This window comes from Mucilaginibacter sp. NFX135, from assembly GCF_048565145.1.
GTDB lineage: Bacteria > Bacteroidota > Bacteroidia > Sphingobacteriales > Sphingobacteriaceae > Mucilaginibacter.
In genome coordinates, this window is record NZ_CP183412.1 from 4,496,025 (window position 1) to 4,726,710 (window position 230,686).

208 protein-coding genes and 2 tRNA genes (2 of these 210 only partly in view) are annotated in these 230,686 nt (G+C 42.4%); 85 read left to right on the forward strand and 125 right to left on the reverse strand.

All coding sequences use genetic code 11. The annotated features are described in order from the left end of the window. From ACNURT_RS18635 to ACNURT_RS18675, 9 genes are all read left to right on the forward strand, one after another. Positions 1-826: the 3' portion of a hypothetical protein gene (locus ACNURT_RS18635; RefSeq protein WP_419699002.1), read on the forward strand. It extends 398 nt beyond the left edge of the window; 826 of the gene's 1,224 nt are visible here — the last part of the coding sequence; its start codon lies off the left edge, out of view; it ends in the stop codon at positions 824-826. Position 827: 1 nt separating this feature from the next. Beyond that, entirely contained in the window at positions 828-1,346 is a 519-nt protein-coding gene (locus ACNURT_RS18640) for a hypothetical protein (RefSeq protein ID WP_419699003.1), read from the forward strand. 81 nt (positions 1,347-1,427) lie between these two features. Beyond that, complete coding sequence (locus tag ACNURT_RS18645; protein WP_419699004.1) at positions 1,428-2,387, forward strand: hypothetical protein; 960 nt, start codon at positions 1,428-1,430, stop codon at positions 2,385-2,387. Positions 2,388-2,392: 5 nt separating this feature from the next. After that, positions 2,393-2,899: a hypothetical protein gene (locus tag ACNURT_RS18650; protein WP_419699005.1), complete on the forward strand. Its 507-nt coding sequence runs from the start codon at positions 2,393-2,395 to the stop codon at positions 2,897-2,899. Then, positions 2,896-3,495, forward strand: a complete 600-nt coding sequence (locus tag ACNURT_RS18655) for a toxin-antitoxin system YwqK family antitoxin (protein WP_419699006.1) — start codon at positions 2,896-2,898, stop codon at positions 3,493-3,495. The genes ACNURT_RS18650 and ACNURT_RS18655 overlap by 4 nt, the downstream gene beginning before the upstream one ends. Before the next feature lie 9 nt (positions 3,496-3,504). Beyond that, positions 3,505-4,761 carry a hypothetical protein gene (locus ACNURT_RS18660; RefSeq protein ID WP_419699007.1) on the forward strand — a complete coding sequence of 419 codons (1,257 nt, stop codon included), beginning with the start codon at positions 3,505-3,507 and terminating at the stop codon, positions 4,759-4,761. Beyond that, positions 4,749-5,123 carry a hypothetical protein gene (locus tag ACNURT_RS18665; protein WP_419699008.1) on the forward strand — a complete coding sequence of 125 codons (375 nt, stop codon included), beginning with the start codon at positions 4,749-4,751 and terminating at the stop codon, positions 5,121-5,123. Before ACNURT_RS18660 ends, ACNURT_RS18665 begins: the two co-directional genes overlap by 13 nt. After that, entirely contained in the window at positions 5,110-5,613 is a 504-nt protein-coding gene (locus ACNURT_RS18670; protein ID WP_419699009.1) for a hypothetical protein, read from the forward strand. Before ACNURT_RS18665 ends, ACNURT_RS18670 begins: the two co-directional genes overlap by 14 nt. Then, complete coding sequence (locus ACNURT_RS18675; RefSeq protein ID WP_419699010.1) at positions 5,600-6,748, forward strand: type II secretion system F family protein; 1,149 nt, start codon at positions 5,600-5,602, stop codon at positions 6,746-6,748. The genes ACNURT_RS18670 and ACNURT_RS18675 overlap by 14 nt, the downstream gene beginning before the upstream one ends. A 42-nt stretch (positions 6,749-6,790) precedes the next feature. Here ACNURT_RS18675 and ACNURT_RS18680 read toward each other — a convergent pair whose 3' ends face one another. From ACNURT_RS18680 to ACNURT_RS18780, 21 genes are all read right to left on the reverse strand, one after another. Then, positions 6,791-7,237: a hypothetical protein gene (locus ACNURT_RS18680; protein ID WP_419699011.1), complete on the reverse strand. Its 447-nt coding sequence runs from the start codon at positions 7,235-7,237 to the stop codon at positions 6,791-6,793. Positions 7,238-7,392: 155 nt separating this feature from the next. Continuing rightward, entirely contained in the window at positions 7,393-7,689 is a 297-nt protein-coding gene (locus tag ACNURT_RS18685; protein ID WP_419699012.1) for a hypothetical protein, read from the reverse strand. Beyond that, on the reverse strand, positions 7,686-7,949 hold the full coding sequence (locus ACNURT_RS18690) for a helix-turn-helix domain-containing protein (RefSeq protein ID WP_419699013.1): 264 nt from the start codon (positions 7,947-7,949) through the stop codon (positions 7,686-7,688). The genes ACNURT_RS18685 and ACNURT_RS18690 overlap by 4 nt, the downstream gene beginning before the upstream one ends. Before the next feature lie 91 nt (positions 7,950-8,040). After that, a complete protein-coding gene (locus ACNURT_RS18695) occupies positions 8,041-8,961 on the reverse strand; it encodes a tyrosine-type recombinase/integrase (RefSeq protein WP_419699014.1) in 921 nt (306 codons plus the stop codon). An 89-nt stretch (positions 8,962-9,050) separates the two neighbouring features. After that, positions 9,051-9,320, reverse strand: a complete 270-nt coding sequence (locus ACNURT_RS18700; RefSeq protein ID WP_419699015.1) for an Arm DNA-binding domain-containing protein — start codon at positions 9,318-9,320, stop codon at positions 9,051-9,053. A gap of 513 nt (positions 9,321-9,833) precedes the next feature. Further along, a complete protein-coding gene (locus tag ACNURT_RS18705; protein WP_419699016.1) occupies positions 9,834-10,601 on the reverse strand; it encodes a PoNe immunity protein domain-containing protein in 768 nt (255 codons plus the stop codon). Between the two features lie 17 nt (positions 10,602-10,618). Beyond that, entirely contained in the window at positions 10,619-11,980 is a 1,362-nt protein-coding gene (locus tag ACNURT_RS18710) for a PAAR-like protein (protein WP_419699017.1), read from the reverse strand. 38 nt (positions 11,981-12,018) lie between these two features. Then, the gene (locus tag ACNURT_RS18715) at positions 12,019-12,897 is read right to left on the reverse strand and encodes a hypothetical protein (protein WP_419699018.1); all 879 of its coding nucleotides are present in this window, start codon (positions 12,895-12,897) and stop codon (positions 12,019-12,021) included. A gap of 2 nt (positions 12,898-12,899) precedes the next feature. After that, the gene (locus tag ACNURT_RS18720) at positions 12,900-14,771 is read right to left on the reverse strand and encodes a type VI secretion system Vgr family protein (protein ID WP_419699019.1); all 1,872 of its coding nucleotides are present in this window, start codon (positions 14,769-14,771) and stop codon (positions 12,900-12,902) included. 135 nt (positions 14,772-14,906) lie between these two features. Then, positions 14,907-15,698, reverse strand: coding sequence for a hypothetical protein (locus tag ACNURT_RS18725; RefSeq protein ID WP_419699020.1), 792 nt, complete (start codon positions 15,696-15,698; stop codon positions 14,907-14,909). Continuing rightward, complete coding sequence (locus tag ACNURT_RS18730) at positions 15,695-16,282, reverse strand: hypothetical protein (RefSeq protein WP_419699021.1); 588 nt, start codon at positions 16,280-16,282, stop codon at positions 15,695-15,697. The genes ACNURT_RS18725 and ACNURT_RS18730 overlap by 4 nt, the downstream gene beginning before the upstream one ends. Before the next feature lie 131 nt (positions 16,283-16,413). Then, on the reverse strand, positions 16,414-16,806 hold the full coding sequence (tssD, locus tag ACNURT_RS18735) for a type VI secretion system tube protein TssD (protein ID WP_370996595.1): 393 nt from the start codon (positions 16,804-16,806) through the stop codon (positions 16,414-16,416). A 78-nt stretch (positions 16,807-16,884) separates the two neighbouring features. Then, complete coding sequence (gene tssD, locus ACNURT_RS18740) at positions 16,885-17,283, reverse strand: type VI secretion system tube protein TssD (protein WP_076376521.1); 399 nt, start codon at positions 17,281-17,283, stop codon at positions 16,885-16,887. A 105-nt stretch (positions 17,284-17,388) separates the two neighbouring features. After that, positions 17,389-17,958 carry an NAD(P)H-dependent oxidoreductase gene (locus tag ACNURT_RS18745; RefSeq protein ID WP_419699022.1) on the reverse strand — a complete coding sequence of 190 codons (570 nt, stop codon included), beginning with the start codon at positions 17,956-17,958 and terminating at the stop codon, positions 17,389-17,391. Between the two features lie 110 nt (positions 17,959-18,068). After that, positions 18,069-19,448, reverse strand: coding sequence for a DUF5458 family protein (locus ACNURT_RS18750; RefSeq protein WP_419699023.1), 1,380 nt, complete (start codon positions 19,446-19,448; stop codon positions 18,069-18,071). 26 nt (positions 19,449-19,474) lie between these two features. Further along, on the reverse strand, positions 19,475-19,915 hold the full coding sequence (locus ACNURT_RS18755; RefSeq protein ID WP_370996592.1) for a type VI secretion system contractile sheath small subunit: 441 nt from the start codon (positions 19,913-19,915) through the stop codon (positions 19,475-19,477). A gap of 95 nt (positions 19,916-20,010) precedes the next feature. Then, positions 20,011-22,494, reverse strand: a complete 2,484-nt coding sequence (locus tag ACNURT_RS18760) for an ATP-dependent Clp protease ATP-binding subunit (RefSeq protein ID WP_419699024.1) — start codon at positions 22,492-22,494, stop codon at positions 20,011-20,013. A 1-nt stretch (position 22,495) separates the two neighbouring features. Beyond that, entirely contained in the window at positions 22,496-24,862 is a 2,367-nt protein-coding gene (tssR, locus tag ACNURT_RS18765) for a type VI secretion system protein TssR domain-containing protein (RefSeq protein ID WP_419699025.1), read from the reverse strand. 41 nt (positions 24,863-24,903) lie between these two features. Then, positions 24,904-25,863, reverse strand: a complete 960-nt coding sequence (locus ACNURT_RS18770) for a PKD domain-containing protein (RefSeq protein ID WP_370996589.1) — start codon at positions 25,861-25,863, stop codon at positions 24,904-24,906. A gap of 44 nt (positions 25,864-25,907) precedes the next feature. Beyond that, on the reverse strand, positions 25,908-26,396 hold the full coding sequence (locus tag ACNURT_RS18775; RefSeq protein WP_370996588.1) for a type VI secretion system transmembrane protein TssO: 489 nt from the start codon (positions 26,394-26,396) through the stop codon (positions 25,908-25,910). A gap of 6 nt (positions 26,397-26,402) precedes the next feature. Continuing rightward, entirely contained in the window at positions 26,403-26,924 is a 522-nt protein-coding gene (locus ACNURT_RS18780) for a hypothetical protein (protein WP_419699026.1), read from the reverse strand. Positions 26,925-27,184: 260 nt separating this feature from the next. Here ACNURT_RS18780 and ACNURT_RS18785 point away from each other — a divergent pair, with 260 nt between their 5' ends. Then, positions 27,185-27,559 (forward strand): GPW/gp25 family protein, encoded by a 375-nt coding sequence (locus ACNURT_RS18785; RefSeq protein ID WP_419699027.1) that lies wholly within the window; start codon positions 27,185-27,187, stop codon positions 27,557-27,559. 8 nt (positions 27,560-27,567) lie between these two features. Further along, the gene (locus tag ACNURT_RS18790; protein ID WP_419699028.1) at positions 27,568-29,421 is read left to right on the forward strand and encodes a hypothetical protein; all 1,854 of its coding nucleotides are present in this window, start codon (positions 27,568-27,570) and stop codon (positions 29,419-29,421) included. Positions 29,422-29,429: 8 nt separating this feature from the next. Here the strand turns inward: ACNURT_RS18790 and ACNURT_RS18795 are convergent, their stop codons facing one another. Further along, positions 29,430-30,365 (reverse strand): type VI secretion system baseplate subunit TssG, encoded by a 936-nt coding sequence (locus tag ACNURT_RS18795; RefSeq protein WP_419699029.1) that lies wholly within the window; start codon positions 30,363-30,365, stop codon positions 29,430-29,432. A 118-nt stretch (positions 30,366-30,483) separates the two neighbouring features. On the opposite strand from ACNURT_RS18795, the gene ACNURT_RS18800 reads away from it, so the two are divergent. Next, complete coding sequence (locus tag ACNURT_RS18800) at positions 30,484-31,377, forward strand: TssN family type VI secretion system protein (RefSeq protein ID WP_419699030.1); 894 nt, start codon at positions 30,484-30,486, stop codon at positions 31,375-31,377. A gap of 37 nt (positions 31,378-31,414) precedes the next feature. Continuing rightward, on the forward strand, positions 31,415-32,554 hold the full coding sequence (locus ACNURT_RS18805; protein WP_419699031.1) for a hypothetical protein: 1,140 nt from the start codon (positions 31,415-31,417) through the stop codon (positions 32,552-32,554). Between the two features lie 469 nt (positions 32,555-33,023). Here ACNURT_RS18805 and ACNURT_RS18810 read toward each other — a convergent pair whose 3' ends face one another. The 6 genes from ACNURT_RS18810 to ACNURT_RS18835 form a co-directional block, all read right to left on the reverse strand. Beyond that, positions 33,024-33,713: a hypothetical protein gene (locus tag ACNURT_RS18810; protein WP_419699032.1), complete on the reverse strand. Its 690-nt coding sequence runs from the start codon at positions 33,711-33,713 to the stop codon at positions 33,024-33,026. 278 nt (positions 33,714-33,991) lie between these two features. Beyond that, positions 33,992-34,082: transfer RNA gene (locus ACNURT_RS18815), tRNA-OTHER, on the reverse strand. Next, the gene (locus ACNURT_RS18820; protein WP_419699033.1) at positions 34,073-34,972 is read right to left on the reverse strand and encodes a hypothetical protein; all 900 of its coding nucleotides are present in this window, start codon (positions 34,970-34,972) and stop codon (positions 34,073-34,075) included. Before ACNURT_RS18820 ends, ACNURT_RS18815 begins: the two co-directional genes overlap by 10 nt. Before the next feature lie 13 nt (positions 34,973-34,985). Then, positions 34,986-36,983 carry a DUF262 domain-containing protein gene (locus ACNURT_RS18825; RefSeq protein ID WP_419699034.1) on the reverse strand — a complete coding sequence of 666 codons (1,998 nt, stop codon included), beginning with the start codon at positions 36,981-36,983 and terminating at the stop codon, positions 34,986-34,988. Between the two features lies 1 nt (position 36,984). Further along, entirely contained in the window at positions 36,985-38,805 is a 1,821-nt protein-coding gene (locus tag ACNURT_RS18830) for a DUF262 domain-containing protein (protein WP_419699035.1), read from the reverse strand. A 59-nt stretch (positions 38,806-38,864) separates the two neighbouring features. After that, on the reverse strand, positions 38,865-39,860 hold the full coding sequence (locus tag ACNURT_RS18835; RefSeq protein ID WP_419699036.1) for a hypothetical protein: 996 nt from the start codon (positions 39,858-39,860) through the stop codon (positions 38,865-38,867). A 137-nt stretch (positions 39,861-39,997) separates the two neighbouring features. Between ACNURT_RS18835 and ACNURT_RS18840 the strand changes: the two genes are divergently transcribed. Further along, complete coding sequence (locus tag ACNURT_RS18840; protein ID WP_419699037.1) at positions 39,998-41,140, forward strand: DNA cytosine methyltransferase; 1,143 nt, start codon at positions 39,998-40,000, stop codon at positions 41,138-41,140. Positions 41,141-41,158: 18 nt separating this feature from the next. Here ACNURT_RS18840 and ACNURT_RS18845 read toward each other — a convergent pair whose 3' ends face one another. The 13 genes from ACNURT_RS18845 to ACNURT_RS18905 form a co-directional block, all read right to left on the reverse strand. Then, positions 41,159-41,776, reverse strand: coding sequence for a hypothetical protein (locus ACNURT_RS18845; RefSeq protein WP_419699038.1), 618 nt, complete (start codon positions 41,774-41,776; stop codon positions 41,159-41,161). Between the two features lie 95 nt (positions 41,777-41,871). Beyond that, positions 41,872-43,542 (reverse strand): hypothetical protein, encoded by a 1,671-nt coding sequence (locus ACNURT_RS18850; RefSeq protein ID WP_419699039.1) that lies wholly within the window; start codon positions 43,540-43,542, stop codon positions 41,872-41,874. A 4-nt stretch (positions 43,543-43,546) separates the two neighbouring features. After that, positions 43,547-43,966, reverse strand: coding sequence for a very short patch repair endonuclease (locus ACNURT_RS18855; protein WP_419699040.1), 420 nt, complete (start codon positions 43,964-43,966; stop codon positions 43,547-43,549). Next, positions 43,963-45,117, reverse strand: a complete 1,155-nt coding sequence (locus ACNURT_RS18860; RefSeq protein ID WP_419699041.1) for a DNA cytosine methyltransferase — start codon at positions 45,115-45,117, stop codon at positions 43,963-43,965. Before ACNURT_RS18860 ends, ACNURT_RS18855 begins: the two co-directional genes overlap by 4 nt. Then, positions 45,101-46,837 carry a hypothetical protein gene (locus tag ACNURT_RS18865; protein ID WP_419699042.1) on the reverse strand — a complete coding sequence of 579 codons (1,737 nt, stop codon included), beginning with the start codon at positions 46,835-46,837 and terminating at the stop codon, positions 45,101-45,103. Before ACNURT_RS18865 ends, ACNURT_RS18860 begins: the two co-directional genes overlap by 17 nt. Before the next feature lie 553 nt (positions 46,838-47,390). Next, a complete protein-coding gene (locus ACNURT_RS18870) occupies positions 47,391-50,036 on the reverse strand; it encodes a sensor histidine kinase (protein ID WP_419699043.1) in 2,646 nt (881 codons plus the stop codon). 262 nt (positions 50,037-50,298) lie between these two features. Beyond that, positions 50,299-50,844 carry a hypothetical protein gene (locus ACNURT_RS18875; protein WP_419699044.1) on the reverse strand — a complete coding sequence of 182 codons (546 nt, stop codon included), beginning with the start codon at positions 50,842-50,844 and terminating at the stop codon, positions 50,299-50,301. A 53-nt stretch (positions 50,845-50,897) separates the two neighbouring features. After that, the gene (locus tag ACNURT_RS18880) at positions 50,898-51,899 is read right to left on the reverse strand and encodes a DUF932 domain-containing protein (protein ID WP_419699045.1); all 1,002 of its coding nucleotides are present in this window, start codon (positions 51,897-51,899) and stop codon (positions 50,898-50,900) included. A 1-nt stretch (position 51,900) separates the two neighbouring features. Next, positions 51,901-52,068, reverse strand: coding sequence for a hypothetical protein (locus ACNURT_RS18885; protein ID WP_419699046.1), 168 nt, complete (start codon positions 52,066-52,068; stop codon positions 51,901-51,903). Positions 52,069-52,071: 3 nt separating this feature from the next. Next, positions 52,072-52,200 (reverse strand): hypothetical protein, encoded by a 129-nt coding sequence (locus ACNURT_RS18890; protein WP_419699047.1) that lies wholly within the window; start codon positions 52,198-52,200, stop codon positions 52,072-52,074. A 74-nt stretch (positions 52,201-52,274) separates the two neighbouring features. Further along, positions 52,275-52,850, reverse strand: coding sequence for a hypothetical protein (locus ACNURT_RS18895; RefSeq protein ID WP_419699048.1), 576 nt, complete (start codon positions 52,848-52,850; stop codon positions 52,275-52,277). Positions 52,851-53,324: 474 nt separating this feature from the next. Further along, positions 53,325-53,747, reverse strand: coding sequence for a hypothetical protein (locus tag ACNURT_RS18900; RefSeq protein WP_419699049.1), 423 nt, complete (start codon positions 53,745-53,747; stop codon positions 53,325-53,327). Further along, the gene (locus tag ACNURT_RS18905; protein WP_419699050.1) at positions 53,747-54,343 is read right to left on the reverse strand and encodes a UPF0758 domain-containing protein; all 597 of its coding nucleotides are present in this window, start codon (positions 54,341-54,343) and stop codon (positions 53,747-53,749) included. The genes ACNURT_RS18900 and ACNURT_RS18905 overlap by 1 nt, the downstream gene beginning before the upstream one ends. A gap of 102 nt (positions 54,344-54,445) precedes the next feature. On the opposite strand from ACNURT_RS18905, the gene ACNURT_RS18910 reads away from it, so the two are divergent. Next, positions 54,446-54,871 (forward strand): hypothetical protein, encoded by a 426-nt coding sequence (locus ACNURT_RS18910; RefSeq protein ID WP_419699051.1) that lies wholly within the window; start codon positions 54,446-54,448, stop codon positions 54,869-54,871. 289 nt (positions 54,872-55,160) lie between these two features. After that, complete coding sequence (locus ACNURT_RS18915; RefSeq protein WP_419699052.1) at positions 55,161-56,243, forward strand: acyltransferase family protein; 1,083 nt, start codon at positions 55,161-55,163, stop codon at positions 56,241-56,243. A gap of 193 nt (positions 56,244-56,436) precedes the next feature. Here ACNURT_RS18915 and ACNURT_RS18920 read toward each other — a convergent pair whose 3' ends face one another. The 15 genes from ACNURT_RS18920 to ACNURT_RS18990 all read right to left on the reverse strand — a co-directional run bounded on the left by ACNURT_RS18920 (position 56,437) and on the right by ACNURT_RS18990 (position 69,116). Beyond that, positions 56,437-56,736, reverse strand: coding sequence for a M12 family metallopeptidase (locus ACNURT_RS18920; RefSeq protein ID WP_419699053.1), 300 nt, complete (start codon positions 56,734-56,736; stop codon positions 56,437-56,439). A 362-nt stretch (positions 56,737-57,098) separates the two neighbouring features. Continuing rightward, the gene (locus ACNURT_RS18925; RefSeq protein ID WP_419699054.1) at positions 57,099-57,278 is read right to left on the reverse strand and encodes a histone H1; all 180 of its coding nucleotides are present in this window, start codon (positions 57,276-57,278) and stop codon (positions 57,099-57,101) included. Positions 57,279-57,354: 76 nt separating this feature from the next. Continuing rightward, on the reverse strand, positions 57,355-58,590 hold the full coding sequence (locus tag ACNURT_RS18930; RefSeq protein WP_419699055.1) for a hypothetical protein: 1,236 nt from the start codon (positions 58,588-58,590) through the stop codon (positions 57,355-57,357). Positions 58,591-58,630: 40 nt separating this feature from the next. Beyond that, positions 58,631-59,692, reverse strand: a complete 1,062-nt coding sequence (traM, locus tag ACNURT_RS18935; protein ID WP_419699056.1) for a conjugative transposon protein TraM — start codon at positions 59,690-59,692, stop codon at positions 58,631-58,633. A 283-nt stretch (positions 59,693-59,975) separates the two neighbouring features. Further along, positions 59,976-60,602, reverse strand: coding sequence for a conjugative transposon protein TraK (gene traK, locus ACNURT_RS18940; RefSeq protein WP_370996556.1), 627 nt, complete (start codon positions 60,600-60,602; stop codon positions 59,976-59,978). 65 nt (positions 60,603-60,667) lie between these two features. Continuing rightward, positions 60,668-61,930: a conjugative transposon protein TraJ gene (gene traJ / locus ACNURT_RS18945; protein WP_419699057.1), complete on the reverse strand. Its 1,263-nt coding sequence runs from the start codon at positions 61,928-61,930 to the stop codon at positions 60,668-60,670. After that, complete coding sequence (locus tag ACNURT_RS18950; RefSeq protein ID WP_419699058.1) at positions 61,927-62,601, reverse strand: TerB family tellurite resistance protein; 675 nt, start codon at positions 62,599-62,601, stop codon at positions 61,927-61,929. The genes traJ and ACNURT_RS18950 overlap by 4 nt, the downstream gene beginning before the upstream one ends. Further along, positions 62,588-63,235, reverse strand: a complete 648-nt coding sequence (locus ACNURT_RS18955; protein ID WP_419699059.1) for a hypothetical protein — start codon at positions 63,233-63,235, stop codon at positions 62,588-62,590. Before ACNURT_RS18955 ends, ACNURT_RS18950 begins: the two co-directional genes overlap by 14 nt. Further along, on the reverse strand, positions 63,222-63,902 hold the full coding sequence (locus ACNURT_RS18960) for a conjugal transfer protein TraI (protein ID WP_419699060.1): 681 nt from the start codon (positions 63,900-63,902) through the stop codon (positions 63,222-63,224). The genes ACNURT_RS18955 and ACNURT_RS18960 overlap by 14 nt, the downstream gene beginning before the upstream one ends. A gap of 139 nt (positions 63,903-64,041) precedes the next feature. Further along, complete coding sequence (locus tag ACNURT_RS18965) at positions 64,042-64,428, reverse strand: hypothetical protein (RefSeq protein WP_419699061.1); 387 nt, start codon at positions 64,426-64,428, stop codon at positions 64,042-64,044. 2 nt (positions 64,429-64,430) lie between these two features. Next, positions 64,431-66,947, reverse strand: a complete 2,517-nt coding sequence (locus ACNURT_RS18970) for a TraG family conjugative transposon ATPase (RefSeq protein WP_419699062.1) — start codon at positions 66,945-66,947, stop codon at positions 64,431-64,433. A 3-nt stretch (positions 66,948-66,950) separates the two neighbouring features. Next, positions 66,951-67,265, reverse strand: a complete 315-nt coding sequence (locus ACNURT_RS18975; protein ID WP_419699063.1) for a DUF4133 domain-containing protein — start codon at positions 67,263-67,265, stop codon at positions 66,951-66,953. An 11-nt stretch (positions 67,266-67,276) separates the two neighbouring features. Beyond that, complete coding sequence (locus ACNURT_RS18980) at positions 67,277-67,570, reverse strand: DUF4134 domain-containing protein (protein ID WP_419702135.1); 294 nt, start codon at positions 67,568-67,570, stop codon at positions 67,277-67,279. 110 nt (positions 67,571-67,680) lie between these two features. Then, positions 67,681-68,259 carry a hypothetical protein gene (locus ACNURT_RS18985; RefSeq protein ID WP_419699064.1) on the reverse strand — a complete coding sequence of 193 codons (579 nt, stop codon included), beginning with the start codon at positions 68,257-68,259 and terminating at the stop codon, positions 67,681-67,683. A 104-nt stretch (positions 68,260-68,363) separates the two neighbouring features. Further along, complete coding sequence (locus tag ACNURT_RS18990; protein WP_419699065.1) at positions 68,364-69,116, reverse strand: RteC domain-containing protein; 753 nt, start codon at positions 69,114-69,116, stop codon at positions 68,364-68,366. A 383-nt stretch (positions 69,117-69,499) separates the two neighbouring features. Between ACNURT_RS18990 and ACNURT_RS18995 the strand changes: the two genes are divergently transcribed. The 7 genes from ACNURT_RS18995 to ACNURT_RS19025 all read left to right on the forward strand — a co-directional run bounded on the left by ACNURT_RS18995 (position 69,500) and on the right by ACNURT_RS19025 (position 81,270). After that, positions 69,500-70,099, forward strand: a complete 600-nt coding sequence (locus ACNURT_RS18995; RefSeq protein WP_419699066.1) for a Crp/Fnr family transcriptional regulator — start codon at positions 69,500-69,502, stop codon at positions 70,097-70,099. Between the two features lie 56 nt (positions 70,100-70,155). Beyond that, positions 70,156-71,463 carry a hypothetical protein gene (locus tag ACNURT_RS19000; RefSeq protein ID WP_419699067.1) on the forward strand — a complete coding sequence of 436 codons (1,308 nt, stop codon included), beginning with the start codon at positions 70,156-70,158 and terminating at the stop codon, positions 71,461-71,463. Between the two features lie 18 nt (positions 71,464-71,481). Further along, a complete protein-coding gene (locus ACNURT_RS19005) occupies positions 71,482-71,808 on the forward strand; it encodes a hypothetical protein (RefSeq protein WP_419699068.1) in 327 nt (108 codons plus the stop codon). Positions 71,809-72,790: 982 nt separating this feature from the next. After that, positions 72,791-73,966 carry a hypothetical protein gene (locus ACNURT_RS19010; protein WP_419699069.1) on the forward strand — a complete coding sequence of 392 codons (1,176 nt, stop codon included), beginning with the start codon at positions 72,791-72,793 and terminating at the stop codon, positions 73,964-73,966. Positions 73,967-74,042: 76 nt separating this feature from the next. Beyond that, positions 74,043-77,459, forward strand: coding sequence for a hypothetical protein (locus ACNURT_RS19015; protein WP_419699070.1), 3,417 nt, complete (start codon positions 74,043-74,045; stop codon positions 77,457-77,459). A 27-nt stretch (positions 77,460-77,486) separates the two neighbouring features. Beyond that, positions 77,487-80,912 carry a DUF6443 domain-containing protein gene (locus ACNURT_RS19020; RefSeq protein ID WP_419699071.1) on the forward strand — a complete coding sequence of 1,142 codons (3,426 nt, stop codon included), beginning with the start codon at positions 77,487-77,489 and terminating at the stop codon, positions 80,910-80,912. Positions 80,913-80,949: 37 nt separating this feature from the next. Beyond that, positions 80,950-81,270, forward strand: coding sequence for a DUF1493 family protein (locus ACNURT_RS19025; protein ID WP_419699072.1), 321 nt, complete (start codon positions 80,950-80,952; stop codon positions 81,268-81,270). 527 nt (positions 81,271-81,797) lie between these two features. On the opposite strand, the gene ACNURT_RS19030 is transcribed toward ACNURT_RS19025, so the two are convergent. The 3 genes from ACNURT_RS19030 to ACNURT_RS19040 all read right to left on the reverse strand — a co-directional run bounded on the left by ACNURT_RS19030 (position 81,798) and on the right by ACNURT_RS19040 (position 87,280). Then, on the reverse strand, positions 81,798-85,025 hold the full coding sequence (locus ACNURT_RS19030) for an error-prone DNA polymerase (RefSeq protein WP_419699073.1): 3,228 nt from the start codon (positions 85,023-85,025) through the stop codon (positions 81,798-81,800). A gap of 12 nt (positions 85,026-85,037) precedes the next feature. Beyond that, complete coding sequence (locus ACNURT_RS19035) at positions 85,038-86,480, reverse strand: Y-family DNA polymerase (protein ID WP_419699074.1); 1,443 nt, start codon at positions 86,478-86,480, stop codon at positions 85,038-85,040. 62 nt (positions 86,481-86,542) lie between these two features. Beyond that, positions 86,543-87,280 (reverse strand): ImuA family protein, encoded by a 738-nt coding sequence (locus ACNURT_RS19040; RefSeq protein WP_419699075.1) that lies wholly within the window; start codon positions 87,278-87,280, stop codon positions 86,543-86,545. A 214-nt stretch (positions 87,281-87,494) separates the two neighbouring features. On the opposite strand from ACNURT_RS19040, the gene ACNURT_RS19045 reads away from it, so the two are divergent. Next, positions 87,495-88,103: an alpha-ketoglutarate-dependent dioxygenase AlkB family protein gene (locus ACNURT_RS19045; protein ID WP_419699076.1), complete on the forward strand. Its 609-nt coding sequence runs from the start codon at positions 87,495-87,497 to the stop codon at positions 88,101-88,103. A gap of 619 nt (positions 88,104-88,722) precedes the next feature. Here ACNURT_RS19045 and ACNURT_RS19050 read toward each other — a convergent pair. Further along, positions 88,723-89,832: a S1/P1 nuclease gene (locus ACNURT_RS19050; RefSeq protein ID WP_419699077.1), complete on the reverse strand. Its 1,110-nt coding sequence runs from the start codon at positions 89,830-89,832 to the stop codon at positions 88,723-88,725. Positions 89,833-89,910: 78 nt separating this feature from the next. After that, positions 89,911-90,510, reverse strand: a complete 600-nt coding sequence (locus ACNURT_RS19055) for a hypothetical protein (RefSeq protein WP_419699078.1) — start codon at positions 90,508-90,510, stop codon at positions 89,911-89,913. 114 nt (positions 90,511-90,624) lie between these two features. On the opposite strand from ACNURT_RS19055, the gene ACNURT_RS19060 reads away from it, so the two are divergent. The 7 genes from ACNURT_RS19060 to ACNURT_RS19090 all read left to right on the forward strand — a co-directional run bounded on the left by ACNURT_RS19060 (position 90,625) and on the right by ACNURT_RS19090 (position 100,539). Next, a complete protein-coding gene (locus tag ACNURT_RS19060; RefSeq protein WP_419699079.1) occupies positions 90,625-90,864 on the forward strand; it encodes a hypothetical protein in 240 nt (79 codons plus the stop codon). 62 nt (positions 90,865-90,926) lie between these two features. Further along, on the forward strand, positions 90,927-91,148 hold the full coding sequence (locus ACNURT_RS19065) for a DUF6965 family protein (protein ID WP_419699080.1): 222 nt from the start codon (positions 90,927-90,929) through the stop codon (positions 91,146-91,148). A gap of 477 nt (positions 91,149-91,625) precedes the next feature. Continuing rightward, a complete protein-coding gene (locus tag ACNURT_RS19070) occupies positions 91,626-92,585 on the forward strand; it encodes a hypothetical protein (protein WP_419699081.1) in 960 nt (319 codons plus the stop codon). A gap of 4 nt (positions 92,586-92,589) precedes the next feature. Beyond that, positions 92,590-96,240: a hypothetical protein gene (locus ACNURT_RS19075; protein WP_419699082.1), complete on the forward strand. Its 3,651-nt coding sequence runs from the start codon at positions 92,590-92,592 to the stop codon at positions 96,238-96,240. 31 nt (positions 96,241-96,271) lie between these two features. Then, positions 96,272-99,841, forward strand: coding sequence for a DUF6443 domain-containing protein (locus ACNURT_RS19080; RefSeq protein WP_419699083.1), 3,570 nt, complete (start codon positions 96,272-96,274; stop codon positions 99,839-99,841). Positions 99,842-99,855: 14 nt separating this feature from the next. Continuing rightward, positions 99,856-100,194, forward strand: coding sequence for a hypothetical protein (locus tag ACNURT_RS19085; protein ID WP_419699084.1), 339 nt, complete (start codon positions 99,856-99,858; stop codon positions 100,192-100,194). Between the two features lie 144 nt (positions 100,195-100,338). Continuing rightward, positions 100,339-100,539 (forward strand): hypothetical protein, encoded by a 201-nt coding sequence (locus tag ACNURT_RS19090; protein ID WP_419699085.1) that lies wholly within the window; start codon positions 100,339-100,341, stop codon positions 100,537-100,539. A gap of 232 nt (positions 100,540-100,771) precedes the next feature. Here the strand turns inward: ACNURT_RS19090 and ACNURT_RS19095 are convergent, their stop codons facing one another. After that, positions 100,772-101,473 carry an NUMOD1 domain-containing DNA-binding protein gene (locus ACNURT_RS19095; RefSeq protein ID WP_419699086.1) on the reverse strand — a complete coding sequence of 234 codons (702 nt, stop codon included), beginning with the start codon at positions 101,471-101,473 and terminating at the stop codon, positions 100,772-100,774. Positions 101,474-101,541: 68 nt separating this feature from the next. On the opposite strand from ACNURT_RS19095, the gene istA reads away from it, so the two are divergent. From istA to ACNURT_RS19110, 3 genes are all read left to right on the forward strand, one after another. Then, positions 101,542-103,071 (forward strand): IS21 family transposase, encoded by a 1,530-nt coding sequence (istA, locus tag ACNURT_RS19100; protein WP_419699087.1) that lies wholly within the window; start codon positions 101,542-101,544, stop codon positions 103,069-103,071. Between the two features lie 19 nt (positions 103,072-103,090). Next, entirely contained in the window at positions 103,091-103,837 is a 747-nt protein-coding gene (gene istB / locus ACNURT_RS19105) for an IS21-like element helper ATPase IstB (protein WP_128533444.1), read from the forward strand. 216 nt (positions 103,838-104,053) lie between these two features. Beyond that, a complete protein-coding gene (locus ACNURT_RS19110; RefSeq protein WP_419699088.1) occupies positions 104,054-105,457 on the forward strand; it encodes an IS630 family transposase in 1,404 nt (467 codons plus the stop codon). 309 nt (positions 105,458-105,766) lie between these two features. Here the strand turns inward: ACNURT_RS19110 and mobC are convergent, their stop codons facing one another. The 9 genes from mobC to ACNURT_RS19155 all read right to left on the reverse strand — a co-directional run bounded on the left by mobC (position 105,767) and on the right by ACNURT_RS19155 (position 114,128). Beyond that, positions 105,767-107,875, reverse strand: coding sequence for a conjugal transfer protein MobC (mobC, locus tag ACNURT_RS19115; protein WP_419699089.1), 2,109 nt, complete (start codon positions 107,873-107,875; stop codon positions 105,767-105,769). Positions 107,876-107,893: 18 nt separating this feature from the next. Next, positions 107,894-109,177 (reverse strand): relaxase/mobilization nuclease domain-containing protein, encoded by a 1,284-nt coding sequence (locus ACNURT_RS19120; protein WP_419699090.1) that lies wholly within the window; start codon positions 109,175-109,177, stop codon positions 107,894-107,896. Beyond that, positions 109,159-109,569 carry a mobilization protein gene (locus ACNURT_RS19125; RefSeq protein ID WP_419699091.1) on the reverse strand — a complete coding sequence of 137 codons (411 nt, stop codon included), beginning with the start codon at positions 109,567-109,569 and terminating at the stop codon, positions 109,159-109,161. Before ACNURT_RS19125 ends, ACNURT_RS19120 begins: the two co-directional genes overlap by 19 nt. Positions 109,570-109,709: 140 nt before the next feature. Beyond that, entirely contained in the window at positions 109,710-110,006 is a 297-nt protein-coding gene (locus tag ACNURT_RS19130; RefSeq protein WP_419699092.1) for a hypothetical protein, read from the reverse strand. After that, a complete protein-coding gene (locus ACNURT_RS19135) occupies positions 110,003-110,266 on the reverse strand; it encodes a helix-turn-helix domain-containing protein (protein ID WP_419699093.1) in 264 nt (87 codons plus the stop codon). Before ACNURT_RS19135 ends, ACNURT_RS19130 begins: the two co-directional genes overlap by 4 nt. Continuing rightward, positions 110,223-110,354, reverse strand: coding sequence for a hypothetical protein (locus ACNURT_RS19140; RefSeq protein WP_419702148.1), 132 nt, complete (start codon positions 110,352-110,354; stop codon positions 110,223-110,225). Before ACNURT_RS19140 ends, ACNURT_RS19135 begins: the two co-directional genes overlap by 44 nt. A gap of 3 nt (positions 110,355-110,357) precedes the next feature. Further along, complete coding sequence (locus ACNURT_RS19145; RefSeq protein ID WP_419699094.1) at positions 110,358-111,638, reverse strand: site-specific integrase; 1,281 nt, start codon at positions 111,636-111,638, stop codon at positions 110,358-110,360. Between the two features lie 251 nt (positions 111,639-111,889). After that, positions 111,890-111,976: transfer RNA gene (locus ACNURT_RS19150), tRNA-Ser, on the reverse strand. Positions 111,977-112,058: 82 nt separating this feature from the next. Then, positions 112,059-114,128 (reverse strand): HD family phosphohydrolase, encoded by a 2,070-nt coding sequence (locus tag ACNURT_RS19155; protein ID WP_419699095.1) that lies wholly within the window; start codon positions 114,126-114,128, stop codon positions 112,059-112,061. Between the two features lie 223 nt (positions 114,129-114,351). Between ACNURT_RS19155 and ACNURT_RS19160 the strand changes: the two genes are divergently transcribed. The 11 genes from ACNURT_RS19160 (at position 114,352) to ACNURT_RS19210 (ending at position 125,087) form a co-directional block, all read left to right on the forward strand. After that, positions 114,352-115,212: an SPFH domain-containing protein gene (locus tag ACNURT_RS19160; protein ID WP_370995462.1), complete on the forward strand. Its 861-nt coding sequence runs from the start codon at positions 114,352-114,354 to the stop codon at positions 115,210-115,212. A gap of 2 nt (positions 115,213-115,214) precedes the next feature. Next, the gene (locus tag ACNURT_RS19165) at positions 115,215-115,394 is read left to right on the forward strand and encodes a hypothetical protein (protein ID WP_419699096.1); all 180 of its coding nucleotides are present in this window, start codon (positions 115,215-115,217) and stop codon (positions 115,392-115,394) included. Between the two features lies 1 nt (position 115,395). Beyond that, the gene (locus ACNURT_RS19170) at positions 115,396-115,560 is read left to right on the forward strand and encodes a ribbon-helix-helix domain-containing protein (protein WP_419699097.1); all 165 of its coding nucleotides are present in this window, start codon (positions 115,396-115,398) and stop codon (positions 115,558-115,560) included. A gap of 635 nt (positions 115,561-116,195) precedes the next feature. Further along, positions 116,196-117,374, forward strand: coding sequence for an acetyl-CoA C-acyltransferase (locus tag ACNURT_RS19175; protein WP_419699098.1), 1,179 nt, complete (start codon positions 116,196-116,198; stop codon positions 117,372-117,374). Between the two features lie 97 nt (positions 117,375-117,471). Next, positions 117,472-118,389 (forward strand): hypothetical protein, encoded by a 918-nt coding sequence (locus tag ACNURT_RS19180; protein ID WP_419699099.1) that lies wholly within the window; start codon positions 117,472-117,474, stop codon positions 118,387-118,389. Positions 118,390-118,494: 105 nt separating this feature from the next. Continuing rightward, entirely contained in the window at positions 118,495-119,982 is a 1,488-nt protein-coding gene (locus ACNURT_RS19185) for an MFS transporter (RefSeq protein ID WP_370995467.1), read from the forward strand. Positions 119,983-120,096: 114 nt separating this feature from the next. After that, positions 120,097-120,828, forward strand: a complete 732-nt coding sequence (locus tag ACNURT_RS19190) for a polyprenol monophosphomannose synthase (RefSeq protein WP_370995468.1) — start codon at positions 120,097-120,099, stop codon at positions 120,826-120,828. Positions 120,829-120,997: 169 nt separating this feature from the next. Next, entirely contained in the window at positions 120,998-122,020 is a 1,023-nt protein-coding gene (ruvB, locus tag ACNURT_RS19195; protein ID WP_166094004.1) for a Holliday junction branch migration DNA helicase RuvB, read from the forward strand. Positions 122,021-122,048: 28 nt separating this feature from the next. Next, positions 122,049-123,224 carry a Gfo/Idh/MocA family protein gene (locus ACNURT_RS19200; protein ID WP_419699100.1) on the forward strand — a complete coding sequence of 392 codons (1,176 nt, stop codon included), beginning with the start codon at positions 122,049-122,051 and terminating at the stop codon, positions 123,222-123,224. 95 nt (positions 123,225-123,319) lie between these two features. Beyond that, the gene (locus ACNURT_RS19205; protein WP_370995471.1) at positions 123,320-124,210 is read left to right on the forward strand and encodes a polysaccharide deacetylase family protein; all 891 of its coding nucleotides are present in this window, start codon (positions 123,320-123,322) and stop codon (positions 124,208-124,210) included. Positions 124,211-124,256: 46 nt separating this feature from the next. Beyond that, positions 124,257-125,087 (forward strand): polysaccharide deacetylase family protein, encoded by an 831-nt coding sequence (locus tag ACNURT_RS19210; RefSeq protein ID WP_419699101.1) that lies wholly within the window; start codon positions 124,257-124,259, stop codon positions 125,085-125,087. Between the two features lie 81 nt (positions 125,088-125,168). Here ACNURT_RS19210 and ACNURT_RS19215 read toward each other — a convergent pair whose 3' ends face one another. Next, complete coding sequence (locus ACNURT_RS19215) at positions 125,169-125,522, reverse strand: STAS/SEC14 domain-containing protein (protein ID WP_419699102.1); 354 nt, start codon at positions 125,520-125,522, stop codon at positions 125,169-125,171. A gap of 168 nt (positions 125,523-125,690) precedes the next feature. Between ACNURT_RS19215 and queG the strand changes: the two genes are divergently transcribed. Further along, entirely contained in the window at positions 125,691-126,620 is a 930-nt protein-coding gene (gene queG, locus ACNURT_RS19220; RefSeq protein WP_419699103.1) for a tRNA epoxyqueuosine(34) reductase QueG, read from the forward strand. A 114-nt stretch (positions 126,621-126,734) separates the two neighbouring features. Here the strand turns inward: queG and ACNURT_RS19225 are convergent, their stop codons facing one another. Further along, positions 126,735-127,766, reverse strand: coding sequence for an exonuclease domain-containing protein (locus tag ACNURT_RS19225; RefSeq protein ID WP_370995475.1), 1,032 nt, complete (start codon positions 127,764-127,766; stop codon positions 126,735-126,737). A gap of 135 nt (positions 127,767-127,901) precedes the next feature. Here ACNURT_RS19225 and ACNURT_RS19230 point away from each other — a divergent pair, with 135 nt between their 5' ends. Both ACNURT_RS19230 and ACNURT_RS19235 read left to right on the forward strand, forming a co-directional pair. Continuing rightward, positions 127,902-129,875 carry a DUF3857 domain-containing protein gene (locus tag ACNURT_RS19230; RefSeq protein ID WP_419699104.1) on the forward strand — a complete coding sequence of 658 codons (1,974 nt, stop codon included), beginning with the start codon at positions 127,902-127,904 and terminating at the stop codon, positions 129,873-129,875. Beyond that, positions 129,875-131,785 carry a DUF3857 domain-containing protein gene (locus ACNURT_RS19235; RefSeq protein ID WP_419699105.1) on the forward strand — a complete coding sequence of 637 codons (1,911 nt, stop codon included), beginning with the start codon at positions 129,875-129,877 and terminating at the stop codon, positions 131,783-131,785. The genes ACNURT_RS19230 and ACNURT_RS19235 overlap by 1 nt, the downstream gene beginning before the upstream one ends. Here the strand turns inward: ACNURT_RS19235 and ACNURT_RS19240 are convergent. From ACNURT_RS19240 to pyrF, 5 genes are all read right to left on the reverse strand, one after another. After that, positions 131,772-131,900 (reverse strand): hypothetical protein, encoded by a 129-nt coding sequence (locus ACNURT_RS19240; RefSeq protein ID WP_256367780.1) that lies wholly within the window; start codon positions 131,898-131,900, stop codon positions 131,772-131,774. The genes ACNURT_RS19235 and ACNURT_RS19240 overlap by 14 nt on opposite strands. Before the next feature lie 109 nt (positions 131,901-132,009). Next, the gene (locus tag ACNURT_RS19245) at positions 132,010-132,588 is read right to left on the reverse strand and encodes a C40 family peptidase (protein WP_419699106.1); all 579 of its coding nucleotides are present in this window, start codon (positions 132,586-132,588) and stop codon (positions 132,010-132,012) included. Positions 132,589-132,838: 250 nt separating this feature from the next. Further along, the gene (locus tag ACNURT_RS19250; protein WP_419699107.1) at positions 132,839-134,833 is read right to left on the reverse strand and encodes a S9 family peptidase; all 1,995 of its coding nucleotides are present in this window, start codon (positions 134,831-134,833) and stop codon (positions 132,839-132,841) included. Between the two features lie 71 nt (positions 134,834-134,904). After that, a complete protein-coding gene (locus tag ACNURT_RS19255) occupies positions 134,905-136,878 on the reverse strand; it encodes a prolyl oligopeptidase family serine peptidase (protein ID WP_419699108.1) in 1,974 nt (657 codons plus the stop codon). Positions 136,879-137,098: 220 nt separating this feature from the next. Beyond that, positions 137,099-137,929, reverse strand: coding sequence for an orotidine-5'-phosphate decarboxylase (gene pyrF, locus ACNURT_RS19260; protein ID WP_419702136.1), 831 nt, complete (start codon positions 137,927-137,929; stop codon positions 137,099-137,101). Positions 137,930-138,271: 342 nt separating this feature from the next. On the opposite strand from pyrF, the gene rho reads away from it, so the two are divergent. From rho to purS, 3 genes are all read left to right on the forward strand, one after another. Continuing rightward, the gene (rho, locus tag ACNURT_RS19265; protein WP_419699109.1) at positions 138,272-139,897 is read left to right on the forward strand and encodes a transcription termination factor Rho; all 1,626 of its coding nucleotides are present in this window, start codon (positions 138,272-138,274) and stop codon (positions 139,895-139,897) included. Between the two features lie 183 nt (positions 139,898-140,080). Further along, positions 140,081-140,803: a CDP-diacylglycerol--serine O-phosphatidyltransferase gene (pssA, locus tag ACNURT_RS19270; protein ID WP_419699110.1), complete on the forward strand. Its 723-nt coding sequence runs from the start codon at positions 140,081-140,083 to the stop codon at positions 140,801-140,803. Then, positions 140,784-141,041, forward strand: coding sequence for a phosphoribosylformylglycinamidine synthase subunit PurS (gene purS, locus ACNURT_RS19275; RefSeq protein WP_183588183.1), 258 nt, complete (start codon positions 140,784-140,786; stop codon positions 141,039-141,041). Before pssA ends, purS begins: the two co-directional genes overlap by 20 nt. Positions 141,042-141,178: 137 nt before the next feature. Here purS and ACNURT_RS19280 read toward each other — a convergent pair whose 3' ends face one another. Beyond that, a complete protein-coding gene (locus tag ACNURT_RS19280) occupies positions 141,179-141,556 on the reverse strand; it encodes an Hpt domain-containing protein (RefSeq protein WP_419699111.1) in 378 nt (125 codons plus the stop codon). A 96-nt stretch (positions 141,557-141,652) separates the two neighbouring features. Next, positions 141,653-142,132 (reverse strand): 2-amino-4-hydroxy-6-hydroxymethyldihydropteridine diphosphokinase, encoded by a 480-nt coding sequence (gene folK / locus ACNURT_RS19285; protein WP_419699112.1) that lies wholly within the window; start codon positions 142,130-142,132, stop codon positions 141,653-141,655. Between the two features lie 86 nt (positions 142,133-142,218). Between folK and sppA the strand changes: the two genes are divergently transcribed. The 5 genes from sppA to ACNURT_RS19310 all read left to right on the forward strand — a co-directional run bounded on the left by sppA (position 142,219) and on the right by ACNURT_RS19310 (position 148,264). After that, complete coding sequence (gene sppA / locus ACNURT_RS19290) at positions 142,219-143,988, forward strand: signal peptide peptidase SppA (protein WP_419699113.1); 1,770 nt, start codon at positions 142,219-142,221, stop codon at positions 143,986-143,988. Between the two features lie 200 nt (positions 143,989-144,188). Then, positions 144,189-145,871 carry a helix-hairpin-helix domain-containing protein gene (locus tag ACNURT_RS19295; protein ID WP_419699114.1) on the forward strand — a complete coding sequence of 561 codons (1,683 nt, stop codon included), beginning with the start codon at positions 144,189-144,191 and terminating at the stop codon, positions 145,869-145,871. Positions 145,872-145,921: 50 nt separating this feature from the next. Then, positions 145,922-146,887 carry a glycosyltransferase family 9 protein gene (locus tag ACNURT_RS19300; protein ID WP_419699115.1) on the forward strand — a complete coding sequence of 322 codons (966 nt, stop codon included), beginning with the start codon at positions 145,922-145,924 and terminating at the stop codon, positions 146,885-146,887. A gap of 114 nt (positions 146,888-147,001) precedes the next feature. After that, the gene (locus ACNURT_RS19305) at positions 147,002-147,667 is read left to right on the forward strand and encodes a porin family protein (protein ID WP_370995488.1); all 666 of its coding nucleotides are present in this window, start codon (positions 147,002-147,004) and stop codon (positions 147,665-147,667) included. Between the two features lie 120 nt (positions 147,668-147,787). Next, a complete protein-coding gene (locus ACNURT_RS19310) occupies positions 147,788-148,264 on the forward strand; it encodes a SixA phosphatase family protein (RefSeq protein ID WP_370995489.1) in 477 nt (158 codons plus the stop codon). Between the two features lie 14 nt (positions 148,265-148,278). On the opposite strand, the gene dprA is transcribed toward ACNURT_RS19310, so the two are convergent. Then, the gene (gene dprA, locus ACNURT_RS19315; RefSeq protein WP_419699116.1) at positions 148,279-149,376 is read right to left on the reverse strand and encodes a DNA-processing protein DprA; all 1,098 of its coding nucleotides are present in this window, start codon (positions 149,374-149,376) and stop codon (positions 148,279-148,281) included. 185 nt (positions 149,377-149,561) lie between these two features. Here dprA and ACNURT_RS19320 point away from each other — a divergent pair, with 185 nt between their 5' ends. Continuing rightward, positions 149,562-149,939, forward strand: a complete 378-nt coding sequence (locus tag ACNURT_RS19320; protein ID WP_419699117.1) for a BlaI/MecI/CopY family transcriptional regulator — start codon at positions 149,562-149,564, stop codon at positions 149,937-149,939. Then, the gene (locus ACNURT_RS19325; RefSeq protein ID WP_419699118.1) at positions 149,936-151,177 is read left to right on the forward strand and encodes a M56 family metallopeptidase; all 1,242 of its coding nucleotides are present in this window, start codon (positions 149,936-149,938) and stop codon (positions 151,175-151,177) included. Before ACNURT_RS19320 ends, ACNURT_RS19325 begins: the two co-directional genes overlap by 4 nt. A gap of 97 nt (positions 151,178-151,274) precedes the next feature. Here ACNURT_RS19325 and rsmG read toward each other — a convergent pair whose 3' ends face one another. The 3 genes from rsmG to ACNURT_RS19340 are packed head-to-tail and all read right to left on the reverse strand — an operon-like array spanning position 151,275 to position 153,605. Continuing rightward, positions 151,275-151,901: a 16S rRNA (guanine(527)-N(7))-methyltransferase RsmG gene (gene rsmG, locus ACNURT_RS19330; protein WP_419699119.1), complete on the reverse strand. Its 627-nt coding sequence runs from the start codon at positions 151,899-151,901 to the stop codon at positions 151,275-151,277. Continuing rightward, positions 151,891-152,496 (reverse strand): RNA polymerase sigma factor, encoded by a 606-nt coding sequence (locus ACNURT_RS19335; RefSeq protein WP_370995494.1) that lies wholly within the window; start codon positions 152,494-152,496, stop codon positions 151,891-151,893. Before ACNURT_RS19335 ends, rsmG begins: the two co-directional genes overlap by 11 nt. Further along, positions 152,487-153,605: a glycosyltransferase gene (locus ACNURT_RS19340; protein ID WP_419699120.1), complete on the reverse strand. Its 1,119-nt coding sequence runs from the start codon at positions 153,603-153,605 to the stop codon at positions 152,487-152,489. Before ACNURT_RS19340 ends, ACNURT_RS19335 begins: the two co-directional genes overlap by 10 nt. 272 nt (positions 153,606-153,877) lie before the next feature. Here ACNURT_RS19340 and tgt point away from each other — a divergent pair, with 272 nt between their 5' ends. The 5 genes from tgt (at position 153,878) to ACNURT_RS19365 (ending at position 159,323) form a co-directional block, all read left to right on the forward strand. After that, complete coding sequence (tgt, locus tag ACNURT_RS19345; RefSeq protein ID WP_419699121.1) at positions 153,878-155,008, forward strand: tRNA guanosine(34) transglycosylase Tgt; 1,131 nt, start codon at positions 153,878-153,880, stop codon at positions 155,006-155,008. A 105-nt stretch (positions 155,009-155,113) separates the two neighbouring features. Next, positions 155,114-156,217, forward strand: coding sequence for an LptF/LptG family permease (locus ACNURT_RS19350; RefSeq protein ID WP_419699122.1), 1,104 nt, complete (start codon positions 155,114-155,116; stop codon positions 156,215-156,217). Next, entirely contained in the window at positions 156,214-157,122 is a 909-nt protein-coding gene (locus ACNURT_RS19355) for a DMT family transporter (RefSeq protein WP_419702137.1), read from the forward strand. Before ACNURT_RS19350 ends, ACNURT_RS19355 begins: the two co-directional genes overlap by 4 nt. Before the next feature lie 1,019 nt (positions 157,123-158,141). Next, positions 158,142-158,420 carry a LapA family protein gene (locus ACNURT_RS19360; protein WP_419699123.1) on the forward strand — a complete coding sequence of 93 codons (279 nt, stop codon included), beginning with the start codon at positions 158,142-158,144 and terminating at the stop codon, positions 158,418-158,420. A 15-nt stretch (positions 158,421-158,435) separates the two neighbouring features. Further along, a complete protein-coding gene (locus ACNURT_RS19365; protein ID WP_419699124.1) occupies positions 158,436-159,323 on the forward strand; it encodes an NAD(P)-dependent oxidoreductase in 888 nt (295 codons plus the stop codon). A gap of 119 nt (positions 159,324-159,442) precedes the next feature. Here ACNURT_RS19365 and ispE read toward each other — a convergent pair whose 3' ends face one another. Further along, a complete protein-coding gene (ispE, locus tag ACNURT_RS19370; protein ID WP_419699125.1) occupies positions 159,443-160,279 on the reverse strand; it encodes a 4-(cytidine 5'-diphospho)-2-C-methyl-D-erythritol kinase in 837 nt (278 codons plus the stop codon). A 150-nt stretch (positions 160,280-160,429) separates the two neighbouring features. Here ispE and ACNURT_RS19375 point away from each other — a divergent pair, with 150 nt between their 5' ends. The 5 genes from ACNURT_RS19375 (at position 160,430) to ACNURT_RS19395 (ending at position 167,475) form a co-directional block, all read left to right on the forward strand. Next, entirely contained in the window at positions 160,430-161,251 is an 822-nt protein-coding gene (locus ACNURT_RS19375; RefSeq protein WP_370995501.1) for a thymidylate synthase, read from the forward strand. 240 nt (positions 161,252-161,491) lie between these two features. Continuing rightward, positions 161,492-161,974, forward strand: a complete 483-nt coding sequence (locus ACNURT_RS19380; RefSeq protein WP_419699126.1) for a dihydrofolate reductase — start codon at positions 161,492-161,494, stop codon at positions 161,972-161,974. 114 nt (positions 161,975-162,088) lie between these two features. Next, positions 162,089-165,079: a protein translocase subunit SecDF gene (gene secDF, locus ACNURT_RS19385; RefSeq protein ID WP_419699127.1), complete on the forward strand. Its 2,991-nt coding sequence runs from the start codon at positions 162,089-162,091 to the stop codon at positions 165,077-165,079. A gap of 127 nt (positions 165,080-165,206) precedes the next feature. Beyond that, positions 165,207-166,520 carry an NAD(P)/FAD-dependent oxidoreductase gene (locus ACNURT_RS19390; RefSeq protein ID WP_419699128.1) on the forward strand — a complete coding sequence of 438 codons (1,314 nt, stop codon included), beginning with the start codon at positions 165,207-165,209 and terminating at the stop codon, positions 166,518-166,520. 103 nt (positions 166,521-166,623) lie between these two features. Beyond that, the gene (locus ACNURT_RS19395; RefSeq protein WP_419699129.1) at positions 166,624-167,475 is read left to right on the forward strand and encodes a hydroxymethylglutaryl-CoA lyase; all 852 of its coding nucleotides are present in this window, start codon (positions 166,624-166,626) and stop codon (positions 167,473-167,475) included. Positions 167,476-167,605: 130 nt separating this feature from the next. On the opposite strand, the gene ACNURT_RS19400 is transcribed toward ACNURT_RS19395, so the two are convergent. From ACNURT_RS19400 to ACNURT_RS19415, 4 genes are all read right to left on the reverse strand, one after another. Beyond that, positions 167,606-168,841 carry an ROK family transcriptional regulator gene (locus tag ACNURT_RS19400; RefSeq protein WP_370995506.1) on the reverse strand — a complete coding sequence of 412 codons (1,236 nt, stop codon included), beginning with the start codon at positions 168,839-168,841 and terminating at the stop codon, positions 167,606-167,608. 211 nt (positions 168,842-169,052) lie between these two features. Then, complete coding sequence (locus ACNURT_RS19405; RefSeq protein WP_419699130.1) at positions 169,053-169,775, reverse strand: DUF2071 domain-containing protein; 723 nt, start codon at positions 169,773-169,775, stop codon at positions 169,053-169,055. 307 nt (positions 169,776-170,082) lie between these two features. Beyond that, positions 170,083-170,781, reverse strand: a complete 699-nt coding sequence (locus ACNURT_RS19410; RefSeq protein ID WP_419699131.1) for a DUF4288 domain-containing protein — start codon at positions 170,779-170,781, stop codon at positions 170,083-170,085. A 129-nt stretch (positions 170,782-170,910) separates the two neighbouring features. Next, positions 170,911-172,329 carry a dienelactone hydrolase family protein gene (locus ACNURT_RS19415; protein WP_419699132.1) on the reverse strand — a complete coding sequence of 473 codons (1,419 nt, stop codon included), beginning with the start codon at positions 172,327-172,329 and terminating at the stop codon, positions 170,911-170,913. 216 nt (positions 172,330-172,545) lie between these two features. On the opposite strand from ACNURT_RS19415, the gene ACNURT_RS19420 reads away from it, so the two are divergent. Both ACNURT_RS19420 and ACNURT_RS19425 read left to right on the forward strand, forming a co-directional pair. Next, on the forward strand, positions 172,546-172,926 hold the full coding sequence (locus tag ACNURT_RS19420) for a hypothetical protein (protein ID WP_370995510.1): 381 nt from the start codon (positions 172,546-172,548) through the stop codon (positions 172,924-172,926). Positions 172,927-172,929: 3 nt separating this feature from the next. Beyond that, the gene (locus tag ACNURT_RS19425) at positions 172,930-173,439 is read left to right on the forward strand and encodes an Imm26 family immunity protein (protein WP_370995511.1); all 510 of its coding nucleotides are present in this window, start codon (positions 172,930-172,932) and stop codon (positions 173,437-173,439) included. Between the two features lie 489 nt (positions 173,440-173,928). Here the strand turns inward: ACNURT_RS19425 and ACNURT_RS19430 are convergent, their stop codons facing one another. After that, on the reverse strand, positions 173,929-176,346 hold the full coding sequence (locus ACNURT_RS19430; protein WP_419699133.1) for a glycoside hydrolase family 3 N-terminal domain-containing protein: 2,418 nt from the start codon (positions 176,344-176,346) through the stop codon (positions 173,929-173,931). A gap of 86 nt (positions 176,347-176,432) precedes the next feature. Here ACNURT_RS19430 and ACNURT_RS19435 point away from each other — a divergent pair, with 86 nt between their 5' ends. Further along, a complete protein-coding gene (locus ACNURT_RS19435; protein ID WP_419699134.1) occupies positions 176,433-176,717 on the forward strand; it encodes a hypothetical protein in 285 nt (94 codons plus the stop codon). A 41-nt stretch (positions 176,718-176,758) separates the two neighbouring features. Here the strand turns inward: ACNURT_RS19435 and ACNURT_RS19440 are convergent, their stop codons facing one another. Beyond that, complete coding sequence (locus tag ACNURT_RS19440; protein WP_419699135.1) at positions 176,759-177,280, reverse strand: O-acetyl-ADP-ribose deacetylase; 522 nt, start codon at positions 177,278-177,280, stop codon at positions 176,759-176,761. 12 nt (positions 177,281-177,292) lie between these two features. Next, positions 177,293-177,607, reverse strand: coding sequence for a hypothetical protein (locus ACNURT_RS19445; RefSeq protein ID WP_419699136.1), 315 nt, complete (start codon positions 177,605-177,607; stop codon positions 177,293-177,295). 100 nt (positions 177,608-177,707) lie between these two features. On the opposite strand from ACNURT_RS19445, the gene ACNURT_RS19450 reads away from it, so the two are divergent. Both ACNURT_RS19450 and ACNURT_RS19455 read left to right on the forward strand, forming a co-directional pair. After that, complete coding sequence (locus ACNURT_RS19450) at positions 177,708-178,592, forward strand: hypothetical protein (protein WP_419699137.1); 885 nt, start codon at positions 177,708-177,710, stop codon at positions 178,590-178,592. Between the two features lie 96 nt (positions 178,593-178,688). Continuing rightward, a complete protein-coding gene (locus tag ACNURT_RS19455; RefSeq protein WP_419699138.1) occupies positions 178,689-179,402 on the forward strand; it encodes a hypothetical protein in 714 nt (237 codons plus the stop codon). A 16-nt stretch (positions 179,403-179,418) separates the two neighbouring features. Here ACNURT_RS19455 and ACNURT_RS19460 read toward each other — a convergent pair whose 3' ends face one another. From ACNURT_RS19460 to fdhD, 4 genes are all read right to left on the reverse strand, one after another. Beyond that, positions 179,419-179,670, reverse strand: a complete 252-nt coding sequence (locus ACNURT_RS19460; protein ID WP_419699139.1) for a hypothetical protein — start codon at positions 179,668-179,670, stop codon at positions 179,419-179,421. A gap of 372 nt (positions 179,671-180,042) precedes the next feature. Then, the gene (locus ACNURT_RS19465) at positions 180,043-182,370 is read right to left on the reverse strand and encodes an FdhF/YdeP family oxidoreductase (protein ID WP_419699140.1); all 2,328 of its coding nucleotides are present in this window, start codon (positions 182,368-182,370) and stop codon (positions 180,043-180,045) included. Beyond that, entirely contained in the window at positions 182,367-182,723 is a 357-nt protein-coding gene (locus ACNURT_RS19470) for a DUF7009 family protein (protein ID WP_419699141.1), read from the reverse strand. Before ACNURT_RS19470 ends, ACNURT_RS19465 begins: the two co-directional genes overlap by 4 nt. Before the next feature lie 95 nt (positions 182,724-182,818). Continuing rightward, on the reverse strand, positions 182,819-183,709 hold the full coding sequence (gene fdhD / locus ACNURT_RS19475) for a formate dehydrogenase accessory sulfurtransferase FdhD (protein WP_419699142.1): 891 nt from the start codon (positions 183,707-183,709) through the stop codon (positions 182,819-182,821). A gap of 243 nt (positions 183,710-183,952) precedes the next feature. Here fdhD and ACNURT_RS19480 point away from each other — a divergent pair, with 243 nt between their 5' ends. The 3 genes from ACNURT_RS19480 to ACNURT_RS19490 all read left to right on the forward strand — a co-directional run bounded on the left by ACNURT_RS19480 (position 183,953) and on the right by ACNURT_RS19490 (position 185,196). Next, complete coding sequence (locus ACNURT_RS19480; protein WP_419699143.1) at positions 183,953-184,195, forward strand: MoaD/ThiS family protein; 243 nt, start codon at positions 183,953-183,955, stop codon at positions 184,193-184,195. A gap of 154 nt (positions 184,196-184,349) precedes the next feature. Next, the gene (locus ACNURT_RS19485) at positions 184,350-184,781 is read left to right on the forward strand and encodes a GNAT family N-acetyltransferase (RefSeq protein ID WP_419699144.1); all 432 of its coding nucleotides are present in this window, start codon (positions 184,350-184,352) and stop codon (positions 184,779-184,781) included. Then, the gene (locus tag ACNURT_RS19490) at positions 184,774-185,196 is read left to right on the forward strand and encodes a molybdenum cofactor biosynthesis protein MoaE (RefSeq protein ID WP_419699145.1); all 423 of its coding nucleotides are present in this window, start codon (positions 184,774-184,776) and stop codon (positions 185,194-185,196) included. Before ACNURT_RS19485 ends, ACNURT_RS19490 begins: the two co-directional genes overlap by 8 nt. Before the next feature lie 215 nt (positions 185,197-185,411). Here the strand turns inward: ACNURT_RS19490 and ACNURT_RS19495 are convergent, their stop codons facing one another. From ACNURT_RS19495 to moaA, 5 genes are all read right to left on the reverse strand, one after another. After that, a complete protein-coding gene (locus tag ACNURT_RS19495) occupies positions 185,412-186,467 on the reverse strand; it encodes a ThiF family adenylyltransferase (protein ID WP_419699146.1) in 1,056 nt (351 codons plus the stop codon). Continuing rightward, entirely contained in the window at positions 186,467-187,636 is a 1,170-nt protein-coding gene (locus tag ACNURT_RS19500; protein WP_419699147.1) for an NTP transferase domain-containing protein, read from the reverse strand. The genes ACNURT_RS19495 and ACNURT_RS19500 overlap by 1 nt, the downstream gene beginning before the upstream one ends. Further along, entirely contained in the window at positions 187,617-188,087 is a 471-nt protein-coding gene (gene moaC, locus ACNURT_RS19505) for a cyclic pyranopterin monophosphate synthase MoaC (protein WP_419699148.1), read from the reverse strand. Before moaC ends, ACNURT_RS19500 begins: the two co-directional genes overlap by 20 nt. Before the next feature lie 87 nt (positions 188,088-188,174). Then, on the reverse strand, positions 188,175-189,395 hold the full coding sequence (locus ACNURT_RS19510) for a molybdopterin molybdotransferase MoeA (RefSeq protein WP_419699149.1): 1,221 nt from the start codon (positions 189,393-189,395) through the stop codon (positions 188,175-188,177). 104 nt (positions 189,396-189,499) lie between these two features. Beyond that, the gene (gene moaA / locus ACNURT_RS19515) at positions 189,500-190,501 is read right to left on the reverse strand and encodes a GTP 3',8-cyclase MoaA (protein WP_419699150.1); all 1,002 of its coding nucleotides are present in this window, start codon (positions 190,499-190,501) and stop codon (positions 189,500-189,502) included. Between the two features lie 165 nt (positions 190,502-190,666). Here moaA and ACNURT_RS19520 point away from each other — a divergent pair, with 165 nt between their 5' ends. Continuing rightward, on the forward strand, positions 190,667-191,284 hold the full coding sequence (locus ACNURT_RS19520; protein ID WP_419699151.1) for a nucleotidyltransferase family protein: 618 nt from the start codon (positions 190,667-190,669) through the stop codon (positions 191,282-191,284). 124 nt (positions 191,285-191,408) lie between these two features. Here the strand turns inward: ACNURT_RS19520 and ACNURT_RS19525 are convergent, their stop codons facing one another. The 6 genes from ACNURT_RS19525 to ACNURT_RS19550 all read right to left on the reverse strand — a co-directional run bounded on the left by ACNURT_RS19525 (position 191,409) and on the right by ACNURT_RS19550 (position 198,959). Continuing rightward, on the reverse strand, positions 191,409-192,593 hold the full coding sequence (locus ACNURT_RS19525) for a redoxin family protein (protein WP_419699152.1): 1,185 nt from the start codon (positions 192,591-192,593) through the stop codon (positions 191,409-191,411). Between the two features lie 135 nt (positions 192,594-192,728). Then, entirely contained in the window at positions 192,729-193,793 is a 1,065-nt protein-coding gene (locus tag ACNURT_RS19530; protein ID WP_370995533.1) for an aldose epimerase family protein, read from the reverse strand. 157 nt (positions 193,794-193,950) lie between these two features. Then, positions 193,951-195,006, reverse strand: a complete 1,056-nt coding sequence (locus tag ACNURT_RS19535; RefSeq protein ID WP_419699153.1) for a UDP-glucose--hexose-1-phosphate uridylyltransferase — start codon at positions 195,004-195,006, stop codon at positions 193,951-193,953. Between the two features lie 455 nt (positions 195,007-195,461). Next, entirely contained in the window at positions 195,462-196,331 is an 870-nt protein-coding gene (locus tag ACNURT_RS19540) for an HAD-IIA family hydrolase (protein WP_419699154.1), read from the reverse strand. Between the two features lie 155 nt (positions 196,332-196,486). Then, positions 196,487-197,524: a hypothetical protein gene (locus ACNURT_RS19545; protein ID WP_370995536.1), complete on the reverse strand. Its 1,038-nt coding sequence runs from the start codon at positions 197,522-197,524 to the stop codon at positions 196,487-196,489. A 76-nt stretch (positions 197,525-197,600) separates the two neighbouring features. After that, entirely contained in the window at positions 197,601-198,959 is a 1,359-nt protein-coding gene (locus ACNURT_RS19550; RefSeq protein ID WP_419699155.1) for a glutamine synthetase family protein, read from the reverse strand. A 118-nt stretch (positions 198,960-199,077) separates the two neighbouring features. On the opposite strand from ACNURT_RS19550, the gene ACNURT_RS19555 reads away from it, so the two are divergent. Further along, complete coding sequence (locus tag ACNURT_RS19555) at positions 199,078-199,473, forward strand: gamma-glutamylcyclotransferase family protein (protein ID WP_419699156.1); 396 nt, start codon at positions 199,078-199,080, stop codon at positions 199,471-199,473. 19 nt (positions 199,474-199,492) lie between these two features. On the opposite strand, the gene ACNURT_RS19560 is transcribed toward ACNURT_RS19555, so the two are convergent. From ACNURT_RS19560 to ACNURT_RS19570, 3 genes are all read right to left on the reverse strand, one after another. Then, positions 199,493-200,131: a class I SAM-dependent methyltransferase gene (locus tag ACNURT_RS19560; RefSeq protein ID WP_419699157.1), complete on the reverse strand. Its 639-nt coding sequence runs from the start codon at positions 200,129-200,131 to the stop codon at positions 199,493-199,495. 182 nt (positions 200,132-200,313) lie between these two features. Further along, a complete protein-coding gene (locus ACNURT_RS19565) occupies positions 200,314-201,324 on the reverse strand; it encodes a glutamine synthetase beta-grasp domain-containing protein (protein ID WP_370995540.1) in 1,011 nt (336 codons plus the stop codon). Positions 201,325-201,875: 551 nt separating this feature from the next. Then, on the reverse strand, positions 201,876-202,595 hold the full coding sequence (locus tag ACNURT_RS19570) for an RluA family pseudouridine synthase (RefSeq protein ID WP_370995541.1): 720 nt from the start codon (positions 202,593-202,595) through the stop codon (positions 201,876-201,878). Between the two features lie 251 nt (positions 202,596-202,846). Here ACNURT_RS19570 and ACNURT_RS19575 point away from each other — a divergent pair, with 251 nt between their 5' ends. Continuing rightward, positions 202,847-203,077, forward strand: a complete 231-nt coding sequence (locus ACNURT_RS19575; RefSeq protein ID WP_419699158.1) for a hypothetical protein — start codon at positions 202,847-202,849, stop codon at positions 203,075-203,077. 552 nt (positions 203,078-203,629) lie between these two features. Here the strand turns inward: ACNURT_RS19575 and ACNURT_RS19580 are convergent. The 6 genes from ACNURT_RS19580 to gatB all read right to left on the reverse strand — a co-directional run bounded on the left by ACNURT_RS19580 (position 203,630) and on the right by gatB (position 209,844). Next, the gene (locus ACNURT_RS19580; protein WP_419699159.1) at positions 203,630-203,932 is read right to left on the reverse strand and encodes a hypothetical protein; all 303 of its coding nucleotides are present in this window, start codon (positions 203,930-203,932) and stop codon (positions 203,630-203,632) included. Between the two features lie 400 nt (positions 203,933-204,332). After that, positions 204,333-205,283: a hypothetical protein gene (locus ACNURT_RS19585; RefSeq protein WP_419699160.1), complete on the reverse strand. Its 951-nt coding sequence runs from the start codon at positions 205,281-205,283 to the stop codon at positions 204,333-204,335. A 16-nt stretch (positions 205,284-205,299) separates the two neighbouring features. Beyond that, complete coding sequence (locus tag ACNURT_RS19590) at positions 205,300-206,187, reverse strand: FimB/Mfa2 family fimbrial subunit (protein WP_419699161.1); 888 nt, start codon at positions 206,185-206,187, stop codon at positions 205,300-205,302. 172 nt (positions 206,188-206,359) lie between these two features. Continuing rightward, a complete protein-coding gene (locus ACNURT_RS19595) occupies positions 206,360-207,049 on the reverse strand; it encodes a response regulator transcription factor (RefSeq protein ID WP_076373414.1) in 690 nt (229 codons plus the stop codon). Between the two features lie 97 nt (positions 207,050-207,146). Continuing rightward, positions 207,147-208,271 (reverse strand): redoxin domain-containing protein, encoded by a 1,125-nt coding sequence (locus tag ACNURT_RS19600; protein ID WP_419699162.1) that lies wholly within the window; start codon positions 208,269-208,271, stop codon positions 207,147-207,149. A 103-nt stretch (positions 208,272-208,374) separates the two neighbouring features. After that, positions 208,375-209,844: an Asp-tRNA(Asn)/Glu-tRNA(Gln) amidotransferase subunit GatB gene (gatB, locus tag ACNURT_RS19605; RefSeq protein WP_419699163.1), complete on the reverse strand. Its 1,470-nt coding sequence runs from the start codon at positions 209,842-209,844 to the stop codon at positions 208,375-208,377. 340 nt (positions 209,845-210,184) lie between these two features. On the opposite strand from gatB, the gene ACNURT_RS19610 reads away from it, so the two are divergent. Beyond that, positions 210,185-211,291, forward strand: coding sequence for a fatty acid desaturase family protein (locus ACNURT_RS19610; protein ID WP_419699164.1), 1,107 nt, complete (start codon positions 210,185-210,187; stop codon positions 211,289-211,291). A 195-nt stretch (positions 211,292-211,486) separates the two neighbouring features. On the opposite strand, the gene alaS is transcribed toward ACNURT_RS19610, so the two are convergent. Then, positions 211,487-214,402 carry an alanine--tRNA ligase gene (gene alaS, locus ACNURT_RS19615; RefSeq protein WP_419699165.1) on the reverse strand — a complete coding sequence of 972 codons (2,916 nt, stop codon included), beginning with the start codon at positions 214,400-214,402 and terminating at the stop codon, positions 211,487-211,489. Between the two features lie 760 nt (positions 214,403-215,162). Then, positions 215,163-215,783, reverse strand: a complete 621-nt coding sequence (locus ACNURT_RS19620; RefSeq protein WP_370998844.1) for a hypothetical protein — start codon at positions 215,781-215,783, stop codon at positions 215,163-215,165. 188 nt (positions 215,784-215,971) lie between these two features. Here ACNURT_RS19620 and ACNURT_RS19625 point away from each other — a divergent pair, with 188 nt between their 5' ends. The 4 genes from ACNURT_RS19625 to ACNURT_RS19640 all read left to right on the forward strand — a co-directional run bounded on the left by ACNURT_RS19625 (position 215,972) and on the right by ACNURT_RS19640 (position 221,279). Continuing rightward, positions 215,972-216,307, forward strand: a complete 336-nt coding sequence (locus tag ACNURT_RS19625) for a MerR family transcriptional regulator (protein WP_172335200.1) — start codon at positions 215,972-215,974, stop codon at positions 216,305-216,307. A 104-nt stretch (positions 216,308-216,411) separates the two neighbouring features. Beyond that, positions 216,412-218,505, forward strand: a complete 2,094-nt coding sequence (locus tag ACNURT_RS19630; protein WP_419699166.1) for a ComEC/Rec2 family competence protein — start codon at positions 216,412-216,414, stop codon at positions 218,503-218,505. A gap of 75 nt (positions 218,506-218,580) precedes the next feature. Further along, on the forward strand, positions 218,581-219,225 hold the full coding sequence (locus tag ACNURT_RS19635) for a hypothetical protein (RefSeq protein ID WP_370998849.1): 645 nt from the start codon (positions 218,581-218,583) through the stop codon (positions 219,223-219,225). A gap of 176 nt (positions 219,226-219,401) precedes the next feature. After that, positions 219,402-221,279 (forward strand): LTA synthase family protein, encoded by a 1,878-nt coding sequence (locus tag ACNURT_RS19640; RefSeq protein WP_419699167.1) that lies wholly within the window; start codon positions 219,402-219,404, stop codon positions 221,277-221,279. A gap of 164 nt (positions 221,280-221,443) precedes the next feature. On the opposite strand, the gene ACNURT_RS19645 is transcribed toward ACNURT_RS19640, so the two are convergent. From ACNURT_RS19645 to ACNURT_RS19660, 4 genes are read right to left on the reverse strand one after another with little or no spacing between them, the layout of a single operon-like run. After that, the gene (locus tag ACNURT_RS19645) at positions 221,444-222,046 is read right to left on the reverse strand and encodes a hypothetical protein (protein WP_419699168.1); all 603 of its coding nucleotides are present in this window, start codon (positions 222,044-222,046) and stop codon (positions 221,444-221,446) included. Positions 222,047-222,048: 2 nt separating this feature from the next. Continuing rightward, positions 222,049-223,314, reverse strand: a complete 1,266-nt coding sequence (bioA, locus tag ACNURT_RS19650) for an adenosylmethionine--8-amino-7-oxononanoate transaminase (protein WP_419699169.1) — start codon at positions 223,312-223,314, stop codon at positions 222,049-222,051. Then, positions 223,311-223,751: an NUDIX domain-containing protein gene (locus ACNURT_RS19655; protein WP_419699170.1), complete on the reverse strand. Its 441-nt coding sequence runs from the start codon at positions 223,749-223,751 to the stop codon at positions 223,311-223,313. The genes bioA and ACNURT_RS19655 overlap by 4 nt, the downstream gene beginning before the upstream one ends. Further along, positions 223,751-224,725, reverse strand: coding sequence for a cation diffusion facilitator family transporter (locus tag ACNURT_RS19660; protein WP_419699171.1), 975 nt, complete (start codon positions 224,723-224,725; stop codon positions 223,751-223,753). Before ACNURT_RS19660 ends, ACNURT_RS19655 begins: the two co-directional genes overlap by 1 nt. 90 nt (positions 224,726-224,815) lie before the next feature. On the opposite strand from ACNURT_RS19660, the gene ACNURT_RS19665 reads away from it, so the two are divergent. Further along, positions 224,816-226,009, forward strand: a complete 1,194-nt coding sequence (locus ACNURT_RS19665; protein ID WP_419699172.1) for a pyridoxal phosphate-dependent aminotransferase — start codon at positions 224,816-224,818, stop codon at positions 226,007-226,009. A 137-nt stretch (positions 226,010-226,146) separates the two neighbouring features. On the opposite strand, the gene ACNURT_RS19670 is transcribed toward ACNURT_RS19665, so the two are convergent. The 3 genes from ACNURT_RS19670 to ACNURT_RS19680 all read right to left on the reverse strand — a co-directional run. Further along, on the reverse strand, positions 226,147-226,698 hold the full coding sequence (locus ACNURT_RS19670) for a hypothetical protein (protein WP_419699173.1): 552 nt from the start codon (positions 226,696-226,698) through the stop codon (positions 226,147-226,149). A 448-nt stretch (positions 226,699-227,146) separates the two neighbouring features. Continuing rightward, on the reverse strand, positions 227,147-230,317 hold the full coding sequence (locus tag ACNURT_RS19675; protein WP_419699174.1) for an efflux RND transporter permease subunit: 3,171 nt from the start codon (positions 230,315-230,317) through the stop codon (positions 227,147-227,149). A gap of 28 nt (positions 230,318-230,345) precedes the next feature. Then, a protein-coding gene (locus ACNURT_RS19680) for an efflux RND transporter periplasmic adaptor subunit (RefSeq protein ID WP_419699175.1) crosses the window boundary here: on the reverse strand, positions 230,346-230,686 show its end. It continues 844 nt past the right edge of the window; 341 of the gene's 1,185 nt are visible here — the last part of the coding sequence; its start codon lies off the right edge, out of view — the gene reads right to left on this strand; the stop codon is at positions 230,346-230,348.

Below are 230,686 nucleotides of genomic sequence, written 5' to 3' on the forward strand. Positions count from 1 at the left end.
AGGCTTCCGTGTACTGATGCTCAGCCTGGGCCCTTTTCCGGTTCAGCATATCCTCCCGCAGTTGAACATTTATAATGAAGAGGTAGTTTTCAATGGGCATACCATCTCACGGGATGTATCCCTGAACTGGACCGGTGTCCGGTACCAGGAGCCGGATCTTGCCCCGGCAGCTTTCCCCCTCAAGGTAGAGAACGAACCCATCGACCAAAGGCTGATCATACCGTACGCTTCGGCTTTCCAATTGGTAATGGCTACGCGGCTTCATCCTACCAGAGCGGTAGTCCCTGTTCTGGATATCGCTTTTAACCAGGCTGTGGAAATGAAAAAGATCCGGGTTAAAGCCTTTATTGTCCTGCTGATCTTCTTTATCGTACTGCTTTGTAATTTTCTGGCTTTTTCCTGGCTGCAACGGGCTAACGATACCCTTTCGGGTCAAGTGAGCAGCAGCGCGCAAAACAACAACCAGCGGCAGCGCATGATCACCAAGATCAACAAAAAAGAACATCTGCTCCGCGAGCTGGGCTGGGATGAAGGCGGCCGAAAAAGTGTGCGGATAGATGAGATCGCCTCGCTGTTGCCACCGGAAATCACCTGGCAGGAAGTAGCTGTCAACCCCATTGATGAGCGAAAAAGCAAGGACAAACACACGCTCGACTTTGCCGACCGCCATATCGTGGTCAAAGGCATATGTCCCCAGATCATTCCGGTTAATGAATGGCTTGCCCGCATCAAAAGCCGCAAATGGGTCAAAGATGTGCAATTGGAGAGTTATGACTATAATAATGAATTAAACACCGGGGTGTTTACCCTGATTATTACGTATTAATATGTGGAAATACTGGCCATTTCGAAAAGATTACCTGGTATATACAGGTGCCGTGCTCTTATTTTTTATTTCTTACCAGTTGGCATTCTCCAAAACCCTGGATGAGTGGCACTTTTACCGCCAGTTGAATCAGGAATTGGCCGCGACCAATGACCTGAGTTATCAGCCTGGCTATATGGAGCGTAAATCGAGGAACCTGGAACGGGCATTAGCGCTTTACCGGTCGGATACCGCTTTATTTCGGAGTAACACCCTGAGTGAGATCGCCATACTGGCGGAAAAACAGCATGTCCGGTTAACCGGTGTACCCGCTGAGCAGGATATCTTTCATACGGACCGCGCCATCCTGCAAAAGCTTCGTTTTGCCGGAGATTTTTTTTCACTGAACCGCTTCCTGTATGCATTGGAATCCGCCAAAGGTATTGGCCTTCCCCGGTCTGTCGTCTACCGAACAGACCGAAAGAACGTTGCTTCTGTATCAGGACCGGTTCTGGAGATCTTGTTGGAGATCAGCAAATGACCTTTGCGGGTAACATTTTTAACGTTAGCTTATTACCTATGTATATATTATTTTTGAATGCGATTAATAATTCGTCGGCGAATGAAACTTAAATACTTATCCACTTGCTTATTCCTTCTGCTTTTACTTACGGAAACCCTGCCTTCCTGCAAAGAGTTTATTGAACCATCTATCAGTAAAAGGACGGTCAAGCTCAACGCGCCTGTCGATAATTATCAAAGTACGAGCTACGGCGTAACGTTCTGGTGGGATGGTGTAGAAGACGCTTCGTCCTACCGTCTCCAAATCGTCTCCCCTAAATTTGACTCCATTGGCAGCCTGGTGCTGGACACCCTGATCCATAGCACTAAATTTTTACAGACCCTGGATCCCGGATCCTACCAGTGGCGGGTCAGGGCGGAAAACGGCAGCACACAGACCGGATATACCGACCCCAGGAACCTTACCATCCTGGCATCCTCTCTAACCAACCAGACACCCGTCCTGTCCTCCCCTGCGAATAACGCGGCGACTACCCAGAGCACCGTTATTTTCAAATGGGGCAGCCTGTATAAGGCAACCCGGTATCACCTGCAGATCGATACCAACAATTTTGCGGATGAAAGCGTCCTGGTCAAGGATCAGTTAACTCCGGCGCAGCAATTCTCCTTCCAGCTGCCCAGGGACCAGGTTTATCAGTGGCGTATCAGAGCGGAAAACGATTCCAGTCAGTCTAAATGGTCGGTTATTAACCAACTGAGCTATGACTCCACCCCGCCGGCTACGGTTACCCTTGTCCAACCCCAGGACAATACCACCCTGAGCAAACCGGTCACGTTATCCTGGAATAAAACGAACTCAGCGGCGAGTTACAAACTATATGTATATAAAAGCGACCAAAGTACCCTGTATAGCAGCACTTTTCCTTTGTCCTTAACCGCGACCAGCTATTCCTTTAATCTCGGTAACAGCGGCGAGCGGATCTACTGGCAGGTCAGCGCCCTTGATGCGATCGGGAATGAAGGAAAAACCAGCGAGCTCAGGAGTTTCACACTACAATAGCAGGGATGAAAAATAAAAAGATAAATTATCTGCTGGGACTGTTGGTCGTGATCATTTGGGGATCGATCATTTACCGCGTCGTTGCCGCCCTGAATGGCGACAGCGACCTTCCTCCTCCACAAGCAAAACCCCGTGAGACCTATAATGATCGCGCGCTCACGAGCGACACGGCGCATCTGCATACCGGATACCGGGATCCCTTCGGGCAGATCAAGCTCCGGGATACGGCGGGCAGTATACCTGTAAAAAAACTGGTACTTTCGAGTGTCAACGTCTCCCGGCCCGCTGCCAAACCCCTGATCAACTGGGATATGATCAGCTACCGGGGCTTTATCCGCAATCCCGGATCAAAAAAGCTGATCGCCATTATGATGGTTAACGGCAAACCGGTCATGCTCGCCGAAGGTGAGCGTTCGGGAGCGGTCAAACTGCTGCGGAACCTCCGTGATTCCGTTAGCGTCGAATATCAGGGGCACCATAAATTTATACAGATCAATCCGGCCGCATTATGAAACACCTCCTCCTCATTTTACTACTCTTATGTTCTGCCTTAGGACGGGCGCAGCAGATACCCGGATATGGCACCAGCCAGATCCGGATTAACGATACGGACAGGATGGTACGCACCGGGATCTTAGCCATTTCCGCCACACCAAAAGCCAATCCCGATCGACTGTATTATTGGTACGGAAGCGGCGGAATCCATCAAACGCAGGGTGGTTACAGCGGGCATCTGCTCCACGGCGTTTATGAAGAATACTTTCTCAATAAAAATCTCCGGACTCAGGGAACCTTCGCGGAGGGACTGAAGGACGGTATCTGGAAAGAATGGAACGAGACCGGAAAAATGAGCCGTCTGGTCACCTGGGTCCGCGGTGAACAAAACGGACCCTTTCAATGGTACACCGCAGATGGCAAAGCCAGCACCTCAGGGTATTACAAACATGATCTGCTGGATGGCCCCGTTACCTTTCATATGGGAACGGACTCCATTAAAACACTGCGGTATAAAAAGGGGAAGGTCATGCCACCGGGAAAAGGAAATATCCTGAAACGGCTGCATCTGTTCCAAAAAAAGAAAGCATCCGCGGTGAAACCTGCGGCTTAACGTTCAGCTATGCTCAAAGCGTCTTCCCTGTATATGGTGATCATCATCGCGTTGGTTATAAGCCTCATTTGTTCCGCGCTGATCAGCGCGGCTTATTTTTACCGGGCGCAATACCAGCTTCATTTTCAATATGACCGCCTGATGAATAATTGCAATTCCGGCATTCAGATCCTGCTGAACAATAGTGACAGCAGCTACCGGGAACCACAGGCTCTTTCCCTGTCCGGGAACCCGACAGATTCCATTATCCTTCAGAAGTATCCCTGGGGTATATTTGACATCGGTGTCATCAAAACCTTTAGCCACCGGGATACGCTTTGGCGTGTTTTCAGTATTGCCAATCAAGTCGATTCAAGCAAATGGTCGTCTGTTTACCTGATCGATGAAGACCGGCCACTCTCCCTCAGCGGAAAAACAAGCATACGCGGCGACGCGCGTCTTCCGAAAGCAGGTGTTAAAACCGCGTATCTGGATAATCAGTCCTACACCGGTGATAAACAGCTGGTAAAAGGACATATCTTTGACAGTGACCGGCAGCTGCCCCCACTCGCCGGTCCGCGGCTGGAACTAATCAAGCGTCTTTTCCGGCAACCTTCAGAGACAGGCCGACGCCCGGCGCCTTCAGCGGGAACCACCCGGTCTTTCCGGCTGCCCACCCGGGTGATCCGCCTGGATGATCTAACCACCCTGCAAAACGCAAGTTTTAGCGGAAATCTGATCTTATATTCGGATACTACGCTGAGTATCGACAGTACGGTTTCCCTGCAAGATGTCATCGTTGTGGCGAAATCCATTCAGGTTAAAAGCGGTTTTCATGGTCATTGTCAACTTTACGCGACCGACTCACTCAGCGTAGGCAGCAATTGCCATTTTACTTACCCCTCCTGCCTGGCCTTATTCCGAAGCACGGCTGGCGTCACCGACCTACCCGGAAGAATCAGCCTGGGTGGGCACAGCAGTGTGGAAGGACTGATCTTTACTTATGAAAAACAGACCGGCAAACTGCCACCGATAATCAGCCTGGCCAAAAACACCATGGTTTCCGGCCAAATATATTCACAGGGCATTCTTTCTTTAAAGGAAGGGGTAAATATTCAGGGCGGGGTCATGACCTCGCGTTTTCTTTATGCAAGCAGTATCACTCTTTACGAAAACTACCTGGTCAATACCCGCATCGATCTGACCACCTTGTCCAGATATTATCTAAGCAGCCCCTTAAGCCCCTCCGCGGGCGCCACCCAACACATACTGCAATGGCTAAAATAAAAATCAAGTTTCGAGGCAGGTTATCCGCTTCCAGCCTAATGGAAGCGGTCATCGCGATGGTGATTATGGTATTGGTCTTCGGGATCGCGATGATGATCTACACCAATGTTACCCGTTTATCCCTTTCTGTCAGAAAAATCAGGGCACAGGCCATTTTGCAGGAACTCTTATATCAAACCGCTAAAAACAGCAGCAAAGATAACCAGTATATCCAGGTCGACGAGTTCGAAATCGAGCAAAAGGTTAGCCCGTTCGGATCGGGGACCGGACTTATTCAAATTGAGCTGACCGCATTCGGCGAAAACCACCAGCAGTTAGCGCAATTACAGCAAATCATCAGCAATGCAAATGAGGCTCATTAAACTTCCGGCTTTCACCATCATGGAAACCATCCTGGTGATGGTCGTTACCGCTATCCTGATCGGATTTTCCTATTCAGCCTATCTGCTCATCAGCCGTTCTTATCAATCCTTTAACACCAAAAACAAGCACATGATGACGGTGTTGCAGCTGGATAAGCTTCTCAAAAAAGACTTTATACAGGCGAGACTGATTACCCTGGAAGACCAGCACCTGGTCTTTCACGCCGACAGTGTGGTTACCGACTATGAATTCCGGCCGGATTATATTACCCGAACCCGGGGACTGACTGATACATTTTATGTACAAAGTACAGTTCCGGTCACAGCCTTTGAAGAGCTCCGGTCGGACAGCAGCCCGACCGGACCAGATAATAAAATTGACGATCTGCGATTGACCGTACTCCTGCAAAAGCAAAAAATTCCGTATCATTACCATAAGTTATACAGTTCCGAAAACCTTTTTCAACCCAGTACAGATGCCATCCATTGATCTCAGCAGGTACGAGCACAAAAGAAACACCGCTTCCTCCCCCACAAACAGGAGAAACAGCTTTCATGACCTGATGAATAAAGATATCAGTTTCGGTAGCAAGGAACTGAACGATAAGAAAAAAGAGGCCCTTTACCTGGAACTGAGCTCCCTGCTCCGGGCAGGTATCGACCTGAAGAGCAGTATCGAACTGATCACCAGCGGACAAGAGACCGAAAAAGACAAACAGCTATTTCAAAGCGTCCAGGACAAAGTACTGAAAGGCGCCCCTTTCTCCCAGGCGCTGCAGCAAAGCGGAAAATTTTCCGCCTATGAGGTTTTCAGTCTCGAGATCGGTGAAGAAACCGCCCAACTGACCGAGGTGCTCGAAGACCTGGCCAACTTCTATCAGAACAAAATACAGCAGCGGCGCAAGGTCATATCCGCGCTGACCTACCCCTGTATTGTCATGAGCACTTCCTTCGGCGCTGTATTCTTTATGCTCAAATTTGTGGTGCCCATGTTCGGCGATGTTTTCCTGCGGTTTGGCGGGGAACTCCCCTGGATCACCCAGCAGATCATAGGTTTGTCCAAAGCGGTGCAAGCCTATTTTTTGCCATTTCTGCTGACGGCCATGATCTGCGGCGGATCGCTTTGGTACTTCCGCAAGCATGAACGATTCCGGAAAACCACCGCCGCGCTGGTCCTCCGTTTACCGGTCATTGGTAATCTGGTACAAAAAGTTTACCTGGCACGCTTCTGTAATTCCATGCGCCTGCTATTGAGCGCCCGCATTCCCTTACTAAGAGCCATTACACTGAGCAAAAAGATGATCGGCTACTATCCGATCGAATCGTCACTCGGGCAGGTAGAAAACGATATCCTGAGAGGCCGCTCCTTGCACGAAAGCCTGCGTGAATTTAAGATCTACCCCGCCAAATTGATCATGCAGCTGAAGATCGCTGAGGAAGGCAACAAACTGGATGTTTTCTTTGGGCGCTTGTCTGACCAGTACCTCAAGGAAGTGGAATATAAAACCGCCACACTCAACAGCGTCATGCAGCCTGTCTTTACCCTGGTATTAGGCCTCATTGTCGGCATCATTATGGTGGCCATGTACCTGCCTATGTTCCAAATGAGCAATACCTTTCAGTAGACCAATCATGCTTTGTTTTGTGACTGGAAATTCCGCGAGCTATCACTCGTTTACGTACTCTCCTCCAGGAAGTTTCTCCTTTAAATACTTTATCAATTTATCCTCTGTTGAATGTATTAACCAATAAGAGGAATCTATTAATTCAATAGTACACTTGCATTTATTATACATTTCTTTATTACTTAAATATCTTTTCAGAGCACTAACATCCTCATTGCCTATCAGAACAATTTCCATTATCTGTTCTAGCTTACTTGATAACGCCATTAAATCATTCCATCCAAAGATGATGCCATTTTCTGAATTCCCAACCTCTTCTTCAAAAGCAAGCATCGATTTATTTTCTCCAAGATCTCCTATTGCATAGATATCTAATATAGCCCATTTTAAATTGCTCCTAATTTTAAGTAGACTTAATATATCATTTAATGTTACGGAAAGCACTTTCCGATTACCTGCAGTAATTTTTACTCCAATTCTATTTTCCATATTTAATCATTAGTTAGAGGCTCCGCATCTCCACGTTTTGGGCTTCCGCTTGGGTCTGGAGTATGCCTATGTTGGTGTGGATTAGTATGCTTCTGTGGTCTTCCGTGATCTTGCTGCAAGCTGGCGCTTGCAGAATATCGCCTTTGAAGTCTCGTTTAAACTTTGATTAATGTTAGTGAAACCCGGCTGCCTTTGTAATAGTTATAGTCGGGTCTGTAATCGATATAGCCGAAACCCAACAACTCTTTGATACACTTATGATAGGTGGCGGTCGAACCAATCCTCGCCAACTCCATTAAACCTTCCCGGGTAACCCTGAAAGGCATTTGATAATTACCCGATTGCCAGCAAGTGCATAAAGCCATACAAAGGCTGAGGTGTACGGGCCTTAACCGTTTGTCGGACTGTACCTGCCGGAAGAAGCCGGTGATATTTTCCAGGTCGCGTTTCATAAGTTGCCCTCCAACATTCGCCGAACATCTTCCCGCTTATAATAAAAGATGCCGCCCACTTTCGTAAAGTTCAGTTTACCGCTGATCCGTAACGCCTGAAGGGTATTCGCCGACATTGGAAGCATTTTCATTACCTGGCTGCTCCTTAGCCATTCTCCATCCTGCCTACTGTTGTCCTTTGCAAGAAGCTGTTTGATCTCGCAAACCAATTCAGCTTTAAATAGCTGAAGGTCCTCTTTCGTTATAATCTCCACTGCCATAATAAGGCAAAAGTGGCTTGGGCTTTTCACGTCGGTTCGCAAGTGAACCGGTAGTTGCGAACGAAAAAACAGCAACTACCGGGATCATGTGTTATTTTTTATTAAGGGCCTTTTCTACAGGCAATTCAATGATCTGGTGGTCAGAAATGAATTTTTTCTTGTCCATTCTGCGCTTTAACAAATTCATGTCTTCACTAACTTTTATTGCTAAAACTTTCGCATAATGTTGGGTTTGCCTCAAGCTTTTATGACCCATCATTTTGCTGATCGATTCCATCGGCACATTGTTTGCCAATGTTACTGTGGTGGCGAAGGTGTTACGCGCTATCTTTGAGCTTAATGCTTTATCTACATGGGCTATTGTTCCGATCTCTTTCAGGTAAGCATTGTATTTTTGATTGGTTAAAACAGGTAATAGCAAATCCTTTACGATACAATCGGGGTCGTTAGCGTATTTGTTTAGGATTTTTCTGGCTAATGGCAAAAGCGGTATGACGGATGGCGTTCCGGTTTTTTGGCGGCCTTTATAAATACGCAGTTCTCCCTGAACATCAAAGTTAATTTCAGACCTTTTTAACTGTTTCACGTCAATAAAAGACAAACCCGTTAAACAACAAAAAATAAATAAGTCCCGCACCCGAGAAAGCCTTTCACTGTCGATTTCTTTATTAGCTATCGCTTGCAATTCTTCTTTTGTAAGGTAGATCGTTTCCGTTTCGTCCCGTGTACCTTCAAACTTGATGAACGGGTCTTTCACCAGCCAGCCGTTATCAACGCAGTCAAGAACGATCTTCTTCATATTGGCGATGTTTTTCAGCGTTGAGTTGTGGTTGAGGCTCTTTACAGTCCGGTACCAGTGATATAATTTTTTAATAAATTCCAGGTCAAGCGACAGGATGTTGATATCATCTGCCTGATATTCCGATTTCAGAAAGGCGGCTGTATGCCTGTAGGATGTGTTGAAATTGGTCCAGGTGCCTTTTGCCACACCTTTGCCTATCATTTCTCCCATCTCTTTATTATGTTTTTTAAACAGAAATAACAGGGTTCTTTTGCGTTGTTCTTCGCCGCTTAATCTGTCAACAATGGCGGTTGAGGTGATTACTTTTCCCGGTCAATTAAATCTTTCCGAACATCGTAGGCCTTGTTTTGCAATACGTCCAGGTAATGATTGAGTTGTTTGGCATCCTCTTTTGTACCAGACGCGCGGTTGGATTTGGCATCCCATCTGGAGGGAGGCCACGACCGTTTGACGGATAGTTCTTTCGGGATACCGTCGACCGTGATTCTTAGGTAAAGGGGCATGGGGCCGTCTGTGTAATTCCTGGGTTTTCTCAAGAAGAACAATAGTCCAAAACTTTTTTCTAACATAACGATAGTTTTTAAAAGTGAATAAATATCGAAATGCAGCTAATAAAAGTCAAGATGTTTAGTGGGTAAACATATTGTAAATCAAATCATTACAATGTTTTCAGTGAGTCTTTTTTTTCACGCAAAAAAGACTCACGAATAACTCACTATAACTTTGCGAATTCGGACAAGTTTTGTTGGTTCCGGTAAAAAACAGAAGCCTGTAATCGTTTGATTTACAGGCTTCTGATGTGTTTTGAGTAAGTAACCAGCGGTGAGGGAGGGATTCGAACCCACTCTCCTATTTGTTTGATTATCTTTTAGTTACACATATACCGCACACTTGTCATCACGAATGTCGCACTGCTTTTTAATAACTGTAAATTCAACTTTAAATTAAATATAAATATTTGTTTTTCAAAGAATTTCTGCCAATTTATCATTTTTGTTTAACATAAGCGATGGCGTTTTACTTTTGTAATAAATGTCAAATTTAAGTCTCTTCGTTAAGACAAATACGGCTGATTGGGATGTTTAGTCCTTCCAATGTACCATATCATAAGGGTAATACGGGTTGTCTTTATAGCTGCTATCATCAAGACCCATTATTTTAGTTATGGCACCGGCCTCCCAGCACCAATACCCTCTGTATGCGCGTTCTTTTTTATGAGCGTCGTACCATGGATCATCTTTATGCAGCCTGTACCAGTTTTCCAAATAAGTTTTCATAGCCTTTTCGGCCTCATTTTTGGGCAGTTTGGTCAATGCAAATATATCGCTATACAGATTTTTATAAATCACGTCATCTGGTATTTTTTCGGTGGAACTTTTGGCGTTGATGATATACCAAAGCAAACCATCCGGTTTCCACTCTTCAAAGCTCGATCCTTCATCGGACTGGGAAATGTAATCAACAATCTTTTTGAAATTTCCGTCGGGGATGTTTAACAGATAACCCAGGGAAACCATATCGATCATATCGGCATAGAAGGCGTCTGCATCCCAGCTTATACCATAATAATCGGTAGCCTTTAAAAAGTCGTTATAGCATGTGCTAATATCTTTGTTCATCGAGTAATTGATGTACACGAGATCAAGATATTCCATAGCAATTATCCAGTGATTATATGGTTTAAGTTTGCCTTCACTCTTAAGTTTTTCATTATCTTCCGAATACATTTCCAGGTTACGCTGTTTCTTTTTGATCATTAAATCAAAAAAAGCCTCGTCTTTAAACTGAGCCCTGATCGGTTTTGCGGTTTCGGCCTTAGAATTTCCAAATATGCTGTTAAAAAAACCCATTTTTTATATTATTATGTTTAAAACCAACTTGCAATTGTTTTGCCCAAGCCACTACCGGCAATTCCCCCTATCACCCCTCCAACTATTCCCCCTACAACCGTGCCAACGCCAGGGCATATAGCGGTACCGATGATAGCACCCAGTTCTGCTCCGGCTATTCCGCCGGCAAGCCCGCCAGCGGCACCACCAACAGCCTCTTTCGTTTTTTCACCAAAGCCACCTTCTTCTTCGTAGGCCGAATATATGTTATATGCATCAATAGCAACACCAACAACGATAAGACCCCGCCCGGCCACCTTACCAGCAACGCTTAACGCTGGTGATCTGGCAATTGCCTGACTTGCTTTAAACAAACCATCATTAGCTCCGGTAGCATATCTACTGCTGCGCACTGTCTGGGAGAAATTTGATTCAGAAAGCGCCGTTAATGCTTTTGAATTGCGCAGGGACGAGCGGACACTATTCATCATGTTGCCTGCTCTTGAGGTTTGGATCTCCAATGCCTCACTTTGTCCCCTGGTAGCCTTAAAGCCTCTGTCATTCATAGTTTCGGAAGACATGGTCCCATCGGGCCTTACTTTAGTGACCTCCCGTGTAAGCGTACCATTATTATTAGCCCTTGCGAATGCCTCTTCATCGGCCGGATTAATAGCCCCGTTGTTATCAATATGGTTCCTGGTCCAACGGGCACTTAACTCACGCCCGTTGTTGGTATTGGCTATAGTAGCCGTATTATATTTGGTATCGGTTATTTTAAGCTCATTGCCTTTTGCATAAGCACCGTCTATACCAGAGGCTGTAGGCTTATCAATGTTTATTAGCGGGTGTTCGCTTCTTACATCGCGGTATCCCTGCTGCCTGTGGTAAACATTATCTTTCATTTCGCCATAGTTACCTTGCCTGCGGTAGTCGCTTGCGCTGTTAGGGCGCACCAAACTCAGTTTACCATTTTCAACATCGTAAATAGTGCCCCGTTGTAATATATCTAAAGTATTGGTGTAATCGCCATAAGTAAATACACCTGCACCCAAGCCTGTTAACGCTCCGTTGCTGCTTCTGCTGGGCGCATTAAAATCCACCTTTATTTTACCTCCCTTTTTACAAAGCAGGTTCGCGTCTTCAAATAATAGTTTATAACCATTTACCTTTACCCCTTTATTAGTTTTATCCCAGTAGATCGGTTCAAACTGACAAGGACCACCCGTAGCTGAACACCTGCCCATTGGCTGAATATTTTCGCCGGGGATCATGTCCATTTCACTGGCCAAATACTCACCATATATTTTGGTATTGTTATGATGAGTTACCTTTAGCCTGCATGGGCTTGAACCTTTATCGCAAGTGAGGCAGCTGTTATCCGGGATATATTTCTTTGACATCTTATATAACTTTAAGACGGTGTAACACTTCCTTCTTATTATACTATTAACGAATTATTTATAAGACTACTTCCTTTCCAGCTGCCTGACTCCGGCAACTCGGCTTGCTCAATCCGTTTACATTGATGCGCGCTTGCAACAGTGTAAAATGAAGGTACATGTAATTGTAAATATAGATCGGCGCTTTGCAATACACTATTGTTAAACTGGTATATTTCCTCCATCTCTGTTTGTAAATCAACCTTTAAATCGTACATGTTGGTCAGGTCTTTCATCATTCGGACAAAAGATCTCCGGTCAAACTTTTCGTTGTCAACGGCAGCATTATTGGTTATCTTTATCCTATTGCCTGTCTGTTGGTTATGCGCATCAATGATTAACGGGAGATCAACCAAGCCAAAAAAACCTTTAAACAACACCGGATATTTTTCTGCGGCCTCCAACGTTCTGTAAAAGGGTTGAAAAAAACACCGGTAATGGCTATAACCCATAAAGCTTTGCAAAAACCGTTTGGGGTCCTGCAGTAATTTTTCAGTCTCAGAGAGCAGTACATGAATGCCTTCATGATTTTGGTATTTATTGGCAATTTTCGCCCGGTAACCATTATTCCATCGGGTAATAAAATGGTTAAAATTATTGATGCCGATAAATTTTCCCTCGGGGTCGGTAATGATCTGTACCGGCGATTGCAGCCATTCCATATCGGCCGCCCACTCGTGGATCAACGCCGATCCTTCCATGTGCTGATCAAGCAAAGTATACTCAAAAATACGCTGTTTCTCGTCCTGATCTATCAATCTTACGCGCACCCACCTGTCCTGTACAAACTCTAATACTTTTGTACCGGTTATAGTACGATTAGATGAGGTAACCTGATACCAGGCACTTTCAAAATCGGTTGCAAATGATAATTTCATGATCAGGATTGATTAATTTCAACATCAGCCGCGATGATATGTGCTAAACTACCGCCATCGATATTCATTTTATCAACTGAGGTGATCTCGGCAGTTTTGCCTGAAGCAGCAATTTTACCCGCTGGGGCATCCATAGTTACGTCTTTTGCCGTAGCAGATAGTTTTACACTCTCTGTTTGGCTGGTGAAAGAAATATCTTTTTTTGCATTGGTGGTTATTCCCTCATCCTGCGCAGTAACCCCGATCGATTTTTTAGCCGTCACGTTAATTATGCCATCGCCACCACCTTCTTTCGCCGGTGCGGCGGTTATATTTATACTATTCCCCGCATTAATATTAATATCTTTTGATACCAGGGTAATGGTATTGGGCGCAGAAATGGTTACAGTTCCATCACCATTAAGCGTTACCACATTTCCGCTCGGATCTTTAACGTTAACACTGCCATTGCTATCATCTAATATTACTGTATTGCCACTTCGGGTAGTGAGCGCCTTAACTTTATTACTTTGGCTGCCGCCGCCACCGGTTTTACCACTAAACATACTGCCGATAATAATAGGCCTGGCGATATTGCCTTCTTCAAACGCAACTAAAACCTGATCGCCGATCTCAGGGATAAAAACGAACCCACGGTTCTTGCTTACTTTATCAGAACTGCCCGCATCCGGTGCAACCACCCTTAACCATTCTGTAACATCATTGGATTGGCATTGCCATTTAAATTTCACCTTAATACGTCCATGCCCATCGGGATCAGCATTATCAATTACATCGGCCAGTTGCATATCTGGATTGGGTTTAATCATCGCATTCACCTTTATACGTTCTGTGTCGGCTGTTACCCCTTCAAAAGTATTTTGATAGTGACCCACCCCATCAACCTGGTGATGAACCCCTGTTACCAGGAACTTGCCAAAATCCTGTACCTCAAAGCCCGAATTTCCGCGCATACTCATACTTACATTAAGTACTTTACCCAATCCAACCTGCGGATTATCACCGTGACCGATAATATTAACCAATTCTGATACCTGCGCTTTTTGTTTATTATTTACAAAATCGTTGATCTCTTTTTTGGAGTTTACCCTTACATCGATAGGTCCGTTATAAACCTTACTATATACTTTATTTGATGCTTCAACAGCATGCGCCACATCCGGATTGCCACCTGCCACGCCCTGTGGTTCGGCAGTTAACAGTTCATCTTGCTTTGGGTTATAAGCAAACTTATTCTGTTTTAACGGCGCTATCTGCATTGCATATTGCAAACTATGCAGGTCACGACCGTAAATAAGGTTCACTTCATCCAGTTTATCCGGCTTACCAAAGTTTAATTTCTGACCGTCATAATAAAACCATTCGTGATACTCTGCCGACAGGCGATTGATAAAGTCGTAATCACTTTCGCGATATTGGATGATATAATCAATGGGTGTTGTGTTGGTTGGCTTAATATTAAGTTTCAAATCATTTTGCGGAGCGTCCTGTGTGGCCAGTTGAATAATGGTTTTCAGATCCTTATTCAAGTATGATCCCAGATCGGGTCCACGGTCAATCAATATCCCTGGACTAAAGCCGCTCACCACAATATCACCAAGAAAGCCGTGGCTTTGTGATAATTCAACCCTGGTTACTATCCCGCTAAAAATGTTTTCGCTGCCGCCAACTGCACCAAACTGTACGGTTATATTTTTGCCGATAAAATCCTTAGAATTTTGCAGGGTTACCGCATTATATTCTTCAACCTGATCATGATTAAAACGCAATTGAAAGGTATGGTGCTCATTAAAACGCTGATCAAGGCTAAATGTTGAGAAGTGCGTTATTGGAGTACCTTCAATGTTTATATCAACTGATAGTTTCTTTTCCATAATTTTGTATATAATTCCATTGGGCTTAGGTGGTTACAGGCAGAAATAACTTATTTAATATTATATATTATACAATGGTTTGATTTGGGTTTTGTGTTGTTTTATCTGCTTTTATTTTATGATATAATATACGGTTTAGGTGATTTTATATATCGCGATCTTAAACAGGCCAGGAAAAAAATGAGCTTCATAACCTTTCCTGGTGTATTTATCTGGTTTGATGGTTGTCGGCATCACCTTTTCGTTATAGCCATGTACAACTATTACCTGTCCTTTTTTTAAGTAGCCCGATCCGATCATGGTATCAACATCAGTAGGCTTTACATGGATACATCCATGTGAGCCGGGTAAATCAACTACAAACTTCGATTGATTTGTTTGTCTCGTACTGTTATAATAACTAATGGCCTCGCTACTCGGAATGGTATGTATAAAATCGCCAAGGATACTTTCATTTTTGTCTAAAACCCCATTATAGTTGGTATCCCTAAAATACTTTACGGATATATGCCCAAAATCATTAAAAACCCATCTGTCGGGTGTTTGCATACCATACAATGCAACATGATTGCCTGCATAGGTGGCAAACCCTATTGTTACCCAGTAATCAAGAATGGCCCTGGTAATCGCATCTTCTGTTTTGTATGTTTTTAACCATAAAGGTCTGTAAACGGTTAACCTTTTCCACAGGCCCTTATTACTTACATCAACATAAGTAACATTATTAATAAATTTTAAACCCGCACCCCAAGGCACTCCAGACCATAAAGCATATTTACCATAGCTAACGTGTTTTTCAATACTGGCTATAACAAATCGTCCAGCAGTGGTGGGTGTCATTTCATGCCCGTCTCCACCCATCGTTTTAGTTGCAGGGCCTCCATGAGCATCAAACTCTTTTATTTTTATTAAAAAATTGATGTTCATAATCTCGATGGTGTAATTTTTATTTGCTCAATGCTATTGTCGCTGTATTCTGGTAGTTTTTTGCTTTCAACCAATATTGATATATTGGGAGCATTTCTATAACTGAACGATGTAAGTATATAAGGAGCTTCTTTAGGTCTTGCATTCAAGGGTGTTTTTTCCCAATCCCCAAACTTTTTCTTAAAATCATTAAATGTAATTTGTTTATAAATAGGTTGTGGGGGTACGAGCGAACAAAAAAATATTTTTGAAGTATCCTTATCACTTTTTACAAAATAAACACTTAGGTATTCCTTACTGCTGTTAAATGGTTTGGTAATATGTTCTATATTAATTTTATAAGTCGACGAATAGGGTTTTAAAACCTCTATTGCTTCCATAACAGAACAATGTTGTTTTGACATGTTTGTTGAAAGGTCGGCCACTATACTTAATAAGGTATTTTTGTCAATCATTTTTAAAGCCTTCACCTCCTTTTGCTGGCTTGAGCCTGTTATCGGTGAGTTACAAGCACTAATTACAGCTAAAAAGCTCATGCCTATTAGCACAATAATAAGTTTGCATATACTGAGTACACTTTTCATTAAATTTTACTATCCAATAAAATATACATAGATAACCCAGGGACGGTTTTTATTATAGATTATAATTGATGTGCGGGAAGAAAATTAACGGAGGATATAACTATACCCTCCGTTAATAAGCTTAGTCTTTTTTACTTAGGCCAATCGTTTTCGTGCTGGGCATTACCCATTTTTAGCTTGCGTGCCGATATAACAAAGCTTAATGACATTGGGTTGTTTCCAATGATAGATATACCTTCATTATACTGGATAATGTAACCTTCTTCAAAAGTCAACTCCTTCATTTTAGCGTCTTCGTCTGATTTTTTGAAGGTAATCGTTCCGTTGATGGGTTTGTATTGATTATTAACCATTGATTCGATAACCGATGTATCCTCAGTTGATTCAACCTCAACCTGTATGGTACCACCATAAACACCTGATGATGGACGGCCTTTTGCGTCCACATCCCTGTTTAATGAAAAGCTGCACTGCAGCACATCAAATTCTTTTGATCCGAGATTAATTCTTGCTTTGAAAGCCATAATTCTAAAATTTTGAAATTAAAAAAACGTCCTGGTGTTTAAATACCAGCTCAATTTGGTCAAAAAAAATTAATTAATTTAATTTTTGCCCGGCCAGTCATTTACATGCTCGGCACTGCCTAATTTAAGCTTACGTGCAGAGATCACAAACTTCAGGCTCATTGGAGTGGATCCAGTAATGTCAATCCCCTCAGAATACTTTACAATGTAACCATCTTCAAAAGAAAGCTCCTTCATTTTAGCATCTTCTTCAGATTTTTTGATCAGCAAAGTACCTGCAATAGGTTTGTACTGGTTGTTTACCATCGACTCGATGATGGAAGTGTCTTCGGTTGATTCGATCTCGATATCGATCGTACCACCATAAACGCCAGAGGAAGGGCGTCCTTTTGAATCAACATCGCGGTTAAGCGCATACGAGCAAGTAAGTACATCATAATCCTTGCCCGAAAAATTTAATCTTGCTTTGAAAGCCATAACGATAAATTTTAAAGGTTAATAATTTAAAAGAATACAGTTTTTCTGTATTCTTTATAACTACAAATAAGAATTATTATTGTTTTGCTAAATATTATTTTTCTATCAAATAAGCTTTAAGCCAAACGAATATAATTTTTGCAGCCATTTTTTGCTGTATTCGTTTTGCAAGGAGTATAAATGCCCTATGGTACTGGTGTGTACGGGTTTTATCTGCCGCTTTTCAAGGATAGTTTTTTTGATAGCCAGGTAAGTGGGATGTTGATTTTTTTTCCAGTCGTCCCAGGCCGGTTCATCCAGTATAGATATTATTCTGGCAGATTTTCCACTAAAGTTAATATCCAGACGTCCTGCAGAACTTATAAATACCTGGTCTGGCATAAATATGCGGTCAAAAAAACCTTTGATACGGGTATTAATGGAATCTTTATATACCGGGCAAAAAATAGCGATGTGCGTTGCCCACTTTAACATATTGATAGATTGTAGCAGATCAGGCTCCGTAACGGTATTGGGTGGGGCAAACTGTTTATTAGGATTAAACTTCAAGTCGGCAATAATCAGTTCTTTTACCACACTCTGCGCCGCCTCTGCCCCATCTTTATAAGCGCCGATCAATGCGGCCGTATTTTCGCCTTTATTAATGTCTGCGTTAATGATCAACAGTTGCCTCATTGGCTACAAACATAGCCAGTATTTAACAATAAATAAAGCTAATAGCGAACTTAAATTAACATCAAACAAAAGAGCCATTTGACGAATGTTAAATGGCTCTTTTGTAGTTATTATTGTTGCTTATATTCGGTATCCCAGGTAGTACTGTCATCATCACCTTTCTGGCCATCAAGCTTCACTACGAAGCTTTTTGCCGGGAAATAAGGTATAATATTGATATCCAAATGAATGCGATCTTTCTGTTGTTCGTCACGTTCAAAACGAATGATCTTAAAACGTTCGATCAATCTATCGGGGCCTTGAATATTATCCAGAAATTTTACAATTTGTGAGCGCAGGTCCTGCTCGGTTTTGGAGTTCCAGTTTTCAAAAGCGCGACGGTTCAAAAAGTCGAACAATACTTTAGTGATATAATCAAATACGCGAACTACGGAGTATGTCTGAAGTCCGATATTATCACCATTAAACAATGTTTTGGCCGAAAACGCCATCACTTTACCGTATTCATTAACCATAGGCACCAACCCTACGCGTTCAAGATGTGATATCTCGCTTTTCTTCAGGTCAAACCGTACACCATCAACCTCGTTTACAGCACCATGTTTTTTCCCTGCTGTAACCTGCGACATCAACGTATAGTACATTTTACCGGCCAATGCTGCAGAACCCGGCACATACAGATCATCCTCTTCTCCGGCTTCAGATACCTTGCCGCGACCAACCAGCCAGTTACAGGTCATGATAGTATTTGATTTAAAGGCATCTCCCCCGGTTAGGTTAGCTGCGGTAAACAGATCTAACACGTCATCCGGCTGTTCCAGATCGGCAAAATCGGTAACCAGCATTACCTTGTTATCATATGCTATTTTTGACCAGCGCTCCACCACTTTATTAGAACCCAGGTAGCCTGGGATAACCAGTATAGAATAGTTTTGACGCAGATCCAGGCGATCGTAATTTTGCTTTAACTCATTGGCGGTAAACTCAATAAACCGTGGGTTGTCCAGTTCTTTCAACTGATCAAGCGAAGCATTCATTACCACCACATTTTTCAATTTATCGGCTTCTGTATTTTTATAAAACAAATGAACCGAGCGATAAGCCTGCTCCAGCTCACGGGTAGCCTGTAGCGTATTCAGCAGGTTCCGGTTTAAATTCTCTTCGGTACTTTGCAGGTTTTCGGTACTTTTTTCAATAATGTTACTTACCGAATCTCCATTTTCCAAAGCCTCAATCCATTGCTCAAGCTTTAATTTCAGTTCTTCGCGCTCCGCCTTCTTTTCGTCGTCGGTTAAAAATATTTGTTTACGGGCCTTGCGTTCGGGATTAAGATTCTGTAAGCCTTCAATAGCGGATTCCAATAGATCGAATCCACCTACACGTGAAAGTTTATCAAGACTGGATGATAGCGATAGCTCCTCTTTTTCTTTTGGTTTATAAGCCTGACCAGATGACTGATCATTAAGTATCTGCTCGTTGGGTGTTGCCATGATCGTATTTTTATTTGTTTAGGTTATTATTGCTCCAACTCTTTAACTATACCCTTCAGCGCGTCAATAAAAGCCTGTTTGGTTTCGGCATTATCAAGGGTTGTTTTTAACGTTTTGTTTGTTTTTAACTGCTTAATAATATTCTGATACATTTCGCGCTGAATATTGAGCTTACGCAGATAATTACTTTGCTGAACCAATCTTTTTGGAGCAAAATCGCCCAGGTTGGCAAAATGAAAAGTTTCGTTAATGCTTGATCCGTCTATTTTATCAAGCGCTACATTAACTTTAGGTTTGTAATGTCCAAATACCTCTTCCACATTTTTCAACCCTTCTACCTTTTCCGGCCTAAGCGGTTCATTATCTGTAAGTTTTTGGATAAATAATGTTTTATTGGGGGCTATATCATTAAATGCTTCTGAGGTATCGACTTTCTTCTCGTTTCCTCCTATTTCGTAGTTAAACATAATTTCTTAATTAAATGATAAGTATAGAATTGTAAATATTAATAATGTAATTACTCGTAAATTGTTTTACTGTGTCTTAATTCTTTCAAAAAGAGTTACTTAATATCCCATAACAGCTCATCAACACCTGTATTTTTACTTATGATCACGCTATTTCCCTTTTTTAACTCCCCAGAAATAATATATCGCGATATAGGTCGTCTGAGCTGATTGCGGATCACGCCAGATAACTGCCTGGCGCCGTATTTGGGTGTAAAACCTTTTAAAGCCAACATGCTCTTGGCCTCATCACTGATCTGCATACCGATGCCCATTTTTTCGAGTGCCTGAACCAGGCTTTTGAGTTGAATGTCAAATATCCGCACTACATTTTCTTCGGATATCGGTGCAAATGGTACAATTTCAGACAGGCGGGCTAAAAACTCCGGACGAAAATTTTTACCCATTACTTCCATTAATTGTGATGATGTGGGCATGTTCCCTTTTTGTATCTCGCCTGCTACCCATTCACTGCCAATGTTGGAGGTAAACAGGATCAACGCGTTTGAAAAATCACCCTCTTTCCCCAGCCTGTCATGCATGTGTCCTTCGTCCAGTATCTGTAAAAAGATATCGAATACCGAAGGGTGCGCTTTCTCGATCTCATCAAACAATACCACCGAATACGGTTGCTGCCGGATCTTATTTACCAGGAGGCCGCCTTCTTCGTATCCCACATATCCCGGAGGCGCTCCGTATAATAATGCTGCGGAATGCTCTTCTTTAAACTCCGACATATCAAACCGGATCATGGCTTTTTCGTCGTTGAACAGAAACTCCGCGATAGATTTAGCCAGCTCGGTTTTACCTGTGCCGGTTGGACCGAGTAAAAAGAACGAACCGATGGGTTGCCCCTTTTTATTTAAACCACTCCGCGATTCCAGAATAGCATCCGATACGGCTTTCAAAGCCTGATCCTGCCCTACTACACGTTTCTTTAAAAAGCCTTCCATATTTAAAAGCCTTTCTTTTTCCTGGGCTTGTATCTTGCCTAAGGGGATGCCTGTTTTATAAGATATAATGGCCGCGATATCCTGCTTATCAACCACTTCGGTTTTATTACCAGCCAAAGTTTCCAACTGACTTATATTTCTTTCAAAATAAGCATTAAACTCTTCTGGGGTTTCCAGGCTTTCCACCTGGGTTTCGTCTTCCAGTTGGCCCAGTAACACGGCACTTATCTTATTACGGAGCAAAGAGTATAACCATTTATAAGATATTATCAGTTCGGAATCGTCTTTGCTGTTTTTAAGCTCCTCAAAACGGGTACGCAGTTCTGCCAATGAGGTAACCGAAGTATCATTCATTAACCGGATGGCGGCCATGGTACGATCAAGCAGATCAAAAGCGGCGTCGGGCAGGCGCCTGTCTTTCAGATAGCGCTGCGCCAAACGCACGCACTCTTCTGCCGCATTAGCATCCACTTTCAGGTTATGATGTGCCTCATAACGGGGCACCAGCTTTTTAAGCATTTTTATGGCAGTGGCCGTATCCGGCTCATTTACCTGTAACACCTCAAAACGGCGACTAAAAGCCTGTTCGGGCTCAATAACTTTACGATACTCATCAATAGTAGTAGCGCCTATTACGGTTATTTCGCCCCGGGCTAATTCCGGTTTGAGCAAGTTACCTACACCACCACCTATCGGCCCTTTATTGTCTAACAGTGTGTGGATCTCGTCAATAAATAGAATGGCTTTATCCAGCTGCTTTAACTCCCGAAGAATATTCTTCAGCCGATCTTCAATCTCGCCTTTATAAGAAGCCCCGGCTATTAATGAGCCCAGATCTAGCTCGTACAGTTGTACATCCTTTAATGAATTGGGCACCTGGTTATTTACAATATCCAAAGCAAAACCATCCACCAGGGCTGTTTTACCCACCCCCGCATCACCGGTTATCATTACATTAGGCTTGGTACGACGGCTCAGTATTTCCATGACCATGCGGGTTTCCCGCTCGCGGCCAATAATGGGGTCTATCTTATCGCGCCGGGCCAACTCGGTACGGTCAATACAATATTTCAGCAAAGCACTGTTTGACTTTGTTGGCGTATGTCCGCCACCGTCGTTTTCATTTCCCGTTGTTTGCACCACTTGCTGTATTTCCTCGTTGCTTAGGTAAATGTCTAGTAACTCCTTTTCTTTTACCGGGAACGATTTGAGCTGATTCACATCAAAACCCACATTGGGTTTAACCAGTGCAATAAGCACACAAACCGGGGCTATCAGATCGACGCCAAGCTTAATACGTACGTTGTCGGCCTCTTCAAATACCTGCCTAACGGCATTATTTCCCAGCATTTCGTCGGGCACACTAATTGCAGGTGCATACTCTTCTATCCGCACATCGGCCCAATCCTGTACATAAGCTGCATCTTTTCCCAAAGATTGCAGCATACCACGCAATCCTACTTCCTGATGCATTAACCCTTTTAACAGGTGCGCCGGGCCAAACTCTTTATGGTGATATTCTTTGGCAAGTGATTGCGCCACCCTAACGGCTGTTTTTACTGATTCGCTGAGATTAACTATGTTCATGCTATTGCAGGTTGGCCTGAGTTATATAAAAATAAGTTTTGCCATTTGATGTAAAATGCTGGTTAACCAACACCGAGCGCTTAACTTGTTCGCTGCTGTGCACTAAAAACTTAATGTATCCCTCAAACTGTGCCTGAGGCATGTCACCTTTTAAATCGGCCACTTTGGTATTCTGGAAATTATTTTTCCCCGGCAAAGGCAAGCCGGTAACTGTTTTAAAGTATGTGCTCAACGGCATATCTTTAATATCACCCTTTGAGATCTTTTGATTTAATCGTTTCTGGATGATATCAACATAATTTTTAAACAACTTTTTGCGATAATCAGAAGCATCCTGCTGCAAATTTTCGCCTATCATTAATGACAGTATATCGGTTAACTGGTTATACTCCTGTTCATTTAATATCAGCAAATATTGTAATTGGCCGGAATGCTGACTTACGATATTTGTCGGTAACTCAGCACTAATAAAATACTTAAAAGCGTTATGCGGCATGTTATTGCCCAAGTCATTCGCAACAGGGCTTACCTGTGCAATCACTCCTGGCTGCACGAAACGATTTTCCCGTCCGGTTAACCTGAAAGCACTATCCAGCGCATGCACCTGGGTATTGATGTCATAATCTGTCTCCCGCATCAAACGGTCGACCGATAAACGCATGGCCTGATTGGTTTTCACAACGCCCTTTGGTGGAAAAACCACAGCACCCTGTATCATGCTGTTTTTAGGATAATCTAAATAAAAGGAGATAGAATCAGAAAGCGATGTATTAAACTGCTGTACATTGCTCAAGCCTTCGCCTGTGATCATGCGCTGCTTTTTAAGATCGGCGAGTTTTATGGCTGATTGTGAAACAATTCGCCTGGCCTGTATCACAAAATCATTATAGATGGGATTATAATCACTAAATACCTGTATGGCCAATAAGCGGGCATCTGCAGAGGCTATCTGATCGGCTACATTGGCAATATCATCAGCATTATAGTCGGCTGATCCTGTTGTGCCTATCAGTACAATCAGATTGGTTTCGTTTGTATGCCCTTTAAATAATGCCAGGGCTGTATTTATTCCTTCAAATAACGGCTGGTTTTGCAAAGTGGTACCGCAGCCATTGGTTACGGATGCTTGTTTATCAAAATACTTTACCAGCTCCCGGTAGTCTGTAGTAAAGTTTAATTTATTAATACCTCCGGAAGGGCAATCCTTCGCATTTCTGTATACTACCCCCCCATACGTTATCTGGTTGCCTTTTATATGAGCATTAAATATATTTTCAAATGATTGGATAGTACTGGTTATTCCAGAGAAATAATTACGCATGGTGCTGCCACCATCAACAACAAAAACAACATTAATGTGATGGATATTTTTTCGTATGTTCAGGTAATCCAGGTATTTAAGATGACTACCCTTAACATTAAGAATACTATTGTTCGATTTATCATATACATCTACAGCCAGGCCGGTCCCTAATTTATCATTAGGATTTAGCACATTCCCCGTAATTACCGGTAAACTCCGAAGCACCGGCTCATCCGGTGTTATGAGGGGATCAAATTTAAAGTAAGTGCTGGTAGTTGGCGGAGCAGCAACCAATATAGCCTGATTAATAGCTGTTGTAGCTGAATCATCTACATCAGTGGTATTATTTTTAGCCGAACCAATGTATAGGCGATTACCCCAGTTATGTAACGCGTCGGCCGCTACCCAGCCGTAAACGCTCCGGGCGGCACTGTCTGCTACAAGCTGTCCTTCAGAACCAACCAGCATTTTTTTGCCATCATCCGACTTTTTGAAAACATATACAATATTATTTAATGCCAGTTTTGTTTTTTTACGTTCCAACTCAGGCGAGGTAAATACATACAATGAATCCGTTTTATCATAGTAAAAGCCGGGCATCAACAATGGATTTTTACCGCTGATAACAGCTATATATTTACTGGGATAAGTGCCCTGATTAATGAATGCCGACTGCCATAGTAAAACCTTCGACTTACTGATCCAGCCATAGCTCTGACTCGATTTTTTATTAGTGAGTTTACGGCCCTGTACCATTCCTGGTTGATATTTGATGAGTTTTATATAACCATTTCTTTCTTCGCTTACATAAAAAGGATCCATGAATTTTAATTTTTTCATGATCAGGGTACCTCCCGGAGAAGTGTAAGTATAATTCTCATCACGATCAGAGAAAACTATCCATGGTAAACTGGTCTTATCATCGCTGTTATAAATATTGGTATTCTCATTTGGCTTTTCAAATGCAGCGGGCAGCGTTATTACTTTCTTACTTATGGATACAGGCGACTGCGCATTTACCGAAAAACAGCCAAGCAGCAGTAACATTATTAAAATATTTTTCATTTTGATAGGTGCATATATTAGGTTCATTTGATAGCGGTTTATTATTTGGATCTTCTCGGAGCGGCATTCGAGGTGGACGAATGTTGTTTAACAGTAAGCATACTTGAGCAGCTTGATTTGGCTCTTAGGGTTACCTGGGCTTCATCAATATTAACCCCGCCACCAAAAGTAAGACGCATACAGTATGAGTAAAAGTCGGTTTGCTTACTATCCCCGTTGGTTTCCAGGTTAACGGTTACTTTTTCATCACCGCAGAAATATTTGTTAACGAGGTAATAGTAATTAGTATTAAAATCGGCCCCATTGGCAATGGCTTGCAAATGCGCTCTGATGTCGTCGATTACTCTTCGCTCCCCTTCACCAGGCGTTACAATAGCGTTAACTGTCGAATCAGGATTTGATATCAGCATACGGTGATAAACGGGGTGTTTGCTTTTATCGGTACTTAATTTTATAAAATAAGTACCGGGATTATGGTAGGTATATAATGCGGTGGCTCCTTTAACATCAACTCTGCCGGTTTCACCAAATGACCATTCGTATATCCGGGCATTACCTTGAGCCTCAAGCCTGATTTGTTCATTAACAATTCCCTGGGTAGGCCCGTTGATCGTCATTAGGGTATCAACAGACTGAACAATGGTATCTTTAACATTTACCGGAAACTGCTGCTTCAGGGTACCGTCAACAGTAATTCGTACAATGTAATCTCCGGCGTGTTTAAATTTATAACTCCCGTTTTGCAGGTTTGATTTATCGCCATTACCAAACTCCCATACCCAGCTTTTAGCATTAGTTGTATTGTCTGAGTATACGAGGTTTTCGTTTAAAAATATCTCATCTTTTAGCAGCCGGGCATTAACAGTTCTTTTATCAAATAATGAGCTTTTAAATAAAAAAATCAATGCGGCAATAATGAGTATACCAACAATGATATATAAAAAGGCATAGGTTTGCCTGTTGGTATCCACGGGGCGGCCGCTGTTGTAATCGTCTTTCATTGGTTTAAAGGTTTTTGTTTTTATAGTGATATGATGTTTTGCATTTATTTGCTGGAACCAAGGCTTTGCTGCAACTGCCGTGTTGATAGCTTACAATCATCAAGCAGCTTACCCAGGCGATTTATATCGCTGTAATTGCCGCTGAGTTCGCGTTTATCATAAAACAGGTTCTCAAACAGTTTTGAAGCATGAATAAAACATTTATACCGGCTATCATACGGGCGTCGGTTATAATATGAATGTATAGCACCGATGGAATTTTTGATATCGTTCTCCAAAAAAAGCGCTTGAACATTCGGGTTAAATTTCACAATATGGGTATAAGTGGTATCAATTGCAGGTATAACTTGTGTAACCAGCGTTTCAAACTCTTCCTCTTCAGCTATTCGTTTGGCAAACTCATCTTTCGATATGGTTGCACCATTATCATAATTATAAAATATGGCAGTACACAGTAGAGATGATGTTATCAGAAACATCCCTAAAAACAAAAGAAATTTTTCTCTTCGTTCCTTTAAATTGAACTTTAACATGACATATTAATAATGTGAAAACCGGCCACTAAGCTTACTTACAGCCGATTTGTTTATTTTATTACATGACTCCAACTGTGAGCGAAGGCTCTCAATCTGGAAACGGGTGGTAAATAATGAATCTTTAACATTGGCAATAGTGGCAATATGATTGCTTAATTTTTTGTACAGGTCGAAACTTTTGAGCGGATAAGGGTTACTCTGGAGCTTATCAAGAATATGCTGATTACTCTCCTGAATATCATTAAGCAGGATAGTTTGATTATTTAGTTCCTCCGAATTCATTTTTGAATACTGCGACAGCTGTTGCATTCGCATAAGAATAACCTCGAAATTATTGTTGATGTCATTACGAATAGCTACTAATTGATCAGTTTGCTTCACTTTGGCATTCAGCAGTACCATCTCATGGCTTGAGGTGAAGAAAAAGAAATAAACCGTTACAACGGCAAACATTAATAACCCTGCCAGATACATTATAAAAACCCTATAGGATCGGTTTAGGTCAATTATATTTATGGGCTTCATTAAATATATGTAATATTATTGTTAAGAGGTTATAGATAACTTAAAATTAAAATGATTAATTACCAATATAAATCACTCAGAATAAAGGGTGTAATAAATATTTTATTAACCGTTAAAACATTTCTACAACTATTTTTCAAAAGAAATGTTTATGAAAAAGTAATTTTTTTTATCATCATTGTGAAAATCAAATATTTAATATGGCAAACCCTCTATATTTCAAGCCGTTAAAATTCCAAAACATTACTTTAGGGCGAGATATGCAAACACAGGATCTTGGAGGGTCTATTTCACAATATATAGAGTTGATCATTTTTACCAGGTATGGCGAACATCGTTATAATCCCGAGTTTGGATGTGAGATATGGGATATGGATTTTGAACTTATACAAAGTGAAACTATTTGGGAAGAAAAACTACGGCAATCACTACTCCGTTCAATTAAAAAGTTTGAAAAAAGGATCTATGATATTGATATCGATGTACATATCAGTGAGATCAATAAATTTTACCCCTTAAGAAATGTAAGTGAAATAAAGAAACGTGTGGAGATCATTATAAAGGGAAAGCTTAATAAAACCGGTGAGTATTATACCTTTTCCACGTCATTATTTTTGAGTCCATTATCTGCATAAACCTAAACATGAGCAAATTATTTTTCACATCGAAAGAAGAAATAAAAGGGCGAATGCTCCGGAACGCCATGGATTTCTGGAACACCACGAATGTTAATGATATTGATCCGCTGGTTAAATTATTGATCGAAGCGCTCAGTTCAGAATTATTTAATCTTTCCAATGATGTTAAAAATTTGGAGAACAGAGTACTAAATAAAATATCAAGAATACTCGCTTCAGATTATCTTACAGCCCCGCTTCCGGCCCATGCTCTGCTAAAGGGTATGCCGGTTGAAACTAAGGAAACCTTGAGCAGCAAAAACCATTTTATTTATAAAAAACCTGTTTCACCAGACGCAGGCAAAACAGCACCGGGGCCTTTAGATATTTTTTTTACCCCTATTGGCGAAAACAAAGTTTTTAAAGCGGAGATCAAATACACATTTAATGGCAGACAACTTTGGGAACATACTCCGGATATGCAAAGAAGTTTAGTTGTAAGTTCATTACCGCAATCCTTTATTGAAAATAATACATTATGGGTGGGTATTGAACCTGATGCTAAGCTCGATACACTTAAAGGAGCTGGGATCTATTTTGAATGGCCAGGTTATACTGCCAATGATGATTTTTACAACCTGTTGTCTGTTACCAGACTCTACACCGATCAGCAGGAACTGCATACAACGAAGGGGTTAATATATGAAGGGGAAGAAACGGAAGAAAACAAACCGGTATTTTATGATCAAAACGTTATGAACTTAATTACCAGGGATGTAAAATCCTACTATCAAAGTCGTTTTATATCCCTTGCAGATGATAGCTTAAATGATCTTGACCTGCTTAAGAAAAGCTATCCCTTATCCTTTGAAACATGGTTTGAATCTACCGACCTAAAACGACTTAAGCCTTGTGTATGGATAAAAATTGTTTTTCCGGCTATGATTGGGCGAGATGTGATCAACGAATTACAGCTTCATCTAAATTGTTTTCCGGTTATGAGCCGTAAACTGCATGAACAGAAATTCAGGGTAAAGGAAATGAATAATATTATTCCTATCAAGCCTTCGGCTTATGATCATTTTTTATCAGTTCAAAACTTACATGACGATCTGGATACTCATTATAATGAGATTCCATATAGCGCGCCGGATCAAAATTTTGAAGGAAGTTACTCTGTCAGAAACGGTGGGGCCGAACGTTTTGACTCCCGGAATGCACAGCAGATCATCGAGTATCTTTTTGAGTTACTCAGAGACGAAAAAGCTGCTTTTGCTGCTTATGGAAACGATTTTTTAAACTCGACATTAAAAACACTCGAGCAAAACATTTCGCTCATTGAAAAAAAATCAAATCAAGCAAAAGACAATCATGAACTGATCAATTATCTTGTTCTGAAGCCAAGCAATAAAGCCAGTATGTTATATCTTCAGTTTTGGACTACCCTGGCAGATACCGCTAATAATATCAGAAAGGGTTCCCGATTACAGCAGTTCGAAACTACAAAGCTAAAAGCGGATAGTTTGCGCCTGATGACCACCTCTATCGGGGGCAGAAATAGTCTCGGTGCCGCCGAACGCATACAGGCCTATAAATATGGACTTACTACCAAAGACCGGATTGTCACTCAAGCCGATCTGACCAATTTTTGCCAATATGAACTGGGCAGCAAATTAAAAAGTGTCCGCGTTGCTAAAGGCGTAAGTATTTCTCCAAATCCAAAAGAAGGCTTTAAAAAAACTACGGATATTTATTTAAAGCCACAAGAGGGAAGTAAGCTATCAACAAACGAATGGGATACCTTACTTAGTCTGCTTCAGTCAAAACTGGAATCACGGAGCATTATTAATTATAATTACCGGCTTTTTATTGAAAATTAGGAACATTCCTAATTGCCTAAATAAGTGGTGTACCCAAGCCTGGCATTATCCTGATCTACCCCGATTATTATTTTTTTTGAAGCGGGCATAGCCAACAAATTAATCTTCACCCCGGTTTGCATCGGTATAAAGTATGATAATAACACATCCATACAAATGGCAGATCGCTCGCCGGGTAAAAAGTCTATCATTTTTGAAGCACTCAATGGCCCAACGGTAACATGTAACTCCTCTTCGGGCTCAATCAATTGTCCCGCTATAAAGTCTATTCCCAGGGCCGCTTTACCCAACGAAGTCTGCATATTTGCCAGGTCTTTTCCCCCACGACTGGTGGAGAACTTATAATTGAGCGACATGGGTGTTTTAAACAACATGGTTAATATTTTGCCTATAAAAACAAGATTATTCCGTTGCTCATGTATAACAGGCAAAACATGTATTAATATAAGCATTTGTTTGTTTGTAAAACAGCCAAATTCTTTCCACTCCTTTAAAAATATGTTGATCAGATCGTCATATTCATTTTTCTTGTCAAGACGGTTCTCATAAAGCTCAAGGATCATTTTCAGGTGATTTACCTCTGCTTCAAATGGTGTAAAAAAGCGCCGGGTCTGCTTCTCTTCATCCCTCCTGTCAACAATATCCTTAATCATTTCCTCTTCGGTGATCATTAAACTCGAAGCAGGTGGTTTATGAAATAATCCCTCAGGCAACATGTCATACAATCCATCACGGTTAACCTGAACCTGAAGCATCCGTTTATTCGTAATATCGGTTTGGCTTACAATAACCCCAGCAATTTCTTTTGTAAATGCACGCCGCTGCGGGCCTATCGGTAATATCACAATATCATCGGCGCCAACCAATTCATTCTCAACAATTTCCGCAGCAATAACTGTGGCTTTAAAATCTGTATCGATAAGATTAGGGTTTTTGATCTTCATTTTTCAATATTTTTGCAAATAATATTTAAAACAATAACCACAATTATTGGTAATTGATTAGACTTATATCAAATTTATTTTTTTAAGCCCGTTACAGACCTGAACATACAATTATATCATGGACGTTAAATCATTTTTTATACGTTATCTTATCTTCCCTCTCATTTTTGTGATTGCTGCGGCAATCATGACTATAATTAACAAAAAGAATAAGCTCCTGAGCAATAAACGCCTTATTGTTATTATTCTGTTAACCGCTGTTATTTTAGGCATTCCAGGCTTACTGGGATTTCTTGACCTGCAGTTTATGCCCTGGGGTTACTTGTTTTGCCAGCTTATTTACTTAGCCCTGGGCTCTGTTTATGTATGGCTGGCAGGTAAATATCACGAAAATGAACTATTGAACAAAAAAGGATTCTTTATTTTCTGCACACTGATTTCCTGTCTGCTGGGTATATATCTTTTTAAACTGGGCTTTGATTGGCTAAACAATCTGCAATATGGCTTATGGGCGGCCACCAGCATATTCATATTTTTGCTTCCACCCATTTTCTGGTGGGCATATATTGCGTTTATGAGTATCCCACTGGAAATTTACAAGATATGGCAGTATCCCCGTACACCTGAGGATATCAGCATGGAACACCTCAATTTTGACAAACTGATGGTGCTGGAGCTTGATCTGTACAAAAATACCGACGACCCTGAACCCTTAAAGGTTAAGGCCAAAGCACCGCCAAATATGAACTTTGGGCAATGGTTCCAGAAATTTATTGATGATTACAATTTAAAATTCCCTACTGCGCCTGTGGCCTACAAAAGCAATAAAACCGACAGCTACAAGTGGATATTTTATGTTAAACCATCTTTTTGGAAACAACGGCGATTTATTGATCCCGACCTGAACATTGTGGAGAATAAGATTACTGAAGCAAACACAATATATGCCAAACGTGTTTCTGAAATTGTGAGCGAGCCCGAACGCACAGGCGATCAGGCTGTTTACCTGTAATATTATTATAATAACATCTACATACTAAAAACATGATATGCTTAGTCCGTTAAAAAACAAGCCCGTAAATTGGATAGATGGAATGAAAATTTCCAGCGATCATTTTATCAGTACAGATAATTTCATACACGATATAGTGAGGGACTCTAATTCCTTGCAGCTTAATAACTATAATTTTGGTTTATTACCCCCTGTTGCCAACGAATCCGTAGCACTGGACATACAGATCACGGAAAGGGCTTCTAATCAGATACAGATCAAAATAAACCATTGCAGCGCTGTAACCGCAGAAGGTCACCGCATTGATATATCCCGAACAGGTCCTGGGTTATTGTTTAGCCATTATTTTGGCCAGGATAATGCAACAGAAAGTTCAGAAACCTACTACGTATTGCTAACTGTTAACCCGTTTGAGCGTGTGGCAAGCGGCAATCCTGATCCGGAGGAAATACCTTTAAGATATCCCGAGGTTGATAAACAGTACAATATTACCGTCATACCAGCCTCGCAGATAAACACCCCAAGCTCACATTTTCTGGAGGTTGGTAAATTCATTAAAAACGGTAATAACCTGCAAACAGATATCAGTTTCATACCTCCGTGCACATCGGTACTGAGCCATCCGCAACTGGTTAAATATTATGAAAGCTTCAGTAATCAACTGAATAATCTGCAACTGTTATCGTTCCGTATCCTGGATAAAATAACTTCAAAGGAATCTATTTCAACCATTGGCAAAAACGTAAAAATATTATGCGAAAAGATGTTGGAGTATATTGCCCGTATCTATTTCTCCTACCGTAATATGATGCATCAGCAGCCACCAATATATATGGTGTCCTGCTTTTCAGAAATGGCGCATATATTTTTCAGTACTGTGAAAAGTATACCCGGCGCCGAACGCGAAGAATTACTCAAATATTTTTACGAATGGAAGGATGTTACCCCTGGCAACTTTGAAGAGCTGCTTGCCCGCCTCATAGAGATTGTTTACAATCATCATGACATCAATTCATCTATGATAACTGTTGATGAGTTCCTCCGCGTAATAGTGGCTCTGTGGAATAAATTAAGCTCGCTGGAATATATTGGCCAACGTAAGGAGAACATTGTGGTAGCTGAGCAACAAGTGATACAAACAGTGCAATCCAAGCGTACGTGGACATTGCTTGATTAGCTCACCAGAAACGGCCGTAGAAATTTTAAAAACAGGGCCAATTATCCAAGAATATGGACAAAAGAAATTAACATAACTTATTAATAATTAGTATATTGTTTACCAAAGCCCATCAAGGATTATCGCTATTTTGCACCGCTACTTACCGATACAGAAAGTACTTAGTCTATGATTATCAGCGCGTTACAAGTTTTGAGTTACAAATGGGTAACAAAAAAGAATATAAGTATTATTTCGTTGATAATCAAGATGTTAATAACTTTTTTCATCCGCTTTCTGACAGAAAGTGGAGTGACATTGAAAATCAAGCAGTTAGTGATTTTTAAGTTACAAATGAGTAACATGATTTAGTTATTTCAAGTTTTGTCAATCCTACGTTTACTGAATAAATCCCGATGTATTCCCTTTTACTTGCATTTTATCATTTGTCAATATACTGGTGTTTCCTTGCCAGCAAGACTTCTAAACCCTAATCATCATATTTAATACCAAACTTATTTCTAAAATGTTCAGGATAGAGCCTTGATTTCGAGTCGGCATCGGAATATTCATTAATCCATTGCTGAGAACGATTTAAAAGGTTTATTATCATGCTCACAGCACCAAATTTGAACTTAAAGAGCAAAGTCTGTTCGTTAACTTCACAATATTTTAGCTCTAATTTGTTTAGTTTTAAAATATGCTTATCGAGGTATCGGGGCACACTAATGAATTCCTTTACTTCTTTGCTTGTAGTTAGAAATGGCCAATCCGTATTTGCACTATTTGTCATGTACCCCTTCAACTCCTTAAAATCGTACTTTTCATAAATTTCTTTTCTGGATGTATAAATACTTTCCAGAGCCATTTTTAAAAGCAAACGTGACATCGCAACCTCATTTTGATCGAATGATTTGACTAACAATATCCCCATGCCCGTATTCCGGTCAAATTCGGTAAAGTTTTCTTCACTTAGGCCCTTGATAGTGATCTTTTGTTTCTCAAACATAGTATCACCCTCAATCTCTAACTCTCCTATTTTTCCTTTGGCATTTCGCCCCTTCTTCGATACTACACCATGCCTGGCTCGTTCCATCACGAATATGGTATTGCTTAATGCTTTTCCCTCAAAAGATGAAAATCTGTTATTACATTCATCGCATACGGCACCTCGTTTCATTACGTATCTTTTGTTTCCGAGGGATTCAGAGACAATGTGTTCAATTGAAGTGGCTTCGTTTTCTGTATCGTGAAAAATACATTTCATAAATTAAGTGAAAATTTTGTATCACGCAGTTAATTGGGCGGATTATGCTGGTGCAGAAGCAAATGGGAAAATCACCCAATGAAGTTGCTAAGTAGTTATAAATCAATAACTAAAAATTAGACCTGCCTTTAGATCAATTTTAATTGTATTGGGTGTGGAAAACTTGGCAATTTGACAAGTAATTCCTCATGTGGACATAGCTGGACTCGAACCAGCGCCTCCCTCCTTGGTACTAGGGTTACCAACACCAAGGGAGGGTTCTACCATCTGAATTATATGTCCTTTTTGAAATACTTTTTAATCTCATCTTGTTCAGGAATGAGATTTAGTTTTAATTTACAAATATGTAAAAATTTCGGAGCAAAACTTTCATATAGTAGATCATCTGGAAAATTATAAAACTCCTTATAACATTTATGGCAATACTTAAGCAACTTAACCCTGTCTTGTTTCCCCATGACCTCACTGTCAATCAATTCAGCGAAAAGACGGTAAAAATTAAAGACATCAATTAACTCAGGAAGACCGAACCGGGTAAGATCTTTATTAGTGAAATCCGTGTTGCGAACCGCATGACACTTGGTTTGACCCTTTACATAACTTTGCCACTCATTATTAAGCGCTGCACCACTCAACTGGTTAGCAGCCAATTTTTCGTCTGGCGTTCCCTTTATCAAACGTTCAAGTAATCCTTGGTATCTTCTCTTTTTGTCCCTGTGCATTGTGGCATTTCTCCTGAGTTTATAGTAGCTAAACGTACTCGTAAACAAAGTTCCAAATTGGACTTCCGGATTAATTCCAAAGTTTTCTAACACTTTCTCATAAATATGATTATCCGGAGGCTCCGGCAACATATCATCAAAATTGGCCTTTACATAATTCTGTAGACCGATCAGATAAACTTCAAAACGTGTATTTATAAAAACGAAAAAAGTATCCAAAATATAATCCAACGTTACATCTGCGCTTTCAGCCAATTTATTTAACGTCACATCGAACTGCGGTGCCATTTCATTTTCCTTATAGGCGGCTATAGTTCTCAGATTAGGCTTAGAGCCAATCAGTGTTTGGTTGTCGATTTTGAATTGCTTAAATACGAACAACGTATGAGATAAATGATTATTTAACTCAGATACACTCTTGTGAAAATCTACTAGACTTTGTGACCTCATGATGATTCTTTTACTATTTCTTTTTCAGAAAATCCTTTAAAGTGATATAACCATTTTCCACTGCTTTCTGGCCCTGTAGCAAGTTAATATTTTCTGGCAAATCGTCGCCAAAGCAAATCATCTTATCCTTACAATAATCCAATACCCTCTTATCTGAAATGAAATACCTGCTCCAATGCAGATCGGCGTTTTCTGCAAGGTATTGATCAATAATCTGACTAAGGACTTCGCCGTTGGACAATAAGCCATTTTTACTTTGTTTATCTAAATAATCTGAAAGTAACTCCTTTAAAATATCATCCCGCTCATCTGTATTTAAAATATTTTTCCAATTCGTGTTGTTGGACCCAAACGTCCATCGATCGGATTGTAAAGAAGTAGAATAGCCATCTTTAATACTGTAATCCCCTTTTGATAGTAAAGCCCGTCGCAGCTGATCCGTAGGTTTTTGAAAAAGAAGCTTAAAAGCATTAAAGTAATCGGAGAACTGTTTTTTATTAAAATTTTCATTCTTGAACGGCTTATAATCCATGCAATACCACATCAATCTGATTCTCCCGTCACACAAAGCGAAGTCTTCAGCCTCCCAAAACACTGCTTCGAGCTCTTCACGCGTAATTCCCGCTACATTGATGCTGTATAAAAAGAGTTTTTGAAGTTCTTCTCCTGTTATAATATTTTCATATAGCCCGTCTACTTTAAATTGCGTCAGGTCGGTAATATCCGTACAGCCTTTCTCTAAAAAATCATGGGTCAACTGAATAACTTGACCGATATGAGGGTAAGGATTTTTAGAAATATTGTCAAAACGGATAATATTAAAAAAGAACCGAGCATACCTGATCAGTTCTAAGTGGGTAGCATTCGGGTATCGCTCAGCATACATCAGTAAAGGTAGCAGCCGTACATAAACTAAAACGCCAGGTTCTTCACTTAAAAAACCGGAATTGAAATAACGTCCAAGATTTAGAGCCAACAGTTTTTGAACTGCGTGGTAATAACTCGAAATATTTTCCAGGCTGATACCTTCAGTCGTAAACTTTTTACTATCACGAATCTCCCTGATGGTATCTGTCAGATCGATGGTTTTGGCATAATGGACACTTCTTACTTTATTGATGATCTTGATCCATTTCAAAAATTCGTCAAATCCGCGGTCAGCGTTTGGGGACTTGCCGCGATGTAGCCAAAAGGTATTCTGCCAATCCTCCCATTTGGCGCCCCATTGGTGTTTTTCTGCCTCAGCCTTATGCTCTAATAGTTCAGCCTTTATATTTTCGTTGGTTTGAACGGATTCCCCACGGCTATTCATATAAAGATAGAGATCCTCTCCTTGCGCACTTTGATTAGTGTCGAAATACCAAAACTCCACATAGTCTTCAACATACTCCGCGGACAACTGATGATTGGAAAGCAGAAGTACAATGGCCTGATAATTATCGATTAGCGAATTAATCGTAGTATCGTTTTTATAGCTGCTGTAGAACCAGTATTGCTCTCTTACTTTGTCAGGTTCGCCGTTGTCTAGCAGGTAATCAATAAAATCCAATAGAAAAACGTGGGCATTTTCCCTTACTTTATAGTCAACTTTAGGACGGTCATTCGGGTAGTAGATCCTTTTAAATGCCCCGATCCGGTTCTCTTTGATATACAGATGCAGTAGTATCAGAAAAACGGAAGTCAAACGCTGCTGTCCATCGATCAGCATATACTTTGCAAACTGCTCGGTATCAAAGTAAGCGTAAATAAACCCAATGTTGGAGAAGGTTTTCTTTTTAGCCATCATCCTGGCAAATTCTTCCCGCAAAGCAGCCGGTATCTGTTTAAGTTGATCTTCGCTAACTGATGCATCGGTTTCTGTCTTGGCAGAAAAATCTGCGATGATAGACAGCAACAGTTTATTAATATTTTCTTTTTTCCAAACATAATCCCTTTGGATTTCTGGAATAAGTACCTGCTCTAATTGCGGAAAAGAAAAAAATTCTTTGATTGTAAAACGTCCGTGATTCATTTTAGATAAGGATGGTCTTTTTTAGATTTTCGATTTTTGACAATATCCAGGTTTGATGAGCGGCAATGTCCATATCAGACCATACGGCCATATCTTTTGACATCTTATCGCTGATTAGCTTGGAGAACACATCATAAGTATGCTTAGGAACAAAACTACCTTTGCTAACCCGGCTTACGATATTATGCCTTTTTTTAAAGAACATCCCATTACTGTTGGAACTGTTGTCACCCCTGGTCAATAAAGCCATATTCCCGATACGGTTTAGCTTATCCGTTCTAATAAATTGGTACAGTAAAAGTTTTTCTTCGGCCGACAGGCTACAGGAGGTCTTATTTAATTTTTTATTAAGGGAATTATAATAGTTTAAATTAAACTTCCCGAACTTGACGATAAGCTTGTCCTTTTGCCCCAGGGGAATTATCATTAAAGACTGAATGAGGTCGATATCTTCTTTTTGCAAGTCATCCGGAAGATCTTCAGGAGTTTGAGGAAAAATATGCTCCAGCGACCAAAAACCATCGGAAAAAGCCGTAAAACTAAAACGGTCTTTACTAAAGAACACGCTTAATGCCAGCAGCAAGGCATGTATCTCTTTATCGTGTTCATCATAATCCAATTCGTTAATGTCTCCCGGTAGCAATTCCCAGGCTAAAGATTTCAAATGTTTTTCCACGGCCGCTAACGGTTGTTCAAGGAACAGGATAAAATCTTTAAGGCGGAACCGGCTTCCCTTGGAAAAAAATAAAAAACCTAGCGAATTATAGATCGGATCATGATTAAACCAGTTGTTGAGGATGCTTTGTGTTTTCTTAAGGTCTTTAAAAAAATAAACAGCAGAAAATTTATCTGCTTTGATCAGGGATTGAAAATAGTTAAAAAGCCCATATTTGGTTTTGATCTGGTCATCTGGCTTATAACCATACTTCCCGCCAAAGAACAACAACAGCTGATACACCGGATCAGTGCCTTTTTCAAAAAACAATATTTTGGTATCCGTTTGATTTGCCCAGGCCGCTATCTCATCCCACTGCCTTCCTAACAAAGCTCTGACTTCAACGACTTCTTTGTAGGATGGCTCTCGCTCACCAATCTTTTCACGGGCAGCTTTGGTAAGGAACAATCCTTTAATCAGTTCTACGTTTGTTAATTCGACCTTATTGGTATTTAAATTGCTGAAAATCTTTTCACAGCTAATATTGCCCGTCACATTGTTTAGTATGATCATCACCCGATCTCTAACGAAGCTGGCAAACTCAAATAACCGCACATCACCTCCCTCAAATTCACCGGCAAATTCGATCATCCTTTTCAGCGCATGAAAGAGGTAATAAATGTCCTGCTCATTATTTTCCGGGTATTCCGAAATAAAGTCTTGCCAAGTATAATCGAATAATTTTTCAATATTATCGTAAATGAAACAATCAAAAAATGAAGTAACTTTTTCCCTGACCTGGTAAAGTAATTTGTGTTTAACAAAATTGACTTCATCTTTACCGGTTAGATTAGCAAGAACGGTAAAGAGTAATGTTAGTGTTGTTAACCGCTGCTGGCCATCAATCACTTCCAGCACTTTTACCCCGCTATACGTATTTTCTTGCGTTGTGATATATTGCAGATAATACTCTTTACTATTGGCATCGAATGCCTCTTTTAGGTCTTTCAACAACACACTGACGGGTTCATTCACTTCGGCACCCCATTTATATCCACGTTGATAAGGGGCTATAAAAAACTTGGCAGCCTGATGCCTGGCCAACGCACCATCATCATTCCGATCGTCAAATATCCGACCGATTGGAAATACTAATTCACTATTCATTTGACAGGTTTAAGGTCTGTTTAGTTAAGGTAAAATTAAAACTCGGCAATCTATATAAGTCAAAGAAACAAGCTATCAGATGGCTTCCAGATTATAGCAAGTTCATCTGCCATTTTCAACCATTCACTAATTCTTTTTTCTGGTGGTACAGATTTACCCCAATACTCTATAAATAATTTATCTTCCAAGCTCAACGCAGCTTCTCTCATTTCTCTTTCAATGTCCTTCAGCGCACGTGCGAGGTAGTTACCCCCACGCTCCTCATTGCCTCTTAAAGCCACGCTGCCTGCGCTAAACAAATCTCTTGTCTGCGAACAAAGTACGCCATGATAAGTAAGTAGATAAATAGCCACATCATCATATTTTCCTTTTGACCTGGATGGTTTTACAATTTGCGGGCAGAGTAATGAGGCTTCAGCGCGAAGTTTACGCTTTTCCTCCTGCGACAATTTCATATACAACTTAACCTGTAAAGGAAGGGAATGAGGCGTATCCGCAGAGTCTTCCAGCCACCATAATCGTTCACCCTCCTTTAACCTTTCCCTGGCATATTTCCTGATGTAAACCATTTTTTCGATGATCGGCAATTGAAGGAACTCCTCGTAAGATATTCCCATAATTGCGAAAAGAGAACGTTTGGGATTGATTTCTACCTCAAATCTGGGGAGATGTGAGGTTCTTACATGGATCACGCTGTCTTCATATTTTCCCCAGGCCACCTCCGGGGTACCGCCCATTTTTCCAAAGAGCAGATAAATATGTTTTACCTCATTGCTCCTTGTACTTTCAAATACACTATTCGCCACACTCCGCCAGGTGTTATTTGCAGTGTATTTTACCTCGATGCCAAATTCATTAAGGACTATATCCGGAAAAATATAAGGATGGGGGTCAAAATCCACCTTCATTTCTGTTTTGGCTAGTAAGCTTTTCAACTCCTCACGTACACGCAATTCAAAATCAGCGGATTTAGCGTAGATACCTTTGACTTGGCATTCGTCAGTTAGATTTCGGCAGACAGTAGTCAAGATTGCTTCAAATTCTATAATGGTCATTGCGGGTAAGGCCTGTTGAAATATTTGGCTAATATAATTTATTATTATTTCTAAGCAATTGGCATTTGGCCTAACTTGTGGAAAATTAAGTAGCGCAAATTGCGCATAATATGTTACCTATCCCTTATTTTTGTTAAGTGAAGAACTACAGTAAATCATCAGGAAGAATAGTACTTGAGGTTAACCCTGACCTCAAACTTAAGCTTTACGATGCTTTGTCGCAGTCCGGTGAAACCTTAAAAGATTGGTTCGTGAAAGAAGCCTCCAGATATACAGAAGAATTAATTGAAGTTGATCTACAGCCAGAACCGCTGTCAGGCAACTTAATAACGTTAAAGGCAACACAAAAACCCGCAACGGAAACTTATAAGGTCGTATCCTTATTTTCCGGGTGCGGCGGCTTAGATCTTGGCTTTAAAGGAGGTTTTGAGATATTCGGACAGAAATATTCTAAAAATAAATTTGAGATTATTTGGGCCAATGACCTGAATAAAGCCGCCTGCACCACATATTCAAAAAATGTGGGGCAAGAAATACAATGCGGTGATATCTGGAATCTAATAGACACCTTGCCACAAACAGCGGATGTGGTAATTGGCGGTTTTCCTTGCCAAGATATTTCGGTAAACGGCAAACGAGCGGGTGCCAACGGCGCACGTAGTGGGTTGTACAAGGCGATGGTTGAGACAATTGATCGATTAAAGCCAAAAGTTTTTGTAGCGGAAAACGTAAAAGGGCTTTTGATGAAATACAATGAAGAATCTTTAAAACAAGTTTTGAGAGATTTCAAGAAATTGGGGTATGAAATTAATTATCAGCTTTATAATGCTGCCGATTATGGTGTACCTCAAACAAGAGAGCGAGTATTTATCGTTGGAACACGTAAAGACGTGAAAAAATTTGTACCTCCTAATACTATACGTAGTGCTGCAAATTGGATGACAGCTAAAGAAGCAATCGCAGATTTAGAAAAAGAACCAAAAAATATAAACAACAACCATGTTTGGAGTTTGGCAAATATTAGCGGCGAACAGGGTAACAGGCGTTTAAAAGCAGAGCGCCCTGGATATACGATGAGAGCGGAATGTCACGGCAATATACAATTTCATTACTCAGAACCCCGAAGAATATCTATGAGGGAAGCGGCTCGGTTTCAAAGTTTTCCGGATGAATTTATATTTGAAGGGGGATTAAGAGAAACAGAGCGTCAGGTGGGGAATGCCGTTCCACCTATCTTGGGTTGGCATATTTCTCAAGCTGTGAGCAAATGTCTTGAATAGCTCCATACATTACTAATATTATTCAACTGAATCAAATAATGTAAGTTGATCCCAGTTACTATTTCCTTTTCGCTTGCGGTAATGCGGATATGGAACGTTGATCGTACACCATACGGTATTGTGTATAATAAATATCATTGTTAATTTATTTCCACGCCTCCAATCGCGCACAACAATAAAAGCAAACACATCGGGCTGGATGACAGTCCATTTTTTAGGTAGGAAATTTCCGCGATAAGTTAACATAAACACATCTGCCGGACGCATCTCATCAATATTGTAAGGAAAGATGCCGGTACACTTAAACTCCCTCAATGGCATCCGGAAATTATATTTCTTCATATATAAACCGAGTGCATTTTTTTCAATGACCTTATTGATCCTTTCATATTCGGGTTGAATATACCTACGTCCATCCTTTCCATCAACGAATGAATTGGTAATTCTTTCCCTCAATTTTGATGACCTTTGCCGTGCTCTATAAACGTTGCCTGATTCTTTTTTTATTAACAAAACGGGATTCAACGATATTTCTACTAATATATTCAAGAAATATTCTTCGTCAATGGAAAATGACTGGTTACATTTTGCGCAGGAATTTACAGTATACAGGTTATCAGGGAAGGGCTTTTCCAATAGACATTTTGAAGGCACATGATCCCTTGTCGTAGATAACTTTCCGCAAAACACACAATAATTATTACCGAAAACAACCATATATACAAATTACATTAAAACTGTAGTTCAAACTTTTGATGATAGACTGTATATGAAGGCATTTCGGGATATCCCTCTTCTTTTATCCGGTTGGACGGAAGCCCCATTTTTATCTGTTGGTAAAGCTCTTTTATCGGGTCGTCCAATTTTACCTTATAAAAATCATAGCTTTCAATTAATTGAAACATGGTAGCCCAGGCCGCCCGCTCATCTGGCTCTATTCCTGTAAAGTGAACCTGATTCCGGGTCACAACGAACAGATATACGTTTTCGAATTCGCGCACGTCGTCATTCAGGTTGAATTTTAATTTGGTCATGATCTGGGTTTTGGAATAAGACCCTGTCCATTTCTCCATTTTATCTATCCATTCTGTTGCTTTAGGATATAAATTGCTTATTCTGCTTCTTCGCTCTTGCAGGGAGGCAAAGAACATATCTTGCCATTTTAATTGAAAAAGTCCCAACGACCTTGTTTTCTTATCGAAAATAGCTCCGTCAATATCCGTATGTAATCCAGGCAATTTGATTTCTATCTCTTCTGTTGTTGTTAGAAACCGGTTTCCTTTAAAAAAGCGGTAGATGTCATTACGGAAACGTGCTTCGCGCCTGTTGACGGCATTAAAATAGTCTTTCTCATACCGTCGCTTCAATTCTCTTTTCAAGAAATCAATACCACCTTCCCAAGCACCAAAGAATGTTCTTGTCAATTGGTTGTAACCTGTTCTTACATAAGGTGCTAAAATATTACCGCTTAAAGACTCGTGAAAAGTTACATTGGCAGTATCCAAGGTCAAACAGCTAAATACCTGGCTGACTTCCGGTAATGGTATATTTAGATACCGTGAAAAATCCTGCAATGTTTTATCCTCGTAAAAGCTGTAAGGAAGTATATTAAAAAAATCCACCTTTGCATTTCTCTTGACCGCGAGCTTGCAATATTCAATATGTTTCAAAGCAACACCGTTCACTTCTTCAACAACTTTAAGATAAAGACTATATGGTACGCCACCGAACAGATCATCGCCTCCAAAATCTTCAAAGACGAGGTTATTTGACAAGTAAAAATATCCTAACCGGGAATAGTAGCGGTCAATATCAGGTGTGGTTTCATACTGTATAAATGTATCGTCAACAACTTGAAGTGTCGTTAACATCTGCTTTTCTATGGCTTTGAATTTAGCAGTATGACGTTGGTAAGCGTTCTGGTTGTTTTTCTTTATCTGACTATTCACATAATCTATGCTTTCCCTGTCGTAATGCTCTTTTTCAATAATCCCGTGAAGAGGATTTACCTTAAATTTATATTCTTCAACTTCAATTATTTCAACAAGGCCAGCTTTCTCAGCGGTTACCCAGCGATCTGCCAACTCAAGGTTTCCCGTTTCTTGTAACAGATTAAGTGCCCAAATTTTACCTTCCAACTTTGATGCAAAAGTAAGTGGCTGCTGGTTGGCGGGCAGGTGCTTTAAATAAAATGAAAATGGTCTTACCCAACCCATGCGGACACTTTCAAATAACTTCTGTTCCGCAAAACCATCAGTAGGCGATCCGCCAGCAATATATGCCGTTTCAACTTGGCGAATCACTTCAAGCAGTTCCATGTAAGAGGTTCGCGAGGTCATAACAGACAGCACTTCTTCAAATTCACCATCTATAAGCGACTTTAATTTTTCCGCTGCCGTCATATGACTAAGTACAGATTACCTTGTTAAGCAGTTCACCTAAAAATTCCTGTGACTTGGCTTTGCCTTCAAGCTCGCATTCCCATACTACAAGAACTTTCCAACCGTCAGCAGTCAAGCGTTCTTGGTTAATCGCGTCCCGTTTGACGTTTTTTAATAGCTTGTCCTCCCAAAATATTGTATTCGTTTTGGGAATCTTGCCCTCCCTGCAATGATGGTAATGCCAAAAACATCCATGAACAAAAATCACGGTTTTATATTTCGGTAAAACGATATCCGGTTTTCCTGGAAGGTCTTTTCTGTTTATTCTAAAACGCAAGCCTTGACTGTGAAGGTAAGAACGTAGTTGAATCTCCGGTTTTGTATTTTTTGACCGGATTTTAGACATGACAGCGCTACGCTTTTCTTTCGACCAAATGTCCGTCATTTTAAAGCCAAATAGTTTTCTATGGTTCTCCTTATTTCTTTTGCAATCAATTCTGCTTTCTTAGTAGGCACTCCATTACTTATCAGCTTAAATTTATCTGTCAAGCTAATTTCTGGCGGAAGCACATACTGATCCGGCACACTCTGAATGCGCAGGGCTTCCCGGACTGATAACCGCCGGGCTTCAGTCGGGTGCAAATGCACTTCGTTATTGCCGTAGGCCACAGTAGGGCTGTACCGGTAACGGTGCAATCTTTTAAATGACTTCCTTGTTGTATCGCCCTCGCCAATCCGTAAAAACTTATCAGAATAAGGATTAAAATGTTCATTTTGGTTAGCTACTGACGAATCAAGACCTTCAAATGCGCTACTAATAAACAATGGTCTATATTTTGCTGGAATTGCATTTACCTCATCTTCATTCACCCCTGAACCAAACTCCCAAAGTTTCGGCCATTTTATTCTTTTAGCATTTTGGAATTTTTTATCTGGCCATTTAAAAACCAGTTCATTATGATGGCCTTCAAAGGGTTCGCTAATGAATTTATAACCATTATCTATCAATTTTTGCACTACATCTTTTCTGAACCCTACTAGTGCAAGCCGTGCCCTGTCTTGGGGAATACCATAATCCATGGCATTGATAATCTCATACCATAATGTATAATCTTTCTCCAACTCGTTCTTTAAATTAAAGAACTCGTTTTGATGTGTCTTTGTCCGGTACAATCCGGCAACATTTTCAAAAAATATAAATAAGGGGTTTATCTGTTTTACAATATCCCGGTAAGTATAAATAAGCTTACCACGTTTTCCTTCTGTCCCTAAATTCTTGCCTCCTACACTGAAATCCTGGCATGGTGGCCCACCTATTATTCCTGCAACTTCGCGAAAATCTGCTACTAGCTTATTTTGTACGGCCGGATCAGTTGCATCCAAAGGCCCGGAAATATCTACATGGCTGATGATCCCATCCTTGTAAACTTCTTTTTGAGATCTTTTTACATAAGCTTTTACGCCATGGTTATAGGAATTTACAAATGCCTCGTGAAATTCTACGGCAGCATTTACTTGAAATCCTTGGTTCATAAAACCCAGATCAAGAAAGCCTCCGCCTGAAAACAGGGATATAATATCAATTTTGCTCTTCAAGATCCGTTCTGATTAAAATTCCATTTACTATTTTTAAAACCGCCTTTTTTTCAAATACAGTTACACCGGCTTTTAACTGCTCAATAGAAAGCGGGTTACGCGCGTGAACATTGCCCTCGTCCATAAAGGTGTATTGTGTTTCGTCTCCCTCAACTTTAAAATAAGGATTCGAAACCGGCTTCTGCTCATTGAAAAGAACGTTATAACTAAATTTATCTTTCGCTATAAACTTTTTATCACCAAAAAAATACTTGAAAGCCAGTTTATAACCGCCGTCCTCTTCATGTGATAATTCATATTCCGTTGCTTGATTGGTAATAATTAATATATTGGGGCATAATGACAGTAACGAAATGAACTGACTTGGGATCATTTTCATCAGATCGTCCTTGACGAAACAGATGATCCCATCTTTTGCCCATAAATTAACATTCTCTACCTCTACTAAACTGCCAGTATCCCCCCAGTAAATACATTTCAACTTTACGATTGATATCTGTTCCTTATAATTATCTATCAGGTTTAAGTCTACCCGTCCTTTGTTGTTTAAGTAATTGTTATAAACCGAGTCGAAAAAACGTCCTTTCAGGCGGCCAACGCGCTGCAACCCAAAATCAATTATTTCAGGCTCTCTAACAACAAAATGCGTTCTTGAAAATTTCACGGCTTCATTTACGAGGGATAACAGCTCTTGATTTTGTTGCGTTATTAACGGCACTATACCTGAAAAAAAAGTAACCAAATCCCTATAGTAACTTTCAATGTTTTTGGGGAGCAGGTTAAAGATATCACTTCTGGGTTCCTTCTTTAAATCCAAAAAACATTTCCCTTCATCATTAAACATGCATAAGTCCAAGACCAGCAAGTCCGCAAACTCGGCCTCCGGCGTTGAAACATCGATGTCTATACGTTTAAATGTTCCATCAGCCAACTTGAAATTTTGGATCAGTATTGTTTTAACTTCATCCTCCACCCTGATTTTGAATTTAGAGCCGCCTACTTGAAGTTCCTCAACTCTCAGTTTTAACAACTCGCCGATTTTAGCCTTACGTGTATTGTTGTTCCTTATCAGCGTATCGCATAGTTGCCCCATCAGAATAAAATGTTCTCCGTTAGCTGATTTCCAGATATCACCGGGGGCTAAAGGCTGATGTTTTGTATTTACGCTAAAATCAAAAAGTTCGAAAGAGTTCAACTCTTTTAATTCATTCGTAATTTCACCCAATTGCGCACTGTCTTCCAAAAATTCAGTGTCGAAAAAGTTAGTTATGCCCGCGATAAATTTGATATCCTCAACTTCCAGAGCATCGAATTGCTGGTTCTCCGCAAGATCAAACCAATATTTAATTGCCTCGTAGCCGGGAATACCTTCGTTAAGAGCCTCCTTGATAATGTATTTAATATTTTTTTGATTCCGTAAAACGAGGTTTAAAGCATTGGTAGCGCTTAGTTGCCTTCTGTTCATTATCTTATTAAATACTTGAGCATAACTTGCCCTGGCAATGGCTTTAACCATTTTATCATCTTTTTCAGGGTCGGTTTTACCAATTTCCTGTAAAAAATATTCCTCGAATTTATTGGGGATAATTTCAACCGGCGAGCTTGTGTAAAGGCAGCAAATTATTTTTTTATCCGATTTTTTGTTCTTAGGGATAATTTCATCGGCAATGAAAACCTTCCCTTCCTCGCCTGCGCCTCCCGTGCCTAATTGTTTATCCACGATTGCCAGGCAAAATTCACTGCCTGTCTGCAGGCAGGTTTCATCTATTTCTAAAAAGAAATCATCAACCGCGTGTGCCGGCGGATCGGTTGTATAAAATAATATCTCACTTTCATTTACTTCGTGAACCTCTTTTATAATTTCATTATAGCCGGCCTCTTCGATGCTGTAAATGCCATGCTTCAGCAGCGCCGATTTCAATACATTCGAGTCGTCCAATGCTAGCGCATCGCCTAAACATGTTATAACCCCGTCCACATTTAAATCAGTCAACCCGCAGTCTTTGTTGATATAGTGTTTGAAAAAGTTCTCTGCGCCTTTGCTTTCGATATCCGGTTTCCTGGCTGACTTCTCAAAAGCCACGTAAAATCCTTCAAGCTGGCCGGCGCACTCGACGTGCCCCAGTTTTTTAATCGCTGAATAAATTTTATCCCGGTTGCACTTTTTCAGGGAAAATTTGCCAAGGATAATTTCCGGATCGGTCTCGTATTGCAGCGCGTTTTCGATAATAACGACGGTAAAGGCCTTCAAACCCTGCATTAGTTGGGGAAGCTTACTCATCATCCTCCCCTGTATTATTTTTCATCCTTATTTCAAAAATGTACCGGTTTCCGTGCACATTCAGGGCATCCAGAAGCTCGATCTCCCCACCGAAGGACTTGAGGAACTGACGGACAATATAAAGGCCCATGCCACGGCCATTTTCCTTGCCGGATTCCATTTCGTTAAACAGGGTGTGTTGATATTTTTCCAAAACGCCCGTACCCGTGTCAAAATATTGTACCGTATTGGCGTTGACCGTCCTGACCTTAATGCAATCCTTTTCAGCAGTGGCATAGGTTGAATTTGTTTTAGCCAGGTTTTGACGGCGGTCTATCCAATAAATGGAGTTATCAATCAAATTATAGAACACGTGCATCAACGACCCTTTTGGTACCTCCCAAAGATTTGAAACCGATAAGACGTCAATATCAATCTTATGTTTGACGAGCCGGAATTTAAACCTGTCAAAAATACCTTTCAATTCATCGGCAAGGTTTACTGGGACAAAATCTTCGCTGTTGCCTTTGTAAATAAAGGTCCGCTCAAGAAAAGAGTAGAATTTATTTAGATCCCCCATCCTTGAATACAGGTGCTTGAACTTTTTTTGAACCGGGATCAAATGATCGTTATTCAAGTCATATAACCCATTGTCAAGCAAATGTTGTTGCAATGCCTTAAAATGCTCATCGAATGTATTTTCCTCGTCTTCCGAGTAGGTTAATAGTGAATGCAACTCATGGGTGATTACTTCGGTCACTAACCCGTTCGCCATCAATTTGTAATTGTTGTAAGCTTCCGTTTTAATCCGAATTTGTTGCTGCCTCGCAACCTCCAACAAAGTATTGGCACTCAGGAAAGAGCGGTTGGTATCCTCTATGTTCTGTTCAAAGTTGAGCGCTATCGGCTCCAGTTCCGAAAAGACCTTTTGAACGGCGCTAATTTTGCTATCGCTGTCAAGGCCAATATTACCCTTGATCGCATTGATCGCCGCCTTGATCGCCTGCATATTCCTTTTAGCGGCCTCGACAATTAATCTTGATTTATTTACCTCGTCTTCTATCTCATCGGTATTATTTTCAGGGATAAGCTTTTCATTTTCAAGAATGAATTTAGTTATCTCGACGGCTCTTTTATTAAACCCGGGGGAGAATATTTCTATGATTTCACTTAAGGAAACTTGTAGCGAGTGCACATACACATTGTCATTTAAATCCTCGCGGGAACTCGTTTCATAAATGTATTGTTGCTTTTTATCATTGATTTTTATAAAGCCGATGACATTCCCCAACTCAAAACGGTAAAATTGCTGACCTGTCGTCCTTTTTTGCTGAAGTTTAAGCCAGTCATTATCCTTATTTCCAATTGTACCAATACGAAACGAATTCCGGTAAAGCTTTATACCGTTATTAGTGGACAAAAAAGAGCTGAAGTCAGTCTTAATCCCTTCGGAATTCTTATCAATAACCTGATTATCTATTGCTGAGGCGATAGCCATTGAGATGAGTGATTTATCCCTTTTGAATGAATAAATCCTTCCCTCTATTGGCGAAAGCTTTAACATCGCCTCTACAAACTCATCGGAAAGGTTGTTATTGTGTTTTTTGTTCCACTTATCAAACACGCTTGACAGGGTAAACACCTCCTTAAGGCTTTTATTATAGTAATCATGATACTTTTCCATTAATGACGAGTAGTATTCGTGCGGTCTCTTCCAATCCTGGTATAACACTTTGCCTAATTCGGCAAAATGTATCCTTTCCAAAAACCACGGCCGGATTTTCATGGTCAAGGTAATTTCAAGATCAACGGGCTTGTCTCCATCGTACAAAACCTTGGACTGCAAGACGTGAACGGATTCCGCAATGTCTATAGCTTTTTGATTGAACTCGAATATGATTTGCCGGTTGTTATAGGAAAGGTTTAACGCCAGCAAACTTTTGTTATCTTCGAATGGGGAGTAAAGAAATCCGAGAGCCGCGTGCAACTCGTCATTTACAAATAGCTTTTTGCCGAGATTATTTACCGGGTTGTTAAATATATCGTAATCGTGTATCTCCTTCTCATCGAAAAATTTGTTAAATATTAAAGGACGGCTTGCGTTACCCAGCAACCATAACCTGGTGTAGGAATTCTTCAACTCCGTTGGTATCGTAAACTCCGGGGCATCGGCCTCTTTTGATTTGAAAAAGTCTTCCCATTCAACTTGCACGACATTAATGTCTGCTTTGCCCCCAACCTTTGTCTCGACTAAAAGAACGGGACTGATCCGTTGGGCCGCAAGCCTTCCAATTCCCTTGTCGCCTAAAATGATCGGATCATTTTCACCAGCGCTAATTTTTTCGTCGACTTTTAAAGTACTGCCGACTTCAAAAAAACCCTTGGTCAGGTTTTCGTAGTCCATGCCTTTCCCATTATCCTCAAGGATGATAATCCCAAACGGCTTGATATCGTTTAGAATATCCAACACTTTTTGCGGTATGGGTTGTAAGCCCTTTGTGTTGATAAGCAGGCTTATTGACGATATGAATTGAATATTGACAACCGTAGCCTTTGCATCGTAGGAGTTTTTTATTAATTCGGTTATAGCTACTTCGTCGGAGGTTATTAATTCATAACCCAAATGCTTTATAATACGCGAATTATAGCTAAATTTCATTTTCAGGTGTTAGGTAGGACAATATAAATGGTATTTTAAATTACTGAAAAATTAAATAAAAAATAAAAATACAATTTTATATTGCTACCGTAAAATATTGTCCGTGTAATTGAGGAATTAACAAACACTTTATATCCAAGCAAGATTAGTTTGCATATGATAAGAGAAAGTAAATGATTTTTATAAGGATGGAAATGACTTTGCGCCCCGCAAGGGGCCGCCCGGAATTTTGGGCGGCTTTGCAGGTTGCTTTAAATGTAATTTAAAGTTCGACTATCAAGCCATCCTGACAGTCGGCGGCTTCGGCCTCCGCCTGTGGCCTGTTATCAAACACTAAATTATTACCGTCCGCATCGGTACAAATGGCTGCATATTCAGCCCCGCCGTGCATTTCCAGCACCAAATATTGCTGATCGGTTGGGCTGGCCTGTTTTTCAGGTAAATAAAACAATTGGATGGCTCGGGCGAAACGTTGCGACTTTGCGTGTTGTAAACCATATTGCTCTAAACAATGGTTGGTAAAGATAGCCGCATAGCCGCCAAAAAGCTGTTCGGAAAACACATTGCTCCTTTTTGCCAATGACTTGCCATAACGTTTAGCGGTTACCCCAACTTGCTCGGACAGGCTTAACCATTGGTGGAAACTTAAAAACGGGTTGTTCCAGTTGGCTATTAATTCGTCTTTGTCCCTGCTGATCCTTTCAGCCATGCTTTGGGTATATTCCAAAAAATCGGGTATCTCGTTTTTAAACCGGTCAAACATGACTTTGGCTTTATCTACGTTGGTTAACTGATCTATCGTTTTCATGATGTTTTAATTTGGTGGTGAAACATAAAGGGGCATTGCTGCCCCTCTGTTAATTAATTTAAAATACTGTTGCCATGCTTGGCGAAATCATTGCATAATTCAAAAGCGGTTTGGTTACGCTGTAAACCTGTACCGCCCATGATGGATTTGAACTTGGCCTCGTTGTCCCGGTAACCTTTTACATTTTGGTAATAGCCCGTTACGCTGTTGTAAAAACCGAATAACGTGCCTTTGGTGGTGGCTTCTTGCTGGCTGGGGCTGGTCAGGGAATAATCTAAAACCGCACTTACGGTGTTGTTAAACTGGCTGCTTAATTCGCTTTCCTTACCCGTTTTCAGCAATTCGTAAGTTTCCTTATTCGGCACCATCGCCAATTGTATCAAGCGTTTGAGTTCGGGGTCGCTGATACGCACCCGTGACCAGCGGTTAAAAATGGCTTCCATTTCGGTGCTTAACTGGTTAGTCAGGCCTAACAGTTTATGTGCACTTTTCAATTTTTCGGCTGCGCTGGCAGTATGCCGTATTTTGATACAATTACTGCAATTCTGCAAAGCCGCATTTAAAGTATTAGCGCAATAAATCCTTACGGGCGTAAAAGCAATGGTCATACTGCCCGTACCATCATGAGTTGAGGTCAGGAACAAATATTGCTCGATCAGGTCGGAACGTCCCACCTTGATGTATTCGGGCAGCTTGGCCGTAATATAGGTTAATGCCCCATAGCCTAAACTTCCCGCACTTTCATAATGCAGACCGCCGTAATTTTCGATAATACTGTCGAAAAAGCCGAACGCATCGACATTTTGCACCATCTCGTAATCACAACCGACCTTATCGCCCAAAATGGCTTCGGTATCGGTGCGGAACGTGAAATAACTGTTATCGGAAATAATGTTATTACCGCTCGGTAAAGCGTGTAAATTCGGGTGCTTCCATACGGTAAAATCCAAACCCGCTTCTTGTATCGCCTCGGCGCTGGTTTTGCATTGGGTAATCGTTTTACCTAAAATCTGCCACACTTTGGGCTTGATGATATTTTGATTTTGTGTTTCCATGTTATACTTTGAGTTTATAGTCCATAAATTTGATCTCGTGAACCTTCACCTTTTTGGTGCTGGTAATTGTGCAGGTTGCCTTGTGCTGTATTTCGGCAATAGCTTCATGCACATTTTTGTGACTGGTCTGTATGGTCGCTTTGACCAGCAGAAATATGGTGTCTTCCATGGCCTATGCTTTATAGAGGTTCATAAATTCCGCCAGTTCCATTTGAAAAACAACGGGGTTGTCGGTCGCCAGTTGTTCGGCGTAACCTTGCCAAAAAATTTGGTTGGTCAAATCAATAAATAGTTCTAACATTGTTGAGCTTTTAGATGGTTCGCCATTTAGCCAAATGGCCTGTGTACACGCCTACACAGGCCATTGCCATTTATTTACAAGGGGATAACGATACTTGCTTCTACCTCGGCCAGTTTATCAATGCACAATTGTTTTACTTCCTGCGCTACGTAGGCGATAATAAAAGGGTTCTTGGTTACAAACTCGTTGCCGTCATCATCGGAGATCACCAGTTCACAACGGGCAAAACGGCTGTCGCTTGCCATATCGTCCTTTTCATCGTTTTGGGTAACGGTGAAACTGTCCAAATTACTGATGGTGTTTTGCAGCTTATTCTTTTGGGCTATCTTCTTACCCAATTGCTCCACCAGTTTTACGGTATTTTCCAACCGCTGCGCCTGTTGTACCGCAAAGCTTTCTTTCAGTTCTTTCTTATTCGACTCGGCTTGCGGCTGTGCCTGCTCCGCATTTGCAGGTTCAGTTTTGACGGGTTCAGCGGGTGTCTGCGGTTTGGCTTCTTCCACTTTTGGTGCATCGGGTTTGGCTTCCTCTTTTTTCGGCTCTTCCTTTTTATCGGTAAACCCGGTGCCCATGGGCAGGCCGTTTACTTTAGCTGCGGTTACCCCATTGTTATTATTTCCCTTATTGCTTTCAACTACTGTCGTTTTCATGATTTCTGATTTTTATTTTTTTTAAAACTTATCTTAAATTCCATTCCTTGTGAGGGTCGGCGGTCTGTGCTGTCCGTCTGCCCGGTGGCGCCCTGCTTTTTGTGTTCCGTGTGTCCATAGCCGTCATGCTTTTCATTACACCGCTCGGCATACGCCTCGCTGGCTTTTTGTAAGCACCCTCACCTGAACACGGCGGGCAGAAGGACAAGACTTTGCGGAAAAAAATATCTCGCCCGCGTAGCGGGCAGGGAAGATTTTTTTCCAGCAAACCGCAGGGCACCGGTCTTGGCATTCGGACCCGCAGTTCAGAAATTTGCTTGCGAAAAAGCCATCGGGGAAAAACCAGGGAAGATTGGAGGAGTTAAACAACAGCGGAAATAGCGGCCGCAGCCCCGCAGGAACGAGGACGCGCGGGCGCTGTTTCCACTACTGCCGTGAAGCGGCGGACGAAAGACGCGGCTGGAACGGCTGGCCTTAGTGACCGGCCAGCAATTCGTCCACGCTTACCTCGCCCGGTTCCTCGGGATGAAGCAGGCCGAGGAGTGACCAATAAACTTGTTCAGTGAGTTGAAGCAGATCGCTTTCATCTTCCGTAGCTAAGGGCTGCGCTAAAGTAGCGGCCAGCGAACCTAAAAGCCCTAATAATTCTGGACCGCTGCACACTTCAGCCGAAGCGTTGACCTGCCAGCGGTACAAAACTGCCGGGCGTGGTAAGGCGGCCACGAGGCGTTCACCGACCGCCACATACAACAGTTGCAGAAATTCATCGAGTTCGGCCGGCGACCAGTACCGGACCGGCCATAGCCCGTGACCCATACTATTCCAGGCCAGCAGCGATGCCCTTAACCGGTCAAATGTCACCGGCAACCGGCGGATCAGCGACAATACGGGCAGCATCAGGCTTTGATCAGTTTTAAAAAATGCAGCGGCTGTTCGCGCACGGCCAGCCGTACCGCCAGCTCCATGGCCGAGATAACCGACAGCGCCCGCGCATGGCCGATCCCCCGGATAGCCATCAGGTCTTCCGCTGTCAGGGCAGCTAACCGTTTGAGATCGTGTCCTGCGACACCCAATACCTGTTCCGCCAGATCGACTGCCGTAACACCCGGCAGCCCGGCGCCGATCAGCATCGCCAGCAGTTCCGCATCGCTCATCGCCTCCCGCCCCTGTTCCATCAATTTTTCCCGCGGCCGGGCTTCCGGTTCCCAGCTTTTGATCCCCTTAACGGCTTCGGGAGCCCCGAACAAGTTTCCCTGGTATTTATCGGGTCCCGCACGGTAAGCCGCCGCGACAAACACAGAATTTAAGGACTCAACAAAACGCTTGATATCGCCTTCAAAAAAGCGCATCGTCTGGGTTTGCCACTCACCCGTGCGGTTCTCCGTGCAGGCCAGCCGTAAATAGGTGCTTTGGTTGACCGCCCGGTTCACGGTTATCTTGTAGTGCCTGTCGTAGTAGGAAAATTTTTCTTCCGCCAAAATGTTTATATTCATAGTAACCTCCTGACTCAAAATTAGATCTATAAAAAAAATTAACCGGAACGCAATCAATTATAAACGAACGGCGTTCGTTTATAGGGACACAACCAACAGAAGATGAAAGAAGTACCGGATCGCCATTGTTTGGCTTGCGGAAAGTTGATCAATTTTGGCCGCGCAGACAGGCGTTACTGCGATGATAGCTGCCGCGCCAGGGCCACCCGGCAGCGGTTAAAGGAAGAAGCAGTCCTGGGTTTTGAGGATATGCACAAAGCCGTCATCCGGGCGCTGAAAAAGAATTATTCCTTACTGAAAAAAGCGATCGGTGACCGGGAAGAATGGATCGTGGATTTCGAAAAATTATACCGGCAGGGCTTTCAGCGAACGCTGCATACCAGCAGCAAAAGGCTACCGAACGGGCGGATTCAGTATTACTGCTTTGAGTTAGGTTGGGAGGAAATGGAGGAAGCGAAGTTTCTGGTGACGGTTGACGCGGCACAGCTGGAGTTCTTCGATGTCACAGACAAAGATTTTTTACTTTAAGCACGATAAAGCGAAACCAACCCGGTACCTTGTTGATTGCTGACCAATTTATCCTGCTGACTTTGACTTTGAAGATATTTGATCATAGTGTGTTCGGCATGGTCAGCTGCGGTACCTGTTTAGTAGACACGGCCGAATCCCCAACTACGCTAAATAGGCCCGGCCCATTTAAAATCGCAACAACCACATGTAACCAAAAATAAAACCACTTGTAACTTTTTTTATGCTATTAGAGGTTTTAAACGTTGCCGAATAATTTCATACTTTAGGTTATGAAATTACTGTTTTAATGAGGTTATCTAAATATTTGAACATATTTTCCGATATCAAAGAAATACCCGAAGTATTAGATCAAAAAATCTACCCATCACTTAATGGACTTCGAGCCATTGCGGTAATCATGGTAGTTATATCGCATATAGCTGGGCATTATAAATTCCTACAACCGACAGTTTTTTTAGGATATTTAGGGGTAAATATTTTCTTTGTTTTAAGTGGCTTTTTGATTACCACACTATGTATAAAGGAACAGATCACAACCAAACAGCTTTCTTTAAAAAACTTTTATATTCGACGAGCTTTAAGAATATTACCTGTAGCTTATCTATATATACTTGTTATTGTTGTTCTAAGTTCGATTTTTAAATTAGGTGTTAGTAAATCTAATATATTTTCATCTGCACTATTTGCCGCTAATTTTACTTACTTCCACAAGCCCCATCTTAACATGGAGTTAGGGCATTTTTGGTCTCTCTCATTGGAAGAACAATTCTATTTGATGTTTCCTTTTCTCTTGAAGAAAAGTTTCAAAGTGTTTATGTCATTTATACTTTTCATCTTAGTTGTCCTACCTATAATTATATACCTACAATCAGTTGATCTATTATACAATAATGGCGTAGCCTATGCCTTACCGTATTATTTAATAAAATTTCAAGCTATTAGTTTAGGTTGTTTGTTTTCTGTGTTATCGTTTAAAGGTTATCTTAATTGGGGCCCATGGCGATTTTTAATATCAGCGATTTCTTTGATTATTATACTTGTTGTTCAAATTAATCACTATCCAACACCAGGGGCGGTTTTTAACAACTTATTTATATCTACAATGACAGGCTTTTTGATAGAGAATAGTATCTATAAGAGCAATGACCCTCTGTTCAAATTCTTCAACATTAGAATCATTGCTCTTATTGGGGTGCTGTCTTACAGCGTTTATATTTGGCAACAATTGTTTTTGTCTCATACCGGCATATTCCCGATAAGTACTTATCCTTATAATTTCTGCTTTTTAATCGTCGTGCCTTGCCTTTCGTATTTTTACTATGAAAAATTCTTTTTGAAGTTAAAAAGCAGGTTTACTAAGAGACGGTAACAAAAATAAATTATACATTCCTCCATAATAAAAAGCCTGCTACGCCATTATATGTAAATGGTATCTTGTGAGTAGACGCAACGCCGCAACGGTTACTGGCGTGGTGCTTGATGCCTTAATAGAAAAGCCGTCACTGTCTGTTAAAATACGGTTGTTTCATTCGGATGACTGTACAAACTGCATTCGGCAACTATTATAAACATACGGCTTGTTCCATTGCCCACCGGCGCTGACTTTGATGCTCATGGATCAGTCCTAAAGCATGCCCAAACTCATGAAGTACAACCTGTTTGAAATCCCGTTCGGGCAAAGTATTGGAAAGCCAGCCGAAATTTATGGTCGCCCGTGATCTTGGAATGCCTTTCGCGTTCGTTCCGATATGCGACCAGCTACCTGTGTTTTGAAATCCCACACGAAGTTTTGCCGCTCGTACATCATTGGTGACCGAAAATGTAATACTGCAATATTGGCTCCATCCCTGTGCGTACAACATCACTTTTGCTGGAATTGCAGCACTTCCGCCAAAAAAAATAAACCGGCAGGTTTTCTCCCTTAGCCCAGAATTTACGCGTCAGGCCAGCCATCTCGTTCAATACGAAATAGATCTGAATGAACAATTGGTCCCGACAATAATTTATCGACGGCATTTAATTGCTCAGCCGATAAATCTTCGGTTAAAAGATGTCAGGACTTTCAGTGATCGCCAGACGCATATCAGCAAAGCCGTCCCCACCAACTTCCGGGTATGTTCAACATAAAACATTAGGCTAAATTGGATAAAATTTGCAGTAAATAACAAAGCCCCGCCGGTTCCCCGGCGGGGCCTCCCCAATTCGTTAAGTTTGAATGCAGGAATTATTTCGCGGCGTTTTTCTTTTCGGTTACGTCCTTGCGCAGATCGCTCGCTACGACCTTGATCTGCTGTAAAGCATTGCGCAGGCGCGTACCGGCCGCTTTGTTATTTTTTTCATAAAACGCTGCGCCTTCTTTTTCGGCAGTTTCCACCAGCGCTTTCAGTTCTGCAATTTTGTCCATGGTTCTTAAGTTTAAAATGAATAATGATAATAATAATATTTTTCGATAATTCAGGCGCCAAAGATAAGCAAGCCGCTTAAACTGTCAAACCCTGTTCCTGTTCTTTGGCCTGGCCTTTTTCTTTGCCCAGCTTGATCTCCTGCTGGTGTTCCGGCTTGAGGAACTGTTCGCGTTTTTCCGGTCTGCCGTCCTCGCGGAAGAAATTGAGCTGGCCATAGCGTGGCGAAGTTTCCATAAACAGCTTTTGCTCGTGGTCACCTTTTAAAACCGTTACCAGCGGGCGGTTGCCTTTCTCCAGTTCCCGCATCAGCTTTCCGGCTTTTTGCTCATCGCCCATTTCTTTGATCTGGAACTTATCCAGCGTATCCTTGAGGATAAACCCGTAGGTCGGCACATGGTATTGCAGCATTTGGAAATTATGGTAACGGTCTTTTTGGTTATCCATATCCAGTTTGTTCCAGGCCGCATAAGGCTCACCGCCTAATTTGATCAGGTCGTCACGAAAAACCGCCCGCCCCTGGATCAGGTTCACCGCCTGCTCGGCAGTAAAACCTTTCCCGCGCTCCACAAAAAAGGTTTGACCGATGCCGGGGTTCTTGTAAGTCCGGGCAAAATCTTTTTCCAGGTAGTTGACGTTGCCTTGCTCCATCCGGGCGAGATCCGTTTTATGCCCGGCGTCTTTACCGGCGGCCAGCAGCGCATCCCCATGCTGTACCTTAAAGAAGCTGATGGCCTGTTCTACCTGGTCAAAAGATTTGACATCGTTCTTGCCCGGTTCCTTTTCGTTGGGGCGGATGACCAGGTATTTCTCCCCCTCGGCCAGCGGTTTGCCGTTCAGCAGGCGCACATCGTACTTGTTCAGGTAATAATTCTCGGACTGGCCCGACTGCCGGAAATGCAGCGTCAGGTCGACCTGCCCTTTACTGCCCATCACGCGGTCATGCAGTTCAAAGCTGCCGGCGCCTTTTTCCATTTGCTTTTGCATGTCTTCCGCGACCTTCTTTCCAAAACCCAGTTTGGAAAGCTCGTCTTTTAAATTCTCCAGATTGTTGTAATTCATATCTTGTTCTTTAGTTAAACCATTCGCTTTTTTAATATCCTCCAGCATTACCTCTACCGATCTGAAATAGTAAACCGGGGCTTCTTCCCATACCGGTGTATCATCGAAAATTGTCAGGTCCTGCCAGTGTTCCTGTGCGGCACCATAGGTATCGAAGAAGCTAAGATCCGAGGGGATGACCGGCCAACCAGGCATCGTTCCCTCACTCCAGACCACATAGTTAAAGCCGACATCCTGGGCCTCTTCGAGCATACTGATGACCGATGAGGCATAGGGCGTTTTCAGGTTCATGTCAATTTTTGTTGAGCCGGAGCAACACCGGTTGCCCGCCGTGCAGCTTTACCCGGATCTTGCGCACTTTCTTACCCAGGAGACTTTTCGCCGTCGAGATTCCCGCCGTCGCCGCCTGCGTGCCGAGCGAATAGTCCGCCGACAGGAATTGCATACTTTCCAGCGCGCCGTTTACGCCCTGCCCGGCGGCCTCGTCGAGTTCCGCTTCCGGCGCCGCAATGCCCGCCATCCCGTCCAGCGAAAACACGGTGAGATTGACCGGGATAATGGAAGTGCCCAGGCGCACATTCCGGATATCCAGCAACAGCCGCTGGTTAGTCACCGTGCACAGACCGGACAGCGATTGCCCTTTTTGCAGCAGCATCCCGTTGATGCGCATGGTATCGCTCGAGACCAGCCTGATCACACCGCCGGGCGCTACCTTCTGGTTACCGTCGATGGTAGCCGGTATCGCTTTAAAAGCGCTGTCCGGCTTTTGCACCACCGCGGTCGCCTTCAGTTTCTCCTGCACCAGGGCGGGATTTTGGATATCCCTGATCTTATCCAGCATGCTGCTCAATTGGGCCATTTGCGGATCAGGTTCGCTCACTTCCGCCTGCTTTTGCCTGAGCAATTTTTCCAATTGCTTTAATTGTTCGCTTTGCCCATTGTCCGCAACAGCAGTGATTGGCTTCACCGGCTGCGGCGGCTGGCTGATCTGCCGGTTAATGGCGGCCAAACGTTGCTGAATTTTAACCTCGTTATCCTCCGCGGGAGTGGCCGGCCGGCTGAATTTCGCCGTGTCCCAGCCCAGTGCCGCGAACGCCCCGGCAGCCGAATGTGATCTCACCGCCGCGCTGTCCCGCTGCGCCCGGTCATACAGGCTCAACTTGTCCGTCGCCCGGTCCTTTTGCAGTTTCGCGCCCGGCAAAGCCGTGTTGATGCCCTGATTCCGTGCCGCGATAGCTGCCGGCCTTTCGCCCCTCCCGCCGCCCAGGGCATAAAAGCCCAAGGCGGAAAACAGCAGCACAAAAACCGGCATAACCAGCAGCACGATGAGTTTTCTTTTTTCTGGTGTTGTCATAAAATATTGGCTATAGGTGAATAAATGCTTTGATACATAAGAGCAGGCAGCAACCGCCGAACAGCAGGATAAACAAGCCCAGCGCAATCAGCCGCGAGCTCCGGTTCCAATACTGCGTCCGCCGGCTGAGATAGCCTGCAACCTTCCGTTGTCTTCGCTCGATGTCCGAGCAGACCTTAACCAGCCAAACCGCTGGTTGCCTGCCACCCTTGTTTTGTTTTTTGAATAGGTTCATCTGCTATTAATTGATTTTAAATGGCCAGCTGGAGCTCGCAAGCTCACTTCATGGCTGATTACTTTTTTCGGGTTCATCCTGGTTTTGCAGGATCTCCCAACCCTGGATCAGAAAGCCGTGCGGGTTCTGATCCGTCTCTATCTTCAGGTCGCTGACCTTGCCTTGGGTCACCAACCGGCGCGTGACCGTACTGGTCGCCCGGACCAGTTTCTCGGTGGCGAAACAGGTGAAGCTATAAGGATAGCTGTTCATATCCAGCCGGATGCTGTCCACCTGCACCTGCTGATTGATATTGGCAGATACCAGGTTATTGTAATAACCGGCCTCCCGTAAATTATCATAAGCCGTTTTGGCGCTGCCGTCGGCCAGGTAAAGCGCTTTAGTGATGGTCGCCTGGATCTGTTTATCGTCCGGCACCAGCGTAAAAAAGTCCTCGTGAAAGGTCTTGATATGGTCGCGCAGCTCTACCGGCAGGTTGGTTTTCCGGTCGGCTGACAACGCTTCCAGCACCTTGCCGTTATAGAGGATATGTACCCGGTTCTGCGCCCGGTCCACCACCTGGTAGCTTTTATAAATACAAAAACACATGGTTGCCACGTTAGCCGCGATCAGCAAATAGCTGAACAGCTTGATATGCTTAAATGCGGTGTCGATATTTTTAAAGTGTTGAAACATAAGCCGCAGCCTCCTCTAAACCTCCCCGGAAGGGGAGACTTTAATTGAATGGTTGATAAATCGTGTTAACTGTCTTTACCGGAAAGCCGGTCTTTCTGGTGCTGGCTTCCGGCGCTGTGATAGCCTTCCCAAAAGTTGCGCGGGGCATGCAAAACATTCCAGGCCCCATGCCCCGTGCGTTCAGCGGCGGTTCCGCTCAATTTTGCTCCTGCACGAGCGGTATCTGCGGCGGTATGGCCCGCAGCCGAAGCAATATTCATGGTAGTGCTTACCGTTGTTGCCGCCACGCTGGTGACCCGGTTCAGCAAGCCGTTACCGCCATGCGCATGGATGACATAATTGGCGACGCCTGGCACCGAAAAATAACCGACAATGCCAATGCAGAGAAATATCAGGTACGAAAGATCCGTCTGGCTAAAGAACGTATCCCCGCTGCTTTGGATCTGCGAAATATCCAGCCGGATCATTTCCTGCTGTACCTGCCCGATGATGCTTCCGAAAATATTAGCGATAGGCAGCCACAAAAAGATATTGATATACCGGGCGATCCATTGGGTCAGCGTATGCTGCAAACCGTCGAACACCGCGAAGCCAAATACGAGCGGCCCTAAAATGGCCAGTACGATCAGGTAAAAAGTGCGGATCACATTGATACAAAGGATGGCCGCCGCATACAGCACCTGCAGGATCTCGCTCAGCCATTGTTTGATATTGTTCTTGAAATTATACTGCATTTTATCCATCCAGAACTTCACATCATTACCCAAACCCGAAAAAGTGCCCTCATTTTGGTCGTTCGGATCATCAGGATGGGTATACTTATACCACTTACTGCGGTCGCCATTGCCATCATCACCCACATACATTTCATAACCGGAACTGTGCTTAATCGCATCTTCCTTTTGCTTCAGCAGTAAAGCGATACTATTGTCCGAATTGGTCACCATCGCCCCGGTTGCCGATACGATAGGCCGCATGATCCCATTCATCAGTGCAATAACAGCCGGAAATAACAGTATGGCCATACCCAAAGCGAATGGCCGTAACAGCGGATAAAAGTCGATAGCCTCGGCCCGCGCGATCTGTTTCCAAACCCGGGAAGCGATATACCACAAGGCGGCAAAACCGGCAATACCCCGGCCAGCATCGATCAGGTTACCGCATAGGGGTATCATCTGATCATACACCTTATTCAGTACCGGCTGCATCCCTTTCAGGCTGGACGTGATATCCTGGGCAAAGCATAGTGCAGGCAACAATAACAGCAAAACTGAGCCTCCCAGCCCCCTAAAGGGGGAGCTTTTGAATAGCCTGTTTAATTTTTTCATGGGTACAGGGATTTTAAGTGATCGATCTCGTTTTGTTCCTGCTGCCGTTGCAACAGCAGTATACCGGTACGCCGGTTAAAGTCCCGCAGGAAAGACAGTTTATCGCTGCTGCGCGCGTAAACGCGGTCGATAGCCGACAGGCGTTCATCATCGCTCATCCGCAGTTTGGACGCGGTCAGGACATCGGCCAGTTCGTTCACATCATGGATCGCCGCCTGAGTCAGGTGCGCATAGACACTGGCCAGGTAAGCCAGTTCATCCGTATTAAAACCGCCGCTAGCCCGGAAGCGGCGATAAGCCTTTTTATATTCGGACAAAATACTGGCCTCATCCGCGATAATATCCGCCACCCTGGCATACTTCGCCACTTCGGGGTTGACCAGCAGCAGGCCGTCCAGGAAAACGGCGTGCAGGTTAAAATTGCCCCGCGACAAGCTTTTCACCTGCTCATAGCCCTGGGTCAGGATGGTATAGCCCTGCCGCATATCAGATAAAATGGATTTGAACTGCGTCAGCTTTTCGATATCGTACAACAACTGCTGCATATCCTGACCGGTCGAGACTTGGGCTTTACTTTTAGTGGCAGTTAGAGTGATCAGTAGCAGTCCTATGATAAGCGAAAGGAAACCTTTTACCTTCCGGCTTTTACTTTTTAGCTTAATTAAGTCCATATATGCCTTTTAAAGTGTTCATATCATTTAGCGAATTATTGCGCTGAACGATCAGCATCCGTACTGCGCTGCAGAATGAGCGACTAAAAGTCAGCTTATCGCGGACGCGTTCATCAATAGCGTCCAGCCGCCTGATGCGCGCATCATCCGTTAGCTGCGCTTTACCGTCGGACATGACCATTTGCAGTTCAGCCAGGTCTTTGTCGGTTTCGGCAAGTACCGCCGTTTTTACGCTGCCGACATAGCCGCGGGTATCCCCATCCAATGCCGCTAACCCGTCCAGGTGGTCAAATTGCTGCGGAATCAATTGCACGCAAGTAACTATACCATCGGCTTTGGGGTCATTTTTAATGACCGGGTTAACCGTCCTCAACGAACAGTAATAAGCCGAATGCAAATCAAATTCACTTTTAACCCAATTACCGATATCGCCCCAACCGCCTTGCGCGATCCGGTAACCCTGCTTCACATAGTTGCCATATTGCGACAAAGCCGCGATCTGCTGTCTTAAATATTTAAGCTGGGTTTTCTTTTGGCTAAACCATTCGGCAAACGTTTGCGCCTGCGTTAGCTGAAAGCTAAAAACGCAAAGCAGCAAGCAGCAAAACGGCTTATACCGCTTAGTTAATTCCATAATAGCGTTTTAAGGTTTCTATCTCATTCCCGCTCTTGGCCCGTTGGAGACTAAGCGTATAGTTCTGGTTATTGAACTCCTGGAGATCGCTGCAATTGGAATCCACCCGGTCAGCGGCCTTATCGATCAGTTCCAACCGCTTCGCATCGCTCATTTGCGTTTTAAAGGAATTAATGACCACCAAGATCTCATCCAGGTTCTTGACACTTTCCTGTAAAACACCGGAATAGACTTTTTGCATATATGCCAGTTCCTCCGCCGAAAAATGTTGGTCCGATTTGAGCAGGTTCCAGGCATGGTTATACTGCCTGAGCAACGAAGCCTGTTTTTCCGTCATATCCTTGATACGCCCGTAATAAGCGATAACGGATTTGACCGTTTCCAGTTCCCGGTAATAGCCGGCATACAGGTCTTTCTGCTTTTGCGACCAATCCGATATCTCGGAAAGCTTCAGCTTGGACAGTTGGTTTTCCAGCGCCTTTTGCGCGTTTTGCAGCCAGATCGTTTGGTTCTGCAGCCGCTGAACCTCCAGGTCGACGGCCCGGATCACCCGGCCCACGGTCGATGAGATCACCGAACCGACCACAAACTGCGCATCAGCGCCTTTGGGCAGGGTTACCAGTATGGTAGCCGACGATAGCGGCAGAATGACCATATAGGTTTTCATAATTTTTAAGATTGAGGACACCATAGTTCTCCTTTTACACCGCTTTTATGCGGTATAGCAATGGTTGTAAATGAATAATTCTGTTAATTATTCGCTCATGATTTGCATTTCAGCGGTGCTCATGAGCGCTTCGCTTCAGTTAATCGTGCAGCTTCCAGTAAGCATTACTGCCGATAAAGAGCTTATGCTGCTCCGGCTGGAAGATGATCGCCGTTTCGTTCTGTAGCAGTTGCAGTACCTGCTTTACCGGGTCCCAATTGGCGGTCAGGTGTTTGACCTCGTGTTTCAGCGGGCATAGCTTGCCTTCGCCGATGCGCCGGTAGCCGGTCTTGCGCGTGATCAGATAGATATCGTCCGTGCTGGCCGCTTTGCTGATCACCAGCGTATCATTGGCCACGCTGAACTCGCTTTGCGCTTGGTTGACATACGTGCCCGGTATAAAATCACCGGCAGCGTCACCCCGATTGCTTTGGCAGCCAGCTATGAAAGCTATGCCGCTTATCATCAACTTGATTACTGTTTTCATATTTAGCTTTGTTTATTCGGGTGTTGATTGTTTTTATCGGTCCTCATGAGCGCTTCGCGGTTATTGCTGAGTTCCCGGGCCAGCACCGCGATCCCTTTCTGCATGCTGCCATACTTTTTAGCATACTGCTGCACTTTGAGCTTTTCGCTTTCCTCCGTCGTATAGGCCAGGTATTCGCTTAGGCTAACCTCTGTCCGGTAAACTTTGGAGCATTGCCCGCCCAATGAAATGAACACTTCTTTGTACTTGCGCTTCTGATCGTTAGCCCGGTTCATCGAAAGTATCTGCGCCTTTTCCTTATCGGTCAGGCCCAGCAGTTCCTGTATCTGATCGAACTTGTTCTGGTATTTCGATTGGTCCAGCAATATCTTGCAGTCGCTGTTATTGATAATCGCCTGTTTTACAATGGGTGAGGAAACAATGTCTTCGACTTCCTGCGTCACCGTGATCGGTTCGCCATAAAACTTGCGCATCGTTTTAAACAAATACCGGATATATTCCGCCATGCCGTCCTTGGCAATGGCCTTCCAGCATTCTTCGATCAGCACCACCTTTCGGATACCCGGCAGCCTGCGCATTTTTGAAATGATCATCTGCATCAGGATAAGGGTCGTCACCGTAAATAAAATGGGATTATCCTTTATCGCGTCAATTTCAAATACAATGAAGCGTTCATACAGCAGTTCCAGGTTTTCCGTCGCGTTCAGCAAATAATCAAACTCACCACCCCGGTAATAAGGGTTGAGGACGAACAGAAAATTGGCCACGTCAAAATCTTTCTCTTTGACCTTGCCGTTTTCCAGTACCTGCAGATAATGCTCCAGGAGGTAGTCATAGAAAGTATTGAAACAAGGGAATACATCCGGATAGCGGTCAAGGTGCGCGTAATACCCGGTCAGCGCGTTGGATATAGCCACATATTCCGACCGGGTATAAGGCTCATCATCCTTTTTCCAAAGCGCCAGCAGCAGCGTCTTAATACTCTCTTTCTTTTCCGTATCCAATACATCACCATCAGCCAAATGAAAAGGATTGAACCGGATCGGATCGTTCTCGGCATAGGTGAAATAATAACCGCCTGCCAGTTCACACAAACCTTTATAGCTATGGCCAATATCCATCACCACGATATGGGCACCCTGTTCATGATAGGATCGCAGCAAATGGTTCGTGAAGAACGATTTACCACTGCCTGAAGGCCCCAAAATGAACTTTGACCTGTTCGTGGTAATACCCAGTTTCATCGGCTCATCGGAAATATCCACGTGTACCGGCTTGCCGGTCAGCCGGTCGCCTAAACGGATACCAAAAGGGCTGATGCTGTCACGGTAATTGCTTTCAAGATTAAAAAAACAGGCCGCCTGCTCGATGAACGTATCAAACGTATCGTTCATCGGGAAATCAGCCTCGTTACCCGGCATCCCCGCAAACCAGATCTGCGCGGCGCCATCCGTCTCCTGTTTAGCCGTAGCATCCATCTGCGCCATAGCTGAACTCACCAAATTTTTCAAATCCTTAGCCTTACCGGCATTATCCGACCAGGCCAGTACGTTAAAATGAGCTTTGACGGGCAGCCTTTGTTGCCCGATAGCCTCGTTCAGGAAATCGTTAACCGCGTCCCGGCTAATCGCATTTTCGCGGGAGTAACCGGACAAGGACTGCAACCTGAGCTTTTTTGCTTCCAGTCGTTTGATTGTTTTTTGCCCGTCCTCCATAAAGATATATTGGTTTAAAATATGGTTACAGGGCAGTAGCTGGCCTAAGGGCGAAGCAAAACCAATACTGAATTTGGTGCGGTCGGTGGAATATTTATCGTAATTGATCCGCGGACCACAAAAAGCGGGTAAGTCCTCCGCATCCGAAAGCGTATAGATCTCACAATGGTTTTTGCCGACCCTGATCTCCTCCTTGATATGAATATCCCGGATGACCGGCTTTTGATCTGCTGCTCCTAAAAAGCAATAACGTTCAATAACACCTGCCCACTCTAAAGTCCCCGCCAAGTCCTCATCGTTCAGACGGCTTAACGTAACAAAGCCGCTGTCCTTCATTATCCGCTCAAATTGACCCGTACTGTCCAAAAAATCCTTAAATAATTCAGGGTTAACGGTTTGTTGCGGCACGATGCTTTTTCGCAGGATGTTGCTATAAGCCGAACTGCCTAACTTCCTGTCCTTCGGTTTTTGAGTCAAAAAGATATAGCAATGATGTTCCAAACACTCGCGCTCATTAAAGAACCGTTCACTTGAACGGGATAAGAAGCTTTTGCCAGCCTTTTCAAAGTCCGCTTTATAGCTGCTTTCGGTGAACCAATCCTGTTTATGAAAAATACTGCCTTGCGGCAATAAGCGGATCGCTTTGACCCATGCCTGATGGTATGCTTCATAATCCCGGTCGGATAGCGTAAAGATTTCCGGCAGGCCGGCTTCGTAGGCAATGGTGATGTCGCCATAGGCGGACAGGATCGTACCGTTTTCGACTTTGGTTAAGGGCAATATTTTATTGATTTCTATTCCCATTAGTTACTTTTTAAGATTGATAAATACCTGCCTGGAATTGCATTTGAGGTAATCAGGCAGTTTTTTTTTGGCGAAGTGCTTGGAAAGGCCATGCTCACCAAAGCGGTGACTAAGCCGGAATACCGTAAAAAATAAAGCTGAACCCAAACCCATGATTAGCGGCAGGATAACCCAAAGGCTTAACCCGCAGATATAGAGGGTAGCAAAGCTGATCAGCAGCAGCACTAAACCTATGGCCAGGTAAGCGATGTATTGCGCTTTGAGGCCCCTAAAGACAATGGGTTTTGATACCCCCTTATTGATTGGATAAACTGACATCAGCTTTGATTTTATAGCCCGAAAAATGATTTTAATACGGTTGCCACGACGACCAAGAACACACAGGAACCAAACCAGGCGGCTGCTACCTTATTGGTATCAGGTTCGCCTGCATTCCACTTATTGAAGACCTTGATCGCGCCGATAATGCCGACTACGGCACCGATGGCATACATCAGGTTACAACCGCTGTCGAAATAGCTTTTTACCTGGGTAGTTGCGGAATTTATACCTGAATTGCCGTCCTGGCCGAAGCAGTAATTGATGGTTACCAGCAAGGCCGCGAACATTAAGGTTTTGAGCATCGCCTGTTGATCCGGCGTAAAGGGCATATGATGGGTAAAAGCAGCTTTTGCTTTTTTGATATGAGGTTTGATCGATTTTAACATGACGGTAAGATTTTTACATTGACGGATTAGTTCCACAAGTTGCCGAGTTCTTCATCCGAGATGGGAAAGAGCACATTATCCCGGATATAAGCGTTCAGCGCGTGCTGGCTGGCTGTACCTTTGATATGCGGATACTTGGCACTGACTAAGCCAAACAGGGAAATAAAATCCTGCTTAGTACCTTCCCCGGTTTCCAGGACATGAAAGATGCTTTTCAGTTCTTCCAGCACATCGGGCACAAGGCTTTGTTGCCGTTCCCGCTCGTCATTGGTGTTTTCCCGTTTAAAATCGGCTTCCCGATCTTCCTCCCCTGTTACCGGGCTGACGCGTGGCGCGAAACCGAATTGCGCCATGCTGACCCTCGTCATACCTTCAGGTAGGACCGGCTTTCCTATCAGGTCATCTTCATTACTTAAAGGGTCGTCTTCAAATTCCTCATCCCAGTCATGGATTAAAGGTTCCGGTGGTGTGCTTTTTGGATATCCGCCTTTTAAGTAGTCCTGTATTTTCTTTCGGTAAAATACCAGAATCAGCGCCAGGTACCAGATGATACTGAGTACTAATGCAGCGATCAAAAATTGCTGCCAGGTGAAATGCTTTAACATACATATTGCTTTTGTCCTGCCGCCCCATTACGGCAGGTTTGTAAAGCAAAGGTTGGCAGACCGCGGCGCCCGTGTTCGCAAGCAAGCCGGTACTTGCGAACGATTTATCCATAACCGCCTGGTTTTGAACTATTCTTCCTGGATACTTTAAAAGCCAGGTCGTCGTCCACGCGTTTATGAATGGATTCCCGCATCTGATCGATATACCGGCTCGGGCTGCTGATCTTCCGGTTCCGGATATCGATAAAGTCGCGGTATGCCCTGGACAAATCAATCTCCAAATGCTTTTCCATAAAACGGATGATCAGCGACAGATCAGCATTACCATGATTCAGCTGGCCTGTAAAATAGATCGCATAGATCACCTCTACCAAATTGACTTTATCCCCGGTCCATTTCAGCGCCGGCAGTTCCTCCGCAGTCTCCGCCCTTCCCTTGTATGCCGGATCCAAAGCACCGACCGCCCGGAGCAGATCCCCCTGCAAACGTTCATAGGCGATAATCTTGGCAAACAGATAATCACCGGCCGTGGAAAATCCCGGATCCTGGTCCGGCAGTTCCGGCAGTAATACACCAGGCGCCTCCGCGCCCCGGACAAAATAAAGTCTATCCAGTTCCGTAGCGCCTAAGCGGTAGTACTCATAATAAAAACAGACATGCCGGAAAAAGCGCTGCAGCGTCCGGAGTTCCTCCCGGTAAAACTCCTTCAGGCTTTCCGTATCCGCGACCGGCATACGGATTTCCAGATCATATTTTCCTATGTAATAGATCCGAAGCGCATCAAACTGCGGTTTGACCCGCTTAAAGAAATCGATCTCCTCCTGTACATGGGCAAAGGGGTGTCCCGGGAGATGCATTTGGAGCTGGTTTAAAGCCAACCGGATGGCCTGTAAAATCAGTTTGAGTTTTGGAGCCGCAGCAGTTTCTTTCGTGCTGATCCGCGTAATCTCGTCCTGAAGCTTCGGTAGCAATTTTTCGGCAAATTTGATCATAGGGTTACTCTGGTTTAATGTAAACTTCGCCGTGCCGGTGAACCGGCCGTCTTTTTAGCCGGCGAAAAACGATCCTCCTTGCCGATAAAACATTAACTGTTCCCGGCATCAACCGATCCGGCTCCTTATCAGATAATTCGCGGAACAGTTGCTATTCTGAATTAAAAATTATTAATTAGCAGGCATAAAACATTAATCCAAAGTTAATTACTATCGTTAGAGAACGTTTTGACACTAATCAAAATCGTATGCAGGAACTAAACGACCTTTCAGACACCGAGCTGTTATTCCAGATATTGACCTTTATCGCCCCGCTCTCCGGCGCCTTGCGCCAGCGTTTTGAAAACTTCATTGTCCGCAGGACCTACCCCAAAAAACACCGGCTGCTGGCGGAAGGGGAGATCAACCGGCACATCTATTTTATCCGCCAGGGATTCGCGCGTGCCTTTTTTCTTGACCGGGAAGGACGGGAACATACCACCTGGTTCATGGGCGCCCATGACCTGATGATCTCCGTATACAGCTTTTATACCCAGCGGCCAGCGGCCGAAAACATCGAACTGCTGGAAGACAGCGTGCTCCTGTCCATGTCCTGGGACCAGTTGCAAACGATCTACGCCGAATTCCCGGAATACAATTACCATGGCCGCCTGGTGACCGAACGTTATTATATCCAATCCGAAGAGCGTGCCATTTTGCTCCGCACAAAGGATCCCGCGGAGCGTTACCAACTCCTGCTGGAGAAATACCCGGGTATCCTGGAAAAAGCTTCCCTGGGACAGATCGCCTCCTTTCTGGGCATCACCCAGGAGACGCTCAGCCGGATCCGGGCGAGGAGGCGAATTTGATCCAAATCAAAAAATAAGCCCGCCAAGCTCCCGAGATTTGGACCAAACCATCAGCCATGAAACAGCGAACCATCCTCATCCTCCTCATCCTGCTGAGTCTCCTCACCGCCTGCCGGAAGGCCACATTCGAGCAAGCGACAACTAAGCCCGTAAAAAAAGGGTTCAGCCTAGACGCCGTCAAAGATTGGTACGCGCAACAGGGCCAAAACCGGCCACCCATGGTTATCGACTGGAGCCATGCTGAATACCGGCAAAACAGCGGGACAACTTACTGGCTGACCGGCGTCAGCGGGCAGCCCACCTTTCAGGGTATCCGGCAGGGATACCGGAGAGTCGCCTTTTACCAGGATTCAACGCAACAAATTCACGAGCAGATCCTCGAGATCATCCCGGACGGGCTGACCCTCCAGCGTAAGGGCAACCTGCCTGCCAGCCAATTTACCGGGCGCATTTTTGTCTATGACCCGGCTTACCGGCTGCTCCACGGTGGCGTCTACTCGGCCGGTAACCTCATCGGCCTCATCCGGCCCAAGGCCCCGCAGGACACCGGCAAACTCAAAACCGATCTCCTCGCCGTAGACTGTACCTGGTATCAGGACGCCTATACCGACGGGGACGGCGGGGTCACCGTCTATGCGGAAAAGATCTGTAATTACGACCTGGGCAGCGGCAGTTCGGGCGGTTTCGGCGCCGGTGTACCCGCTAATACCGGTGGCTCCGGCGGCGGCAATGCCCCCAACCTTCCCCCCGCCCCCTCCGTATCCAACCTGCCGGGAGAGAGCAACCCCGCCGTCAACCCCAAAAACCTGATGCTTTGCTTTGGCAGCATACCCGACGAGGGCGCCACCATGACCATCACCGTATACGTGCAAGAACCCTTTCCCGGCACCTCCTTTAATATCGGCCCCAACAGCGTAGGCCATACCGCCATCGGCATGACCAAGAGCAACGGGCAGAGCAGCGTCACCCAGGTCTTTGGTTTTTACCCCGACGCGACCGGCCTCGACAAACTGCACGCGCCCTCAAAAATTGTGAATAATGGTGGTGATCTTGAATACAACGTAAGTATCACTTACAGCGTAACAGCAGACAATTTTAACAAAATCATCAACTACGTGAGCAGCCCACCGCCTACCTATGACCTGGTTACCTTCAATTGTACCAGTTTCGCCTTTTACGCCTGCCAGGCCGGGCAAATCAACTTACCCGACCCGACAACGATTGTAGGCCTCCTGGGACCCGGCAGCCAGCCAAGGTCCATGACACCGGCCGGCCTCGGTACAGCGCTGGACAACCTGAAAGACGCGGCCAACCTCAATAGAAACGGGGGTATCACACCGCTCAGTAAGGGCCCCTGTAATTAACTTTTAAAGGATATCCATATGAAAAAAATCATCCTGATCATAACCGTGATCATCATCGGCAGCAACCTCCCCTTTTTCAGTTTCTTCCTGGAAGAAAACTATACCTACAGCAATAAAGATGGCAGCTTTACCTACAGTGAAGAGAGCGGCAAAGGGAAATCATATTGGGGCTGCCAACGTCTATACGGTTATTTCCTTTGTCAGCACCCCGAAAAAAACACAGGCGACATCCGGTTATACCGGACCTTTACGATCAAACCCTGGCGTTTCTGGGAATGGCGGCAAATGATTTTTCACAGCGAGCGTTTTTTATTACCCTATCAAACACCAAAGGTGTCCACCTAATACCCCTTGGCATGAAGTACGTGGGGAACCAGCCTTCGCTCAAACAGTTTTAACCGGAAGGAAAAAGGGCGAAACCATTTGGTTTTGCAATTCTGTGTCAGATTGACCTACTGGATTCATCTTATTAATTATCTCCGCTTTACGTGACCCATTGTCAGCGTGAGCCAAACTCGTTAAGCCCATACTTTGATCTATGTATTCTCTTCCACCTGGCATCGTCGGACTAAATATGGCATTAAAGCGCCGTCAATATTATAAGCATATACCGTTTTCCCGTTAGGAGTGTTATTAGTCACTTACCGATATAATACATTTGCTCCTTCAAAACTTTGCCCACAATAGACAGTATGCAAAAATAATAAATAACCACCGGGCATCTCATCACAGCCAACTTCTGATCCCCGGGGATGTAGCCAGAACGGAGGTCGTTTTATAATAATTATCCGCTAAAAGATTATCATTTGTACCGATACTTTCCCGCTGTAGAAACATTTACGTTAAATAGAATCGTGTAATAACGGTGGCTTACGTTAATGATCGTGTTTTATTTATGCAAGTTTGGGCTTTTTAAGAAATGTTATTAATAGTTGGGTAACTCAGACCAACAATTCCGCAATGACCATTAGGGTCTATTACTTAATCGAAGATAACCGTTGTAATCGCCTGCAAAATTCCAGGTGATTACAACGGTTATCTGTATATATTCAATCAAAAAAATAAATATATATCCTTATTCATTATTGTAAATAAAATACATACATTTAAAACAGTTTTAACTGTATATGATACACGAAAAACTAATTTAACCCAAACTTAAAACTTTATCACCATCGCATGAAACCATCCTTTTTAAATCCCTCATAAGACACCGTAACTTGAATACGACTCAAACAAAGCGCGTGTTTCCGCCTAAATAAATACCGGGATTTAATCCGGTATACTGAAATAATATTGTCTCATATCTAAGCCTCTTTATATAATCATGAAAAAAGTAACCTTTACTATTATCACCCTATTATTTGTTTGTCATTTCTCTTACGCCCAATGGGCCGTAAGCGGAACCACCAATACTTATTACAACCTTAGCGGGAATGTCGCTATCGGAGGCAGTAGCTTCGCTGCAAAGTTTGCGGTCTACCAGACCAGTGCATTAGGAAGCGTTGCCAAGAATAACCTGCTGCTGAGTTCCATCGGCGGTTCAGCGGCCAATAATGTTCAGAATAATTTATGGCTGGTCAGGAACGCAGCAGGAAGCGACTTTACTACAGCCAGGCTGCATGATGGAATTTCTATAGATGGTTCCTTTATGACGCCACAAACCAATACCCTGACCTGGTGGGAAAGAGATCCTACATTGGATGTTCAGTCATGGGGTAATTCAGCCAACACGTATGTAACGATCAATAAGGGTAATGTCGGTATTGGGACAACCAGCCCGAACGCTAATCTTGAGGTAGCCGGGAAATTTGTTGTAGCAGGCAATAATTCAAATCTTGATAACAGAAACGGAACAGTTTCTCTTAGTTTCCTGGAAAATACGGGTAAAATGCTGATTGGGTGGAACAGAACACAAGGAGCGGGTGAAACTGACTTTATCAGCAATCAAGGTGGAGGAAATGTGGGTGGCTTCGCATTTTATAACCATTCTAATACAGGTACAGAGAACCAGTTGATGTGGCTTACCGGGGACGGGAGGCTCATGATTGGATTGGCTACAGGTTATACCGGCAATAATAAATTAGCCGTTGGCGGGGGGATCATCGCCGAGTCCGTTACGGTTAAATTGCAAGCCAACTGGCCTGACTACGTTTTCAAAAAGGATTATCAACTAAAACCACTATCTGAAGTAAAAGCCTACATCGATCAGAACCAGCACTTACCAGAGATTCCATCAGAACAAGAGATTTCAAAGAACGGTCTTAACCTGGGCGAAATGAATAAATTATTGATGAAGAAAGTGGAAGAGTTGACCTTGTATTTGATTGAAAAAGATCAGAAAGAAAAAGAGCAGGAAAAAGTTAATCAGGATCAGCAAAACGAAATAACTCGACAAAAAATCAATGTCGATTTGATGAAAAATCAATTAAAACAGGAAAGTGACCGGGTAGGGAATCTTGAAAAACAGTTGACATTGCTTTTACATGAACTAAACAAGTAACAAAGTCGTCATAAATTAAAATAGCAGTACGCAAAGTGTTTTTACGGCTATCAGCTCATTTAATAATTTGATTCACATGAAATACAGGAAACGTAATTTTTACCTTTTTTTCCCTTTTCTAACTTTTATATTTATATATAAAGCAAGCTTTAGTCAAAATATTCCATCACCACAGCCTAAAGTGATTCCGCCGTCTCCAGAAGCACAGGCCTTTCAACGATATGGTGAATACCCTGTAGATTATAGTACGGGGGTCCCTAAGATTGATATCCCGTTATATGAAATACATTCAGGTAAATTATCTCTGCCCGTTACTTTATCCTACCATGCTTCCGGAATGAGAATAAATGATATAGCAACAAATGTAGGTTTGGGTTGGACTCTGCTGGCTGGAGGAATGGTTTCCCGGGCAGTTAAAGGGATACCTGACGAAATCGGACCATATGGTTACCTAAGTATGGCACACAAAACCAAGGCAGATATTGACAATGCTACACAAGATGGAAATCTGTTTCAATACCTTAACCTTGTCAAGTTAGGAACTTACGACGCTCAATCGGATAATTATTTTTATTCAGCCGGTGAAAAGCTGTCTGGTCAGTTTATATACGATATGAACAACACCATCCAGCCTTTATCGTATACGAAAAATCAGATTAAACCTGATTTCACCAACAATACGTTTGAGATTATTGGTGATGATGGAACGGATTATTTATTCACTCAACCGGAAATACAAACGGCTACGGGAATTAACGGAAATTATACGTCATCATGGCTTTTAACGCAGATGATTTCTTATGATAAAGCAGATACTATAAAATTTGAATACAATTCAATAGTAACAGGAGATTATGATACTTTTTTGTCGTTTTCTCAAGAATATGGCACAGGGGCCGTACATCCCTCTCCTTTTAATCCGGGCTGGACGAATTTGAACGTTAGCAGAACGTCGGTAATTTATAATAATACCGTGCTTTTAACGAAAATAAGTTTCAAAAATGGTTCGGTACAGTTTAACTATCAGGACGGAAGGCTTGACCGAAGGAAATATCAATTAAATTCGGTAAGCATTAATGCTATCAATGCAGACAACTCGATTAGTTTGTTAAAAGAATATACATTCAATTATGGTTATTTCAACTCGGGCGGTAGCGATTCCTATAATAACCGGCTTAGGTTGGATAAAATTAATTTATTAGATAAAAGTTTATTAACCGTTGGCAAATATTCTTTTATATATAACATGCAAACGCGTTTGCCGGCATATTTTAATCCTAATGATCAAAGTTATATAATTGGGAGTAACCAGGGATGGTTATCAATGGATTACTATGGATATTATAACGGCGCATCAAATACGAACACCATACCAACATTGCCGCCTTATGGTAGCGCTAACTATAATGGATTTGCTCCGGCCGACCGTAAACCGAATGAAATATATGCGCAAGCTAATATGCTTCAACAAATAGTTTATCCAACGGGAGGAACTACTGACTTTGCATTTGAATCTAATAAAGATCTTGCTGGTAACCTAATTGGAGGGCTTCGGATCAAAACAATAACTTCCAAAGCTGACGCGGCTGCCATACCTGTAATTAAGAAATATACATATGGTGATCCAATAACATTAAGCTTAATAGGCCTTCAAAGCGCATATCAGTTTAATGAGGATAATATTATTTATGCTTATCATACCAATATAAATCAATGTACCACTCAGCCCTGTAACAGAACTATGTATTTCGGCTCATACCCATGGCCGCTTTCTGAGCACAACGGTTCGCCGATAATATATAATTTAGTACAGGAATATACAGATGGTGGAAATGTCCCGAGTTTAAGAACAGATTATTTATACGACATAGAAACCGATCGTCAGTATAATGTAGATTGTCCGCAAGTTAACAATACATATTTTGCCAACCGCTCCTGGGCAAGGGGAAATTTAACAAATACCATATATTATAAATATCTGAACGGGGCATATAAGAAATTAAGAACAACCGACCGTATTTACACGCCTTTTAAAACAGGCACAATAAATTCAGGGCTAAAAGTTTTCGATGAAATCCTTATAGAAGGAGATTGCGCTGATGCGTATGTCTATAATTACACCACAGCGCGCGGATATTTTTATTACTTTGATGATTTGGCAGATTTCGGGATAAAAAAGATTTCCTCAGAAACAAATACTGAATATGATGATAATGAGAATCCTACTGCAACCCAAATTAATCTATACCAATATGGAAGCAGTTCACACCTTTATCCGACACAGGAAACAAGCACGGATAGTAAAGGGGTAACCACTACCAAAACTACCAAATATGTAACCGATCTCATCCAGAGCGGTACAGCGGAAACGGCACGTCAGCAGTTGATTGCATTAAATAACATTGCTCCGGTATTACAAGAGACACAACAAAAAGGCAATTCTATCGTGACCACATCCAATACCTATGATGTATTTAATAATTACCCGTATCCTTATACTTCGACGAGGCAATATGGAAGCGGTCCTGTATTGAATGAGTATACGTTTTCAGGTTATAATAATGGAAAACTATCAGGGTTTCAAAATCTTAATGGACCGCTTATCTCCTACCAATGGGGATATCGCCAGCAATATCCTGTAGCGGAGATAAAAAACGCTTCAAACACATTAAAAACAACAGTAACCCCCGGTGGAAATGGTTTTTCTGTACAGTTCCCCAGCACAAATAGGGATGTTGCTACCCGGCAGTTTACAGTAGGAGGAGATGGTACTGCCAGTTTATCTATCGATTTTGGCGGTGATGAAGGGAGCGGTACTGTTCGTGCGGAACTAACGATAGCCATTACGGGACCTAATAACTATGGTACAGGTTCCTTTTCACTGTGTTTAGCCACCGGTACGGCCACCTGTGGAAATTACTCGTCGAGCAGGGTCTTGACAGGACTGGCCCCTGGAAATTATACCCTAACCGCGAGTATTTATGACGCTCAAAATCTGATTATCCCCATTAATCTTTCTGTTACGTATTCCGCCTCGATAACTACTGTTTCTGGTTATAGAGATTTTTACTACGAGAACTTTGAAGAAGGGGCCGGAAATAGTGCCTTCAATGATTGCAGGACTGGACACTTGAGTTATACCGGCGCCTATAGCAAAGCATTAAGTGGTTTGTCCTCCAAAAGCTATATCCTCAGTTATTGGCTTAAGACCGGTAATAGCTGGACTTTACAAATGTTACCACCGGTAAGCGTAACAGGTGGAACTTATACGATCAGTATTCCAAGTGGCCAGATTGATGATGTACGGTTTTACCCATCCGATGCGCAGATGACGACCTATACCTATGATCCATTAGTGGGTATGACCAGCATGACAGATCCGAAAAATGAGACGACTACTTATGAATACGATAGTCTTCAGCGGCTGAAGATTGTAAGAGATAAAGATGGGAATATTGTTAAACAGACCAACTATCATTACCAGGGACAATAAAAGCAGATTCTATTAAACCTTATCAGCATGCAAACACGATCATATTCAAATCATAATATATCAGGTAAACTGTTCCTGGCGATCCTGATGATATTGCTATCACCGGGCGTGAAAGCCCAGTATATTGCTAGCCCGGCCCAGTTGAGTGCTCCTGTGACCACGCCCGGTAATTACTATAATGAAACAAGCATTACTTTATTGCCCGGCTTTACAGCTACGGCAACAAGCACCAACAGTTATCGTTATTTTATCCAGACCAGTTGCGTTCCGCTTAGTATGAATTTAAGCCAAAACCAAAATTATATTTTGACATCGATACCCAGGGAAGCTGGCATCGATCCAGCAGGAAACAATACCAATTGCAAACTCATGCAGACGGTGCAATATTTTGATGGATTAGGGCGCCCACTACAGACTGTTCAAATCAAAGGTTCGCCGGGAAGTAAAGATATCGTTCAACCTATAGCCTATGACCAGTTTAGCCGGGAAGCCACGAAATACCTGCCTTATGCGATAACCTCCGGAGCAAGCGATGGCAGCTATAAGGCTGATGCGCTAACCCCAAACGCAGGTCAGGATCAGTTCTATAAAACACCACCTACGGGCGTAAGCCTTATTCCTTATCCATCCGCAAGCACTGGATTTGAATCGTCGCCCTTGAGCCGGGTATTGGAACTGGGGGCGCCAGGTCAACCCTGGCAGTTAGGTAGTGGCCATACAGTAAGAACCGCCTATGGCTTCAATGCGACAGGGGAAGTAATCCTTTGGACTCTAAATACTTCCGGAACGGGAGCTACCGGGTCTTCAAATTATGGCATAAACCAATTATATAAAACCACGACTACCGATGAAAACGGGAACAATACGATAGCGTTTAAAGATAAGGAAGGAAATGTGGTCTGCAAGAAAGTACAGTTAGATGCAACGACTTACCTGGCCACTTATTATATTTATGATGACCTGAATAACCTGCGCTATGTGATCCCCCCGATACCCGTTGGTACAACCTACCCAACAAGTTTTACTGAAGCAGATGCGGTATTTGCGAACTTTATTTATGGTTATCACTATGACCAGCGGAATCGACTGGTCGAGAAAAAGATCCCGGGCAAAGCCTGGGAATACATCGTGTATAATACAATGGATCAGGTAGTAGCAACCCAGGATGGTGTACAGCGGGCAAAAAGTACGCAAGAATGGAGTTTTACCAAGTATGACCAATTCGGCCGGGTAGCGTATTCAGGCGTTTACCAATATCCGGGCAGTACGGCAGGTACCAGCTACCGGGCGGCTTTGCAAACTACAGTAGATGGACAGACCACATTGTGGGAAACCCAGCAGACAACCGGCACCGGCTACCCTGGTACGGCGTGGCCCCAAACCAATATTCTGCGTTATCTCGTGTTGAATTATTATGATAACTACAGCTACCCGAACAATCCTTATATTTCAACAATAAGTAATACGTTGGCCAATCCAACCGGCTTAATGACGGCAACCAAAACAGCTGTTTTATTACCAGACGGATCATATGGCGCAATGTTATGGACAGTGAACTTTTATGATAGTTTTGGGCGTGTCGCGCAAACGGACAAACAACATTACCTAGGCGGGGAAGCGAATGCGAACACCAACAACTACGATAAAATAGACAATATCTATAATTTTAATAACCAAGTAACCACCACCACCCGTCATCATTACGTCGCTGGCTCCCAGTCTATAGCGGTTTCCACCAATTACCAGTATGACCATATGGGACGCAAGGTACAGACCTCAGAGGCCATCAGCATAGGGCTCACTCAGGCGCCTTTACCAACGATCATTTCCCAATTGGACTATAACGAGATTGGTCAGTTGATGACCAAACACCTACATAGTACCAATAACGGGGCCAGTTTTCTTCAGGATATTGATTATACCTATAACGAACGAGGTTGGTTAAGCCAGATCAATAATCCGGCGGTTGCCTCATCTCCTACTCGGCTGTTTAGCTTAAAGCTGAACTACAATATACCCCAATTCGGGGCAACAGCGCAATTCAATGGCAATATAGTCGAACAGCAATACAATGCCGGTATCAGTGGGAACCAACATGTCAACTACAGCTATGATAACCTGAATCGTTTAAAAGCAGGTAGCTCTACTACGGGTTTCAGCGAAACCATTAGTAATTATGATTACCTGGGCAATATAATCGGCTTAACCCGTACAGCACCTAACGCTGCTACCTTAACTTATAACTATGTTGGCAATCAATTGCAAACGATCACGAATAATGGCTCAGCATTTCGGAGTTATACAGCTTATGACCCGAATGGCAACGCTCCGAGTGACGGCCAAGGCAATACTATCCTTTACAATATGCTTAACCTGCCTCGAAATATCGCTTCTAAGAGTCTTAGCTATACCTATTCGGCTACGGGAGAGAAATTAAGGAAAAATAGTAATGGATCGATCACCGAATATATTGACGGGATACAGTATCGGCCAGATGGAACGATAGATTTTGTGCAGACCGAAGAAGGCAGAGCCAACCGGAGCGGGACAAATTATGTATATGAATATACGCTGACTGATCATTTGGGTAATAACCGGGTAACGTTTGACCAGACCAATGGTAAAGTAGGTGAAGATGACTACTATCCTTTTGGCTTAAATGTACATCGCCTGGTTAATGGAGGAAATAAGTATCTTTATAATAAAAAGGAGTTACAAGAAGAACTGACTCAGTACGATTACGGCGCAAGGTTCTACGATCCGGTGATTGCCAGGTGGACGAGTGTTGATCCGTTGCGAGAAGATGATTATTTTCCAGGAGATATAAAACAAAAGAGACAATATCCCATGAGGCAAAATTCTGATGCAGATAATGAGGAGGATGAAGATGATGAGAGTTCTACAGTATTTACAGCCGAAAGTTCTCCAATTCACTATAATATGAGTCCTTATAATTACGTATTGAATAATCCTACAAGGTATATTGATCTAATGGGATTGGATACAGGAAAGGTTACTAAATTGAACGAGGTTACGATAGTAGGCTATGTTAAACATGCGTTTGGGCCGGCGGTAGGCCTGTTTACTTGGCCTATTCCTAAGACGCTTTTCGGTCCAGTTTTGCCAGGTGCATCAAAATCTACTACATTGCTATCTTATGGGTTAAGTAAATGGTGGACTAAGCCGATTAGTTGGAATGGCAAAAAAAGGCTTTTTACACACTTTGCCAAAAATGGAGGTAAAAGATATGCATCAACCTGGGGACGATATGTTGGGAGAAGAGCATCGATCTATTTAGGCGAACTTTCAGCTATATATACCGTATTGGATGTCAGTTATTCCATTGACGACTATCTGGCGCCTAAGATAATAAATGCTTTACCGTACAGCGAAAAAGCTAAAGCACCAGAACTAATGAGTGATGGTAAGACTATCTGGCATCCGGAACATTAAGCGCATGATGACGTTATATAAAAAAATCAGATTAAAAATGGAAAAATATAATAAAGAGCTCATTACTTATATAAGCAAACGATCAGGGATTGATGAGGATGAGATTAATTACAACTCCGTCATTGAAGACGACCTGGGCATTACTGGAGATGATGCTGAGGAACTGATTATTGAGTTTAGTAAGTTTTTTAAAGTAAATATAGATAACTTCAGATTCAATAGATACTTTTATCCAGAACCCTCTTTATTTTCTTCAGGAGAAGAAGATGACAAGCTGCCTTTAACTATTGGGCATCTTGCACGAAGTATAATTTTGGGTCGGTTAGATGACTCAGTCATAAAGAGCAACCAGCAATAGTTTACCAAGTCCAGCCAAGCGTTGGGCTTTTACTTTTTATAAGCTAACCTTCTCTTAGCATTTTGAATAAGGCCATCAATGGTATACATGTGTGCTCTTTGTCTTCATCAGGGAGTTGCTGGGTGGATAATATCTTATCCGGAAGGGATCGAATATTTTAAGAAATTGGCATTGTCGGATACAGTTCGATTAGATAGGCATCTACTCAACAAAAAGTCAAAGAACAGGTGCACAGAGATATTGAAATGATGTTTAACATCTCTAACGACGGGCCGAGACATCGATTGTTACAGATCATCTAGCCCTGAACATCCGTATGATGGGTTAGAGATACCAAATAGATAGAATTTATATTGGTATATACTTTTTTGGAAAAAGAATTAAAAATCCGGGAAATACCCGATGACATGATTTTCCCGAATTATATACTGATGAATGGCGAAACTTATTCAGTAACACCGATTAAGCAGCGGTTAAATTTGTAACATAGCTGAATGAACGATGATCTATTCCTCAGGCTATTTTCACTATTTGAAATTCCGCCCCTTATAAAATATCTCGGGCGTTTGCTCGTGTACTTGTGCCCTTTTATTAACCGCCGGATATGGCGCGCTTTTTTCATCTGCCCGTGAAAGTGTCAATAAAGGCAGATCCTCTTGTTTATGTTGTACCAATTCATGTAATAATTTAGACAGGTCGAAGCAACGGGTAACAATAACGTGAACGACCATGCCCTCACGCTGGAGCCGGCCTTCCACCATCAAAAGTCTGGCTTGTAATATTTCCTTGCGGTATTTGTCAAATAGCGTTTCAAAAACGACCAGGTTCGTAAAGCCGGTTTCATCTTCTATGGTAATAAAGCAAACGCCGCCCGCGGTTCCGGGTCTTTGCCTGACCAATACCAGTCCTGCTACCTTGATTAACTGCCCCTCCTGCACGTCGGTGTAGACCTTCTTCGTCGGTAAAACATGAAGCATACTTAACTTTTCCCGGATAAAGCTTACCGGGTGCGCTTTTAAGGATAAACCTATGGAAGCGTAATCCTGTACGACGTGTTCACCGGGAGTCATATAAGGTAATTGAATTTGAGGTTCTTTGGTACTTTCAGAAGGTTGTCCCTCGAACAGGCCGATAGGTTTATCATTCAATGCCGGGACCTCCCATAAAGCCGCCCTGCGGTCAAGATTCATCGATCTGAACGCGTCCGCGTCAGTTAATTGCTCAATAGTAGCCTGCGAAACACCGGAATCACTTAATTGACTGATGCTGCTATACCCTTCCCCTCTTTTTTCTAATAAAACCTGAATGTCTTCCTGCCGAAGGCCCTTTACCTGCCTAAAGCCCAAACGGATCGCATAATATTGACCTGATTTTTCCTCCAGCAGATTATCCCATTGCGAATAGTTCACATCAGGGGGACGAACCTCCACGGTATGTTTTTGCGCATCAATCACGATCTGGGCCGGTTGGTAAAATCCCATCGGCATGCTATTGAGCAGGGCGGTGGCAAATACATCCGGGTAATAGCACTTCAGCCAGCAGGAAACGTACACCAATAACGCGAAACTGGCGGCATGGCTCTCGGGAAAGCCGTAACTGCCGAAGCCTTCCAACTGCTTAAAAATGCGGCGGGCAAACGCTTCGGTATACCCTTTAGCCATCATGCCGTTAATCAACTTCTGTTCATACTGATTGACCTTGCCATTGAACTTAAAGATGGCCATACTGCGGCGCAAACCATCCGCCTCGGCAGGCGTAAAACCTGCCGCGACAATAGCGATTTTCATCGCCTGTTCCTGGAATAGCGGAACGCCCAGGGTCCGGCCCAAAATATCTTCCAGTTCTTTGGAGGGATAATCCACCGGTTCTTCCTTGTTGCGCCGCCGAAGGTAAGGGTGTACCATATCCCCTTGTATGGGTCCGGGTCTTACAATCGCTACTTCGATCACCAGGTCGTAAAAGCATTTCGGTTTCAGACGGGGCAGCATGGACATTTGCGCGCGGCTCTCGATCTGAAAAACACCGAGCGTATCAGCAAGCTGGATCATCTTGTATACTGCGGGATCGTCCTGGGGTATATTAGCCAGTGTGAGGTCTAGTCCATAATGCTGTTTGCAGAGTTCAAATGCCTTCCTGATACAGGTCAGCATACCCAGCGCCAGAACGTCCACCTTCAAAAAACCGAGCGCGTCAATATCATCTTTGTTCCATTCGATGTTTGTACGGTTCTCCATACGGGCATTCAGGATCGGACAGAGGTCTGTGAGTTTGCCCTGGGTAACCACGAAACCGCCGGTATGCTGGCCGAGCTGTCGCGGGAAACCCATCATCTGCGCGGTCAGCTCCAATGTCTTTTTTAGATTAACATCATCGGGATTTAAGCCCTGGGCTTTCAATAACTTCCCTTCGAACCATTCGTCGGTATGTTCCCATATCGAATTCGAAAGCCGGTTGATCGTGTCGACTGACAGCCCCATCACTTTACCCACATCCCGGATTGCGCCCTTCTGATGCTGTTGCGTAACCGTGGCCACAATCGCCGCCCGGTCACGGCCATACTTATCATAGATATATTGAATGATCTCTTCCCTTCGCTCATGTTCAAAATCCACATCGATATCCGGCGGTTCATTCCTCGCGGAGGAAATAAAACGCTCGAATAACAGGTCGAATTTCGAGGGATCGACTGACGTGATACCCAAACAAAAACACACTGCCGAATTAGCCGCCGAGCCACGTCCCTGGCAAAGAATACCGCGGCTGCGCGCCTCCCTTACAATGTCTTCTACAAAAAGAAAGTAATTCGCGTAATCCATTTCTTCCACAAAGCGTAATTCATGGTTGATACCGCTGACGATCTTCTCCGGAATCACTTTTCCATATATTTTACGGGCACCTTCCCAGGCGAGATGTGTGATTTCTTCCAGCGGCGTACGTCCGCTCCGGTTGATCTCTTCCGGATAAACGTATTTCAATTCATCCAGCGAAAAAGTACAGGCGTCGGCAATCTCCCGGGTGTTTTCTATGGCTTCCGGGTATGGCCGGAAGATCCGTTCCATTTCCGCTATAGGTTTTAAATAACGCTCCGCGTTCATATGAAGCCGGAATCCGGCTTCCTGTATCGTACACTTTTCCCTGACACAGGTTAATACATCCTGCAGTTCACGGCGTCCGGGTTCATGGTAATGTACATCATTCGTCGCCACCATCGGTATATGCAACTTTTCAGCAAGCTGGGCAATCCGGAAAAGTTTCTTTTGGTCATCGCCCTGGTAGGTCCTGCTGGCGGCAATGTACAGGCCGATCCCTAATTCCTGGCGATATTCCGCCAATAGATCCTTAAAGTTTTGATCAAAATCAAAACGCCTGTTGAGCGTTTCGGGGGCTACGGCCATAAATTTGATCCCTTCTGCATGGGCGTAAACATCAGCTTTATAAAGAAAACATTTGCCCTTTTCCGCGCGCAGGTTACCCAGGGATAACAAGGCGGAGAGCCGGCCATAAGCAGCGGCATCGGTTGGATAAGCTAAGAGACTTGGCCCATCCAGGAGATCCAGCCTGCAGCCGGGAATAAGTCGGATATTATTGGCCTTAGCCGCGACATGCGCCCGCACAATGCCCGCCATCGTATTCCTGTCGGTAATAGCAATCCGGGTATAGCCCAGGGCAGCGGCCTGTTCGGCCAGTTCATGGGGATGAGAGGCTCCCCGTAAAAAGCTAAAATTGCTGGTGACCTGTAATTCCGTATAACTCATCGTCCTGCTCCTTCACGCAAAAAATCCATGTATAAACCATTGGTAGGGTTTGTTTCCCACATAATGACCCGAACGGAAAAGCCAGTAACGCTGGCCTTGCTCATCTTCCACCTGATAATAATCCCGGTGTTCACCCTCGTCCAGCCACCATTCCCGTTCAATACGTTCAGGGCCGTCCGCTTTCTTAATATGATGTACGCCCCCCCGATACCGGAACAACATTGGGGGATAATCGGGAACCGGGGCAGACACTTCTACCGGTTCAGGTTTAGGCAGTAATTGGGTAGGACGCGGTTTGTCTATCCGCCAGTTGTTTAAACGCTTTTCCTGTATCGCCGCATTTTTCATGGCGCGTTCGGGCCAGTAATGCTGTTGCGGAAGATAACGATGGATCTTACCGGCACCAACCTTTCCGGCTGCCCGGTCCAGGAACTCCGTGATACTTTGGTCATCCAATCCGGGTTTACCTGCCCATAAGGCCTCCTGGGTCAGCTGTACATCCTCAACTTTTGCCGCTTCCAGTGTAAAAAGCTCAATGCCCAAGGCCGGTGTAATCGATGCGATTTTTAGTTCCAGTAATTTAAACAGGTGCCCTACACTATGCGTAGGACGGTTTGTCCCGATCTCGACCTGCTCCAGTTTGCCGTCGATGCGGTAACCCCGGAATACCGCGGTGCGCAGACCTTTGCCATCCTGCCGCAATCGGAGACAAAGCTGTTCCAGTAAGCGCCGGATGGCGATCTCAATACCTGTTTTCGTTTTAATGGGTTCCAGGCAGGGCAGCCGCTCTTCGTAAACGACCGGCTTCTGCAGCGGAACGATCCCTTCATCTTCGCTGCCCAGCGCCTGGCCTAAGCGGAGTAGTAAAGACTCGCCAAATCTGCGCCGCAAAACCGACCTGGGCATACCGATGAAACTTTTAATCTGGTAAAATCCCAGCTTCCTGAGCCGTTGTAGTATATTTTCTTCCAGTCGTAATGCGGCCGGCGGCAGGGTTAATAGAGCGTTAGCCTGTTCACCCGCAGGAATGACGGGTGTGACCCGCCCATAACGGGAGATCGCCCAGGCGGCGCCAGCCGTATCCGCGATGGCACACCGTACCGTGTAGCCCTTGCTTTTGAAGCGGGAAACAATTTCTTTCAGGTATTCCCGCTCCCCGCCCCAGAGATGGGCGCAACCACTGATATTCATCACCAGCCCATCGGCACCGTCCACCGCGACAACCGGAGAGTACCGGATGCACCATTCTCCCAAAGCTTTCAGCAATTTTGCATTGCGCCCCGGTTGATCATCAATTACTTCCAGCCCGGGTACGATGGCTTTGGCATCGGCAGCGCGCATACCGGTTTCGATGCCTAACTTTTCTGCTTCAGCGCTAACCGCTGTGATGATCAGGCGGCCGTGATCCGGAATAACAAGAACATAAGGCAGGTGCTTTAACTCCGGCCGGCGCAAAGCCAGCCAGTCAGTCGTCAAATAACGGAACCATATCGAAATAAAACGTGCGGGCATAATGCTTATCCAACCTGACGTCTATATGGTGATAGATCAATTGCTGTTTTCTCTTTTGTAAGCGGCGCGAACCTGTCTCCTGCCCATTCCACTTCATAGGTGCCCGGATCGCCGTTTCGAACCTTTAATAATTCGACTTTCCAGCGGGGAAAACCTATTCCAGGCATTTCATCTTCCGTTTCACTGGGTATCGGCGCGATTTTCCAACGGGCGGCACAGGCCGTGGTATTCCGTTTTCTTTCGTCTCCCCGCAATATAAAGCCGGTCACGCGGCTTTGTTCCACCGCCAGCTGCAAACGACGCGATTGGGTAAAGCTGATTTCATTCAGCTCCCCCACGACTGCGGCCAGTCCTTCGCATTTAAGTGCCTCTTCCATTACCCACAAAACTTCCTTTTCGTTGCTCAGATCAAAAAATATGATCCGGTCAGGTTCAACACCAAAGGCCGGTAAGGAACCCGGGAACAGCCGGCGGGATACACTGATCCAGACGCAAATGCCCCCATCCCGCATCAGGGAACCCAGCAGGCCACCTAAAAAACCGCCGCAGGCTGCGGCCTGCTCGGGAACCGTATTGATGAATTCATGGATCACGCCTTTTGGGAATACCCCATTTGGAAAAGCAGCCTCCACCGGTCCGAGGCCGATCATATCTTTTTTGCCGGCCAGACCTGGCTTAAAGCCCTCCCACAAAAGGATATCCTTCCGTAGCTGACTGATTATTTCCTTTTTCGCGTCGTTCATAACCCTATGTTTATTTATTCATCATTGTGGATATTAATTCAAAATATTTTATCAACTACAATACCTGTTATTCTACCTGGTTGCCTATGTATGCGTATGTTGAAGTTCGGTTTGACCCTCATTTTAAAACAATTGCTATCCTGACAAAAAGCAGACTACAAAACTAATACTAAAAATATTAGTATTTCATTAACTTTGTAAAATATTTTTTTCAATGGAACAATTGAGTTTTTTCGCAGAAGCAGGTCAGAGCAAAGGATTGCCGGAGGAACTGCTGGAATACAGGCCGGGATTTGTCAACCAGGCGCAGAGCGACCTGCTGCTGCACCGGTTTATTACCCACATGCCCTGGAAACAAACAGTTCAGCAAATGTATGATAAAGAAGTCATCACGCCACGCCTTACCGCCTGGTTTGGGGATTTCGGAACGGATTATTCTGCTACCGGTAAGGTATCTGATCCAAATCCCTGGACGCCGGAGCTATTAATGATCAAGCACTTAGTGGAACCACTGGCAGGGGTGAAATTTAATAGTGTATTGCTGAACTATTATCGTGACGGGAACGATTCTGTGGCGTGGCATAGCGACAGGGAATCCGTTTTAGGAAAACACCCGGTGATCGCGTCCGTTAGTTTCGGACAGGTGCGCAGCTTTGATATCCGCAATAAATACAATCACAGCGAAAAGTATTCGGTCCGTCTGGAACACGGTTCGTTCCTGCTCATGAAAGCGGGGTTACAGGAAAATTGGGAACACCGGATAGCTAAATCCATCAAATCTATGAAAGCCAGGATCAATCTAACCTTCCGGGTAGTGATCTGAATTTATTATACTCGGAATTACGGATATTTTACGATCTGTGCAGCTATACGGAACAAGTCCCCACCAGTTAATGCATCGGCTCCGTCAAAGTCAACATGATGTTCATCGCGTATCGTGATCATATCCATTATTTTAAAAAAAATAATGGAATGTTCAAATAACTCCCATTCATGCTACTTAAAACAATATCGAAAGATACTAAAACCTGCAAATCAAATAATTGTATGTTTTTATCAAACACCATTTTATGCACCCGGAATTGTTAAAGCATTTATCCAATGGAAAAGCTCAAAAATCACTATCCGATTCGGGCCCGCAAGCCAGATATATTAATACGGGGCAAACAGAGTCTTTAAACCCTTCTGTTTATCGTTAATTTATCAGCATCCGCAACTCTTCAGACATCACCCGCAGCAAACCTGTTGAAATAATTTCCCTGCATTACTTTCATCAGGTAAAGTAAGTGCCCGGTAACCTCCCCCTCGTCCGGCTCAAAGGTAACAGTCTCTTCATCAATGAGCACAGCAATACGGTAAATATAACCGCAGGTTCGAAACCTGCTTTAAATTCATGTTCCCCCCTGGTAAATTACCGGACAATAAAGGGTTCAGGCATAACATCAGAACTTGATCTTTGACGGGTCAGTTATGATCATCTCGGGTTTTCCTTTGTACTCCACCACTTCTCCTTCGGCAATAATCGTTTTATCATCCAGCTGATTACCTGACTCTTTAGCCTTGCCTTTCAGGGCAATCGTCAGTAACTGATTAGGATAAGCCGCGCCTATATTCACTAAAACCATGCTGCCGATATCCTTGCTGCCATAAACTTTACCCCGTACGCTCACCGTTTTCCCGATATAATTTTTCACATCTTCCAGTTTTGCCGGAATTACGCTTGGTGTATTTACCGGTGATGACGGAGTCAGCACTGCACTGGTCGCTTTTACCTGCTCGTTATTGAAAAGTTTATTCAGCTCTCCCGCCAAACGAATACCCGCCTGGTTGATACGCTTGCGGATCACCGGGATATATTTCTGATAGTATGCCTCGTCGATGTTCTGGCCGGGTTTAACCTGCGCGTATAACTCACTGCTGATCTGGTAACTTTCCCATATCCATTCCATCGGGCTGTCGGATTGCCATTGTCTGATCTCGGCAGCAGTAGCCGTGTCATAGGTTTTAACGATGTCAGCTCCGCTTAATCCTTCATGATCGATCAGCCTGCTGTCCCAAAGGCTGTGCAGGTTCGTACCTTTATCATCAAAACGTACTTGTATAGTATTGCCGCCCTTATCTTCCTTCCGGCTTACATGCATGGGCTGATGGGCGTCCCCTACCAAATGAATCAGGTATTTCAGCGCTTCATTTTTCTGGTCGGCCGTCAGGCTTTTGTCTTTCAAAGCGGCTTCTGTTTTCAGAATAGCACTGTAAACATTATTATCACTTTCACTTACCGCTTTCACAAATTGTTCGCGTGTCAGGCCTAACGGCAGGTTTAAGAAATGCCAGGGCGCGGTAGCGCTATTTTTGTTTTCGTCAGCCCAGGTCGCCACGTCAGCCATGCCTTCTCCCCTGAGATAAACCGAAACCACGTAAGCGGTATTACTGGTCAGGTGTTTTTGTGCGATGGTCGCCACGGCGCGGTGGCCCTTAAATCCCCAGGAAATCAAGGCGACGGAAAAGATAGAAAGAAAGATTAATGATGGATTTTTTAAATGTTTGTTCATGTGGTAAAGTTAATCCCTGGGCGGGTATTTTTTAAAGTGACTATATAAAGATGATGTGACTAAAGAATATTCACCGCGCTATTTGACAGAGAAGTCCTGGAGCATTTCCTTCTTCACCATATTCGCGTCGTGTTCCATTTTGATATAAAGGTCCTCATATTGTGTGCACATATCGAAAACGGCTAATGCGTATTCCTGGTACAGGGCATCCCGGTCGGAGTCCCGTGCTTTCCTGATCTTGTCCATAATATCTTTGACCTTTAAATAGAGTTGCTGTGACCGGATATTGGACTCAATGACCTCACTGTTGGACATGGATACATTAAAATAGAGGTTAATCAGGTTAAATTTCCAGTTTTCCGCCTTCAGCTTATCCATGTAGGCGTTTAACTTTATCATCTCTCTATTTAAAAAGTCCAGGCTGCCTTTACTCCTTGAATTATTCCAGTTCTTCCAGTAACCGATATTCTTTTTAATGACGGCCATGATCTCACCCGTCATATAATAGAAATTCTCACCAATTTCCGTTTTCTTGATCCGGTAAAGATTTTTCACTTCATGATTATACTTTCGTTTATCATTAAAATAAGCGAAAATTCCGGTCATCATTTGTGTCAGTAATGCACCCGCCAATCCTGAGAATGCACTAACTTCAATAAGTGTCGTGTTATCTGCCATCGTTTTATTACCTGGGATACAAAGTTAATTAAAAATCAATATACTTGCTAATAAAATTAGCATTTAAAAGAAAGAAATCATCAATATTCGTCAACAGCATAAAGAACGGAAACAATGGAATATCTAAACCAGGTGCTTATTTATTTAAAACAGGAATTGCCGGAAAGTTACTGGGATATTTCGGTAGTGAACGAACATATCGTTTTTCTAATTGATGAACATAAATTTTTTAACGATCAGTACAGCAAGTTATACGAAGACGTTTTGAGCAGTATCAACAGGCTTAGGAATAAGGAAACTTCGTTGAAGTTTACGATCAAAACTAACATTCAATCGAGGGATTTTACAATTTAGCTTTTGATAGAAGTATTTCGGATTCCGGACTTTTTTTTAACCTGCATTTTTATCTTTGCCGAATGACAGACGAAGAGATCATTGATTACTTTAAGACGGCGGTATTGCCGGATACACTTCGATTAGATAGGGCGTGTACACAACATGAGGTAAAGGAATATGTCCCGAGAAATATCGAAATGATGCTCAGCAATCCTAAGAACGACGGTGCGAGGCATCGATTGTTACAGATTATCCATGCCTTGGAACACCCCTATGATGGCCCTGAGATTCCAAGGAGATAAACATTAAAGTCGCGCTTTTTATAGGATTTTCTGTAGCCTATTTTTGAGCTTTTAAATTTTTCTACCAGTTTTCTTTACAATTATTTTGCATCTTTTATTTAACCTACCAGTTCACGCCTTGGTTGGTTATTACACTTGCAGATGAATCCCTATGCATTGACAATCTATTGTTGTTAACCAATGATGTAAATAAGCGTCTGTCTAAAAGCGAAAGCCTTTATTTTACCACAAGAAATGTATCTGGTGAATGCAGCTTATTATTTTTTTTGAAGTAGGTTAAATATTGCAGGCCTCCCCTTGCAAATTAAAAAGATGTTAATTACATTTATATGCTATTAACCTATCACAAATCATATGAAGTTTCCCAAATACCACTCAACCTCCTAAGAGCGCTCCTCATAAACAAACTCTTCGAGGCTCCATGTAGCAGGCATAGTCCATCGAAATACCTTAAACCAAACCTTATTTAATTAAACAATGAAAAAACTTTCCCTAACCGTTTTTGCTCTTTTAACCTTTTCCCACTTTTCTCAAGCCCAATGGACAACCGCAGGCAACAACATCTATAACAGTAATACCGGAAATGTTGGTATAGGAATCAACAGTGGCACAGCGAAGTTCGCCGTTTATCAACCTACCGCTTTAGGCAGCGCCGCAAAAAATAACCTGTTATTAAGTTCTACAGGTGGTTCGACAACGAATAGCGTTCAAAACAATATATGGCTGGTCAGAAATGCAGCCGGCAGCGATTTTACAACCAGCAGGCTGCATGATGGGATATCGATAGACGGCTCTTACATTAGCCCTCAAACCGACACCCGGACCTGGTGGGAACGAGACCCGACATCAGATGTACAATCCTGGGGAACCGCAGCAAGCACCTATTTAACCATTAAACAAGGTAATCTGGGCTTGGGGACAACGAATCCGGCAGCCAAATTGGATGTTACAGTCAGTAGTTCTACTTACACCAATAATATCAAATTCGGGGATGCCACACCCGGATACTTAACATCAGGAACCGTTGGGATTTTTATGAGTAATAATGTAGGCAGCCCAGTATTTACGGTATTGCATACAGGTAATGTGGGGATTGGTCAAACCAATCCACAAAACAAACTCGATGTCAACGGCAGAATTCACTCTCAATCAGTAGTTATAGACATGCTGGGTTGGTCAGATTATGTATTCAAAAAAGATTATCAACTACGCCCATTGAGCGAAGTAAAGGACTATATAGATCAAAACCAGCATTTACCCGAGATCCCCTCCGAACAGGAAATGATAAAAAAAGGTCTTGACGTAAGCGAGATGAATAAATTACTGATGAAGAAAGTGGAGGAATTAACATTGTATCTGATTGAGAAGGATAAAGAAGTGAACGACTTGAAAAGCAGAATGGAAGTATTAGAAACAAAACTTAAAAATAAGGAGTGATTTTATGAAAAAAGTTTTTGCTGCTCTTATCCTAATCGGCTTTTACGGAAATCTTTTTGCACAAACCCTAAACAATCATATTCTCCCACCACCACCTGACGCTGCTTCGTTAGGAAAGTTTGGCGACTTTCCGGTAAGTATGTACAATGGCACCCCGAATATAGATATCCCAATATGGCAAATAGAACTAAAAGATATTAAGGTGCCAATTTCTTTAAGTTATCATGCAGGAGGGATTGCAGTTACAGAGGTATCGCCTTGGGTGGGTACAGGGTGGGCCTTAAATTCAGGCGGGGTAATCACTCGATCGGTAAGAGGATTACCCGATGACGGGCAAGGAGGCTTTATGACACATCCTTATGGCATTTTACCCGAATGCCCGGATAGTGGCACTGGCGGTTATCAGTTTTTCGAAAAGGCAGCGAAAGGTCAGGCAAATGACCTGGAACCAGATATGTTTTATTTCAATTTTGGCGGGGTTTCAGGCAAATTTGTCATTGATCAATCCGGGAATGCACATACCGTACCTTATAGCAAAATTAAAATTAAGCGGAATCCCAATAATCCCTCTATGACTGCTTTTATTAGCTGGGAAATCACCACGGAGGACGGCCTGATCTACTTGTTTGATGAACAGGAAGCCGCTCAAACCATATCTACCACCACAATTCCAGGTGCCACATCATCAAGTAGCTCGCAGAACTATGTCACTAGCTGGTACTTAAAAGAGATCAGGTTACCATATTTAAGTAGCGGAACCGACCAAAAGATAACCTTTACTTATGACGCGTATAACATGTCATATATCATACCGGATTCGGAAACCAAGTACGAAATTGCTGGAGTTGGAATAAGTTGGCACCCAAATGATAATACTTCCCTAACAAACTATGTTATTTCTGCTGCAAAAAGAATAAGAAAGATCAGTTTTCCTAACGGTTCCATTGAGTTTCTGGCAGGCAAATACCGTCATGACCTGCAAGGGGGGCAGGTCCTTGATAAGATTGTTATTAAAAATGCTTCGCAGACGCTGAAGACGTTCAAGCTTACCTATAACTATTTTTCCACTAACAGTATGGTGGAATTTGGTTCGTTAGCTGATGCGGCCGCAAATACGACAGCATTAACTTACTTGAGGTTAGCATTAAAAAGCGTACAGGAATTGGATGGCTCTGAGTTACAAGCTAAAGCACCGTACTTATTTCAATATGAAAATAATACATGGTTACCCAATCGGTTAACGTCAAAAGCGCAAGATCATTGGGGGTTCTATAATGGAGAAGTAGCCAATAATACCCTGATTCCCCAGCATATCACCCCTTTGGGCGAATATGTTGACGGTGCGATCAGGAGTGCTTCTGAATCATTCGCAAAAGCTGGTATGTTGAATAGGATTACTTACCCAACCGGGGGCTATTCCACTTTTAATTACGAACTCAATGATACCGAGTCGGGATTATATCCTTATAACTTCACAAAAATAAACTCAACCTATTCCCTTGGGATGTGTGTAAACGGAAAACCTCCGGCTTTTACAATAAATGATGAGGTAACTCATAAAGCGAAGTTGAAACTAACTTTTTCCAGTACGAAATGGCCGACATTATCTACTACCATGTGTTCCAATGGAACATATATCAACGGACAGCCGTCTACTTATGTCTATTTGAATATTTATGATGTTAGCAACCCGGCAAGCCCAGTCAATATGAATGTCACCGGATCGTCCGTAGGAGCGATAACAATCGGATATGCCAGTACGAATTATACGACAAATATAGAATTGCCTAATGGAACCTATCAGATACAAGCCAGGAGAGGAAGCCCCACTGGTCCTGAAGTTCAGGGAGGAGAAACTAATTTTGATGGGATTTACGCATTTACGGTTTCGGGAGCTCAATATCAGTTAGGATCAAAAAAAGTCGGTGGGCTACGGATAGCCGAAATTGATGATTATGACCCTTCATCCAATCAGACTATCGTTAAAAAATATGATTATACAGACAATAGCTTGTCCACCGGGGAAATTCAATATGCGCCTCAATATACTTATCAATTTACCCAAGTGCAGGATTGCGCCGCTTGCACTGATGCCACTACAAATTGGGTGATATTTGATGTATATAACTCTTTCTCCAATACACCATTGACAACCATGCAAGGCGGGGTTGTAGGTTATAAAAAAGTTACTGTCTACACGGGTAAGGATATAAATGGAACGTTTGGCATCAATGGAAAAACAGAATATTTTTATAAGAGCATTCCTGACTTTGTTTATAACCCTTTTGATAGAAATGTGGCTTTGACCTCCACTGCCTGTTATAATACCAAAGGAAGAACGGCCTTTCCCAGTTTTCCTTATGCTCCATCAATTTCCATGGATTGGGACAGGGGGTTGTTAGCACAACAAATAGATTATCAAAATAAGGCTGGGACCTTCATAAAGGTTAAAGAAATATTAAACGATTATAAAGATGATTATCAGGGGTTTCCAAGTGAATACAATTCGTCAACTGATGTATTGGCGGCAAAGGCGGCGATGACCAGAACAGTCGAAAGCGGAGAGCATTCTTTTGGCGCCACAGAAATGCTTGCTGTTCAATATTACTTTATTTCATCGAGATTCAATAAGCTTATTAGGAAACAGGAAACCGTTTATGATTCGTTTGGCTTAAATCCTGTTACCAGCAAAATTGAATATTTTTTTGACAACTTGTCGCATTTGCAACTCAACAGAAGCGTATTGACTAAAAGTGACGGAAGTACGGTCACTTCTCAAAATCTTTATCCGCTGGACTATACCAATACTGCGGGTTTTATCGCAGATATGAACGCTGCCAATATTATCACCAAGCCTATAGAAACAGTAAAATATAAAACCGTTGATTCAACTGTTACTATTTTGGATGGGCAATTATTCAATTACAAGGCATCTGGACAGGTTGGGCTTTTGGACAAGCTTTGGGAGTTAGAATCCAATATTGCTTTACCCTTAGGTCAATTTAAGTTTTCAAATCAAACTGCATCGGGTGTACTTCCCAACCTGGGTACGTCAAACAGCTATTCGGTGGATACACGTTATCCTACAACAGCCAACAAGTCTTTTGAATATGATGTGAGCGCGAATCCTATTGAAAATAAGACAGCGTTTGGGATTTCGATAGCGTATCAATGGGCTTATAATAAACAATATCCCATTGCTGAATGTAAGAATGCATTATCCACGGAGTTCTATTATGAAGGATTTGAAGAAAGCACAGCGACGGGTGTAACAACCGGAGTGGCCCACACAGGAACCAAGTTTTATACAGGCAGTACTTTTGCTGTGAATTGGATTCGACCGAATGCCAGGTCATATGTTATTAGTTATTGGTATCGGAGTGGCGGTATATGGCTTCTCAAAAATGAACAGGGATATACAGCCAATACTTTTACACTGACAGGTGGAGATGCCTATGATGATATCAAAATTTATCCGGCAGATGCACAAATGGTAACTTATACCTATTCGCCGATTGTCGGGGTGGCGAGTAGTACGGATGTCAAAAACCAGACGACAACATACGAATATGATAATTTCCTTCGATTAATGAATGTGAAGAATAAAGATGGGAACATTGTAAAACATATGGACTATCATTACCAGGGCCAATAAACCGAAGGATCAACCTAAAGACATTATCACGATGAAGTATATAGATAGATTACTTTTGGCCTTTGGCATTATGCTTTCAGCCTTGAGCATAAAAGCGCAAACACCGATCCAGGTAACAGCCCCGATGACGGGAACACCAGCGGCAGGTTCGTATTTTAGTTACAGCAGCATTACACTGAGTCCCAATTTTAGTTTTACAGCAGCCCCAGGCAGCAGTTTGAGCCTGTATATCGCCAACCCGGATTGCCAGCCATTGGCGAACAGTTTTAACCAGAACCAGAATTATATTGTCACCTCGATGCCACGGCATGAGGGGATGCAAACGGTAGGCGCGACGCCCAACTCGGGAGATTTTGCGAACAGGACAAGCTGCGAACTGATGCAGACGGTACAGTATTTTGACGGACTGGGCAGGCCACTGCAAACGGTACAGGTCAAAGGCAGCCCTTTGAATAAAGACGTGGTACAGCCCTTTGCGTATGATCAATTTGGCCGGGAAACGACGAAATACCTCCCGTATGCGGCCACTACCGCCGATGGCAGCTATAAAACAGATGCGCTAAGCACAGGGATCAATGGTTTTTATAACCCAACAGGCAACGGTACGAGCGGGACACAGCAAAGCAACGGTATCGTGGTGATCCCGCAGCCATTCGCCCAGACCAATTTTGAACCTTCGCCCTTGAACCGGGTGGTAGAACAAGGTGCCCCGGGCACACCCTGGCAGCCTGTTGCCGGGAATACCACGGGACATACCCAGAAAATAGTTTACACCACCAATAACCTGAACGCCTTTAGCGGAACGGATACATCCGTAAGCATGCGGGTAACACTTTATAACGCGACGATCAACAGCAACCAGAGCCGAACGCTGACCATCGGCAATACCGCGGGTAATTATTACCCGGCTGGTCAGCTGTACGTAACCGTGAGCAAGGACGAAAACTGGAAAAGTGGTCGTGGCGGCACAACGGAAGAATATAAAGACAAGGAAGGCCATGTGGTGCTGAAACGCACGTTTAATTACACCGGAGGAGCACTGCAAATGCTGTCTACGTATTATGTGTACGATGACCTGGGCAACCTGGCCTTTGTACTCCCCCCACTAAGTGGTGCTGATGCCGGGATCACGAGTACAGCTAATCAACCTGTGCTGGATAACCTGTGTTATCAGTATCAATATGACGAACGCAACCGGTTAAGCCGGAAAAGGTTGCCAGGCAGGGACTGGGAATATATGGTCTATAACAAACTGGATCAGCCGGTGCTCAGCCAGGATGCGGTTCAGCGTGGTACCAACCAATGGACAGTAACCAAGTATGACGCTTTAGGAAGAGTGATCATGACCGGTTTATGGACTGATGCTTCAGCCTTACAACAATCCCAGCTACAAACCAATATTTATAATGCCAATCAGTGGGATACGCGCAATACCGGCGATACCAATACGGGCTATAGCATCAGCAGCTACCCGGCAGTATTAAACAGTTATTTAAGCATCAACTATTATGATGACTATAGTTTCAGCAATATCACCGGGTTCCCTGCCAAATTCAGCACCATGCCATCCGGAGGCAGTACCCAAACGAAGGGCTTGCTTACCGCCAGTAAGGTAAATATACTGGGGAGCACCAATATGCTGTGGGGTGTAAGCTATTATGACGGGTTTGGTCGTAACATACAAACCTATAAGCAGCACTACCTGGGTGGCGGCACGCCCAATGTCAATAATTACGATGTGGTGACCACCGGATATGATTTTACCAATGCCGTCACTTCTACCACACGTCAGCATTATAACACCACCAATACAACAAGCCCGGTATTGACCATCGCCAACCTGTATTACTATGACCACATGGGACGTAAAACACAGACCAAAGAACAGATCAACGGCGGGACGACGGTGCTGTTAAACCAGACCGATTATAACGAGATCGGGCAGTTAAAGACCAAACACCTGCATAGCACCAACAACGGGTCTTCGTTTTTGCAGAATATCAGCTATGCGTATAACGAGCGGGGCTGGCTTTCACAGGTAAACGATCCCAATATCGCCCCGGCGGCAGATAAGCTGTTTAGCATGGCGCTGAATTACAATACGCCGGTGCCGGCACACAACGTGAGTTCGCAGTATAACGGCAATATCTCCGAACAGCTGTATAACAAGGGTACCGCGGGGCTAAAGTATGTGACCTATAATTACGATCAGCTGAACCGTTTAATAGCGGGCAACTCCGTAGAGGCCTTTAGTGAGAACGGTATAACCTATGATGCCAACGGCAATATCAAGACGATGACACGTTTGGGGCCAAACGCGGGTACGCTGGCTTATAACTATGGAAGCGGTAACCAGTTACAATCGGTCAGCGGTGGCGTGACACGGAGTTATGGCTATGATGCCAATGGCAATGCCACCAGCGATGGCCAGGGCAATACGATCACCTATAACCTGCTCAACCTGCCGCAAACGATCACCAGTAAAGGTTTAACCTATACCTATGACGCCAGCGGTCAAAAACTTCGGAAGATCTCGGGTACGACGGTAACGGAATATATCGGTGGTATACAATACACAGGAACAGGGATTGACTTTGTACAAACGGAGGAAGGCCGGGTGCTGAACCCGACCACATCTCCGAACTACGAGTATACCCTGACAGATCATCTGGGGAATAACCGGATAACGTTTGACCAGACGAATGGCAAAAAGAGTGAAGATGACTATTATCCGTTCGGCTTAAATGTTCCCAGGGGAACAATCCCGAGTTTGAGAAATCATTATCTTTACAATAAGAAGGAATTACAGGATGAGCTGAACCAATACGATTACGGCGCACGGTTCTATGATCCGGTAATTGCGAGATGGACAAGTGTCGATCCGTTGGCGGAACTGGGAAGAAGGTGGAGTCCTTACAGTTACGGAAAAAACAATCCGATTAAAATGACTGATCCTGATGGGATGTGGGCTGAAACTACGGTAAATGGTTTTGCTGCTGTTGGCACAAGTGATCCAAAGGAAATTGCTTCGTTTCTAAATCAGCTTAAGGGTCAAAATGATAACGATGATGGCGGGAATAAGAAGGGAGATGATGATCCTGATAAAAAGAGCAAAGAGAAAAAGAAGGAAGGCGACCACCATCCAGTGCCTCAAGAGTATAAGAAAAAGGGGTTACCTGGATTTACTAACGACAAAGGATCCCGTGCTCCACTATTGCCAAGGAAAGCTGGAGCAAGGGATACTTGGGATTTAGGAAAAACACATCCTGGTGGAGATGAAGACGAAACTATACCTAAAGGTTGGTGGGGTGAATGGGACTCTCAACATGGTGAGGTTGAGGTATATAATAAACAAGGAGAACATCAAGGCGCCAGAGACCCTCAAACAGGTGATGAAATACCCAATAGTAAAGTAAAAGGACGCCGCCCAACCTATAATCGTTTTAGTTCTGAAGAGCCGGATAATCCTCCTATTGTTATAAACAATCCTTCTTCGCCTGGTGGTTTAAGTCCTACTATCAGAAAGGTAGCCCCTGTAGCAGGAGGGTTTACAATAGGTACCGTTGTTGGATATATCATAGAAGCACTATTTTTTCTTTAATACTTTATACAGTTATGACTACAGATAAAAAACACTATTACCAAGTTTACTTAGAGATCGTTTTAAAAGGCGCAGATTTTGTTTTTGGATTTATTAACATATCTCATATACCATACAAAAAACTTGAGGAGCTTTTTAGAAGCCAGGTAAGACATGAAAGGTTTTTGTTTGATGACTCAATGGGCTATTTTATAGAGGAAGAGTTATATAAGAAGCACAAACAATACTTGGATGATGAAGTTCCCATTACGTTTGATTTTAATCTTTTTGACTATAGTGTTGGACTGAGTAGCGTGGAAATCTCTAAGTATAAGAAAGACTACTATGAGGAGCTACCGCCTTTATTGGAGTGAGTTCAAACCCTTTGCTGGCGCACGTCTATGGTGTGTGAACAAGAATTGATAAGTAACAGTAAGCCCAACTCCGCGTTGGGCTTTTACTTTTTATAAGCTATTCGAGTCTTAGCATGTTGAATAAGGCCATCTATGGCGTACAAGATGTGTTCTCTACCCTCATTGGGGAGTTGTTGGATAGATAACTTTTACTACGTGGAGACCTATAAGCTTCTTAAGAAAGACGAGCTGTTTTATGTGAGCTTTGATCCAGAAGATGAAACCTCATTGGACATTTCAGAAAATGATCAGGACTTTATTCTGTTTGGTGGTTTCGAAGGATACTATATCGATCCTATACCATAAAAATTTAAGACAACGGCCTATCCAGTTTCTTTACTATTTAACAAATTAAGCTCAACCCATGGTTGGGCTTGATTTGTTAAATACAAGTTATTTTGAATAAGCTTTCTTAGCTTTATAATCACGTATCACTAAATCCATATAATGGAAGATGCGTTATTTTCTTCTTCGGGAAGACTTTCGAGGTCATATAATCGTATGAAGAGGGAGTAAAATAAATGTGGAAAAGCTACACCTAAACATACCTCCAAACAAAACCATTCCATTGTTTATAAAGCCCCTTCGCTACACCAATTATAGCTTTGTCATCGAGCTTTACCTGCCGAGACGCTTCCCTAACACTTGAATATTTATGAATTAAATTTCCATTCAAGTCATACTGCGCAACGGGTTTCTTCCTAGAATATCCTCCGTAGATTTTGGGCCAGTTTGAACGATCAGCGGTTTTCAAATACGGTAGAACACGATCTCTGTTAACAGCCCGTTTTTGCTTTTCACTTTTTGAACAAAGCTTTAGATTTCCGGGCCGGTTATTATAACCATCATTATCTATGTTAATCACATAAAGCCCATCTTTAACATAATTTAAGCCCGGATCTATAAACGTTTTATAAATGAGCCGCCTGGTATTAAAATAATGCGGTAAGCCTTCGATACTTAAGGAAACCCTTAAGTCAATCATCGGTTCACCGGTTTTGATGTTTTTGTTTTTAGAAACCGACTGGGATAATATCCGGCCCTTTACAAACTGCTGTTTCAAACGTGGATGAGGGACGATACGATCTAATGATTTGACCCTTCCGCAATTGGAAGCTTGATACGATCTGGAGATTCTGATGAACCAGACCACCTGATTCCGGGGCAAGCTGACCACCAATTCCGGGGCAAACTGACCAGGGGATTCCGGGACAAACTGACCACCCTCAACGTGTAGCAAATGCTGTAGAAGCAACCATCTTTTGGAGGCAACATATACCTCCAAACATGGCCAATTCGACGATCAGCATGAGTAAGATTAGAAAGATTTTAAGGATGTACAGCCAGCAGCGGCCCATAATGACCATCGCTGCCCAGACTGATGCATCCCGGAATACCGTAAAGAAGTACCTGGCCGCCTTTAAAGCCAGCAGCTTTACCTTTGAAGAGATCGATGCCCTTAACGATAAGGAACTCGAAGATCTCTTCGGTAAAAGCAAAGAACACCCGCCCACCAGCCGTATGCAGTCCATGCAGCGCTGTTTTCCCCAAGTAGATAAAGAACTCAAACGCACCGGTGTCAACCGGTATATGTTATGGGAATCCTACCGCAAAGAGTTCCCTGACGGCTACCAGTACAGCCAATTCTGCTTTTATTACAACCAATGGAAGGCCAGGGTCAACCCGACCATGCACATGGATCACAAAGCCGGTGATAAGCTTTATGTGGACTTTGCAGGCGAAAAGCTAAGCTATACCGATAAGGATACCGGTGAAGTTATTGCAGTAGAGGTCTTTGTGGCTATCCTCGGAGCCAGTCAGCTTACCTATGTAGAGGCGGTTCCGAGCCAGCAAAAGGAAGACTTTATTGCAGCTTGCGAGAATACGCTGCACTTTATCGGCGGCGTTCCTGCCGCCATTGTACCCGATAACCTGAAGGCAGCCGTGACCAAAAGCAGTCGCTATGAACCCACTTTGAACGAAACGTTTGAGGACTTTGCAGACCATTACGGTACCACCATACTACCGGCGCGGGCGTACCGCCCGCGTGATAAAGCACTGGTAGAAGGTGCTGTTAAGATCATTTATACCAAGATCTACGCGCCTATCAACCGGGTTACCTATCACTCTTTAAAAGAGCTGAATACAGGTATATGGGAAGCGTTGGAAACCCATAACAGCCAGTTGCTCAAAGGACGTAACTATAGCCGCAGGCTACAGTTTGAAGAGATCGAACGGCATACCCTGATGCCGCTGCCTGTCCTGCTTTACCAGTTCAAAAAGCACTTCTACGCTAAGGTGATCAAGAACGGCCATGTCAATCTTGGCCCTGATAAACACTATTACAGTGTGCCTTACCGCTTCATCGGCAAGCGGGTAAAGCTATTGTATTCCCGCACTATCGTGGAGATCTACTCCAACTATGAACGTATCGCTTTGCATAAGCGGGCAAAGAACCCTTACGGCTATACAACCGATAAAGACCACATGGCCACTACACACCGCTTTGTAACTGACTGGACACCTGATAAGTTCCTGGATTGGGCCGCATCCATCCATGAGGATGTGAGGCTGTATATCCTGAAGATCCTTGACCGGAAGCAACACCCGGAGCAGGCCTACAAGTCCTGCCTGGGTGTACTTGGCTTCGCCAAGAAAGCAGGTAACGAACGGTTAACGATGGCCTGCCAGCGTGCGCTCAGCTATGGTATTCATAACTATAAAACGATACAAACCATCCTGGAGAACAAGATGGATGGCTACGAGGAAAGCCTGTTTGCAGATGAGTTGCCTATGCCTAACCATGATAATATCCGGGGAAAAGACTATTACAAATAACCATTAAACAACAAATAACATGAACACAAGTACACTAGACAAACTGCGGAAGATGAAGTTCTTCGGCATGTTCCATGCCTTCAAAAGCAGCATGGAAACGGGTAAAACGAATGATTATACAGCGGATGAACTGCTGGCCCACCTGGTAGATGCAGAATGGGACGACCGGCAAAACAGGCGTATCGAACGGCAGATACAGTATGCCAAGTTCCGCTATAAAGCCTCTGTGGAGGACGTTCATTACCATGCCGACCGAAGTATCGACCGCAACCAGATCATGCGCCTGGCAGACTGTACCTTCATTGACCGCAATGAAAACATACTGGTTACCGGCAGCACCGGTATCGGTAAAAGCTATGTGGCTTCTGCTATCGGCTATCAGGCCTGTATGCTGGGCTACAGGGTATTTTATGCCAGCACCCCTAAGCTATTCGCTAAACTGAAAATGGCTAAGGCAGACGGCTCTTATATCAAGGAACTCGCTAAACTGGAAAGGACACAGCTGCTCATACTGGATGACTTCGGTATCCAGCCTTTTGATGCACAAAGCAGGGCTGCGCTAATGGAACTGATCGAGGACCGGCACGGCAAGACCTCGCTGATCATAACCTCACAGCTACCGGTAAGCAAATGGTTTGAAGTGATCGGTGAAAAAACGGTTGCTGATGCGATCCTGGACCGGATCGTTCATGATGCGCACCGCATCGAACTAAAGGGAGAATCTATGAGAAGAAAACGTAACGTTGAACCGGAAACCAGCTACTAATGAAAATACCTTTTAAATAACTATTTTTGTACACGCTTTTATAGCGTTTGCTGCACGCCCCACGTCAGCTAATTGCCTGGTCAGTTTGGCCCGGAATCAGGTGGTCAACATCTCCATAACATACACTTAAGAGGTAATTTCAACAAAGCTAGATTATGTGAAAGGCTGGGCATATGCAATAATACTCTCCGGAGATACACCCGCTATTTAAAGGAGTTGGAAAAAAACTATCCCAGCAAGATCGGTGTGCCTGATTTCTATCCAAAACTGAGCCAGGCCAAACGCCAACCAAGTAAACGATACTTTGACCTTATAGATATTCTCCCACAACTTGTTGCTGCAAATCCCTATCCAAAGATCGAGAATCAACCCATGTGGGAGGCCTATCACGCTATTCGACCTGAGGGTTATGCTTTTCAAGGCTTCATGACAAACTTTTTAAAGTGGCGACGGGATAACAACATCTGCCTTCATGCACATAAAGGCGTAAGAGTTGTTTCTCCGGAAGACGCTGATATTCTGCAGGAGTGGCGAAACTCCAACGAACGTGAAAAATGGGCAAAAGCTGTCATCATACAGGGTTCTTATGAAGGGTTGAACCTGAAACAGCTATCAGAAAAAGTAGAAGTAGGCTTGAAATGCGTGCTGACCTGGATCGATAAATTTAAAAAAGATGGCACCACAGGTTTGATCCGTAAAGCGTGCACGAGCGAGCCATGGGTGGAACAGATGAAGGAAAAGCAGAATAATTTGATGAAATTGCTCCATGAAACGCCAGCCCTGCATGGCTTTTACCGGACCTCCTGGTCATTGAGGGATCTTTCCATAGCTTATCTTCGTCAATATGGAAAGCCCATGACTATGTCCACCGTTTCTATCTACATCCATAAAAATGGGTTTCAGTTTAAAAAAGCGAGAGTAGCGCTGACCAGTCCAGACCCAAAATTCCGAGAAAAACTAGATCATATCAAGAAAATCCTTTCTCATCTTGGGAAACGGGAAAGGTTCTTTTCTATAGATGAAATGGGGCCGCTCTCGATCAAGTTAAAGGGAGGAACGGCTCTAATTAATAAGGATGAGATTAAGATAATCCCAGAGTTTCAAAAAAGCAGGGGTTTTCTAATCCTCACCGCGGCCCTTGAACTTTCCAGCAACCAGGTCACTCACTTTTACTCTCCGAGAAAAGATTCCGCAGAAATGATTAAACTCATTTATATGCTCATGCAGCAATATACAAACTGTGACAAACTCTATTTATCGTGGGATGCTGCGAGCTGGCATTCTTCCAAACAATTGAGGGTAGAGCTGAAGATTATAAATGCCAAGTCTTATCGTTTAATGCACCATACTCCCCTGATAGAGATCGCCCCGCTCCCAATTACCGCACAGTTCTTAAATGTCATCGAATCGGTATTTAGCGGTTTAGCCAAATCGGTACTTCATAATAGTGATTATCCAAATACAGAAGCTTGTAAAAAAGCAATTGACTTATATTTCCAGGACCGGAATATTTACTTTCAGGAGCATCCCAAAAGGGCGGGTAATAAAATATGGGGGAAAGAAGTGGTCAAGCCGACTTTTGACGAAGTGCAAAACTGCAAACATCCGAGAGCACGGTAATAAATGACACAATGGGCAACAAGATAGGTGTGGATGGATATGATGCTTTGCTTTTATAGCTAATCCTTATAAATCTGTCCCCACCTGAAATGCCCGCCAAGAAATGGTAATTTGCTCATCAAACCTAAATCAGCTTGGACATTCCAGAGCCATTGATCACCATGTGTGGAAATAATGAACCGTTTGTTCCGCGACACTTTGATCATATTAATTCATTGATTAATAATTGCAATCCCCTAAAAGTGATAACACAAATCGGTGCTCCACATCGCATAGAATCGCCTTGTCAAACCTCCCAGACTATTCAGGTTATGACCACGCTTTGTTATTACCCTCATTTTTCAACTTACGCGAATTGGCCCGCTCATTTCGGCGGCCCAGTTTTCTCTGCCGCCTTTGCTGCCTGCGGCTAAGCGGGTTGCCGTCGCTTTTTGAAGTAGCCATATTTTGTTTACCGTTGTCCGGTTTTCCCTCCTCCAGCGTAGCCAATTCGCTTTTAAACAATTCGTCAATATCTGTCTTGATCTGTGCATAGGTTTCCTGTATCGTTTCCTCGCTGACAAACTCCACCTCCGGAATCGGTTTATAATTTGCCTGTTCTTTTGCAATAGCTTCGTGATCATTTTGAATTCGGCTATGGAACATTTTTAATTCAATTTCCTGGTCGGGATTATCCGCCACCATACCAACAAATTCACCGGATGATAACCCCGCAATTTTCGATGCCGGTATCGCATAATCCAAGGCCGTAGCTTTGGCTATAGAGACATCACTGCTGTTGATGGTCATGCTGTTCTTATCCTGCAAGATCTTGCCGAAATTCTCAGATAGTTTCTTTGCGGTTCCTCCGGTAGCCTGCCCGCTGATGATATTACCCACGATACTGGTAATCACATCTGCCTGTTCGGCACCATAATCCTTTTTCAATTGCTCGAAATTCTGAACAGCCAGCGTCACGGCTACGCGATTGCTCCTCGCAGTGGCTAAAAGCCCGTCCACACCGGAAGCGCCCCCGACATAGATCGTCGGAAATTCATCAAAGACCAGGCTGCTTTTCAACTTATCTTTCTGGTTGACCAGTTTGATCATTCTGGAAACATAGAGGGACAATACCGCGCCATAGATCTGCTGTTTTTGCGGATTATTACCCATACAAATAATTTTCGGGCTGTCAGAATTGTTTAAATCCAACTTAAAATCATCGCCGGATAATACATAATAGAGTTTCGGGGAAGCCAATCGCGCCAACCCGATCTTCGCGCTGGCGATTTGTCCCTCCAGTTGCTGCTTGGCGCCCTGGTTATAAGCGGAAATAAAAGGATTGATCAGCGCCGTAATTTCCGGTTCCTTTAATAATACGGCAAATAAGCGGTCGTAATCCGCCTGCATCAATTCGATCACATGCGGCAGGGTACAATATTTCCCATCCCGGTATTTACGTAAATACCAGATCACCGCCGTTAAGAAATTGATCGGGCTTTCGACAAAGAAGTCGCCTTGTTTCTTTATCCATTCCCTATTTAAGCCTAACATGATGGTTCTTGATGCTTCAGTCGCATCAGTGATATCATCCATGCTTTCCGGATCGAGTGGATTGCAGCGGTGATATATCTTATCAAAATCAATGACCCAAAAGGCGGGTTTTATTTTGTAATTAGCCTGGTATTTTAGCAGCGCATTATAAGCCAAAACGGAAAGATCATCAAACTTAAAGTCATAGAGGAACATCGAAAACCCTTTTTTGATATGCTGGTCGATGATATGCCGAATAACAAAATAAGACTTGCCGGCGCCGGGTGTACCTGCCACTAATAACCCACGAAGGGGGTTAATAAAGTTGATCCAACTGTTCCTTACTTTACCTCTGAGATTGTATTTGGCCGGTAGGTTGATGGAATATTCATTTTCAAGTTTCCTTTCTTCCTGCGGGAAGGTTTCATTTTCGCTGTTGAAAATATCTTTATGCAGTTTTTCTTTGAGCACCCGGGACAACCAGGTACCGCCTGTAACCATTAATAAATAGCCAACACCAGTTAGTGCCATATAGACTATGGCAATCAGCACAACATCCATGTGTAGGTAAAAGCATAAGATGCTAATCCAATAGATGAGTATCCCGCTGAACAGGTAGGCGGTTATGCTTTTATAATTAATTTTTTCATCTTTTTTGCCTTTGACCCCAACCAATGAAATAGCCAGACAAAGTAATGCGGCCAGTTTGGGCTTCCACCAGTTATTAAATAAGCCCATTTTTACAATATTACCGATGATACGGTCGATAATATTTGCCGTCCAGTGCCACTGCGCGAATGCCTGGTAACAGCAGATATAAAAATGTATGGCCAGTATAAAAACACTGATGAGCCTTGTAAAATCCACAATCTTGCGCAGTCCCTGTATATCTTCCCCCGTGTGCATGATAATCCTTTCTGGTCTTTATAAATCCAATCCTTGATCTTGTTCCTGATCTTTCGACTTTCTCTTTCTCTTTTTCCGTGGCCGGATTGGTGCAGCTTCCGGCTGATATTTAGCTAATGCCAGTGATAGATAGTTCGTTTGTTGTGGCGGTTTAAGGTAAATTAGGGCTTGTTGCTTTGCGCTTTGCTGATTACGCCTCAGCCTTGGTTGATTTTCAATTTTTAATTCGGATTTTAACCTTTTATCCGTTGTGCTCAATCTTTGCAATATGGCCTTAGCGCTATATGCTTTTCCTAAATCGCTGCCATTGAACACTGTTTTATTTTGATTGTCGATATAGGTAATGCCGTAGATATAGCCTTGGTCATTGCTGCGTAATGCCACATGGATGTTTTGCTTTTGCAGTTCGCCAATGAAAGTATTTTTAGTAATCGTACTGTATTGTTTAAATACCTTTTCAATGGCTTCTTTCAGCGGCTCTTTATATTGTTTACGTTTTTCCATATTCTTATCAAACGCAGCTCGCAAATTGGCCAAAGTAGGTTTGTTATAAATGGCGCTGGCCTTGATAGGAATACCCACCTGCTCGCCTTTGTTATTGGTAAGGCTGTAGATCAAACCGCCTTTTTCCCTCATGAGCGTGTTTTCGCCGCCACGGTCAGCTGTGACGTTGAATTGTTTGAGTATGGCATTAAATTCAGCCAGCGAGGTAAACTTATAGGTGCCAATTACAGCATTTACAATATTGGTGATGGCCCGTTTAGTAGGTATTTTACCATAGATCGCTTTTTCAATATTAGCAGGCTTGATGGTTAAAGTGTTGCTATTTTTCCTGCCCTTTGCTTGTACCAAATTATATTCCTTTTCCAGTTCTATACGAGCTGGTTCGGATAATTTCCAACCGATGCCATGCGTGTCAATGCGGTTGCCCTCTTGTTTGATATTGATAGTGGCGATGTGAACATGAGTATGTGCGGCATCGGTATGTTTGTACACTAAATAAGGCTGATCACCAAAACCAATCCTTTCCATATAGGATATACTGATCTGTTGTAATCGCTCATTGTTGAGTTTATCCCGCTCATCAAAATTGAGCGTGATGTGCACAGCGTTGGTCTTCACCCGGGTATTCAGCATGGTCAAGCACTCGAAGCGCTGCAGTTTTTGCTGCAGGTTGAACTGCCCGATATCACCGGCAAAACCGCTGGCCAGTAATAAACTGGCCTCCCCCGCAGCAACTTTGTTTTCATTATAATGCAGTATACCCCGGATACTTTTACCGTTCACGAAACGTGCAACCATTTTTCAGCTAAGCGGTTAATGATAACCAACAATTCTTCAACCTTACCACCGACCTGCTGGTATAATTGGGCGGTTTTGAGCGCATAAAAACCACGCTGCGCATCGGATTTGCTCAGGTGGAACCATTTGGTCTGCTGGTTGATATTGATACCTATGGTTTTCAGTTCTTTGCGGATCAGGGCCATTTCTTCCATGGGCGCATTCAGCGACACGTCTTTATAAAAGCAGGTGATCTGTTCATTGGCTAATATCATCCGCGCCACTTCACCGATACTTTGGCAACCGCTTTCCTGCTGCAATTTTTTAAGTTTATTCCAGGTGGTTTGTGTCACCCTTGTCCTGACCGGGCAGGTTAAAAGGCTCTCCTCAACTGCTGTTTTCTTTCTTGCCATAGGTTACATTTTAAAAGATTTCCAGACGATGCGAGTTCCGAGCATCGTCCCGACCATAAGGGCGGCAAGATGATTTTTGTGGACAAAAATCCATCTTGCTGCAAGCTGGCGCTTGCAGAATATCGCCTTTGAAGTCTTGTTTAAACTTTGATTAATGTTAGCGAAACCTGGCTGCCTTTGTAATAGTTATAGTCGGATCGATAATCGATATAGCCGAAACCCAACAACTCTTTAATACACTTATGATAGGTGGCGGTCGAACCAATCCTCGCCAACTCCATTAAACCTTTCCGGGTAACCCTGAAAGGCATTTGATAATTACCCGATTGCCAGCAAGTGCATAAAGCCATACAAAGGCTGAGGTGTACGGGCCTTAACCGTTTGTCGGACTGTACCTGCCGGAAAAAGCCGGTGATATTTTCCAGGTCGCGTTTCATGAGTTGCCCTCCAACATTCGCCGGACATCTTCCCGCTTATAATAAAAGATGCCGCCCACTTTCGTAAAGTTCAGTTTACCGCTGATCCGTAACGCCTGAAGGGTATTCGCCGACATTGGAAGTATTTTCATTACCTGGCTGCTCCTTAGCCATTCTCCATCCTGCCTACTGTTGTCCTTTGCAAGAAGCTGTTTGATCTCGCAAACCAATTCAGCTTTAAATAGCTGAAGGTCCTCTTTCGTTATAATCTCCACTGCCATAATAAGGCAAAAGTGGCTTGGGTTTTTCACGTCGGTTCGCAAGCGAACCGGTAGCTGCGAACGAAAAAACAGCAACTACAGGGATCATGTGTTATTTTTTATTAAGGGCCTTTTCTACAGGCAATTCAATGATCTGGTGGTCGGAAATGAATTTTTTCCTGTCCATTCTGCGCTTTAACAAATTCATGTCTTCACTAACTTTTATTGCCAAAACTTTCGCATAATGTTGGGTTTGCCTCAAGCTTTTATGACCCATCATTTTGCTGATCGATTCCATCGGCACATTGTTTGCCAATGTTACTGTGGTGGCGAAGGTGTTACGCGCTATCTTTGAGCTTAATGCTTTATCTACATGGGCTATTGTTCCGATCTCTTTCAGGTAAGCATTGTATTTTTGATTGGTTAAAACAGGTAATAGCAAATCCTTTGCGATACAATCGTGGTCGTTAGCGTATTTGTTTAGGATTTTTCTGGCTAATGGCAAAAGCGGTATGACGGATGGCGTTCCGGTTTTTTGGCGGCCTTTATAAATACGCAGCTCTCCCTGAACATCAAAGTTAATTTCAGACCTTTTTAACTGTTTCACGTCAATAAAAGACAAACCCGTTAAACAACAAAAAATAAATAAGTCCCGCACCCGAGAAAGCCTTTCACTGTCGATTTCTTTATTAGCTATCGCTTGCAATTCTTCTTTTGTAAGGTAGATCGTTTCCGTTTCGTCCCGTGTACCTTCAAACTTGATGAACGGGTCTTTCACCAGCCAGCCGTTATCAACGCAGTCAAGAACGATCTTCTTCATATTGGCGATGTTTTTAAGCGTTGAGTTGTGGTTGAGGCTCTTTACAGTCCGGTACCAGTGATATAATTTTTTAATAAATTCCAGGTCAAGCGACAGGATGTTGATATCATCTGCCTGATATTCCGATTTCAGAAAGGCGGCTGTATGCCTGTAGGATGTGTTGAAATTGGTCCAGGTGCCTTTTGCCACACCTTTGCCTATCATTTCTTCCATCTCTTTGTTATGTTTTTTAAACAGAAATAACAGGGTTCTTTTGCGTTGTTCTTCGCCGCTTAATCTGTCAACAATGGCGGTTGAGGTGATTACTTTTCCCCGGTCAATTAAATCTTTCCGAACATCGTAGGCCTTGTTTTGCAACACGTCCAGGTAATGATTGAGTTGCTTGGCATCCTCTTTTGTACCAGACGCGCGGTTGGATTTGGCATCCCATCTGGAGGGAGGCCACGACCGTTTGACGGATAGTTCTTTCGGGATACCGTCGACCGTGATTCTTAGGTAAAGGGGCATGGGGCCGTCTGTGTAATTCCTGGGTCTTCTCAAGAAGAACAATAGTCCAAAACTTTTTTCTAACATAACGATAGTTTTTAAAAGTGAATAAATATCGAAATGCAGCTAATAAAAGTCAAGATGTTTAGTGGGTAAACATATTGTAAATCAATTCATTACAATGTTTTCAGTGAGTCTTTTTTTTCACGCAAAAAAGACTCACGAATAACTCACTAAAACTTTGCGAATTCGGACAAGTTTTGTTGGTTCCGGTAAAAAACAAAAGCCTGTAATCGTTTGATTTACAGGCTTCTGATGTGTTTTGAGTAAGTAACCAGCGGTGAGGGAGGGATTCGAACCCTCGGTACAGTTTCCCGTACGTCAGTTTAGCAAACTGATCCTTTCGGCCTCTCAGGCACCTCACCGTGTTCTTTTCAATATGTTCCCCGTTTTTCGGGATTGCAAATATAGTAATTCAAGTTTCCCGTCAAAAAAAAAGTTCTATTTTTAATAATCTATTCGCACATGATAAATACTCATCAGCATCCGCTTAAAAATAGTTTTGATGGTTTCAATATCTTTTAATGTTATATTACTGTCTTTCAGCTGGTTCTGATCGAGTTTGTATTTCACTATCCTATCTACCAAAATACTGATCGACTCTTCGTCGGGCTCTTTTAGTGAGCGCGAAGCAGCCTCCACCGAGTCGGCCAGCATCAAAACACCTGCTTCTTTGGTAAAAGGGATGGGTCCCGGGTACCTGAAAATGTTTTCGTTGATGAATTTTTCGGGGAAATTTTTAAGTGACGACTGGTAAAAATAGTCAACCCGGGTATTACCATGGTGGGTACGTATAAAATCAATGATCACCTCGGGCAGATTGGCCTTACGCGCCATTTCAATACCCTTGCTTACGTGCCTGATGATGATCTGGGCACTCTCTTCATAAGGCAGCTTATCATGCGGGTTAAAACCCGAGCTTTGATTTTCGATAAAAAACAGCGGGTTCTCCATTTTGCCAATATCATGGTACAAGGCCCCTGCCCTTACCAGTAAAGCATTGCCGCCAATGGTATAAATAGCATTCTCAGCAAGGTTTGCTACCTGTAACGAATGCTGAAAGGTGCCCGGAGCATTAAAGGCCAGTTCGCGCAGTAAGGGCGCGTTGGTGTTGGTGAGCTCAATGAGTGTAATATCAGAGGTAATGGCAAATATCTTTTCAAAAATATAAATAAGCGGATATGCCAGCAGGGTAAGCAGCACGCTCACCACAAATGGCAGAAAATCCATCCAGTCGATATCCAGGAAAGTACCTTCGCGTATAAAGGTAATGCCTAAAAAGGCCACAAAATAGGTAAAAATGATAATGACAGCCGAGATCAGGAACTGCTCACGCCGGATAAGGTTTTTGATACTATAGATAGATACCATACCGGCCGTTATCTCATAATAAGCAAACTCAAAGCTGTTGGGCACAAAAAAGCCGGCGATGAGCACTACCAGCAAATGTATGTTAAGCGCCAAACGCGTATCAAACAAAATACGGATAATGATAGGTACTATGCAGTACGGTATATAATACAAATTGGTTGGAAACTGCAGCTTAATGGCCAGCGATAAAGTGGCCAGCATGGCTGTCATGACCAATAATATTAAACTCACCAGGCGGTTATCGGCATAAATATCCTTACGGAAAAGGTGCAAGAATATCATCAGCAAGGATATGGCTATACCTACCAGGAAAAACTGCCCCAACAATACCAGTTTGCGGTTACCGTTGGTTCGGGCATTATCTTCAAAAGCCTGTTTATATGATTCCAGTTTTTGATAAACATCATCATTAATAACCGAACCTTTGTAAACGATCACCTCCCCTTTCTGCACCATTCCGCGGGTGATGGACAAGCCATCTATAGCCTCATTAATAAGTCGCGAGGTAAGATTATTATCATAGTTTAAATTGGTTTGCAGCCTGTTCTGCAGCATATCCAGTAAAAAAGCCTTATCCAGATCGGTATGTTTGCTCAGGATCTTATCGCAATAAGCCAGGGCCTTTTCCTTGGTAAACAGTTCATTGGTGTTTTTGGCTGTGGCTACGTTTTTGTTTAAAACGGTGATGGGATAATTTTCTGAATTTACCTGGTATTGCGGGTTCAGCTTTAAAACACCGGTTTCATATATTTCCTGCAGCAGACCTGTCCCGGTTGAAATATACTTGGGTTTAAGTCTGTCGCTGATGCCCGCATTATGCCATTTAATTTCGATATCGCTTTTAAAACCTTCCAATTGCTGGTTTTCCACCGCGGCATCCAGCTGATAAATGGGGGTAATACTTTCTTTGGCTGCTTTCTGATCGTTCTTGATCTCCTGCTGGGTTTTCAGGATGGCGAAGTTATAAGGTGATACCAGGTCTTTCTGGTTCCAGATCCGCCCCTTTTCATATTCATAGCCAAATTTAGCCTGCTTGGGTAAAAAAAACACAATGATGCTAATGCTCAGCAACATCATTAAAAACTTAACGTTGCGCGAGTATTTACGCAATAAAGCCTTTTGGCGCGAAGTAGATAGTTTTGCCATTTATTTAATTAACCGCTCAAAAATAATATAAGTTTCTGTTATATGTGGTAAGAGTCAAGAATCAAGAGCCAATAGTCAAGATAAAAAACATATTCATAGCTTAATATTATTCGCAATCCACCTCTGGTCTTGACTCTTGATTCTTACCTCTTGACTCTTTTCATTTGCATTTATCATTTTAAATTTGATATCTTTATGATATCAATTTAAAATCATCTTTATCATGCAAACCGAAAAAGTAATTAACCCGCCATCAGGCTTCACCGCGTTGGCGTTATTTGTGGTAATATTAGTTGTTTCTGCTATTCTCTTTTCTTCTGACATGGGATTTCTTTTCGCATCAATCCTTCTTGCGGCCGATATATTTTTTGTACTTCCGGGTATGATCGTTATAAATCCCAACGAATCAAAAGTGCTCACGCTTTTTGGTCAGTATACCGGCACTGTAAAAAAAGACGGCTTTTTTTGGGTTAATCCGCTTACAGCAAAAAAGAAAGTATCATTAAGGGCATTTAACCTCAACGGGCAGCAGCTTAAAGTGAATGATAGCATTGGTAATCCCATTGAAATTGCCGCCGTTATTGTATGGCAGATCAAGGATACTGCTGCAGCCGTATTCGCGGTTGAAAACTATATACAATATGTAAATATTCAGAGCGAGGCCGCGGTGCGTCATCTGGCCAATTCTTTCCCTTATGATAACCTGGAAGACGAAACAGCCAACATCACCCTACGTGGCGGTGCCGAACAGGTAAGCCAGATGCTGGAACAGGAACTGAACGAAAGATTAGCCCGTGCCGGTATAGAAGTACTGGAAGCCCGTATATCGCACCTGGCCTATGCACCGGAGATAGCGCACTCTATGCTGCAGGTTCAGCAGGCATCGGCCATTATAGCCGCCCGTAAACTAATTGTGGAAGGCGCCGTAGGTATGGTTGAAATGGCGCTGAACAAACTATCAGAAAAAAACATCGTGGAGCTGGACGAAGAACGCAAGGCTGCCATGGTAAGCAACTTACTGGTGGTGTTATGCGGCGACAAGGCCGTTAACCCGGTGGTTAATACCGGAACTTTATATCATTGATAATGAATCAGTACAGAAGTTTTGACCTGCTAAAAACAAACGAATTGTCGGTCATCAGGCACGGTTTCTTCAGGCCATGGTTTGAATTGACCGATGGCGTAAATTTATTACTGATAAAACAAACAAGAACTACTTTACTAAAACTTACAGACTTTGCCTTGATGAGAGGAACATGGAGGTGATATGGCAGAAAAAAAGGCATTTATATTACGTATTAATCCGGAGGTGCTGAAGGAAATAGAGACCTGGGCCGCCGAGGAATTCCGGAGCACCAATGGCCAGATCGAATACCTGCTGCAACAGGCCTTGCTTACCCGCAAAAAAACCGCGAAGAAAAAGAAGGAATAATATTTTGGAACAAGGATTTTGGGAACAAAGAGCAAGGACTTTTGATTTCATTAACTAATGGTTTGTATAATCCAATAAGTCATCTTGAACTTATTTCAGGATCCCACAGGAAAGGTAAACCATCATGCCGTACACCTTGCATATGGGATACTGAAACAAGTTCGGTATGACGCTGGCTATTCTGCTTAAAAATCCGTATATTTATATCAACGCCAGCCCGGTTCATTTTCATAATGATCCGGGCTGTTTTGTTAAGGATAAAACAAGATCAAAAACTAACCACTTGGTATACGATGATTTGATGATCAAAAAGTTAGTACTTTTTAAAGTTTCAAAAACCACTCAAAACCGGGTAAAAATTTGTTAAAAAGTGTTAAAATGAGATTTTTCCGAGCAGTTTTCGAGCGATTTTCATCATTTTTTGAGCAGAAAAGTGTTAAAATTAAAGGTTTAAAAAGTTTTTGCAGTTGGGATCAGGCCGGTAAAGGCTCGTGAGCACCGACCACCAAACGGTATGCACCGAAAAATAAAACCAAAAAACCATCGTCCGGGCCGAGGGTAAATTATTATGCATGCATAGCTTTTTCCTTTCATCAAAATAACTAAATTTGCCACACCAATTTAATGAGGGACACATGAAAGAAGTAGTAATAGTAGCTGCCACACGTACGCCTATCGGCAGTTTCGGGGGGAGTTTAGCCGCCTTAAGCGCCACGCAACTGGGCGCTTTAGCCATCAAATCAGCAATCGAAAAATCGGGTCTTAAACCCGAGCATATACAGGAAGTATATATGGGCAATGTAATGCCGGCCAATCTGGGGCAGGCACCTGCTACCCAGGCGGCTATATTTGCCGGTTTGCCTTATTTACCTGCCACTACTGTAAATAAAGTATGCGCTTCGGGCATGAAAGCTATTATGCTGGCTGCCCAAAGTATCGCCATAGGTCAAAATGATATTGTAGTAGCCGGCGGTATGGAAAGCATGAGCAATGTGCCCTATTACCTGGATAAGGCCCGTAATGGCTACCGCCTGGGCAACGGTCAGATTACTGACGGACTGGTAAAAGATGGCCTCTGGGACGTTTATAACGACTACCACATGGGTTCAGCAGCCGAATTGTGTGCTACTGATTGCAACATCAGTCGCGAGGAGCAGGATGCCTTCGCTATTGAATCTTACAACCGGGCCCAAAAAGCACAGGTCGCAGGCAAATTCAGCGATGAAATAACACCGGTGGAACTTAAAGACAAAAAGGGTGATACCACTTTATTTGCCGAGGATGAGGAACCTAAAGCGGTAAAATTCGAGAAAATACCTACGTTAAAGCCTGTATTTAAAAAGGATGGTACCGTAACAGCCGCCAATGCGTCTACTTTAAATGATGGCGCGGCGGCCCTGGTGCTCATGAGTAAAGAAAAAGCAGACGAACTGGGCATTAAACCATTAGCCAAAATAGTAGCCCATGCCGATGCGCAGCAAGCCCCGGAATGGTTTACCACTGCCCCATCCAAAGCTATCCCACTGGCTTTACACCGCGCTGGCTTATCTGCAGATCAGATCGACTTTTTTGAGATCAACGAGGCATTCTCTGTAGTATCCATAGCCAACAATCAGCTTTTAAAGCTCGATCCGGCTAAGGTTAATGTTAATGGTGGCGCTGTTTCACTCGGTCACCCGCTGGGTGCTTCCGGAGCGCGTATCATAGTTACCTTACTCTCTGTTTTACAACAAAATAAAGGCAAATACGGCGCCGCCGGAATTTGTAATGGCGGCGGTGGCGCCAGCGCAATGGTTATTGAAAATTTACGTTAAATTAAACAAACCGGCTGTTCAACTATAAGTTACAACGGCTATTATGATAAATTATTTAATTTAGCGGCAACATCATGTTAATTTTTAGATACCCGGTATGGTAGCCAAGCGCTTGTTTCTGTTCGTAATCTCCCTGTTTATTTGCGGCCAGACTTTTGGTCAGCACGCAGACGAGAGTTCACGCATAAAACAATTAAACATTTACCAGGACAGCCTTGCTTCGCTGGGTAAAAAAATGGTAAATAATGAAAACGACCTGGAACGTAAAAATGCTAATTACCAGTTTATTAAAACACTGGTAAGCGCCTTAAAAATCAATAATTCGTTCCTTTTTCCTTTTGATTCGGTTAAAAGCATCAGCATTCTTAATTCGCCTGATAACCGTTTCCGGATCATGAGCTGGCACATCATGAACCAGGATGGCAGTTATCGCTTTTACGGTACTATTCAACTCAATACTGGTGGTCCGCTCAAAATGTTCCCGCTCGAAGATTATTCGCCTCTACTCAAAAACCCCGAAGATTCGGTGACTGATAACCGCAAATGGTATGGTGCCCAGTATTATAAGATCATCCCGGTATATGCGCAAAAACCGTATTACGTGCTCCTGGGCTGGAAGGGGAATACCGTAAAATCGACTAAGAAAGTTTTGGAGATACTGTCTTTTAACAATGGAGATAAGCCTTCGTTCGGCATGCCTGTTTTTGACGGCAATAGCAAAACCCGTAAAAGGGTGATATTTGAGTATACCCGCCAGGTATCCATGCTGCTGCGATATATACCAGATCAAAACGTCATTGTGTTTGACCACCTGGCTCCGCCTGATAAAAAGATGAAGGATCAGCCCGAAACTTTTGGCCCCGATTTAACCTACGATGGTTACAAACTAAAGAATGGCCGCTGGGTATATACAGAAAATCTGGATATGCGCAATATCCCTAATAATAGTGATGCCGAATACGTGGATCCTAAAAAACAGGCCGCGAAAGATAAAAGCGCTGCACATTCAAACTAAATTTCATAAAGCTATTCATATTCCAAATAATCAATATAATTTGTAACACTTTTAGTATAAGGTCTTGATACCTAATATTTATACTATTTTTAACAAAATTAAATAATGCAAGAAAGCCCAGCCGTAAAGGCTACCTCAAAATCCAGATTCCCAAAGAGCGTTCCCTATATTATCGGGAACGAAGCTGCAGAGCGTTTCAGCTTTTACGGAATGCGTTCCGTATTGACGCTATTTTTGGTAAACCAGTTTTTTAATCCCAACCATATTGTTGCTTTAACAGATGTTGCCAACGCCAGAGCCAATAAGCTTCACCACCTATTTGTGATGGTGGCCTATGCTTTGCCATTTGTAGGCGGCATGATAGCCGATTGGTTTACCGGCAAATACAAACTTATTTTATATGTATCGATAATTTACTGTTTGGGGCATCTAATGCTGGCCATGTTCGATGGTGGCCTTGGCGGCTTTGAATTAGGCTTACTTGTAGTTGCAATTGGCGCCGGCGGTATTAAATCATGCGTATCTGCTAATGTGGGCGATCAGTTTGATGCTACCAACCAGGATCTGCTCTCGAAAGTTTACGGCTGGTTTTATTTCAGCATCAATGCCGGCTCTATGATTTCAACCGTTGCTATTCCATGGACCTATGATCACTTTGGCCCCAGGTGGGCTTTTGGTATCCCCGGTTTGCTGATGGCGCTGGCAACCATCATCTTTTTTTCGGGCCGTAAAAAATATGTAAAGGTTCCACCACAAGGCGTTAATCGTAATAACCTGGTATTTATAACCTGGTATGCCCTAACTCATTCAGGTCAACGCAAACCCGGCCAATCCCTGCTTGATGTTGCCAAAGGGTCATATGACCCCGAACGCGTTGAAGGTGTGAAAGCGGTATACCGGGTTATGTCGGTATTCTTTTTCGCACTGGCATTTTGGGCTGTTTGGGATCAATGCTTGTCTGAGTGGACCTTATATGCCGAAAGAATGAACCGTGTAATTAACCTGGGTTTTACCTCGTTCACGGTACTGCCTGGTCAGTTATCAACTGTTAATACGGTGTTCCTTCTTCTATTCATTCCATTTTTTAACTACGTAGTATATCCATGGCTTGACAAAATTGGGCTAAAAACAACCCCGCTGCGAAGACTTGGCACCGGCCTGATTTTAACGGCTTTATCATTCGTGGTAATCGGCATAATACACACCAGCCTGGATCATGGCGGTACACCCTCCATCTGGTGGCAGGTGTTTGCGTTTATGATACTTTCAGCAGCCGAAGTTTTGGTTTCTATCACCGGATTGGAATACGCTTACACACACTCGCCTAAATCAATGAAAAGCACTATGACCGGTATCTGGTTCCTGGTTGTATCGTTTGGTAATTTGATTACAGCGCTTGTTAATGGCCTAATAGAAGACGGCGGCTGGTGGACACGTAACCTGAAAGGAGCAAACTATGAATGGTTCTTCGTTATTTTTATTTGCGTATTTATCCTGGTATTTATGTTTGTTGCACCACGGTTAAAGGAACGCAACTATATTACTGATCCCTACATAGATAATCAGGTTATTTCTGATACGCATAACTTATAAGTTTTAGCCATATGATAAAGCAGTTAAGTAACAATATTATTTAACTGCTTTATTTATTTTAAAACCGGGTTTAAATCAATTATTTTTGCCTTTTATTTACCTGATATTTTTTAAGTGCCGGATAGCATTGTAATAATACCCACCTATAATGAAAAGGAAAATATTGAGCGGATGATCCGCAAAGTGTTTTCTCTGCCCCATGATTTTCATTTACTCATCATTGATGACGGATCGCCCGACGGTACAAACATCATTGTAAAAAACTTAATGAATGTATATCCCGAACGTCTTTTTATAGAAGAACGAGCGGGTAAGCAGGGCTTGGGCACGGCCTACATACATGGCTTTAAGTGGTCCATTGCACGTCATTACGACTATATTTTTGAGATGGATGCCGATTTTTCGCATAACCCGGATGATCTGCTCAAACTCCGCCAGGCCTGTATTGATGGCGCTGATGCTGCCATTGGCTCACGATACAGCAATGGGGTAAATGTAGTAAACTGGCCCATGAGCCGCGTGCTGATGAGCTATTTTGCGTCGGTATATGTAAGGTTTATCACGGGCATTGATGTGCGCGATTCTACAGCTGGTTTTATGTGCTACAAGCGTAAAGTACTGGAAACCGTAAGGCTCGATAAGATAAAATTTGTGGGCTATGCCTTCCAGATCGAGATGAAATATACCAGTATCAAACATGGCTTTAAACTGGTTGAAGTACCTATCATCTTTACCGATCGTACAGCTGGCACCTCCAAAATGTCGACTGGTATATTCAAGGAAGCATTTTTTGGGGTGATACAAATGAAGATCAACAGTATTTTCAGGAAGTACCCGGAAGGGTAGATGTGAGATTTGAGATGTGAGATTTGAGATAAAATCTTAATTGCTGATTTATCTCTTTCAAGGGATAGACAAAAGAAGAAATATTGATTTTAAGATATTTGTAAAAAATCTGTCTCATATCTCATATCTCACATCTCAAATCTAATTAAAAAAGCTAATTTCGTTGGCAATGAACGAGCATCTTGACCCCGGAGCAGAAAGATTGACCAATACCGAGCGCGATATTGAGCGGGTATTGCGTCCGCAGCAATTTGAGGATTTTACCGGTCAGCATAAAATATTAGCCAATTTAAAAGTCTTTGTACAGGCTGCCCGCCAGCGCGGCGAGGCGCTTGACCATGTGTTGTTACACGGTCCTCCGGGATTAGGCAAAACTACCCTGTCGCATATTATCGCTAACGAAATGAGTGTGGGTATCAAAATCACCTCAGGCCCGGTACTGGATAAACCCGGTGACCTTGCAGGCTTGCTTACCAACCTGGAAACCGGCGATATCCTGTTTATTGATGAGATCCATCGTTTAAGTCCGCTGGTTGAGGAGTATTTATACTCGGCCATGGAGGATTTTAAGATAGATATTATGCTGGAAAGCGGCCCAAACGCGCGTTCGGTGCAAATATCACTTAACCCCTTTACCCTGGTAGGTGCCACCACCCGCTCAGGTCTGCTTACGGCGCCATTAAGAGCCCGCTTTGGCATTAACTCGCGACTGGAATATTATGATGCCAAGTTGCTTACAACTATTGTACTGCGCTCGGCATCCATACTCAAAACCCCTATCACGGATGAAGGTGCATATGAAATAGCCCGTCGCAGTCGCGGCACCCCGCGTATTGCCAATGCTTTGCTACGCAGAACACGTGATTTTGCCCAGATCAAAGGAACCGGTAATATTGATACGGACATAGCTCAATACGCACTGAACGCACTGAATGTGGATGAACATGGTTTAGATGAGATGGACAATAAGATACTCGTTACCATTATTGATAAGTTTAAGGGCGGCCCAGTTGGTTTAAAAACCATTGCTACTGCCGTTGGTGAGGATGAAGGTACTATTGAAGAAGTATACGAGCCATTTTTGATACAGGAAGGCTTTTTGATGCGCACCGCTCGCGGGCGCGAGGCTACAGAAAGCGCTTATAAACATTTAGGTAAAATAAAACTGGGTGGCAATCCATCTCTATTTTAGTAAACCAAAAAATCTACCATATTAAGCCATGAGAACACCATTACAAAAAAGTTTCGGGTTTTATTGCAAAATGCTTTTAGCTATTGCTATTATTTTCACATTTTATTCAGCTAATACGCAAGCGCAGATCACCCCGGCCGACTCCCTGGCCAAAATTAAAGCCGATAGCCTGGTAACACGACGATTAGCTACCGGTACCAAAGTGGGTATTGCTGGGTTGAACCATGACCATATACATTTGATATTGAATGAATACCGCCATGGTAACGTGAACATTGTTGGTATAGCTGAGCCCGACAAAAAGCTTTGGCAAAAGTTTGGTAAAATATATAACCTGCCCGACTCCCTGTTTTTTGAGGACCTGAAAACCATGTGCCTCAAACGTAAACCTACCATTGTATTGGGCTATAATGCAGTAGGCAAACACATTGACATTGTAGAAACTTGTGCCCCAATGGGCATCTCGGTTATGGTTGAAAAACCTTTGGCAGCCACGCTCGAGCAGGCTAAAAGGATGGAATTCCTGGCGCTTAAATATTACATTAACCTGCTTACTAATTACGAAACCACCTGGTACCCATCGGTACAAAGCGCCTATAATACCGTAAAAACCGATAGTATTGGCGTTATCCGTAAGATGGTTTTTCATGATGGCCACCAGGGTCCCCGGGAGATTGGCTGCAGTGAGGATTTTTTAAGCTGGCTAACTGATCCGGAACTTAACGGGGCCGGTGCACTCAATGATTTTGGCTGCTACGGTGCCGATATGATGACCTGGTTCATGCAGGGTCAGCGTCCTATCGCGGTAACAGCAATCGCTCGTCATTACAAACCATCGGTATATCCCAAAGTAGAAGATGATGCTACCATTATAGTAGAATATCCCAATGCTACCGGGATGATCGAAGCATCATGGAACTGGCCTTTTAGCATAAAGGATATGGAAATATTCGGGGCCAAAGGTTATATCCATACTTTTGATCCTGACAAAGTTCAGGTACGCATCAACAATGATGTAAAAGAGTTTAAAGCGCCTCCATTGGCCTTAACAGAAAGCGCCCCTGTACCTTACTTTACCACCGCACTTAAAAACCCCATCAAAGTACGTAATGACCGCTCATCGTTAAAATACAACATGATCGTAATGCAAATACTGGATGCCGCCAAAAGATCGATCAAAGAAGGTAAAAGAATAGTTTTGTAATAGCTGGTTAAATAATTTTATTTATAAAATTGCAAACCTGCACATTTATAATATTAATTTCGCCGTTAATTATAATCTAAAATCATTACTGTCATATGTTAAAAAAAGCTTTTGTGTGGTTAACCGTTTGTACATTAGGTGCAATGTCATGCCAGTCTAAACCTTCTGATAAAACAGCTGCGGCTGCTGATAAAAATGCCGGAACTCCTGCCGCTACCCCCGGTGGAAAGATTGATAACGCCGCCATTATGGCCCGTAAACAGGTGCCTGTGGTTTGCTATCACCAGATACGCGACTGGAAAGCCACCGATTCAAAAAATGCCAAAGATTACATCGTACAAATAGCGGCTTTTAAAGAACATATCAAAATGCTGGCCGACAGTGGATACCATACTATTTTGCCTGATCAGTTATACGCTTATCTGACAACCGGCGCACCACTGCCTAAAAAGCCTATTATGCTAACATTTGATGATACCGATCTTGATCAGTTCACCATTGCTAATCCAACCCTCAAAAAATATGGCTTTAAGGCTGTTTATTTTGTAATGACCGTATCTATCGGCCGCCCTCATTATATGACTGCCGATATGGTTAAGAAACTATCTGATGAGGGTAACATAATCGGAAGCCATACCTGGGATCATCACCGGGTTGATAAGTATTCTCACAATTCAACGTTGAAGATCATTGGCAAAAACGGCAAAGTAACTACCCGTCCGGTTGATGATTGGGTTACACAGATAGATAAACCTACCAAAAAACTGGAAGAAATTACAGGTAAAAAGATAGATTATTTCGCCTATCCTTTCGGCATCTGGAAAAAACCGGTTTTACCAGAGATCCAAAAAAAGGGTTTTAAGATAGCTTTCCAGCTGGCTGATAAACGTGATCCGGATTACCCGCTAATGACCGTTAGAAGGATATTGGATAGTGGTTACTGGAGCACCAAAACGTTCAGCAATAGCGTAAGAAACAGCTTTTAGCCCCCGGCCCCCTAAAAGGGCAGTTTACGATTAAACCTTTATCACCATGCTATTAAAACCCCTGCTACTGTTGCTTGCTTCAGGCATTATAGCATGTCAGTCGAAACTAACTACAAAAGCTGCTGTAATTCCACAGCCGGCTATAAAAGCAGCAGTATTAACGGGTATAAGCCCTGTTGATACTGCTGCTATCATGAAACGAAAACAGATCCCTGTTTTATGCTATCATCAGATAAGAGATTGGCGCCCTACAGATTCCAAAAGCGCTAAAGATGATATTGTACAAATAGCGGCATTTAAAGAGCATATCAAAATGCTGGCTGATCAGGGATATCACAGCATTCTGCCCGATCAGTTGTATGATTATCTCACTGCGGGTACTCCACTGCCGTCCAGGCCAATCATGTTTACTTTTGACGATACTGATCTGGACCAATTTACCATCGCTGCCCCGGAGTTAAAAAAATACAATTTCAAAGCCGTGTATTTCATCATGACGGTATCTATTGGCCGGTCGAATTACATGAACAAAGCACAGATCAAACAACTATCTGATGAAGGAAATGTGATTGGCAGCCATACCTGGGATCATCATCCTTTTACAAAACTTAGCGGCAAGGATTGGGAAATTCAGTTGGACAAGCCTACAAAAAAACTGGAAGAAATAACGGGCAAACCTGTTAAGTACTTTGCCTACCCTTTTGGTTTATGGAACAAAGAAGGTTTACCAGAATTGCATAAAAGAGGTTTTAAGGGAGCTTTTCAGCTCTCCACAAAACGTTATCCTGGTGATCCATTAATGACAATCAGAAGGATCATCGATAGCGGACATTGGAATGCAAAAAATCTGATGGGTAATATAAACCGTGATTTTTAATTGACTGTACTCCCAATTAGTCGTTAAACTGTATTCAATAGGCCGACTATCAACCTACCCCTAAAAACTTTTAACTTAATACTATTTTCCGGCAACCCATTTTACAGCTTCATCCAACTGCTCCAAAGGATAACCTTTATACTGTCCTGGAATAATGTATTTAAATAAGTGACTAAATTCACGTACACCTTTTTGATCGGTTACAATAGCAAGTTTGTGCCATCGCAAAAAGTATTTCAGGCCAATTTCGATGTTTCCGCACCAGGCCCCTGCTGTAAAATTTTGAATATTAGTTTCTAAAACTAATAAAAAATTGATTTTCCCTGTTTTTGTTACCTGCTCCTGGAGCAAAGGTAAAAGGGCTTTCTCGTAATCGTTAATGGTTACCTCACCAACTGCATGCATACCTAACACATGTGAAGGCAAATAATTCATGTGTTCAAGCATCTTCCATATTTGCAACAATAGTTACAAATACCACACCAATAATTTAAAAAAAATATTTTTTATTAAAATACGATGATTAGCGGCTTCTGATTAATAACAGTTAACTAAATGGCCCACGATTTATGAATTTTATTTTATACTATCTTTGCATAGGTAATGCAAAACAGGACAATATATAGCCAATTGATCAAAACCGAAGCCCAAAAGCTTGGTTTTTTGTTTTGTGGTATCTCAAAAGCCGAATTTTTGGAAGACGAAGCCCCACGGCTGGAGTCGTGGTTAAAAAAGAACATGCATGGCGAAATGCAATACATGGAAAACCATTTTGACAAACGGCTTGATCCTCGTTTGCTGGTTGATGGTGCCAAATCGGTAATATCATTAGGTATTAATTACTACACCAATAACAAACAGGAAGATCCTAACGCGCCCAAAATATCAAAATACGCCTATGGAATTGACTACCACACGGTTATCAAAGATAAATTAAGACAGCTTTTACAAACCATTAATGAAAAAATAGGCGAGGTTGGCGGTCGTGTATTTGTTGATTCAGCGCCGGTACTGGATAAAGCCTGGGCAAAAAAGGCAGGCATGGGCTGGATAGGCAAAAACTCCAACCTGTTGAATAAAAAGGCTGGTTCCTTCTTTTTTCTGGCCGAACTGATCATTGATCTGGAATTGGAATATGATATAGCCCCCACAATGGATCATTGTGGTACCTGCACCAATTGTATTGACGCCTGCCCTACCGATGCTATTGTTGGCCCATATGTGGTTGATGGTAGCCGCTGCATCTCCTACCTCACTATTGAGCTAAAGAACGAAATTCCGCAAGAGTTTAAGGGCAAAATGGATAACTGGATGTTTGGCTGCGATATTTGCCAGGATGTATGCCCCTGGAATAGTTTTTCGATACTGAATACCGAACCTGCTTTCACACCACACCCCGAACTGCTTCATCTGAAAGCTGATGAGTGGCATGAAATAACACAGGACGTTTTTCAAAAAGTATTTAAAAACTCAGCAGTAAAACGCACCAAATTCACGGGACTAAAACGGAATATTGATTTTTTGAGTAAATAAGGATAAAATAAATTGAATGCAACAAAAAAGTCTCCTACAAACTAATTTGTAGGAGACTTTTAATATTTTCAATCCTGAAAATTCTTTAATTCTGTGAATTCTGATTCAGATAATTTATCCCTTTTTAAACTTCAGGGCTAATTGTTGCAGCATATCGTCATCAACAGGTTTCGCGGGCTCTTCCTTCTTTTTATTAAAAGGTTTAGGCGGATATTGAGTCCGGGTATGATCGGGTTTGGTAAATTCTTTTTTAGGATAATCAGTTCTTGGAGTATCCGCTTTTGGAGCTTGTTGTTCTGGTTTTGGTTGTGCTGCTGCTTTTGCCTGGCGCTCAGCCGCTTTTTTACCATTCCAACGGGTGTATATTTCTTCCAGCTTCCTTTTGGTATATAGCGGAAAATCACCCTGCATCATCCAGGAGTAATAGCTTGGTTCTACGTTAAATACATCCTCCACGCGTTTACCTTTGTGTTTTCCAAAATTGATCAACTCTTCGCCTTGCTCATTAAAAACCATACGACCGGCAAAATCAACCGGTTTGCTTAGGTTAGTGAAATTATGCAATGCCTCTACATCGCCCACAACCGGGATACTGATATTTCCTTTCTTATCTTCCCACTGCATATTCTCGTAACGTTCAATCTGCGCCAGCAAAACTTCCATAGTGGCGCGGGTATCGGCTTCGGCAGAGTGTGCGTTCTCAATCACTTTATTACAGTAAAACTGATAGGCCGCTTTTAATGTACGCTGCTCCATCTGGTGAAATATGTTTTGTACATCCACAAAATGACGTGCATCCAGGTTAAATGATACTCCAGCACGCAAAAACTCCTCCATTAACATTGGGATATCAAACTTGTTAGAATTGTAACCGGCCAAATCACTTTCGCCAATAAATTCCGCTACCGCCTGCCCTATTTCCTTAAACAGCAATTCATCCTTGATGTGCTCATCATAGATACCATGTACCAGGGATGACTCCAAAGGAATAGGCATGCCAGGGTTAACGCGCCAGGTTTTTACCTCCTCGCTGCCATCCGGGTTTAGTTTTATTACAGAGATTTCAACTATACGATCGGAACCAATATTGGTACCGGTTGTTTCCAGGTCGAAAAAAGCAAGAGGGCGTTTTAAATTTAATTTCATTTTAAAAGTATCGATAGTAGATGGTACAAAGGTCGCAAATGTCCTAAAAAGAATCAGCAGAATAAATTTTTTAATTTATTTAATATAAACGTTTTATTTTTAATTTAATACCTTCCTATTTTATCACAATATTTCATGAAGAAACTTTTACTCATTTCGCTTTTATTCATTGGTATACAACACATTGCAGCTGCACAAGACTTTAAAGAAGGTTTTGTACAGGAAGAGGTAGACATGCGCCGATACGACAAAGATACGGCTGCCCACGCCGTTTATTTAAATGAATATGGCAATTCGCGGATGGATGTGACTCCCGATGAACATATCGGTCTTATTTATAACTATCATGCTAAAATTAAAATATTCGATAATAAGGGTTTTGCAAGCGGCACCATCGAGATCCCTGTGCACAACAATGACAATGTATCGGAAGAAGTTACCGACATAACCGGTACCACTTACTATAAGGACGATAATGGCCTGATGCAAAAAGTGGACCTTGACCCTAAAAAGATATTCAAGGTAAAAGATTACAAATACCAAAGTACCATTAAATTTGCATTGCCTGGTTTACGGCCGGGCTGCGTTATTGAATTCAAATACAGACTTACCTCTCCTTTCTGGGATAATTTTCGCAAATGGGAATTTCAGGACGATATACCAAAGGTTTATTCTCAATACGAGGTACATATCCCGGGCTTTTGGTCATTTAACATATCAATAAGAGGCCCTTATAAACTTACAAAAAGCGCTTCTGAGCTTGAGCGCGAGTGCTTTACCTCGCATGGAGCAAAAAGCGACTGTTCGCATATGACCTATGCTATGAAAGATATACCCGCTTTTGTGGAAGAGGATTATATGACCTCGCCAAAGAATTTTTTATCAGCTATATACTTTGAACTGGTGGAGTACACCAACCCATATTCGGGGGTTAAAACTGTAATAACTAAAGAATGGAAAGATATAGACCGTCAGCTTAAAAATGATGAATGGTTTGGATCGCAAATGAAGCGAAAAGACCTGATGAAGGAGCGTATGGCGCCGGTGATAGCCGGTAAAACCACCGAGATGGATAAAGCTACTGCTATTTACACCTATCTGCAAAAATGGTATAAATGGAACGAATACATTGGCATATCCAGCTCAGATGGTATTAAGCGTGCCATGGATGCCCATACCGGTAGTATAGCCGATATTAACCTCACTTTGATCACGGCATTAAATGCGGCAGGCATTAATACCGAGGCGGTGCTACTATCAACCAGGGAGCATGGCAACATCAATACCCTGTACCCTGTGATCAGTGATTTCAACTATGTGGTAGCTAAAACAAATATTGACGGAAAATCTTATTACCTGGATGCTACCGACCCTTTATTATCTTTTGGAGTACTTCAACTAAAATGTTTGAATGATAAAGGCCGGGTTATAAGCCTGGATAAGCCCTCCTACTGGGTTGAATTAAGCACCCTGCAAAAAACCAGCGAGATTCACACGCTTGATCTAACCCTGCTTGAAAATGGAAAGATCAAGGGCACTATCACCAATTATTATAGTGGCTATGATGCTTATTTGCAACGCAAAGCGATTAAAAAATTCAACTCGGTTGATGAATATATAGAGGACCTGGACGGAAAACTGCCCAAAATAAAAATCTTAAAATCAAACATCAGTAATTTGGATAGTCTTGGTCAGCCTCTTGGCGAAGTATTTGAAGTGGAGATAGATGCCTTTGAAAATATGAACAAAGCACATTTGGTGTTTAATCCCTTCTTTTGGGAAAAAAGAACTACTAATCCCTTTAAACTTGCCGAACGCGATTACCCGGTTGACTGGGGCATGGCGCGTGATAACCGGCTTGTACTAACCATGCATTTGCCGCCTCAATACGTTGTTGAAACCCCGCCCCAGGTGGTGGCTTTTGCTTTACCTAATAGCGGTGGTATGTTTGTTACCAATTTTGACAACCACGATAACGAATTCACTTTTTCAAACATCACCCGGTTTACCAAAGCCATTTATATGCCCGAAGAATATCCTTACCTTAAGGAATTATATAACAAGATAGTCCTTACAGAAAAAACTGATATGGTTTTTAAGAAAAAATAATGAGAGCAGGTTTATTACTATTTTTTTTATTGATCGGTAACCTGTATGCCAGCGCGCAGGATAATTATGATGTGTCGCTCATTTCCAAAGATCTTTTACCTTATGCCAGCGCTGTGGTGCGAAACAATGAAGTAAGCGTTGAGGTAAAGGACTATGATAATACACTTTATCACATCAAAACCGCGGTTACCATATTAAATAAAAATGGCAACAATATAGCCGATATAGTGGTTTGGCATAATAAAAGCCGTGTTATAAAAAGTATTAAGGGAATAGTTTATAACCAGTTTGGTAAGCCTATCAGTAAGTTTTCGGAAAGTGACTTTGAGGATGTAAGCGCACGGGATGGCTTTTCGTTATTCCAGGATTTAAAGGTCAAGCATTATAATCCTGCTGTAACTGATTATCCATATACCATTGTTTATGAATATGAAGTAAAATCAAAACAGTCACTCAACTTTAGCGATTGGGAACCCAACTCCACTACCGGGCAGGCAGTTGAAAAAAGCACATACGCCTTTAGTTGTAAACCCGATTTTAATATCCGGTACAAAGAGATCAATATGCCCGTTAAAGTAGTTACAGGCATTAATAAAGATGGGTATAAAACCTATACCTGGCAGGTTAATAACTTAAAAGCGGTTAAGGATGAACCCTATAGCCCGAACGAAGATAAATACCTGAGTTGTGTTAAAATAGCTCCCGAAAAATTCAGCTACGAAGGGATCACCGGTTCGTTTAACAATTGGAAGGAGATGGGGAAATGGATTTATGATAAGCTACTGGCCAGTCGCCTTCAGGTACCTGGTGCTACAGGATCATACATGAAACAACTCACCGATGGCATTACCGACCCCAAATTAAAAGCCAAAAAGATATACGAATATATGCAGGGTAAAACCCACTATATAAGCGTACAGGTAGGCATTGGGGGATATCAGCCCTTTTTAGCTGCCGATGTAGATGAGCAAAATTATGGCGATTGTAAGGCCCTGGTAAACTACACCCAGGCTTTGCTTAAAACCGTGAATATTGACTCCTACTATTGTATAGTGGAAGCCGGCAGCCGTAAACAAAGCCCGTTAAGCGATTTTGCCAGCATGAACCAATTTGACCACGTTATTTTATGCCTGCCCTTTAAAAACGATACTACTTTTTTAGAATGCACCAGTCAGAAAATACCTTTCGGCTTTCTGAGTGATTTTACCGATGATCGTTTGGTGCTGGCCTGCAGGCCGGAAGGCGGCAAATTGTTGCACACACCCAAATATACTGCCCCAAATAACCTGCAACAGCGCAAAGCCACCTTCGTTTTGGATGCACAAGGAAATTTATCGGGCGAAATGCAAACCATTTTTAAGGGTACACAATATGATAATCGTGAAAGCATAATTGAAGAAGCGCCTAAAGAACGCATAAAAAACCTACAGAAGGAATATGCCATTAATAACATGGACATTGAAAAAGCTGAGTTTAAACAGGATAAAAGCCTGCAGCCTGTAACCACCGAAACCATTAAATTGAGCGCCGGCGAATATGGATCTGTAAATGACGGAAAAATAACCTTCCTGGCTAATGCCACTAACAGGACCCACACCGTTCCACGCGAGATACGTAACCGGCGCCATGAAGTGTATATCAATCGAGGTTATACAGATGAAGATGAGATCATTTACACCCTACCGGCGGGTTATCATTTAGATATGCACCCTAATGATGTTTCCATCACCAAACCATTTGGCAAATTTTCGGCAACTATAACCGTAAACGGGAATGAATTGAAATATAAACGCCGTGTGCAACTGCTTGACGGAACTTACAGTAAGGATATTTATCAGGACCTGATCGATTTTTTTCAGGCTATTGTGGAGAGCGACGACAACAATGTTACCCTGACTAAAGGTAACTAAATATCACAATGCCGAGTATGATACCGATGATCATCACCAAATAAAGTAAAATCTCGTTACCTGCAAAACGCTTATATTTAGTCCAGAAGGAGTAATTCTCTTTTTGATCTGACATAATGTGGCAAAATTACCAATTAATTCCAGATGTGCAGATATGCGGATGTGCAAATGTGCAGATTTTAGATGTGTAGATTAAATTATCAATAAGTTATTTCATTTGCACATTATTTACCGGCACTCGCATCTGTAACGCTGGTATCGGCTATGATGGAACCGGCACGAGAAAAGTATTTATATATAGAAGGGTCGCGCAGGCGAACAATAATTACCCCCCGCCTGGAACTGGCGTGCACTACATATCCATTTTGAAGGTATACGCCAACATGACTAAACTGCTTACCGTCAAAATCAAAGAAAACCAGGTCGCCTTCTTTCAGGTCTTCTTCGTATTTACGTTTAATTACGGCGATCTGCTTACTGGTCATCCTCGGTATGGTAATACCATAAACCTGCTGCTCCAGTAAAAAAACAAGGCCCGAACAATCTACACCATTCTGATCCAAACCGCCAAATTTATAAGGAACGCCCATCCATTGATCAATAAACGTATATAAGCGACCATTTTGGATATCACTCCTATCCACCCCCATGATCTGTGAATACTTATCGGCCATTTCTGTCCTTGGTTTCACAATTTCGCCGGGCTGCCCTTTCATCGCAGCCTTACGCGAATGACAGGAAGTTAGTACCAATGGTACAAAAAGCACGGCAAACAGATAAAGCAGATGGCGATGTTTAGTCATGCGGTAAAATTATACTTAAACTATAGCTATTTAATGCGGATATTTTTAACATATTAACAATGGGTGGATATGCAGACATGCAAATATGCGGATGTGCAAATTAGCTTCGTTGAAGGCTGCATCGTTTCAGATGTGTGGATTAAAGTCGATATGGGCATAATTATCATCTGCATATTTGCACATCTGAAATCTGCACATCTAAGGCTTACATCCGCACATCTGCATATTCGCACATCTGAAAACTGCACATCTAAAATCGGGGCTGGGGGGCTAAATATTTTCCGAACCAATCTATATAGCGCTGTACCCTATCCACCTGGTAGCTTGGTATACTGATACCGTGGTATTGGCCAGGATAAAGCACCAGCTCCGTTGGTATACCTTGTGACCGTAGCGCCTGGTACATTTGCTCGCTCCCGGAAGTGGGTACGTTAAAATCCTTTAAACCCGACATAAACAGCGTTGGTGTCTTGATCTTATCCGCATGAAAAAATGGGTACGACAGTTTAATATACTTGTCAGCATTCTTCCACGGAACACCCAATTCATTATCATACTGAACCACCCATTGGTCGCTGCCATAAATGGATAGTTGCAAAGCACTGCCTGCCCCACTTGCCGCGGCTTTAAAGCGAGGATCCGTAGCTATGGTATAATCTGTTAGTATACCACCATAACTCCAGCCCCCTATGCCTAATCGCTGAGGATCGGCAACACCCATTTTCACTAATTCATCAACGGCGCCAAGCAGGTCTTTTACTTCCTTATTACCCCAATCGGCATAAATGGCTTTGGTAAATTCTAAGCCTCTGCCGGTACTACCTCTGTAGTTAACCGCGGCAACAGCATAGCCTGCGCCGGCCAACACCTGCCGGGTTGCATCAAATTCAAACTCGTCCTGATCCGTTGGCCCTCCATGGATATATAAAATAAAAGGCATTTTCTGGGTTACAACGCTGTCCGGAGTATACAATATTCCCGACACCAGCGTACCATCGTTACTAAACGATTGAAAACCTTTCACATAAGCCAGTTTAACCCTACTCAGCCATTTATCCTGATGAAAAGTAAGCCGGCGGATTTTGCCATTTTCAATTGCCACCAGTTCATGCGGCATATACGGATTAGTCATCTTGGCTATCCAGTTACCCGGAGAATGGGCTATCAGGGTCTCAAAACTACATTGGGTACCTTTGTTAATTACGGTGGATTTACGAAGCAGCAAATTATATTGGGCCACGTATCTGATCCGGTCATTACTTACCAGATAAACGATGCTCTTACCATCCTTACTCCAGGCATGGTTGCTCACCGGTCTGTCCAATTGCGCGGTAAGCAGTTTATTGTTTTTACCATCCGCGTCCATGAGGCAAAGTACATCATGCTGATAAATAAAATAATCAGCATTGCTGGTTGAACGCAGGTAAGCGATATACTTACCATCCGGACTCCATAAGGGCTTAATATCATGCCCTGTAAAAGTGGTTAATTGTTTGGCTTCGGCCCCGTTTCTGGCTTCAATGGTAAAAATGTCCGAATTTTCATTTTTGTCGGGATCATCGGTATGGTTACTTACAAAGGCTATGGTTTTACCATTCGGGCTCCAAACCGGCGAATCATCGTCCATATCTCCCCGGGTTAAAGTGTCCAGTTTCTTGGTATCAATATCATAAACATATAAATGCCCATGTCGATGCTGCAGATAACCCTCAATATCCTGTTTAAAATGATAGCGGTCAATTTTTATGGGAGCAATTGTTTTGGGTTCGGGTTTCCCCCCATTTTCCGGATCCTTGATAATCAGGGCCAATCTTTTGCTATCCGGCGACCAGACGTAATCCTGTAACTCTCCTTTTATATCGGTTAGTTTGTGACCTTCGCCACCTCTGCGATCCATCAGCCAAACCTGCCCCCCATTTTTGGAATCTTTTTCGGATAGGAAGGATAAATATTTACTATCCGGGCTCCATTTGGGTGTTGAAGATGGCTCATCATCAAAAGTAAGCTGAATGGACTGCTTGCCATCATAACTCTGCATCCAGATGTGTGAAATCCTTTTATCCTTAGCCGAGTCAACCTCAGCTAAACCATAAGCTATCCATTTACCATCGGGCGAAAGCTGTGGGTCATCCAACGTAGGGATATGGTAAAAATCGGTTGGCTTAAACGGTTTTTTAACCGTTTGAGCCAAAGCGTTGCTGCAGAGCCCAACTAAAATAAATAATAATGTCTTTGTATTCATCATATCAACTATTCGGATATTTCAGTAGTCATATTGCCAATAAAAAGCTCCCCCTTTAGGGGGTTTGGGGGAAGTTACTTTAAGTATTTATTATACCAATCTACATAACGTTGCAACCTGTCAACCAGGTAACTTGGCTTGGTAAGGCCGTGAAATTGATTAGGGTATAATATCAATTCTGTTGGTACGCCCTGCGATCTCAGCGCCTGATACATTTGCTCGCTCCCTACGGTAGGTACATTAAAATCGCGCAGGCCAGACATAAACATCACCGGTGTTTTTATTTTATCAGCATGAAAGAACGGATATGATAGCTGGATCCACTTATCAGTAGTTTTCCAGGGCAAGCCAATTTCATTTTCATATTGTAATACATACTGATCAGTTCCATAAACTGATAACTGCAAAGCGCTACCCGCACCACTGGCGGCCGCTTTGAAACGGGTATCTGAGGCGATAGTATAATCGGTCAGGATACCTCCATAGCTCCACCCGCCAATACCTAAATGATCAGGATCAGCAATTCCCATTCTTTCCAGGTGATCAACAGCGCCTAACAAGTCTTTTACTTCCTTATTACCCCAGTCAGCGTATATGGCTTTACAATAATCAAGACCACGGCCATTGCTGCCCCGGTAGTTTACGCCGGCTACGGCATAACCCGCTGCAGCAAGCATTTGTCGGGTAGCATCAAAGGTATATTCGTCCTGCCCTACAGGGCCGCCGTGTATAAACAATATCAACGGCCATTTTTTACCGGGGATGCTATCCGGTGTAAATAATATCCCCGATACCTGCGTACCATCAACGCTACTCGATTGGAAACCAGATACATGGGCCAGCTTTACCGTATTCAGCCAATTTTGATGATGAAAGGTTAAACGGCGAAGCTTTTCACCTTCCAAAGCAAATATTTCTGCAGGCGTATACGGATCGCTTTTGGCCACCACCCAGTTACCAGACAAATTGGTATTAATATCAGTGATACCAAACATCCCCTTGCTTACCGTTGCTATTTTGCCGCTGTTAATATTAATACTGGCCAGGTAACGCTGCCGGTCGTCCGTTACTAAAAATGATATATTTTTATTGTCTTTACCCCAGGTTTGGTCAGAAACAGGCCTGTCGAGCTGCGACGTCAACACCCTGTTGTTGGAGCCAACCGCATCCATGATACATAACACATTCTGATCATACATCATATAATCAGCATCACTTGTACTGCGCAGATAAGAGATATATCGACCATCAGGGCTCCATTGCGGGTTGCTGTCGCGGCCTTTCCAGGTGGTCAACTGCAGCATGGTTGAATTGGGCCGTGCATCAATAGTAAATATATCCTTATTCTGATTTTTATCAGGGTCAACGGTGCGGTTGCTTACAAAGGCGATTGTCCGGCTATCTGGCGACCATACCGGCTCATTTTCATCTTTATCGCCTTTGGTAAGCGTGTCGAGTTTCTTAGTATTTACATCAATCAGATACAAATGATCATGCAATTGTTGTAAATAGCCTTCTACATCCTGTTTAAAGTGATAGCGGTCGATCACAATAGGTTTGGGTGTTTTTGGTGCCTCCTTGCCTTTGTTTTCCGGATCACCGATTACCATTACTATTTTCTTGCTATCCGGCGACCAGGCATATTCGCTCAGGCTACCTTTTACATCCGTCAGTTTAAAGCCCTCCCCCCCACGCCTGTCTATCAGCCAAAGCTGCGAACCGTTTTTGGAATCGCGCGAAGAAAGAAAGCCCAGGTACTTACCATCTGGGCTCCACCTGGGCGATGAAGCTGCTTCATCGCCATGTGTCAACTCTATTGACTCTTTGCCATCCCAGCTTTGCATCCACAGGTGCGAAACACGTTTGTCCTTAGCCGTATCAACGGTTGATACGCTGTAAGCCACCCACTTACCATCAGGAGCAAGCTGCGGATCGCTCACTGCCGGTATACGGTAAAAATCAATTGGCTTTAAAGGTTTCTTTTCCTGCTGGGCAAAAGCATAAAAGGAAATGGATAAAGTAATAAGAGATAATAAGGTTCTTTTCATACAACATAGGTATATAGTGATGTAATTTAGCAATTATGCCAAACAATTTGCCTGAACCGCAATCATCGGGATTGAATGATTTACATGATTTTGACTAAGCATAATTTGTCTGAACTCGAATTTATCGAATTTTTGAATTACTGGAATTTTTTACCGTTGGTCTTAGAATTATTCTAATTCTGTAAATTCAAAAATTCTGTAAATTCGAGTTCAGACAACTTTATATCACCCCGGCCTTTTCCAGTTCCACCTGCATTTGTTGCTGCATGCGTTGTGCTTCGGCACGGGCAGCATCGGCAAAATCCTTCCCGTTACCGGCATAGATAATAGAACGGGAAGCATTCACGATCAAACCGCAATCTTTGGTGATGCCATATCGGCATACTTCTTCCAAACTGCCGCCCTGTGCGCCAACACCCGGAACCAGTAAAAAGTTATCAGGGGCATACTTACGGATATTGGTAAACTCGGTGCTTTTGGTAGCGCCAACCACATACATGATCCTGTCGGCACCAGCCCAGGTATTGGCCTTTTGTATCACAGTTTCATACAAATACCCATCGCCTGTTTGCAGGTATTGAAAATCTTTACTGCCTACCGATGAGGTAAGCGCCAATAAAATGATCCATTTTCCCTCGTAAGCCAGGTACGGGGTCACACTATCATTACCCATATAAGGCGTAATGGTAATGGCATCAAAGCTCATACCCGATGCTTTTTCATCAAAAAAAGCCTGCGCGTATTTATCAGAGGTATTACCGATATCGCCCCGTTTAGCATCTATTATATTTAAAGTATCGGTAGGCAAATACTTCCAGGTATCGATGAGGCTTTGCAAACCCTTTAATCCATAGGCCTCATAAAAAGCGGCATTAGGTTTGTAGGAGATACAAAGATCCTTGGTGGCATCGATGATCCTTTTATTAAATTCCAGAATAGGATCGGGGTAATCTTTTAAAAATTCGGGGATCTTATTAATATCAGTATCCAGACCAACACATAGAAATGATTTTTTCTGTTTGATCTGTTCAATTAGCCGGGCGCGTGAAATCATTAATGCTTAAATATTTTGAATGTCAAAAAAACTAAAAAATTAGCTTATATGCGGTCAATTAGGAGATATTTATTTTAATTAATTTGAAATTATAAATTATTTGATTACAATTGCAGCGTTTTCCTTTGAATTTTTCTTGCACTAAAGAAACAATTTAAAACCCCACGTTATTTATTACAATAATATTTACCTGGATTTGGATGTTTACTTATACAAAGTTTCAAGATCAATTTCTTTTAATAATTCTTCATGCTTAACCACCAAACGCGCATGAGGCCTTATTACCGTCAAGAAAACAAATTACAACATTAAAAATCCCATTGAACTATAATTCATATCATGTCTGATAAAATAGAATTGAACGACAAACTCGTTTCTGAGTTGCGCGAAATTGCAAAAAATTTAGGTATTGCCGAGGCCGACGAGCTCAGAAAGCCACAGTTAATATCCCGCATTATTGAACAACAACAGCTTATTGAGGCTGCCCGAGCCCAACAAAATATTGTTGAGTCAAACTATACTCCTACTAACGCCCCTGCGGCCGAAACTGGAGACAAAACACGCAAAAGAACCCGTGTATTAAAACCCAAAACACAACCACGTGTTGAAGTACCTTTAGATGATACCAACCTGTTTGATGTACAGGATGAAGAACCAACTGAAGAAACGGAGAACGAAGTACCTGCTATAGCCGTTGCTGATGATGCATCCCCGGTTCAACAAGGTGAAGCCCCTGCCAGAAGCGATGAGCCTGCTACCGAAGGCCGCCCGCAAAAATTTGACAGACGCGCCAATGGTAATGGCAATCAACCTCAGCAAAAAGCCCAGGAACCTGCTATTAACCTTGATTTTGATAACGTAATAGTAAATGAAGGCGTATTGGAAATTATGCCCGATGGCTATGGCTTTTTACGCTCCTCAGATTATAACTACCTTACCTCGCCCGATGATATTTATGTATCGCAATCACAGATAAAACTATTTGGCCTTAAAACCGGTGACACCGTTCGTGGTAGCATCCGTCCGCCAAAAGAAGGCGAAAAATATTTCCCGCTGGTACGTGTGGAAGCCATTAATGGCCGTATCCCGGCCGAAGTGCGTGACCGTGTACCTTTTGATCACTTAACACCACTTTTCCCATCAGAAAAACTGAGCCTATTTACAGATGCCGGCAACTATTCAACCCGTATCATGGATCTTTTTTCGCCAATTGGTAAAGGTCAGCGTGGTTTAATTGTGGCCCAGCCAAAAACAGGTAAAACCATGTTGTTAAAAGATGTGGCCAATGCTATAGCTAAAAATCACCCCGAAGTTTACCTGATCATATTGCTGATTGATGAGCGCCCGGAAGAGGTGACCGATATGGCCCGCAGCGTACGCGCCGAAGTGGTTTCATCAACTTTTGATGAACCAGCAGAGCGTCACGTAAAAATTGCCAACATCGTATTAGAAAAAGCAAAACGTATGGTTGAGTGCGGTCATGATGTAGTGATCCTACTGGATTCTATCACCCGTTTGGCACGTGCTTATAACACCGTTGCACCGGCATCCGGTAAAATATTATCAGGTGGTGTTGACGCTAACGCGCTGCACAAGCCAAAACGCTTTTTTGGTGCAGCCCGTAACATTGAAGATGGCGGTTCATTAACCATTATTGCTACAGCCCTTACCGAAACCGGATCAAAAATGGATGAGGTTATCTTTGAAGAGTTTAAAGGTACAGGTAACATGGAGTTACAGTTGGACCGTAAACTTTCAAACAAACGTATATTCCCTGCTATTGATATTACCGCTTCAAGTACACGCCGTGATGATTTACTGCTTGATCGCGACACCTTACAACGCATCTGGATATTACGTAACCACCTTGCCGATATGAATTCGCAGGAATCAATGGAGTTTTTACAGGCTCAGATAAAAGGCACAAAAACCAACGAAGAGTTTTTGATTTCGATGAATTCGTAATATTTTAGTATTTCTGAAGTTATAGGTAGATGAGATTTTAGAATCAAGATACAAGAACCAAGAGACAAGCCCATTTAGATTGTCCTGACTCTTGATTCTTGCCTCTTGATTCTTTTCAAATAAAATTTTTATCAGTAACTTCATAAATACTTAATAAAATCCTGATAACTTCATGGCCTGATAATGAAGAAGCGCGTTAAGAAACATCTCCCCAATGCCATTACCTGTGCCAACCTGTTTAGCGGCTGTATAGGAATAGTATTTGCTTTTCAGGGCAACCTCATCATAGCTGCTTACGCTATCTTTCTTTCTTCTATATTCGACTTTTTTGACGGACTGGCCTCAAGAGTGCTAAACTCCTATTCATTTATAGGTAAAGATCTGGATTCACTTGCGGATATGGTAAGCTTTGGTTTTTTACCATCGGCCATATTATATGAGTTATATTTAAAAGCTCCACAAATTGACCATATAAGTCCTTATTTGTGCTATGTAGCATTTTTAATAACGGTATTCTCGGCCTTACGCCTGGCCAAATTCAATAATGATACCCGCCAGTCTGATAGTTTTATTGGCCTGCCAACACCAGCCAACGCTATATTTATTGCTTCGCTTCCATTAATTATGCAGCAATATCACGGTTTGGATATTTATATACTAAACCCTTACGTACTTACTGTTTTAGTAGCGGTAATGTGTGTGTTGCTGGTATCCGAAATACCGCTAATGTCCCTTAAATTCAAGAACCGCGATTTTAATAAAAACATTTTCCGCTATTTACTGCTCTTGTTTTCGGCAATACTGATTCTATTTTTTAAATTTGTGGCAGTTCCGGTGGTGATATTTATATACATCACTTTATCTTTAATTCAATTTAAATTCACAAATGACAAAGTTCCAGGCTGAAATAGACGTAATGCCCAAAAAAGAAATACTTGATCCTCAAGGAAAAGCAGTAACCGGAAGCATGAAAAACCTTGGTTTAGCCGAAATACAAAACGTACGTATCGGCAAACACATTACCCTCGAAATTGAAGCCGACAGCGCCGAAACCGCTCATGCCAAAGTAGATCAGGCCTGCAAAAACCTGTTAGCTAACCTCATTATGGAAAGCTATACTTTCAAAATACAACAAGTAGCTTAAGCTAAAGGCATATTAAAGCGAAAAATGTAAAATTAACTTACTTACAGAGTTTATAAAAAATTAAGGCAATCAATTTGATTGCCTTAATTTTTTATACTGTGTTTTGCGTTTTTGGCTTTGAGCCTTAAGCTTTCTGCTTACAGCTCCCCCTCTTTCTCTTCTTTTATCTTTTTAAGGGTAACTAAATTGGTGTTAACCAGCATTTTCACCTGGTTAAATTTTCCCACAACCTCGTTCAGATTAGGTGCCGCTTCCTTACAAGCTATTTCAATCTCCTGTAAAATTTCCTGACTTATGGGCATACCAAAAAAACCCAGGTTTGGCTTTAACTTATGTGCGGCCTGGCCGGCGGTGGCCCAATCTTGAACAGCCAGGGAATTTTCAATCTCACTGAGTAATTCCGGGGTTTGTTGCAGAAACATACCTATCGACTCCACAATAAACTCCGTACTGCCATCGGCAATTTCATACAAAAATGAAAGATCAAGATCCTGGTCTGGTGAAATATTTAGCATATTTATTAAGAGTTGATTGAGTGTGTGGTTGATTAAATCGACTAGGTTAATTACAACCACTCAATCAACTTAATCAACCACTCACTACTTACTAATTTATACTTTTTTTACAATCAAGTCGTCTATCAATTCACTTTTTAGCTGTAAAATATTCTTATGCAGTATCGGGTGAATAAAAGCAGCAGCAATTTCGGCCAAAGGCTCCAGGGTAAACCGCCGTTTATGGAGTTCGGGGTGAGGTACTTTCAAGTCTGGTTCCTGGATAACCTCATCGCCGTAAAACAAAATATCAATATCAATAGTACGCGAACCCCATTTCTCCTTACGTTCGCGCCCTAACAAAATTTCTATGGCCAGTATTTTCTCCAATAATACCCTTGCAGGCAGCGAAGTACGGAGCTGTACTACCTGGTTCAGATAATCAGGCGCATCGGTTTTACCCCATGATTGGGTTTCAAATACCGACGATAGCTTTACAACAGGGGCAATTTTTGCTTCGATATGGTCAATTGCCTGTTTCAGAAACAGTTTCCTGTTGCCAAGGTTACTGCCTAAAAGCAAAAAAATATCATTCATGTTGTAACAAATATTATAGAAACGGCTCTTACCATTATCGATATTGAATTACTAAGTTTGCATAGATAAAAAGATTTATAACATTAATGAAACAATTCTTCAAATTCGTTCTGGCTACCATTGTTGGTGTAGTTTTAATCACCGTTGTTTTGGTTTTAGTTGTGATAGGGATAATTTCGGCCAGTGGCGATAAAACAATTGAAGTTGAGCCCAATTCGGTACTGCATATGGCCTTTACAAACCCCATAACCGAGCGTACTCCCAATAACCCTTTGGCCGGTCTAAGTTTTTTAGGGTTTGATAAAGACAAGGCAACCGGGTTAAATGATATCCTGGCCAATATCAAAAAGGCTAAAACCGACCCCAACATTAAAGGTATTTTCCTGGACGAAAGCTACATGGTATCTGGCCAGGCTACTACCGAAGAGATCCGGAACGCATTGATCGACTTTAAAAAATCGGGCAAATTCATCATAGCTTACTCCGAAGTATACACACAAGGCTTTTATTACCTGGCATCAGTTGCCGATAAGGTTTATATGAACCCTAAAGGCATCTTTGAACTTAAGGGTTTTAATTCTGAGGTTACTTTTTTAAAGGGAGCGCTTGATAAGCTCGGCGTTGAAATACAGATCATTAAAGTAGGCACCTTCAAAAGCGCTGTTGAGCCCTTATTCCTTACTAAAATGAGCGATGCCAACCGCCTGCAGGTTACCTCCTACCTCGGCTCGCTGTACGATCATTTTTTAACCGGCATCAGCAAAAGCAGGGGTATTAATAAAGATTCTTTATTTAACTATGCCAATAATGCCCGGGTACAATTACCGGAAGATGCTGTTAAATTAAAGCTGATAGACGGTTTAAAATACAAAGATGAAATACTGGACGACCTGAAAGAACGCACCGGCATCGAGAAAAAAAGCGATCTGAACAGTGTGGAACTGGCCGACTATACCAAAAGCAATGCTGATGATAATAAAGACGAGGCCGCATCATCCAAAAACCGCATAGCTGTTGTTTATGCATCGGGCGAAATTTCTGGCGGTGAAGGTGATGACAACACCATCGGCTCCGAAAGAATATCAAAAGCCCTGCGCAAAGTAAGGCTTGACAATAAAGTAAAAGCGGTTGTGCTTCGTGTAAACTCTCCAGGAGGTAGTTCCCTGGCCTCAGATGTGATCTGGCGCGAGGTTATGCTCACCAAAAAAGTAAAACCAATCATCGTTTCCATGGGCGATTTAGCGGCATCGGGCGGTTATTATATTTCATGCGCAGCCGATTCGATCATCGCGCAGCCCAATACCATTACCGGATCAATAGGCATTTTCGCTATTTTACCCAATATGCAAAAGCTTTTTAACAATAAGCTGGGCGTTACTTTTGATGGTGTAAAAACCGGCAAGTATGCTGACCTAGGTGATATAAGCCGCCCCTTAACCCCCGAAGAAAAACTACTGCTTCAAAACAACGTAAACCGGGGTTATGATGATTTTACCAAAGCCGTCGCCGATGGTCGCCACAAAACACAGGCATATATTAACAGCATAGGTCAGGGTCGGGTTTGGACAGGCGAACAGGCATTAAAAAATGGACTGGTTGATCGCCTGGGCAATATCAACGATGCCATAACATCTGCCGCTAAAAAAGCCAATATTAAAAACTACAAGCTGGTAGCCTATCCTGAGCAAAAAAGCTTCCTTAACCAGCTAAGCGGCGATGTAACCGCCGAGGCACGCACCCGTATATTACAATCGGAACTGGGTGATAATTATAAAGTTTACGAACAAATTAAAGGTGTTACCCAAATGATGCGCACCCCGCAGGCACGTATGCCTTACAGTATAGAAATAAAATAAGTTTTCCAGTTTATATTTTGATTAAAGCTGCTTGTATGGGCAGCTTTTTTTATTTTTAGGGAAAAGAATAAAGCAATGAAATTTCTTGGTAGTTTATTCAATATCCTCCCAGTGTAAATACCAATAAACTAATGAACCAGTGAGCCAATGAACTAATTTTCCGATGGCTTTTTTGTATTTTTACCGACCTCAATATTATTATGGAAAACAAACCCATAGCCCGTACGCTTCGTTTACTATCACAACTCATGGAACTGCATGAGGGTAATCCATTCAAAATAAAATCGGTGGCCAATGCCGCCTTTAAAGTTGATAAGCTGCCCTTCCCTATTGCCGGTAAAACACTGGAACAACTGGAAAAAGTAGATGGTATTGGCAAAAGCATTGCATCCAAGATCATCGAACTGTTTGAAACAGGCACCATTGCCGAAATGCAGGAATTACTGGATAATACCCCGGTAGGTGTGGTTGAAATGATGGGAATTAAAGGTATAGGACCTAAAAAGGTAGCTATTATTTGGAAAGATCTGGGGATTGAAAATACCGGTGAACTCTTTTATGCCTGTAACGAGAACCGCCTGATAGAGGCCAAAGGCTTTGGTCTTAAAACCCAGGAAGAGATACGCAAAGCGATCGAATTCAGGATGGCCAGCAACGGCAAGTTCCTGTTTGCCCAGGTGGAAAAGGAAGCCAATGAGTTAATGGATGAAATAAAAGCTATTTTTCCAGACGCGCTGAAACATTTCGCCGGTGAATTTCGCCGGTTAAATGAGATCATCACCGAAATTGTGATCGTTGTGGGTAGTATAAATCAGGAGGTTGCTTATAACGCCCTGCTTGATTCGAAGATCCTGAACAATGTTTCAATGAATGAGAACCATATCTCGGGCGAGCTGCAAAACGGTTTATTGGTTGATATTATTTGTGTTGATAAGGCCGATTATTTCAAAGAGTTATTCCTCAATACAGGTACAGATGATCATATTCAGGCGGTATTGGAGCGAATTAACGTACCCCTGGGACAACCTGAAACGGAAGAACTCATTTACACCAAAGCCGGTTTAGCCTGGATACAACCTGAGCTGCGTGAGGGCACTACCTTTATTGAAAAGGCTGAAAAAAATGAATTGCCTACGTTGATTATTACACACGATCTGAAAGGCAGTCTGCATAACCACAGTACCTGGAGCGATGGCGTAAATACAGTTGAAGAAATGGCGCTTTATTGCCGTGATAACTTAAAACTGGAATACCTGGGCATGTGCGATCATAGCAAAAGCGCGTTTTACGCCAAAGGCTTAAGCATTGAACGGGTTTTGCAACAGCATGAGGAGATTGATCATCTGAACAAAAAACTTGAAGGCTTTCACATATTTAAAGGTATCGAATCGGATATTTTATATGATGGTTCACTTGACTATCCGGACGAGATCCTTCAAAAGTTTGATTTTATAGTAGCATCCGTTCACTCCATACTTAAAATGGATGAGGAAAAAGCCACTTCAAGATTGATAACAGCCATTGAAAACCCGTATACTACCATATTGGGCCACCCTACCGGCAGGTTATTATTAAGTAGAGGCGGATATCCAATCAATTATAAAAAAGTGATCGATGCCTGCGCGGCAAACCATGTGGTGATCGAAATTAATGCCAACCCGTTAAGGCTCGATCTCGACTGGCGCTGGCACCAATATGCTTTGGAAAAAGGTGTTTGGCTGTCCATTAACCCCGATGCTCACCGCGTAGAAGGTTTCCTGGATATGCGCTTCGGTGTTTTAGCCGCACGTAAAGGCGGTTTATTTAAAGAGATGTGCCTTAACGCCTTATCATTATCCGAGATCACCGAAGTATTTGAGAAAAAGTCAAAATTCAAAAGTTAAAATTCAAAAACTCATCATTGACCACGCACCATTCACTAATTCAAAATTAAATGAAGATACTGGTGATCCGCTTTAGTTCTATGGGAGATATTATTTATACCACTCCTGTTGTTCGCTGCCTCAAGAAGCAGATACCTGGAGCCGAGATCCATTTTTTAACTAAATCAGCGTTCCGGTATATTTACGATAGCAACCCTTATGTAGATAAACTTCTGCTGCTAAAGCCCACATTATCAGCAACAATTGATGAAATAAAAAGCGAACGTTACGACTATATCATAGACTTACACAATAATTTGCGTACTGCCATTATCAAATTGCGTACAGGTATCCGCTCGTCAACATACAAAAAACAGCCAATCAAAAAATGGCTCAGTCTTAAATTTAAATTAAAGCTGATCCCTCCCACTCACCTGGTCGACCGTTACCTTAAAGCAGTTAAATTTTTAGGCGTGGTTAATGACGGACAGCCTATAGATTATTATATCAAAGCTAATCATCAACTAAATAACTTATTACCCCCATCGCACCAGGCTGGATATGTGGCATTTGTAATTGGAGCCACACATTTTACCAAGCGGATGCCTAACGATAAGATCATCAGTATTTGCCGGCAACTGAACCAACCGGTGGTATTGTTAGGAGGTAATGATGTAAAGGCTAATGGAGACATTATTGTCCACGCGGTTGGTTCTAACGCTTATAATGCTTGCGGTATCACCACACTTGATGAGTCTGTTTTCCTGGTATCTGAGGCTAAAAGCATCATTGGGTTTGATACCGGACTTACCCATATTGCAGAGGCTTTTAACAAACCCATCGTATCTGTTTGGGGAGGCACGGTACCCGATCTTTTAGGTGTCCAACCCTATATGGTTAAAGATGTACTGGTTGCGGGTATTGAATTATCATGTCGTCCATGCTCCAAATTCGGTCTGGAAAAATGCCCATTAGGCCACTTCAAATGTATGAATGATATACCCGAAGATGGAATTGTTCAATTCGCGAACAGATAAAAATATCATCTAATAATCAGGAACTTACATAAAAAACAGATCGATAGAATGTTTTCTTGGGTGATTGATTAATTTATTTACTTTTGTGGTTAATTATTAATCTTATCACTTTATATGAAAAAACTCCTACTTTCCCTGCTTTTAGCGGGCGCATCACTTGTAACCTTTGCCCAGTTACCAACAATCGGAATTAAAGGCGGCGTTAACTTTGCCACTTTAAATGCATCAATTGGCGGTCTTAGTGCTAACTCTAACTCTTTAACCACTTTTAACGCGGGCGTTTTTGTTGATTTTAAGTTTGGTAATGTTTCCTTACAACCTGCTCTTAACCTTAGCGGCCGGGGCGGAAAATTTAACGGAGCCTCTTTTACCGATAACAGCGATCCAAATGTTGATGTTGAGATTGAACAAGGTACAGGAAAAGTCAACCTGCTTTATTTACAATTACCTGTAAATATTGTGTATCATGTGCCGGTGGTTGTTGGTGATATCTATTTTGGAGCCGGACCTTACGCTGCAAGAGGAATTTCGGGCAAAATAAAAGTAACCGATCCTCAAAGCGGACAAACTGCAAGCGAAGATGTTAAATTTGGTGGCAATGACGACAACAGTATTAAATCTATGGAGTATGGTGCCAACGCTATCGCAGGAATTAAACTGAAAGGCGGCTTGCTTTTTAATGTAAATTATGACCTGGGTTTAACTAACATAAACCCAACCGCCGACAGTGGCAAATTAAAAACCCGCGTATTTGGTGTTTCTATAGGTTACGCATTTTAATCCAATCTATTAAAACAAACAAAAAAAGAGGGTTAATTTGAACCCTCTTTTTTTGTTTATTATATAAAAAACTTATTAAGTTTAGCTGTTATATTATATAAATAAACCTATACTGAAAGCATGAAAAAGCTAATTTTAATTCGCCATGCCAAGGCAACTCACGAAAGTGGTTATGCCGATTTTGACCGCCCTCTAAAACAATCCGGAATGCAGGATGCGTTAACGATGGCAGACGTTTTAAAAGATCGGGCTATTGTTCCTGAAATAATGGTGACCAGTCCGGCTTTACGTACTTTAACCACGGCGCAGATATTTACAGAGCACTTACAACTGCCCCCATCGCAAACCGATATAAAAATATACGATGCAAGTGAACGGACGCTTGTAAACGTAGTCAATAATCTGCCCAATGAGTATGGGTATATTGGCCTGGTAGGTCATAATCCAGGTATAAGTCAATTATTACATTATTTAACCGGTCAATTGCGTGATGTACCGACCTGCGCTATCGCACTGATTAGTTTTGATAATGACGACTGGCGTTCCATCAGCAATGAAGACGGACATCTGTCTTTCTATGATTCGCCGAAGGGATAGTTTAGGGTAAAAAGCTAACTTACTTTATAGGTTTTCCCGGGTAGTGATTGAATATAGCCCTGCATTTCCATATTAAGTAAATTCATCGCCAGCATACTCATGGGCATATTGGCTTTTATAGTCAAATCATCAATAGCTAAAGGCGATTGATGCTGCTGTAAAATGTCAAATATCAACCGTTCGTCCTTCGAGAGATCAATAGGTAAAACAAACTGATCAGTTGGTTTAGCTTTATCTGCTTTTTCCCAGCCCAGGCTAAAGGCCAAATCAGCCACACAGGTTAGTAAAGCCGCTTTATGGTTACGTATCAGGAAATTACACCCTTCAGAATATTTATCATCCAGGCGGCCGGGAAACGCGAATACATCACGGTTGTAGGAGTTAGCTATTTCGGCAGTTATGAGTGCCCCGCCTTTTATACCAGCTTCTATTACCACCGTAGCATCAGCGATACCAGCTACGATGCGGTTCCGCTGCGGAAAATTCTCTCGGTCGGGTATAGTCCCTGATGGATATTCGCTTAACAAACCACCATTCTCCAGCATTTTATCGGCTGTAGCCCGGTTTTGGCTGGGGTAAAGCCTGTCGAGGCCATGTCCTAATACACCAATTGTAGGTATATTGTTTTTCAGGCATTCTTTGTGAGCGGCAACATCAATACCTAAAGCTAAGCCACTTACTATTAATACATTGTACTGTTGTAATTCTTCAATAAGCTGTTTACATAACAAGCGGCCATAATCGGTAGCGTTTCGGGTACCCACAATACTGATCACGTGTTGGGGGTTCAGATCCATATTGCCTTTTGCATACAGCAATATGGGTGAGTCGGCGCAGTTTTTTAGCCGTTTTGGATATCTGCTGTCTGTGTAAAAGATAGGCTGTATATCATGTTTTTCAATATATAACAACTCTTGTTCTGCTTTTTTAAGGGCATCATCAAAGTTCCATTGGGCCACTTTTTTATCACCAATGCCAGGAATCCTGGTCATTTTTGCTGCGGGCGATCTAAATACCTCTTCTTCATTGCCTAAATAAGCGATCAATGATTTAGCCGATACAGGACCTAAATTTTTTACAAATGATAATGCTACTCTGTGTAGTAATGACATAATTAATAATGTTCAATTCCAAATCTCAATGTGCAGGATGGTATTTGAAATCCGCAATTCTATTCACATCTAAAGTATAAAAAAATCCTAAAAATATTAGCATAAATAAAAAACTATAAAAATAGTTTGCAAACTATAAAAATAGTTAATACCTTTATTCAACCTAACTATAAAAATAGTTTACTATGAACTTAAAAGAATTAACCAAGGCTGAAGAGCAGGTGATGCAAATACTTTGGCAACTTAAAGAGGCTATTGTGAAGGATATCATTGAGCAGATGCCCGATCCAAAACCTGCGTATAACACGGTATCAACTGTGGTGAGGGTGTTGGAGGGTAAGGGCTTTATTGACCATAAAGCATATGGTAACTCGCATGTTTATTACCCTCTTGTTACTGATGACCAGTACAAAAAATTTACGTTTGATAAGATGATGAAAAACTATTTCAGCAACTCCTATCAAAGCCTGGTGTCATTTATTGTTGACGAAAAAAAGCTGGGTGTAAAAGAGCTTGACGAATTAACCTCATTGATTGATCAACTTAAAAATCAAAAATCATGAACTGGCTGCATTACCTGCTTGAGGCAAACATTTATCTCGCTGTATTTTACACCGGCTATTGTTTGCTCCTAAATAAAGAAACCCATTATACATTAAACAGGGCTTACCTTTTACTAAGCTGTCTCTTATCTTTTTTGCTCCCACTGGTACAGGTGGGTATATTAAAACCAACCGTGCACAACACCATAAACGTAAGATATCTTACATCGGCCACAAACCAAGAGACTAATATACTGGATATACTTTTTTATACTTACTTGTTAGGGGTCATGATATTGCTTATCCTATTGTTATTGAAGTTGTTTAAACTGGTGAAAATCACACAAACTGCAAACAAAACAGCCGACAACAGATACAAAATTGTACTGCTCGAAAACTCCAATACAGCATTCTCTTTCTTTAACTACCTATTTATCGGGTCAAAAACAGAGGGTATCAATACCATTATCCGGCACGAAATGGTACATATTCGCCAAAAACATACATTAGATGTGTTATTCCTTGAATTTATTAAAATCATTAACTGGTTCAATCCGCTTGTTTACCTGCTGCAAAACAGCCTTAAAACCGTACATGAATACATCGCCGATGAGCAAACCGCCGCCTTTGAAAACGACACCCTCACTTATTCTTCGTTTTTAGTAAACAATGCGTACGGACTTAGCGGCTCATCAATTGCACCTTCATTTTTCAATTATAATTTATTAAAAAAGAGGATAATTATGTTAAATCAAAAACGCTCAGGGAATTTAGCCAGGCTAAAATACCTTGTAGCTGTACCCATTTGTGCTGCGGCCCTTTGTGCCTCCACGCTGGGTTTCAGCAAAACTTATGCACTGGTTGATCTGGTACCGCAACAAGCAGACACCGTTATTAAGGTAAAACCGTTGAAAGTACCGCCACCACCACCTGCCCCTCCTGGAAAAAAAGCCCAGGTAACCGTTGTGAAATTCGCACCGCCAAAGAAACAGGTAACAAAACGTCCGCCACCTCCACCGCCTGTACCACCGGTAAAAGATCCTAAAGCAGCTATTATAAAATTTGCGCCACCAAAAACTGTAAAAGATCCACCATCTCCAGCTGCTCCGTCAAAAGCGATGAAGGAGATTCAAATAGATGAGCCAGTTTCACAAGCTCCTGCAAAAATAGCTATAAATGTTAAGGATAGACCAGCAAAGCAGGTTAAACCTGAGATGACAATTAGGGTAAAATCCGACACATTGAAACATAATAAATAGCTTTTCAATCTATCGGACAGTAAAAAGGTTACTTTTAAACAAACTGCTGAACGGCTAAAACCGCTTCGGCATTTTTCCATGTAAAGGCAGCATCAGCCTATCCCTTCACGTAGATCACCTGCTTGGTGTTAAAAAACTCTTCTGTAAAATAGTCTTTAAGATGATATTGTTGCACTTTGAGGCCAGATTCCTTGATCTCCTGCTCCAGATCGCCACCTTTAAGGTATAGGATCCCATTAGATAAGGTATTTTTTGAATCTTTATTGAACTTACCACGCACCCATGGATAAAAATCTTTGAGTTGCGTAACCGCCCGCGATACTACAAAATCAAACTTTTCATCCAATTGTTCGGCCCGCAAGTGTGAGGCTTTTACATTGGTTAAGCCCAGTGCCTTAGCCACTTCCTGTACTACTTTTATTTTTTTACCGATAGAATCAACCAAATGGAACCGGGTATCCGGGAATAAAATGGCTAATGGTATACCCGGAAAACCGCCCCCTGTACCTACATCCAGCACGTTTTCACCTGGTAAAAAGGTCATTACCTGAGCAATCCCCAATGAATGCAGCACATGACGCTCATACAAAAGGTCGATATCTTTGCGCGATATCACATTGATCTGGCTGTTCCATAAGTTATATAACTCCGGCAGTTGTTCAATTTGAGCACGTTGTTTCGCGGTCAGATCCGGAAAATATTTGAATACGATATCAGATGTCATCCCTGTTAAAACGGTTAATGATATTACCCAGTAAATACCTGGCCCTAAACAATTGTGCTTTAACCGTACCCAGGGGCAAATCAAGCTGCTGGGCTATTTCCTCGTATGACAATTCATCAAAATAGCGCAGTGTGATCAAATTTCTATACCGGTGTGGCAGGCTTTCGATCAATAACTTAAGCTCCTGTGTTTGTTGTTTTTTGATCGATGTTTCTTCGGGATTCAAAACATCAGCTTTTATTTGTAATGGTTTTTCGTCCCCATCGTCATCGGTCATCCCGTGGATAGATTGGGTATTGAGCTTCTTTTTACGGATGAAATCTATACAATTATTGGTAGCCACCCTAAATAACCAGGTACTAAAAGCATAATCGGGTTGATATTTATCCAGTTTTTCAAAAGCTTTGGCAAAGGTTTCAACGGTAAGATCCATCGCATCCTCCTTGTTGTTAACCATTTTTAAAACCATAAAATAAATAGAATCCTTATACCTGTGCATCAAGTCGGCATAGGCCTTTTGATCGCCCTCGCGAGCTCTAACCACCAGGTAAAAATCATTCTTCGCGTTATCGGTAAAGTTGGCGTTTATTTCCATTGGGTTGTTTTTAAAAATGTCCCGATCAGCCCAAAAACATTTAAATACATATAATATATAACGTCAAAAAATGGTAAATACCATATCAGATCTTTACCATCAAGCTTTTTAAATATCTTACTGTATATAACAAGCTGTAATATCAATCTAAAGCCAAACAAACCTAATGCCAGCAGAGGCTCATATTTAAAAACCAGAGATATTATAAGCAAAATATAATACAGAAAACCGCTCATAGCATCAAAGCTGAGCATTCGTCTGTGCCGGTTTTTATACAATTTACCAACTCCCATATGGCGTTTCTTTTGCCTGTACCATGACGCTAAAGTTGTTTTCGCACTGGTATAAGTGAACGTTTCCGGGTGTATCTCTATAATCGTATTATCAATAGTAGCATGCTGGTTTACAAACAGATCATCATCGCCGGATATCACATGCATGTGCGAAGCAAAGCCTTTTTGACTAAAAAACAAAGTTTTAGTATAACCTAAATTACGACCGATACCCATGTATGGATCTCCATTAAGCGCAGCTGACAAATAATTTATAGCTGTTTTAATAGTTTCAAACCGCACAAACGGATTCAAAAAGTTACGGGTTTTATAATAAGGAGAGTAACCTAAAACAATCTGGGCCTTGGTACTAAAATTAACTGCCATGCGTGTTATCCAGTTTTCGGAGGCAGGCTTACAATCCGCATCTGTAAACAGCATATACTCATTCTTCGCGGCTTTTATTCCCAGGGTAAGGGCGAATTTTTTCCCGGTTTTAAAGCGATCATGCTCGGTAATGGTAACCACTTTTAAATGCGGATATTCCCGTTGCATATCGTTTAAAACATCATTTGATGAGTCATAAGAGCAATCATTGATCACTACTACCTCAAAATCAGAGTAGTTTTGCTTGAGTATAAAAGGCAGGTTTTCCTGCAGATTTTTGGCTTCATTGCGTGCGCTTATAATTACCGAAACAGGTATCAATACCTCTGGTAACTCCTCCGCTGGTTTATATCGTGAAAGGCGGCTATGGTTACTTATCAGGTAATACAACTGAACAATAAAACACAGCTGAAAAAGAATGAAGAGCGCGTTGTGAATATAAGTTTCCAAGCAGTTATAATATCAGGCAAATTTGTTAAAAATCGCCGGAATAAAAGTGGTCAACATAGGTTTATTTCGTGATTATTACACACACTGGCTTGTTTTTTTCCACACTGGGGCGGAGTAAGGATAAAGGAACAAGGATTAAGGATTATAAATGATGAGAAAAGATAACTTAAAGAAGCATAAACCTGTCGAATTTTTATCTTTTGTTTCTTAATCCTTGTTCCTTTATCCTTTAGTCCTTTATCCGCTTTATTTGTTAATTTTGCAACCTCAAAATGAAATTTAATTTAACAGCACAAGACCCGCTTTCAAAAGCCCGCGCAGGTGAAATTACCACCGATCACGGCACCATACAAACCCCTATATTTATGCCCGTTGGTACTGCCGGCACAGTAAAGGCAGTGCATCAGCATGAACTTAAAAATGATATAGAGGCGCAAATTATTTTAGGTAACACCTATCATTTATACCTCAGACCAGGTCTTCATACACTTGAACAGGCCGGGGGATTGCATAAATTTAATGGCTGGGATGGACCTATTTTAACCGATAGCGGCGGTTACCAGGTGTATTCATTAACCGAAGTACGCAAAATAAAAGAGGAAGGTGTTACTTTCCGTTCGCATATTGATGGCTCAAAACATCTGTTCACGCCAGAAAATGTAATGGATATTCAGCGCATTATAGGTGCCGACATCATCATGGCTTTTGATGAATGTACCCCTTATCCTTGTGATTATCACTACGCCAGACGATCAATTGACATGACACACCGTTGGCTAAAACGTTGCTGCGACCGCTTTGACAGTACTGAACCAAAATACGGATATAGCCAAACGCTTTTCCCTATTGTACAAGGCTCTGTATATAAAGATCTGCGCGTAAAATCAGCAGAAGTTATTGCTTCTTACGAGCGTGAAGGTAATGCTATAGGCGGACTTTCGGTTGGCGAACCTGCCGAAGAAATGTATGCTATGACAGAAATTGTTTGCAATATATTACCGGAGCAAAAACCACGTTACTTAATGGGTGTAGGTACACCGATTAATATATTGGAAAATATAGCCTTAGGAATTGATATGTTTGATTGCGTTATGCCAACCCGGAACGCCCGCAATGGTATGCTTTTCACTAAAAATGGCATTATCAATATCAAAAACGAGAAGTGGAAAAATGATTTTTCAGCCATTGAAAGTGATAGCGAACTGTTTGCCGATAAAAATTATACAAAAGCATATTTGCGCCATTTAATACACTCGGGCGAGATGCTTGGAGCTCAAATTGCTACTTTGCATAATCTCCATTTTTACCTGTGGCTGGTTAAAGAGGCGCGCAAAAAGATCATATCCGGTGAGTTTTATAACTGGAAAAATATCATGGTTAAGCAACTTGGTCAACGATTATAGCCGTTCAATATTTCATTGGTTCATTAGTTTATTAGTCTTAACAATATTAATAACAGCTCATATGAAACCAATGAACCAACGACCCAATGAACTAATAAACAAAAAATGAAGGAATTTATTCACCGGCACCTGAAGGTTATTGACAGGTTTATTATGGGTAAATATCTGGGCACTTTTGTGTTTACCATGGGTATTTTTGCTGCTGTATCGGTAGTGTTTGATGTATCTGAGAAGCTGGATAATTTTACCAATAAACATGCTTCATTACACGATATTGTATTCCAGTATTATGCAGGGTTCGTCCCCTTTTACCTGAATATGCTATCGCCCCTGATTAACTTTCTGGCAGTAATTTTCTTTACAGCCAAAATGGCCAACCAAACAGAAATTGTACCCATTTTAAGTGGGAAAGCCAGCTTTAACCGCTTTTTAAGGCCTTATTTTATAGCTTCTACTATCATATTTATCGTATCCTTTTTTGCTAACGTCTACCTCATTCCGTATACTAATCACCTAAAAAACGACTTTGAGAATGCCAATGGTATAACTGATAATGACCCTACTAAAATTGAGGTACATATGCAGATAGATAAACATACTTTTGTATATCTGCAAAACTATGACCCAACTGTACATACTGGATATCAGTTTATTATGGAAAAGTTTAATGGAGATACCCTCCGTGAAAAATTGATTGCCCAACAGGTTACCTATGATTCGGTTAAGAGGGTTTGGTCATTAAAAAACTATACGGTTAAGTATATAAACGGCCTGAAAGAGCAATTTATCAATAGTCCTACACCAAAAGACACTACGCTTGATATGCACCCGAGCGATTTTGTGGTATATGATAATGTGTATGCTGCTATGTCCCTAAAGGATTTAAATAAGAATATAGATAAAGAAAAACTACGCCGTCCGGAGGTTCTAAACAATCTTTATTATGAGAAATATCACCGTTTTATATACCCTTTGTCGGCCTATGTTTTAACCATTGTAGGCGTAGCCCTATCATCCCGTAAGGTACGGGGCGGTGTTGGCTTACCGCTGGGAATTGGCATTATACTCTGCTTTACCTATATTATCGTAGAGAAATTTTCCATAGTATTCTCTATAAAAGGCGGTGTACCACCCATTTTTACCGTTATGATCCCTAATACTACGTTTGGCTTACTCGGTTACTATTTACTCTTAAAAGCACCAAAATAGTGGCTACGAAAAGCGGTAAAGAAAGCCTTAACAAGAACCTGATCATACTCCATTTCACTGTTTTTATCTGGGGATTTACCGGTATTTTGGGTAATCTTATTACTATTTCGGCAGTACAACTGGTATGGTACAGAGTGATGATTGCCGTTATATCGCTGTTTTTATATTTCAATTTTAACAAAACGGCTATCAGGGTTGACCAAAAAATCTTCCTAAAAATGGCGTTCACAGGCGCTTTAGTGGGTGGTCATTGGATACTTTTCTTTGCCTCTATCAAGCTATCTACGGTTCCTGTAACGCTGGTTTGCCTGTCCAGCATCACTTTATTTACGGCAATATTTGAGCCTTTGTTGAACAAAACAAAGATCTCAAAACTGGAGATCATGGCCGGATTGTTGATCATAACCGGCATTGCTTTGATATTTAAATTTGAATCACATTACACTAAGGGTATCATTACCGGGCTTGTAAGCGCCGTTTGCGCCAGCCTTTTTTCGATTATCAATTCAAAATTCATAAAGAACCACGAGGCTCCTATCATCGCTTTTTATGAGTTAACCGGTGCGTTTTTCTGGATCTCGATATACCTTTTATTAACCAATGGTTTTAACAGATCGCTCCTTTTAAAACCCAGCGATATCGGGTATCTGATACTGCTTGGCACTGTATGTACATCGCTCGCCTATGTTGCCGGCGTATCTGTTATGCGTGAGCTTTCGGCTTTCAAAGTGGCCCTCATCACCAACCTCGAGCCGGTTTATGGTATCCTGATGTCATTCATTTTTTTTGGTGATATGAACAAAATGACGGTAGGTTTCTGGGTAGGAGCAGTCATTATTTTGTCTACAATATTCCTGTATCCGGTAGCTCAAAAGCAAATCGCTAAACGAAAAGCAAGGCCTTAATCCTTCCTACTTTATTTCCTCCGGCAGCACTTTTCCTGTAAACACCAGATTATTTCATCGGTACATTCCCCTCTCCATAGCTACAAAAAATCACCGCCATATCCTTTGTATTTGGTGCTGGCAAACCTCCATAGGGGATAGAAAGGCACCGGATTTTAAGGCCATTTTTAGGCCTTGTATGGCATTATTTTTTTTCGCCGGATTTCTCACCGTTTAAACATTCTTGCGCGCAACAGCGCCAAAATTCACTTTTTAGTTAGTGTACTAAATAAAAAATTAAGCAATTACGATAAAATATTATCTAAACTCCTTTTTAAAACAAAAATTCTATTCAAAAATTTTTCAAATACTTATTTTATTAAATTTATAAAATTTTAATAATCAAATATTTAAATTGATTATTAAAAGTAAAAATTAAACAAAACAGATTTAACTAAAACAATAAAAAACTAAAAAAATTAGCATTAAAAGTTAAAGTACTTAAATAATGTATTTATATAGTTAATATTCAGATAAATAAAAGCTCTTATATAACTAACAACTACATATGAAGAGATTAATTTAAAAGTTTACAGATAGTGTTATAAACTTTAAAACAAGGAATGAAATAAAATTGGCCAGACATACCCGGTTGTATACAAAAATTAAATTCGGTGAAATTTTTTGGATTCTCAGCGGAGGAACAGGAGTCTGTTTTCGGGCCACAGAACATGGTGGTATAAGAAGCGAGAACAGTCAAAACGCAGCAGAACCTGGATCGCCAAATCAGGTATATATTCAGCAGTCTCGATCCTGTCAAAATAACGGCTTCATTTTGTTCAGCTTTCTTCCAGAACTAAAATTCAAAACCATCAAAAACCGATTCCATTTTTATACGACGATCGAAAACCAATTTTTCAGGTGCCCTGTTCCCCCCTGCTCCCGCCATGTTTTTCAGTTTTCAAAAAGTGCTTAATGAAAATGATTTTTAATAAAGATTTAAAAACCGGATATTGTATAAACTGTTAAACCAAATCGTCATGAGCATTAAAACAATCACCATAATAGTAATCACCATTTTGCTCACCGCGGCATTGGTGCAAAACACAGACAAGGTTCCATTCGCTTTTTTATTTTCCAATTTTTATATTTCAAAATTGACGATGATGGCCGTGGTAGCCGTTGTAGCTTTTATTTTAGGTTGGCTTGTTGGCCGCCCCAAGAAAGCAAAATTTGACATTGGAGGTTATCATGACAACATCCACAAAAAAGAAGACCACAATACACTAAGTGACGAGGACAGGGATTACATCAGCTAACATCAAATAACAATCATGGAAAAGAAAATTGGATTTATCGGCCTTGGTAACATAGGCATGCCCATATCGCAAAATCTCATCAAGTCGGGTTATCACTTACAGGTCTATAATCGTACTCATTCAAAAACAGATGAGCTTGATGCTGCGTACGTCACCAAATGCCAAACACCTGCTGATGCATCCGAGGGAGTCCACATCGTGATCACCGTACTTTCAGATGACGACGTACTGAAAGAAATAACCTTGGGCGATCAGGGCATTCTGGAGAAATTACCAGAGCATGCCATCCATATTTCCATGAGTACCGTCTCGCCCGAAACGTCCGAACAACTTACCCTCCTTCATGAAGAAGCCGGCAGTCACTATCTGGCCGCTCCTGTGTTTGGCCGGGCAGAGGCCGCTGAGGCTCGTAAACTATGGATCTGCGTATCCGGCAATCAGCATGCCAGGGATACGGCCAAACCTGTACTGGATTGCTTAGGCCAGGGTGTGATAGATTTTGGAGAATCGGCGGGCGGAGCAAACGTGATAAAAATTGCAGGTAACTTTATGATCATGGCTTCGATGGAACTCATGGCGGAGGCTTATACTCTTGCAGAAAAGAACGGACTGGACCGGGCACAGGTAGCCAACTTTTTTGGATCGACACTGTTCAATGTTCCTATTTTTCAGAATTATGGCCGGGCTATTGCCAATAAGCAGTACGAGCCGGTAGGTTTCAAATCAAAATTAGGCTATAAGGACGCGCGTCTGGCATTTAAATTATCCCAGACAAGCCAGACACCTATGCCACTCGTAAATGCCTTACACAGCCGCTTATTGAGCGCCATAGCAAAGGGCTGGGGCGAGACTGATTGGGTAGAAGCTATTGGACGGGGCGTGAGCGAAGATGCCGGTGTTTGATTAATTCGGATTTCGGATGTTCGACTTCGGATTTTTTGATTGCCTGATTTTTTTCAATTAATCATGTAGAGTTTTGTTAAGCACGACAAAATCCGAAGTCGAACATCCGAAATCTCAAATTATAAATAAAACACTTCATTCTCTGCTTCCAGGTGTTGCAGGTTGGGCGTTTGTTCAAATATGCCAAATACCGATGCTCCGCTCCCGCTCATGCTGGCGTAGATGGCGCCAGCTTCATACAAGGCTGCTTTAACACCTCGTATCTCCACATGGTTTTTAAATATCGATGCTTCAAAATCATTCTTGATATATTTTTTCCACTCGGTGATAGGCTCAGCAATGAGATCAAATAATGATTCTTTTACAGGGGTTGGTTTAACCCCTCTGAAAGCCTCGGCGGTTGATATGTGAACATCAGGCATCACCAAAGCGATTTTATATTTGGACAGATCCAATCTGATCGATTCAAATTCATCACCCTTCTCAAAAGCGAAGACTGGTTTATTCTCGATAAAGAAGGCACAGTCGGCACCAAGCTTGCGTGCATAACCGGTCATTTCGGCAACAGACAGCCCGAGTTCAAATTGCTGATTCATCAGCCTGATAAAATAAGCGGCATCGGCCGACCCCCCGCCCAGTCCGGCCCCTATCGGAATATTTTTATGCAGATGGATACTCACCGGTGGCAGGTCATGGTCATTTTTTAATAAATGATAGCCTTTAATGCACAGGTTGTCCTCTACCCTGCCCGGGATATCCAAACCGGATGATTCAAAACTCAGCTTATCGCTCACTACAACCTCAAGCGCATCTTTAATGTTGATGGGATAAAAAATGGTTTCCAGATTATGATAACCGTCGGGCCGGCGTTCGGTAATGTTGAGGCCAATGTTTATTTTTGCGTTCGGAAAAAGGATCATAGAAAAAAGACTAACACCGCGTGTATTTTTGCACATCGGTTAGGATGTCAAAATTAGATTATTTTTCTTTGCCTTTTAAAATTGTTCATTGGTTCACTGGTTCATTAGTTCATTAGGCTCTTCAAAACTTAATCAACTTAATCCAACCACTCACCAATCAACCCAGTCTAATTTAATTAACCAAAAATGAAACAGTATCTCGATTTGATGAGCCATGTGATGGAAACCGGCGCGCAAAAGCATGACAGGACAGGAACCGGTACGGTAAGTGTATTTGGCTACCAGATGCGTTTCAACCTCAAAGATGGTTTCCCAATGGTGACCACCAAAAAATTACACCTTAAATCCATTATTCATGAACTCATCTGGTTTTTGAGCGGCGATACCAATATCAGCTATCTGAAAGAAAACGGAGTACGCATTTGGGATGAGTGGGCCGATGCCGAGGGTAACCTCGGGCCGGTGTACGGCTACCAGTGGCGTTCATGGCCAAAACCCGACGGTGGTCACATTGACCAGATAACCCAGGTGGTAAATCAAATTAAAAACAATCCCGACTCGCGCCGTATGATCGTATCGGCATGGAATGTTGCAGATGTGAACCAGATGGCCCTGCCCCCTTGCCATAGTCTTTTCCAGTTTTACGTAGAGCCCCCTAACCCACTGAAGGGAGAATCAAGAGGCAAGCTGTCTTGTCAATTATATCAGCGCAGTGCCGATATATTTTTAGGTGTACCGTTCAATATCGCTTCCTACGCTTTGCTGACTATGATGATGGCACAGGTATGTGATCTGGACTATGGCGACTTCATCCATACTTTTGGCGATGCCCATTTGTACAACAACCATATGGATCAAGCCCGTTTGCAACTAAGCCGTGAACCACGCCCCCTGCCAACCATGAAGATTAATCCCGAAGTTAAAGACATCTTCGCTTTTAAGTTTGAAGATTTCACTTTGGAGAATTATGATCCGTGGCCGCATATTAAGGCAGCAGTGGCGGTGTAGTTGTCTGAATCAGAATTTTCAGAATTTAAAAATTAACAGAATTTTATTAATCTTACAACAATTAATGCCCACACGTCATTGCGAGGCACGAAGCAATCCCGATCTGTAGAGTCACCCTGTACAGCATAAAGATTGCTTCGTACCTCGCAATGACGTAATAGGCAGGATATACTACTACTGAATTCAGGAAATTCTCAAATTCTGAAAATTCTGATTCAGACAAATGACTAAATGACGATAATGACCACATCTATCATAGTTGCCATAGCCAAAAACCATGCTATCGGCAAAGACAATAAACTACTCTGGTATTTACCCAATGACCTGAAACATTTTAAGGATGTCACCACCGGGCATACGGTTATCATGGGTCGCAAAACTTATGAATCGGTTGGCAAACCATTACCTAAGCGCCGTAACATCGTAGTAACCCAACAGTCCATCACTATTGAGGGCTGTGAAGTTGCAGGCTCCATAGAAGATGCCCTGGAGCTTTGCGCAGGCGAGGATGAGGTATTTATTGTTGGTGGCGCCCAAATTTACCGGCAGGCCTTACCGCTAACCGATCGTATTTATTTAACCATCATTGATCAGGATTTTGACGGTGATACCTTCTTCCCGGAGCTAAATACTGAGGAGTGGACAGAAACGGAACGGAAAAATTTTGAGCCTGATGAAAAAAACAAGTACAGGTACTCCTTCATCACGTTGGAACGTCGGTAACATTTTCTGTCATCAAATTGTTTTAATTTAAAATTTCATGCTTGCGAAATTTTATTAGATTTGCCGTCTTATTAAAAAAAGCTTATAAACTAATTAATTACATATTATAATTCGATGCAAGGTAAAGGGGTTATTAAATTTTTCGCCATTCTGCTGGCTGTAGTATGCTTATACCAGCTATCTTTTACGTGGGTGGCGCGCAAAGTTCAAAGTGATGCCAAAGTATATTCAAAGGGTGACCCTAAGAAAGAAACAGCGTATCTGGATTCGATGTCTTCACAACCGGTATATCCGTTGTTCAAACACAATTATCAATACGTTCTTCAAAGAGAATTGGCATTAGGTCTCGACCTTAAGGGCGGGATGAACGTTACCATGCAAATTTCGCTTGACGAGTTGGTAAGGAAAATTGCCAACAACAATCCGGATGTTGTGTTTAACCAGGCTTTGGCAAATGCCGACAAATTACAGGCTAATGCACAAACCACTCAAAAGGATTTCATTACACTTTTTGTTAGCGAATACGAAAAACTGAATCCGAACGGTAAACTGGCTGCCATATTTTCAACAAAAGACAACCAGGACCATTTGAAGTTTAACGCTTCCAACAGCGAGGTTGCTGCTTATTTGAAAGATCAGGCTAATACCGCGGTAAAACAATCGTATACGGTTTTAAATACCCGTATCAACCAGTTTGGTGTTACGCAACCTAACATTCAGTTAGAGCAAAGCTCAAATCGTATTTTGGTTGAGCTGCCAGGTGTAAAAGAACCAGAGCGTGTTCGTAAGCTATTACAAGGCTCTGCCAAGTTAGAGTTCTATGAAACTTATGATAATGCCGAGGCTTATCAATATCTGATCAACATTGACAACTTGCTGGCTGCAAAAAATAAAACAGCTAAAGCAGATTCATCAAAAGCTAAAGCTACTACGACTGCTGCTGCTAAAACTGATACTACCGCTAAAGCCGGTTCATTATTGAGCAAGGTTCAAAAAAATGCGGCTAAAGATACTTCTGCATCAGCGTTGGCCAGCAAAACGCAACTGGCTGCATTGCACCCACTGTTTTCGGTGTTATCCCTAAACGTTATTCCTGACGCAAGCGGACAGCAGCAATTAGGTCAGGGTCCTGTTGTAGGTTATTCTCCGCTGAAAGATACGGCTAAAGTTAACTCTTACTTGCATAACGCCGATGTGCAGGCGGTAATACCACGCAACCTGAAATTTCTTTGGGAAGTAAAACCTGCAAAAAATAGTAAGGACAAAATATTCGCATTATATGCGATCAAATTAACAGGCGCTGAAAACGGCCCGGTATTATCGGGTGATGTGATCAATGACGCTCGTGCTGATAATGATCCTAAAGGAAACCCGGAAGTTGTGATGATCATGAACTCCGAAGGTGCCCAAAAATGGCGTACAGTTACTGCTGAGGCATCGTCAGGTACCAACAAAAAATCAGTAGCCATTGTCTTGGATGATAATGTATACTCTGCGCCAGTCGTTCAGAATGAAATTTCCGGTGGTGTATCTTCTATCTCTGGAAACTTTACGATTGAAGATACCAAGGATTTGGCCAACGTATTAAAAGCTGGTCGTTTACCTGCTCCGGCTCACATCATATCAGAATCGGTAGTAGGTCCGTCATTGGGTCAGGAAGCCATCAATGCCGGTGTTACTTCAAGTATATTAGGCTTGGTTGTGGTATTGATATTCATGATCGCTTATTACAACCGTGCGGGTACTGTAGCGGTTGTAGCGGTTGTCATCAACATATTTTTCCTGATGGGTGTATTAACCAGCTTAGGCGCGGTATTAACTTTACCTGGTATTGCCGGTATCGTACTCACCCTGGGTATAGCGGTTGATGCCAATGTACTGGTTTACGAACGTGTTCGTGAAGAATTGGGCTTAGGCAAATCATTAAGGATAGCTGTAGCCGATGGTTTCAAACATGCTTTACCATCTATCCTCGATTCGCAGATCAGTACTTTCTTAACCGGTTTGATCCTGTTCATCTTTGGTTCGGGCCCGATACAAGGCTTCGCAACCACATTGATGATCGGTATCATTACCTCATTGTTCTGCTCATTGCTGATCTCAAGGGTTATATTTGAGTGGATGCTTGATAAAGGTTGGGATATCAAATTTTCACATCCATGGAGCTCACATACCTTCAAAAATGCCAATTTCAAATTCGTAAAAAATCGTTTCAAGTTTTACGCGTTCTCAGGTATATTCATCTTAGCTGGTTTAATATCCATCTTCACCCGCGGCTTTAGCTACGGGGTAGATTTTGAAGGCGGTCGTAACTATATCATTACCTTCCCTAATAAAGCCGTTACTACCGAAGCCATTCATGATGCAGTTGATGCTACATTAGGCCGCAGTACGGAGGTCAAAACATTTGGTGCTGATAAAATGAGTATCACCACAAACCTGTTGATCAAGGATAACAACGCTGCTACTGATTCTAAAGTAAGGAGCACATTGATCCAGGCTTTAGGCACCAAAGAGGCAACCCGTATAACCGATAAGGATATAGTAGGTTTCTCAAAAGTGAGCGCTACTGTTGCTGATGAATTAAAAACATCAGCCGTCTACACCGTATTGTTCGCTATATTTGTTATCTCAGCCTATATCCTGATCCGTTTCCGCAAATGGCAGTTCAGTTTGGGTGCGATGGTAGCAACCGCGCACGATGCGTTATTGGTATTATCATTCTTCTCTTTATTCAGAGGTATACTTCCATTCTCGCTGGATATTGACCAGGCGTTCATTGCAGCGATATTAACGGTAATCGGTTACTCGATCAATGATACCGTGGTAGTGTTTGACAGGATCCGCGAGTTCTTGGAACTGCACCATGCCAAAACTGATAACCCTGAAGAAGTAATTAACCAGGCTATCAACAGCACGCTAAGTCGTACCATTATCACCGCTTTAACCGTGGTATTCGTATTGATCGTATTGTTCATATTTGGTGGCGACGTGATCAAAGGCTTCTCCTTTGCGTTATTGATCGGTGTGATCTTCGGCACATACTCTTCAATCTGCGTAGCAACTCCGGTTATTGTTGACTTTGGTAAAAAAGACCTGAGATAAACACTCCGTAAATTTATTTATAAGGCCCCAAAGAACATTTGGGGCTTTTTTTGTTTCTATAAATATTTGAGGCATTTAAAAAGAGACACATTTGTTGTATCTCTGCATAAAATAAAACACCTGTGCTATGAACTTAACAGACAGCTCAAAATTCCCACTGGTAGTTATTGTTGGCGGAGGCTTTGGCGGCCTCCAGGTAGCCAAGCATCTTAAAGACAAGCCCGTTGATGTTTTAATGCTCGACAAGCATAATTATCATACTTTTCAACCACTTTTATACCAGGTGGCTACGGGAAGTCTCGAGTCGGAATCCATCGCTTTTTCGCTGCGTAAAAACTTTGCCAATCAAAAGAACTTCAGGTTCAGGATTGCCGAGGTGCTTAAAGTAAATGCCGAAAAGAACACGATTGATACTACCATTGGCGAAATAGCCTATGATTATCTCGTGATAGCTACCGGCTCAACCACCAATTTTTTTGGGAATAAGGATATCGAAAAGTTTTCGATGCCTATGAAGTCTGTCCCTGAAGCGCTTAACCTGCGATATGCTGTATTGCAAAACATAGAGGAAGCCTTACTCAAGCCTACAAAAGAAGAGCGCGACCCTTACCTCACCTTTGTGCTGGTAGGCGCCGGGCCAACCGGTGTAGAACTATCGGGTGCACTGGCTGAATTACGCAATCATATCCTCGCTAAAGATTATCCCGAGCTCAAAAAAGAGGATATGAAGGTATACCTTGTTGACTTCCTGCCAAAAGTATTGGGGCCTTTTTCTGAGGAAGCATCGGCCGCGACTAAAGAGTTTTTGACCAAAATGGGTGTTGAGGTACTTTTGGGCGTAAAGGTAGATAGTTATGATGGTGAAGAGATCAAGTTTGAAGGGGGTAAAACTATCCGCACTAAAACCGTAATATGGAGTGCCGGCGTTATGGGTGTAGTGCCAGAAGGTATTGACCCTAACTTTATTGAACGCGGCAACAGGATCAGGGTTGATAGCATTTGCCGTGTTGTAGGCACTAACAATATATTTGCCATTGGCGATGTGGCAGCCATGATAACCGACGAAACGCCCAAAGGTCATCCCGGCGTAGCACAAGTGGCCATACAAATGGGTCAGCATGTGGCCAAATCTATAGCCCAGCTCATCAACCATGAACCAACAACACCTTTTAAGTATTTTGATAAAGGCTCGTTAGCCACTATTGGCCGTAATAAAGCCGTTGCCGACCTGGGTAAAATAAAATTCCAGGGATTTTTTGCCTGGCTCATATGGCTGTTTGTCCACCTGATATCGCTTTTAGGTGGCCGTAACAAGGTGATCGTGTTTATTAACTGGGTATCCAGCTATATCACGTATAATGGCGGCACAAGGCTTATTATCCGCAAATTTGAACGTGAGGGCCTTACCGAAGATCAGCACCTACCAAAAACGGTTGATTGATTCCGAAGTCTTAGGTCCGAAGCCAGAAGTCTTTAGTTAAAACGCAAAAACGTCAGACTTAAAAACTAACTTTGGACTATAGACCTCAGACTTAGTACTTGAAATGAGCATAAAAATAACCGAATGCCCCCGCGATGCCATGCAGGGCCTGCATGATTTTGTACCTACTGATATCAAAGCGGCTTATATTAACCTGCTGTTACAGGTAGGTTTCGACACTATTGATTTTGGCAGTTTTGTATCTGCTAAAGCGATACCACAATTGCAAGACACTGCCGAGGTATTAAAAAAACTGGATATGAGCAGTACACGGTCAAAACTGCTGGCTATTATTGCCAACTATCGCGGTGCCGAAGATGCTGTTAAACATGAGGAGATCACCTACCTGGGCTATCCCTTTTCTATATCTGAAACTTTTCAGCTTCGTAATACCAATACTACAATGCCGCAGGCTTTTGATAATGTAAAACGGATAAAAGAGCTATGTGCAGCTAATAATAAACAATTACTGGTTTACCTTTCCATGGGCTTCGGTAACCCTTATGGCGACGAATGGAATACCGGCATTATTGAACACTGGACAGAACAACTTGTTGGTCACGACGTCAAGAACATAGCCCTTGCCGATACCATTGGCATTGCCCAGGCAGCACAGATCAGCAGTATTTATCCCGACCTATGCCGTAAATTTCCTGAAACAGAATTTGGCGTCCATCTGCATTCTACTCCTGATACCTGGCAACCCAAGATAGAAGCGGCTTATAAAAGTGGGTGTAAACGCTTTGATGTGGCACTAAAAGGTTATGGAGGCTGCCCAATGGCCGCAGATGACCTCACAGGCAACATCGCCACCGAAAATCTAATAGAGTACCTCCATTCGCAAAACGAGCCCCTGGAGCTTGATTCGGCCAAATTCCAGGAAGCTATGGATTATTCAGGAAAAGTATTTTCTTAGATATGCAGATTTCAAATGTGCAGGTGTGCAGATGATAAATGTCACCCCCATTAGTCAGTAAATTATAATTCAAACAATCTGCACATCTGAAATTTGCATATCCGCACATCTAATCTTGTTCGCACATCTATCAGGCCACAGCTTTCGCTGCCTTGCTTATTTTTGCTTTAACGTTTTTATCAAAATTTTCCATTACCAGTACCGCTGCCCCAATCAGTTCGGCGTCAAAGCCAAGCTCCGATACCAGTAGCTCTGTGCCTCCAGCAAGCCTCGGGATACAGTATTTATGCAAAGCTTGCTGAATAGGCGCCATCAATATCTTAGCTACTTTGGCTCCCCTGCCGCTTAATACGATATTGGCAGGGTTCATGATATGGATAAGAATGGCCAGCGCCTTCCCTATTTTATAACCTGCATCTGACAGTAGTTCAATGGCAAACTGATCGCCATTATTAGCTGCTTCCAGTACAGCATCACCCATGAGTTTAGAGTGGTCATTATCGTTACTGTTATATTTTAAACTGGTAATACGCCCCTGCTGAATACCTGCAATGGCTTTTCGGGCGACAACCAGCATAGATGCTTCTGCTTCAAGGCAACCACGTTTGCCGCATTCGCAAAGTGCGCCATCCTCTGACAAGGGTATATGGCTTAATTCACCGGCAAACCCATTGTATCCGCGGAATAGCTTACCATTCACGATCATCCCCAAACCAATACCCCAACCCAGGTTAATCACCATAACCTCATTTTGCGATTTGGCTATTCCGAATTTTTGTTCGGCCAGGGCTATCAAACTCGAGTCGTTGTCGATATAGGTAGTAATACCTGTTTTGGCAGTAAGATAGGCGGTCAAACTTTCGCCACCGGCATCAAGGTAAGTGTAATTGATACCTTCGGTAACGTTGATAAAGCCCGGCATACCAATACCTATACCGGCTATTTTTTCTTTGGCAACGCCCGAGCCTTTAATATAACTGTTGATCTCCGAGGTCAGTTTAGCCAGGGCGTCAGGGTTGTTAAGCAGTTTAAGCTCAAAAGTAACCATATCAGCTACAGCATTATTCAGCAGGTCAAAAAGCTGAATACGTGCCGTAAGCTGGTCAAGCGCTATAGCTAAAATATACATAGTATTAGCCTTTACCGAATACATCAGCGGCCTGCGGCCTCCGCTTGACGGGGCGTAACCATCCTCAACAACAAACCCCTCGTCCATTAATTCATTTACAGCTTTGGCAATCGATGGTATGCTTTTATCAAATAGTTCACTTAACCCCGCGCATGACATCGCTTTATTAAAATAAAGCGTTTTAATGATCATATTTTTTAGCCTACTGCCCTTGATGCCTTTATTCTCCAGTTCCATTCAATAATTTATAATTGGGTTTATAACAGGCAATGCCTTAGTGTTTTGAATTGTATAAAAATAAAAATAAAGTATTTAACTACAACTGTAATTATTACACTCAATAAGGGTACCTGTATAATTGACAAAATTAATGAAACAATTGCCTACAGCACGTAAAAAAAGATATTACCTGAACATGCTGCCTTTATTTTCCGGAACATGTTCATGCCTATTTATTTACAACCGCTTTATCTGGTTTTGACGACCATTCATGCGGAATATTGGTCATGATCAGCGCATTATCAAACTTTACAGATCCTTTCGGGAATATTGATTCATCCTCAAAATAGCTCGATCTCACCTTGCTCACTTCCAGGGCTTTTACTTCCCATTGATTGGTTTCAAGCAGCAAGCCTTCGTATTTGTTTCCGTTGGGCGAGTACCCGGTTGACCCCGCTTTAAAAAATTCAGATGCCGTTGCAAGGTCTCCAAAAACCGAATCAGGGTTTAAAGTAGCTGATAATGTGGCATCTATACTAATAAAAGCTCCATCAGAGCTTTCAAAGCCAACATGATACTTTCCTTCATGCTCATCAACATCAAACAAAGCCCTGTAGTGTTTTCCCGGGAATATCCTGCCGCCTGCAAGTGTATTGAACAGCGACGAGGTATCCCGCCGGGGTATGTATACCCCCTCTTTGGTTTGGCCATCCTCCTGCCACTCTACAGCTATACGGTGCGCCCCGTTCTCAGATCCAAGACCCACAAAAGCAGGTAAACCTTTTGGCCTCACCTGCTTGAGCCTGATGAGGCAGATACCGGCGATGGCTTTGCCCTTTACAATTTTAGGGGTAAAAGGTGGTGGTACCATATTTTTAGCTACCTCCGCATCAATAGCAAAGTTAACCAGTATGCGGCGGTCGATAATTCCGGTTATTGTAGGGATCTTCATGGTTAAAAACTTTTTAAACCTATTATTTTAACACTTTTTTAATCAAAACCAGGATAAATCCGACTCAAAAAGCATCGATTTTTTGATTAAAACTATCAATTTTAACAAATTTCTGGCAGGTTTTGAAAGGTTTAAAAAGTATTAATATATTCATTTTCAAATAATCAATTACTAAATGATTGATTTTCGGCTTGTTTGTGCCTTAAGTAAAACGGCCCGGTACTCTTGTTAAAAAGAGAACCGGGCCGCTATTATTTGTAAATATATCGAAAATTATTGGCAGTTTAAAATATTGGCACCTTTAAAATCAAAACCTTCCGTTCCAGATAGTTCCTGTTTTGTTTTTTCGTGATTTGAGTTGAGAGTAAACCTCTACCCCATCGGACTTATTCAGATCCTTTATTGAATTTATGTCGGTTTCAAAACAATCGTCAAAACTATCGATCCTCCATCTAACAAAGTGTCCATCTGAATTCAGGTATGGTTTGATAAACGCCTCTTTTTGTTCTTCCAGCTTTTGGTAAGCATCATCAGCCGATTGCGCCTTGATAAGCACCAGCCTTTTTTCGATATCCTGTTTCTTATGTGATAACCCTTCAACTTCAATAACCACAGTCATTTTAACACAAAAAAACTTATCCGGCATTTTATCTTCAATTTCAATTTTTGTGGCATGCTCAACAGATTCTATCCACACTGAACCAATCAGATCGAGTTTATCAAGCTTACTTAAAACCCTATATTTTACTTTTGCCTTAATTCCGGTTGGCCGCTTCTTTGTTCCAACAAGCTCACTGTAGTCAAACCAATTTAAATCAGTAAGTCTTTTGAGGGTGTCTTTAAAACCATCTCCTATTTTTTTCAGTCTTTCTTTTGGCTTAAGATCTATCAGTACTTTTTGATCAGGATAGGGATATTGAAACATGATCCTGACATTCACAAAACGACTATTGTTTTTAACGTTGGTATCTAAAACCCAATCTTCAAGTCCATATATTTTTTTCATATTTTTTTACAGGATACATTTGCTAAAACCTGAGTTACACAGCCTCTTGTTATAATCTTTTATTTGGCAACCGAAATTTCATCAAAATACCTTTGCGTGTATCTAAAAAGGCAAGTGACCGCGCCTTTATTAATTACGTTTCTGGGCAAAAAGCCAGTCCCATAAACCAGGTGTGTTATTAACCCGGTCCCAGATATTATGCCCGTCATTGGGGAACTCGGTATATTTAGGATTTCCGCCTGCTTTTTTGATGGCGTTGATCATATCACGTGAACCACTAACAGGAACATTTTTATCATTAGCCCCGTGAAATGCCCATACAGGGATATTGACAATCCGGGAGGCCAGTTTAGGATCTTCGCCTCCGGCAACGGGTATTGCGGCGGCGAACATATCCGGCCGGGTACAGATAAAATGCCAGGCCCCATAGCCACCTCTTGACAACCCTGTAACATAGCGTCTTTTTACATCTATTCCCGGTTCTTTATCCAATGAACTAATGGCTTCATAAACCAACGAATCTACCGATGGATAATTAGGGATACCGCCCCAACCCGATCCGGGCGGGCAATTTGGTATAAAAATGAATGCAGGATAATTGGCTCTGTTAATATCAGCTGACAATACCTCAGCTGCCACCGCGCCTTCCATCTGCCTGATCTTATCGGTGGCGGGTTGGCCACCGTAAGGCAGACTTACAACCAAAGGATACTTCTTTGCGGGATCGAAATTTAATGGCTTGAGTAAATGATAGAACAAGGTATCGCCTTTACTGTCCACATAGGTGCGGGATTCAAATAATTGAGCCATCCTTTGGGTTTTTTCAAAATTTACCGCCCCCCAATATATGGACGAGTTAGCTTCGGAAGTCAGCATCACTCCCGAAATTATTGCGATGATCAAAGCCAATGTTCGCGTTACACCCAATGTAACTTTTACAGACTCCTTAACCGGACTTGTATTTTCTGTATTTAACAGCTTAATTTCACTTAAAAAATGCATGATAAACGGAATGTAAATTAAGCTGCCAGGTATTGATGTCCATTGGGCAATTTTTGCTAATATGCTATTTAATTGCACATCTTTTGAAAACAGGGTCCAGACAGTAGTTGAAACCAAAATCAAACCGACTACTAATATAAAAGCCCCTCCTATCCTTAACCAAAACCTTTTCCTGGTACTTGAAAATAGAAGGCTTAGCGCGGATACAATGCCGATACTTAAAGAAGTAAGAACCATAGGCATATAATAATTGAGTAATGCCCTTGATGTTAATAGCATTAAAACAAGAGCCGCAAAACAAAGGTTTACTATGATAGAGGCTATCAAGGTATAGAAAGCAGCCCAATACTCCCGGTAATAATAATACTTTAACAAGAATATTCCTCCTGTTAAAGCAATTGCATTTATTACTAAAAACCAGGCAGCAAATGAACTCAGCGTATAAACCTGAACACCGGTCCAAATTTGCGTTACGCTTTGGAATAAGCTGCAAGCAACAGTCAATCCTAAAAAAAAGATCCCGAAATTATAAAGACTTTTGTTCATATGCTTATGGATAAGGAAGTAATTCAGTTCAAACTACACGAACGCTTTTGATTGTTATAAGTAAATATATGCTTATTTTAATAATATTTTTTCTATTCCTGATCAGGGGGGACAGCCTGGAACCTTAGAAAGTTTAATACCTGTTTGGGGAAACGGGAGAGCTGCTGTCGATGATTTTCAAAACGGAAACTATTGGACAGGGCGTTTCACTCGGCAATGGCTATTTCCGATGTTTTTTTGGTTAAAGCTGCATATACCGCTTTGGCGAAGGTTGCTGTCGTAGGAATTGCTAAATTAGCGGCGGAAGAGGGAACAAACTTAGTTTACCGTGGACTTGATCCTATAACCCAAGAGGTTAAATACGTTGGAATTACAGCGAGAGATTTTGCTGTTAGGGAAGCAGAACATAAAGCCGCCATTGGAACGGGTAGAGAATTGTTAGATTATGAAGTCGTGGAGGGGGCAACTGGTCTAAGCAGGAGAGGGGCCCGTATTTTGGAACAGAAGTTAATTAACGATTATGGTTTGGATAATTTATTGAACAAAATAAATTCTATAGCACCTAGTAAGTGGTCGCTATATGGTATAACCCCTTAAGATATGGCAAGAACAACCACAAAAATAGGAGATGTATTTTCCGTTAAACTGGACGATAAGAGTAAAAAGTATTTTCAGTTGATCGCTTTTGATTTATATCAATTAAACAGCGATGTAATAAGGGCATTTAAAAAAGTTTATTCTATTGACACAAATCCCGATCTATCAGAAATCACAAAAGGTGAAGTAGATTTTTATGCTCACTGCGTAACAAAATTCGGTATAAAGATGGGTCTATGGGAAAAGGTAGGTAATATCGCTAATGTAGGTCAAACAGATCATATCATATTTAGAGGTACAAGTGACCTTGGACATAAGCGTGGTGAAGAACCTATAAAAATATCAGAAAAATGGTACGTATGGAAGCTTGGCGACCTTCAAACAGTTCGGGTAGGTAAATTAGAAGGTGAAAATAGAAAAGCAGAAATTGGATTAGTAATCAATCCGCTCGGGATTGTACATAGAATAAAAACAGGGAAATATCTATTTGAAAATTATCCAGGATTTGAATAACTACAGGAGTTTACCGACTCGCATTTAGGCGCATATGCTTTTTTGTCAGGCCCAAATCACATACTGGTCGAGTTTGGAGGGCAGGAAAAGCGGGCAAAGGCAAATCGTCCTAAAATATTTTAGGCTTTCAGCTTAAATGAAATAAGTAAGCCCGTCCGCCAGTTGGCAGACGGGCTCTATAGTTGTTGTTTTAGCGTAAATTGGGCCTAAAATGTGGTAAGCTTTTTGCTTAATTTAGTTCTTTGAGATATTAAAGGTGGGGCATTTACCACAACAGCCAACAAGCAATTGTATAACGGCGGCTCTTGCCAGTTCAAGCGTCTTCGCTTGAACTTTATTGCAGGTGAGCGTCGACGCTCACCTATGGGGTATTTAAGCGTGGACGCTTAAATAGGCGGGGTATTAAACACAAAGACTTCCGAAGTTTTTAAAACTCCGGAAGTCTCCATTAATGTTCCTGCTTTAAGCTTTCTGCCTTCAGCTTAGGCCTTATTGTACTTCAAATTCTTTTTTCAGCTTGATATCAACCGATGAGCTGCCAATCATGACCATAAATTTACCGGGTTCAACCGTCCAGTTCATGTTTTTATCCAGCAGGGCCAGGTCATCGGGATGCAGGGTGAACTGAACAGTTTTCTTTTCGCCGGGGGCCAGGTTAACGCGTTCAAATCCACGCAGGTCGTACTCGTAAGTGGTTACGCTGCTAACTTCATCCTTAAGGTATAATTGCACCACATCATCACCTTTGCGGCTGCCTGTGTTGGTTACATCTACACTTACCTGTACATCGCCTTGTGAGTTCTCTTTCTCTGGCGATACCTGCAGGTTGCTGTACTCAAATTTGGTATAACTTAAGCCGTAGCCATAAGGGTACAACGCGCCATTCACGCTGGTTTTCCCCCAGCTGTTCTCGCCGCCCTGACTGGCCTGTGAAGCCGGTTTAAACGGAAAGTTAAATTCTATTTGCCCCGTTGTTTTTGGGAAGGTAATAGGCAATCTGCCGCCGGGGTTATTGTCGCCAAACAGGGTTTCGGCTATTACACAACCGCTTTCGGGGCCAGGGAACCAGGCTTCGAGTATCGCCGGCACGAATTTATTTTCCCAGTTAATGGTAAGCGGTTGCCCGTTGATCATCACCATCACCATCGGTTTGCCGGTAGCCTGTAGCGCCTGGATCAGTTTTAACTGCCTGCCGGGTAAATTTAGTCCGGTACGGGAAAGACTCTCGCCTACCCTTTCAAAATCTTCACCTACCACAGCTATCACTACATCAGCCTGTTTGGCTTGTGCTACAGCCGAATCGATACCGGCCTGCTCCTGAGCGGTAAGCGGCGTTTCGACGATCTCACTCTCGGGCCAGGTGGCATCAACCACGCTACAGCCTTTGGCATAGGTAACATTTACATCTTTACCTACGTAATTTTTAATACCATCCAGCACATTGGTAACCGGGTTGTGCGATGGACCGTATCTGCTGGTTGCATAATTTTTTTCGGCGGCCAGCGGACCGGTCACCAGTATATTTTTCAGTTTGCTTTTATCCAAAGGCAACAGATCACCCTGATTCTTCAACAATACCATCGATTCCCGGTTCATTTGCAGCGACATGGCATTATCGGCAGCTGTATGTACTTTTTTATCAGACGATTTTGGATCTTTCACATACGGATCATCAAACAATCCCAAACGGAATTTTACCCGCAGCACATCGGCTACCCTGGAATCAATCACTTTCATGGAAAGCTTATTCTCTTTGATCAGCTCGCGCAGGGGCATAATATAGGTTTGCGGCATGGTAAAGTTAGTGCGTACATTCAATCCAGCTTCTACCACTTGTCTTACTGCTTCTTTATAATCACCTGCAACGTGGTGTTTCGAGTACAGGTATTCTACAGCCTCGCTATCAGATACTACATAGCCATTGAAGCCAAATTTTTGGCGCAGCAGTTCGGTTAAAAAGTAATAACTACCTGTAATGGGCACGCCATCCCAATCGTTATAACTGCTCATTACACCCATAGGATGCGCTTCCTGTATCACCCGGCGAAACGGGTACAGATAGATCTGATACATCTCGCGGGGGGCCACATGCGGATCGGTACGGGCACTGCCATCGCGACCTCCCTTGGGTACGCTGTATACCGCGAAATGTTTAAGGGTTGAGGCTACGCCTTCCTCCTGAATCCCCAGTACCATTTGCTTGCCTAATTCGGCAATATGGAAAGGGTTTTCGCCATAGCACTCCACCACACGGCCCCAGCGCTGGTCGCGTGCAGGATCAAGAATGGGTGCATAAACGTTGGTGTAACCCAAGGCCTTTGCTTCACGACCTACGGTTTGACCGGCCTGGCGTACCAGTTGCTTATCAAAAGTACTGCCGATAGATATAGGGGCGGGCAAAGGTGTGGCGCGATCATGATTCAGGCCGTGGATGCCTTCGTTGGTAAAATCAACCGGGATCCCCAGGCGGGTTTCTTCCACAAACCATTTTTGGATGGTGTTGATGGCCGAAGCATGCTTGCTGTATGGGAACGAGTATTCGGTATATGCCCGGTCAGTTGTAGAAACCAGGTTGTTCAGTTCCTCGTCGATATTGGCGATGCCATCTTTCCAGACCTCGTTTTTCCATGATGGCGCAGGCATTTCCTCTTTTAAAACCCGTTTGTAACCGTAAAGCGTGGCCATTTGGCAGGTTTTTTCTTCAACAGTCATCTGGCTCAGCAGATCGGCAACGCGTTTGTCGACCGTTTGAGAAGGGTCTTCAAAAACGTCCATTTTGCCGTTCTTGTTAAAATCGACCCAACCTTTATGGTAAATATTTTTTTGTTGTGCCGATGCGGATAGGGCCAATCCGGCGATCAGCGCGGAAGCCATGCCTACACGTGGCAGGGAGTACTTTTTTCTCATGCAGATATAATTGCGGTTAGTACTCCAAATATATGTTTTAAGTAGAGTGTTGGATTATGTACGCTCCATAGAAATTACGAAAACGATTGCGGAAGGTTGATTTGCACATCGGCGAAGACTCACCCGACCATCGCTACGCTCGGTCACCCTCTCTTCAGCTTCGCTGGAAAGAGGGAATTGAGAAAGCCAACCAGTTTGTAAAACTCAAATCGAACATGGAACAGCGCAGGGCCACAGCATCTGCAGTGTATAATAATTACCTGTTTGTTTTTGGTGGTTCAACCCGTTTTAAAGCTTTCAGAAGCTCGACTTTGCAAACCACACAGGTGGCTAATGTAGCTCCTTTTTTTAGCAATAGCGCGAGTAAGTAAACAAGTTTAAAAAAGCATGTTATTTAGCAATAAGCGCTTTTTTAACTCAGCAGATCCTGGTATATGTTATAATTCTCGTCGTCAAAGCAAACAAATGTTACCAGTTGTATACTGTCATTCCTGGCTAAAAAGTGTTTTATGGTATTAATGGCTATGGTAGCCGCCTTTTGTTTAGGGAAATGGTAAATTCCAGTGCTGATATTGGGGAAAGCAATAGTCTGCACCTTGTTTTGCACAGCCAGTTTAAGACTGTTGTGATAAGCGGATGCCAGCAGTTCTGCCTCACCACCATTCCCATTATTATAAACAGGGCCAACGGTATGAATCACGTAGGTGGCAGGCAAATTACCCGCTGTGGTGATCACGGCTTCGCCCGTTTTGCACCCCCCCTGCCTATTTCGGATCCGAACACACTCTTCTAATATGGCTTTACCCCCGGCGCGATGTATAGCGCCATCAACGCCACCACCACCCAATAATGAAGTATTAGCCGCATTCACAATAGCATCTGCGTTAATCTTTGTAATATCGCCCCGAACCAATGCAATACGGTTATCATTCATGATGCAAATATACTACTCCGCCGCCTCTTCGCCTTTGGTACCCAGCTTTACAATATCGCCTTTTTGAAACAGGATAGCTTGAAGCGTGATACGCCAAACCGGCTTTTTGCGCAGCAGAAATTCCAGATCCATGCCAAAATGTTTAAACTCTTCCTGCTGGGCGTTTTGCATAATGGCTTTTGCTGCCTCATCAGTTTCAACAGATATGCGCTGCTCATACCAATTGATGGCTTCCGCCTCTTCGGTTAAGGATGCGATCATCCGCGCAAAAGTTCTGGTTTCGGCGGATAGCTCGTTGGCTGGTTCGTGATATTGATCAAATGACATAATATTTTCTTTATTTTAAAAGGTTTCATATACCGCATTTGTTTTGATATAGCGATATTTGGATAAACCAGGATGACATTAGTGACCAATCTATTCAACTATGAACCAGGAAGAACCACTTTCAAAAGATCGCGATTATAGCAGTATCAGCCCTTCGGCACGGTCATTATTATTGCTGAAAGGATTCACGGATATTCCTTTCGCGCTGGAAGCAGCAAAACTGATCAGCCGGCCTGATCATTACCAGCCGGATTTTAGTATTAAAGATCTCGCCTTTTGGGCACGTGTGCTGCACTTTGAATCGCGGTATAAGAGTATTAACCAATTATTGGCCAGTCTGCCTATTCAAAATATATTGGAGATTTCCTCCGGGTTTTCGTTCCGGGGATTAAGCTCGGTATTGAATAAGGCGGTTTATTACATTGATACCGATCTGCCGGACGTAATTGCAACCAAACTAAATCTATTGGATGATCTATTGCCTCATGATATCGTACCTCATGGCGAACTGGAAACTTTAACCCTCAATGCGCTGGATGAAGCCGCTTTTACTACCATAGCCGGTCATTTTCCCGGAGGTGAAATACTTATTATAAATGAAGGCTTGCTGGTTTACCTGGATATGGACGAAAAAAGAAAACTATGCAGCAATATCCGCAAAGTACTCCAACAACGGGGCGGTTACTGGATCACAGCCGATATTTATGTTAAATCCCCAAACCGTTTTCCGGAGCTTAAAATGAACGATAAACTACAGGAGTTTTTCAGAGAGCACCGCATTGAAGAAAACAAATTCAATAGCTATGAAGAAGCTGAGGCTTTTTTTAAGGCTGAAGGATTTGTTATCGACAAGGAAGCTGAAGCCGAGCACCAAAACTCCGGCTCATTAAAATATTTGTTGGCAAACGCTACCCAGGAACAATTGGAAAATATGCGCCGGGTAGGGCGCGTGCGTGCCACATGGCGATTAAAACTGGCCGATTAATTTTTTTCTTATTAAACCAAATTATAAATTGCGGGTCATACCAATAATACCATATTACTAATCTTAATATGGTATTATTATTTATAAACCCTGCTTATGAAAAAATTAATCCTTATCATCACCGCTATTTCTTTTATTATTACTTCCTGCAAAAAGGATAAATCGCCTGTTATAACCAATCAGGAAGATCCCAACTGGATCAAACTGGAGATACCCCATGGTAATGCTGCCTACGCGATCGCCGGTAATATTGATGATACTTTATTGGTTACCACCTACACCAAAGCCTATTTTACTACCGATAAAGGCAAAACCTGGCAGGAATCAAAAAACTTTAACGGCCCTATACAAGGACTATACACCAATAAAGATACTGTAATGTCGTTATTACTTACCGGTGGTCTGGAACTGGAAGGTACCCTGAAGGCTTCGGTAGCGCAATTTTATACCCTTGATATGGGCAAAACCTGGAACCGTTATTTAAATTACCAACGGGCACAGCAGATCATTAAACCCATTGGTGTTGTTCAATCGGCTCAAAATAAAGTTACCTACGAGCTAAAATATAATACCAAGCCCGTTTCGGCCAACAGCAATGCTTATACCCATGGACCTACAACTATACTCCGGGATGGCAATACATTCGATTTTCCGTTCAAACTCCGGATCGAAAATTTGTATATAGATAGTAACGACCGCCTATATGTAGCTGCTTCCGGTGGTGTTTACGATAAGGAAAAAGATATGTTTATTTTCAATGAGAGTAATACTCCCGCCGTGATTTATGTGTCTCGCAAAGCCTTGCCGTAGGTACTGATAATAGCCGCTAATTTCTGACTTTAACCTCCAAAGGTGTTACATTCCTGAACGCATAGGGATCAATATCGCTGATACTTACTTTCATTACATCCTGTGTGTTTTTTATAGTGACGTTCAAGCTGCCATCTGCGTTAAGGGGTACGCTAACATAATGCCTGCCATCTGCTTGTGCAGGGGTCGCGCTTCCTTTCAGCAGGTTTATGGTTAAAGCAACCGCGATAATGGTTAATACAATTTTGGTATACAGGTCTGTTTTCATGGTTATATTGCTTTAAGTTTTAGATTTGAAATATTAAAGCAATATAATTAAAACTGTATTATTTCGTGTATAATAAGTTTTACCGTGACTGAGAATTGTTCATGTTCCCGCGAGGTCTCTCGGAGAGGACCCTGCGTTTTGAATTGCTGGAGAGAACCTCAAGATCCCTTTCAGAAGACCCCTGATGGGCCCAAAAGAATAATACTATCCAATGTTTGTCATCCTGAGGAACGAAGGATCTTCTTCGATATACGTTACGAAGAAGATGCTTCACTCCGTTCAGCATGACAACCTTGTTTTTTGGAAATCAAACAAATGTCATCTTGAATATCACACTTAAGAATCTTCATATTAGTCGAAATGACGCATCTTTTATTTTTCAGCTTCATGCTTTTTGATCTTGATAAACACGAGTTTTGATGTGGGGGTGTTACTCTTTTCGGCCACGCTGTCTATCGGTATCAGTACATTGGCTTCGGGGTAATAGGTAGCTGTATTTCCTTCGGGGATGTTGTAAGGAACTACCACAAACAGGCGTGCCACACGCTCTACACCACCATAATAATTAAACAGATCAACCTTTTCGCCCGATTTAAAGCCGGCCTTACGCATATCCTCCTCATTCATGAATATTACACGGCGCTCGTTATGGATGCCGCGGTACCTGTCGTCAAGGCCGTATAAAGTGGTATTAAACTGGTCGTGACTGCGAATGGTACCCATGCTGTACTCATCGGGAGCTATATCATGTTTGGGCAGTTCGGTTATAGCAAAGCCTATTTTAGTACCGTTGAGCTTATTTTCAAATTTACCTGTACGTGGGGCATTAGGCAGGTAAAAACCAGCCGGGATCCGTACCCGCTGATTATAGTCTTCAAAACCGGGTATCACACGGGCAATATCATCGCGCACAGCATCGTAGCTCATGGCATATTTATCCCAATTAACCACCGAACGATTGCCCAAAGTGGCTTTGGCAAGGTTACAAACTATCTGGTTCTCATTCATCAGATCGTCTGAGATTGGTTTCAGCATTCCTTTTGACATTTGCACCACTCCCATCGAATTTTCGCAGGTGATAAACTGAGCCTCGCCATTGATCTCATCCTTATCGCTGCGCGCGAGTGTTGGCAGAATCAAAGCCTCCTGGCCATGTACCAGATGACTGCGGTTAAGCTTGGTGGATACATGTACCGACATTTCGAGCTTGCGCATAGCATCGGCAGTATAAACCGTATCCGGCGTAGCCGAAAGGAAATTACCTCCCATAGCAAAAAACACTTTCAGCTTACCCTCATGCATTGCCTGTATCGATTCCACTACATCATAGCCATGTTCGCGCGGTGGCTCAAAGCCAAAAACCTCTTTTAGCTTATCCAACTGTTTGGGAGATGGCTTGTCAAATATCAGCATGGTACGGTTGCCCTGTACATTACTGTGGCCCCTCACCGGACATAAGCCGGCACCGGGTTTGCCTATGGCGCCTTTTAAAGCGGTGAGGTTAACGATTTCCTTAATGGTATCCACCCCGTTTTTATGCTGGGTAATACCCATGGCCCAGCACACAATGATGCGGCTTTTATGTTTGAGCATTTCGGCAGCCTGTTCAATCTGGGCCAAAGGCACCCCGGCCTCAAAGGCCAGTTCATCCACAGTGTACCTGTCTAAATTGGTCAGAAAAACCTCGTAGCCGTCTGTGCTGTTTTTAATAAATTCATGATCAAACACCCTGCCCGGATTTTCCAATTCGGCTTGATACAGCAGTTTTTCAATAGCTTTCAACAAAGCCATATCGCCGTTTATTTTTACCTGCAAGTAAAGGTCGGCCAGGTGCGAATCAATACCCAAGATGCCTTTAACGGTTTGCGGATTTTTAAAACCCATCAACCCGGCCTCATGCAGTGGATTTATGGCGATGATCTTTGCGCCTCTGACCTTGCCTTTTTGCAAAGCGGAGAGCATCCTCGGGTGATTGGTGCCTGGATTTTGTCCCATAATGATGATCACATCGGTATCATAAAAATCATCCAGCGTAACGGTTCCTTTGCCTATTCCTATGGTTTCGGTAAGAGCCACGCCACTTGATTCATGACACATATTGGAGCAATCGGGCAGGTTATTGGTGCCATACTCACGCACAAACAACTGGTAGGTAAAAGATGCCTCGTTACTGGTACGCCCGGAGGTATAAAAAGCCGCCTCATTGGGCGATGCCAGACTGTTGAGCTTATCGCCTATCTTTTTAAAGGCCTCGTCCCAACTGATGGGTTGGTAATGCGTTGCTCCCTTGGGTAGATAAACAGGCTGTGCAATACGTCCTTTTTTACCTATCTCATAATCATTCAGTTTTGCCAGATCGAACACGGAGTTTTCAGCAAAGAAATCGGCAGTCAGTTTTTTGGTAGTCGCCTCCTCGGCCAGGGCCTTGGCGCCATTCTCGCAATATTCCGCAACCGGCGAACGGTCGTCATCCGGGTCGGGCCAGGCACAACCAGAACAGTCGAAACCGTCCTTCTTATTCATTTTAAACAAGCCTTCCATACCCCGTACAAAGCCGGCTTCCTGTACAATATCAACCAGGGCAACTTTTACCGCCGGGATACCCGCTGCCCATTCCTTTTGTTTGGTTAGCTTCAGATCAAGCAGTTTTTCAGGGTTCTCTGCTGCAGGCTGCTCCTGTTCTTTCAATGCCTTGCTCATTTCTTTTTTTCCGCTAAGGGATTGGGATAATTATCGCTCTGATCTTCGGCCACGTTATCCAAACAGGTAAAATCTTTCTCCACTAACAGATGCAGGTTGCCGTGCATCCCTTCAAAACCTACTTTGTCGGTATCGACAAATTCTTCGGTCAGTCTTTTAGGTACGTAAACGGTGATGGTATCATCCTTAAAAGTTGCCGATAATTGTTCGGCATCAACCACCTGCAAAGCGTAAAACAATTGCTTAGGGCCAAAATCAACAACCTCAAGCAGGTGACCTTCTGTGGCAAGCCTGGAGGTATCTGTACGGGTGAGTCTGTATCTTAATGAATTGCCCTTAATACGTATTTTCATTGTGTAATTATTCGTTAATAAGTTGTTTTTTAATAGTACTCATGAGTGCTGCAGTTGTTTTTAAAAGGTAATGAAGCTAACCTTCGCCGGTTTACTCATTCCGGTTTGTGAGCTTCACTCATGATGGTTTCATAACGGGGTATCTGTATGCGGTGTGCCGCTGTATATACATTAAAACGCTCGTCGCGTAAAAAACCGATGAGGGTGATGTTAAATTCATTGGCCAACTCCACGGCCAGGCTTGAGGGCGCACCCACCGCAGCTATGATATTGATGCCCGCCATAGCCGCCTTTTGCACCAGTTCAAAACTTGCCCGGCCGCTCAGCAGCAATACGGTTTGTTTAAGCGGCAGCCAGTTATAATTCAGCGCCGCGCCGACGAGCTTATCCAGGGCATTGTGCCGGCCTACATCCTCGCGTAAAAGCAACAACTCGCCCTGGGCGCTAAACAAAGCCGAGGCATGAAGCCCACCGGTATCCTCAAATACACGCTGATGCTTGCGGAGTATCACGGGCAGTTGGTATAAAACGGGGGCCTGGATGGTGTCATTATCTTCCGGTTCACCGGCAAAACTGCTTACAGTACGGATGGCATCAATAGAGCTCTTACCGCAAACTCCGCAACTGGAGGTAGTATAAAAATTACGCCCGGTATTTGGCAGATAAGGCACAACGCCGGGCGCCAAACTTACTTGTATCACATTCTCTTTATTCTCGGCACAAGCAATAAAACAATGTTCTGTTTTGGCGATATCTTCGGATTTTTTGATGATACCTTCTGTAAATAAAAAGCCGTTTGCCAGCTCGGCATCATGCCCCGGAGTGCGCATAGTAACCGAAATATTCTGCACCTGCCTTTGACCTTCGAGGCCATATTCCAGCCTGATCTCCAGTGGTTCCTCAATGGCCAGCGCATCGGTAGCCGAAGCTATTTCAGCAGCATTTACCTTAATAACGCGGATATGATGTGTAGAATTGGCAGCCATACTTCAAATATACAATTTACTTTTAGAGCAAGGAGCAAGGACTTTTGGAGCAAAGAACAAGGATTGGAGGAGCAAGGATTGAAGGAGTAAAGATTCAAGGAGGATAAAAATCCTTATTCTTTGCTCCTTTTATCCTTTATCAAATAAAAATCTTTGCTCCAAAAGTCCTTGCTCCTTTTATCCTTTATCAAAAAGTCCTTGCTCCATATTTCCTTTCTTAACTATTTTGCCCTAATTTTGAGTATGAAGATTAATGTGCTGGCATTTGGTGTGGCGAAAGAGATATTTGGAAATTCGCAGGTTAACCTTGAATTGACAAACGACGCCACGATATACAATTTAAAATACCTGCTGGAGCAACAATATCCGCGATTGAAACAACTGGCATCATACATGGTTGCCGTAAACAATGAATATGCCCTGCCAGGTGATACCATACATGAACGTGACGAAATTGCCATTATACCACCGGTGAGTGGGGGATAACTTCTTAGAGCAAGGATTTTTGGAGCAAAGAGCAAGGATTCCTTTAAGGAGCAAGGATTTTTGGAGCAAAGAGCAAGGATTGAAATATAAAAATACGAGCTGGTAAAAGTCTTTGTTCCTTACTCCTTTAATCCTTAAATCACAAACAAAAACTATGTCTATCAGGAAAGCTACTTTAGCTGATCATACGGCAATATCTAAACTATTGCAACAACTGGGTTATCCAGGAGCTGAAAGTTATTTACTTAGGAACCTGGAAGTGATGCTCAGCCAGCCGTTATCAACCGTATTGGTTTATGAGCTGGATGGTGCAGCTGCAGGTTTCATCGCTTTTGATTTTATCCCACAACTGACCACCCGTGGTGATTATGCCCGGATAAGCTGTTTTGCTGTTGATGAAGGCGCACGCAGCAAAGGCATCGGCAACGCACTCGAAGAACATTTTACTCAATTGGCCACTGAACGAAAATGCGACCGGATAGAAGTTCATTGTCATTCACGAAGGATTGCCGCCCATCGCTTTTATGAACGCCAGGGTTACGTGGAATCGCCAAAATATTTTATAAAAATGCTGCCCGATGAATAATACACAGATCGTACTTTCTGCCCAAACCCTGAACATTCAGGCTTGTATCGATTGGATCATGTCGCCCGAATCTGGTGGGATAGACGTTTTTATCGGAACAGTGCGCAATGCTACCAAAGGCAAGGCCGTATTGAAATTGGATTTTGAAGCCTATGAACCTATGGCCATCAGCGAAATGGAAAAGATAGCCCGGCAGGCCTTTGAAAAATGGCCGGTACAAAAAGTGCTGATCCATCACCGTACAGGCACTTTACAGGTTGGCGAAATTCCTGTGATCATCGCCGTTTCCGCAGCTCACCGTGATGCTGCCTTTGAAGCCTGCCGCTATATCATCGATACCCTAAAGCAAACCGTGCCCATCTGGAAAAAAGAAGCTTTTGAGGATGGTGAAGTTTGGGTAGCGGCACATCCCTGAGATTTGCGAGTTCGGACGCTCGATTTCGGATTTATATTAAAAGAATATGTCATTGCGAGCCCAGCGTGGCAATCTCCTCACGTTCTCATGAATAGGAATAGCTACGACATTGCTTCGTCGTTCCTCTCGCAATGACATGAGGGAGAAATAATAAATTCATGGTTCAGACAAAAAGCAAAATCCGAAATCGAACATCCGAATTCCGAAATCAAAAACTACATCTCCAAATACGCTCTCAAACCACCTTCTAACGAAAAAATATTAGCATCGGGGATGCGTTTCAAGATCAATTTTACAGCTTCCTCGCTCCGGTTGCCGGTTGCACAATAAAGTACCTTGGCTTTGGGATCGGTAAAGTAAGCCAGGTAACCTTCCAGTTCATCAATGGGGATATGGATACCGCCGATATCAAAGGCATCACGCTCCTGTTCGGTACGTACATCTACCAGGTCGATGGAATCATCGTCTATATGTTCTTTTAATTCCAATGCCGATATTAGGGGAATAGCTATCGTAGCAGCGAGGCTTCGCACCGGTGTTTTTGAAGTGGCGCCTATTTTAATGATACGGCTCTGCATGCTTTGCGCGTCAAATATCAATATTTTACCTGCCAGCAGGTCGCCGGTTTTGGTGATATATTTAATCACTTCATTGGCCTGCATACAACCAATTATCCCGGCCAGCGTAGGTATTACGCCGCCTTCGGTGCAGTTAGGAATCTGGGTAGGATCAACTTTCGGGAAGAGGTCACGATAATTAGGCGACCGGGTATTTTCGTCATAAACCACATTCCAGACAGCTACCTGCCCCTCAAACTGGTAAATAGCACCGTAAACAAGGGGTTTGCCGGTCATTACGCAGGCATCATTCAATAAATAGCGGGTCTCAAAGTTATCAGAGCCATCAATTACAATATCATAATGCTGTATAATGCTCAATACATTATCAGAGTTGATCTTTTCGGTATGAGGGACCAATTTTACATCAGGGTTTTGTTCCTGTAAACGTTTTATAGCAACAACTACCTTATTTTGTCCCACATCTGCAGGTGAGTACAGTATTTGACGGTGCAGGTTACTAACAGACACCACATCATAATCAGCAATACCTAAAGTACCTATCCCACTCGAAGTTAAATACTGGGCTGCGGGGCAACCGAGACCGCCGGCACCCACTATCAATACCCGGGCCTGCTGCAATAATATTTGTGCCTGCTCGCTAAAACCGGGCAGGGCCATTTGGCAACTATATCTTAAAATATCAGGAGTCATTAGTTTGTAGCTGTTTTTTGGTGAAGAACCCTTTTTACTTTTTCCAATTCATCAGGGGTGTTCACATTGGTTAATGCTTCGGGGTCGGGCGCATTGAGCAGGTTGATCTCGCTATTGATCAGCACCTTGCGCGGACACGAATACCCTTGCGCTAAAAACGACAATAAGACCGGGTAGCTTTTTGGCTCCCATATAGCAACCAGTGGTTCCGGGAAATCGGTCACCGGGCTATGATAGGCTGTAGCTACTGCCGAACTATTGCGCCAGGCAGCCAGATTACGCAAGGTAGCCTCATCCATCAATGGCAAGTCGCAGGCAATAACCAGCCAGGCATTATCCGGTTTTTCGCGAAAGGCTGAAAGGATAGCACCATATGGCCCAAGACCGGTAAAAGTGTCTTCCAAAACCGGATACTCTGCATCTGCTTCATTATTATGCTGCCCTGGCCGGCGGGAAATAAAAACCTCGTTACAGAATGATTTAAGCATATCGGCCATGTGGAAGCGTTGCGGTTTGCCATGCCAGTTCACATTGCCTTTATCAAAGCCCATCCGCTCGCTTTTTCCGCCTGCCAATACCAATCCGTTTAAAACCGGGCGCGATAGTTTTAGGCTGGTTTCAAAAAAACCGATAATCCGTTCTCTGTCTGATAGCCGGTAAACGGGTATATCCTGCCAGTGCGGGATAGCTTCCTGGATAAAATCGAAGATCTCATCGCTGTTATCGGCCAGTAAAAATAGCTGTACGTTGGTTAACTGCTCTACCCTCTTTTGTAATGAAGCCTTTTTGTTGATATCGATGATCACTACCTGTGCCTTGGCCAGCTGGTGATTGCCGTTTACCAGTACCAGGTCGGCATTGGCAAATTGCTGCTTAAGCTGATAAGGCCAAACCGGGTTTTGAAAATTAAACTGCTGATAATTGATCTGATCGGTATAATCCAACATGGCCCCATTGGTAAGTCTGCCTGGTACCAGGGTAATATCATCATTGTGGGATGTATCGGCATAGGCGCATTTATATACTGCGGATAGCGCCCCGATCACATCATGGGCCAGCAGTTTGATCACCGTACATGGGCCACCAACAATAGACCATTCATTACGACCGAAATTACCAGAAGCTGGCCGGACCAGTTTAGCGTGTTTTTTATGCTCGTTTAAAGTCACGTTTACCTCCTGTTTTTGCTATCAGTTTGGTTTCTTTAATTACAATATCATGGCTCATGGCCTTGCACATATCATAAATGGTAAGCGCTGCTATGGATGCGCCAACAAGGGCCTCCATCTCGATACCGGTTTTAGCAGTGATACTGGCGGTACAATCTATCACAATCTCCTGTTGTTCATTAACCTGTATGGTGATGCTGCAGTTATCCATACCCAGGGGATGGCAAAGTGGTATCAGGTCGCCGGTTTTTTTGGCTGCCATAATGCCGGCTATAATAGCCGTTTGAAAAACCGGCCCTTTCTTGCTCACCAAATCGCCATTGGTTAAATGCTGCAATACCTCAGCAGGCAAAACAACCACACTACGCGCCGTGGCAGTGCGGTGAGTAACCTGTTTCCCGCTTACATCAACCATATTCGGGTTGCCTTGCTTATCTAAATGGCTTAACATTTGTACACGATTTAAGGACACTAAGATTAACAGAATTTTTTTACTTATGTTCAATCATGATAATCCTGAAAAATCATGAAATCTTGTTCAGAACCTTAACACCCTGAATGCTTCTCCGACCTTAAAATCAGTCCTCTCCAGTGGCAATTCTAAAAAGGCGTCGGTATCTGCTAAGTTAGCAAAATCACCCGAACCATTTCCTTCAATTGGCCAGGCCATCAGCTGCCCTTGCGGGTTGCTTTGCAGCTTTACCTGTAAAAAATATTGCAAGGGCGGTTTGAACTGAAAATCCTTAGCTAAAACTGCATAAACGGATGATTGTTCTGTCAAATTTAAAGTAGTCCTTAACCAGTTTAAAAAGTATTTGTGCAGACACATAAATGTGGCTACAGGATTACCTGGAAAAGCAAAAACAAGAGTCCCATTTGCATGTACACCAAACCAAAAAGGTTTGCCGGGACGCTGGGCTACTTTATGAAAGATCTTTTTTACGGCCGAATCTTCGAGCGCCTGGGGGATGTAATCAAACTTACCCATAGATATACCGCCACTGAGCAATAATACATCATAATTTTGCAGACAACGCTGTATTTGCTGACGGGTAATTTCGGGATCATCGGGGATATGGATCATGTCTGGCTGCAGTCCCTGCTCCTGCAATACCGCTTTTATGGTATAGCCGTTTGATTTCCGGATCTGGTATGGAGCGGGCGTTTGGTCAACCTCCACCAGTTCATCACCCGATGATATGATCGCCACCCTGGGTAATTTCTTCACCAGCAAGTGTGTTTTACCTACAGATGCAGCTAAACCAATAATAGCAGGCGTGATTATTTGCCCTATAGATGCTAACACATCTCCTTCTCTTTTATCTGCACCTTGCAGGTGCAGGTTTTGCCCTTTTTTGATATCCTGTACCTTTACCAAGGCCCGGCCATTGCTTATTTCCACATCTTCATAGCGGATCACCGTATCTACAGAAACGGGCAATACCGCACCCGTCATAATCTCAATACATTCCTCAGGATGAGTAATAGCAACAGGTTCATCACCGGCTGCCTGGGTTGCTTTGATGTTAAAGGTAAGGATACCGTTTATAATAGATTGATAATTAACAGCTATACCGTCCATCGTAACCCTGTTAAAGGAAGGCAGGTCACGGTCGGCTTTAATGGCTTCGGCCAGTACACGACCTACAGTTTGCTCAAACGGTAAGCTTTCGGTACCATAATCTCTTAATTGCGCCAGTATCAGCTTTTCAGCTTCTTCAACGGTGGTGAGCAGGGAGTGGGGAGCTGAGAATGTCATAGCTGAGCTTAAATTATCTAAATAGTTTTTACATTTTTCACTAAATTGTTTGCCATATTCACTCACCACTCACCACTCACCACTCACCACTCACCACTCACCACTCACCCCCCTATAGTCGCCATAGATTCATGTATACCCGGATGTATTACCCGCTTGCGCTCGGCCTCCCAGCCATCTTTAGCCCGATGATTAATGGCATTTAGTAATACAGCCTGCAATTCATCATCACCGGTGCCGGCACGCATCATATTTTTTATATTCAATTCTCCATCATCATATAAACAGGTTTTCAATTCGCCTTGCGGGGTTATCCTTATGCGGTTACAGGTACCGCAAAACGTGCGTGAATATGCTGCTATGATACCTACCGTACCCTGATGACCCGGGATCTGATAGTTATAAGCCGTTGAATATGATGGATCTGGTAATTTCTGGATCTGCGGATATCGACTTTTGATTTCCTCCAATATGCGAATATAATCCCATTGCAGGCCGGTATAAATATGACCATCGCCATTAAAAGGCATTTCTTCTATAAAACGCACGCTTACCGGCAATTCTTTAGTCATTTGCACCAGGGGGATAATATCCTGTGTGTTTTTACCATCCATTACCACCGCGTTTATTTTTACTTCGATGCCATGTTTCAGCAAAGCATCAAGCGTTGTCATTACGTTTGCAAATTCGTCGCGGCGGGTAATGGTAAAAAAACGGTTGACATCCAGCGTGTCCAGGCTCAAATTAACCGACCGTACCCCTATCCTTTTCAGTTCGGAAACATGCGGCGCGGTTAATACGCCATTGGTGGTGAGGCTCAGCTCTTTGAGGCCATCCAATTGCGATATGGCGGTGAGCAGTTGCATGATATCCTTGCGTACAAAAGGTTCGCCCCCGGTGATCCGGATCTTTTCGATACCCATTTTTACCAGCAGGCTGCAGCCACGCAACATTTCTTCATAACTCATCAGTTCTGTACGCGAAAGCCAGTGCAAACCATCCTCGGGCATGCAATAAAAGCAACGCAGATTACATTTATCTGTTACCGCAAGGCGCAGGTAATTAATCTTCCGGCCATGATTATCTATGAGCAATGAACCATTCATATATAAAAGTAACCACACAGGTTACATACTGTAAAAGTAAATATTACAATTGGCCCTTATGTTTTTTAAATGTATTTTTTGAGGTGCGTAATTGTGGATCTCAAGCACAGCGCCATTATTGATACTTTTGATTTATATTTACTTGAATACAAAGTTAAACCAATTGTGAAAGAACCACAGGATTTTGTGCAGATCGGACTCATCATATTAGCGGCGGGTTCATCAAGTCGTTTGGGAACTCCCAAACAGAACCTGGTTTACCAGGGACAAACGCTATTACAGCGCGCCATTCAAACCGCGCTTACTTCAGTGTGCCATGAAAATGTGGTGGTGATACTGGGAGCCAATGAAGGAATAATACGTCCCGGCATATCTGATCAGCTGGTGCATATTGCCTACAACACGCTTTGGCAGGAGGGCATGGCATCATCTATTCGATTAGGTATAACCGAATTGTTGAGTATACAACCATTAATAACAGGCGCCATATTAATGCTGTGCGACCAGCCCTTTGTTGATCCGCTGCTGATATATCAACTCACCGAAAAAAAGGCTGAAACAGACTTTGGCATCATTGCCTGCGCTTACCGTGAATCGCTTGGTGTGCCGGTGTTATTCAGCGCATCCTACTTCCCCCAATTATTAATGCTGCAAGGCAAGGAAGGTGCCAAAAAACTGATCAAAACTTTCCCAAATGATGTGGCGCAAATAGCGTTTCCGCTTGGAGCTATTGATATTGACACTCTTGAGGATTATGAACGGCTGCATGGGAGCCCCCTCTAAATCTCCCCCAAAGGGGGAGACTTCAAAGAGCATTTTAAAACCCTCTCCTTTGGAGAGGGTTTGGGTGAGGCTTTTGCTTCGTTCCTCAATGACACTCGGGAAAATGATTTTTACAATCTCATTCTTATTTATAAAGTACTAAAAAATCAACTTTGCGTGTAGCCTTTTCTAAAGACAGCCCCATATTACTTAGTATGGTTGTTAAACTCTCCGGTTTTTCAGGTTGAAATGAAAACTTAATATCAAAAAATCCCTTATTCTGAGTTTCATCAATAACAGGCAGTTTTCCAGTTCCATAGTTTTCTAAATAATCGGCCAAATCGGTCATTGTAATATATTGTTCATCTATTTCGCCGTGTTTTGCCAGATAAGTTCTTTTGCCAGATTTGTTAATAGGAATGTGTTTGAATTTAGCAGTATCTGCTATTTTTAAAACATTAACCTCTTTAGTTTCCGGCATTAGCTTAGCCTGCAGATCAAATCTTTTTGCAAGTTCCTTTCCCAATGTTGGCAGCAGATCTTTTTCATCGGGCACAATTAGATCAACGCAATATAAGGGCCCATTATTTTTTTCACCTGTTTTATCAATAGTACGGCCGTAAGGAAAATTATGATAAGCCATACGGTATAACGAGTTGAGCCGGAAGTTAAGGCAGGTTAACCTTCGGCCGTTAAAAGTACTGTCATGCAAATGAGTTGTACTGAAGCTCCCGGCCCCTTTCATTTCAGCCTGCATTACAAACCTGCTTTTTACCGTATCGGCAGCGAAAAAGTATTTTTTAATAATATCCGGAGGTGTAAGTAAAATTTCCTTCTTTTCGACAAGGTGTACCTCCTTTTGTTGTAATAAGCTGTCTATAACTAATGCAGTTATCGATTCAGGGGTTGTATTAGCAATTAATTTTCCATCTGGTGAAATAACCACGGTGTGTGGTATTACCCGGTGAGGAAACACCTGGGTAATCAACTCCCCTGTATCAATAGCAAACCATAAGTTTGATGGCCTGGAACTTAAAAACTGCCTGATCCTTGCTTCTTTTTCATCTGTAACAGTAATTATCTGGATTTTATTACGATACTTAGTTTGCAATTGCACTAAATGCCGCATTGCCTCAACACAGGGGCTGCACCAGGTTGCCCAAAACTCAATAAAAACTATTTTCCCTTTTAGCTTACCTAAGGTGGCGCTTTTTACAGGTGCATTTAATAATTGAAACTTGATATCGGGTACAACATCGCCGGTTTTAACCTGGCCAAAAGCGTAATCTATAAAAAGAATAAATGACAAGGAGAGGATTAGTTTTTTCATACTATTGTTTAGATAAATCCCTAACGCTGTTTCACTTAAAATATTTGTGATTAAGCCATTTTTAACCTTATTTAACAAACAGGGCCTTTACCTATCTGGCAAAGACCCTGTTTTATATTAAGTAAAAACTTAAGCTTATTTAACTACCGAAAATTTATATAACGATTGTGTTTTATAAGTTTGCCCTGGTTTAAGTTCTGTTGATGGGAACTGAGGCTGATTTGGTGAATCAGGATAGTGTTGTGTTTCCATAGCGAATGAGGTGCGGAACTCATCTTTGATACCCCGTTTCATCACGTTTTTGGCCTGCATAAAGTTACCGCTGTAAAACTGTAAGCCAGGTTCCTCGGTAAATACTTCCATTTTTATGCCGCTCTTGTCGCCAATTACAGTAGCAATAGGCGTTTTGATATCGTGTTTGTTCAGCACAAAGTTATGATCATACCCTTTACCGTCTTTTAGCTGTACGTTATTATCATTAATGCGCTTGCCGATGGTCTCCGGTTTGGTGAAATCAAATGGCGTGCCTTTTACGCTTTCTATTTTACCTAAAGGTATCAGGGTCGAATCAACCGGTACGTAGTTATCCGCATCAATCTGTACCAAATGATCAAGTATGGTACCGCTGCCTTCACCATTCAGGTTAAAAAAGGCATGATTGGTTAAGTTTACAACTGTATTTTTATCGGTTGTGGCTTCATACACCGCTTTAAATTCATTGTCATTTGTTAAACTATAGGTAACTTTTACGTTCAGGTTGCCCGGAAAACCTTCTTCCATATCTTTTGACAGGTAAGTAAATTCTACCGTTGATGAATCAATTTGTTTACCATCCCATACAACGCTCTGATAACCATTTTTACCACCATGCAGCGTATTTGGCGGGTTATTGATAGATGATTGATATTCTTTACCGTCAATTTTAAATTTGCCTTTAGCTATGCGGTTACCATACCTGCCAATAGTAGCGCCGTAATAAGGTTCGGTTGATTTTTCAAATCCTTCTACACTTTCAAAACCCAGCACTACATCAGTCAGCTTCCCATTTTTATCCGGAACCAGGAGGCTCACAATACGGCCGCCATAGTTGGTAAAAGTAGCGGTAATGCCGTTTTTATTTTTAAGCGTGTACAAATGTGTTTGTTTTCCATCGATTGTTTTTTCGAAGGCAGAAGCGGGTGTTTGGGTGCTATCCGTCATAGTTGTTTTTTTCTTGTCAGATGATTGATTACAGGCCGCCAAAGATACGCATGCCGGTAACATGATTAGTAAGAGTTTTTTTGATAAATGTCTCATAGTTTCATAGGTACTTGGTTTATATCAGTTTGTTTGGTTGGCCTAAATTAATATTTTTTGCTTATCCCTTAACTTTATAATGCACTTCGCTCAAATTTCGTAACCTATCGGCAGCAAACTCGGCGGTGATATCGCGCTGAGGGTTGGCCAGCATCTCATACCCTACCATGAATTTTTTAACCGTGGCCGAGCGTAACAAAGGCGGATAAAAGTGCATATGCCAGTGCCAGTACGGATGATCGCCCATGTTTACAGGAGATTGGTGCATACCTGCTGAATACGGAAATGAGGTCTCGAACATATTATCATATCTTACCGTCAATCGTTTGATAGCATCAGCAAGCGCTGTTTTTTCGTCATCAGTAAAATAAAGCAGACTGGTGATATGTCTTTTGCTCACAATCATGGCCTCATAAGGCCAAACCGCCCAAAAAGGAACCAGCACTACAAAATGTTCGTTCTCAAAAATAATACGCTCCTGCTTTTTTAATTCCAGTTGCAGGTAATCACCAAGCAGGCTTCGGCCTTTTTGTTCAAAGTGGGTTTTCTGCTGTTGAGTTTCCTTAGCCACCTCAACCGGGATACTGTTTTGTGCCCAGATCTGTCCATGCGGATGTGGGTTGCTGCAACCCATAATATCACCTTTGTTCTCGAATATCTGGATGTGTTTTATCCAGGGATAAGTAGTAAGCTCCTGATATTCGGTTTGCCAAACATCAACCACTTTCCTGATGTCGGCGGTTTCCATTTCGGGTAATGTGAGGTCATGCCGGGGCGAAAAGCTGATCACCCGGCATATACCGCGCTGACTGTTAGCCACCAAAAGTTCATCATCATTCAATCCGCCATCCGGAGTGTTTAACAATAATGACGAATAATCATTGGTAAAAACATAGCTGGCTTTGTATTCCGGGTTTTCACTGCCATCTGCCCTTTTGTTACCGGGACATAGATAACAATTTGGGTCATATGGAGGTCGCTGATCGGTTTGGGCGGCTTCTACCTTACCCTGCCATGGGCGTTTAGTGCGGTGCGGAGATACCAATATCCAGTCGCCGGTTAAAATATTCAAACGACTATGCGGATGTTCTTTCAGGTCAAAGTTTTCGTTGTTCATCACGTTTAATTAATTCAGGTTTTTGGGTGCTGAGGCACCGGGCATGGGGTTAAATGCCCTTGTTGAACCAAAAGTAAAAAAACAAATGTTAAGTTTACATTTAAAAATAAAATTTATTTGTCAGATAGACATTTTTATCTTTTTAATGTCTGTCGGGAGACGCAATTATGCGTCTCTACCCACGCTGTTCGAAGTCTCTGACTTCGAACGCTTATGCCAGTAGTCTTTAGACTACCGGTTTTGAAAATCATTGGCATAGTTCACCATTGGCGCAAGTCTTGTGTTTGGGATTGTGGGTTGATGACTTGTGACATTACCAGGTTCATAAGCACAAGTCATCACCCCACCGGCAACGCACAAGACTTGCGCTAAAGAAGAAAATCATTGGCGTAGTTCAGAATGAAAGACCTCGGATAGGAATAAATCCCACTATGTTTAAGGATTATGCGGAGAGACTAAAAGCCAAGTTCACCAAACTCTACCACTGCCGAGTCGCAGATATAGGTGGGCACTATGCCTGTAGCGTTAATGCGGTTGTCGGCATCCACAGCCTGGGTATTACCAGAGAGTACCAGCACCGTATCCAGCCCGAATTTGTTACCACCGAGGATATCGGTTTGCAGGGTGTCACCAACCATTACAATATCCTTTTTGCTGATAGGGCCCTGATCGCGCAGCAGATCATAAGCAAACATAAACATCTGTGAGTCGGGCTTACCAAAGCGGATAAACTCCTTGCCCACTATTTTCTCGACCATACTGGCTAAGCCGCCTATAGCTATAGATACATCATGTTTGGTTACCGGATAAGCGTGATCGGTATTGGCCACAATGACAGGGATGGGACGTTTACGCAAAATATTGACGGTCTTATTCAGATCCTCAAACCAGTTAAAACCTTCATCATCCAAAAACACCAGGGCGTTTACTTTATCAATATTAGAGGCGTCAACCTGACTCACCGGCAGGGTATGCAGGCCAGAACTATCAATGTAATGCGCAGAATCAAGCGTACCTAAATAGGCCACTATCCCATCATTCACCTTCAGGTCAAGATAATCCTTGGTCAACATCCCGGAGGATATAATATGATCGGGCGTGATGGTATGCAACCCTTTGATTTGGTACGATTCCGCCAGTTGGGCCGGGCTGCGAGAGGCATCATTGGTAACTATGTAGTATTCCTTCTGCTGTTCTTCCAGGTACGCAAAAGTTCGCTCAATACCAGGCAGCAAGCCATTATAGTTCTTTAGTACACCAAAAGCATCAAAAAAAACAACTTTATACCGGTCAATAATGGATTTAAAGTTATCTATTCTGTTCATGCCCCGGGATAATTATTGAATTATTGATTTAGTGATTTATCTGCCCTGTATGTGTAAAAATATCTATAACCGTTATTAGTATCATGACAATTGTTTTTCCCAAATTCCTTCAAGCATCTTGATACTTGATACTAACTACTTGATACTACACGTATTTATTTCAATTTTAGCGCTTCAATGATTTTTTCGGCATCAAAATCCCGATCAACCGACGGAAGATAAACATTAAATGCTTCGGCCTGTAATTTTTCGGCATATTGTTCGCTAAAAAAGTGTTTGCCATCCTTAATTACATAATTCAGGATAAAAAACCGGTAGGCTTCTTTCATAAACCTGATCTCATCGGCGGTAAGCGGATTTACTTTATGATATTCTTTCAGGAAAATGATAAATCGGTCTTCCATCATGGTATTGATCACATAACTGAATACCGTACGATCGCCAATATCAGATACTACCCGGCTAAAAAAGTAAAAATCGAGCACACGATAACTCATCCTGAACCAGTCGTAGTCCCAGCGGGAATACAACTCCAGATTCGGGGTGACTGAGAAGTTGCCGATATTCCAATCAATAAATACCGGAATGATTTCAAATGAGCTCATGTTATATTTTGAGCGATTCTTGAGGAAAGTTTCACAATGGTATTTTAAAAAGTCGGCCTGCATAGCCGTACCGAACTGCTTTTCGTCGGCTTCCAGCTGATGCTGCAACGCGGATATATCGGTGCGCAGTGTTTTTGACGATTTGGGCAGTACATTTTTCACCCTCGAACAAGCCTTATGGAACTTACCCACCTGCTGGCCCAATTTCTTAATATGGTTTTCATCAAGCCGGCGCGGCAAACGTTGTAATATACGTGTAGGATTATAAAATACTACCCAGGCATCTGTTTTGCCATGTTTGTAATGATAAATATAAACCCGGTTATTTTTCAACAGCGAACGGGCCAATAAATTCTCGAACGGATAAAGCAGGTTATTGGCCAGGGTTTGAATAATACGGTGATCTTCTTTAAAATGCTCAAACTTGCCAAAGTAGGACAGCTTGGCAATAATGATATCATCGTCATCAAAAGTGATGCGATAAACGTGGTTGGTTGATACCATGGCACTGATATCTTCAATATGCTTAATGGTTTTTGAAGAATCATAACCTTCCCAGGCTTTGCGTACAATTAAAGAAAAATCCATTCTGATGGTTTATTTGAAATTTGCGGGTGCAATATTAAACAAATTGTATCATCTTTTATATGGATATCAAACGGACTTATATAATCTCAAAGTATCTTTTCAGCTCCCAGTCAGTTACATGTTTAATGTACTGACGATGTTCCCATAGGCGGGTTTGTGTAAAGTGATCTACAAAGCCTTCGCCAAAAAGCTCTTTGGCTATAGGTGAGTTTTGCATCATTACCGATGCATCATGCAAGTTGGCAGCCAATACCCCATTCTTTTTATCCAGGTAGCCATTGCCTATAGTTTGAGGGATATCCAGTTTCATTTTGTTTTTGATACCGTACAAACCCGAAGCCAGTGCGGCCGCCATAGCCAGGTAAGGATTGGTATCTGAACCTGGTATGCGGGTTTCAAGGCGGGTATAGGCTGGTGTGGTATTGATAACCCGGAGCGCCGTAGTACGGTTTTCTACCCCCCAGGTAACGGTGGTTGGCGCCCAGGCACCTTCAACCAAACGCTTGTAACTATTAATGGTTGGGGCGTACATGGGCAGTATATGAGGCAGGCAATACAATTGCCCGGCCAGGTACTGTTTATGCAGATCGCTCATTTTATGTTCATCAGCAGCATCATGAAACAGGTTTTCGCTTTTATCTTTTGTCCAGAGGCTTTGGTGTATATGACCGCTGCAACCGGGTAAATTTTCGTTCCATTTGGCCATAAATGAGGCCATAACGCCGTGTTTATAGGCAATTTCTTTTACCGCTGTTTTAAATAAGGTTGCCTTATCAGCAGCGCTTAAAACCTCGTCATGTGCTATGGCAGCTTCGTATACCCCCGGACCGGTTTCGGTATGCAAGCCCTCAATGGGGATATTGAACTGGGTAAGCAGGTTAAACAGATCATAATAAAAAGCACTGTTTTCTGATGTGCGCAGGATAGAATAACCAAACATACCCGGTGTAAGGGTATTGATATTGGTAAAGTTTTTATCGTTGATAGACTGCGGTGTTTCCCTGAAATTGAACCACTCAAACTCCTGGGCAAACTCGGCATGATAACCCATATCTACACATTGTTTGGCAATGTGTTTCAGAAGGCTGCGCGGACAGGCAGGCAGATCATCACCATTGGGATTACTATAGTCGGCCAGGAAAAAAGGGATATTATCCTGCCAGGGAACATTACGCAAGGTAGAAAGATCTATGCGGCAAAGCTTATCCGGGTAGCCGGTATGCCAGCCGGTAAGCTGTACATTATCATAACAAACATCGCTGCTATCCCAGCCAAAAACCACATCGCAAAAGCCATAGCCACTTTGCAAACCATCTATGAATTTTTTAGGGTGAATTACTTTACCCCGCAAAATGCCATCTATATCGGCAAAAGCGAATTTTATCTTCTGTATTTTATTCTCTTCTATATATGCTTTAATCTGTTCTTCGTTCATGATATAATTGTAAAGGCAGGTTACCTTAGCAAGATAACCATTAATGGTGTAAACATAAAAAAATGCCCAGTGTGTTTACACAATTTGATACGAATTTGCCCTTACCTTTGTTTGCAGTATGAAAGCTATTTGTCCGCGTTTATTTGTTTACGGCACCCTGCTTGACAGCGCCAACAGCTATGGAGCATATCTGCAACAACACTGTACCCTGCTGCAAACCGGCAAGTTTAGAGGTCGGCTTTATGACGCGGGTGAATATCCTGCGGCTATTATAGATACCAACATTAACCAATATGTTCAGGGATCCATTTACCTGATGGATGAGCCCGGAAAAATTTTGTCCTTTATTGATGACTATGAGGGTTTTGGCGACGATCAGGAACAACCTAATTTATTTGTTAGAGAATTAACCACCATTGAAACCGGTTTAGGAATGATTGAATGCTGGGTTTATGTTTACAATTTGCCGGTTGATGGTTTTTTATTAATAAAATCGGGAAATTATAAGCTTTAATGAAGCTTACGGCTGCTCTTCACTTTTTTACGGCCCAGATGTAGCCCCGCCTGCTTTTAAATTTCGCGTCGTCATGCGGGCGCCTTTCTATCGCTTCGAATATATTAAACCCGGTTTCATAAAGTAACGCCACGATATCATCTGTTTTAAAGTAGTATAAATCAATATCTACTTCTTTGTCATGAGCTTTATCATAATGAAGTATTTCATCTCCTACGTGAAATGAAAGTAAAAATTCTCCGCCCGTTTTTAATACCCTGCTTATTTCTCCGAAGCATTTTTTGATTTCGTCACTACTAAAATGCACTATCGCATAAAATGCAAGTGCACTTCCAAGGGCTCCCGGCGGATAATCGATATTCAATAAGTCGCCGGTTTCAAATTTAATTTGAGGCGAAAGCTTACGGGCGGCGTTCACCATTGCGGGCGACAGATCAATGCCGACGATATCTTTTAAGCCATTATCGTACAGAAATCTTGTTGTTTGTCCAGGTCCACAACCAAAATCGGCACATAGTCCTTTGTCTTTATTGACGGTGGCAAATTCCTTTAATAACAAGGTGTCCAAATGTTTTTTGGAAAGTTCATCCCAACGATCAGCCGCATAGTCGTCGGCCACTGTATTGTAGCAGTGCAATACTTTTTCCTGTGAATTCATCTTATTCTTGATTTTCCAATATTAATTGGATGATGTAAGGATACTTCCAAAAGTAAATTGTTTATCGAACTTCTCCAAGCTATGGCAAAATCGATCGGTGCAACCGATAACAGAGCTACTCCAAAAAAAATCCCCCGGCTTTGAGCCGGGGGATCAGAATAATTAAAATATTTAAGAGGGGCTTAAACTTTCGCTGATTTTACAGTTTTGATGATTACCGCAGCTACTTTATACGGATCGGCAGCTGAGTTAGGGCGACGATCTTCCAGGTAACCACTCCAGTTATGATCAACTGCATAAAGTGGAATACGGATAGAAGCACCACGATCAGACACACCATAGCTAAAGTCATGGATTGATGCAGTTTCGTGTTTACCGGTTAAACGTTGATCGTTATCAGCACCATAAACAGCGATACATTCTTTTACTGCCGGACGGAAAGCTTCGCAAACGGCTTCGAATTTCTCTTTGCTGTTTGCTGTACGTAATAATGTGTTTGAGAAGTTAGCGTGCATACCAGAACCATTCCAGTCTAACTGACCTAATGGTTTGCAATGCCAGTTGATGGCAACACCGTAGCTTTCACCAATTCTTTCTAACAGATAACGGGCAACCCAGATTTGGTCACCAGCTTCTTTAGCGCCTTTAGCAAAGATCTGGAATTCCCACTGACCTGCAGCTACTTCGGCGTTGATACCTTCAACATTTAAACCAGCTTCTAAACAAGCATCTAAGTGTTCTTCAACAATTTCGCGACCGAAAGCGTTGTTTGCACCTACTGAACAGTAGTATGGGCCTTGCGGACCTGGGTAACCACCTGCCGGGAAACCAAGAGGTTTATCGGTTTTAGGATCCCATAAAAAATATTCCTGCTCAAAACCAAACCAGAAATCGTTATCATCATCCTGAATAAGAGCACGACCGTTTGATTCGTGTGGTTTACCAGTTGAGTCCAATACTTCGCACATTACCAGGTGAGCATCTTTTCTTTGCGGATCAGGAACTGTGAAAACCGGTTTCAGGATACAATCAGATGAGCCACCTGGTGCTTGTTCTGTTGATGAACCATCAAAGCTCCAGTTATCTAAATCTTCAACTTTACCGCTGAAGCTTTTAACAATTTTAGTTTTGCTGCGCAGGCTTTGTGTTGGTTTATACCCATCAAGCCAAATGTACTCAAGTTTAGTTGCCATTTTTAAGTTAGTTTGTAAAATTTATGGTTCTAATAATAGTTTATCTGTTGTTTTGACTAATTATCAAGGCGAATTTAAATTATTTTTATAAAAATCATTATAAAATTGTGAATTTTTTATAAATTTTTTCAACAAATCACATTTAAATAGGTCAAATACGTAAAAAACCACAACAACAAAATTGGATTTTATCATTTTCATATTTTTAGAGCATCAAATGATATGTTTTTTACCAAAACTGTAAAAAATAAAAAAACAGGATGCCTATATCACATAAATGGGTATAAAAAGCCATATAATGCAACTAATTATAAAACTATTTTATTAATAGAATAAAATTAAGACAAGTAGTGGCTATCAATAAAAAATCAATAGCTTAATTAGGTAAGTATGTTTCTAAGAGTTCTCCAAAAAATGTAAACCTATGTGCTTACCCTGCCAAATCCCAACAAGGCAAAACTCGTGGGTAAAACAATTTCAAATATGCCACAGAGGCTTGGCATAAATTTATGCCATGTGCAAGGCAGAACCCGATATTATGCGGCTAATTGTTAACTATCAAACTTTTCAAGCTGCTTTAAAAGCGTTTCAAAGTCCTTAGGATATGGCGCATGTATCGTAATCTCCGTTTCAGGATTTATTTTGAAGGTAACCTCATAAGCATGCAAGGCAAAACGTTTCATGATTGGAAGTTCCTCCTGATCTTTACCCAAATGATACTTACGCTTTATTTTTGACAGATAAACCGGTTCGCCTTTATACATCTCATCGCCGGCTATAGATGCCTTTTGAGTAGCCAGGTGTATGCGGATCTGGTGCATCCGCCCGGTAACCGGCCGGCATTCAACCAAAGTGTAATGTTTAAAATATTTTAACGACTGAAACCAGGTTTCGGCCCTTTTGCCATCCTGTCTGCTTATGGTCACGTTACCTTTACCCACATTTAAAATAGGCAGGTCAACCAAAAGGTTATCAAAAGTGTGCGTACCATCAATAATGGCATGATAAACTTTTTTAACCTGGCGTTTTTCAAACTGGATGGATACAAAGCGATAAGCTTCGGGATTTTTAGCGATAATAAGTGCTCCTGAAGTTTCTTTATCCAGGCGGTGACATATTTGCGCATCTTCTGAATAAGCCTTAGCCAAACGCAGCAAATTAACTTCACCGCCTTCGCGCTCATCCAGCGAACTCAGGAAAGGCGGCTTGTTTACCACAATCACATCATCATTCTCAAACAATATCAGGTCGGCAAATTTCGGAAACTTCATACTTTAAATATAGCCGGCAAAAATACGGTTTATAATTTAAACAGCAGTTACACTTGTTTAGCATAAATGTCATTGCTAATTTGTTGTAAATAAACATTAATCATTTTTGACTGAAAATCTGAGCCAATCATATTTAAGGCTATTGCACAGCAAAATATATAGGACAATTAATGAAATAGATTATAAAATAAATTTTAACTTTAATTATAAATACCTAAATAAATCAATCATTCATAATTAAGGAAAACATCATGAGCACTACACCGAACGAACCAGAAGAAGAAAAAGGTTTTTTTGATAAGATCAAAGAATCTGCCGGAGAATTGTGGGAAAACGCAAAGGATAAGGTTGAAGAGGAATTTGACGAACTAAAGGAAAAAGCCTCAGACTTTACCGGCGACAAAATAAAAGGCATAGTTGACGATTTGGAAACTAAAGCATCCGATAAAATAAAGGATGTTACCGGTAAAATTACCGGCTAAGAAAAATCCAATTACAGTTAAATAAAACGGCCTTATATAAGGCCGTTTTTATTTAATAATATGACGTATTAAACCACGCCAGGTAATTGATCGCGATGTTAATTAATGTGTTAGTACCGGAGGAAGACTTGGATCGCCAACATGATCAAAAAGCTGGTTGATACAACTGTTGTTTTATTAACAGCCGCGGTAATATTTGTTAAGGTGATATCTGCAACCCAATGCGGAACAATATCATTTGGTATACTATGATAAGCGCTAATTTTCAATTGAAAAGGGGTTGAATTAGTAAAAATGAGTGTCTTGATTGAATAATTACTGGTACCTAATTTGGAGGCTGGTACAATATTACTCCATCCGTCAGAGCCTTCCGAGCCGACGGCTTTAACATCCCCCCATTTACCTGGAGGGCATTATAAAATGGTGTTTTTTTAATTATAAATAAATCAACACTATAAGCCGAAGCCGAAGGGATAGCATCCTGTATAACGACGTTTAATTGTGCCACGATTCTGTTCAAAGTAATACTTTCGGTATTATCACTATTAACTGTTATAGGGACTTTTTGTAATAAGTATCCTTTATAGTATAATCTGCAAGACCAGTTGACGCATTATTGTTATTATAGGTCAATACGTCTGTATTTAGAGTAGCTTTTTCCGAAGAAAGCATGTTTACAAAAACAAGCCCTGTTTTGCCGCCTGCAAAAACCAATGTATAATTACCTGCCGGTAAATTAGTGGTGATAGTTCCAAAACCTGCATCTGTTGATAACTGTTTAATTGTATTTATACTTTTGCCATCGGCATCATAAATACTGCAATATAGCACATCCATTATGCTTGAGGGTGCCACTGCAGTTGTAGTTTTAACTCCCAAAGTCACCTGATTGGTCTTTTGGAAAGCAGTATCAGCCGATGAGAAATCACTTATTTTATAAGTTAACTTATATGATTTAGTTTCAGGGTTTCCAGAATGATCCTTGGAACAAGAAAAACCTAAAAAACAGGCAGCGAGTAAAAGAAATAGATATTTTTTTCATAGATATTGTAAAGATACCCTTTCAGGTAAAAAATCCAATTAATTGAAAATTAACCGAATCAATATGAAATTAAAGTATTATGCCTATTACTTTAAATTTGTACCCTACGCTCTTTATCGGTTTTACTGGCTAAATTGAATGGCATCAAGCCTAAGGAAAATAAAAAAGCCCTGCTCTTTAAAGCAGGGCTTTTTTATAATATTATAATTTAACTCAAAAACTGATGTTTATAGGATTAGGATCCCAGGTTGTACTTATAGTTGGCTGAAAAGAATTACCTGTACTTGGTGTGCCGAAAAAGTTACCACTATATATTACCTTGTGGTTATTTTGCACAATATTATTATTAAATACTTTTTGCGAAATAATATTCCCCTTTGCATCTTGGCAAGTAAAAACAATAGGAAATATTACACCGGTATATGGTGTAAGATAAGTGAATTTAAAATTCGGCTTATTTTTAGCGCTATCGGGAATAGCTACTCCTCCAAAGGGGGGGCTGTATAGTTGAAAATTGCCACGCCAAATATAACCGGAGGACAACGAATAAGCTGAATATTCCTGAGCACTGGTTAAAGTAATGGCATAAGCGTTGGCTGGAATATTATCTTGAATATTCAATTCTATTTCGCCCACAATACGTTCCAATTGAACGCTCTGACTAATGTCGGTATGTTGTACATTAACAGTAAAAACTTTAGCAAAGGTATCCTTCCATAATTTATAGGTGTACTCTATCTCCCCTTCGTCCACAAAACGATAAGCGTAACCATACGAGAGAGAGCCATCGTATACAGCGCATCCTTGCTGCCCGGCGTAAATACCTATATAATATTTGCCGGTGGCTAAGGTATCTTTAATTGCTCCGGTCACGTATGTTTTCGCATTGTACGTTTTCACTTTAATTTGCTTCCCGGTAGAGTCATATACCGCATAACCAATAGTTTGAAACATGGATCTTATTGACCCTGTATCTGACACAACACTGTTTACACTTAATTTATTGCTACTCCCTACTATTTGCTGAGAAAACGCGCTTAAATTAAAGCTAATAACATGCTTTTTTTCATCGGTTACGGGTTGCAGATCTTTTGAGTGATCCTTTTTGCATGAAAATAACACCGTAATAACAAAGAATAATATATAAGAGTTTATCTTTTTCATATCCGTACTAATAAAACTAAAAATTTATGAGCTGATCATTCCCCCAATCCGGATCAAACGATATTTGAAAGCCGGCATTTTGATTTGTAATCGAGGTAAATTGAAATAACTTCCCTGTTAATATGGTGATCTTGTTTCGCACACACGTTACATTATTGATAATTATGGGCGCAGCGGTAATTGATTTACCATATCGGGTTACTGTAATACTAAATGGCCTTACTGTGTTAAAGTAGTTAACAGCAAACACAAAATTTGACATCCCTTTTTCTGCTGCTGTAAAAACATGGGTAAAAATCCTCGGTGACAAATTATCTGTAAAAGTTCCGTCTATGGATGTATACACACCATCAAAACTGCTAAACTTAAATTTAATACTATCCAAAACTGCCGGGACAATATCTGTTGCTTTAATTTGAACCTGGGCATTAAGCCTGTCTAACGTGATCGGTAGGCTAATATTGGAATTACTTACTGTTAAAGGGATGCTTTTATAAAATAAACCACTATATAATAAACTACCGGTAAAACCATATGTGCCAGTTGATTGGCTACCAATAAAATAAGTTGCATTGGCTATGAATACGACATTGTAAGTACCGGGGGCAAAACCATCACTAATATTACCGAAATTTGATGTTGTGGTATCCTGGTTTATTTGTCGTACCAATTGGTTAGAGCTATCATATACCAGGTAACGCAGATTCTTTATATATTTTTTAAAGGTATCCGCGGCGCTGTTAACCCGCAATTTGTTAGCGCTTGCGGTGGCCTTTACCACATCGCTTACCGTAAAATTAACGGTGTATTTTTGTCCGGTAGGATTTGTTTCTTTGGAATGATCTTTTTTACAGGAAAAAAGAAAAACAAAACCTACCAGTATCAGGAGTAGATATTTTTTCATTAGCTTGAGATTTACTTAATTATGATAGCATAGGGAACTATCTTACAAGAAGTTACACTGCCTAAAGTTAAGACTTCTCAGGGCTAAACCAAAATAATAAAATGTTAAAAAATCATTTCTTTTAAAACAAGAAAGGCGGTAAATTACCGCCTTTTCTTGTTTTTCTTTTTTATTATGCTTCAAATTTGTAGCCTACACCTTTAACGGTAGCTACGCAATCATCACCCAATTTTTCACGCAGTTTGCGAATATGCACATCGATGGTACGATTAGTAACCACAACAGAGTCTTCCCAGATATTTTTCAGAATCACTTCACGGGTATATACTTTACCTGGTTTTGATGCTAACAGATAAAGCAATTCGAATTCTTTTTTGGCTAAAACCACCTTAACCCCATCTTTATAAACCAAATATGCTTCGCGATCGATAACCAGGTTACCAATTTCCAATTTATTGTCAGGAGTATCCTCAGCAGGAGCATTGCGGCGCAAAATAGCATTGATACGGCTTACCAAAGCACGAGGCTTTATTGGTTTGGCTATATAATCATCGGCGCCTACGTTAAAACCGGCAATTTCAGAATATTCTTCGCTGCGGGCAGTTAAAAACACCATAAAGGTATTTTTAAACTCAGGCATGGTACGCATAATGCGACAAGCCTCGATGCCATCCATTTTCGGCATCATGATATCCAGTACGATAAGATCAGGCAGTGATTTTTTTGCTTCAGCAACGGCTTCCTGTCCGTTGCGGGCCAAAAACACCTGATAACCTTCTTTTTTCAGATTATATTCAATCAGTTCTAAAATGTCGGGTTCATCATCAACAATAAGTATTTTCTGTTTTGAAGAGTTGCTCATGGCACGTTAAATTTTTTGTATAAAAGTATACGCTTTACAAAAGCTAAAAGTTAAGTCAATATTAACAAATTGTTAAAGGTTACCTTATATTAACGATTTATTGAGGCTTACTAAATGTTTTGTTTAAAAAAGCTTCAAGATCGGCGCCTGTAATGTTCTTTGCAACTATATTTCCCTGTGGATCAATGATAAAATTTGACGGGATAGCCTCTATATGGTAAAGAGCTTCTGTTGGGCCCTCAAATCCTTTCAGATCTGATCCGTGTGCCCAGGTTAGTTTATCATCATCAATAGCCTTTTTCCAGGCACCGGTCTCTTTATCCAATGATATACCCAGGATGTTAAACCCTCTTGATTTAAAGGTGTTGTATTGTTTTACCACGTTCGGGTTTTCCTGGCGGCACGGCATACACCATGAAGCCCAAAAGTCTATCATTACATACTTACCCTTATAATCAGATAGTTTTACAGGTTTGCCATCAATACCACCGGTTGTAAAATCCGGTGCTTTATGACCAACAGAAACAGGTTTTACCCTTTCCATTTGCTTGATGAATTGCTGAACACCCGGATTATCCTGAAAACTACCTTTAATCTCATCGGCATAAGCTACCAGTTGTGGTTCGTATTTAAATACATCTAATGAAGTAGCCGCGTAAAAACCAGCCAGCGACTTTTTGTTATCGTTTACAAATTTGAGCACGGCAGCGCCGTAGTCGGCCATATTTTTTTGAAATACGGGCATATATACTTTAAGCAATGAATCTGATTGCTTGCCCAGGGCCTGTGATTTTTCCTGATATTCGGCAACCACCTTATTGTTTTTTTCGCCGTATAAATTACTGATCTTGTTAAATTCTTTGATCTTGTCAGAATCGTCAGAGCCTGTAATTGTATAAGAATGAGTATTATCTTTCAGATCGGTACTAAAATCTATCTCATCGCCGTTTTTAGCGATCAAATCATAAATGGCATCACCTACGCGCAATTTATACAGGTTGGCATAAGGCGCCTGGTGCTTAAACTGAAATTTACCATCCTCGCTCAGTGTGGTTGAATCAACCACCTTTACCTGTGAACTATCAGCCTCCGATAAATAAATTACCTTTAGCGTTGACGGGTTTTTAACAGCACCTGAAATGGTAAATGCGTCTTTGTTTTTACATGAAAACAAAAAAATGGTCAGTAAAAATATGCCTGATGCAATACTGCGGTTTTTCATTTTTATTTTGATTTGAAAATTCGGCCTCACCCTGCCCTCTCCAAATGAGGGGGTTCAAAAGCAATTTAAAGTCCTCTCCTTTGGAGAGGGTTTAGGTGTGGCTTTATTTTGATTCTAATTCTTTTATCAACAGCTGGTTTGTTTTCTGCGGATCGATCTTGCCTTTGGAGCTTTTCATGATCTCGCCCATAAACAAGCCTAAAACGCCCTTTTTTCCTTTCTGGTATTCCTTAACCTTATCCGGGTATTTGGCAATTGCATCGCGTATAAAGCGACTCACATCATCGGTATCCGTGCTGATCAACAAGTTAAGTTCCTTCGCCAGATCATCGGGAGTTCTGACCGGTTCTTTAATCATGGCGGGGAATAATTTGTGCGAAGCTACAGAATTATTTATCACGCCACTGTCAACAAGCTTAATGAGGCCAGCCAGATGCCTGGCTGTAACGCCAAAGTTACCAATGGTGACATTATGATCGTTCAAATACGATTTCACGGCTCCCATAAGCCAGTTGGCCGCTGCTTTATAATGATCAGTATACTTAATCAACTCTTCAAAATACAGCGCAAGATCGCGCTCAGCGGTTATTACCGAAGCATCGTAAGCCGAAAGACCCAGTTCTTCGACATATTTATGGTACAATTGATTTGGTAATGCAGGCAAACTCTTCCGGATGTTTTCCAGGTATTGTTCGGTTAGTTTTAGAGGCGGCAAGTCGGGCTCCGGGAAATAACGGTAATCATTAGCCATTTCTTTTGAGCGCAGAACAGATGTTTCGCCGGTGTCTGCATTAAAATTTAAGGTATTCTGATCGATATGACCACCTTGTTCAATGATGTTTACCTGGCGGACAAATTCATGTTCAATAGCACGCTGTACGTTGCGTATGGAGTTTAGATTTTTCACTTCGCAACGGTTACCATATTCGGTTGCGCCATGCAATCTTACGGAAATATTGGCGTCGCAGCGCATACTGCCCTCTTCCATATTTCCATCGCAAATATCAAGATAACGGAGTATTTTACGGGTTTCGGTCAAAAACTGACCGGCCTCTTCGGCACTCCGGATATCGGGTTGTGTTACAATCTCAATCAAGGGTACACCTGCCCGGTTCAAATCGATCAATGAATCGGCGTGGTGCTGATCGTGCATACTTTTACCTGCATCCTCCTCCATGTGAATATGGTGAATGGCGATATCTTTTTGTTTACCCTCAGCTAACCTTACGGGCACATATCCGCCCAAACAAACCGGCGCCTGATCCTGTGTGATCTGGTAGCCTTTGGGCAAATCGGCATAGAAATAATTTTTACGGGCAAAGCTGTTATTTAAATTGATAGTGCAATTACAGGCAAGGCCCATTTTTACGGCGTACTCCACCGCTCTCTTATTCAGGAACGGTAATGTGCCCGGATGCCCTAATGATACGGCGCTGATGTGATGGTTAGGTTCGGCACCAAAGGCTGCAGAATCGGCCGAGAATGCTTTACTTAAAGTGGATAGCTGAGCATGTACCTCGAGGCCTACAACCAACTCATACTTGTCACTTATCCCGTTTGCAAGAACTGTCATAAAATAAAAATTCAGCTATAAATTTTACTGATGTAAGGTCAAATATATAAAAGTTAATACAGTATAAAACATCATTTAACTTTTAAACAATGTGTGCCATATATATTACGCATGCCGTGGCAGCTGTATTATTTAGTAAAACTATTGATTTTGTATAGTTTAAAGGGGGTATCCCCTAAACTTTTTTTAATATCTAAAAATCCACTATTGAAAACATCCTGAACACGATGCAATTATGTCATCAAAAAGTTTAAAAAATAGAAAGTATAAACCAAGCCAATTACTGGCTTGTTAAAGCGTAGCCAGCCACTTGCTAAGTAAAGTATAAAACGTTTTTTATATGGAAACTGAGAAATTGACCAAACTTGTATTTAAAAAAGCAGGCGACGATGATTTTTTCAAGGAACTGCATAAAGAAGTTCAAACCAATATCCTCATTAATAAAAACATCCAGAGCCGTATTATTTACAAGTCCATTTTTTTAATAGCTCTTTACTTTGCCTTTTACGGTTGCATACTGGTATGGGGCAACGATATCCAGTTGCTTTTCCTGTTTTATATTTTAACCGGGCTAACCATGATACTGGTATTTTTTAACGCCTTTCATGATGCCGTGCACGGCGCCGTTTTTAGTACCCGGACCAGCAACGAAAAGTTGAGCTGTATATTGGAACTTTTTGGCAGCAACAGTTTTATCTGGAAAAAACGCCATCTGTTGTTGCATCATCCCTACCCTAATATGCAGCAATGGGATATTGATGTGAAGCAAAGCGATGTTGTACGTATTTTCCCAGAGAGCAAATGGTTTCAGTTTCACCGCTATCAGCATATTTATATGTGGTTCCTATACTTTTTTTATACCCTGAATTGGCTGCTGATACGTGATTTTAAAGATTTCTTTGGATCGAAGGATAACTACGTGAAACGGATAATTACTATTCCTAAAATTGAATACATTAAACTGTTTACGGCTAAAATTTGCTACCTGTTTATGATGATAGGCTTGCCGGTACTGGTATTAGCACAACCCGCCATCAACATAATAACTGCCTTTTTGGTGATGCACTTTATTGCCAGTGCCTTTGGGGTAACGGCACTGCTCTCTACCCATGCAGATGAGGACGCCGAATTTCCGATGCCACCCGAAGATGGCGTGATCAACACCACCTGGGCCATGTACCAGATCAGCAAAACCAAGGATTTTAGTACCCACAACTCAGTGGCCAATTTTCTATTTGGTGGTTTTAACCATCATGTAGCGCACCATTTATTCCCGGCAGTAGCACATACTTATTACCCGTACATCACCCCTATCATCAGGAGATATGCACAGGAGTACCGGTTAAATTACCGGTCGTACCCGCTTGTTGACGCCCTACGATCACACTTTGCGCTGCTTAAAAAGAATGGGAGTGCCGAAAATCTTTTTGTAACCGGCGATCTGTAAAAAAATTTAATGCGGCTTAAACCTTTGGGATATTAGGTCGTCTATGAATAAAAACAAGCATTTATATCCCCAATATATATTAACAATTAAAAGACCGTCTATTACGCGGTCTTTTTTTGTTTGGCACTATTCGGAGGCGCATGTGATGCGCCTCTACAATAAAATCATGGTAGAGACATATCACATGTGTCTTTTTTATCCTATAAAACTTTTAGCCTTAGCCAATGCAGCATCCAACCCGCTGGCATCACTGCCACCCGCGGTAGCAAAGAAGGGCTGACCACCGCCGCCTCCTTTAATCTCTTTGGCGAGTTCCCGAACAATATTGCCGGCATTCAAACCTTTTTCTTTGACCAGGTTTTCGGCTATCATCACGGTAAGACTTGGTTTACCATCAAAATCGGCAGCCAGTACCAGGAACAGATCCGTTACGATATCTTTTAGCTGATAAGCCAGGTTTTTAACCGCTTCAGCATTAGGCAGGGCTACTTTTTGAGCAATGAAATTGATACCGTTGACGGCCTCCACCTTTTGTACCAGTTCGTTCTTTAGTCCTGATGATTTTTCCAGGATCGATTTTTCGATCTCCTTTTTCAGCTTAGCGTTCTCGTCCAACAGGCTTTCTACGCTTTTGGCCAGGTCCTTTGGGTTTTTAAGCAACTCTTTTAACTGGTCTATCAGCTGGTTTTGGTTGGTAATATACACCTCGGCAGCTACCCCGGTGATGGCCTCAATACGGCGTACCCCAGCAGCTACGGCGCTTTCGGCAACTATTTTAAAGAAACCTATCTGCCCGGTAGCTTTTACGTGCGTACCACCACAAAGCTCCTTGCTAAAGTTATCGTCGAATGTGATCACACGTACATATTCGCCATACTTTTCACCAAACAGTGCGGTTACACCGCTTTGGATAGCCTCCGCATATAGTACACTGCGTTCTTCTTTTAAAGGGATATTCTCGCGTACCTTTTGGTTTACGATGGCTTCTATCTGTGCCAGTTCCTCATCAGTTACTTTGGCAAAATGCGAAAAGTCGAAGCGCAGATAATCGGCATTTACCAATGAACCTTTTTGATTCACATGGCTGCCCAAAACCTGTTTCATAGCGGCGTGCAGCAGGTGTGTAGCGGAGTGGTTACTATTAGTTTGACTGCGCAAGGCCGGATCAACAATAGCGGTTAAAGCATCGTCAATATCTTCGGGCAGCTGATCTACAAAATGTACGATCAGGCCGTTTTCCTTTTTGGTATCGGTTACTTTTACAATTTCACCATCCGGGAAAACCAGCTCACCACGGTCGCCCACCTGGCCGCCACTTTCGGCATAGAAAGGTGTTTTATCCAGTACAATCTGGAATTGTTCTTTACCCTTTGCGGTTACCTTGCGGTATTTTACTACGTGGGCAATGGTTTCGGTTTCATCATAACCGGTAAACTCCACGCTGTCATTATCTTTTAACACTACCCAATCGCCGGTATCAATGGCGGTTGCAGCACGGGAACGGGATTTTTGTTGGAGCATACTTATGTCAAACCCATAATTGTCCAATCCATATCCATTCTCTCTTAAAATCAATTCAGTTAAATCTTTGGGAAATCCATAGGTATCATATAAATCAAATCCAATATTACCTGGTAATTCACTCGTATACTTTTTCAGTACTGAAAAAGCATCTTCGTAGTCAACTCTTCCGCTCAGTAAGTCCTTTAGCGTGAAAAAGTTAAATCCACCTTGCATCGGTGATTTAATTATATAGTTAATATCAGGGTCGTATGTATTAGGATTAGGAATCACATCAGCAATATGCCTTGCCAAATTTAATACTACCTGATTTACTTCACCATTATCATATTTTACAATTGCATTAATATCAAAATTAACCCAATTTCTCTTATAATGTTTGTCTAAGAATTCTTGAACTTCATTCAAATAATCAACATATTCATTGATAATATTAATTCCTTTACCCAATGTCCTCAAAAAAGATACTTCCTCCTCCAAAACCACCTTCTGCACAAAATCTTTCTGACTATATAAATTATCAAACACCCCTTTAAACTGTTCAGCCAGTAAAGGAACCAGTTGATTAAAGAACGGTTCTTTGAAACCTAAAGTTTGATAGCTATAACGAACTGCTCTACGCAAAATCCTACGGATCACATAACCCGCCTTATTACTGGCTGGCAGCTGTCCATCGGCAATGGCAAAGCTAATGGCACGGATATGATCAGCCAGTACACGCATGGCTACGGCTTCGTTCCAATCGGTATCACCGGGTTTGGCTTTGCTGTTATATGTTTTTTTACTCTTTTCAGCAATAAACTGGATCATCGGCTGAAAAACATCTGTATCATAGTTGGAGGTTTTACCTTGCAGCACACGTACCAGGCGCTCGAAGCCCATACCGGTATCCACATGTTTGGCCGGCAACGGCTGCAGTGCACCACCTTTTAAGCGGTTAAACTGCATGAATACAATGTTCCAGATCTCAATTACCTGGTCATGATCGGCATTTACGAGGGTTGCGCCGTCAACTTCGGCGCGCTCGCTATCCGGGCGGCTGTCATAATGGATCTCTGAACATGGTCCGCACGGACCTGTTTCGCCCATTTCCCAAAAATTGTCTTTTTTATTACCCCGCAGGATATGGTCTTCCGCAACCAGGGCTTTCCAAAGTTCATGGCTTTCGGTATCTTTTTCCAGGCCCTCCTTGTCGTCGCCTTCAAAATAGGTGATGTAGAGGCGGTCTTTAGGCAGTTTATAAACTTCGGTTAACAGCTCCCAGCCCCAGGCAATGGCCTCTTTTTTAAAATAGTTGCCAAAGCTCCAGTTGCCGAGCATCTCGAACATGGTATGATGATAGGTATCAATACCCACCTCTTCCAAATCGTTATGTTTGCCGGATACGCGCAGGCAGCGTTGCGTGTCGGCCACACGAGGCGCTTTGGCGGGTGCTTCGCCTAAAAATATATCTTTAAACTGGTTCATCCCCGCGTTGGTGAACATGAGGGTGGGGTCGTTTTTTATTATAATAGGTGCAGAAGGCACAATAATATGCCCTTTGGAAACAAAAAAATCAAGAAAAGCCTGTCGTACTTCGGTAGCTGTCATAGTTTGCAAATGTAATTATTAGTCCGGAAGTCGGAAAGTCCGGAAGCCCGAAAGTAAAAAGATGGGGATTAGTTAAGGAATACTTACCAATAAAACCACCTCCAAAAAACTTTTTAAACCTTAAATTTTAACATTTTTCTGCTCAGAAACGGGCTAAAAACAGCTCAAAATCATTCGAAAAAATCTCACTTTAACACTTTTTAACAAATTTCAATACCATTTCGAGTGATTTTTAAAACTTTAAAAAGTATTATTTAATTGCCTGTCAAAAAGCTACATGCAAAACGGTCGTTTTCTGTTCTGTTTTTCCTTTAACAAAACAGCCCGGTTTTCTTTTTGATCAGGAAAACCGGGCTGTTGTATATACAAATATACGCAATATTAAATACAATACCTACTCAATCTATGGCAGTCGCTCGGCTCCTGCTGAGTGACTTCTATCACCCGGCCTCCGGCCGCAGTTGAAAGTCAAGTCTGCATTCGCAGGCCAGAGGCCCGGAAATAATCGTCACTCGGCTGGAGCTCACAAGTGTTGGGAAGAGATAAAATAAGAGCAGGATACAAGGTTAGGCTAAAGCCAATAACTGTATCCTTGCAGTCCGTTGGTTAAAACCAACGGCAAATGAAGATAATTAACTGTTTTTTATTCATTGCCGTCCCATTTATGGGACGGATAATAGCTATATTTCCTGGCTTTAGCCCCAAAACAGTCTTTCCAACACCTGTGGGCTGGAGCTGAGCGACTGCGGAAATAATCAGTTTACTTTAATGAACTCAGATCCAGTTTCTTTAAAAAATCCTGTAGCTCTGAAAGGCTGTAGCCTTCGCCTTGTAAAGTAACCGCATAGCGCTCTTTGTATATAAACTTAAGGGAAGAGCTCACTCCCGAGGCGCTTTTGGTATCTTCTGTAGAATAACGCACGCCATCTGCCTCGATGTTTTTGGCTACGGTACCATTTGATTCTGATTCTGATTGCATGCTTAAGCCCATAGCCAATAAACTAACCACAGCGCTGCCCGATTCGCCGGCACCATCTAAAATACTTACATGGATGGTTTTGTTATCTTCTTTTGAATATTCCGCTTCTGCAGCAACAATATCGGCCACGGTGCCGCCCGCGCTATAGCTTTTTCTTTTAAAATCGCCAATATTTTCTGGCACCACCGCTTTCAGTTCTTCGGTAGTTGCCGGTGTCAGCTTTTTAAGTTTCTCGGTCTGGTCTTTTAGTTTTTCGCCCGATTTTGCAAATTTATCCAGGTTGCTGGCGCCTTCTACTAATTTACCAAGGCCCGATTTTTCTTCATTTTCTTTTTTAGAGGAATTACCACAGGAGGTCAGCGCGAAAAGCAATGCTACGGCTAAAATTGTTTTATTGATCATAAGGATTAGATTTAAATGTTCAAACTTAATAAATTCCCGATAATAAGTATTTAAAATTTTGACGCTGTCGCTATTTTGCGTATTTCCCGAAGTCCTGTACTTGAGGATAATACGGATGGCCGACTTGTGCTTTTCACGGCCTATATTTTTACGAAATCATAAATCCAAAATAAAATTTATCTTTGCATATGCCTTATAAAGACCGCGAAATAAGCAAGATGTATTACACCATGGGCGAGGTATCGGCCATGTTTGATGTGAACCAATCGCTTATACGTTTCTATGAAAAGGAATTCGATATCCTGCAGCCCAAAAAGAACAAAAAAGGGAACCGCTATTTTACCCCCGAGGATATCGAAAATTTCAAGATCATCTTTCACCTTATCCGTGATAAAGGCTACACCCTCAATGGCGCCAAAGAGCACCTGAAGCATAACATGAGCGATACCAAAGAGAACCAACGTGTGATTGATTCGCTCGAAAATATCAAAAAATTCTTGCTCGAAGTAAGGGACGAACTGTAGAGTGGATATGAGATGTTAGATATGAGATTTGAGATACCCTTTATCATTCTTAATCGACATTATATATCCTGTCTCAAATCTCATATCTAACATCTCATATCTAAATGCATAAAGGCGAAATCCCGGTTGTTATTCTGCTTGTACCTTTTTTATTGGGATTGGCTGTTGGGATGCAGCTGATCTCGGCAGCTTATTTGCCTATCCTTGCCATTGCTTTTATCTGTTTGTCCATCGTATTTATCGCGTTGAATTTAAACTATCAACGCCTGGTCATTTACAAAGCGCGTTGGATTGGTGGTTTATTAATGGGTATGATATTGTTTTCGGCCGGATGGATCAGTGTCATCAGTTATAATGAGCTGAACAACCGGCAGCATTTTTCAAAAATACAGGCGCAATTCCTGGCGGTGAGTATCAATAACGAACCACAGTTCAAAAATGGACTGGTACGGTTTACGGCTACCCTTCGGCAAAGCATCAACCACCGGCAAACCGCTGATGCCAACGGCACACTACTCCTTACCCTGAAAGACAGCGATGCCATAGCCCTGCAATACGGTGATGAACTGCTGGTACCCGCCTCCTACACCCCTGTCGACCCACCTTTTAACCCGGCCGAGTTTAATTATAAAAAATACCTGGCCCATCAAAATATCTATTATCAGGTGTTTTTATTTCCGGGCCAGTACAAATTGCTAAAGCATGATACAGGCAATCCTTTTATTGCCTACGCCTTAAAGCTGCGGCAACAAATGGTGGTGTTATTCAGGCAAAAGCTGCATGACCCCAACGCCATAGCTGTAGCATCCACCCTGATACTGGGTTACAAAGCCGATTTGAGTAATGATGTTTTACAGGCATACTCCAAAACAGGCACCATCCATGTACTATCGGTATCGGGTGCGCATGTGGCTATTATTTATCTTTTAATGCACTGGATGCTGAGTTTTTTAAACCGCTATAAATATGGCAGGCTTTTAAAAATGACCATCATGATATTGCTGATAAGCTATTATGCCATGTTAACCGGCTTTTCGCCCGCGGTTTGCCGGGCGGCTGTCATGATCAGTATGATCATTATAGGCCAAACTTTTACACGGCATATCAATATGTTGAACATCCTGGCTATATCTGCCCTGTTACTATTACTGTACAATCCGTTTTTTATAACCGACGTGGGCTTTCAGCTTTCCTACCTTTCTGTGGTCGGTTTAATTGTATTGCAGCCGGTGGTATATGCCTGGTTCAAATTCAAAAACAAATGGGCCGATAAACTTTGGGCGCTGTGTTCGGTATCTATAGCCGCACAGGTAATCACTTTTCCGTTAAGCGCTTATTATTTTCACCAGTTCCCGGTTTATTTTTTGCTGAGCAACCTGCTCATTATTATCCCCACCATGGTTATTATGTATAGTGGTATAGCCTATCTGCTGTTGGCCTGGGTTCCCGGACTGTCGACTGCGCTTGCATGGGTGTTGGAAAAATCAATACTGCTGATGAATAAAGCGTTGAGCATTATTGAACACGCGCCTTTTGCCAGCATTAATAAAATATGGTTTACCACAGCCGAATACTTGCTTACTTATGCTTTGATCATCAGTCTGTTTTATTTTTTGCATGATAAAAAATCCTGGCTGCTTAAATTGAGCATGGCTTGCCTGTTTTTGCTCTGTGTAAGCATCAGCGTAAAAAGATATCGTGCTGATAACAGTAGTTCTGTGGCTTTTTTGAACCTGCGCAAAAATACCGGCATGGTTTTTAAAAACGGCGATAAGGCTGTTGTGCTCACCAACCTTGCCGATACAGACAAAAACTACAAATACTCCATTCAGCCGTACCTGGACAGCTGCAAAATAAGTCACGCCGACCTGTATCCTTTTGACCAAAGCATCAGCAAAAAATACCTGAAAAAGCAAGGAGGGTTTATCCAGTTCAATAACAAAAAGATTATGGTATTTAACAGGCAAACACCCAGTTTACAGCTTCCCGAGAAATTAAAAACCGATTATTTATACATCACCGGTAATCCATATATCGATCTTAACATCATCATCAAGAATTATGATTATCAAACACTTGTAATTGACGGCAGCAATAGCGGCAAACTTATTGACCAGCTTGAGCAACAGGCAAGAGCAATGCATATAAATTATAGTGTATTAAAGCGTAACATTTCGTTAATTGCCGTATCTAACTGAAAAAATTAAACCAAGTACTAATAAATTTGTCTTTTAATCAAAAACAGGTAAATTGGTATAAATCAAACAAAAACTATGAATATTAAATTTTTTAATGTTGCCCTGGGCCTGGCTCTTACCGCAACAGCCATGAGCGCCAGCGCGCAGAAAAAATACACCGAGGGTACCGTTAACTTCACTACCAATATGAGGGGTCAGGAAGTTAATGCAAAAGGATATTTCCGTGCCGACTCCAACGCGTTTACCTTTACTGCAGGTCCTGCTACTATAAAAATCTTAACTGATGCCGGCGGCAAATCAATGGCCATATTGGTAGATGTACCGGTTGCCAGCATTAAAAAAGCAGCCATTGCCACGCCAGATGAGGTAGATCAGGCTCAGGCAGATATGCCAACCTTTACTTTTGCGCCAAGCACCGAAACTAAACAGATCTCGGGTTTTAACTGCAAAAAAGTAGTAGCTACAGATTCAAAAACTAAAAAAACCTATGATATCTGGATCACCAATGATGTGGTTGTTCCAATAACCGGTATTGCAAAATACTACAGGGAAATAGGTGGCTTCCCGGTTCAATATACCTCATTTAGCCAGGGCCAAAGCACCGATGTTACTGTTAAAAGCATCGTTGACGAAAAAGCGCCGGCTGGTACATTCGGTATTCCGGCTGATTTTGAAAAGATATCTCTGGATGATCTGAAAGCCATGAGCGGCGGCAGATAAAAATTAGTATCAAGTAGTTAGTATCAAGTATCAAGACTTTTTGCTGGCTTGATAACAAGTATCATACTTAGAGGTCTTGATACTTGATACTATCTACTTAATACCTTCCCCACTTCACTAACAATTCATTAAAGGTTTCTTAACATTGGGGTTAAAGTACTACTTTTGTCCCCTTTATGTTAAGAAACCTTTTTAGTATAATCAGATTTTTCATATTCTGGCTGCTGTTCTTCGTGATCACGCGGTTTACGTTTGAATTATACTTTTTTTATAAAGTTCGCGGCGCCAGTTTCGGCGAGATCCTGCAGACATTTTTTTATGGCTTTAGGCTCGATGCTTCAGCTACAGCCTATATATGCGCCATCCCTTTGCTGGTATTTATAGTTAACTGGTGCGTTCCGTCATGGCATATCAAACCTGTCTGGCTTAAAATTTATGTGGGGATCATCCTGTTCTGCATTTCCTTAAATACAATACTCAATTTTAATATTTTCAGGGAATGGGGCACCAAAGTTACTTTCAGGGTATTTAGCTCGTTTTATCATGCCCCTTCCGAGGCGCTGGCATCCTCGGGTTCATCGCCGGTGGGTAAGTGTATCCTGATAGGCGTACTATTGCTAAGTTCAGGCGCCTTGTTATCCAGATACATTATTGACTATAAGTTCAGGAAGCCCGTGGCCAAACCGGGGCTTAAAATAGGGTTGATATGCTTGCTGGTGTTTGTTAACTTTTTGTTTATGCGGGGTGGCCTGCAAACAGAGCCCATCAACCAAAACGCAGCCTATTTTTCTGACAAGGAGATCCTGAACCAGTCGGCGCTAAATACCGAGTGGAACCTGTTCAATAACATATTCGAAAATTTCAGGAAGCCCTACAACCCTTATGTGTTCATGGAGCCTGCCGATGCACAGAAACTGGTGCATGATGCCTATACGGCAATGTCCGACTCATCATTAAAAATCCTGACTACCGACAGGCCTAACGTGGTGATCATCCAGCTGGAAAGCTATACGGCAAGCATTATTGAGTCATTAGGTGGCGACAAAGGTGTAGCGCCCAACTTTGAGAAATTCATTCAACAGGGCGTCCTTTTTAACCATATCTATTCCTCGGCCGATCGTACAGATAAAGGCATCATATCTATTATGAGCGGTTTTCCATCACAGGCTATCCGTACCATTATAGCCGATACACTAAAACAACGGAAATTACCCGCCCTATCCGTAGTGTTTAAAAACGCGGGATACTATACCTCCTATTTTTATGGGGGAAAAAGCAGTTACATGGATTTTAATATCTTCATGAACAGCCATGCGATAGACCAGATCACTGATGAACATAATTTTGCACCAGCACAGGTACAAACTAAGTGGGGTGTTTATGATGATGTACTGCTCAGCAAACATTTGCAATTCGCACAGCAACAAAAACAACCCTTCTTTTCGTACCTGCAAACATCCACCAATCATGAGCCCTTTGTATTGCCGGTAAAAGCGCATTTTCCTGCTGATGAGGATGGTGATGCCAGCAATCAATTCAGGAGCACGGCGTACTTTACCGACTCCTGCCTTAATGCCTATTTGGGGCAGGCTAAAAAACAAGCCTGGTATAAAAATACCCTGTTTATACTGGTGGCCGATCATGGGCACCGCCTGCCCCGCAATATTGCCGAGGCTTATGATCCGGTTAAATACCATATTCCGCTATTGTTTTTTGGCGACGTGATCAAACCCGAATACCGGGGTAAAAAGATCAATAAATTAGGCGGACAAACCGACATTGCCGCTACACTAATGGCCCAACTGGGTATGCCGCATGATCAATTTACCTGGTCGAAAGATCTGCTGAATCCGGGCAGTAAAGATTTTGCCTTTTTTACCTGGGATAACGGTTTTGGGTTTATGACGCCACAGCAAAGCATCTCCTATGATAACTCGGGCAGGAGGATAGTTTATAAGGGCAATAAAAACGCGGGTGAAGCGGTTACAAATAAAACCTTACAGCAGGGTAAAGCTTTCCTGCAATTGGTTTATACGGAGTATATGAGTTATTGACCGTTGATTTTTTTGATTACATTGATTTCGCTGATTAAAAATCCCTTGTCATTCTGAGCGCAGCGAAGAATCTGTTATACTACATGCTTGTTGAAGAAGATTCTTCACTCCGTTCAGAATGACAGGACGGGTGTTTTTTTGACTTTTTACTTTTGAATTTTGACTTATTTCAAAGAAATACCCAGCTGCTCCACCCATTGATTAAATAAACGGGTTTCAAAGGCAACAGCTTTGTTGGCGTGGCGTTCCCAATCGGGTGAGAATTTGTGCAGCTGGTTCAGCATTTCTTCCAGGTGGCCTTCCTCTTCCAGAATGATGGACTTTACGTTTACCTTGCTGCCGGCCTCGTCGAGCGCGTCCTGATAAATGGGATACAGTTCATCGGCACGTACTTCAATAGCATAAGTAACCAACAGGTAGGCTGCAAAACGCAGTTCGCTGCCGCTTAAACCCAGCTCCTTTTTCAGGTAACGGCATACGTCTACATCCAGTTGGTTCAGGTAGTATTTGCTTGAACCGGGAGCCAGCAGGTATTCTGTGGCATAGGTTGGCAGTTCTACCCCTGTTTTTTCGAGCTGTTTTTTGAGGTAAAAAGCATGACGGTGCTCTTCGGCGGCGTGTTTGAGTATGATATAAGTAACGGTATGCGGGTCTTCGCTGGCCGATATTTTACGTGCGCCGGTGTTTTCCATCAGCGACAGCGTATTTAACCAGCGGGAGTGCAATTCGTTATCAGCAATTATTTGGGGTAGTAATGTATTCAGCATAGTTATATTTCTTCAAGTGCCTGCTCAATTTTGCTGTAAACATAACCGAGTTCGGCATCAGTAATGCAATATGGGGGTAAAATATAAATAACATTGCCCAGCGGGCGTAATATAATACCTTCGGCCAAAAAGTAGTGATACAATTTATCGCGCAGCGAACTAAAATATGAGGTATTGTCGCCGGTTTCCCATTCCATGGCTATAATGGTACCAGTTTGTCTAATGGTTTTTATTTTAGGATGATGCTTTATTTTGGCGGCAAAAGCGGCGTGTGATACTTCGATGCGCTGCATATTTGCCGCCGTAGCCGGTTCCAGGAAAAGATCAAGACTGGCCAGCGCAGCTGCGATAGCAACCGGGTTAGCGGTAAAGGAATGCCCGTGAAACAAAGTTTTCAACTTATCATCAGATAAAAAAGCGTCGTAGATCTTCTGGGTACAGGTGGTTAAGCCAAGCGCCATGGTACCGCCCGTAAGCCCTTTGGAGAAACACATAATATCTGGCTGCACCTGCACATGATCGCAGGCAAAACGTTTGCCAGTGCGGCCAAAACCAGTAAATACCTCATCATCTATCATCAGCACGTTCTCCTGTTTACAATGGGCCATGAGTTGGTTCAGATATTCGGCCTCATACATGATCATACCGGCAGATCCCTGCACCAGGGGCTCAAAGATAAAACAGGCCAGTTGGGATTTGAGATCTGAGATCTGAGATTTGAGATCTTCTATATTATCCTTGTTGGGCAGATCGATAAATTCTACCACGAACAGCAAACTGTCAAACGCGGCCGTGAACGCGCTGCGGCCGCTTACAGCCATCGCGCCAAATGTATCGCCGTGGTAAGCATTTTTAAAAGCTACTATTTTTGTTCGCTGATCGCCTTTGTTGAGCCAGTATTGCAGGCACATTTTGATGGCCACCTCAATAGCAGTGGATCCGTTATCGGAATAAAATACTTTTTGCTGATTATTGGGTAAAATAGCCAGCAATCTTTCGGCCAGTTCAACGGCGCCTTCGTGGGTAAAGCCGGCAAATATCACGTGCTCCAGCTTATGCAGCTGCTCTGATACTTTTTGGGCGATATATGGATGCGCATGCCCGTGGATGTTTACCCACCAGGATGATACCGCATCGATATATTTTTTGCCCGCTTCATCAAACAGACCGGCCCCTTCTCCCCTTACTATACCTATCGGCGGCGCGGCGGTTTTCATTTGGGTGTAGGGATGCCATATTACTTTAAGGTCGCGTTCGGTAAGGTTCATAATTCGTTCTGTAAAAGTTCAACCACACGTTTATCTGTCGGAAATTCAAAGTCGGCTACACTCAGCGCGGTAAGCGGCACCCATCTGAAAGCTTGTAACACCTCTCCATCCCCTTCAAAATCAAAGGCGATGGTTTTTATATTAAGATTAACCGGCGTGATACTTTTTACCATATAATATACACTGATGATCTGCGAATTATTAAAGGCCGATTTTACAGCAAAATCTGTCGTATAAAAATGACTGACAACTTCTATCTCCAGATTGCACTCCTCCATAAATTCGCGTTTAAGGCCATCAATCAGGCCCTCACCAAGCTCAAGCCCCCCGCCGGGAAATTTTGAAAAACGCATGCCATACTCCTGTTCATCACTAATCAGTAACTCGTCATTATCATTAAGCAGCAGGCCATAAACCCTTACATTAAAATATTCCATTATTCAAAATGCTTTTTGTTACGTACTACCTTATCCATTGTCCAGGCAATAACCTCGGTTTGCGGTTCAGACCGTATAGGGCAATTAGGCATGCTGCAATAGTGGCAACAATCAGGAACACACGGATCGGAATGGATAAACAGCTCCGTTTTAATGCCCACTTCCTTATTGATCATCTTATCAACCAAGGATACTTCGGCATGGGCTTTGTTCAGATCAAAGTAGTTGGGCAGGGTCATGTGACAATCGATATGCAATTCGTTGCCATATTTCTGAGCGCGAAGGTTGTGTACATCTATCCAGGCTTCGCGTCGTTTTTCGCTTAATACGTTAATAATGTCAGTTACCACCTGAAAATCGGCCTCGTCCATTAAACCCGCTACCGATTTACGGATGAGCTTATAACTACTATATATAATGTATAAAGCCACCAGGATGGATAAACCACTATCAAGCCACAGGATACCGGTAAACCTGATGAGCATTAAACCTGCCACCAGGCCAATACTGGTTACCATATCTGCTATCAGGTGGCGACCATCAGCATCCAATGTAATGGAACGTAACGACTTACCTTTTTGGATCATATAATAACCCAGCGCCCCGTTTACAAGTCCAGTAGCGCCAATAATGGCAGCACCGGTAAGCAGGTCATGGATATGGCTTGGATACAATAAACTGTAAACAGATTTGATGATAATAATAACACCCGCTATACCAATGAGCGCGCCTTCAATAAAAACGGAGAAGAACTCCACTTTACCGTGCCCGTAGGGATGGTTCTCATCCCGGGGTTGTGATGAAAGGTAGATGCTAAAGAAGGCGAAAGCGCTGGCAATTACGTTTACAATGCTTTCGGCGGCATCGGTAAGCACAAAATTAGATGCTGTTAAAAAATATGCTCCAAACTTCGCCAGCATGAGCACAATGCCTGTAATCAGCGAAATTAGTATGATCCTTTTTTGTTCTTTCAAGGCATTCTTTATTAAGCGACAAATTTATAAATAACAAGCGTAAGTAGCAGTAAAGTTATTTTCTATATTTGCCGCGATAACATAATTTATATGAGCGCATTAAGTACCCGGATCAATAACTTGTCCGAATCTGCAACAATTAAGATGGCCAAATTAGGCCGCGAACTTGCCGCTAAAGGTGTCGACGTGATCAGCCTTAGCTTTGGCGAACCTGACTTTCATACCCCTGAGCACATCAAGGAGGCAGCGAAGCAGGCCATGGATAAAAACTTTACCTACTACACTCCCGTGTCTGGTTACCCCGACCTGCGCAAGGCTGTAGTTGCCAAGCTGAAGAACGAAAACAACCTTGATTATGATTTCAGCCAGATTGTAGTATCAACCGGTGCCAAACAAGCTATTGCCAACACCGTACTGTGTTTGGTAAATCCGGGCGAAGAGGTGATCATCCCTACGCCTTACTGGGTATCTTACTCAGAAGTGGTAAAACTGGCCGAAGGTAAAAGCGTGTTTATTAATACTACTGTTGAACAAAACTTCAAAATAACTCCTGAGCAGTTAGAAGCAGCTATTACGCCAAATACCAAGCTGTTCATGTTCTCTTCTCCTTGTAACCCTACCGGTAGTGTTTACAGCAAAGATGAATTGGAAGGACTGGCCAAAGTATTTGAAAAACATCCGCATGTATATATCCTGAGCGATGAGATCTATGAGCATATCAACTTTATTGATAAACATGAGTCAATAGCGCAGTTTGATTATATTAAAGATCGTGTAGTGATCATCAACGGTTGGTCAAAAGCTTTTGCCATGACCGGCTGGAGAATCGGTTATACCGCCTCAAACTCAGAAATTGCTGCCGCCTGTGATAAAATGCAGGGCCAGATCACTTCAGGAACCTGCTCCATTACCCAGCGTGCCGGCGTAGCTGCCTACGAAGGTGGATTAGAATCGGTACTGGAGATGCGCGCTGCTTTCAAAAAACGCCGCGATATTGTTTATAAATTACTGAGTGAGGTAGAAGGTGTTCGGGTTAACCTGCCCGATGGCGCGTTTTACTTTTTCCCAAACGTTACTTCTTTCTTTGGCAAAAGCTATAATGGCCGTACCATTAAAGATGCCGACGACCTGAGCATTTACCTGCTGGAAGAAGGCCATGTAGCCACTGTAGGCGGCGATTCATTCGGTGACCCGTCATCTATCCGCATCTCTTATGCAGCAGCAGAAGATAAGCTGATAGAAGCCGTGCGCCGGATCAAGGAAGCATTAGGTAAATTAGTCTGAACCGGAATTCTTCGAATTATTGAATTTTTCGAATTTAAATTCTGGCAATTCCTAAATTCGAAAAATTCAGGTTCAGACAAAAGAAAAGCCCCTCAGCAAATGCTGAGGGGCTTTTTGTTTAAATGGCTGTTGTAAAATTACAACCCAAATCCGTAAGCTATACGTAAACCAACGGTACCATAGTTATTACTCTGGCCCGAATAGTTTTCATAACGTACACCCACATCCCATGATTTAGACGCATAGCCTAAACCTGGGGCAAGAATAAGCTTGGTGTTTTTGGAGCCATCAGCATTGGCATAAAAATCTTTGGTTTCAAAACCGGCACCTACTTCAGCACCAAAATATAAATTATTGGTAAAAAAGGCTTTTATACCAGCTTTAACAGGCACCATACCTAAAGATGGGTATTTTACATCTGTACCGTCTCCGATTTTTTTACCGAAGAAGTTGTAGTAACCTGATGTAAGCGTTAATGCCAGGTTGTCGGCAATACCGTATTGCAAACGTGCTGTACCACCTATACCAACATTTGAGATATCATGTAAGTTACCTGTTGGCAACAGGCCTTCAACACCTATACCAAAACGCAAAGCGTCTTTTGGTACTGTCTGGGCTTTTACATTTGTTCCGATAAATATAGCAAGGGCAGTAAACGCTCCGGCTATAATTTTTGTCATTGTTTTCATAATTGTGTTTTTTAGTACTAACTCTACAATATTTTTATTGTATTAACACCATCTTAACAAATACTTTGCCACTATCATCAGTTTTGCATGCCGATAGTTAGTCCTTCATGATTACTTCATGATACCAAACAGACTTTAATCATCTTTAATAACTGATTATCAATACATTTTACTCACGAATAGTAAATAGTTACAAATCTTAATTTTAAACTAAAAAAACATAGATCCAAGATCACACCTCAGCTATTTAAGTGTCGGTAAAAGCTGAATTTTTGTTTAGTTTTATTAAACACAGTCAAAATAAGGGCTGTCAGTCTGAGCTTGTTGAAGACTCGCGGGCAGAGGCCGCACCACTATACTTCGACAGCATCCAGCATAACATCCCATTTATCTCAAAACAAAAAAGGAGAGGCATTGCCTCTCCTTTTTTATCCCTTAACGAAAAATATTAAACCTCGGGTTCATGCCCCTTGTGCGGATCGTAGTTTTTTTCCAGCTCTGCCAGTTTTTCTTTACCATAGGCAAACCTGGTGATGATAAAAAATAATACCGGTACAATGAATATAGCCAAAGAAGTGGCCGCAAGCATACCGCCAAATACTGTCCATCCAATGGTTTGGCGAGCTACCGCACCTGCACCTGTGGCAAATAATAAAGGCGCTACGCCCAGTATAAATGCCAGCGATGTCATGATGATAGGCCTTAACCTTAGTCGTACAGCTTCCAATGTGGCTTTCTCCAATTCCATACCGCTATCCACACGTTCTTTGGCAAATTCCACAATCAGGATGGCGTTTTTGGCGGCCAAACCTATCAGCGTAATCAAACCTATCTGCGCGTAAACATTATTATCCAGCTTGGAGTGGAACGTTAAGAATAGGATAGCCCCAAACGCACCCAGCGGTACCGCCAGCAATACCGAGAACGGTACCGACCAGCTCTCATACAAGGCTGCCAGGAACAGGAATACAAATCCTATTGACAGCATGAAGATATAAATGGTTTTTGAGCCTGATATTTTTTCTTCCCGGCTAAGGCCCGAAAATTCATAACCATACCCTTGTGGCAGTGATTTAGCCGCAACCTCTTCCAACGCTTTTAAGGCATCGCCGCTACTATATCCGGGCTTGGCGGTACCGTCAATTTCGGCCGATCTGAACAGGTTATAATGCGATATTAACGGTGCGTTCTCAATTATTTTATACGTTGTAAGCGTGCTTAGCGGCACCATGGTACCCGCTTGATTACGCACAAAATACTGGCCTATATTTTGAATATTAGTACGATAGTTGGTATCGGCCTGTGCCAGCACCCGGAAAGTTCGGCCATACAATGTCAAATCGTTGATATAAGAGCTGCCCATGTACGTTTGCAGTGCCGCATTTACATCAGATAGTTGAACACCAAGTCTTTTTACCTTTTCCCTGTCGATAGTTAACTGGTATGCAGGTGTACGTGCAGTAAAAAATGAGTAAGCGCTGCCTATTTCAGGTCGTTTATTAACCTCGGCGGTAAAATTCTGGAGTACCCTTTCAAAGTTTTTGATATCTCCTCCGGCCTGCTTTTCTTCCAATATAAAGGAAAAACCGGCAGAGTTACCCAAGCCAGGTATAGCAGGCGGCCTGATCACCAATGTACCCGCTCCTTTATATTTGGCCAGTTGTTTTTGTATTACACCCACTAATTCCTCCGAGTCTTTCTTGCGTTCGTCCCAGGGTTTCAGCTGTACAAATATGGTGGCGCTGTTTGATTTAGTAGCAAAAGTGATTACGTTTAATCCGCCCAAAGCCGCATAATGTCCTATTTCAGGTATACTGTCAAGGGATTTCATCATCATGTGCAGCGTATTTACCGTTCTTTCCGTTGAAGATGCTTCGGGCAAGTCATAGGTGATATAAATACGTCCTTCATCCTCTGTTGGAATAAAGCCACTTGGTTTATGGCCGAACAACAATATAGTGCCTATGATAATACATACCAGTATAATAACAATAAATTTAGAGTTCTTGATACTTTTATCAACTCCATTTCGATACCTGTTGGTAACGCGTTCAAACCAAGCGTTAAATTTGAAAAAGAATTTGTCAAGTCCTTTTGATTCCTGATCAAGCTTATGTGGTCGTAATATCAATGTACATAATGCAGGGGTTAAGGAAAGCGCAACAAATGCCGATATCAATACTGATATAGCGATGGTAATGGCAAATTGCTGATAAAGCCGTCCTACAATGCCCGGTATAAAGCCTACCGGTACAAACACCGCAGCCAATATTAATGCGATGGCAATAACCGGCGCCGATATATCGCGCATGGCATGTATGGTGGCTTCTTTAGGCGACATGCCCTCCTCATCCATATAATGTTGTACAGCTTCCACTACCACAATGGCATCATCTACTACGATACCTATTGCCAGCACAAAACCGAATAAGGTAAGCGTGTTAATAGTGAATCCCAAAGGGATAAAGAAGATAAACGTACCAATAATAGATACCGGGATAGCCAATACAGGTATAAGCGTAGTACGCCAGCTTTGTAAAAACAGGAATACCACCACAATTACCAATACCAGTGCTATAACTAACGTTTCAATAACCTCATGTACAGATACCTTTACAACTGATACGGATTCAAATGGCACAACATATTCAATATCCGCAGGAAACGATTTCTTGAGTTGTTCCATTATGGCGTACACATTATCTGCGGTTTCAAGGGCGTTACTGTTTGGCGCCTGGTAAACCAGCAGATAGGAAGCACGTTTTCCGTCGACAAATGAATTTCCTGAATAGTTAAACTTGCCCAGCTCAACACGGGCCACATCTTTAAGATGTACCAAAGCCCCGTTATTGGGTTGGGTACGTACAATGATATTTTCAAATTCGGCCTGGCTGCTTAAACGCCCCTTAACCAAAACGGTATATTCAAATGGCTGACCTTTTTCTTGCGGTGTTGCACCAACTGAACCGGCCGCAACCTGCGCGTTCTGCTCGGCCAGTGCAGCGGTTACATCACCCGCGGTAAGACCAAGGGCAGCCAGCTTATCAGGCTTTAGCCAGATACGCATGCTAAAATCATCAGCACGGGTAAATACGTCGCCCACCCCCTTGGCACGTAAAAGTGCGTCACGAACAAAAACGTTGGTATAGTTGTCAACAAAAGTCACATTATGTGTGCCATTGGGCGAATACATGGCCACCAGCATTAAAATACTTGGGTTACGTTTCCGCACGGTTAAACCGAGGCGCTGCACCTCCTGCGGCAATGTTGGTGTAGCAATACCAACACGGTTTTGCACATCAAGAGCGGCTATATTAATATCGGTACCAATTTCAAAGTTAACAGTCATGCTCATGGCACCGTTGCTGGTACTGTTACTTTGCAGGTAGGTCATGCCTGGCGTTCCGTTCACCTGTACTTCTACAGGGGTAGCTACCGTTTGTTCCACTGTTAACGCGTCGGCACCGGTATAGGTACCGGTAATATTAACCGTTGGTGGTGTAATTTCCGGATACTGACCAATAGCCAGCGTGCTTATTGCCAGGATACCAACAATTACTATCACTAAGGATATAACTATAGCTGTAACTGGTCTTCGTATAAAGGTATCTGCTATCATTCTTGTTATTTTTTTATAAAATCCCCGGTTACTTACCTTGTTGTTTTGCCTGTCCTGGTGCGCCCGGTGCGGCGGGAGCGCCTATAGTAATTTTACCACCATCGCGCAAACGCTGGAAACCTTCGGTAACCACCTTATCGCCAGGTTCAACACCACTCATGATCACTACGTCGAAACCTACCCGCGGACCTAAAATAACTTTATGCTGTTTAGCAATGAGCGCTTCAACCTTTTCGTTATTTTTAGTGGTATCTACATAAGAAGTATCCTTGCTCACAAATACAAAGAACTCGCCCATTTGCTCGGTGACAGCTTTATAAGGGATTTGCACTCTATCGCCAGATTGGTCATTAAGCACCTTTAACACGC

Coding starts and splice junctions, on each gene's coding strand:
- ACNURT_RS18930 (WP_419699055.1), bottom strand. CDS start 58,590: ATGCTCGAAGAGGCCCAGGATGTCGGCTTTAACTATGTGGTCTGGAGT.
- ACNURT_RS19665 (WP_419699172.1), top strand. CDS start 224,816: ATGAGCGCATTAAGTACCCGGATCAATAACTTGTCCGAATCTGCAACA.
- ACNURT_RS19480 (WP_419699143.1), top strand. CDS start 183,953: ATGAAGATTAATGTGCTGGCATTTGGTGTGGCGAAAGAGATATTTGGA.
- ACNURT_RS18720 (WP_419699019.1), bottom strand. CDS start 14,771: ATGGAAAAGAAACTATCAGTTGATATAAACATTGAAGGTACTCCAATA.
- ACNURT_RS19010 (WP_419699069.1), top strand. CDS start 72,791: ATGAAAAAAGTAACCTTTACTATTATCACCCTATTATTTGTTTGTCAT.
- ACNURT_RS19640 (WP_419699167.1), top strand. CDS start 219,402: ATGTTAAGAAACCTTTTTAGTATAATCAGATTTTTCATATTCTGGCTG.
- fdhD (WP_419699142.1), bottom strand. CDS start 183,709: ATGGCTGCCAATTCTACACATCATATCCGCGTTATTAAGGTAAATGCT.
- ACNURT_RS19075 (WP_419699082.1), top strand. CDS start 92,590: ATGAAAAAAGTTTTTGCTGCTCTTATCCTAATCGGCTTTTACGGAAAT.
- ACNURT_RS18925 (WP_419699054.1), bottom strand. CDS start 57,278: ATGGACAAAATTGCAGAACTGAAAGCGCTGGTGGAAACTGCCGAAAAA.
- ACNURT_RS18920 (WP_419699053.1), bottom strand. CDS start 56,736: ATGTTGTACGCACAGGGATGGAGCCAATATTGCAGTATTACATTTTCG.
- ACNURT_RS19225 (WP_370995475.1), bottom strand. CDS start 127,766: ATGAAATTAAATTTAAAACGCCCTCTTGCTTTTTTCGACCTGGAAACA.
- ACNURT_RS19670 (WP_419699173.1), bottom strand. CDS start 226,698: ATGAAAACAATGACAAAAATTATAGCCGGAGCGTTTACTGCCCTTGCT.
- istB (WP_128533444.1), top strand. CDS start 103,091: ATGAACACAAGTACACTAGACAAACTGCGGAAGATGAAGTTCTTCGGC.
- ACNURT_RS18745 (WP_419699022.1), bottom strand. CDS start 17,958: ATGAGGCAACTGTTGATCATTAACGCAGACATTAATAAAGGCGAAAAT.
- ACNURT_RS19555 (WP_419699156.1), top strand. CDS start 199,078: ATGAAAGCTATTTGTCCGCGTTTATTTGTTTACGGCACCCTGCTTGAC.
- ACNURT_RS19245 (WP_419699106.1), bottom strand. CDS start 132,588: ATGACTAAACATCGCCATCTGCTTTATCTGTTTGCCGTGCTTTTTGTA.
- ACNURT_RS18970 (WP_419699062.1), bottom strand. CDS start 66,947: ATGGGAATAGAAATCAATAAAATATTGCCCTTAACCAAAGTCGAAAAC.
- ACNURT_RS18875 (WP_419699044.1), bottom strand. CDS start 50,844: ATGAAAACGATAGATCAGTTAACCAACGTAGATAAAGCCAAAGTCATG.
- purS (WP_183588183.1), top strand. CDS start 140,784: ATGACAAAGTTCCAGGCTGAAATAGACGTAATGCCCAAAAAAGAAATA.
- ACNURT_RS18915 (WP_419699052.1), top strand. CDS start 55,161: ATGAGGTTATCTAAATATTTGAACATATTTTCCGATATCAAAGAAATA.
- ACNURT_RS18655 (WP_419699006.1), top strand. CDS start 2,896: ATGAAACACCTCCTCCTCATTTTACTACTCTTATGTTCTGCCTTAGGA.
- ACNURT_RS19240 (WP_256367780.1), bottom strand. CDS start 131,900: ATGTCAGATCAAAAAGAGAATTACTCCTTCTGGACTAAATATAAGCGT.
- ACNURT_RS19320 (WP_419699117.1), top strand. CDS start 149,562: ATGAACTTAAAAGAATTAACCAAGGCTGAAGAGCAGGTGATGCAAATA.
- ACNURT_RS19450 (WP_419699137.1), top strand. CDS start 177,708: ATGAACCAGGAAGAACCACTTTCAAAAGATCGCGATTATAGCAGTATC.
- ACNURT_RS19055 (WP_419699078.1), bottom strand. CDS start 90,510: ATGGCAGATAACACGACACTTATTGAAGTTAGTGCATTCTCAGGATTG.
- ACNURT_RS18880 (WP_419699045.1), bottom strand. CDS start 51,899: ATGGAAACACAAAATCAAAATATCATCAAGCCCAAAGTGTGGCAGATT.
- ACNURT_RS18695 (WP_419699014.1), bottom strand. CDS start 8,961: ATGGGAGAAATGATAGGCAAAGGTGTGGCAAAAGGCACCTGGACCAAT.
- ACNURT_RS19400 (WP_370995506.1), bottom strand. CDS start 168,841: ATGGAACTGGAGAATAAAGGCATCAAGGGCAGTAGGCTAAAAAATATG.
- ACNURT_RS19590 (WP_419699161.1), bottom strand. CDS start 206,187: ATGAAAAAATATCTACTCCTGATACTGGTAGGTTTTGTTTTTCTTTTT.
- ACNURT_RS19070 (WP_419699081.1), top strand. CDS start 91,626: ATGAAAAAACTTTCCCTAACCGTTTTTGCTCTTTTAACCTTTTCCCAC.
- ACNURT_RS19180 (WP_419699099.1), top strand. CDS start 117,472: ATGGTAGCCAAGCGCTTGTTTCTGTTCGTAATCTCCCTGTTTATTTGC.
- ACNURT_RS19535 (WP_419699153.1), bottom strand. CDS start 195,006: ATGAACAACGAAAACTTTGACCTGAAAGAACATCCGCATAGTCGTTTG.
- ACNURT_RS18855 (WP_419699040.1), bottom strand. CDS start 43,966: ATGACGGACATTTGGTCGAAAGAAAAGCGTAGCGCTGTCATGTCTAAA.
- ACNURT_RS19585 (WP_419699160.1), bottom strand. CDS start 205,283: ATGAAAAAGATAAACTCTTATATATTATTCTTTGTTATTACGGTGTTA.
- ACNURT_RS19255 (WP_419699108.1), bottom strand. CDS start 136,878: ATGAAAAGAACCTTATTATCTCTTATTACTTTATCCATTTCCTTTTAT.
- istA (WP_419699087.1), top strand. CDS start 101,542: ATGAGTAAGATTAGAAAGATTTTAAGGATGTACAGCCAGCAGCGGCCC.
- ACNURT_RS19125 (WP_419699091.1), bottom strand. CDS start 109,569: ATGGCAAGAAAGAAAACAGCAGTTGAGGAGAGCCTTTTAACCTGCCCG.
- ACNURT_RS19185 (WP_370995467.1), top strand. CDS start 118,495: ATGCAAGAAAGCCCAGCCGTAAAGGCTACCTCAAAATCCAGATTCCCA.
- ACNURT_RS18760 (WP_419699024.1), bottom strand. CDS start 22,494: ATGAACATAGTTAATCTCAGCGAATCAGTAAAAACAGCCGTTAGGGTG.
- ACNURT_RS18885 (WP_419699046.1), bottom strand. CDS start 52,068: ATGGAAGACACCATATTTCTGCTGGTCAAAGCGACCATACAGACCAGT.
- ACNURT_RS19395 (WP_419699129.1), top strand. CDS start 166,624: ATGAGCATAAAAATAACCGAATGCCCCCGCGATGCCATGCAGGGCCTG.
- moaC (WP_419699148.1), bottom strand. CDS start 188,087: ATGTTAAGCCATTTAGATAAGCAAGGCAACCCGAATATGGTTGATGTA.
- ACNURT_RS19155 (WP_419699095.1), bottom strand. CDS start 114,128: ATGGCAAAACTATCTACTTCGCGCCAAAAGGCTTTATTGCGTAAATAC.
- ACNURT_RS19000 (WP_419699067.1), top strand. CDS start 70,156: ATGAAACAGCGAACCATCCTCATCCTCCTCATCCTGCTGAGTCTCCTC.
- ACNURT_RS19390 (WP_419699128.1), top strand. CDS start 165,207: ATGAACTTAACAGACAGCTCAAAATTCCCACTGGTAGTTATTGTTGGC.
- ACNURT_RS18775 (WP_370996588.1), bottom strand. CDS start 26,396: ATGTTAAAGTTCAATTTAAAGGAACGAAGAGAAAAATTTCTTTTGTTT.
- ACNURT_RS19465 (WP_419699140.1), bottom strand. CDS start 182,370: ATGAGCAAGGCATTGAAAGAACAGGAGCAGCCTGCAGCAGAGAACCCT.
- ACNURT_RS18850 (WP_419699039.1), bottom strand. CDS start 43,542: ATGACGGCAGCGGAAAAATTAAAGTCGCTTATAGATGGTGAATTTGAA.
- tssD (WP_076376521.1), bottom strand. CDS start 17,283: ATGGCTTTCAAAGCAAGATTAAATTTTTCGGGCAAGGATTATGATGTA.
- ACNURT_RS18960 (WP_419699060.1), bottom strand. CDS start 63,902: ATGAAAACCTATATGGTCATTCTGCCGCTATCGTCGGCTACCATACTG.
- ACNURT_RS19135 (WP_419699093.1), bottom strand. CDS start 110,266: ATGGCAGTGGAGATTATAACGAAAGAGGACCTTCAGCTATTTAAAGCT.
- ACNURT_RS19130 (WP_419699092.1), bottom strand. CDS start 110,006: ATGAAACGCGACCTGGAAAATATCACCGGCTTTTTCCGGCAGGTACAG.
- ACNURT_RS19050 (WP_419699077.1), bottom strand. CDS start 89,832: ATGAACAAACATTTAAAAAATCCATCATTAATCTTTCTTTCTATCTTT.
- ACNURT_RS18900 (WP_419699049.1), bottom strand. CDS start 53,747: ATGCTGCCCGTATTGTCGCTGATCCGCCGGTTGCCGGTGACATTTGAC.
- ACNURT_RS18820 (WP_419699033.1), bottom strand. CDS start 34,972: ATGAGGTCACAAAGTCTAGTAGATTTTCACAAGAGTGTATCTGAGTTA.
- ACNURT_RS19250 (WP_419699107.1), bottom strand. CDS start 134,833: ATGATGAATACAAAGACATTATTATTTATTTTAGTTGGGCTCTGCAGC.
- ACNURT_RS18690 (WP_419699013.1), bottom strand. CDS start 7,949: ATGGCAGTGGAGATTATAACGAAAGAGGACCTTCAGCTATTTAAAGCT.
- ACNURT_RS19305 (WP_370995488.1), top strand. CDS start 147,002: ATGAAAAAACTCCTACTTTCCCTGCTTTTAGCGGGCGCATCACTTGTA.
- ACNURT_RS19165 (WP_419699096.1), top strand. CDS start 115,215: ATGAATCAGTACAGAAGTTTTGACCTGCTAAAAACAAACGAATTGTCG.
- ACNURT_RS19525 (WP_419699152.1), bottom strand. CDS start 192,593: ATGAAAAAACTAATCCTCTCCTTGTCATTTATTCTTTTTATAGATTAC.
- ACNURT_RS19410 (WP_419699131.1), bottom strand. CDS start 170,781: ATGAAAAAAATATATGGACTTGAAGATTGGGTTTTAGATACCAACGTT.
- ACNURT_RS18675 (WP_419699010.1), top strand. CDS start 5,600: ATGCCATCCATTGATCTCAGCAGGTACGAGCACAAAAGAAACACCGCT.
- ACNURT_RS19200 (WP_419699100.1), top strand. CDS start 122,049: ATGAGAACACCATTACAAAAAAGTTTCGGGTTTTATTGCAAAATGCTT.
- ACNURT_RS18700 (WP_419699015.1), bottom strand. CDS start 9,320: ATGTTAGAAAAAAGTTTTGGACTATTGTTCTTCTTGAGAAAACCCAGG.
- ACNURT_RS19040 (WP_419699075.1), bottom strand. CDS start 87,280: ATGAACGACGCGAAAAAGGAAATAATCAGTCAGCTACGGAAGGATATC.
- ACNURT_RS19375 (WP_370995501.1), top strand. CDS start 160,430: ATGAAACAGTATCTCGATTTGATGAGCCATGTGATGGAAACCGGCGCG.
- ACNURT_RS18975 (WP_419699063.1), bottom strand. CDS start 67,265: ATGTCAGTTTATCCAATCAATAAGGGGGTATCAAAACCCATTGTCTTT.
- ACNURT_RS19090 (WP_419699085.1), top strand. CDS start 100,339: ATGTGTTCTCTACCCTCATTGGGGAGTTGTTGGATAGATAACTTTTAC.
- ACNURT_RS18985 (WP_419699064.1), bottom strand. CDS start 68,259: ATGTTAAAGCATTTCACCTGGCAGCAATTTTTGATCGCTGCATTAGTA.
- ACNURT_RS19060 (WP_419699079.1), top strand. CDS start 90,625: ATGGAATATCTAAACCAGGTGCTTATTTATTTAAAACAGGAATTGCCG.
- ACNURT_RS19145 (WP_419699094.1), bottom strand. CDS start 111,638: ATGTTAGAAAAAAGTTTTGGACTATTGTTCTTCTTGAGAAGACCCAGG.
- ACNURT_RS18645 (WP_419699004.1), top strand. CDS start 1,428: ATGAAACTTAAATACTTATCCACTTGCTTATTCCTTCTGCTTTTACTT.
- ACNURT_RS19015 (WP_419699070.1), top strand. CDS start 74,043: ATGAAATACAGGAAACGTAATTTTTACCTTTTTTTCCCTTTTCTAACT.
- ACNURT_RS19620 (WP_370998844.1), bottom strand. CDS start 215,783: ATGATCAATAAAACAATTTTAGCCGTAGCATTGCTTTTCGCGCTGACC.
- ACNURT_RS19215 (WP_419699102.1), bottom strand. CDS start 125,522: ATGAATTATTTGCCTTCACATGTGTTAGGTATGCATGCAGTTGGTGAG.
- alaS (WP_419699165.1), bottom strand. CDS start 214,402: ATGACAGCTACCGAAGTACGACAGGCTTTTCTTGATTTTTTTGTTTCC.
- ACNURT_RS18790 (WP_419699028.1), top strand. CDS start 27,568: ATGAGCAAATTATTTTTCACATCGAAAGAAGAAATAAAAGGGCGAATG.
- ACNURT_RS18640 (WP_419699003.1), top strand. CDS start 828: ATGTGGAAATACTGGCCATTTCGAAAAGATTACCTGGTATATACAGGT.
- ACNURT_RS19020 (WP_419699071.1), top strand. CDS start 77,487: ATGCAAACACGATCATATTCAAATCATAATATATCAGGTAAACTGTTC.
- ACNURT_RS19235 (WP_419699105.1), top strand. CDS start 129,875: ATGAGAGCAGGTTTATTACTATTTTTTTTATTGATCGGTAACCTGTAT.
- ACNURT_RS19350 (WP_419699122.1), top strand. CDS start 155,114: ATGAAGGAATTTATTCACCGGCACCTGAAGGTTATTGACAGGTTTATT.
- ACNURT_RS19380 (WP_419699126.1), top strand. CDS start 161,492: ATGACCACATCTATCATAGTTGCCATAGCCAAAAACCATGCTATCGGC.
- ACNURT_RS19445 (WP_419699136.1), bottom strand. CDS start 177,607: ATGTCATTTGATCAATATCACGAACCAGCCAACGAGCTATCCGCCGAA.
- ACNURT_RS18890 (WP_419699047.1), bottom strand. CDS start 52,200: ATGTTAGAACTATTTATTGATTTGACCAACCAAATTTTTTGGCAAGGT.
- ACNURT_RS19360 (WP_419699123.1), top strand. CDS start 158,142: ATGAGCATTAAAACAATCACCATAATAGTAATCACCATTTTGCTCACC.
- ACNURT_RS19405 (WP_419699130.1), bottom strand. CDS start 169,775: ATGAAGATCCCTACAATAACCGGAATTATCGACCGCCGCATACTGGTT.
- bioA (WP_419699169.1), bottom strand. CDS start 223,314: ATGAACCTTACCGAACGCGACCTTAAAGTAATATGGCATCCCTACACC.
- ACNURT_RS18955 (WP_419699059.1), bottom strand. CDS start 63,235: ATGGAATTAACTAAGCGGTATAAGCCGTTTTGCTGCTTGCTGCTTTGC.
- ACNURT_RS19030 (WP_419699073.1), bottom strand. CDS start 85,025: ATGAGTTATACGGAATTACAGGTCACCAGCAATTTTAGCTTTTTACGG.
- ACNURT_RS19210 (WP_419699101.1), top strand. CDS start 124,257: ATGCTATTAAAACCCCTGCTACTGTTGCTTGCTTCAGGCATTATAGCA.
- ACNURT_RS18785 (WP_419699027.1), top strand. CDS start 27,185: ATGCAAACACAGGATCTTGGAGGGTCTATTTCACAATATATAGAGTTG.
- ACNURT_RS18730 (WP_419699021.1), bottom strand. CDS start 16,282: ATGAAAAGTGTACTCAGTATATGCAAACTTATTATTGTGCTAATAGGC.
- dprA (WP_419699116.1), bottom strand. CDS start 149,376: ATGTCATTACTACACAGAGTAGCATTATCATTTGTAAAAAATTTAGGT.
- ACNURT_RS19630 (WP_419699166.1), top strand. CDS start 216,412: ATGCATAAAGGCGAAATCCCGGTTGTTATTCTGCTTGTACCTTTTTTA.
- ACNURT_RS19170 (WP_419699097.1), top strand. CDS start 115,396: ATGGCAGAAAAAAAGGCATTTATATTACGTATTAATCCGGAGGTGCTG.
- ACNURT_RS18905 (WP_419699050.1), bottom strand. CDS start 54,343: ATGAATATAAACATTTTGGCGGAAGAAAAATTTTCCTACTACGACAGG.
- ACNURT_RS18750 (WP_419699023.1), bottom strand. CDS start 19,448: ATGGCAACACCCAACGAGCAGATACTTAATGATCAGTCATCTGGTCAG.
- ACNURT_RS18670 (WP_419699009.1), top strand. CDS start 5,110: ATGAGGCTCATTAAACTTCCGGCTTTCACCATCATGGAAACCATCCTG.
- ACNURT_RS19530 (WP_370995533.1), bottom strand. CDS start 193,793: ATGACGGATAGCACCCAAACACCCGCTTCTGCCTTCGAAAAAACAATC.
- ACNURT_RS19430 (WP_419699133.1), bottom strand. CDS start 176,346: ATGAGAAAAAAGTACTCCCTGCCACGTGTAGGCATGGCTTCCGCGCTG.
- ACNURT_RS19485 (WP_419699144.1), top strand. CDS start 184,350: ATGTCTATCAGGAAAGCTACTTTAGCTGATCATACGGCAATATCTAAA.
- ACNURT_RS19645 (WP_419699168.1), bottom strand. CDS start 222,046: ATGCTGAATACATTACTACCCCAAATAATTGCTGATAACGAATTGCAC.
- ACNURT_RS19425 (WP_370995511.1), top strand. CDS start 172,930: ATGGCAAGAACAACCACAAAAATAGGAGATGTATTTTCCGTTAAACTG.
- gatB (WP_419699163.1), bottom strand. CDS start 209,844: ATGACAGTTCTTGCAAACGGGATAAGTGACAAGTATGAGTTGGTTGTA.
- ACNURT_RS18835 (WP_419699036.1), bottom strand. CDS start 39,860: ATGACCATTATAGAATTTGAAGCAATCTTGACTACTGTCTGCCGAAAT.
- tgt (WP_419699121.1), top strand. CDS start 153,878: ATGAAATTTAATTTAACAGCACAAGACCCGCTTTCAAAAGCCCGCGCA.
- rsmG (WP_419699119.1), bottom strand. CDS start 151,901: ATGACATCTGATATCGTATTCAAATATTTTCCGGATCTGACCGCGAAA.
- ACNURT_RS18725 (WP_419699020.1), bottom strand. CDS start 15,698: ATGAACATCAATTTTTTAATAAAAATAAAAGAGTTTGATGCTCATGGA.
- tssD (WP_370996595.1), bottom strand. CDS start 16,806: ATGGCTTTCAAAGCAAGAATTAATCTCGGATCAAAAGAATTTGATGTG.
- ACNURT_RS19230 (WP_419699104.1), top strand. CDS start 127,902: ATGAAGAAACTTTTACTCATTTCGCTTTTATTCATTGGTATACAACAC.
- ACNURT_RS19365 (WP_419699124.1), top strand. CDS start 158,436: ATGGAAAAGAAAATTGGATTTATCGGCCTTGGTAACATAGGCATGCCC.
- ACNURT_RS19140 (WP_419702148.1), bottom strand. CDS start 110,354: ATGATCCCTGTAGTTGCTGTTTTTTCGTTCGCAGCTACCGGTTCGCTT.
- ACNURT_RS19545 (WP_370995536.1), bottom strand. CDS start 197,524: ATGGATTTTTCTTTAATTGTACGCAAAGCCTGGGAAGGTTATGATTCT.
- ACNURT_RS18665 (WP_419699008.1), top strand. CDS start 4,749: ATGGCTAAAATAAAAATCAAGTTTCGAGGCAGGTTATCCGCTTCCAGC.
- ACNURT_RS18710 (WP_419699017.1), bottom strand. CDS start 11,980: ATGTCAAAGAAATATATCCCGGATAACAGCTGCCTCACTTGCGATAAA.
- ACNURT_RS19550 (WP_419699155.1), bottom strand. CDS start 198,959: ATGAACGAAGAACAGATTAAAGCATATATAGAAGAGAATAAAATACAG.
- ACNURT_RS19175 (WP_419699098.1), top strand. CDS start 116,196: ATGAAAGAAGTAGTAATAGTAGCTGCCACACGTACGCCTATCGGCAGT.
- ACNURT_RS19595 (WP_076373414.1), bottom strand. CDS start 207,049: ATGAGCAACTCTTCAAAACAGAAAATACTTATTGTTGATGATGAACCC.
- ACNURT_RS19565 (WP_370995540.1), bottom strand. CDS start 201,324: ATGGCAACTAAACTTGAGTACATTTGGCTTGATGGGTATAAACCAACA.
- ACNURT_RS19335 (WP_370995494.1), bottom strand. CDS start 152,496: ATGGAAATAAACGCCAACTTTACCGATAACGCGAAGAATGATTTTTAC.
- sppA (WP_419699113.1), top strand. CDS start 142,219: ATGAAACAATTCTTCAAATTCGTTCTGGCTACCATTGTTGGTGTAGTT.
- ACNURT_RS19610 (WP_419699164.1), top strand. CDS start 210,185: ATGGAAACTGAGAAATTGACCAAACTTGTATTTAAAAAAGCAGGCGAC.
- mobC (WP_419699089.1), bottom strand. CDS start 107,875: ATGCACACGGGGGAAGATATACAGGGACTGCGCAAGATTGTGGATTTT.
- ACNURT_RS18990 (WP_419699065.1), bottom strand. CDS start 69,116: ATGCATCTCCCGGGACACCCCTTTGCCCATGTACAGGAGGAGATCGAT.
- ACNURT_RS19065 (WP_419699080.1), top strand. CDS start 90,927: ATGACAGACGAAGAGATCATTGATTACTTTAAGACGGCGGTATTGCCG.
- pssA (WP_419699110.1), top strand. CDS start 140,081: ATGAAGAAGCGCGTTAAGAAACATCTCCCCAATGCCATTACCTGTGCC.
- ACNURT_RS18800 (WP_419699030.1), top strand. CDS start 30,484: ATGGACGTTAAATCATTTTTTATACGTTATCTTATCTTCCCTCTCATT.
- ACNURT_RS19490 (WP_419699145.1), top strand. CDS start 184,774: ATGAATAATACACAGATCGTACTTTCTGCCCAAACCCTGAACATTCAG.
- secDF (WP_419699127.1), top strand. CDS start 162,089: ATGCAAGGTAAAGGGGTTATTAAATTTTTCGCCATTCTGCTGGCTGTA.
- ACNURT_RS18870 (WP_419699043.1), bottom strand. CDS start 50,036: ATGAAATTTAGCTATAATTCGCGTATTATAAAGCATTTGGGTTATGAA.
- queG (WP_419699103.1), top strand. CDS start 125,691: ATGCAAAACAGGACAATATATAGCCAATTGATCAAAACCGAAGCCCAA.
- ACNURT_RS19300 (WP_419699115.1), top strand. CDS start 145,922: ATGAAGATACTGGTGATCCGCTTTAGTTCTATGGGAGATATTATTTAT.
- ACNURT_RS19415 (WP_419699132.1), bottom strand. CDS start 172,329: ATGAACAAAAGTCTTTATAATTTCGGGATCTTTTTTTTAGGATTGACT.
- ispE (WP_419699125.1), bottom strand. CDS start 160,279: ATGTGCAAAAATACACGCGGTGTTAGTCTTTTTTCTATGATCCTTTTT.
- folK (WP_419699112.1), bottom strand. CDS start 142,132: ATGAATGATATTTTTTTGCTTTTAGGCAGTAACCTTGGCAACAGGAAA.
- ACNURT_RS18965 (WP_419699061.1), bottom strand. CDS start 64,428: ATGAAAACAGTAATCAAGTTGATGATAAGCGGCATAGCTTTCATAGCT.
- ACNURT_RS18995 (WP_419699066.1), top strand. CDS start 69,500: ATGCAGGAACTAAACGACCTTTCAGACACCGAGCTGTTATTCCAGATA.
- traK (WP_370996556.1), bottom strand. CDS start 60,602: ATGTTTCAACACTTTAAAAATATCGACACCGCATTTAAGCATATCAAG.
- ACNURT_RS19080 (WP_419699083.1), top strand. CDS start 96,272: ATGAAGTATATAGATAGATTACTTTTGGCCTTTGGCATTATGCTTTCA.
- ACNURT_RS18895 (WP_419699048.1), bottom strand. CDS start 52,850: ATGAAAACGACAGTAGTTGAAAGCAATAAGGGAAATAATAACAATGGG.
- ACNURT_RS18805 (WP_419699031.1), top strand. CDS start 31,415: ATGCTTAGTCCGTTAAAAAACAAGCCCGTAAATTGGATAGATGGAATG.
- rho (WP_419699109.1), top strand. CDS start 138,272: ATGTCTGATAAAATAGAATTGAACGACAAACTCGTTTCTGAGTTGCGC.
- ACNURT_RS19295 (WP_419699114.1), top strand. CDS start 144,189: ATGGAAAACAAACCCATAGCCCGTACGCTTCGTTTACTATCACAACTC.
- ACNURT_RS19085 (WP_419699084.1), top strand. CDS start 99,856: ATGACTACAGATAAAAAACACTATTACCAAGTTTACTTAGAGATCGTT.
- ACNURT_RS19570 (WP_370995541.1), bottom strand. CDS start 202,595: ATGAAGTTTCCGAAATTTGCCGACCTGATATTGTTTGAGAATGATGAT.
- ACNURT_RS18705 (WP_419699016.1), bottom strand. CDS start 10,601: ATGGGTTTTTTTAACAGCATATTTGGAAATTCTAAGGCCGAAACCGCA.
- ACNURT_RS18910 (WP_419699051.1), top strand. CDS start 54,446: ATGAAAGAAGTACCGGATCGCCATTGTTTGGCTTGCGGAAAGTTGATC.
- ACNURT_RS18755 (WP_370996592.1), bottom strand. CDS start 19,915: ATGTTTAACTACGAAATAGGAGGAAACGAGAAGAAAGTCGATACCTCA.
- ACNURT_RS18950 (WP_419699058.1), bottom strand. CDS start 62,601: ATGGACTTAATTAAGCTAAAAAGTAAAAGCCGGAAGGTAAAAGGTTTC.
- ACNURT_RS19540 (WP_419699154.1), bottom strand. CDS start 196,331: ATGAACAGAATAGATAACTTTAAATCCATTATTGACCGGTATAAAGTT.
- ACNURT_RS19005 (WP_419699068.1), top strand. CDS start 71,482: ATGAAAAAAATCATCCTGATCATAACCGTGATCATCATCGGCAGCAAC.
- ACNURT_RS19120 (WP_419699090.1), bottom strand. CDS start 109,177: ATGGTTGCACGTTTCGTGAACGGTAAAAGTATCCGGGGTATACTGCAT.
- ACNURT_RS18810 (WP_419699032.1), bottom strand. CDS start 33,713: ATGAAACGAGGTGCCGTATGCGATGAATGTAATAACAGATTTTCATCT.
- ACNURT_RS19470 (WP_419699141.1), bottom strand. CDS start 182,723: ATGAAAATACGTATTAAGGGCAATTCATTAAGATACAGACTCACCCGT.
- ACNURT_RS19310 (WP_370995489.1), top strand. CDS start 147,788: ATGAAAAAGCTAATTTTAATTCGCCATGCCAAGGCAACTCACGAAAGT.
- ACNURT_RS18825 (WP_419699034.1), bottom strand. CDS start 36,983: ATGAATCACGGACGTTTTACAATCAAAGAATTTTTTTCTTTTCCGCAA.
- ACNURT_RS19440 (WP_419699135.1), bottom strand. CDS start 177,280: ATGAATGATAACCGTATTGCATTGGTTCGGGGCGATATTACAAAGATT.
- ACNURT_RS19025 (WP_419699072.1), top strand. CDS start 80,950: ATGGAAAAATATAATAAAGAGCTCATTACTTATATAAGCAAACGATCA.
- ACNURT_RS18795 (WP_419699029.1), bottom strand. CDS start 30,365: ATGAAGATCAAAAACCCTAATCTTATCGATACAGATTTTAAAGCCACA.
- ACNURT_RS18660 (WP_419699007.1), top strand. CDS start 3,505: ATGCTCAAAGCGTCTTCCCTGTATATGGTGATCATCATCGCGTTGGTT.
- ACNURT_RS19455 (WP_419699138.1), top strand. CDS start 178,689: ATGAAAAAATTAATCCTTATCATCACCGCTATTTCTTTTATTATTACT.
- ACNURT_RS19045 (WP_419699076.1), top strand. CDS start 87,495: ATGGAACAATTGAGTTTTTTCGCAGAAGCAGGTCAGAGCAAAGGATTG.
- ACNURT_RS19325 (WP_419699118.1), top strand. CDS start 149,936: ATGAACTGGCTGCATTACCTGCTTGAGGCAAACATTTATCTCGCTGTA.
- ACNURT_RS19675 (WP_419699174.1), bottom strand. CDS start 230,317: ATGATAGCAGATACCTTTATACGAAGACCAGTTACAGCTATAGTTATA.
- moaA (WP_419699150.1), bottom strand. CDS start 190,501: ATGAATGGTTCATTGCTCATAGATAATCATGGCCGGAAGATTAATTAC.
- ACNURT_RS19575 (WP_419699158.1), top strand. CDS start 202,847: ATGAGCACTACACCGAACGAACCAGAAGAAGAAAAAGGTTTTTTTGAT.
- ACNURT_RS18770 (WP_370996589.1), bottom strand. CDS start 25,863: ATGAAAGACGATTACAACAGCGGCCGCCCCGTGGATACCAACAGGCAA.
- ACNURT_RS18780 (WP_419699026.1), bottom strand. CDS start 26,924: ATGAAGCCCATAAATATAATTGACCTAAACCGATCCTATAGGGTTTTT.
- ACNURT_RS19625 (WP_172335200.1), top strand. CDS start 215,972: ATGCCTTATAAAGACCGCGAAATAAGCAAGATGTATTACACCATGGGC.
- ACNURT_RS19560 (WP_419699157.1), bottom strand. CDS start 200,131: ATGAATTCACAGGAAAAAGTATTGCACTGCTACAATACAGTGGCCGAC.
- ACNURT_RS19460 (WP_419699139.1), bottom strand. CDS start 179,670: ATGAAAACAGACCTGTATACCAAAATTGTATTAACCATTATCGCGGTT.
- ACNURT_RS19420 (WP_370995510.1), top strand. CDS start 172,546: ATGGCTATTTCCGATGTTTTTTTGGTTAAAGCTGCATATACCGCTTTG.
- ACNURT_RS19600 (WP_419699162.1), bottom strand. CDS start 208,271: ATGAAAAACCGCAGTATTGCATCAGGCATATTTTTACTGACCATTTTT.
- ACNURT_RS19205 (WP_370995471.1), top strand. CDS start 123,320: ATGTTAAAAAAAGCTTTTGTGTGGTTAACCGTTTGTACATTAGGTGCA.
- ACNURT_RS18680 (WP_419699011.1), bottom strand. CDS start 7,237: ATGGAAAATAGAATTGGAGTAAAAATTACTGCAGGTAATCGGAAAGTG.
- ACNURT_RS18980 (WP_419702135.1), bottom strand. CDS start 67,570: ATGCTCAAAACCTTAATGTTCGCGGCCTTGCTGGTAACCATCAATTAC.
- ACNURT_RS19495 (WP_419699146.1), bottom strand. CDS start 186,467: ATGACTCCTGATATTTTAAGATATAGTTGCCAAATGGCCCTGCCCGGT.
- ACNURT_RS19510 (WP_419699149.1), bottom strand. CDS start 189,395: ATGACATTCTCAGCTCCCCACTCCCTGCTCACCACCGTTGAAGAAGCT.
- ruvB (WP_166094004.1), top strand. CDS start 120,998: ATGAACGAGCATCTTGACCCCGGAGCAGAAAGATTGACCAATACCGAG.
- ACNURT_RS18650 (WP_419699005.1), top strand. CDS start 2,393: ATGAAAAATAAAAAGATAAATTATCTGCTGGGACTGTTGGTCGTGATC.
- ACNURT_RS19160 (WP_370995462.1), top strand. CDS start 114,352: ATGCAAACCGAAAAAGTAATTAACCCGCCATCAGGCTTCACCGCGTTG.
- ACNURT_RS19280 (WP_419699111.1), bottom strand. CDS start 141,556: ATGCTAAATATTTCACCAGACCAGGATCTTGATCTTTCATTTTTGTAT.
- ACNURT_RS19655 (WP_419699170.1), bottom strand. CDS start 223,751: ATGGAATATTTTAATGTAAGGGTTTATGGCCTGCTGCTTAATGATAAT.
- ACNURT_RS18830 (WP_419699035.1), bottom strand. CDS start 38,805: ATGAATAGTGAATTAGTATTTCCAATCGGTCGGATATTTGACGATCGG.
- traJ (WP_419699057.1), bottom strand. CDS start 61,930: ATGAAAAAATTAAACAGGCTATTCAAAAGCTCCCCCTTTAGGGGGCTG.
- ACNURT_RS18685 (WP_419699012.1), bottom strand. CDS start 7,689: ATGAAACGCGACCTGGAAAATATCACCGGCTTCTTCCGGCAGGTACAG.
- tssR (WP_419699025.1), bottom strand. CDS start 24,862: ATGAAAAATATTTTAATAATGTTACTGCTGCTTGGCTGTTTTTCGGTA.
- ACNURT_RS18715 (WP_419699018.1), bottom strand. CDS start 12,897: ATGAAATTATCATTTGCAACCGATTTTGAAAGTGCCTGGTATCAGGTT.
- traM (WP_419699056.1), bottom strand. CDS start 59,692: ATGACAACACCAGAAAAAAGAAAACTCATCGTGCTGCTGGTTATGCCG.
- ACNURT_RS19635 (WP_370998849.1), top strand. CDS start 218,581: ATGAATATTAAATTTTTTAATGTTGCCCTGGGCCTGGCTCTTACCGCA.